This window comes from Rahnella variigena, from assembly GCF_003610915.1.
Classification (GTDB): domain Bacteria; phylum Pseudomonadota; class Gammaproteobacteria; order Enterobacterales; family Enterobacteriaceae; genus Rahnella; species Rahnella variigena.
Genome location: NZ_NSDJ01000001.1, coordinates 1,267,052 through 1,497,737, shown reverse-complemented (window position 1 = coordinate 1,497,737; position 230,686 = coordinate 1,267,052). Strand labels below are relative to the sequence as shown.

184 protein-coding genes, 4 tRNA genes, 2 pseudogenes and 1 other annotated feature (2 of these 191 cut by a window edge) are annotated in these 230,686 nt (G+C 50.0%); of the genes and pseudogenes, 104 read left to right on the top strand and 86 right to left on the bottom strand.

What is annotated here, in order from left to right; genetic code table 11:
• Positions 1–730, bottom strand: the beginning of a protein-coding gene (locus CKQ54_RS06870; protein ID WP_120161927.1) for an AMP-dependent synthetase/ligase. Its footprint begins 1,067 nt before the window's first position; only the first 730 of its 1,797 coding nucleotides appear in the window; its start codon is at positions 728–730; the stop codon falls past the left edge of the window.
• A 294-nt stretch (positions 731–1,024) separates the two neighbouring features.
• Positions 1,025–1,972, bottom strand: coding sequence for a transcriptional regulator LeuO (gene leuO / locus CKQ54_RS06865; protein WP_120161928.1), 948 nt, complete (start codon positions 1,970–1,972; stop codon positions 1,025–1,027).
• 741 nt (positions 1,973–2,713) lie between these two features.
• Here leuO and leuA point away from each other — a divergent pair.
• The 4 genes from leuA to leuD are packed head-to-tail and all read left to right on the top strand — an operon-like array spanning position 2,714 to position 7,412.
• Positions 2,714–4,303 (top strand): 2-isopropylmalate synthase, encoded by a 1,590-nt coding sequence (gene leuA, locus CKQ54_RS06855; RefSeq protein WP_120161929.1) that lies wholly within the window; start codon positions 2,714–2,716, stop codon positions 4,301–4,303.
• Positions 4,304–4,305: 2 nt separating this feature from the next.
• A complete protein-coding gene (leuB, locus tag CKQ54_RS06850; protein ID WP_120161930.1) occupies positions 4,306–5,397 on the top strand; it encodes a 3-isopropylmalate dehydrogenase in 1,092 nt (363 codons plus the stop codon).
• A 1-nt stretch (position 5,398) separates the two neighbouring features.
• Positions 5,399–6,799 (top strand): 3-isopropylmalate dehydratase large subunit, encoded by a 1,401-nt coding sequence (gene leuC, locus CKQ54_RS06845; RefSeq protein WP_113876338.1) that lies wholly within the window; start codon positions 5,399–5,401, stop codon positions 6,797–6,799.
• 10 nt (positions 6,800–6,809) lie between these two features.
• Positions 6,810–7,412 carry a 3-isopropylmalate dehydratase small subunit gene (gene leuD / locus CKQ54_RS06840; RefSeq protein ID WP_120161931.1) on the top strand — a complete coding sequence of 201 codons (603 nt, stop codon included), beginning with the start codon at positions 6,810–6,812 and terminating at the stop codon, positions 7,410–7,412.
• Between the two features lie 65 nt (positions 7,413–7,477).
• Here leuD and CKQ54_RS06835 read toward each other — a convergent pair whose 3' ends face one another.
• The 3 genes from CKQ54_RS06835 to sgrT all read right to left on the bottom strand — a co-directional run bounded on the left by CKQ54_RS06835 (position 7,478) and on the right by sgrT (position 9,894).
• On the bottom strand, positions 7,478–8,167 hold the full coding sequence (locus CKQ54_RS06835) for a hypothetical protein (RefSeq protein ID WP_120161932.1): 690 nt from the start codon (positions 8,165–8,167) through the stop codon (positions 7,478–7,480).
• 121 nt (positions 8,168–8,288) lie between these two features.
• Entirely contained in the window at positions 8,289–9,452 is a 1,164-nt protein-coding gene (locus CKQ54_RS06830) for an MFS transporter (protein ID WP_120161933.1), read from the bottom strand.
• Between the two features lie 256 nt (positions 9,453–9,708).
• Entirely contained in the window at positions 9,709–9,894 is a 186-nt protein-coding gene (gene sgrT / locus CKQ54_RS06825; RefSeq protein ID WP_120161934.1) for a glucose uptake inhibitor SgrT, read from the bottom strand.
• Positions 9,895–9,996: 102 nt separating this feature from the next.
• Between sgrT and sgrR the strand changes: the two genes are divergently transcribed.
• The 4 genes from sgrR to thiQ all read left to right on the top strand — a co-directional run bounded on the left by sgrR (position 9,997) and on the right by thiQ (position 15,259).
• A complete protein-coding gene (gene sgrR, locus CKQ54_RS06820; protein WP_120161935.1) occupies positions 9,997–11,658 on the top strand; it encodes an HTH-type transcriptional regulator SgrR in 1,662 nt (553 codons plus the stop codon).
• Between the two features lie 334 nt (positions 11,659–11,992).
• Positions 11,993–12,976: a thiamine ABC transporter substrate binding subunit gene (thiB, locus tag CKQ54_RS06815; RefSeq protein ID WP_120161936.1), complete on the top strand. Its 984-nt coding sequence runs from the start codon at positions 11,993–11,995 to the stop codon at positions 12,974–12,976.
• Positions 12,952–14,562 carry a thiamine/thiamine pyrophosphate ABC transporter permease ThiP gene (thiP, locus tag CKQ54_RS06810; protein ID WP_120161937.1) on the top strand — a complete coding sequence of 537 codons (1,611 nt, stop codon included), beginning with the start codon at positions 12,952–12,954 and terminating at the stop codon, positions 14,560–14,562. Before thiB ends, thiP begins: the two co-directional genes overlap by 25 nt.
• The gene (gene thiQ / locus CKQ54_RS06805; protein WP_120161938.1) at positions 14,546–15,259 is read left to right on the top strand and encodes a thiamine ABC transporter ATP-binding protein ThiQ; all 714 of its coding nucleotides are present in this window, start codon (positions 14,546–14,548) and stop codon (positions 15,257–15,259) included. The genes thiP and thiQ overlap by 17 nt, the downstream gene beginning before the upstream one ends.
• Before the next feature lie 15 nt (positions 15,260–15,274).
• Here the strand turns inward: thiQ and CKQ54_RS06800 are convergent, their stop codons facing one another.
• Positions 15,275–16,042, bottom strand: coding sequence for a DedA family protein (locus CKQ54_RS06800; protein ID WP_120161939.1), 768 nt, complete (start codon positions 16,040–16,042; stop codon positions 15,275–15,277).
• Positions 16,043–16,285: 243 nt separating this feature from the next.
• Between CKQ54_RS06800 and CKQ54_RS06795 the strand changes: the two genes are divergently transcribed.
• From CKQ54_RS06795 to CKQ54_RS06780, 4 genes are all read left to right on the top strand, one after another.
• The gene (locus CKQ54_RS06795; protein ID WP_120162002.1) at positions 16,286–18,691 is read left to right on the top strand and encodes a DNA polymerase II; all 2,406 of its coding nucleotides are present in this window, start codon (positions 16,286–16,288) and stop codon (positions 18,689–18,691) included.
• A gap of 209 nt (positions 18,692–18,900) precedes the next feature.
• Positions 18,901–21,798 carry an RNA polymerase-associated protein RapA gene (gene rapA, locus CKQ54_RS06790; RefSeq protein ID WP_120161940.1) on the top strand — a complete coding sequence of 966 codons (2,898 nt, stop codon included), beginning with the start codon at positions 18,901–18,903 and terminating at the stop codon, positions 21,796–21,798.
• 66 nt (positions 21,799–21,864) lie between these two features.
• Positions 21,865–22,566, top strand: coding sequence for a bifunctional tRNA pseudouridine(32) synthase/23S rRNA pseudouridine(746) synthase RluA (gene rluA / locus CKQ54_RS06785; protein WP_113876330.1), 702 nt, complete (start codon positions 21,865–21,867; stop codon positions 22,564–22,566).
• Between the two features lie 197 nt (positions 22,567–22,763).
• Positions 22,764–26,555 carry a S6 family peptidase gene (locus tag CKQ54_RS06780; RefSeq protein WP_120161941.1) on the top strand — a complete coding sequence of 1,264 codons (3,792 nt, stop codon included), beginning with the start codon at positions 22,764–22,766 and terminating at the stop codon, positions 26,553–26,555.
• Between the two features lie 66 nt (positions 26,556–26,621).
• Here the strand turns inward: CKQ54_RS06780 and djlA are convergent, their stop codons facing one another.
• Positions 26,622–27,443 (bottom strand): co-chaperone DjlA, encoded by an 822-nt coding sequence (gene djlA, locus CKQ54_RS06775; RefSeq protein ID WP_112286975.1) that lies wholly within the window; start codon positions 27,441–27,443, stop codon positions 26,622–26,624.
• Between the two features lie 181 nt (positions 27,444–27,624).
• Here djlA and lptD point away from each other — a divergent pair, with 181 nt between their 5' ends.
• The 6 genes from lptD to apaH all read left to right on the top strand — a co-directional run bounded on the left by lptD (position 27,625) and on the right by apaH (position 34,496).
• Positions 27,625–30,003, top strand: coding sequence for an LPS assembly protein LptD (lptD, locus tag CKQ54_RS06770; RefSeq protein WP_112286976.1), 2,379 nt, complete (start codon positions 27,625–27,627; stop codon positions 30,001–30,003).
• Between the two features lie 125 nt (positions 30,004–30,128).
• Positions 30,129–31,424: a peptidylprolyl isomerase SurA gene (gene surA / locus CKQ54_RS06765; protein WP_120161942.1), complete on the top strand. Its 1,296-nt coding sequence runs from the start codon at positions 30,129–30,131 to the stop codon at positions 31,422–31,424.
• The gene (gene pdxA, locus CKQ54_RS06760) at positions 31,414–32,421 is read left to right on the top strand and encodes a 4-hydroxythreonine-4-phosphate dehydrogenase PdxA (protein ID WP_120162003.1); all 1,008 of its coding nucleotides are present in this window, start codon (positions 31,414–31,416) and stop codon (positions 32,419–32,421) included. The genes surA and pdxA overlap by 11 nt, the downstream gene beginning before the upstream one ends.
• A 5-nt stretch (positions 32,422–32,426) precedes the next feature.
• Positions 32,427–33,254 (top strand): 16S rRNA (adenine(1518)-N(6)/adenine(1519)-N(6))-dimethyltransferase RsmA, encoded by an 828-nt coding sequence (rsmA, locus tag CKQ54_RS06755; protein WP_120161943.1) that lies wholly within the window; start codon positions 32,427–32,429, stop codon positions 33,252–33,254.
• A 4-nt stretch (positions 33,255–33,258) separates the two neighbouring features.
• Positions 33,259–33,636 (top strand): Co2+/Mg2+ efflux protein ApaG, encoded by a 378-nt coding sequence (gene apaG, locus CKQ54_RS06750; RefSeq protein ID WP_112286979.1) that lies wholly within the window; start codon positions 33,259–33,261, stop codon positions 33,634–33,636.
• 5 nt (positions 33,637–33,641) lie between these two features.
• Positions 33,642–34,496 (top strand): bis(5'-nucleosyl)-tetraphosphatase (symmetrical) ApaH, encoded by an 855-nt coding sequence (gene apaH, locus CKQ54_RS06745; RefSeq protein ID WP_112286980.1) that lies wholly within the window; start codon positions 33,642–33,644, stop codon positions 34,494–34,496.
• Positions 34,497–34,568: 72 nt separating this feature from the next.
• Here apaH and folA read toward each other — a convergent pair whose 3' ends face one another.
• From folA to CKQ54_RS06730, 3 genes are all read right to left on the bottom strand, one after another.
• Positions 34,569–35,054, bottom strand: a complete 486-nt coding sequence (folA, locus tag CKQ54_RS06740) for a type 3 dihydrofolate reductase (RefSeq protein WP_013577047.1) — start codon at positions 35,052–35,054, stop codon at positions 34,569–34,571.
• A gap of 268 nt (positions 35,055–35,322) precedes the next feature.
• On the bottom strand, positions 35,323–35,787 hold the full coding sequence (locus CKQ54_RS06735) for a threonine/serine exporter (protein WP_167459622.1): 465 nt from the start codon (positions 35,785–35,787) through the stop codon (positions 35,323–35,325).
• On the bottom strand, positions 35,784–36,593 hold the full coding sequence (locus CKQ54_RS06730) for a threonine/serine exporter family protein (protein WP_120161945.1): 810 nt from the start codon (positions 36,591–36,593) through the stop codon (positions 35,784–35,786). Before CKQ54_RS06730 ends, CKQ54_RS06735 begins: the two co-directional genes overlap by 4 nt.
• 105 nt (positions 36,594–36,698) lie before the next feature.
• Here CKQ54_RS06730 and CKQ54_RS06725 point away from each other — a divergent pair, with 105 nt between their 5' ends.
• Positions 36,699–37,313: a LysE family translocator gene (locus tag CKQ54_RS06725; RefSeq protein ID WP_120161946.1), complete on the top strand. Its 615-nt coding sequence runs from the start codon at positions 36,699–36,701 to the stop codon at positions 37,311–37,313.
• 65 nt (positions 37,314–37,378) lie between these two features.
• Here the strand turns inward: CKQ54_RS06725 and kefC are convergent, their stop codons facing one another.
• From kefC to CKQ54_RS06690, 7 genes are all read right to left on the bottom strand, one after another.
• Positions 37,379–39,232 (bottom strand): glutathione-regulated potassium-efflux system protein KefC, encoded by a 1,854-nt coding sequence (kefC, locus tag CKQ54_RS06720; protein ID WP_120161947.1) that lies wholly within the window; start codon positions 39,230–39,232, stop codon positions 37,379–37,381.
• Complete coding sequence (gene kefF / locus CKQ54_RS06715; RefSeq protein WP_037033576.1) at positions 39,225–39,779, bottom strand: glutathione-regulated potassium-efflux system oxidoreductase KefF; 555 nt, start codon at positions 39,777–39,779, stop codon at positions 39,225–39,227. Before kefF ends, kefC begins: the two co-directional genes overlap by 8 nt.
• Before the next feature lie 117 nt (positions 39,780–39,896).
• Positions 39,897–42,488, bottom strand: a complete 2,592-nt coding sequence (locus CKQ54_RS06710) for a glycosyl hydrolase family 18 protein (protein ID WP_120161948.1) — start codon at positions 42,486–42,488, stop codon at positions 39,897–39,899.
• 338 nt (positions 42,489–42,826) lie between these two features.
• A complete protein-coding gene (carB, locus tag CKQ54_RS06705; protein WP_120161949.1) occupies positions 42,827–46,051 on the bottom strand; it encodes a carbamoyl-phosphate synthase large subunit in 3,225 nt (1,074 codons plus the stop codon).
• A gap of 17 nt (positions 46,052–46,068) precedes the next feature.
• Positions 46,069–47,241, bottom strand: coding sequence for a glutamine-hydrolyzing carbamoyl-phosphate synthase small subunit (gene carA / locus CKQ54_RS06700; protein WP_113876320.1), 1,173 nt, complete (start codon positions 47,239–47,241; stop codon positions 46,069–46,071).
• Positions 47,242–47,718: 477 nt separating this feature from the next.
• A complete protein-coding gene (dapB, locus tag CKQ54_RS06695) occupies positions 47,719–48,540 on the bottom strand; it encodes a 4-hydroxy-tetrahydrodipicolinate reductase (protein WP_120161950.1) in 822 nt (273 codons plus the stop codon).
• Between the two features lie 165 nt (positions 48,541–48,705).
• Positions 48,706–48,972 carry a hypothetical protein gene (locus CKQ54_RS06690; protein ID WP_147412485.1) on the bottom strand — a complete coding sequence of 89 codons (267 nt, stop codon included), beginning with the start codon at positions 48,970–48,972 and terminating at the stop codon, positions 48,706–48,708.
• 254 nt (positions 48,973–49,226) lie between these two features.
• Between CKQ54_RS06690 and CKQ54_RS06685 the strand changes: the two genes are divergently transcribed.
• Complete coding sequence (locus CKQ54_RS06685; protein WP_120161952.1) at positions 49,227–50,372, top strand: porin; 1,146 nt, start codon at positions 49,227–49,229, stop codon at positions 50,370–50,372.
• A gap of 160 nt (positions 50,373–50,532) precedes the next feature.
• Positions 50,533–51,408 carry an SMP-30/gluconolactonase/LRE family protein gene (locus CKQ54_RS06680; RefSeq protein ID WP_120161953.1) on the top strand — a complete coding sequence of 292 codons (876 nt, stop codon included), beginning with the start codon at positions 50,533–50,535 and terminating at the stop codon, positions 51,406–51,408.
• 68 nt (positions 51,409–51,476) lie between these two features.
• Here the strand turns inward: CKQ54_RS06680 and ispH are convergent, their stop codons facing one another.
• The 5 genes from ispH to ribF form a co-directional block, all read right to left on the bottom strand.
• Positions 51,477–52,430, bottom strand: coding sequence for a 4-hydroxy-3-methylbut-2-enyl diphosphate reductase (gene ispH, locus CKQ54_RS06675; protein ID WP_120161954.1), 954 nt, complete (start codon positions 52,428–52,430; stop codon positions 51,477–51,479).
• Positions 52,411–52,881, bottom strand: a complete 471-nt coding sequence (gene fkpB, locus CKQ54_RS06670; protein ID WP_112286994.1) for an FKBP-type peptidyl-prolyl cis-trans isomerase — start codon at positions 52,879–52,881, stop codon at positions 52,411–52,413. The genes ispH and fkpB overlap by 20 nt, the downstream gene beginning before the upstream one ends.
• 5 nt (positions 52,882–52,886) lie before the next feature.
• A complete protein-coding gene (gene lspA / locus CKQ54_RS06665) occupies positions 52,887–53,393 on the bottom strand; it encodes a signal peptidase II (protein ID WP_112286995.1) in 507 nt (168 codons plus the stop codon).
• A complete protein-coding gene (gene ileS, locus CKQ54_RS06660) occupies positions 53,393–56,209 on the bottom strand; it encodes an isoleucine--tRNA ligase (protein ID WP_120161955.1) in 2,817 nt (938 codons plus the stop codon). The genes lspA and ileS overlap by 1 nt, the downstream gene beginning before the upstream one ends.
• A 61-nt stretch (positions 56,210–56,270) precedes the next feature.
• On the bottom strand, positions 56,271–57,209 hold the full coding sequence (gene ribF / locus CKQ54_RS06655) for a bifunctional riboflavin kinase/FAD synthetase (RefSeq protein WP_013577063.1): 939 nt from the start codon (positions 57,207–57,209) through the stop codon (positions 56,271–56,273).
• Positions 57,210–57,648: 439 nt separating this feature from the next.
• Here ribF and rpsT point away from each other — a divergent pair, with 439 nt between their 5' ends.
• A complete protein-coding gene (gene rpsT, locus CKQ54_RS06645) occupies positions 57,649–57,912 on the top strand; it encodes a 30S ribosomal protein S20 (protein ID WP_013577064.1) in 264 nt (87 codons plus the stop codon).
• An 81-nt stretch (positions 57,913–57,993) separates the two neighbouring features.
• Here rpsT and nhaR read toward each other — a convergent pair whose 3' ends face one another.
• The 4 genes from nhaR to dnaK form a co-directional block, all read right to left on the bottom strand.
• Positions 57,994–58,881, bottom strand: coding sequence for a transcriptional activator NhaR (gene nhaR / locus CKQ54_RS06640; protein ID WP_120161956.1), 888 nt, complete (start codon positions 58,879–58,881; stop codon positions 57,994–57,996).
• Between the two features lie 65 nt (positions 58,882–58,946).
• Positions 58,947–60,122, bottom strand: coding sequence for a Na+/H+ antiporter NhaA (gene nhaA, locus CKQ54_RS06635; protein ID WP_120161957.1), 1,176 nt, complete (start codon positions 60,120–60,122; stop codon positions 58,947–58,949).
• Positions 60,123–60,354: 232 nt separating this feature from the next.
• On the bottom strand, positions 60,355–61,488 hold the full coding sequence (gene dnaJ, locus CKQ54_RS06630; protein WP_120161958.1) for a molecular chaperone DnaJ: 1,134 nt from the start codon (positions 61,486–61,488) through the stop codon (positions 60,355–60,357).
• A gap of 99 nt (positions 61,489–61,587) precedes the next feature.
• On the bottom strand, positions 61,588–63,489 hold the full coding sequence (dnaK, locus tag CKQ54_RS06625) for a molecular chaperone DnaK (protein ID WP_112287001.1): 1,902 nt from the start codon (positions 63,487–63,489) through the stop codon (positions 61,588–61,590).
• Between the two features lie 317 nt (positions 63,490–63,806).
• Between dnaK and satP the strand changes: the two genes are divergently transcribed.
• Positions 63,807–64,406 (top strand): acetate uptake transporter, encoded by a 600-nt coding sequence (satP, locus tag CKQ54_RS06620; RefSeq protein WP_112287002.1) that lies wholly within the window; start codon positions 63,807–63,809, stop codon positions 64,404–64,406.
• Positions 64,407–64,466: 60 nt separating this feature from the next.
• Here satP and CKQ54_RS06615 read toward each other — a convergent pair whose 3' ends face one another.
• The 3 genes from CKQ54_RS06615 to tal all read right to left on the bottom strand — a co-directional run bounded on the left by CKQ54_RS06615 (position 64,467) and on the right by tal (position 67,597).
• Positions 64,467–65,789 (bottom strand): MFS transporter, encoded by a 1,323-nt coding sequence (locus CKQ54_RS06615; RefSeq protein WP_120161959.1) that lies wholly within the window; start codon positions 65,787–65,789, stop codon positions 64,467–64,469.
• Between the two features lie 142 nt (positions 65,790–65,931).
• On the bottom strand, positions 65,932–66,519 hold the full coding sequence (gene mog / locus CKQ54_RS06610) for a molybdopterin adenylyltransferase (protein ID WP_120161960.1): 588 nt from the start codon (positions 66,517–66,519) through the stop codon (positions 65,932–65,934).
• Between the two features lie 124 nt (positions 66,520–66,643).
• The gene (gene tal / locus CKQ54_RS06605; protein WP_112291902.1) at positions 66,644–67,597 is read right to left on the bottom strand and encodes a transaldolase; all 954 of its coding nucleotides are present in this window, start codon (positions 67,595–67,597) and stop codon (positions 66,644–66,646) included.
• A 275-nt stretch (positions 67,598–67,872) separates the two neighbouring features.
• Here tal and CKQ54_RS06600 point away from each other — a divergent pair, with 275 nt between their 5' ends.
• On the top strand, positions 67,873–69,300 hold the full coding sequence (locus CKQ54_RS06600; protein WP_120161961.1) for an alanine/glycine:cation symporter family protein: 1,428 nt from the start codon (positions 67,873–67,875) through the stop codon (positions 69,298–69,300).
• 112 nt (positions 69,301–69,412) lie between these two features.
• Positions 69,413–70,186, top strand: a complete 774-nt coding sequence (gene yaaA / locus CKQ54_RS06595) for a peroxide stress protein YaaA (protein ID WP_120161962.1) — start codon at positions 69,413–69,415, stop codon at positions 70,184–70,186.
• 67 nt (positions 70,187–70,253) lie between these two features.
• Here yaaA and thrC read toward each other — a convergent pair whose 3' ends face one another.
• The 5 genes from thrC to CKQ54_RS06570 form a co-directional block, all read right to left on the bottom strand.
• Entirely contained in the window at positions 70,254–71,543 is a 1,290-nt protein-coding gene (thrC, locus tag CKQ54_RS06590) for a threonine synthase (RefSeq protein WP_120161963.1), read from the bottom strand.
• Positions 71,544–71,567: 24 nt separating this feature from the next.
• Positions 71,568–72,497 (bottom strand): homoserine kinase, encoded by a 930-nt coding sequence (gene thrB / locus CKQ54_RS06585; protein ID WP_120161964.1) that lies wholly within the window; start codon positions 72,495–72,497, stop codon positions 71,568–71,570.
• Between the two features lies 1 nt (position 72,498).
• Positions 72,499–74,958, bottom strand: coding sequence for a bifunctional aspartate kinase/homoserine dehydrogenase I (gene thrA / locus CKQ54_RS06580; RefSeq protein WP_120161965.1), 2,460 nt, complete (start codon positions 74,956–74,958; stop codon positions 72,499–72,501).
• 34 nt (positions 74,959–74,992) lie between these two features.
• Positions 74,993–75,109 (bottom strand) — a sequence feature (Thr leader region).
• Positions 75,048–75,116 (bottom strand): thr operon leader peptide, encoded by a 69-nt coding sequence (thrL, locus tag CKQ54_RS06575; RefSeq protein ID WP_071823645.1) that lies wholly within the window; start codon positions 75,114–75,116, stop codon positions 75,048–75,050. Its footprint overlaps the feature before it by 62 nt.
• 216 nt (positions 75,117–75,332) lie before the next feature.
• Positions 75,333–76,019: a tRNA/rRNA methyltransferase gene (locus tag CKQ54_RS06570; RefSeq protein ID WP_120161966.1), complete on the bottom strand. Its 687-nt coding sequence runs from the start codon at positions 76,017–76,019 to the stop codon at positions 75,333–75,335.
• Positions 76,020–76,683: 664 nt separating this feature from the next.
• On the opposite strand from CKQ54_RS06570, the gene arcA (CKQ54_RS06565) reads away from it, so the two are divergent.
• Positions 76,684–77,400 carry a two-component system response regulator ArcA gene (arcA, locus tag CKQ54_RS06565; protein ID WP_112168192.1) on the top strand — a complete coding sequence of 239 codons (717 nt, stop codon included), beginning with the start codon at positions 76,684–76,686 and terminating at the stop codon, positions 77,398–77,400.
• 107 nt (positions 77,401–77,507) lie between these two features.
• On the opposite strand, the gene creA is transcribed toward arcA (CKQ54_RS06565), so the two are convergent.
• Positions 77,508–77,990, bottom strand: coding sequence for a protein CreA (gene creA, locus CKQ54_RS06560; protein WP_120161967.1), 483 nt, complete (start codon positions 77,988–77,990; stop codon positions 77,508–77,510).
• A 208-nt stretch (positions 77,991–78,198) separates the two neighbouring features.
• On the opposite strand from creA, the gene robA reads away from it, so the two are divergent.
• The gene (gene robA / locus CKQ54_RS06555) at positions 78,199–79,062 is read left to right on the top strand and encodes an MDR efflux pump AcrAB transcriptional activator RobA (protein ID WP_095924588.1); all 864 of its coding nucleotides are present in this window, start codon (positions 78,199–78,201) and stop codon (positions 79,060–79,062) included.
• 12 nt (positions 79,063–79,074) lie between these two features.
• Here the strand turns inward: robA and gpmB are convergent, their stop codons facing one another.
• Positions 79,075–79,722 carry a 2,3-diphosphoglycerate-dependent phosphoglycerate mutase GpmB gene (gene gpmB / locus CKQ54_RS06550; RefSeq protein WP_113876304.1) on the bottom strand — a complete coding sequence of 216 codons (648 nt, stop codon included), beginning with the start codon at positions 79,720–79,722 and terminating at the stop codon, positions 79,075–79,077.
• Positions 79,723–79,773: 51 nt separating this feature from the next.
• Between gpmB and yjjX the strand changes: the two genes are divergently transcribed.
• The gene (gene yjjX / locus CKQ54_RS06545; protein WP_112288874.1) at positions 79,774–80,307 is read left to right on the top strand and encodes an inosine/xanthosine triphosphatase; all 534 of its coding nucleotides are present in this window, start codon (positions 79,774–79,776) and stop codon (positions 80,305–80,307) included.
• Positions 80,308–80,330: 23 nt separating this feature from the next.
• Here the strand turns inward: yjjX and trpR are convergent, their stop codons facing one another.
• Both trpR and sltY read right to left on the bottom strand, forming a co-directional pair.
• Positions 80,331–80,666 carry a trp operon repressor gene (trpR, locus tag CKQ54_RS06540; RefSeq protein ID WP_112288875.1) on the bottom strand — a complete coding sequence of 112 codons (336 nt, stop codon included), beginning with the start codon at positions 80,664–80,666 and terminating at the stop codon, positions 80,331–80,333.
• 54 nt (positions 80,667–80,720) lie between these two features.
• Positions 80,721–82,640 carry a murein transglycosylase gene (gene sltY, locus CKQ54_RS06535; protein ID WP_208644610.1) on the bottom strand — a complete coding sequence of 640 codons (1,920 nt, stop codon included), beginning with the start codon at positions 82,638–82,640 and terminating at the stop codon, positions 80,721–80,723.
• Positions 82,641–83,234: 594 nt separating this feature from the next.
• Between sltY and CKQ54_RS06530 the strand changes: the two genes are divergently transcribed.
• The 3 genes from CKQ54_RS06530 (at position 83,235) to ettA (ending at position 88,840) form a co-directional block, all read left to right on the top strand.
• Positions 83,235–85,973 (top strand): cation-transporting P-type ATPase, encoded by a 2,739-nt coding sequence (locus CKQ54_RS06530; protein WP_120162004.1) that lies wholly within the window; start codon positions 83,235–83,237, stop codon positions 85,971–85,973.
• A 319-nt stretch (positions 85,974–86,292) separates the two neighbouring features.
• The gene (gene rcsA, locus CKQ54_RS06525; RefSeq protein WP_120161969.1) at positions 86,293–86,973 is read left to right on the top strand and encodes a transcriptional regulator RcsA; all 681 of its coding nucleotides are present in this window, start codon (positions 86,293–86,295) and stop codon (positions 86,971–86,973) included.
• Between the two features lie 199 nt (positions 86,974–87,172).
• Positions 87,173–88,840: an energy-dependent translational throttle protein EttA gene (ettA, locus tag CKQ54_RS06520; protein ID WP_120161970.1), complete on the top strand. Its 1,668-nt coding sequence runs from the start codon at positions 87,173–87,175 to the stop codon at positions 88,838–88,840.
• 64 nt (positions 88,841–88,904) lie between these two features.
• Here the strand turns inward: ettA and CKQ54_RS06515 are convergent, their stop codons facing one another.
• Positions 88,905–89,813: a LysR family transcriptional regulator gene (locus tag CKQ54_RS06515; protein ID WP_112288879.1), complete on the bottom strand. Its 909-nt coding sequence runs from the start codon at positions 89,811–89,813 to the stop codon at positions 88,905–88,907.
• Between the two features lie 100 nt (positions 89,814–89,913).
• On the opposite strand from CKQ54_RS06515, the gene CKQ54_RS06510 reads away from it, so the two are divergent.
• The gene (locus CKQ54_RS06510; RefSeq protein WP_120161971.1) at positions 89,914–90,915 is read left to right on the top strand and encodes a zinc-binding alcohol dehydrogenase family protein; all 1,002 of its coding nucleotides are present in this window, start codon (positions 89,914–89,916) and stop codon (positions 90,913–90,915) included.
• Between the two features lie 66 nt (positions 90,916–90,981).
• On the opposite strand, the gene CKQ54_RS06505 is transcribed toward CKQ54_RS06510, so the two are convergent.
• The 5 genes from CKQ54_RS06505 to serB form a co-directional block, all read right to left on the bottom strand.
• Entirely contained in the window at positions 90,982–91,839 is an 858-nt protein-coding gene (locus CKQ54_RS06505; protein WP_120161972.1) for a DUF2950 domain-containing protein, read from the bottom strand.
• A 17-nt stretch (positions 91,840–91,856) separates the two neighbouring features.
• Entirely contained in the window at positions 91,857–93,479 is a 1,623-nt protein-coding gene (locus CKQ54_RS06500; protein ID WP_120161973.1) for a DUF3300 domain-containing protein, read from the bottom strand.
• Positions 93,480–93,824: 345 nt separating this feature from the next.
• On the bottom strand, positions 93,825–95,084 hold the full coding sequence (gene nadR / locus CKQ54_RS06495; RefSeq protein ID WP_112289022.1) for a multifunctional transcriptional regulator/nicotinamide-nucleotide adenylyltransferase/ribosylnicotinamide kinase NadR: 1,260 nt from the start codon (positions 95,082–95,084) through the stop codon (positions 93,825–93,827).
• 101 nt (positions 95,085–95,185) lie between these two features.
• Positions 95,186–96,568, bottom strand: a complete 1,383-nt coding sequence (gene radA / locus CKQ54_RS06490; RefSeq protein WP_112289023.1) for a DNA repair protein RadA — start codon at positions 96,566–96,568, stop codon at positions 95,186–95,188.
• Between the two features lie 29 nt (positions 96,569–96,597).
• A complete protein-coding gene (serB, locus tag CKQ54_RS06485; protein ID WP_112289024.1) occupies positions 96,598–97,566 on the bottom strand; it encodes a phosphoserine phosphatase in 969 nt (322 codons plus the stop codon).
• A 245-nt stretch (positions 97,567–97,811) separates the two neighbouring features.
• On the opposite strand from serB, the gene CKQ54_RS06480 reads away from it, so the two are divergent.
• A complete protein-coding gene (locus tag CKQ54_RS06480) occupies positions 97,812–98,600 on the top strand; it encodes a YtjB family periplasmic protein (protein WP_112289025.1) in 789 nt (262 codons plus the stop codon).
• Positions 98,601–98,822: 222 nt separating this feature from the next.
• On the opposite strand, the gene deoD is transcribed toward CKQ54_RS06480, so the two are convergent.
• The 14 genes from deoD to CKQ54_RS06405 form a co-directional block, all read right to left on the bottom strand.
• Positions 98,823–99,542 carry a purine-nucleoside phosphorylase gene (gene deoD / locus CKQ54_RS06475; protein ID WP_013577098.1) on the bottom strand — a complete coding sequence of 240 codons (720 nt, stop codon included), beginning with the start codon at positions 99,540–99,542 and terminating at the stop codon, positions 98,823–98,825.
• 160 nt (positions 99,543–99,702) lie between these two features.
• Entirely contained in the window at positions 99,703–100,926 is a 1,224-nt protein-coding gene (gene deoB / locus CKQ54_RS06465; protein ID WP_112289027.1) for a phosphopentomutase, read from the bottom strand.
• Positions 100,927–101,014: 88 nt separating this feature from the next.
• A complete protein-coding gene (gene deoA, locus CKQ54_RS06460; protein ID WP_112289028.1) occupies positions 101,015–102,343 on the bottom strand; it encodes a thymidine phosphorylase in 1,329 nt (442 codons plus the stop codon).
• Between the two features lie 90 nt (positions 102,344–102,433).
• Positions 102,434–103,213, bottom strand: coding sequence for a deoxyribose-phosphate aldolase (deoC, locus tag CKQ54_RS06455; protein ID WP_120161974.1), 780 nt, complete (start codon positions 103,211–103,213; stop codon positions 102,434–102,436).
• Positions 103,214–103,761: 548 nt separating this feature from the next.
• Positions 103,762–104,547, bottom strand: a complete 786-nt coding sequence (locus CKQ54_RS06450; protein ID WP_120161975.1) for a TatD family hydrolase — start codon at positions 104,545–104,547, stop codon at positions 103,762–103,764.
• A complete protein-coding gene (locus CKQ54_RS06445) occupies positions 104,544–105,773 on the bottom strand; it encodes a patatin-like phospholipase family protein (RefSeq protein WP_112289031.1) in 1,230 nt (409 codons plus the stop codon). Before CKQ54_RS06445 ends, CKQ54_RS06450 begins: the two co-directional genes overlap by 4 nt.
• A 211-nt stretch (positions 105,774–105,984) precedes the next feature.
• Complete coding sequence (locus CKQ54_RS06440; RefSeq protein WP_013577105.1) at positions 105,985–106,146, bottom strand: DUF1328 domain-containing protein; 162 nt, start codon at positions 106,144–106,146, stop codon at positions 105,985–105,987.
• Positions 106,147–106,493: 347 nt separating this feature from the next.
• Entirely contained in the window at positions 106,494–107,084 is a 591-nt protein-coding gene (gene osmY, locus CKQ54_RS06435; RefSeq protein ID WP_112289032.1) for a molecular chaperone OsmY, read from the bottom strand.
• A gap of 435 nt (positions 107,085–107,519) precedes the next feature.
• A complete protein-coding gene (locus CKQ54_RS25965; RefSeq protein WP_120161976.1) occupies positions 107,520–110,075 on the bottom strand; it encodes a PKD domain-containing protein in 2,556 nt (851 codons plus the stop codon).
• Positions 110,076–110,488: 413 nt separating this feature from the next.
• A complete protein-coding gene (prfC, locus tag CKQ54_RS06425; RefSeq protein ID WP_120161977.1) occupies positions 110,489–112,078 on the bottom strand; it encodes a peptide chain release factor 3 in 1,590 nt (529 codons plus the stop codon).
• Positions 112,079–112,241: 163 nt separating this feature from the next.
• Positions 112,242–113,501 (bottom strand): type II toxin-antitoxin system HipA family toxin, encoded by a 1,260-nt coding sequence (locus CKQ54_RS06420; RefSeq protein ID WP_120161978.1) that lies wholly within the window; start codon positions 113,499–113,501, stop codon positions 112,242–112,244.
• Positions 113,502–113,503: 2 nt separating this feature from the next.
• On the bottom strand, positions 113,504–113,809 hold the full coding sequence (locus CKQ54_RS06415; RefSeq protein ID WP_120161979.1) for a helix-turn-helix domain-containing protein: 306 nt from the start codon (positions 113,807–113,809) through the stop codon (positions 113,504–113,506).
• Between the two features lie 103 nt (positions 113,810–113,912).
• Entirely contained in the window at positions 113,913–114,356 is a 444-nt protein-coding gene (rimI, locus tag CKQ54_RS06410) for a ribosomal protein S18-alanine N-acetyltransferase (RefSeq protein ID WP_112289037.1), read from the bottom strand.
• On the bottom strand, positions 114,325–114,738 hold the full coding sequence (locus tag CKQ54_RS06405; RefSeq protein ID WP_112289038.1) for a DNA polymerase III subunit psi: 414 nt from the start codon (positions 114,736–114,738) through the stop codon (positions 114,325–114,327). Before CKQ54_RS06405 ends, rimI begins: the two co-directional genes overlap by 32 nt.
• 139 nt (positions 114,739–114,877) lie before the next feature.
• On the opposite strand from CKQ54_RS06405, the gene rsmC reads away from it, so the two are divergent.
• Positions 114,878–115,924 (top strand): 16S rRNA (guanine(1207)-N(2))-methyltransferase RsmC, encoded by a 1,047-nt coding sequence (gene rsmC, locus CKQ54_RS06400; protein ID WP_120161980.1) that lies wholly within the window; start codon positions 114,878–114,880, stop codon positions 115,922–115,924.
• A 4-nt stretch (positions 115,925–115,928) separates the two neighbouring features.
• Here rsmC and CKQ54_RS06395 read toward each other — a convergent pair whose 3' ends face one another.
• Positions 115,929–116,921, bottom strand: a complete 993-nt coding sequence (locus CKQ54_RS06395; protein ID WP_120161981.1) for an aldo/keto reductase — start codon at positions 116,919–116,921, stop codon at positions 115,929–115,931.
• A 125-nt stretch (positions 116,922–117,046) separates the two neighbouring features.
• Here CKQ54_RS06395 and CKQ54_RS06390 point away from each other — a divergent pair, with 125 nt between their 5' ends.
• The 4 genes from CKQ54_RS06390 (at position 117,047) to CKQ54_RS06375 (ending at position 118,518) form a co-directional block, all read left to right on the top strand.
• Complete coding sequence (locus tag CKQ54_RS06390) at positions 117,047–117,985, top strand: LysR family transcriptional regulator (protein ID WP_120161982.1); 939 nt, start codon at positions 117,047–117,049, stop codon at positions 117,983–117,985.
• 193 nt (positions 117,986–118,178) lie between these two features.
• Positions 118,179–118,264, top strand: a tRNA-Leu gene (locus CKQ54_RS06385).
• Between the two features lie 36 nt (positions 118,265–118,300).
• Positions 118,301–118,386: transfer RNA gene (locus CKQ54_RS06380), tRNA-Leu, on the top strand.
• A gap of 45 nt (positions 118,387–118,431) precedes the next feature.
• Positions 118,432–118,518 (top strand) — tRNA-Leu (locus tag CKQ54_RS06375).
• A 133-nt stretch (positions 118,519–118,651) separates the two neighbouring features.
• Here the strand turns inward: CKQ54_RS06375 and CKQ54_RS06370 are convergent.
• Positions 118,652–118,933, bottom strand: coding sequence for a DUF1435 domain-containing protein (locus CKQ54_RS06370; RefSeq protein ID WP_112289049.1), 282 nt, complete (start codon positions 118,931–118,933; stop codon positions 118,652–118,654).
• Between the two features lie 302 nt (positions 118,934–119,235).
• Here CKQ54_RS06370 and CKQ54_RS06365 point away from each other — a divergent pair, with 302 nt between their 5' ends.
• Positions 119,236–120,327 (top strand): GGDEF domain-containing protein, encoded by a 1,092-nt coding sequence (locus CKQ54_RS06365; RefSeq protein WP_120161983.1) that lies wholly within the window; start codon positions 119,236–119,238, stop codon positions 120,325–120,327.
• A 598-nt stretch (positions 120,328–120,925) separates the two neighbouring features.
• A complete protein-coding gene (gene rhaT / locus CKQ54_RS06360; protein ID WP_112289043.1) occupies positions 120,926–121,960 on the top strand; it encodes an L-rhamnose/proton symporter RhaT in 1,035 nt (344 codons plus the stop codon).
• Between the two features lie 46 nt (positions 121,961–122,006).
• Here rhaT and rhaR read toward each other — a convergent pair whose 3' ends face one another.
• Both rhaR and rhaS read right to left on the bottom strand, forming a co-directional pair.
• Positions 122,007–122,879 carry an HTH-type transcriptional activator RhaR gene (gene rhaR / locus CKQ54_RS06355; protein ID WP_120161984.1) on the bottom strand — a complete coding sequence of 291 codons (873 nt, stop codon included), beginning with the start codon at positions 122,877–122,879 and terminating at the stop codon, positions 122,007–122,009.
• An 81-nt stretch (positions 122,880–122,960) separates the two neighbouring features.
• Positions 122,961–123,788, bottom strand: a complete 828-nt coding sequence (gene rhaS / locus CKQ54_RS06350; RefSeq protein ID WP_120161985.1) for an HTH-type transcriptional activator RhaS — start codon at positions 123,786–123,788, stop codon at positions 122,961–122,963.
• A 340-nt stretch (positions 123,789–124,128) separates the two neighbouring features.
• Here rhaS and rhaB point away from each other — a divergent pair, with 340 nt between their 5' ends.
• The 5 genes from rhaB to rhaM all read left to right on the top strand — a co-directional run bounded on the left by rhaB (position 124,129) and on the right by rhaM (position 129,634).
• The gene (gene rhaB / locus CKQ54_RS06345) at positions 124,129–125,613 is read left to right on the top strand and encodes a rhamnulokinase (protein ID WP_120161986.1); all 1,485 of its coding nucleotides are present in this window, start codon (positions 124,129–124,131) and stop codon (positions 125,611–125,613) included.
• Complete coding sequence (locus CKQ54_RS06340; protein WP_112289046.1) at positions 125,610–126,866, top strand: L-rhamnose isomerase; 1,257 nt, start codon at positions 125,610–125,612, stop codon at positions 126,864–126,866. Before rhaB ends, CKQ54_RS06340 begins: the two co-directional genes overlap by 4 nt.
• 71 nt (positions 126,867–126,937) lie before the next feature.
• On the top strand, positions 126,938–127,762 hold the full coding sequence (rhaD, locus tag CKQ54_RS06335) for a rhamnulose-1-phosphate aldolase (protein ID WP_120161987.1): 825 nt from the start codon (positions 126,938–126,940) through the stop codon (positions 127,760–127,762).
• A gap of 247 nt (positions 127,763–128,009) precedes the next feature.
• Positions 128,010–129,158, top strand: coding sequence for a lactaldehyde reductase (gene fucO, locus CKQ54_RS06330; protein WP_120161988.1), 1,149 nt, complete (start codon positions 128,010–128,012; stop codon positions 129,156–129,158).
• 161 nt (positions 129,159–129,319) lie between these two features.
• Positions 129,320–129,634 (top strand): L-rhamnose mutarotase, encoded by a 315-nt coding sequence (rhaM, locus tag CKQ54_RS06325; RefSeq protein WP_120161989.1) that lies wholly within the window; start codon positions 129,320–129,322, stop codon positions 129,632–129,634.
• Here rhaM and CKQ54_RS06320 read toward each other — a convergent pair.
• Entirely contained in the window at positions 129,609–131,783 is a 2,175-nt protein-coding gene (locus CKQ54_RS06320; protein ID WP_120161990.1) for a YgiQ family radical SAM protein, read from the bottom strand. The two genes, rhaM and CKQ54_RS06320, sit on opposite strands and share 26 nt — an antisense overlap.
• A gap of 249 nt (positions 131,784–132,032) precedes the next feature.
• Between CKQ54_RS06320 and CKQ54_RS06315 the strand changes: the two genes are divergently transcribed.
• Complete coding sequence (locus CKQ54_RS06315) at positions 132,033–132,764, top strand: hypothetical protein (RefSeq protein ID WP_120162005.1); 732 nt, start codon at positions 132,033–132,035, stop codon at positions 132,762–132,764.
• Between the two features lie 84 nt (positions 132,765–132,848).
• Here the strand turns inward: CKQ54_RS06315 and CKQ54_RS06310 are convergent, their stop codons facing one another.
• From CKQ54_RS06310 to CKQ54_RS06300, 3 genes are all read right to left on the bottom strand, one after another.
• Positions 132,849–134,501 (bottom strand): dihydroxyacetone kinase subunit DhaK, encoded by a 1,653-nt coding sequence (locus CKQ54_RS06310; protein ID WP_120161991.1) that lies wholly within the window; start codon positions 134,499–134,501, stop codon positions 132,849–132,851.
• Positions 134,502–134,659: 158 nt separating this feature from the next.
• Complete coding sequence (locus tag CKQ54_RS06305) at positions 134,660–136,027, bottom strand: L-serine ammonia-lyase (protein ID WP_112289478.1); 1,368 nt, start codon at positions 136,025–136,027, stop codon at positions 134,660–134,662.
• Positions 136,028–136,132: 105 nt separating this feature from the next.
• The gene (locus tag CKQ54_RS06300; RefSeq protein WP_120161992.1) at positions 136,133–137,416 is read right to left on the bottom strand and encodes an HAAAP family serine/threonine permease; all 1,284 of its coding nucleotides are present in this window, start codon (positions 137,414–137,416) and stop codon (positions 136,133–136,135) included.
• A gap of 596 nt (positions 137,417–138,012) precedes the next feature.
• Between CKQ54_RS06300 and yfiR the strand changes: the two genes are divergently transcribed.
• The 3 genes from yfiR to yfiB are packed head-to-tail and all read left to right on the top strand — an operon-like array spanning position 138,013 to position 140,396.
• Positions 138,013–138,600 carry a regulatory sequestration protein YfiR gene (gene yfiR, locus CKQ54_RS06295; RefSeq protein ID WP_120162006.1) on the top strand — a complete coding sequence of 196 codons (588 nt, stop codon included), beginning with the start codon at positions 138,013–138,015 and terminating at the stop codon, positions 138,598–138,600.
• Between the two features lie 2 nt (positions 138,601–138,602).
• The gene (dgcN, locus tag CKQ54_RS06290) at positions 138,603–139,883 is read left to right on the top strand and encodes a diguanylate cyclase DgcN/YfiN (protein WP_120161993.1); all 1,281 of its coding nucleotides are present in this window, start codon (positions 138,603–138,605) and stop codon (positions 139,881–139,883) included.
• 15 nt (positions 139,884–139,898) lie between these two features.
• Positions 139,899–140,396 (top strand): outer membrane lipoprotein YfiB, encoded by a 498-nt coding sequence (gene yfiB, locus CKQ54_RS06285; RefSeq protein ID WP_112289475.1) that lies wholly within the window; start codon positions 139,899–139,901, stop codon positions 140,394–140,396.
• Here yfiB and CKQ54_RS06280 read toward each other — a convergent pair.
• The gene (locus CKQ54_RS06280; protein WP_112289474.1) at positions 140,383–141,270 is read right to left on the bottom strand and encodes a LysR family transcriptional regulator; all 888 of its coding nucleotides are present in this window, start codon (positions 141,268–141,270) and stop codon (positions 140,383–140,385) included. The genes yfiB and CKQ54_RS06280 overlap by 14 nt on opposite strands.
• Before the next feature lie 103 nt (positions 141,271–141,373).
• On the opposite strand from CKQ54_RS06280, the gene budA reads away from it, so the two are divergent.
• Together budA and alsS are read left to right on the top strand one after the other, a co-directional pair.
• Positions 141,374–142,156, top strand: coding sequence for an acetolactate decarboxylase (budA, locus tag CKQ54_RS06275; RefSeq protein ID WP_120161994.1), 783 nt, complete (start codon positions 141,374–141,376; stop codon positions 142,154–142,156).
• Positions 142,157–142,183: 27 nt separating this feature from the next.
• Positions 142,184–143,860 (top strand): acetolactate synthase AlsS, encoded by a 1,677-nt coding sequence (gene alsS / locus CKQ54_RS06270; protein ID WP_120162007.1) that lies wholly within the window; start codon positions 142,184–142,186, stop codon positions 143,858–143,860.
• Between the two features lie 32 nt (positions 143,861–143,892).
• On the opposite strand, the gene CKQ54_RS06265 is transcribed toward alsS, so the two are convergent.
• Entirely contained in the window at positions 143,893–144,726 is an 834-nt protein-coding gene (locus CKQ54_RS06265) for an HNH endonuclease (protein ID WP_207914769.1), read from the bottom strand.
• Positions 144,727–145,194: 468 nt separating this feature from the next.
• Here CKQ54_RS06265 and CKQ54_RS06260 point away from each other — a divergent pair, with 468 nt between their 5' ends.
• Entirely contained in the window at positions 145,195–145,416 is a 222-nt protein-coding gene (locus CKQ54_RS06260) for a hypothetical protein (protein ID WP_120161995.1), read from the top strand.
• A gap of 66 nt (positions 145,417–145,482) precedes the next feature.
• Here the strand turns inward: CKQ54_RS06260 and CKQ54_RS06255 are convergent, their stop codons facing one another.
• Positions 145,483–146,619 (bottom strand): porin, encoded by a 1,137-nt coding sequence (locus CKQ54_RS06255; protein WP_120161996.1) that lies wholly within the window; start codon positions 146,617–146,619, stop codon positions 145,483–145,485.
• Positions 146,620–147,248: 629 nt separating this feature from the next.
• Here CKQ54_RS06255 and CKQ54_RS06250 point away from each other — a divergent pair.
• Complete coding sequence (locus CKQ54_RS06250; protein ID WP_112289468.1) at positions 147,249–147,584, top strand: hypothetical protein; 336 nt, start codon at positions 147,249–147,251, stop codon at positions 147,582–147,584.
• Here CKQ54_RS06250 and CKQ54_RS06245 read toward each other — a convergent pair.
• A pseudogene (locus CKQ54_RS06245) lies at positions 147,562–147,852 on the bottom strand (alpha/beta hydrolase fold domain-containing protein); the annotation flags it as partial. The gene CKQ54_RS06250 and the pseudogene CKQ54_RS06245 overlap by 23 nt on opposite strands.
• Before the next feature lie 373 nt (positions 147,853–148,225).
• Between CKQ54_RS06245 and CKQ54_RS06240 the strand changes: the two are divergent.
• Complete coding sequence (locus CKQ54_RS06240; protein ID WP_120349669.1) at positions 148,226–149,185, top strand: glycosyltransferase; 960 nt, start codon at positions 148,226–148,228, stop codon at positions 149,183–149,185.
• Positions 149,186–149,267: 82 nt separating this feature from the next.
• Here CKQ54_RS06240 and gadC read toward each other — a convergent pair whose 3' ends face one another.
• The 3 genes from gadC to CKQ54_RS06225 all read right to left on the bottom strand — a co-directional run bounded on the left by gadC (position 149,268) and on the right by CKQ54_RS06225 (position 153,132).
• On the bottom strand, positions 149,268–150,806 hold the full coding sequence (gene gadC, locus CKQ54_RS06235; protein WP_113876275.1) for a glutamate/gamma-aminobutyrate antiporter: 1,539 nt from the start codon (positions 150,804–150,806) through the stop codon (positions 149,268–149,270).
• A gap of 101 nt (positions 150,807–150,907) precedes the next feature.
• Positions 150,908–152,293 (bottom strand): glutamate decarboxylase, encoded by a 1,386-nt coding sequence (gad, locus tag CKQ54_RS06230; RefSeq protein ID WP_112289466.1) that lies wholly within the window; start codon positions 152,291–152,293, stop codon positions 150,908–150,910.
• A gap of 548 nt (positions 152,294–152,841) precedes the next feature.
• Positions 152,842–153,132, bottom strand: a complete 291-nt coding sequence (locus CKQ54_RS06225; protein ID WP_113876274.1) for a DUF2913 family protein — start codon at positions 153,130–153,132, stop codon at positions 152,842–152,844.
• Between the two features lie 267 nt (positions 153,133–153,399).
• On the opposite strand from CKQ54_RS06225, the gene CKQ54_RS06220 reads away from it, so the two are divergent.
• Complete coding sequence (locus CKQ54_RS06220; RefSeq protein ID WP_120349667.1) at positions 153,400–154,035, top strand: YfdX family protein; 636 nt, start codon at positions 153,400–153,402, stop codon at positions 154,033–154,035.
• Between the two features lie 18 nt (positions 154,036–154,053).
• On the opposite strand, the gene CKQ54_RS06215 is transcribed toward CKQ54_RS06220, so the two are convergent.
• Entirely contained in the window at positions 154,054–157,320 is a 3,267-nt protein-coding gene (locus CKQ54_RS06215; protein ID WP_120349666.1) for a response regulator, read from the bottom strand.
• Entirely contained in the window at positions 157,313–157,927 is a 615-nt protein-coding gene (gene evgA, locus CKQ54_RS06210) for an acid-sensing system DNA-binding response regulator EvgA (protein ID WP_112289462.1), read from the bottom strand. The genes CKQ54_RS06215 and evgA overlap by 8 nt, the downstream gene beginning before the upstream one ends.
• Positions 157,928–158,410: 483 nt before the next feature.
• On the opposite strand from evgA, the gene CKQ54_RS06205 reads away from it, so the two are divergent.
• The 11 genes from CKQ54_RS06205 to CKQ54_RS06160 all read left to right on the top strand — a co-directional run bounded on the left by CKQ54_RS06205 (position 158,411) and on the right by CKQ54_RS06160 (position 171,524).
• Entirely contained in the window at positions 158,411–159,559 is a 1,149-nt protein-coding gene (locus tag CKQ54_RS06205; RefSeq protein ID WP_244220176.1) for an HlyD/EmrA/EmrK family protein, read from the top strand.
• The gene (locus CKQ54_RS06200; RefSeq protein WP_120349665.1) at positions 159,559–161,082 is read left to right on the top strand and encodes a DHA2 family efflux MFS transporter permease subunit; all 1,524 of its coding nucleotides are present in this window, start codon (positions 159,559–159,561) and stop codon (positions 161,080–161,082) included. Before CKQ54_RS06205 ends, CKQ54_RS06200 begins: the two co-directional genes overlap by 1 nt.
• Positions 161,083–162,125: 1,043 nt before the next feature.
• Positions 162,126–162,689: a fimbrial protein gene (locus tag CKQ54_RS06195; protein WP_113876269.1), complete on the top strand. Its 564-nt coding sequence runs from the start codon at positions 162,126–162,128 to the stop codon at positions 162,687–162,689.
• 60 nt (positions 162,690–162,749) lie between these two features.
• Entirely contained in the window at positions 162,750–163,433 is a 684-nt protein-coding gene (locus CKQ54_RS06190) for a fimbrial biogenesis chaperone (RefSeq protein ID WP_244220175.1), read from the top strand.
• 35 nt (positions 163,434–163,468) lie between these two features.
• A complete protein-coding gene (locus CKQ54_RS06185) occupies positions 163,469–165,973 on the top strand; it encodes a fimbria/pilus outer membrane usher protein (RefSeq protein WP_120349700.1) in 2,505 nt (834 codons plus the stop codon).
• A 12-nt stretch (positions 165,974–165,985) separates the two neighbouring features.
• Complete coding sequence (locus CKQ54_RS06180; protein ID WP_120349664.1) at positions 165,986–166,522, top strand: fimbrial protein; 537 nt, start codon at positions 165,986–165,988, stop codon at positions 166,520–166,522.
• Positions 166,515–167,033 carry a fimbrial protein gene (locus CKQ54_RS06175; RefSeq protein WP_120349663.1) on the top strand — a complete coding sequence of 173 codons (519 nt, stop codon included), beginning with the start codon at positions 166,515–166,517 and terminating at the stop codon, positions 167,031–167,033. Before CKQ54_RS06180 ends, CKQ54_RS06175 begins: the two co-directional genes overlap by 8 nt.
• On the top strand, positions 167,026–167,691 hold the full coding sequence (locus tag CKQ54_RS06170) for a fimbrial biogenesis chaperone (protein WP_167459621.1): 666 nt from the start codon (positions 167,026–167,028) through the stop codon (positions 167,689–167,691). Before CKQ54_RS06175 ends, CKQ54_RS06170 begins: the two co-directional genes overlap by 8 nt.
• A 15-nt stretch (positions 167,692–167,706) precedes the next feature.
• On the top strand, positions 167,707–168,789 hold the full coding sequence (locus CKQ54_RS25430; protein WP_147243259.1) for a fimbrial protein: 1,083 nt from the start codon (positions 167,707–167,709) through the stop codon (positions 168,787–168,789).
• 933 nt (positions 168,790–169,722) lie between these two features.
• Positions 169,723–170,337 (top strand): helix-turn-helix domain-containing protein, encoded by a 615-nt coding sequence (locus CKQ54_RS06165; RefSeq protein WP_120162105.1) that lies wholly within the window; start codon positions 169,723–169,725, stop codon positions 170,335–170,337.
• 584 nt (positions 170,338–170,921) lie between these two features.
• The gene (locus CKQ54_RS06160; protein ID WP_120162106.1) at positions 170,922–171,524 is read left to right on the top strand and encodes a helix-turn-helix transcriptional regulator; all 603 of its coding nucleotides are present in this window, start codon (positions 170,922–170,924) and stop codon (positions 171,522–171,524) included.
• 441 nt (positions 171,525–171,965) lie between these two features.
• Here CKQ54_RS06160 and CKQ54_RS06155 read toward each other — a convergent pair whose 3' ends face one another.
• Complete coding sequence (locus CKQ54_RS06155) at positions 171,966–172,214, bottom strand: biofilm development regulator YmgB/AriR family protein (RefSeq protein WP_159281389.1); 249 nt, start codon at positions 172,212–172,214, stop codon at positions 171,966–171,968.
• 210 nt (positions 172,215–172,424) lie between these two features.
• On the opposite strand from CKQ54_RS06155, the gene CKQ54_RS26085 reads away from it, so the two are divergent.
• The 11 genes from CKQ54_RS26085 (at position 172,425) to CKQ54_RS06100 (ending at position 190,584) form a co-directional block, all read left to right on the top strand.
• Positions 172,425–172,619, top strand: coding sequence for a helix-turn-helix domain-containing protein (locus CKQ54_RS26085; RefSeq protein WP_120162108.1), 195 nt, complete (start codon positions 172,425–172,427; stop codon positions 172,617–172,619).
• 165 nt (positions 172,620–172,784) lie between these two features.
• Positions 172,785–173,744 (top strand): hypothetical protein, encoded by a 960-nt coding sequence (locus CKQ54_RS25750; protein WP_244220174.1) that lies wholly within the window; start codon positions 172,785–172,787, stop codon positions 173,742–173,744.
• Positions 173,734–174,486: a DEAD/DEAH box helicase family protein gene (locus tag CKQ54_RS25745; protein ID WP_244220173.1), complete on the top strand. Its 753-nt coding sequence runs from the start codon at positions 173,734–173,736 to the stop codon at positions 174,484–174,486. Before CKQ54_RS25750 ends, CKQ54_RS25745 begins: the two co-directional genes overlap by 11 nt.
• 6 nt (positions 174,487–174,492) lie before the next feature.
• Positions 174,493–176,877: a DEAD/DEAH box helicase gene (locus CKQ54_RS06140; RefSeq protein ID WP_244220172.1), complete on the top strand. Its 2,385-nt coding sequence runs from the start codon at positions 174,493–174,495 to the stop codon at positions 176,875–176,877.
• Positions 176,878–177,273: 396 nt separating this feature from the next.
• On the top strand, positions 177,274–177,792 hold the full coding sequence (gene brxF, locus CKQ54_RS06130) for a BREX-3 system P-loop-containing protein BrxF (protein ID WP_120162110.1): 519 nt from the start codon (positions 177,274–177,276) through the stop codon (positions 177,790–177,792).
• Positions 177,789–181,514, top strand: a complete 3,726-nt coding sequence (locus CKQ54_RS06125; RefSeq protein WP_120162111.1) for a DUF6079 family protein — start codon at positions 177,789–177,791, stop codon at positions 181,512–181,514. The genes brxF and CKQ54_RS06125 overlap by 4 nt, the downstream gene beginning before the upstream one ends.
• Before the next feature lie 48 nt (positions 181,515–181,562).
• A complete protein-coding gene (locus CKQ54_RS06120) occupies positions 181,563–184,385 on the top strand; it encodes a DNA methyltransferase (RefSeq protein ID WP_120162112.1) in 2,823 nt (940 codons plus the stop codon).
• Positions 184,386–184,391: 6 nt separating this feature from the next.
• Positions 184,392–187,190: a DEAD/DEAH box helicase gene (locus CKQ54_RS06115; RefSeq protein ID WP_120162113.1), complete on the top strand. Its 2,799-nt coding sequence runs from the start codon at positions 184,392–184,394 to the stop codon at positions 187,188–187,190.
• 2 nt (positions 187,191–187,192) lie between these two features.
• Positions 187,193–189,157 (top strand): BREX-3 system phosphatase PglZ, encoded by a 1,965-nt coding sequence (gene pglZ, locus CKQ54_RS06110; protein WP_167459619.1) that lies wholly within the window; start codon positions 187,193–187,195, stop codon positions 189,155–189,157.
• A gap of 6 nt (positions 189,158–189,163) precedes the next feature.
• Positions 189,164–189,880, top strand: a complete 717-nt coding sequence (locus CKQ54_RS06105; RefSeq protein ID WP_120162115.1) for a hypothetical protein — start codon at positions 189,164–189,166, stop codon at positions 189,878–189,880.
• Positions 189,877–190,584, top strand: coding sequence for a hypothetical protein (locus CKQ54_RS06100; RefSeq protein WP_120162116.1), 708 nt, complete (start codon positions 189,877–189,879; stop codon positions 190,582–190,584). Before CKQ54_RS06105 ends, CKQ54_RS06100 begins: the two co-directional genes overlap by 4 nt.
• A gap of 100 nt (positions 190,585–190,684) precedes the next feature.
• On the opposite strand, the gene CKQ54_RS06095 is transcribed toward CKQ54_RS06100, so the two are convergent.
• The 3 genes and pseudogenes from CKQ54_RS06095 to CKQ54_RS06085 all read right to left on the bottom strand — a co-directional run bounded on the left by CKQ54_RS06095 (position 190,685) and on the right by CKQ54_RS06085 (position 192,053).
• A complete protein-coding gene (locus CKQ54_RS06095; protein ID WP_120162117.1) occupies positions 190,685–190,987 on the bottom strand; it encodes a hypothetical protein in 303 nt (100 codons plus the stop codon).
• Between the two features lie 73 nt (positions 190,988–191,060).
• Positions 191,061–191,920, bottom strand: a pseudogene (locus tag CKQ54_RS06090) (tyrosine-type recombinase/integrase); the annotation flags it as partial.
• A gap of 48 nt (positions 191,921–191,968) precedes the next feature.
• Positions 191,969–192,053 (bottom strand) — tRNA-Leu (locus CKQ54_RS06085).
• 219 nt (positions 192,054–192,272) lie between these two features.
• On the opposite strand from CKQ54_RS06085, the gene ampH reads away from it, so the two are divergent.
• Positions 192,273–193,412: a D-alanyl-D-alanine-carboxypeptidase/endopeptidase AmpH gene (gene ampH, locus CKQ54_RS06080; protein ID WP_112289449.1), complete on the top strand. Its 1,140-nt coding sequence runs from the start codon at positions 192,273–192,275 to the stop codon at positions 193,410–193,412.
• A gap of 76 nt (positions 193,413–193,488) precedes the next feature.
• Here ampH and lptG read toward each other — a convergent pair whose 3' ends face one another.
• Positions 193,489–194,559 (bottom strand): LPS export ABC transporter permease LptG, encoded by a 1,071-nt coding sequence (gene lptG / locus CKQ54_RS06075; RefSeq protein WP_112289448.1) that lies wholly within the window; start codon positions 194,557–194,559, stop codon positions 193,489–193,491.
• Positions 194,559–195,653, bottom strand: coding sequence for an LPS export ABC transporter permease LptF (gene lptF / locus CKQ54_RS06070; protein WP_112289447.1), 1,095 nt, complete (start codon positions 195,651–195,653; stop codon positions 194,559–194,561). Before lptF ends, lptG begins: the two co-directional genes overlap by 1 nt.
• A gap of 277 nt (positions 195,654–195,930) precedes the next feature.
• Between lptF and pepA the strand changes: the two genes are divergently transcribed.
• The 3 genes from pepA (at position 195,931) to CKQ54_RS06050 (ending at position 200,892) form a co-directional block, all read left to right on the top strand.
• Positions 195,931–197,442 carry a leucyl aminopeptidase gene (gene pepA / locus CKQ54_RS06060; protein ID WP_112289446.1) on the top strand — a complete coding sequence of 504 codons (1,512 nt, stop codon included), beginning with the start codon at positions 195,931–195,933 and terminating at the stop codon, positions 197,440–197,442.
• 116 nt (positions 197,443–197,558) lie between these two features.
• Positions 197,559–198,044: a DNA polymerase III subunit chi gene (locus CKQ54_RS06055; RefSeq protein ID WP_112289445.1), complete on the top strand. Its 486-nt coding sequence runs from the start codon at positions 197,559–197,561 to the stop codon at positions 198,042–198,044.
• Positions 198,037–200,892, top strand: coding sequence for a valine--tRNA ligase (locus CKQ54_RS06050; protein ID WP_120162118.1), 2,856 nt, complete (start codon positions 198,037–198,039; stop codon positions 200,890–200,892). The genes CKQ54_RS06055 and CKQ54_RS06050 overlap by 8 nt, the downstream gene beginning before the upstream one ends.
• 89 nt (positions 200,893–200,981) lie before the next feature.
• Here CKQ54_RS06050 and CKQ54_RS06045 read toward each other — a convergent pair whose 3' ends face one another.
• A complete protein-coding gene (locus CKQ54_RS06045; RefSeq protein WP_244220171.1) occupies positions 200,982–202,013 on the bottom strand; it encodes a LysR family transcriptional regulator in 1,032 nt (343 codons plus the stop codon).
• A 397-nt stretch (positions 202,014–202,410) separates the two neighbouring features.
• On the opposite strand from CKQ54_RS06045, the gene CKQ54_RS06040 reads away from it, so the two are divergent.
• The 5 genes from CKQ54_RS06040 to CKQ54_RS06020 all read left to right on the top strand — a co-directional run bounded on the left by CKQ54_RS06040 (position 202,411) and on the right by CKQ54_RS06020 (position 208,018).
• Positions 202,411–202,938: a fimbrial protein gene (locus CKQ54_RS06040; RefSeq protein ID WP_120162120.1), complete on the top strand. Its 528-nt coding sequence runs from the start codon at positions 202,411–202,413 to the stop codon at positions 202,936–202,938.
• A 75-nt stretch (positions 202,939–203,013) separates the two neighbouring features.
• A complete protein-coding gene (locus CKQ54_RS06035) occupies positions 203,014–203,550 on the top strand; it encodes a fimbrial protein (protein WP_120162121.1) in 537 nt (178 codons plus the stop codon).
• A gap of 115 nt (positions 203,551–203,665) precedes the next feature.
• The gene (locus CKQ54_RS06030; protein ID WP_120162122.1) at positions 203,666–204,340 is read left to right on the top strand and encodes a fimbrial biogenesis chaperone; all 675 of its coding nucleotides are present in this window, start codon (positions 203,666–203,668) and stop codon (positions 204,338–204,340) included.
• A gap of 38 nt (positions 204,341–204,378) precedes the next feature.
• On the top strand, positions 204,379–207,033 hold the full coding sequence (locus CKQ54_RS06025) for a fimbria/pilus outer membrane usher protein (protein ID WP_120162123.1): 2,655 nt from the start codon (positions 204,379–204,381) through the stop codon (positions 207,031–207,033).
• A gap of 16 nt (positions 207,034–207,049) precedes the next feature.
• Entirely contained in the window at positions 207,050–208,018 is a 969-nt protein-coding gene (locus tag CKQ54_RS06020; protein ID WP_120162124.1) for a fimbrial protein, read from the top strand.
• Positions 208,019–208,077: 59 nt separating this feature from the next.
• On the opposite strand, the gene CKQ54_RS06015 is transcribed toward CKQ54_RS06020, so the two are convergent.
• Together CKQ54_RS06015 and CKQ54_RS06010 are read right to left on the bottom strand one after the other, a co-directional pair.
• Entirely contained in the window at positions 208,078–209,103 is a 1,026-nt protein-coding gene (locus tag CKQ54_RS06015) for a M48 family metallopeptidase (RefSeq protein ID WP_120162125.1), read from the bottom strand.
• Between the two features lie 3 nt (positions 209,104–209,106).
• Entirely contained in the window at positions 209,107–210,297 is a 1,191-nt protein-coding gene (locus tag CKQ54_RS06010; RefSeq protein ID WP_120162126.1) for a YjgN family protein, read from the bottom strand.
• A 256-nt stretch (positions 210,298–210,553) separates the two neighbouring features.
• Between CKQ54_RS06010 and CKQ54_RS06005 the strand changes: the two genes are divergently transcribed.
• From CKQ54_RS06005 to CKQ54_RS05990, 4 genes are all read left to right on the top strand, one after another.
• Positions 210,554–211,057, top strand: a complete 504-nt coding sequence (locus CKQ54_RS06005; protein WP_120162208.1) for a GNAT family N-acetyltransferase — start codon at positions 210,554–210,556, stop codon at positions 211,055–211,057.
• A gap of 42 nt (positions 211,058–211,099) precedes the next feature.
• Complete coding sequence (locus CKQ54_RS06000; RefSeq protein ID WP_112289436.1) at positions 211,100–211,840, top strand: MurR/RpiR family transcriptional regulator; 741 nt, start codon at positions 211,100–211,102, stop codon at positions 211,838–211,840.
• A gap of 147 nt (positions 211,841–211,987) precedes the next feature.
• On the top strand, positions 211,988–213,520 hold the full coding sequence (locus CKQ54_RS05995; protein WP_113876755.1) for a PTS transporter subunit EIIC: 1,533 nt from the start codon (positions 211,988–211,990) through the stop codon (positions 213,518–213,520).
• A 64-nt stretch (positions 213,521–213,584) separates the two neighbouring features.
• On the top strand, positions 213,585–215,018 hold the full coding sequence (locus CKQ54_RS05990) for a 6-phospho-beta-glucosidase (RefSeq protein WP_113876754.1): 1,434 nt from the start codon (positions 213,585–213,587) through the stop codon (positions 215,016–215,018).
• A gap of 117 nt (positions 215,019–215,135) precedes the next feature.
• Here the strand turns inward: CKQ54_RS05990 and rraB are convergent, their stop codons facing one another.
• Entirely contained in the window at positions 215,136–215,561 is a 426-nt protein-coding gene (gene rraB, locus CKQ54_RS05985; protein WP_112288111.1) for a ribonuclease E inhibitor RraB, read from the bottom strand.
• A gap of 168 nt (positions 215,562–215,729) precedes the next feature.
• On the opposite strand from rraB, the gene argF (CKQ54_RS05980) reads away from it, so the two are divergent.
• Together argF (CKQ54_RS05980) and CKQ54_RS05975 are read left to right on the top strand one after the other, a co-directional pair.
• The gene (gene argF, locus CKQ54_RS05980; protein ID WP_112288110.1) at positions 215,730–216,737 is read left to right on the top strand and encodes an ornithine carbamoyltransferase; all 1,008 of its coding nucleotides are present in this window, start codon (positions 215,730–215,732) and stop codon (positions 216,735–216,737) included.
• Between the two features lie 175 nt (positions 216,738–216,912).
• On the top strand, positions 216,913–218,715 hold the full coding sequence (locus CKQ54_RS05975) for a sugar phosphorylase (RefSeq protein ID WP_120162127.1): 1,803 nt from the start codon (positions 216,913–216,915) through the stop codon (positions 218,713–218,715).
• Here the strand turns inward: CKQ54_RS05975 and CKQ54_RS05970 are convergent.
• The gene (locus CKQ54_RS05970; protein WP_113876795.1) at positions 218,696–219,166 is read right to left on the bottom strand and encodes a NanQ anomerase/TabA/YiaL family protein; all 471 of its coding nucleotides are present in this window, start codon (positions 219,164–219,166) and stop codon (positions 218,696–218,698) included. The genes CKQ54_RS05975 and CKQ54_RS05970 overlap by 20 nt on opposite strands.
• A gap of 714 nt (positions 219,167–219,880) precedes the next feature.
• Between CKQ54_RS05970 and arcA (CKQ54_RS05965) the strand changes: the two genes are divergently transcribed.
• From arcA (CKQ54_RS05965) to CKQ54_RS05910, 12 genes are all read left to right on the top strand, one after another.
• Entirely contained in the window at positions 219,881–221,101 is a 1,221-nt protein-coding gene (arcA, locus tag CKQ54_RS05965; RefSeq protein WP_120162128.1) for an arginine deiminase, read from the top strand.
• Between the two features lie 22 nt (positions 221,102–221,123).
• The gene (arcC, locus tag CKQ54_RS05960) at positions 221,124–222,035 is read left to right on the top strand and encodes a carbamate kinase (RefSeq protein WP_120162129.1); all 912 of its coding nucleotides are present in this window, start codon (positions 221,124–221,126) and stop codon (positions 222,033–222,035) included.
• 33 nt (positions 222,036–222,068) lie between these two features.
• Complete coding sequence (gene argF / locus CKQ54_RS05955; protein WP_120162130.1) at positions 222,069–223,076, top strand: ornithine carbamoyltransferase; 1,008 nt, start codon at positions 222,069–222,071, stop codon at positions 223,074–223,076.
• Between the two features lie 52 nt (positions 223,077–223,128).
• A complete protein-coding gene (locus tag CKQ54_RS05950) occupies positions 223,129–224,532 on the top strand; it encodes a YfcC family protein (RefSeq protein ID WP_120162131.1) in 1,404 nt (467 codons plus the stop codon).
• Positions 224,533–224,594: 62 nt separating this feature from the next.
• Positions 224,595–225,101 (top strand): arginine repressor, encoded by a 507-nt coding sequence (locus CKQ54_RS05945; RefSeq protein WP_113876747.1) that lies wholly within the window; start codon positions 224,595–224,597, stop codon positions 225,099–225,101.
• Between the two features lie 245 nt (positions 225,102–225,346).
• Positions 225,347–226,282, top strand: a complete 936-nt coding sequence (gene pyrB / locus CKQ54_RS05940; protein WP_112288103.1) for an aspartate carbamoyltransferase — start codon at positions 225,347–225,349, stop codon at positions 226,280–226,282.
• Positions 226,283–226,300: 18 nt separating this feature from the next.
• Complete coding sequence (gene pyrI / locus CKQ54_RS05935; RefSeq protein ID WP_013577172.1) at positions 226,301–226,765, top strand: aspartate carbamoyltransferase regulatory subunit; 465 nt, start codon at positions 226,301–226,303, stop codon at positions 226,763–226,765.
• Between the two features lie 55 nt (positions 226,766–226,820).
• Positions 226,821–227,207, top strand: coding sequence for a 2-iminobutanoate/2-iminopropanoate deaminase (ridA, locus tag CKQ54_RS05930; protein ID WP_120162132.1), 387 nt, complete (start codon positions 226,821–226,823; stop codon positions 227,205–227,207).
• A gap of 208 nt (positions 227,208–227,415) precedes the next feature.
• Positions 227,416–228,867 carry a circularly permuted type 2 ATP-grasp protein gene (locus CKQ54_RS05925; RefSeq protein ID WP_120162133.1) on the top strand — a complete coding sequence of 484 codons (1,452 nt, stop codon included), beginning with the start codon at positions 227,416–227,418 and terminating at the stop codon, positions 228,865–228,867.
• Positions 228,861–229,802 carry an alpha-E domain-containing protein gene (locus tag CKQ54_RS05920; protein WP_120162134.1) on the top strand — a complete coding sequence of 314 codons (942 nt, stop codon included), beginning with the start codon at positions 228,861–228,863 and terminating at the stop codon, positions 229,800–229,802. The genes CKQ54_RS05925 and CKQ54_RS05920 overlap by 7 nt, the downstream gene beginning before the upstream one ends.
• Positions 229,802–230,596 (top strand): transglutaminase family protein, encoded by a 795-nt coding sequence (locus CKQ54_RS05915; RefSeq protein ID WP_112288100.1) that lies wholly within the window; start codon positions 229,802–229,804, stop codon positions 230,594–230,596. The genes CKQ54_RS05920 and CKQ54_RS05915 overlap by 1 nt, the downstream gene beginning before the upstream one ends.
• 24 nt (positions 230,597–230,620) lie before the next feature.
• Positions 230,621–230,686: the start of a proteasome-type protease gene (locus tag CKQ54_RS05910; RefSeq protein WP_113876745.1), read on the top strand. It continues 666 nt past the right edge of the window; 66 of the gene's 732 nt are visible here — the first part of the coding sequence; its start codon is at positions 230,621–230,623; the stop codon falls past the right edge of the window.

Sequence of the window (230,686 nt, the reverse complement as noted above, 5' to 3'; positions counted from 1 at the left end):
TGTGCATAACGAAGAAACTCCAGGCACGCTCAAAAACATGCGCCAGCGGCAGGAAGCATAACGAGACATCGCGGTCAGAAATACTCAGGCGTTTTTCATGCTGCTTTAGTTGCGTCGCCATGCTGACGTAATCGAGCATGACGCCTTTCGCCTCCCCCGTTGTTCCCGAAGTATAAATCAGCGTGAAGAGATCGTTGAGGTCACAGGCGTTAACCCGCGCCTCACGTTCAGCCGCCAAAACTCTGTCCTGAGGAACAATGCCTGAAACATGCCGGGCAATGGACACACCGCGCAAATCAACGTCGTTATCGAGCACAAAGATATGTTTCAGTTGCGGGCACAGTTCACGCAACGCCACCGCCGCATCATACTGACTCTGCCCGACAACGAACAAAATGCGGATATCGGCATCATTAAGCACATATGCAGACTGCGCGGGGGTATTGGTCGCATACACGGGCACGGTGACGGCCCGTAACTGCAAAATCGCCAGATCGGTCATCGCCCAGGCCATCGAGTTTTTTCCGCAAATGGCGATCCGCTCCTGGATACCCACGTTCTCCTGAAGCAAAACGTCGGACAGCGCATCGACTTTCTCACCGAGTTCACGCCAGGTGAGCGTGCTTTCAGCCACAGGCGACCATTCACGGAATGCAATTTTTTCAGCACGGCTGATGACTTGATGGCGAAAACGGGTGATCAGGTGGTAGTCATTTAAGGTTGGATTCATTGAGCGTCTATACCGGCGTCCAGCGCAATCAGATAAAGGAGGGAGCTGACTGCATAGCTCTGTTACAAAGATTTAACGCAGTCTACCGGCAAACATTGCACGGTGAAATCAAATTGTAGAAGCACAGGTGCTCTTTTGGAAAACCAGGAAGGACTTTTAGAAATGAAAAAAACCTGCGTGGCTCTAACGAGGCGCAAAAACCAGGCAGGATAAAAAACCACAAAGAAAACCATAACCAGCCATTTTTACTGTGTAAGGAAACACAGTAAAAATGGGACGTATCAGAGTCACCCGCTATAAAGAAAGAATGCATTGGCTTAATAACGACTTCATCCACATATTGCCTTTATCTTTACTGGAAGATTCATGCCATGACAGGTAGCACGTCAGATTGTTCTTCATCCAGGGTAACGGTATCACGGACAGATTTAATATTCCGGCACTCGATTGTGCCATCCAGCGCGGTACCAGCGCGACCATATCTGTTTTCGACACTATTTCCATTACGCTGGAAAGATCTGTTCCCTGATAAGCAATCAGAGAATGCATTTCGGGGTCATCATAATAAGGTGAACTGAATGAATAAAAACGATCAAGCATCATGACCGCATGTTTTTCTTTCAGATATTTTTCATCTGACATATGCGGACTTATCCGCGGATGTTTTTGTGCCGCCACTAAAACCAGTTCATCATTAAATAACGCCTGATTACAAAAGTCCGGGCGGTCGAATTTACGATAACTGATCATGAATTCAATATTCTGATAACGTAACTGATGCTCAATATTGTCATTCACAATGGTTTGCAATTTAATACTGACATCCGTCGATAAAGTGTCGACCGCATTCAGTACCTGCGAAGTCAGACGTTTGTCCAGCGGACTGCAAATCGCCACATTGAATTCACGAATACTCACGTTAGGATCGAAACCCGCTCCCGGGAGTTCGTTCATCACCAGTTGCAGAGCCTGTCGGATGGGGCCAAATAACTGGCGCGCTCGCATTGTTGGCTGGATCCCACGCCCAAAGCGGACAAACAAATCATCATTAAACATGATTTTTAACCGGGCGACGGCGTTACTCACCGCCGGTTGGGACATCCCCAACATATTAGCTGCGCGAGTAATATTTTGTAATTGCATCACGGCATCAAATACCGTTAACAAATTCAAATCTACATTGCGAAGGTGTGTTTCCGCTTCAGGAGGTTTAGTTTGATTGTCTGTAGTCAGATCGGACATTACATTTCCTATTCAAGATACCTCAGCCTGTTTAAGACTGATTACCTTTAATTATTCGTTTTTAATAAAATGTCACCGAAATGAATTCGGGCATACAAAAAACCAGCAGATGAATTCAGTAACGCAATGAATTCTATTTTCGGAAAGAAATCGGCTCTCATTTCCAATAATCAGAAAGATAAATGCTATCTTAATTTCATCTAGGCAAAACTGATGATATAGAACAATAAAATGTTTATAGAAACAACATGCGGAAAATGAATAATAAGTTAAGCTCCACTAAATCATTTATAACCCACTGTATTCAATAGTTTATTACTATTGACCAGATAAGTTAATGTCCATTTTGAGACTGTTTTTTTTCTTTACTGCCGCCTGAATGAACAAAAACCTTCGTTCCAGATACATTTGGCAAACTAGTTTTTAATGCTAAATGAGATGAATTATCATTTTTAAATTTCCACACCTTGAAGGTTGACATACCGCACACATTCCCGTATCACTTTAAGCACTGTTTGAACGATGTACGTTCTGACCACCTGATTACGAGAAGCTGAAACACATGTTTATGATTACCCGTCTCCTAGGCCTACTACTCAACGCAGAAAATTTGCGCGGTAAGCCAGTGGGCGAAAATCAGAACTGATTTCAACTTCCACAGACAATAAACCCGCGCCGATGCGCGGGTTTTTTTTTATCTCTCCGCAGGGCGCGAAAATAAAAGCAGACAAGGAACAACCCATGAGCGAGCAAGTCATTATTTTCGATACCACGCTGCGTGACGGTGAACAGGCGTTACAGGCCAGCCTGAGTGTTAAAGAGAAGATTCAAATTGCAATGGCGCTGGAAAGGATGGGCGTTGACGTGATGGAAGTCGGCTTCCCGGTCTCTTCTCCCGGCGATTTCGAGTCTGTACAAACCATTGCCCGTCAGATCAAAAACAGCCGGGTTTGCGGTCTGGCCCGCTGTGTGGACGGTGATATCGACGCCGCCGCCGAAGCATTGCGCGTAGCAGAAGCTTTCCGCATCCACGTATTCCTGGCCACCTCTACCCTGCATATTGAATCCAAGCTGAAGCGTTCGTTTGATCAGGTGCTGGAGATGGCAACTCACTCCGTGAAACGCGCCCGTAATTACACCGATGATGTCGAATTCTCCTGCGAAGATGCAGGACGTACCCCGCTGGATAACCTGTGCCGCGTTGTAGAAGCTGCCATCAAAGCCGGGGCGACCACCATTAACATTCCTGACACCGTGGGTTACACCACACCGGTTCAGTTCGGTGGCATTATCACCAACCTGTATGAACGCGTGCCTAACATTGATAAAGCGATTATTTCCGTTCACTGCCACGACGATCTGGGCATGGCAGTCGGTAACTCCATCGCAGCGATTCAGGCCGGTGCGCGTCAGGTTGAGGGCACATTGAACGGTATCGGCGAACGTGCCGGTAACACTGCGCTGGAAGAAGTGATCATGGCAATCCGCACCCGCAGCGACTACATGAACGTTCACACCAACATCAATCACAAAGAAATCTACCGCACCAGCCAGATTGTCAGCCAGATCACCAACATGCCGATCCCGGGCAACAAAGCGATTGTCGGTTCTAACGCCTTCGCGCATTCCTCCGGTATCCACCAGGACGGCGTGCTGAAAAACCGCGAAAACTACGAAATCATGACCCCGGAATCCATCGGTCTGAATCAGGTTCAGCTGAACCTGACTTCCCGCTCCGGTCGTGCTGCCGTTAAGCATCGTATGGAAGAAATGGGCTACAAAGAAGCCGATTACAATCTGGATCATCTGTATGCCGCGTTCCTGAAGCTGGCCGACAAAAAAGGTCAGGTTTTCGACTACGATTTAGAAGCACTGGTCTTCATTAACAAGCAGCAGGAAGAGCCTGAGTTCTACCGTCTGGATAACTTCAGCGTGCAGTCCGGCTCCAAAATTACCGCCACTGCATCAGTCAATTTGTCCTGCGGCGATGAAATTATCACCGAAGCCGCCACCGGCAACGGTCCGGTGGATGCCGTATATCAGGCCATCAACCGCATCACTGGTTATCAGATTGAGCTGGTGAAATACCAGCTGAGCGCCAAAGGCCAGGGCCGCGATGCACTGGGCCAGGTTGACGTGGTCGTCTCCTTCAATGGCCGCCGTTTCCACGGTGTCGGCCTGGCAACGGACATTGTCGAATCCTCCGCAAAAGCGATGGTGCACGTACTGAATAACATCTGGCGCAGCAAACAAGTTGAGATTGAAAAACAACGTTTGCAGCAGTCAGGTCAGCAACACAACAACATTCAAAATAATCAGGAAACGGTGTGAACATGAGCAAGCCCCATCATATTGCCGTCTTACCCGGAGACGGAATTGGCCCGGAAGTTATGGCCCAGGCATATAAAGTTCTGGAAGCAGTACGTCAGCGTTTTGGTCTGAAGATCACCACCAGCGAATACGATGTGGGTGGCGCAGCCATCGACAAACACGGCAGCCCGTTGCCGGAAGCGACCGTCGCCGGTTGCGAACAAGCAGATGCCATTTTGTTCGGTTCCGTTGGTGGCCCGAAATGGGAACATTTGCCGCCAAACGATCAGCCTGAGCGCGGCGCATTATTGCCCTTGCGCAAACATTTCAAACTGTTCAGCAACCTGCGCCCTGCCCGTCTGTATCAGGGGCTGGAAGAATTCTGCCCGCTGCGTGCCGACATCGCCGCAAAAGGTTTCGATATTTTGTGTGTGCGTGAACTGACGGGTGGCATTTATTTCGGTCAGCCTAAAGGCCGCGAAGGTCAGGGTATGCATGAGAAAGCGTTTGATACCGAAGTGTATTACCGCTTTGAGATTGAGCGTATCGCCCGTATCGCCTTTGAATCTGCGCGCAAACGCCGCAGCAAAGTGACCTCCATCGATAAAGCGAACGTGTTGCAGACTTCCATTATGTGGCGCGAAGTGGTTAACGAAATCGCTAAAGATTATCCGGATGTCAGCCTGAGCCACATGTACATCGATAATGCGACCATGCAGCTGATAAAAGACCCGTCACAGTTTGACGTGCTGCTGTGTTCCAACCTGTTCGGCGACATTCTGTCTGACGAGTGCGCGATGATCACCGGCTCCATGGGCATGTTGCCTTCTGCCAGCATGAACGAGCAGGCATTTGGTTTGTTCGAGCCTGCGGGTGGCTCAGCGCCGGATATCGCCGGTAAAAATATCGCTAACCCGATTGCACAAATCCTGTCTGCCGCGCTGTTACTGCGTTACAGCCTGGGTGCGGATGACGCGGCCAATGCCATTGAGCAGGCTGTCAATAAAGCACTGGAAGCCGGACACCGTACGGGGGATTTGGCTAACGGTCAGCAGGCACTGGGCACCAGTGAAATGGGCGATATCATTGCCCGCTTTGTGAAAGAAGGGGCATAACATGGCCAAAACTCTGTATCAGAAATTGTTTGATGCGCACGTCGTTTATGAAGCACAAAACGAAACGCCATTGTTATACATCGACCGCCACCTGGTTCACGAAGTGACATCTCCGCAAGCTTTTGACGGCTTGCGCGCGATGGGCCGTCAGGTGCGCCAGCCGGGTAAAACCTTTGCGACCATGGACCACAACGTGTCCACGCAAACCAAAGACATCAATGCGAGCGGCGAAATGGCGCGCATCCAGATGCAGGAATTAATTAAAAACTGTGCGGAATTTGGCGTTCAGTTGTATGACCTGAACCACCCGTATCAGGGCATTGTCCACGTTATCGGTCCTGAGCAGGGCATGACCTTGCCGGGCATGACCATTGTGTGTGGCGATTCCCATACTGCCACGCACGGTGCGTTTGGTTCGCTGGCCTTCGGTATCGGTACATCAGAAGTGGAACACGTTCTGGCGACGCAAACCCTGAAACAGGGTCGCGCCAAAACCATGAAAATCGAAGTGACTGGCGATGCACCTGCCGGTATCACGGCGAAAGATATCGTTCTGGCGATCATCGGTAAAACCGGCAGCGCTGGCGGTACGGGTCACGTTGTAGAATTCTGCGGTAAAGCCATTGAGGCGCTGAGCATGGAAGGTCGTATGACCCTGTGCAACATGGCGATTGAAATGGGTGCGAAAGCCGGTCTGGTTGCGCCGGACGAAACCACGTTTGCCTATCTGAAAGGCCGTCAGTTCGCGCCGAAAGACCAGAACTGGGACGCGGCGGTGGAGTACTGGAAGACGCTGAAAACGGAAGACGGTGCGAAGTTTGACAGCATTGTCACCCTGGACGCGTCTGAGATCGCACCACAGGTCACCTGGGGCACCAACCCGGGTCAGGTGATGGCGGTAAACCAGACCATCCCGAATCCGGCCTCATTTGCAGATCCGGTAGAACGTGCTTCTGCTGAAAAAGCGCTGGCGTATATGGATCTGCAACCGGGCATTAAACTGACTGACGTGGCGATCGATAAAGTGTTTATCGGTTCCTGCACCAACTCCCGTATCGAAGATTTACGTGCGGCGGCAGCCATTGCCAAAGGCCGTAAAGTGGCGAGCGGCGTACAGGCGATTGTGGTACCAGGCTCCGGTCCGGTAAAAGCGCAGGCGGAAGAAGAAGGTCTGGATAAGATCTTCATCGAAGCGGGGTTCGAATGGCGTCTGCCAGGCTGCTCAATGTGTCTGGCGATGAACAATGACCGTCTGGAACCCGGCGAGCGTTGCGCGTCTACCAGTAACCGTAACTTCGAAGGCCGTCAGGGTCGTGGCGGCCGTACGCATCTGGTCAGCCCGGCAATGGCGGCGGCGGCGGCGGTTACCGGCCGTTTCGCTGATATCCGTGAACTGAACTGAGGAAAACACCATGGCTAAATTTACCCAACACATCGGTCTGGTGGTTCCGCTGGATGCAGCTAACGTCGATACCGATGCCATTATTCCGAAACAGTTTTTGCAGAAAGTGACCCGCACCGGTTTCGGTCAGCACCTGTTTAACGACTGGCGTTTTCTGGACGATGCAGGTCAGATGCCCAATCCTGATTTCGTGCTGAACAAGCCGCGTTACAAAGGCGCGAGCATTTTACTGGCACGCGAAAACTTTGGTTGCGGTTCTTCCCGCGAACATGCGCCCTGGGCGTTGACCGATTACGGCTTCCATGCGGTGATCGCACCAAGCTTTGCCGATATCTTCTACGGTAACTCTTTCAACAACCAGTTGCTGCCGATCACCCTGAGCGAAGCAGAAATCGACGAGTTGTTTGAACTGGTAAAAAACAACGAAGGTATTCAGTTCGAAGTAGATCTGGAAGCGCAAACCGTTAAAGCGGGCGATAAAACCTATCCGTTCGTCATCGACAGCTTCCGCCGTCACTGCATGATCAACGGTCTGGACAGCATCGGCCTGACATTGCAGCATGAAACAAACATTTCCAGCTACGAGCTTAAGCTGCCTGCTTTCATGAATTAATGATCAAAGCAAAGAAGGGTTAGTCCTCCTGGCACACTGAACATACAAAATAGCGGCGTATACCGCTATTTTGTATTCAATCTCCTTGAGATAATCACCTCTGATAAAACCAGCGGTTCTTTATATATCTGCGAGAGAAGGTGTTCGATATCCATCATGACATGATGATTATTTGTGCGAAATAATCCGTAGTTTGGATCCAGGAATAAAGTATCGTATTCACCCAGCCGAAATAATGCCACAGCGTGCCCTGCTCTGACGTCCCCCTGCCCCAAAAATTCAAATGTTATAATGACGCCCGTCAGTACATTTTTATCCCTGTAGTGATCAGCGCCTTCGCACTGCCTAAAATAATCTCGCTCAAAATACCGATAATTCAGCCCGGGGACACCGCTGATCTTTTCCTTCGCACTTTGACGGGTGTTTTTATAATTAGCTGTAAATTCGACATATTCTGACTTTCCAGAGGCGCACTTATCTCTGGCATCATATCTTTGGAAAAAGTTATTTTGCTTCCTTGCCGCGCGCTCAAAAAGTTTTCTTAAACGGGCAGAGTCGGAAGGCAGGAAGGCTTTCTTCTCAGCTGTTGGCGTGGAGGTAAACCACCCTGACAGCCAACCACCGGTATTTTGTGCCGGGCGTTCTTTCAAAATATCGCCTAACCAAGTCAGGCAAAAACCAAAACAAAATCCACTCGATTTATTCTCAATAACAAACTGGCTGTATTCTTTTCGTATATTGCAAATCTGAATCATATTCGGATCACTCCCTGTTGATTATTTCAAAAGGAGTGATCCTATTGGATAGCATCCCGACATCCATGACATCAGATAACGGGCGCTCAAATAAATATATAATGTACTGAAGTGAAATAAATCAGACGTCTTTGACTTTATACATCAGCCCGAGTGCCACCACCGCCAGCACAGTCGCCGCCCAGTACACCGGATAGTGGCCGAAGTTTTCCACGATAAAGCCCTGCAACAACCCCGCGCAAATCACACCAGTGGAGATGCTGTTGGTGAAAAGTGTGGTCGCTGAACCCGCCCTTCCCGGCATCAGATCCTGAAAATATAACATTCCGATCCCGGCGACGATGCCGATGAAAATCGCGTTGAACAATTGCAGGATCATCAGCGCGGCTTTGAACTGAAACGCCACCAGTCCGGCATAGAAAATCACACCGCTTACCACGGCATACAGCATCAGCTTGCGTTTACCAGTACGTTTGACCAGATAACCCGCCAGCAACATCGCCGGAATTTCCAGTCCGGCAGCGGTTCCCATCAGCAGCCCCGCCAGCCCTTCCGGCAGCCCCAAATCACGGGTGATGTACAGCGGCATATCAATGACATACATGATATTGCAGGTCCACATCAGCAGGGAGGAAAAGAACAACAGCCGCACATCTTTGTTGCGCCAGGCGCTAACCGGCACGGCTTTTTCATCCACCGGCTGTTCAAGGCGCGGCACTGACGGCAGGAAGAAAAGGATCATTAATATGCTGCCGACAAACACTGCGGCGGCACTCAGGTACATCGGCGTAAAGCCGTAATTCAGCGCCAGCATAAAAGAGAGCGGCGGGCCCAGCACCCAAGCCAGCGAGAGCATCGCACGCATCATCGAACTGAACATCACCACTTCACTGGCGGAGCGATCCGCATGTTCACGCGCCAGCGCAAACAGCTGCGGCATCGACGCATTGCCTATCGCCGCCAGCAATACGCCGACGGTGATCAGCACCAGATAATCGCGGCTAAAGGCAAACACCAGGCTGTTACCCAGCGCCATCAGGCAGCAGAACATCAGCAATTTCCGCCGGTCGCCTTTGTTATCGGAACGGTTAGCCAGCAGAAAACTGATCGCGATCCCGGCGATGGCGTTAACGGTATAAAAGAACCCCACCCACAGCGGACGGACCTTCACTTCGTTGGTCAGAAACAGACTCAGCGTCGGCGCCTGTAATGCACCCGCCACGCCGCACAGCAAGGAGACCACCAGAAAGGTGACATAAATACGATTAAAACGAGGTTTTGGCATGACGTCGTCCCTGAGAAATGAATGTCTTACAGCACAACATACAGTGTATACCCAAAATAGTTCGAGTTGCAGAAAGGCGGCAAGCGCACGAATCCCGATGAGCTGACACAGGTCAGTGATTCGGGTGAGTAAGAGCGGCCAACGCGTCTGCGGCTCGAAATGTGAAGGGTGTACGAATAAAAAAACCAGTGAGTTTCCTCACTGGCTGGTGACAATACACCATTACTCAGAAAATCGAATTTAGTCAGACCTGAAGTCACAGTCGCCGGCGGTATTGCTCGTCGTCCAGCGTTTCCATATCCCACTGCGTAAGACGGGACAGAATATCCAGACGGTATTGCACCGGAATCCAGGACAGCCAGTCTGCATGATTTTTAGAGGCGTTCTTTTTGATGGCTTCAAAATAACGCTGATAGAAACGGGCGTTCAGACTGCGTTTCATGCTGACCTCCGGTGATTCACAACAGGCTTTCGTTGAGAAACAGTATCAGCGTAATATGAGGAAAGATAAATTGATGAAAATTGCCCGTGGAGTTCCTCTTTTATGTCCTCGTCCCGTTTGCAACAACAGTTCATCCGCCTGTGGCAAAGCTGTCACGGTCAAGACACTGAAACGACGCTACAGGCACTGTCGGAAGTTCTGAGTTGCTCACGCAGACACATGCGCTCGTTGCTCAGCACCATGCAGGAACAGGGCTGGCTGACGTGGGATGCAGAAGCCGGACGCGGCAAACGTTCCACGCTGAAATTTTTGTATACCGGCCTCGCACTCCAGCAACAGCGCGCCGAAGAGCTGCTGGAGCAGGATCGTATTGATCAGCTGGTACAACTGGTCGGCGACAAAACCCTGGTGCGCCAGATGCTGCTTTCCCAGCTCGGCCGCAGCTTTCGTCAGGGTAAGCATATCCTGCGTGTGTTGTATTACCGTCCGCTGATTAATCTGCTGCCCGGCACCATGTTACGCCGCTCTGAAACCCATATTGCCCGGCAGATTTTTAGCGGCCTCACACGCATAAATGAGGAAAAAGGGGAAGTCGAAGGCGATTTAGCCCATCACTGGCAGGAGATTTCGCCATTGCAGTGGCGGTTTTATCTGCGCCCTGCCATTCATTTTCATCATGGCCGTGAGCTGGAGATGGTGGATATCATTGCTACCTTCACCCGGCTGAAAACGCATCCGCTGTTCAGTAACCTGAAGTCAGTCACAACGCCCACGCCAAATGTTATTGATATCCACCTGAATGAACCCGATCGCTGGTTGCCGTGGCTGTTCGGCAATATCCACGCGATGATCCTGCCGCAGGAGTGGCAGTCGCTGCCCGATTTTGCCCGCCATCCGGTCGGTACCGGCCCTTACGCCGTGGTGCGTAACCTGAAAACCCAACTGCGCATCCGCGCCTTTGATGATTATTTTGGCTTCCGGGCACTGATTGACGAAGTAAATATCTGGGTGTTGCCGGAACTGAGTGAAGAACTGGTGCATTCCGGTGTACAGCTACAGGCTGATGAATCGGGCAAAAGCGAACTGGAAAGTCGCCTGGAAGAAGGCTGCTATTTTTTGTTATTTGACCAGCGCTCGCCGGTGGGACAATCCGCAGAAACCCGCCAGTGGCTGTGCGATTTACTCAATCCCATCGCTTTACTGAATAATGCCGAACCGATTTATCAGCGCTACTGGTCGCCGGCTTACGGCCTGCTGCCACGCTGGCACCATAAAGCGCCACAACCGCGTCCGCCCAAACCGCAAAACCTGACGCAGGTGACACTCACATTTTACGGCGAGCATTCCGAGCATCAGGCGATCTGCAATGCGCTGCAGCCGCTTCTGGCATCCGAAGGCATTGAGCTGATTATTCAGGTCGTGGATTACGCGGTCTGGCACCGTGGCGACGCCAAAAGTGATCTGTGGCTCGGCAGCGCCAACTTTACCCTGCCGCTGGAATTTTCACTCTTTGCGCATTTCTATGAATTACCGCTGGCGAAACACTGCTTCAGTGAAGAGATGGAAGATGACGCCGCGCAGTGGCATGCGGGGAATTTATCGATCGCCAAATGGAGTCAGAAACAAACAGTCAGCCATCAGATCCATCCTCTGTTTCATCACTGGCTGGTGTTGCAGGGGCAGCGCAGTATGCGCGGCGTGCGCATGAACACCCTCGGCTGGTTCGATTTCAAATCCGCGTGGTTTGCGCCGCCGGACAGTTAATCGGACTATCGCATCGCGCCGTTAGTCTCTAGAATGACATCCGTTCTCAACGGGGTGCCAAAGTGCGTTCTTTTTCAAGAAGAATGAACTCGATCTTTAAACGCCGCGAGCGCGTGTTCAGCGGGTGAAGTCCAGCGTACAGAAAGCGGAGCGTACACAAAGTACGTGAGCATTTCGAGCACTGTACGACGCCCGATCAACACACGCACAGCAAGTTTAAAAGGCTGAGATTTAGACCCGTCGAACCTGATCCGGTTAACCCCGGCGGAGGGATTTGAGACTGCGCGATGCTTACTCAAAATCCTTTGCCCTTTCATTTTTTTGGAGCGCAAAGTTGAAAAAATTATTGTCCTGCCTGCTGTTACTTTCTGCCCCTGCACTGGCTGCAAAACCTGTTCTGACGGTTTATACCTACGATTCTTTCTCTGCCGACTGGGGTCCTGGCCCGGCGATTAAAAAAGCTTTTGAAGCCCGGTGCGGTTGCGAACTGAAATACGTTGCGCTGGAAGACGGTGTCTCTTTGCTTAACCGTCTGCGGATGGAAGGCAAAAACAGCAAAGCCGACGTGGTTCTCGGGCTGGATAACAACCTGTTGCAGGCGGCCGAACAAACCGGATTATTTGCCAAAGCGCCGAAAACCGATGCCAGACTGACCGTACCAGGCGGCTGGGACAACACCACGTTCGTGCCTTACGATTACGGCTATTTCGCGTTCGTGTATGACAAAAACAAACTGAAGAACCCGCCAAAAAGCCTCGATGAGCTGATCAACAGCGACCAGAAATGGAAAGTCATTTACGAAGATCCGCGCACCAGTACACCGGGTCTGGGCCTGATGTTGTGGATGCAAAAAGTCTATGGCGACAAAGCACCGCAAGCATGGGAAAAACTGGCGAAGAAAACCGTTACCGTCACCAAAGGCTGGAGCGAGGCTTACGGTTTATTCCTCAAAGGCGAGAGCGATCTGGTGCTGAGCTATACCACATCTCCGGCGTATCACATCGTCGAAGAAAAGAAAGATAACTACGCGGCGGCGGATTTCACCGAAGGTCATTACATGCAGGTCGAAGTGGCGGGTCAGCTGGCGAACAGCAAGCAACCTGAACTGGCTGAAGCATTTATGAAATTCATCACTACGGAAGATTTCCAGAAAGTGATCCCGGCCGGCAACTGGATGTATCCGGTGATCAACACCCCGCTGCCTGACGCCTTTAAACAGCTGACGGTACCGGCTAAGTCCCTGCAATACAGCGCACAGGATGTCGCCACTCACCGTTCACAATGGATCCAGGCATGGCAGAACGCCGTCAGCCGTTGATCCCTCGCTGGTTGTGGCCGGGCGCCATCGCCTCGCTGCTGATGTTGCTGGTGGCTATGCTGGCGTTAGGCTCTCTGTGGCGTCATGCGCCACAGATGAGCGGCGCCTCGCTGTGGCAGGATCCTTATCTCTGGCATGTGATCCGCTTTACCTTCTGGCAGGCGCTGCTTTCGGCGCTCTGTTCTGTGCTGCCCGCCATTCTGCTGGCCCGTGCGCTGTTCCGCCGCCGCTTCCCCGGACGTCAGCTGTTACTACGCTTATGCGCGATGACGCTGGTATTGCCGGTTCTGGTGGCAGTCTTCGGCATTCTCAGCGTCTATGGACGGCAGGGCTGGCTGGCGCAGATTTGCGGCTGGCTGGGCGTGGATTACCGTTTCTCGCCTTATGGTTTACAGGGCATTTTACTGGCTCATGTGTTTTTTAATCTGCCACTGGCAGCCCGACTCTTATTGCAGGCGCTGGAAAATATCGCCGTCGAACAGCGTCAGCTGGCTGCGCAGCTTGGGATGAACGCCTGGCAGCAATTTCGCTTTGTTGAATGGCCTGCCATTCGCCGGCAGATTTTCCCCGCCGCCGCGTTGATTTTTATGTTGTGCTTCGCCAGCTTCGCCACCGTGCTGTCGCTGGGCGGCGGCCCGCAGGCGACCACCATTGAACTGGCGATTTTTCAGGCGTTAAGTTACGACTACGATTTAAGCCGCGCCGCCACGCTGGCGCTGATCCAGCTGTTTTGTTGTCTGGCGCTGGTCTTGCTCAGCCAGAAACTCAGTCAGGCGTTGCCGGTCGGACAAACGCATTCTCAGCGCTGGCGTAACCCGGACGATTCCTGGCTGAGGCGCATCGCAGATACCGTGCTGGTCGGCCTGGCGTTAATGCTGATCCTGCCACCATTACTCGCTGTGATTACTGACGGTATCAACCGTGCAGCAGTCGGTGTTTTACAACAACCCGCACTGTGGCAGGCATTATGGACATCCGTGCGTATCGCCCTGGGCAGCGGGATAGTGTGTGTCCTGCTCACCATGATGCTGTTGTGGAGCAGTCGCGAACTGCGATTACGCCAGAGAAATGGCTGGGCGCAGGCGATGGATCTCAGCGGTATGCTGATCCTCGCGATGCCGGGCATTGTGCTGGCGACCGGTTTTTTCCTGCTCCTTGGCGATACGACAGGTATGCCGCAATCGCCATGGCCGCTGGTGATCATGACCAATGCGCTGATGGCGGTGCCTTATGCGCTAAAAGTGCTGGATAACCCGATGCGCGACGTGGCCGAACGTTACACGCCGCTGTGCCTTTCACTGGATATGCACGGCTGGCAGCGCCTGCGCTGGGTGGAACTGAGCGCACTGAAGCGCCCGATTGCGCAGGCGCTGGCGTTTGCCTGCGTGCTGTCGCTGGGGGATTTCGGCATGATCGCCTTATTTGGCAATGAGAACTTCCGCACCCTGCCGTTTTATCTGTATCAGCAGATCGGCTCCTATCGCAGCCAGGACGGCGCGGTGACGGCGCTGTTATTGCTGCTGTTATGCTTCCTGTTATTCACCCTGATTGAGAAATTACCAGGCCGCCATGCTGACGCTGAATAAACTGACGTACCTGTACGAACACCTGCCGATGCGCTTCGATTTACAGATCGAGGCCGGTGAACGCGTGGCCATTCTCGGGCCGAGCGGCGCGGGGAAAAGTACCCTGCTCAGCCTGGTCGCCGGTTTTCTGCCACCGGTCAGCGGACAGATCCTGCTTAACGATGCAGATCACAGCGCGACACCACCGGCAAAACGTCCGGTGTCGATGCTGTTTCAGGAAAACAATCTGTTCTCGCATCTGACCGTGCGTCAGAACATGGGACTGGGGTTACATCCGGGGCTGAAACTCACCGCACAGCAGAAGCGCGAGCTGGAAGATATCGCCCGACAGGTCGGACTGGCAGAGTGTCTGGATCGCTTACCGTCGCAGCTTTCCGGCGGCCAGCGTCAGCGTGTCGCACTGGCGCGCTGCCTGTTACGCAGCCAGCCAATCTTATTGCTCGACGAACCGTTTTCGGCACTCGATCCGGCGCTGCGCAGTGAGATGCTGAGTTTGCTGGATAAAGTGTGCGGGCAACGTCATCTCACATTACTGATGGTGTCGCATAATCTGGATGACGCGGCGCGGATTGCTCCCCGCACACTGCTGGTTGTCGATGGCCGGATTTTCTACGACGGACCGACGCAGGCACTGGCCGAAGGCAGTGCGCCGGAAGCCAGAGTATTGGGGATAGATGTTTCTGGAGCGGACGTTTAGGGCATCCGCCAGACATCAGCGGGTGATCACTTTCCACAGCAGATGACCGTAGACCGGCATCATCGGCTGTTTGCTAAGCATCACCAGACTCACTGCGGTTGCGATCAGACTCAGCACACAAACGACGCGCAGACGCGGCAGAGGCAACCATTTGGTCATCGCATCAGGTGAGGCTTTGCCCGACCGGAACCAGCGCCACAGCAACCAGGCACTCAGCCAGATCAGCACCACGGTGGCAAACAGCATCCATTTGAACACTGAACTGTTGTGGCTGGCCGGAATATCAATCGCAACGCCCGCCAGAATCCCCGGCAGGAAATACACCGGCGGCCAGGTGATGCAGCCGATGATATTCGGCGGTGCAAATTTATAAGGCGGCAGGTTCAGCATACCGGCCACCATCGGCACCAGCGGGCGTGTTGGCCCGATGAAACGCCCGATAATGACGGTGGCAAAGCTATGCCTATCCAGCGCATAACCGGTTTTATCCAGTAATGACTGGTAACGCTTAAGGAAACGCCAGCGGTGTAACGGTTCCTTGAAGCCGCGGCCAATGAAATACGAGGCCCAGTCGCCAAAGAAACAGCCCAGACCCGCCGCCAGCCAGGCTTCGTACAACCCGACCTGACCGCTGCCGATCAGCGTGCCGAGCGTCGCCATCATCACGGTGCCCGGCAAAATCAGCCCGACCAGCGCCAGCGACTCGAAGAAAGCCACCACAGCGACAATAATTAATGCGAAGCCCACCGACTGAGCGACCAGATGTTGTAGATAGGCTTCCATAAATTCCCAGAATTGAGTTACGTCCGCGCCAATTGCGCAGATAAATGAGACAAGTGTGAGTTTTCTGCATTCTCATTGTAGTAAATACATCAAGCGGCTGAATTGTCAGCGCATGAACTATCACAGTCAACCGCGTAATTGTATGCGTATTTGGCAGAAACCTGAGGCATAGACAAAGACTGTATAAATAACCATACTCTGTCTTTGCATTTCATCTTTTATTTCATCTGTTCCGAGGCGCTTATTAACGCAAATTCCGTCCCCTCATCTGCCCGAACCCCTGACACGGCGCCGCGTCAGGGATTTGTGCTGACCCGCCACTGGCGCGACACGCCGCGGGGTACAGAGGTGGATTTATGGCTGGCGACAGACGACGGCCCGCAAAAAGTGCGTCTGCCCTTGCAGGAATCGGTGGCGTTTATTCCCGCTGAACAGCGTGCGGCGGCGGAGCGTATTCTCATTGATGAAAAAAATATTAGTCTGCGTCCGTTGCCGTTGCAGGATTTCCAATCCCGCGCCGTTCTTGGGCTTTACTGCCCGCAACACCGGCAGTTAATGCGGATTGAAAAACTGCTGAAAGATAATGGCGTCAATGTTTTCGAAGCGGATATCCGCCCGCCGGAACGCTTCCTGATGGAACGCTATATCACCGCACCGGTCTGGTTCAGCGGCAAACCCGGGCCGGACAAGCTGTTGCTGGACACCAAAATGAAACCGGCGGAAGATTACCGGCCCCCGCTGAAACTGTGTTCGCTGGATATCGAAACCAGCGGCAACGGCGAGTTGTATTGCATCGGGCTGGAAGGCTGCGGGCAGCGCCACGTTTATATGCTCGGCCCGCCCAACGGCGATCCGGATGCTCAGTTCGATTTCAACATGGTTTACGTCGACAGCCGCCCGCAGTTACTGGAAAAACTCAATGAGTGGCTGGAGACTTACGACCCCGATTCCATCATCGGCTGGAGCGTGGTGCAGTTCGACCTGCGCGTTTTACAGAAACATGCTGACCGCTACAAAATCCCGCTGAAATTCGGGCGCGGTGGCGGTGATCTGGAATGGCGTGAACATGGGTTCAAACAGGGGCATTTTTTTGCCGCTGCCGCTGGCCGCCTGATTATCGACGGCATTGAAGCACTGAAATCCGCATTCTGGAACTTCAACTCGTTCAGTCTGGAATTCGTCTCGCAAAGTTTATTAGGCGAAGGCAAAGCCAGTGACAATCCCTATCAGCGGCTGGCCGAAATCGAACAGCGTTTTCGCGAAGATAAACCGGCGCTGGCACGTTATAACCTGAAAGACTGCGAACTGGTGACGCGTATTTTCGCCAAAACAGAGCTGATGCCGTTTTTGCTGGAACGTGCCTCGGTGACGGGTCTGGCGGTAGATCGCAGCGGCGGTTCGGTAGCGGCGTTTACCCATCTTTATTTACCGCGCATGCACCGCGCCGGGTATGTCGCGCCAAATCTGGGCGAATTAGAGGGTGAAATGAGCCCTGGTGGCTTTGTAATGGATTCGCGCCCCGGTTTGTACGATTCCGTATTAGTGCTCGATTATAAAAGTTTGTACCCGTCGATTATTCGTACTTTTCTGATCGACCCGGTCGGGCTGGTTGCCGGACTGCAACAGCCTGACGACGAACACTCGGTGCCGGGTTACCGCAACGCCCGCTTCTCGCGGGAAAAACATTGTTTGCCGGAGATCGTCCGCCAGATCTGGATGGGCCGCGAGGAAGCTAAAAAGCAGAAAAATAAACCCCTCTCGCAGGCACTGAAAATCATCATGAACGCCTTTTACGGCGTGCTCGGCTCCAGCGGCTGCCGGTTCTTTGATCCACGCCTCGCGTCTTCTATTACGCTGCGCGGGCACGACATTATGCGCCAGACCCGTGAACTGATTGAGGCCGAAGGCTATCAGGTGATTTACGGGGACACCGATTCCACCTTTGTCTGGCTCAATAAACCCCATTCACAGGAAGACGCCAGCGTCATTGGTCGTCATCTGGTAGAACAGGTTAATGTCTGGTGGAAAGCGCATCTGCAAAAGGAATACGGGCTGGAAAGCGCGCTGGAACTGGAATTCGAAACGCACTATCAGCGCTTCCTGATGCCGACCATCCGCGGTTCGGAAACCGGCAGCAAAAAACGCTATGCCGGCCTGGTGAATGACGCCGACGGCGAGCACATCGTTTATAAAGGGCTGGAAACCGTGCGCACCGACTGGACGAAACTGGCGCAGGAGTTTCAGCAGGAACTGTATCAGCGCATTTTCCACCGGCAGCCATATCAGGATTACGTCCGCGATTATGTGGCGCGCACGCTCGACGGCGAATTTGATGACAAGCTGGTGTACCGCAAACGTCTTCGCCGCAAGCTGAGTGATTACGAAAAAAACGTTCCGCCGCATGTTCGCGCCGCAAGGCTGGCGGATGATTATAATGTTCAGCACGGGCGCGCAAAACAGTATCAGAACGGCGGCTGGATAAGTTACGTGATGACCACCTCCGGGCCTGAACCTCTGGAGAACCGCCAGTCCCCCATCGATTACGATCATTACATCGAACGTCAGCTGGAGCCGGTTGCCGACGGTATTTTACCTTTCCTGCATGACGACTTTGCTACACTGATTACAGGTCAGATGGGATTATTCTGAGCAAAAAAAGGATTGCTCTTTGATTCGCAGGTGACGAAAGGCTTACCTTCCATTACCATAGCGCCCTTTCCCATTTCTGAAACATCCTCACACAGCGAACTACTCCGCGCCATCTGGCGGGGAAAGAAAACTATTGCCCGAGAAAGTTCACGGGCTGAACACGCATTGCGCAGTCGTCGTATACCGAGCAAACAACACAGAGAGAGATTATGCCGTTTACATTGGGTCAACGCTGGATAAGCGATACGGAAAGCGAATTAGGATTAGGGACCGTAGTAGCGCTGGACGTGCGCATGGTTACTCTGCTTTTCCCCGCCACCGGTGAAAACCGTTTGTATGCCCGAAATGATTCCCCGATCACCCGCGTGATGTTCAATCCCGGTGACACCATCAGCAGTCATGAAGGCTGGCAGTTACAGGTCGAAGAAGTCCTGGAAGATAAAGGCCTGCTGACTTACATCGGTACCCGTCTGGATACCGAAGAAACCGGCGTCGCGATGCGTGAAGTGCTGCTCGACAGCAAGCTGACGTTCAGTAAGCCGCAGGACCGTCTGTTTGCCGGTCAGATTGACCGTATGGATCGCTTCGCCCTGCGTTTCCGCGCCCGTAAATATCAGCGCGAGCAGTTCCGTCTGGAATTCGGCGGCCTGCGCGGTATGCGCGCCAGCCTGATCCCGCATCAGTTGCATATTGCTTACGAAGTCGGTCAGCGTCACGCGCCTCGCGTTTTACTGGCTGATGAAGTGGGTCTGGGTAAAACCATTGAAGCCGGTATGATTATTCATCAGCAACTGCTGTCTGGCCGTGCTGAGCGCGTATTGATCGTGGTGCCTGAAACCCTGCAACACCAGTGGCTGGTAGAAATGCTGCGCCGCTTCAACCTGCGTTTCTCTCTGTTTGATGACGACCGCTACGCTGAATCCGTGCATGAGGCGACTAATCCGTTTGAAACTGAACAGCTGGTGATCTGTTCTCTTGATTTCGTGCGCCGCAATAAATCCCGCCTTGAGCAGCTTTCTGATGCGGCGTGGGACATGCTGGTGGTCGACGAAGCGCACCATCTGGTGTGGAGCGAAGACGCGCCAAGCCGCGAATATCAGGTTATCGAGCAACTTTCCCAGCAAATCCCGAGCGTTCTGCTGCTGACGGCGACGCCGGAACAACTGGGTCAGGAAAGTCACTTTGCGCGTCTGCGCCTGCTGGATCCGGATCGTTTCCACGATTACGAAGAATTCATTGAAGAACAACAGCAGTATCAGCCGGTGGCCGATGCCGTCACGCTATTACTCAACAAAGAACCTCTGACGCCGGAAGCGCTGGCGTTACTGGGTGAAAGTGTCGGCAACGCCGATACCGATGCCCTGCTGACCGCCGCCAATAAAGGCGATGAAGCGGCAGCGAAACAGCTGGTTTCCATGCTGATGGATCGTCACGGCACCAGCCGCGTGCTGTTCCGTAACACCCGTAACGGCGTGAAAGGTTTCCCTGAGCGCCATCTGCACGCGGTGAAACTGCCGCTGCCGACGCAGTATCAGACCGCGATTAAAGTCTCAGGCATTATGGGCGCGAAGAAAACCGCCGAAGCCCGTGCGCACGACATGCTGTACCCGGAGCAGATTTATCAGGAGTTCGAAGGCGAGAACGCCACCTGGTGGAACTTTGATCCACGCGTCGAATGGCTGCTCGGTTATCTGACCGCCAACCGTGACGAGAAAGTGCTGGTGATCTGCGCCAAAGCCGCCACCGCATTGCAACTGGAGCAGGTTCTGCGTGAACGTGAAGCGATCCGTGCCGCCGTGTTCCACGAAGGGTTGTCGATCATTGAACGTGACCGCGCTGCCGCTTACTTTGCTTCTCAGGAAGAAGGCGCGCAGGTGTTGCTGTGTTCCGAAATCGGCTCCGAAGGCCGTAACTTCCAGTTCGCCAGCAAAATGGTGATGTTCGATCTGCCGTTTAACCCGGATCTGCTGGAGCAGCGTATCGGGCGTCTGGATCGTATCGGCCAGCAAAATAATATCGACATCATGGTGCCTTACCTCGAACAGACCGCGCAGTCGGTGCTGGTTCGCTGGTTCCATGAAGGTCTGGACGCGTTTGAACATACCTGTCCGACCGGCCGTACCATTTATGACAGCGCCTATGAGCAACTGATTGCCTTCCTGGCGACGCCTGCCGAGCAGGCAGGTCTGGATGAGTTTATTCTCACATGTCGCGCCGAACATGATGCGCTGAAAGAGAAGCTGGAAAATGGCCGCGACCGTCTGCTGGAGATGCATTCCAACGGCGGCGAACGTGCGCAGCAACTGGCGAAGGAAATCGGCGAGCAGGATAACGACGTTAACCTGGTCAACTTTGCGCTGAATCTGTTCGATATCGTCGGCATCAATCAGGAGGATCGCAGCGACAATCTGATCGTACTGACGCCTTCCGATCACATGCTGGTGCCGGATTTCCCGGGGCTGCCGGAAGACGGTTGTACCGTCACCTTCGATCGTGAACAGGCGCTGTCCCGTGAAGATGCGCAGTTCATCAGCTGGGAACATCCCATCGTGCGAAACGGGCTGGATCTGATCCTGTCCGGCGATACCGGCAGCTGTGCGGTGTCGATCCTGAAAAATAAAGCACTGCCGGTCGGTACCCTGCTGGCTGAGCTGGTGTACGTGGTGGAATGTCAGGCGCCGAAACATCTGCAACTGACCCGTTTCCTGCCACCGACGCCGGTGCGCATGCTGATGGATCGCAAAGGCACCAATCTGGCGGCTCAGGTCGAATTCGAAAGCTTTAACCGACAGCTGAACGCCATTAACCGTCATAACTCCAGCAAGCTGGTGAATGCGGTGCAGCAGGACGTTCACGCCATGCTGCAACAGGCAGAAGCGGAAATCGCTGAGCAGGCACGCGCCCTGATTGAAGCGGCCAAAGTGGAAGCCGACGAGCAACTGACCCAAGAGCTGGATCGCCTGAAAGCACTGAAGGAAGTGAACCCGAACATTCGTGATGACGAACTGGAATCGGTAGACTCTAACCGTAAACAGGTGCTGGCGAATCTGAACGATGCCAGCTGGCGTCTGGATGCGATCCGCCTGGTGGTGGTCAGCCACCAGTAAGCCCGACGGGATGCAGCCGGTCTGCATCCCTTCTTTATTTCAACCCGAATGCAGACTGAAACCGCTATGAGCGAACATCAACCCATAATCCCTGAACCTTCAAAAACCCGGCCGCTGGAAAATTACAATCCACCGACCGATCCCTGGTTACAGGTGATTTTTCAGGATGAACACATCATGGTGGTCAATAAACCGAGCGGCCTGCTTTCGGTACCGGGCAAACTGGCTGAGCATCAGGACAGCCTGATGACGCGTATTCAGCAGCAATTTCCCGAGGCTGAATCCGTCCATCGTCTGGATATGTCGACCAGCGGCGTGATCGTCGTGGCACTGACCAAAGAGGCTGAGCGTGAGCTGAAACGTCAGTTCCGCGAGCGCGAAACCAAGAAAGTGTATATCGCACGGGTCTGGGGACGGGTTGAAGAAGATTACGGCATTATCGATTTGCCGCTGATTTGCGATTATCCCAACCGGCCAAAGCAGAAGGTCTGCCATGAAACCGGCAAAAAGGCGCTGACGCAATACGAAGTGATGTCATGGGATGATGACGGCACCACGCGGGTGAAACTGCGGCCAATCACCGGACGTTCGCATCAGCTGCGCGTACACCTTCTGGCGCTCGGGCATCCGATTCTGGGCGATAAATTCTATGCGCATCCGCAGGCACTGGCGGCAGCAGACCGTTTGCAACTGCACGCCCAGGAATTATCGTTCTACCATCCGATAACGGATGCGCCGCTGGTGTTTAATTGCGAGCCGGATTTTTAATCATTCAAACAATACATATTTCTTAAATCACTTTTAAGTAATATGTATTGTATTTCCATCATATTGTTTTATTAGGTTTTAACGCCCCGCAAAATAGTATATTCCCTGAGCCAGTTATTGACTGACCTGTCATTACTCTTCCTGCAACTGTTAACATCCCCTCCTTTTTAATAATTTCATCCTCAGGGAAGATAATAATGAAATGGAAACCAAAGCTGCTCAGCAGCCTGATTGCATTGGCGCTTTTTGATGCCGATGCCGGTGTAATGCGCGAGGATGTCGCGGTTCAGGACTATCGTGATTTTGCTGAAAACCTTGGGAAATATGGTGCGGGTGAAGAAAATATCGAAGTTTTTAAAACGGACGGCACGTCAGCGGGCATTCTTAACTTCCCTATGCCTGATTTTGGCGCCGTCAGCAGTCTGGGGTTCGCGACATTAATTTCTCCCTCTTATATTGTCAGCGTGGCCCATAACGGTGGATATACTTCCGTAGACTTTGGGAATCATGCGAAATACAGAACTACCTATAAACTGATTAATCGCAACATTGACCCGGAGTATTACACCAAAAATAAAGATTTCCATGTCCCGCGTTTAAATAAAGTGGTTACTGAAGCTGCACCGATGCCTGTCGCAGATCCCGCTGAGTTTACCACTGATAAAGAGCGTTATACCTATTTCGCACGCGCCGGATCCGGCACGCAATATCAGGTCGATCCTGTTACGCATAAAATGAAATATCTCGCGGATGCGTATGTCTGGAAATCGGGTGGCACGATTGTTAATCCTACCTTTCAGAGCGGGCAACTGAAGTGGATCAATTATGGTCCTACAGATTCACGCGTTCAGCCTTTCAGCAGTGCAATTCAGGCCGGTGACAGCGGCAGCCCGCTGTTTGTTTATGACAATAAAGAAAAAATCTGGAAAATTGTCGGGGTTTCACCCTGGAGCGGCGGTTACGGACCTTATAAATACGACAGCTATACCCTTTACATACAACAGGCTTTCATGGAGAGCGTGTTTGCCAAAAATATTGACCCGGATGTGACTGATATCGCCGCCGATGGCGACATTCACTGGACGGCGGCCAATATTACCCAGGGCGATAACAGCTGGCAGTGGCACGGTGTTAACACGGCTCTGCCTTCGCAGGCCACGAATGATGAACTCGATGCCTCCAAAGACCTGCGCTTTGCCGGTGATGGCGGCCTGATCGTACTCGACAGCGCGGTGAATCACGGTGCGGCAAAACTGCAGTTTTCCAACGATTACCGCGTCGTCTCTGCCGACGGAGCCAACAGCACCTGGGTGGGCGGCGGGATCGAAGTCGATGCGGGGAAAACCGTCGACTGGGAAGTCAATGGATTAGACGGAGACACCCTGCATAAAATCGGTGAAGGTACGCTGTACGTCAATGCCGTGGGCAATAATGGCGGCGCGCTGAATGTTGGCGACGGTCTGGTGGTTCTGGCACAACAAGCCAATGAAGCGGGTGAGCAAAAGGCCTTCTCCAAAATCACCATCGTAAGCGGGCGCCCGACGGTGCAGATCGGCGGTGAAAACCAGATTGAAAGCAGTGACATAAACTTTGGCTACCGTGGCGGTAATCTGGATCTGAATGGCTATGACATGGCTTTCAGCACCATCAATCACAGTGATTCTGGTGCAGCGATTATTAACAGCAATGCAGACCAGATCAGTACGCTGACGTTGAATAACTCAGATAACCAGACATTTATTGGCCATCTCGGCAGTAAAGAAACAGCATCAAATTTAAATGTCGATTATGCTCCTGATTCTTCTGCGGGCATCTGGGACCTGGCGGGCGGTGCCGATCTGAATCAGCTTTCCGTGCAAAACGGCATTCTAAGACTGGTCGGACGCCCGACACCGCATGCCGGCGGCACTGTTTTCAGTGATGACTGGATTGATGAAACCTATAATGTTAACCAGGTTGATGTCGCCAGCCATGCCACCCTGCGGGTGAATGAACATGCCACGCTGAATGCCAACGTTAAGCTCAATGAGCAGGCAAACATGATGCTGAACAGCAAATCACATTTGAGCGGTCAGGTTGAGTTAGCCTCTGGCAGTGTGATTTCCGTTGATCAGACAGACAATAAAACCACCAGCACTGATGGCAATAATGATGTGATCATAGATGCCGCCATTTCCGGTAACGGGACGCTGAAAAAAATGGCGCCGGGTGCGTTATATATCAACAGCGATAATACCTTCACCGGCTCAACCCATATTTACAGCGGCGCATTGATCCTCAACGGCTCCCTTACCTCGACCGTGACTATGGAACAAAACACCGTGCTGGCAGGAAACAGCACCGTCACAGATCTTATTCTGAAAGATGATGTTCAGCTTCTTCCTCAATGGCCAGCAGAGAGCGAAAGCGATGCCTTTGTGCCGGCAACACAAACCGTTAACGGCACACTCGCTGCAGGTAACAATAATCTGCTCAGCTTGCGCACACATTTCGACCCGAGTTTTGCGCAAACCGACAAGTTACTGATCAATGGCGACGTGGTTTCTTCAACCCCTGTTATCGTTCAGGTCACACCTTCGGGTGCCGGCTTCTTCACCGACACGGATAATGACGGTGCAGCAGATAATCAGGAAGGGATTTCTCTGATTCAGGTAGCGGGTAACGCCACAAAAAACAGCTTCAAACTGGCGGGGGAATACGTCGCGCGTGGCGCTTATGCCTACAACCTTTACGCTTTCGCGCCGGGACGCAGCTCCGAAGAGCAGCGTGATGTTGAAGGAAGCGGCGATCAGTTCTGGGACTATCGTCTGCAAAACAACATGCTGACTGAAGGCGATAATACGGTGCCTGTCGATAACACGCCTGTTCCGGATCCCACGCCGGATGACGGCGGCGACGATACGCCGGTTCCCGATCCGACACCGGATGACAGCGGCGATGATACACCGATTCCAGACCCAACTCCGGATGACAGCGACATACCTGTTCCTCCTGCTCCGACACCCGATGAGGATGACAACGGGAAAAATACACGCCCGGCTGTCACACCGCAGGTACCTTCCTATCTTTCATTACCTTCCGCCCTGCTGAGCTATAACAGCCGGGTGAATGAGACATTCCGTAACCAGACACTGGCGCAGGATGATAAAAAACTGCACATGTTCTTCCAGTACCTCAACGGAGAAGACAAATATCATTCCTCGTTGGGCTTTATGAATTATGGCTATGACTACACCCAGAAAGAAGAAGGCTGGTTGTTTGGCGGTAAAGTTCTGCAACTGGGTAATGATACTCACGCATTGGGACTGAGCCTCGGCCTTTCCAGCGCTAATCTGGATGTCACGCCGGATGCCGCCGATGGCAACAGCAAAACGCAATACACCACCTGGGGACTCTCTTCACTGCTTTCGTATCAGTATGTCAGCGGATTAACGGTGGATGTGGCTTCGGATGTCGCCATCTATGATGGCAATGTCTCGACCGACCTGCGCAGCGGTGAAGTGGCGGATATCAGTGCGAAATCCTTCGGCGGCTCTGTCGATGTAGGATATAAAATCCAGGCAGGCAATCATGAGCTGACGCCATCCGTTGGGTTTGGCGTTCAGCGACTGCAAGTCGATGATTTTACAGATGTTGATAATACCAAGGTGCATTATGACGATATCACCCGTCCGACTGCCCGCTTAGGGATGCGTTACCGCTACGACTGGGATACCGCGAATGCAGGTAAATGGGCGGTGACCGCCAATACCCTGTTCATTAAAGATCTCAGTGACGATGCGTCAGTGGACATCGGGGACACCTACAGCGACGTCAGCAACAGCTTCCGCAGTGGGGCAACAGGTAGCTCTGGTATGATCGATCTGGGGATTATCAGTAACCCGACACCAAATGTGTCACTGAACACCGGTGTGCAGTATCAGCACAGAATTGAAGATGAAGGGGTTGATTACTGGCAGGCGATTGCAGGCGTGAAGGTGAGTTTCTGATCCCTGACCGCATATGAAACGAAAAGCAAAAGGCGTCCTGGAATGGACGCCTTTTTTACGATGACGTTATTTAAAGCCTTTTTCGCGTTTGATCAGGTCATACGCCGCCTGTATCGCCTGCGCTTTTTCCTTGGCCATTTCCATCATTTCAGGTGGCAAACCTTTCGCCACCAGTTTGTCAGGATGATGCTCGCCCATCAGTTTGCGATAGGCACGCTTGATGGTCGTCGCGTCGTCGGTGGCATTCACGCCCAGCACTTTACAGGCATCCGCCAGCGTCGGGCCTTGCTGCGTCTGGTGATAACCGCCGCCATAGGAACGCCCGCCCTGCTGATGGCCGCCAAACTGCTGGCCGCCTTCCATCATGCGCAGGAACTGATCGAACTGCATCCGTGAAATACCCAGTTCTTCAGCAATCACATACAGCACTTCGCGTTCGTTAGGATGCAATGAACCGTCGGCATAGGCCGCCTGGATCTGAATTTCCAGAAAAGTCCGTATCAGGTCAAAACGACCAAAACACGCACTGCGCAGTTCACGCATTTTTTCCCGCAAAGGATAATTGGCTTCTTTGCCATCACGGAAGGCACGTTGCGCGGCTTCACGTTGCTCGCCATGCAGTTGCATACGTTCCATGTAAAGACTGGCGATCTGAATATCTGCTTCGGTAACTCTACCTTTTGATTTAGTCAGATTCCCCATCACCTCAAAGGTGGTGCGGAAAAAGATGGTTTGACGTGTCTGCTGATCGGCAAAATATCCCCGGCGTTTCGCGGAACGCGCGGTATCAAACATATGCCCTATCACCAGCCCTGCAACAATTCCCCAGAAGCCTAAACCTGACCATAAGCCAAGGATAAGTCCGAGCAGTTTTCCCCAATACTGCATATACTCCTCAATTCGCCATGCCGTCGCTTAAAAATTGCTTTATCATAACCGGCATTTATCGTTGTGCCTAACGGCGGCAACGTAACCGGTGGGATTTAACACTAGCGCAACCATGATGAGTGAGATAGTCTCTGACCGTTTGCCGGCATGATGCCTCTGATGACGGAACACCATTTTACGTATGAAAAACAGACGTCTGAAAACACGCTTACCGACAATGCTGGCCGCCACAATCTGGTCAGTATTGTACAGTCACGGCGCAATGGCCGATCTCGCAGAACAATGTATGCTCGGCGTTCCGACCTATGACAAACCTTTGGTGCAGGGTGATCCTAACTCACTGCCTGTTACTATTAATGCCGATAAGGCGACAGGCAATTATCCCGACAGCGCGTTGTTTAGCGGCAACGTTAACGTTGTTCAGGGAAACAGCACACTGGACGCTGATCAGGTTCAGCTCAATCAAATCGCGAATCCTAATCAGCCAACGCCGACCCGAACCGCCACAGCGACCGGCAACGTGCGTTATAACGATAATCAAATCAAGCTGAAGGGCCCGAAAGGCTTTGCAAACCTGACCACGAAAGACACTGATGTTCAGGATGGTGATTATCAGATGGTTGGCCGTCAGGGTCGTGGCCAGGCTGACAAGATGAAGCAGCGTGACAATAACCGCTACACCATCATGGATAACGGCACGTTCACCACCTGTCTGCCCGGTGATAACAGCTGGAGCGTCGTCGGTTCAGAAGTGATTCAGGACCGTCAGGAAGAAGTGGCTGAGATCTGGAACGCACGTTTCCATATCGGCCCGGTTCCTGTGTTCTACAGCCCTTATATGCAGTTACCGATTGGGGATAAGCGCCGTTCCGGTTTCCTTATCCCTAACGCTAAATACAGCACTAACAATGGTTTCGGCCTGACAGTTCCTTATTACTGGAACATTGCGCCAAACTACGACGCCACGATCACGCCAAATTACATGAGCGATCGTGGTCTGCAGCTGCAGAACGAATTCCGCTACCTGACCGTCGCCGGTGCGGGTCTGATGGAGTTCGATTATCTGGGTAATGATAAGAAGATCGACGATCAGTTCCTGAAGGACGAAGGCCGTACCAGTGATAACACCACCAAACGCTGGATGTATTACTGGCGTCATTCAGGTGTTTACGATCAGGTGTGGCGCTTCAACGTCGATTACACCAAAGTCAGTGACCCTTATTACTTCACCGATTTCGATTCGAAATACGGTTCCAGTACCGATGGCTATTCCACGCAAAAATTCAGTGTAGGGTATGCGAATAAGAACTGGGATGTGACACTGGCAAGTAAGCAGTTCCAGGTCTTCACTGATTATGGTAACAGCAATGCTTACCGTGCCCAGCCACAGCTGGACATTAACTATTATAAAAACGATGTAGGTCCGTTCGACCTGCACCTGTACGGTCAGGCGGTGAAATTCACCAGCGTGAACCCGGATAACCCGGAAGCGATACGTACGCACTTCGAACCTACGTTAAGCCTGCCGCTCAGTAATGGCTGGGGCAGTCTGGATAACGAAATCAAGCTGATGGCTACCCACTATCAGCAGGATATTCCAGATGCCTATTATGATGCGAACCCGGACACCAAACTGCGTTCATCCGTGAACCGCGTTATGCCTGAATTTAAAACCGACGGCAAAATGGTGTTTGACCGTACGATGGACTGGAACAGTGATTACACCCAGACCCTCGAGCCGCGAGTGCAGTACCTGTACATTCCGTATCGTAACCAGAGTTCGATCAATACCTATGACTCCACGTTGTTGCAGTCCGACTACACCGGTCTGTTCCGCGATAAAAGTTACAGTGGTCTTGACCGCATCGCTTCTGCCAATCAGGTGGCGAGTGGTTTAACCACCCGTATTTATGACGAAAATCTGGAAGAGCGTTTTAACGCCTCTGCCGGACAGATTTATTACTTCCAGCCACCGCGCACTGGCGATCAGAACAGCGTGCTGGATAAAAATGATGACACCGGCAGCCTGGTTTGGGCAGGTGACACTTATTACAAAATCAATAACTTCTGGGGCGTTCGCGGCGGTGTGCAATATGACACCCGTCTTGATGCACTGGCGCTGGGCGATGCAGTGCTTGAGTATCGTGCTGACTCAGAGAAAATGATTCAGTTGAGCTACCGTTATGCCAGCCCGGAATATATTCAGGCGACATTACCTCAGGTCACCAACCCGGGGTATCAGGACGGTATTTCTCAGGTCGGCGGTATCGCCAGCTGGCCGATTGCCGATCGCTGGTCCATCGTCGGTGCGTATTATTACGATACCAAAGCACAGCAAAGCGCCGATCAGTTAATCGGCCTGCAATACAATACCTGCTGCTGGGCAATCAATGTCGGTTACGAACGTAAGATCACCAACTACGACACGACCAAGTCCGAAAGTAAGTATGACAATAAGATTGGTTTCAATATTGAACTTAGAGGCCTGGGTAACAATCAAACCCTCGGAACAAAAGAAATGTTGGCCACCGGCATACTGCCATATCAGCGAGCTTTCTAAGCCCGACGACACTCTTGATTTCCTGTCTGCATGTCATTTCGTGCAGACAGGGCTGATTTAGTGAAGACACTACGAACTCAGTGAACTTGAAACCCGCGCTTGCGGATTAGACAAATGGAAAAAGTATGAAGAACTGGAGAACACTTCTCCTCGGCGTGACGCTTTGTGCCAGCACTGCGTTTGCTGCCCCTCAGGAAGTTGATAAAGTTGCTGCCGTCGTGAACAACGGCGTCGTATTGCAAAGTGACGTGGATGGTTTGTTTAATTCCGTTAAACAGCAGGCACAGCAGGCTAAACAACAGCTGCCGGATGACGCAACGTTACGTCACCAGATCCTCGATCGTCTGATCATGGATCAGATCCAGTTGCAGATGGCGACCCGTATGGGGATCACGCCAAACGATCAGGATGTCGATAAAGCCATCGCCAGTATCGCCCAGCAGAACAACATTTCTGTCGATCAGCTTCGCAGCCGTCTTGCATATGACGGTTTGAACTACAGCACCTACCGTGCCCAGATCCGCAAAGAAATGATCATCAGCGAAGTGCGTAACAGCGAAGTACGTCGTCGCGTTACGATCCTGCCTCAGGAAGTGGATCAGCTGGCCAAACAGGTTGCTGCGCAAAATGGCAGCGGTGCTGAATTCAACCTCAGCCACATCCTGTTGCCATTGCCAGAAAACCCGACGCAGGATCAGGTTGATTCTGCAGAACAGCTGGCGAAGAAAATCGTCTCTGATCTGAACAATGGTGCGGATTTCGGCAAACTGGCGATCACCTACTCTGCTGACTCCCAGGCGCTGAAAGGCGGTAACATGGGCTGGGGCAAATTGCAGGAACTGCCTTCCCTGTTTGCACAGGCGTTGAGCACCGCGCAGAAAGGTCAGGTTATCGGTCCGATCCGTTCAGGTGTTGGCTTCCATATCCTGAAAGTGAACGATATCCGTGGCGATAACAAAACCGTTTCCGTCACCGAAGTACACGCCCGCCACATCCTGCTGAAACCTTCAGTGGTGATGACCGATGCGCAGGCGCGTGCAAAACTGGAACAAGTGGCTGCTGATATTAAGAGCGGCAAAGCGACCTTCGCTGATGAAGCTAAACAGCTTTCTCAGGATCCGGGCTCTGCCAATCAGGGCGGCGATTTAGGTTGGGCTTCACCAGACATGTACGATCCGGCGTTCCGTGATGCCCTGATGAACCTGAAAAAAGGTGAAATGAGCGCACCGGTTCACTCCTCGTTCGGCTGGCATTTGATCCAACTGATGGACACCCGTCAGGTCGATAAAACAGATGCAGCACAGAAAGAACGTGCTTACCGCATGCTGTTCAACCGTAAATTTGCGGAAGAAGCTCAGACGTGGATGCAGGAACAACGTGCTGAAGCGTATGTGAAAATTATGGATGGTAATGGAAAATAATACTTCCGTGACAAAATCTGTGGTCATCACCCCCGGCGAGCCAGCCGGGGTTGGGCCGGATCTGGTACTCGCTCTGGCTCAGCAGGCATGGCCTGTTGAGTTAGTGGTATGTGCCGATCCGGCCTTACTGCTTGAACGTGCTGAGAAACTGGGTCTGAGTATTCAGTTGCGTGATTATCAGCAAGGTCGTCCGCCTGAGCCTCAGGCGGCAGGCACACTGACCGTTTTACCCGTTAACCTCGCCGCGCCTGTGACAGCCGGGAAACTGGATGTTGCTAACGCGCCTTACGTGGTAGAAACGCTGGCGCGTGCCTGCGACGGTGCCATCAGCGGCGAATTTTCCGCACTGATTACCGGTCCGGTTCAGAAAAGCATTATCAACGATGCCGGTATTCCCTTCATCGGTCACACCGAATTCTTCGCCGACCGCAGCCATTGCAACCGTGTTGTGATGATGCTGGCGACTGAAGAATTGCGCGTTGCGCTGGCGACTACGCACTTGCCTCTGCTGGCGGTGCCGGGTGCCATTACCCGTGAATGCCTGCATGAAGTCATCACCATTTTGCATCATGATCTGAAAACCAAATTTGGTATTACCGCGCCGAAAATTTATGTGTGTGGTCTGAATCCACATGCCGGCGAAGGTGGCCACATGGGGCACGAAGAGATCGACATTATCATTCCTGCACTGGACGAACTGCGCCAGCAAGGGATGGATCTCATCGGCCCGCTGCCCGCTGATACGTTATTCCAGCCTAAATATCTGCAACATGCCGATGCTGTTTTATCGATGTATCACGATCAGGGCCTTCCGGTGCTAAAATATCAGGGATTCGGTCGCGCAGTGAATATCACGCTTGGCCTGCCTTTTATCCGGACTTCCGTTGATCACGGTACCGCCCTTGAACTCGCCGCCACCGGCACCGCCGATGCGGGCAGTTTCAAGACAGCAATAAATCTCGCCATTCACATGGCAAATAACAGCAACGATAAATAACAACAATGAATAGTAGAGTCCACCAAGGTCACTTTGCCCGTAAACGTTTTGGGCAAAACTTCTTAACCGATCAGTTTGTTATCGATAGCATCGTGTCGGCCATTCACCCTATGCCGGGTGAAGCTGTCGTTGAAATCGGTCCGGGTCTGGCAGCATTAACTGAGCCTGTCGCTTCACGTCTGGACAGCATGACGGTGATCGAACTCGACCGTGATCTGGCAACGCGTCTGGAAAATAACCCTAAGTTTCAGGGAAAATTGCGGGTCATTCAGTCTGACGCAATGAAAATCAATTTCGGCGAGCTGTCTGAAGAACTCGGTCAGCCACTGCGCGTCTTTGGTAACCTGCCGTACAACATTTCTACGCCACTGATGTTTCATTTGTTCACCTATACCAACGCCATCAAAGACATGCATTTTATGTTGCAGAAGGAAGTGGTAAACCGTCTGGTTGCAGGTCCGAACAGCAAAGCGTATGGTCGTTTAACGGTGATGGCGCAATATTATTGCAACGTGATCCCGGTGCTGGAAGTTCCACCAGAATCCTTCACACCGGCGCCGAAAGTGGAATCCGCTGTGGTACGTTTAGTGCCGCATGAAGTGATCCCGTATCCGGTCCCGGATATTCGCATTCTGAGCCGTCTGACTACCGATGCGTTCAACCAGCGTCGTAAAACCGTACGCAACAGCCTCGGCCATCTGTTCACACCAGAGCAAATGACCGAACTGGGCTTAGATCTCAGCATGCGTGCTGAAAATATTTCTGTAGAGCAATTCTGTAAACTGGCTAACTGGTTGTCCACACGACCTAAAACCCCGGAACCTCAGGAGTAGCGTTATGCTTAATTCGCCCCGCGTTTGTGTTCAGGTGCAAAGTATCTACGTTGAGTCACAGTCGATACCGGAAGAAGAACGTTTTGTCTTCGCTTACACCATCACCATCCGCAATCTGGGGCGTTTTAATGTCCAACTGCTTCGCCGTTACTGGCTGATTACCAACAGTAATGGCCGCCAGACAGAAGTTCAGGGCGAAGGGGTCATCGGTGAACAACCGCTGATCCTGCCTGGCAATGAATTTCACTATACCAGCGGCGCGATTTTAGAAACGCCGCTGGGCACGATGGAAGGCCATTATGAAATGGTCGCACAAGACGGTGAAGCCTTCCGTGTGCCTGTTCCGGTCTTCCGCCTCGCCATCCCTACGCTGATAAATTAATCCTCATGTCGACATATCTTATTGGTGATGTTCACGGCTGCATCGATGAACTCAAGGCGCTATTGGCGCAGGTGGATTTTGATCCGCAAAATGATGTCCTGTGGCTGACCGGTGATCTGGTTGCCCGCGGTCCGTCCTCTCTTGACGTGCTGCGTTTTGTCAGCGGTTTGGGCGATTCGGTTCGCATGGTGCTCGGGAACCATGATCTGCATCTGCTGGCGGTTTACGCCGGCATCAGCTTTAACAAACCGAAAGATCGCATCACGCCTCTGCTTGAAGCCGAAGATGCTGATGAGCTGATCAACTGGCTGCGACGTCAGCCGGTATTGCAGGTAGACGATGAGCTGAAGCTGGTCATGGCACACGCCGGGATCACGCCGCAGTGGGATCTCGAAACGGCGCAGATGTGCGCCCGTGAAGTGGAATCCGTGCTGAGCAGCGACACCTATCCGCTATTTCTGGATGCGATGTATGGCGATATGCCAAACAATTGGCACCCGGAGCTTTCGGGCCTGGCACGCCTGCGTTTCAGCACCAACGCGTTTACCCGTATGCGCTACTGTTTCCCAAACGGTCAGCTGGACATGATTTGCAAAGATGTGCCGGAAAGCGCGCCAAAACCGCTCAAACCCTGGTTTGATATTCCGGGTCCTGTCCGGGAAGCAGGTTACAGCATTGCGTTTGGTCACTGGGCGTCCCTGGAAGGAAAAGGCGCGCCGGAAGGTATTTACGCACTCGATACCGGTTGTTGCTGGGGCGGAGATCTGACGATGCTACGCTGGGAAGATAAAACCTACTTCACGCAGCCGTCCAACCGCCACAGCGAAAAAGAGCAGTCTGAGATCCCAAAAGCGATTTAATAAACCGCAGACATTCAGACAGCAAAAAGGCACCTTCAAAGGGTGCCTTTTTTATTTCAGGTTGATCAGGGATCAGGCGCGGCGATCGAGAATTTCAAAGCAATAACCGTGGGAGTTCTGCTCATCCGCATCATGGAATTCGCTGAAGGTGCTTTCCCAGTCATCCGGCTCGTAATCAGGGAAATGCGTGTCGCCTTCCACTTCTGCGTCGATGTGAGTCAGGTATAAACGGTTAGCTTTTGGCAGCAACTGCTCGTAAACGCGGCCTCCGCCCATCACCATCACTTCTTCCACATCACCGGCCGCCGCCAGTGCAGCGTCAACGGACGTTACCCAGGTCACGCCTTCATGTTCGCCCGGTTTAGAGCTGATGACGATATTCAGCCGGCCAGGCAATGGGCGTCCGATTGACTCAAACGTCTTGCGTCCCATGATGACAGGTTTGTTCAGCGTATTACGCTTGAACCAGGCCAGATCACCGGGTAAATGCCAAGGCATAGCGTTTTCCATGCCAATAACGCGATCGGTCGCCAGTGCGGCGATCAGGCTAATAATCATTGTGAAGCCCTGTGTAGAGAAGGAATTGGAGCGTGACCCGAAAAAAGAGCTGACACTATACGGAAAGCCCTATCAGCCGTCGATAGGAAGACCTGCGCTTTACAAAGATATAAGAGAGCTTTAACACTGCCGGGATATTCCCCGTCAAAAGTGCCAGTTCAGCCCCTGAAGAGTGGTCAAAAGCCGGAAGCTTTCGCCGTAATTCAGTCGAAAATGCTGAACCGTTTATCTTCATTTCGTCCTGTATATCCATGTTGTACAACAACCCTTACACACCGGGGCGTTTACGGTACAGCCACAATCCCGGTAATGATAATCCGATAGATAAAGCTCCGACGATAAAACTGGCTTTTAGAAAATTGGTAAGCGCCGTCGACAGCAATGCCTCGCTGTAGCCAAGGTGAGAAATCTCCACCACGGAAATCATCGCCGTGTAGGCTGATATACCGGGGAACATCGGTATAACGGCGGCAACGGTGAAAACTTTAGGATGCGCCAGCAACCAGCGTGACCAGCGAATGCCCATAATGCCAATCAGTATAGCCGCCAGCAGGGACGCCCACTCAATGTTGATCCCGCCATGAATAAGTAACATCCGGGTGCCATGGCCGAGCCCGCCAAGCAGTGCGCAATAGGGTAATGCCCGGCGTGGAACATTAAACACCATCGCAAAGCCCAGCGCAGGCACCGCGGCAAAAATCATGTCCTCGATCAGCGCCCATAAAAGACTCATGACCACCCCCGCAAATCCCACAGCGCCATGGCCATGACCACACCGATGCAGGTTGCCAGCGTCAGCAGACTTGCCATCGTCCAGCGTGCCAGCCCGGTATTCACATGCCCCTTGAACATATCCGCCACAGCGTTAATCAGCGGAAAACCCGGCACCAGCAATAATACACTGGCGGCCATGGCGACGTTTGACGACTGATCAAAAATGCCCAGCCGCAACAACAGCCCTGAAATGGAGGTCGCCACAAATGCAGTACAGCAAAAGTTGATCAGCGGATTCATGTGCTGCGCAGTCAGACTTTGGCGAACGGCCATAGCGACGCCGCTGGCTAAAAAGGTGACGATGAAAGCATCCCATCCGCCGCCGTTAAGTTTGCTGAAACACCCGCAGGAGAGCGCCACCATCAGCACCATCAGCCAGCGCGGATAGCGCAGCGGTTTGATTTTTTGCAGGCGTTTTGCCACCAGCGCGCTGTCGAGCAGTTTATGCTCAGCCAGAATCACCGTGTGCTGGACTTCGGTCACCACCTGCATGTTGATCCCGCGATCGACATTTTTACGCGTTGAGGTCAGGCAGTAACCGCCGCTGAGCGTGCTGAGCACAATGGCATTGGCGGAGATTGAGCTTTCCACCCGGTCCATGCCCAGCGCGACACCAAGTCTTGCCGACAGCTGTTCGACCAGCATACTTTCCGCGCCATGCTGCAACAGTATCAGGGCACATTCGATGCATAACCGGGTAATTTCACGCTGATGATGCGCCTCGGGGCTTTCACGCACCGGGTATTCTATGACCGGATCCTGCATACCATTCACCGTCCGCAAAAAAAGCAATAAGAGTGATTTAACTTACTGAGGATTGGCGTATCATGCCGCCTTATTTTGCTCCGAACATTGACGACGGTTATTTTCATGCTTGAAACCACCCTTTTTGTTGCCAGTATTGCCTTCCTCGGCATGCTTTCTCCCGGCCCTGATTTCTTTCTGGTGATCAAAAATGCGGCCCGCTATCCGCGCATTGCTGCACTCATGACGTCGCTGGGTGTGATTTGCGGCGTGATTACGCACATGTCTTATTGCGTGGCGGGTCTGGCAGTGGTGATCACCACTACGCCGTGGTTATTCAATTTGCTGAAATACGTCGGTGCCGTGTATCTGATCTGGGTGGGTATTCAGGCGTTGTTCTCCCGCAGCAACAGCAAAATGAACCTCGACGGGCTCGAGCCGCAGCAGGTGAAATTACGCACGGCGTTCGTGCAGGGTTACCTGTGTAATCTGCTGAATCCTAAGGCGACGCTTTTCTTCCTGGCGATGTTTACTCAGGTTTTGCAGATCAACTCCACCGTCGGTGAAAAGCTGTGGTACGCCTCGATAATCGTGAGTTTGTCTGCTATCTGGTGGCCGTCACTGGCCTTGCTGATCCAGAGCCCGCCGGTACGTCGCGGTCTGGCAAAAGCACAAAAAATTATCGATAAGCTGCTGGGTGGCGTGCTGATTGGTTTAGGTATCAAAGTCGCACTGAGCTGATTTGTACTGAATCAGGAAAGAAAAAAACCGGTGCATCAGGCACCGGTTTTGTATTTAGAATCTTTTTACCCCTTCGCTTCAATCACCTCATTCTCCGGGGCTTTTCCGTCAATACTGCCGCGCCAGCCCTGTTGCTGACCGGAAGCCAGACGCTCCTGATCCTGCTCAATCGCTGCCGTCAGCATATCTTTCGCACGCTGCATACTGGCGATGCGGAATTCGGTATCTTCGTAATTCTCGATAGTCGCTTCCAGCATTTTCAGGTTATAGCGGCGGAACAAATCGGCTTTCTCACGGGCTTCATAAGCATCCAGCCCCAGCGCTTCCAGCACATCACGACCGACGCGCAGTGAACCTTCAAACAGTTCACGCTCCGGCGCTTCTACACCTAACTGGCGCAACTGATACCAGTGATCAACGTCACGCGCACGGGCAATCACTTTCAGGTTCGGGAAATGCTCTTTCGCCAGCGCGGTCAGCTGAAGGTTGGCGTCCACATCATCAATGGCGTTAATCAGGACTTTAGCCTGCGCCGCGCCTGCCGATTCCAGCAAATCCACGCGCGTGGCATCGCCGTAAAATACTTTGGTACCAAATTTGCGCAGCGTTTCAATATGGTCAGGATCGTGGTCAAGAACCACGGTATGAACGTTGTTGGCCAGTAACAGACGACCGGCAATCTGACCAAAACGACCGAATCCGGCGATAATAACCTGGGCATTTTCTTCATCGATGGTGTCTTGCGGACGGTCATCTTTTGGCGCATTGCGTTCAAGACGCGCCGACAACACCAGCAGTAATGGCGTCACCGCCATAGAAAGTGCAACGGCCAGCGTCAGCGCCTTTGACCATTCCACCGGCAACACACCGGCCATCTGCGCCGTACTGAAAATCACGAACGCGAATTCACTGCCCTGCCCGATTAAGATGGCAAACAGGCCGCGCTGCTTTTTCGGCACACCCAGCCACGGCGCAATCAGCCACAGCAAAGCGGCTTTCAGCGCCATAAATCCGACCAGCAATGTGGCGATCAGCAACGGCTGATGGACCAGCGTGCCGAAGTCGATAGACATCCCGACGCCGATAAAGAACAGGCCGAGCAGCAGGCCTTTAAACGGCTGAATATCGCTTTCCAGCGCGTGACGGTATTCAGAACTCGCCAGCAATACGCCTGCCAGAAATGCGCCCATCGCCATCGACATACCGGCCATTTCCAGCAAAATGCCGAAACCGAATACAAGAAACAGCGCAACGGCACTGAAGACTTCACGCATGCCGGAGCGTGCCACGAAGTGCAGTAATGGCCGCGTGACATAGCGTCCGAGCAGAATAACCAGCACCAGCGCACCGGCCACTTTTGCCGCTGACAAACCAAAACTCATCAGCGTAGTGGCTTCGCCGGTACTTGCCAGTAACGGGATCATCGCCACCAGCGGGATCGCCGCGATATCCTGAAACAGCAATACCGCAAACGCGCTGCGGCCAATGGGTGACGCGGTCAGGCTGCGCTCACTCATCGCCTGCATGGCTATGGCCGTTGAGGACAGCGCCAGCGTCAGGCCAATCAGCAACGCGATTTTCCAGTCCAGCCCGAGGAAGTAACAGAACGCGCTGAGCACCACGCCGCAGCCGACCATCTGAATACTGCCGCCGCCGAATACTGAGGCACGCATGGTCCATAACCGTTTGGGATCCAGCTCCAGACCGATGACAAACAGCATCAGCACCACGCCGATTTCCGCAAAGGTCAGAATCGACTCCGCATCTGACACCAGCTTCAGCCCCCACGGACCGATAATGCAGCCGGCGATCAGATAACCGAGCACGGAACCCAGCCCCAGCCGCACAGCAATCGGCACAAACAGCGCCGCCGAGCCGAGATAAATCAGGCCTTCGATCATCAGGTTATGGTTATCCAAGACTCACCTCCGGCGGACAGCCTTCTTTCAGACTCAGACAAGCCGTTAAACGCCGGCGATATTCCTCGCCCGCCGCCTTCAGCGCCACTTCATCACAAATAAAGGTGTTGTGGACGGCAAAATACGGCAGCCAGTGCATACCGCAATAAATGGCTGTCGCCTGTAACGGCTGCGCCAGCACGTCGAAATCAGGGTGATCACCCAGTTCGAAATGGTGCTCGTTGCCACCGGTCGTCACCGCCCACAGGCAATGTTTTCCGTTCAGCGCATTGCCTTCGTGACCGTAGGCCCAGCCGTGCTCAAGCACTTTGTCGATCCACAGTTTCATCAGCGGCGGCAGGCTGTACCATTGGATGGGATGCTGAAAAACCACCAAATCCGCGCGTTCAACCGCTTTCTGTTCAGCGGCGATATCGATATTGAAATCGGGATAGAGGTCGTAAAGCGAGCGCACTTCAACATTGGGCAAATCACTGACGGCAGACAGCAGCCCCTGATTGGCTCTTGAATGACGCGGATAAGGATGGGCGTAAATTATTAAAATCATCAGTGAACTCATATCGACAAAATATGCATTCATCATAAAGTATTTTTAACATTTATTAACTGCCGTAAACACGATGAAAAACAGGGCCCTCAGGCCCTGTTGATTTAGATGAAAGGTTTACGGGCAACTTACTGCCCCGAGATCCAGCCAGTTGTCACCTGCAACCGGCGTCACTCCCTGTGTCCACACTTTCGCTTTCCAGTTATGGCCGCCGTAAGTGGCCATTTCACCCTGAACATAGGTGGCCGCATTGTCGTAAGGCAAAGTGATATTGCTGACGAGTTGCCACTGATCGCTGCTGCGCAATGGCGGATTGTTTTGCGTCCAGTATTTCGCCTTCCATATCAGCTGGTTGTAGCTTACGGCATCACCGGTATTGTAGATTTTGCTGCTGTCCCAGGCTGCCACTTGTGCCGCTGCAGGATCCGTTGTCACGCCACATCCGCCCGAGGTCGCCGGGTTTACTGTCAGCTGTAAGCTGGCCATGCCGGATGATTTTCCGTCGCTGACTACCACACTGACCTGATAAACCGTGCTGGTGGTGACCGCCGGAGCGGTAACGTTGATGGAGCTTGTCGTCAGCGAGCTGGCGCTCAGACCGGCGGGCAACGTCCACTGATACGTGAGCGGATCGCTGTTAGCATCCGTCGCCTGTGCCACCAGCGCGAAGGTATTACCTGCCGTCACGGTCATGGTCGCTGGCAGCGTCACCACCGGCGGCTGGTTCGCCTGAACCGCCGAGTTTGTCACCTGAACCTGCGCAGTAGCGCTCAGTCCTTGCGGGTCGGTGACTTTGAGCTGGAATACCCACACCTGATCTTGTGTGGTAGTCAGGACGTTAAACTGCGCTTTGGCTTTGTCTGCATTGGTCAGCGTCACTGCCGGGCCGGAAATTTTGGTCCACAGATACGTCAGCGCACTATTTTCCGGGTCACGGGAGGCAGAACCATCAAGTACCACGGTCACCGGACCGGTCACGTTCTGATTCGTTCCCGCACTGGCCAGCGGCGCAAGATTTGTAGTGCCGCCGCCGCTGCCATCCCCTAAGCCTTCATGCATGGCATTCAAAATATCGCCGTTATCTGCGTCGATTTCCCATGCGAACAGGCCGCCAAGCTGATTAGCCAGAACGTATTTACCTTTGGCAATCACTGAACGGTTGTCATCGTAAGTGATCAAATCACCGGTGGAAGGCTTCCACAAATACGGGGCTTCAGCCGCCGGATCATAGTTGTACTGCCAGTCACTGCTGGCTTTAAGCTTCGCCACCTGACGGTAATCGAGAATGCCATTTTCCCAGGTCCCTGCGGTCGGGCCCGTCGCGGTGCCAGTGAAAGGATCGTTATTCTGGAAATTCTTCACCCCTGTCCAGCCGCGCCCGTACATAGCGGCACCCACCACGATTTTGCCCGGCGTCACGCCCTGTGAAAGCAATGCCTGCACGCCATGATCGGTGGTGTAATCGGTATCGGGTTTCGAGGCGGAACCGTATAAGGCGGTTTGATGCCCCAGCGTCGTCAGTGAGAAAGCCCCATAGAAGTCGTAGCTCATCAGGAATATGTGATCCATATACTGCTGCGCGGCGCTGTAATCCACGTTATCAATTTTGTCCCTGCCTGCACTGATCGCCGAACTCAGTTCGTAGGTTTTTCCTGTCTGGGCGGACAATTCATTAAGCATCGCCCGCAGATCTTTCATCAGCTGCACATAGGTATCGCCATCCGCCGTGCTGCCCAGCGCCGGGTTTTCACCGCCACCACCCGGAAATTCCCAGTCAATATCCACGCCGTCAAAGAACTTCCAGGTTTGCAGAAATTCTTTTACCGAGGCCACGAAGACGTCCCGCTTCGCCTTATCCTTCATGAAATAGAACGGGTCTGACAACGTCCAGCCACCGATGGAAGGGACAATTTTCAGGTTTGGATAGGCTTTCTTCAGCGCCATCAGCTGACCAAAGTTACCTTTATAAGGTGCTGAATATTCACTGACGCCTTGCTGAGGCATCTGCACCGCAGCCCAGGGATCGTGTATCGCAACTTTAAAATCCTGACGCCCCGCACAGGCGCGTTGCAAGGCCTGAAAACTGCCCTCAATGCTTTTTAAACTGTCGTTAATCCCGTCCCCGCCGCAAATCGGCGTGAAGCCGTACAGGATATGTGTCAGGTTCTGCGCAGGGATTTTATCCCCGGAGAATCCGCGACCATACACGCCCCACTCAACAAAATATGCGCCAACGACCTTGCCAGACTTGTTGTTATAAGGCTGGTTGTTTTCCTTCAGCGTGCTGGTTAACGGTAGCAGATGACTGCCGTCGGTATCTGCCACCACAATTTGTTTGGCATCGCTGGTGGTACAACCTTCGCTGTTACATAAGGCGACCTGTAACTGATAACGCCCGCCTTTATTGACAGCAAACGTGGCGCTGCCTGTCGCGCCTGAGGGACCGCTCCAGACCTGCGCACCATTGAGTAAAACTTTGGCTGTCTGGCCCGCGTCGCCGGTCCATAAATTCCAGGTGACCGTCACATCCGCCGCATTTTTTACCGTCACCAGCTGGTTATAGGCCGAGGCAGACTGATTGATATCAACAATGGCAAAGGTGGTTTCATCCGCGCCAAGGGTTGGCTTTCCGGGTAGAGCCGCCTGTGAAACCGGCGCAAGTACCGTGCCGATAAGCAAAGCCAGAAGGCTGACAGGAGTTTTGTACATGTGAAATTCCTCATTTTTTGACTGGAAGCGCTGCAAGAAGGGTTAATTCTCGATGTGAACTAACCAAGGCTTCGAGTATAAAATCAGACATAAACACATAACAATAATTAAACATTAAAACAGCATGACACTCATCACATTAACCTGAAATATCGATCTAAAATAATAAGTTACATCAAAACTTTCATTCATATGAAGATACCAATACATAAAAAATATGATTTTAATGTTAAACATAATTAATGATTATGTTTAACATTTTAGCCTAACTGATATAAAAAGACGCCCGCCCCTTTCGGGAGCGGGCGTCTTAACGACCGGATGAAAACAGCGGAGACTTATTTGCTGATTTTGGCGTGCATTTCCTGCACCGAAATTACCTGCTCAGTCGGGTCAGATGACAGCGCCATCGCGGTAGCAAAACCACCGTTCAGCGTGGTGTCGTAATGCACTTTGTATTGCAGTGCGCTGCGACGGATAAGCTTAGAGTCTTCAATCGCCTGACGGCCAGCCGTGGTGTTCACGATATAGACATATTCGCCGTTCTTGATACGGTCCTGAATATGCGGACGGCCTTCATGCACCTTGTTGACCAGACGTGGATTAATCCCGGCCTCGCCCAGCACTACCGCCGTACCGTGGGTTGCATCCAGCTCGAAACCGCGTTTCAGCAGTTTCGCGGCTAAATCCACCACGCGACCTTTGTCACCCTCGCGGACTGACAACAGTGCGCGACCGGCTTTCTTCATACCGGAATTACTGCCCAGCTGCGCTTTAGCAAAGGCTTCTGCGAAGGTACGGCCGACGCCCATGACTTCACCGGTAGAACGCATTTCCGGCCCCAGAATCGGGTCAACGCCAGGGAATTTGTTGAACGGCAGCACCACTTCTTTGACGGAGTAGTAAGGCGGGATCACTTCTTCAGTAATGCCCTGCTGTGCCAGTGTCTGACCCGCCATCACGCGAGCCGCCACTTTCGCCAGCGGTACACCGGTCGCTTTGGAGACGAACGGTACGGTACGGGCTGCACGCGGGTTAACTTCAATCAGATAGACTTCGTTGTTCTTCACGGCGAACTGGACGTTCATCAGACCGCGAACGCTCAGCTCGAAAGCCAGTTTCTCGACCTGCTGACGCATCACATCCTGAATTTCCTGGCTCAGCGTGTAACAAGGCAATGAACATGCGGAGTCACCGGAGTGAACACCCGCCTGTTCGATGTGCTCCATGATGCCGCCAATCAGTACGCGCTCGCCGTCGCAGATAGCATCAACGTCAACTTCTACGGCGTCGTCAAGGAAGCGATCCAGCAGAACCGGAGCATCGTTCGAGACGCTGACCGCATTCTGGAAGTAACGGCGCAGGTCGATTTCGTCGTAGACGATTTCCATCGCGCGGCCGCCCAGCACATACGAAGGACGCACCACCAGCGGATAACCGATACCCGCCGCTTTTTCGACTGCCTGTTCGATAGTCGCAACGGTGGCGTTCGCCGGTTGTTTCAGACCCAGACGGTGAACCGCCTGCTGGAAACGTTCGCGGTCTTCGGCACGGTCAATCGCGTCCGGGCTGGTACCAATAATTGGCACGCCAGCGGCTTCCAGTTCACGCGCAAGTTTCAGCGGAGTCTGGCCGCCATACTGAACAATCACCCCTTTCGGCTGTTCGATACGCACGATTTCCAGCACGTCTTCCAGTGTGACGGATTCGAAATACAGACGATCGGAAGTGTCGTAGTCAGTAGACACCGTTTCCGGGTTACAGTTAACCATGATGGTTTCGTAACCGTCTTCGCGCAGCGCCAGTGAGGCGTGAACGCAGCAATAGTCGAACTCGATACCCTGACCGATACGGTTTGGACCACCGCCCAGCACCATGATTTTCGGCTTGTCGTTGGTCGGGTTAGATTCGCATTCTTCTTCATACGTCGAATACATGTAGGCGGTATCGGTAGAGAATTCCGCCGCACAGGTATCCACACGTTTGTAGACCGGATGCAGGTTGTATTTGTGACGCAGTTTGCGCACTTCGCTTTCTGAAACGCCGACCAGTTTCGCCAGACGCAGATCCGCAAAACCTTTACGCTTGAGCATGCGCAGGTAATCGTGGGTCAGGATGTTGAAGCCACCTTCGGCCACTTCATTTTCCAGTTTCACCAGTTCTTCAATCTGCACCAGGAACCAGCGATCCACGTTGGTCAGGTTGAAGATACCGTCAACGGACATGCCAGCGCGGAAAGCATCAGCGATGTACCAGATACGCTCGGCACCGGCTTCTTTCAGCTCGCGACGAATTTTAGTCAGCGCTTCCGGGTCATCCAGACTCACTTTCGGGTCAAAACCACTCGCGCCCACTTCCAGACCGCGAAGGGCTTTTTGCAGAGATTCCTGCTGAGTGCGGCCAATCGCCATCACTTCGCCGACAGATTTCATCTGCGTGGTCAGACGGTCGTTGGCACCGGCAAATTTCTCGAAGTTGAAGCGAGGAATTTTAGTCACAACGTAGTCAATGGAAGGTTCGAACGAGGCCGGGGTTTTGCCGCCGGTGATGTCGTTCATCAGTTCATCGAGGGTGTAACCCACCGCCAGTTTCGCGGCCACTTTGGCAATCGGGAAACCGGTCGCTTTAGACGCCAGCGCGGAAGAACGTGATACGCGCGGGTTCATTTCGATAACGATCAGACGGCCATTTTTCGGGTTTACCGAGAACTGGACGTTAGAGCCACCGGTTTCTACGCCGATTTCACGCAGTACCGCCATCGAGGCGTTACGCATGATTTGGTATTCTTTGTCGGTCAGGGTTTGCGCGGGGGCCACGGTGATGGAGTCACCGGTATGGATGCCCATCGCATCGAAGTTCTCGATGGAGCAGACGATGATGCAGTTGTCGTTTTTATCACGCACCACTTCCATCTCGTACTCTTTCCAGCCAATCAGCGACTCATCAATCAGCAGCTCTTTGGTTGGGGAAAGATCCAGACCGCGTTCGCAAATCTCTTCAAACTCTTCACGGTTGTACGCGATACCGCCACCGGTGCCGCCCATGGTGAAGGAAGGACGAATGATGCACGGGAAGCCAACATCAGCGGCAACCGCCAGCGCTTCTTCCATGGTGTGTGCGATACCGGAACGTGCGGTGTCGAGGCCGATTTTTTTCATCGCCACGTCGAAACGGCGACGGTCTTCCGCTTTATCAATCGCATCGGCGGTCGCACCAATCATGGTCACGCCGAATTCTTCCAGCACGCCCTGACGTTCCAGTTCCAGCGCACAGTTCAGTGCGGTCTGGCCGCCCATGGTTGGCAGCACGGCATCCGGACGTTCTTTCTCGATAATCTTGCGCACCACTTCCCAGTGAATTGGCTCGATGTAAGTCGCATCGGCCATTTCCGGGTCAGTCATGATGGTCGCAGGGTTGGAGTTCACCAGAATGACGCGGTAACCCTCTTCACGCAGCGCCTTACACGCCTGCGCACCCGAGTAGTCAAATTCACAAGCCTGGCCGATAACAATCGGGCCGGCGCCCAGGATCAGGATGCTTTTTATGTCTGTACGTTTTGGCATTTTTTCTTGCTCCTGATTTATTTGCCTGTAAGAGTGGCGTCGTTTTTATTGGTAGCGCGAAAAGCTTCGATCAGTTCGATGAAGTGGTCGAACAGCGGTGCCGCATCGTGCGGGCCCGGACTGGCTTCAGGGTGCCCCTGGAAGCTGAACGCCGCTTTATCAGTGCGATGAATTCCCTGCACCGTGTGGTCGAACAGTGATTTGTGGGTCACGCGCAGGTTGGCAGGCAGACCGGTTTCATCAACCGCAAAACCGTGGTTCTGCGCGGTGATCATCACGATATCTTTATCGATATCTTTTACCGGGTGGTTACCGCCGTGGTGGCCGAGCTTCATTTTTACGGTCTTCGCGCCGCTGGCCAGTGCCAGTAACTGGTGGCCGAGACAGATGCCGAATACCGGAATGTCAGTTTCCAGGAAGGATTTGATCGCCGCGATCGCGTAATCACATGGCTCCGGGTCACCCGGGCCGTTGGACAGGAAAATACCGTCCGGATTCATCTTCAGCACTTCTTCTGCAGGCGTTTGCGCAGGAACCACTGTCAGGCGGCAACCGCGATCCACCAGCATGCGCAGGATATTACGCTTCGCGCCGTAGTCGTAAGCCACCACGTGGAATGGCAGTTCTTCAGATTTCTTCGCTTCCGGCAGTTCGCCTTCCAGCGTCCAGCTGCCTTGCTGCCAGCTGTAGGATTCTGTCGTCGTCACTTCTTTCGCCAGATCCATCCCTTTCAGCCCCGGGAATGCTTTGGCTTTTTGCAGCGCCAGTTCAGCATCCGGTGAATCGCCCGCAATGATGCAGCCGTTCTGTGCGCCTTTTTCACGTAACAGGCGGGTCAGTTTGCGGGTATCAATATCGGCGATGGCAACGATGTTGTTGCGCTTGAGATAATCAGAGAGGTTTTCTTCACTGCGGTAATTGCTGGCAATCAGAGGTAAATCGCGAATGACCAGGCCTTGAGCGTGTACTGCGGAGGATTCTGCATCAGCGGCGTTAGTGCCGACATTACCGATATGGGGATAAGTGAGAGTGACAATCTGGCGGGAATAGGAAGGATCAGTGAGGATTTCTTGATAACCGGTCATCGACGTATTGAAGACCACTTCCCCCACTGCCGACCCTTCTGCCCCGATGGCCCGACCGTGGAATTGGGTTCCGTCTTCCAGAACCAATAGCGCTGACTTTATCAAAGCATCCTCCAAGAATAATAAATCACAATATCTGCATATTAATTCAGATAACCCGATCTAAATCAATGCAAAAATCGCTCCCAAAGGCAATTTTTGGCAAATTGCGCGCATTCTAATGATGGCAGTACGGTTTGTCTACCAAAAGCACCAATATTTCTCTTCTTTTCGTACAACTCAGAGAAAAGGCTCTCTGACTGGCATAAAAATAGTGACTAAGTCGTCATAGTAACCGTTTGCGGGAGAGGATGTGTGGAAAATGACGAGAAAAGGGGAATTGTTACAGAACCGGAGAGTGGTCGCGTTCAAAAAACATGCAATACATCAGATAAAACCAGTGAAAACACTATAAAAATGAGAACACACAGATAAAAATAAGCGAAACACTTATTTTTTAATAAAAAGAGAAGGGCAATCAAGGAACTGCCCTTTTATCAAAACATTATGACCAAAACAACCACATCACATCTAAATCATCTTTTACAAATCGTCTAAACCAAGCACGTCGCGCATGTCATAAAGACCGGTTTTATGTGAGTAAAGCCACTTACCCGCACGAACAGCGCCATTTGCGAATGTCATGCGGCTGGAAGCCTTGTGCGTTATCTCAACGCGCTCACCGATATCTGCAAACATCGCGGTGTGTTCACCGACGATATCGCCTGCACGAATCGTGGCAAAACCAATACTCTTTGGATCACGTTCACCGGTATAACCTTCACGGGCATACACCGCGCACTCTTTGAGATCACGGCCTAATGCACCGGCAATCGCTTCACCCATCGCCAGTGCTGTACCTGATGGTGCATCAACTTTATGACGGTGGTGCGCTTCCACGATTTCAATATCCGTGTAATCGCCCATGACTTTGGCCGCCTTTTCCAGCAGCTTGAGGACAACATTCACGCCAACGCTGAAGTTGGCGGCAAAAACGACAGGAATGATCTCCGAAGCCTGCTTAATTGCGGCCTTACCGGCATCATCAAAGCCCGTGGTCCCGATAATCATGCCTTTATGGTGCTTCTGGCAAAATTCCAGATGCGCCAGCGTGCCTTCCGGACGGGTGAAGTCGATCAAAATATCGAAGTCATTCGTCACAGCATCCAGATTGTCATGCACTTTAATGCCCATAGTACCGACACCGGCCAGTTCACCCGCATCGGCACCCACTAAGGAAGAGCCCGAACGTTCCAGCGCTGCGCCCAACACCACACCATCGGCATCGGATACGGCCTGAATCAGCTGCCGGCCCATGCGGCCACCTGCGCCAACAATGGCCATGCGAATATCAGCGTTACTCATAATTACTCTCTTCTTATAGGGGTTCTGCCGTGAAACAGAATCAGGTTATCGGCCCCGCCATGGGGGAGCCAGCGAAATTGCCTCATAATTAGAAAATTATGATACAGGCCGGTTAATATCAGTAAAAGCCATCTGGTTTCAGGTTACTAAACGTAGGGTTTTGTGTTAACCCGCTGACGGAACTGGAACTTGATGGGCGAAACTCACCAAAAAGTCCCTGAAAACGCCATTCGCATAATCATGCAATAACCTGCATAAACTCTGCCATTCCAACACCTCAGTCACCTTATCACTCACTTTTGCGATTTTACCACCGTCCTTCAAAGCACCGTCTGACAATATGTTATTCAGGAATAAAGCGAACATGTCGGCGATATCTGCGTACTTTTGTTCCTGCTGCCGTAATGACAAATAATGCATCAAACGCAGCATTTCTTAGATCTGAAACATTAAATTTTTATTATATCTACACAAATAATATTGATAAAACCAATGATTGTGGTAATAAATAGCAACCTAATTTTAACTGCTGAAATTTGATTTAAACGCAGTCAAAATGAGTAGCCTGGCATCATAAGGCGCGTCTTCACCCTCACCAGACAGTCATCAGTGAGGGGAAAAATAAAAATACAGGGCCAATATTGTTGCTGATTTTTCTAATCAGCATGTTGGCACAGGGACTCAAGATGAAATTCAAACTAAACAAAGTCGCCCAGGCGACTACTGCTGGCCTGCTCTTCGGCTTAGCCTCTTTCGCTTCACACGCAGAAATCACCCTGATTAAACAAGACCCGCAGCCGAACGATCCGCTGAGCCGCCTGCAATTCCAGGTTGGCGGGAGTATTCGTCCGCAGTTCCAGTTCCAGAATGGCGTGAAAAACTACAAAACTAACGGTTTTGATGGCGGTACACGTTTCCGTTTCTCCACTGATTATTATCTGTTTGATGATATCAGCTGGATTAACTACTACGAACTGGGTGTCAATATCCCGGCCCTGACGGGCTGGGACAATCACCACGCAGATGGCGCGCATAACACCAGCCGCCGTATGCTTTATACCGGTCTGAAAAGCAAAACCTACGGGCAGCTGACTTTCGGTCAGCAAAACAGCGTTTACTACGATGTGGTCGGTGCGAAAACGGATATCTGGGATTACGACATGCTCGCCCAGGCACCGGGTAATGGTGTGAACGGCGATTACGACGGTTCTTACCGTTCCCGTAAGATGCTGAAATACAAAAACACTTTCGGCGACGCCGATGTGTATGCCTCTTACCTGTTCGAAGACAACGAGTTGCTGACCGGCAAAAATGGCCTGCGTTACAAACGTAACGGCGGCGGTTCCGTCGGTGTGGATTACCACATCACCAAAGATCTGACCTGGGGTACGGCGTACAACTACACCGACGCAGAAATGAGAAACCCTGGCGATAACACCTCTAAAGACTACAACCAGAGCATTGTCGGTACCGCACTGAGCTGGAAACCGGGCAACTGGACGGCGTCCTTCGGCGGCGGTTACTACCATGACTTCCTGACCACTGGCGTGAAAACTGAAGACAACTTCTTCGCGGGCGACGCTTACGGGCTGGAATACTTCCTGGGTTATGCTTTCCCAATCAATCAGCTGGCAGTTAAAACCATTCAGCCATACTTCATGGGTGACCGTCTGACCTATGTGACTGGCCGTAATTACCAGCGTATTGATAACGGGCTGGGCGTGTCCTTCCAGCTTGATTACGGCTTCCGTGTTGATTACGAGCACGTGTTCACGTCCTCTACCGATAACCTCGGTGATATGAACCTGATCCGTCTTCGTTACGACTTCTAAGCCTTAACGATTGAACTCTGAGGGCCGGCTTTACGTCTTATTGACGGGCTGGCCCTTTCTTTTTACATCATTTCACCTATCCCGCAGAAGCAAAGCCAGACTAGACTCATAGAGACAATTGTCGCTATATCCACTTTGTAACCTGCAGGAGAGCTTTGCGATGTCAGCATTATTCCGGTCCGACATAACTGCCATTGGCGACTATCGAGCCGAATTGGGTGAAACTCCCGTCTGGTGCCAGCGCACACAATCTTTGCTTTGGGTCGATATTCTGGCTCAGCGCGTTCTGCGCTACTGGCCCGATACCGGGCAAACTGAAATCCATGAGCTTCCCGCCGTCACCAGCGCCGTGTTGCTGACCGAAAAGAGAAATCAATTTTTGCTGGTTTCCGTCGACGGGATCTACCTCTACGATTACGAGCAAAAATCCCGTCAGAAGCTTTGTGATTATCCCGGTGCCGAAGGCACGCGGCCGAACGAAGCCGCTGTCGCCCCCGACGGTTCGCTGTGGTTTGGTACGCTCGATATTAAGGAAGAGAAGGACAACGGCGAATGGTTCCGCTATGAAGCAGGGGCAAAAAAACCTGAAATGATGCTCGATGGCGTCGGTTGTACCAACACGCTGGTCTGGCATGAAGGTAAAGTCTGGTTCGCTGACAGCAAGAAAAAACGCTTCTTTTCCGCCAACGCCCGCCGGATCAATCCACTGAAAATATCCTGCTTCTCTTCAGGCGATAAAATCCCGGATGGTTCAGCACTGACACAAAATGGCTGGCTGATCACCGCATGCTGGGGATCGAAATGCCTGCTGCGTCAGCAGATTAATCAGGGTGAATTACTGAAGCTGGATACGCAACCGGTGCCGGTGACACAACCGAGCTGCTGCACGTTTGGTGGTCCGGATATGACTGAGCTGTTTATCACCTCAGCCCGTAAAAACCTCGATGCGCCACATGCACTGGAAGGTGCGTTACTGCATGTAGAAACCACCGCGGTGGGTGCGCCACAGAATTTGTTTAAACTCGAAAAGCCTTAATTCCCTTCGGATTTCAGCGATAAAAAAACCGGCCACAGTGAGCCGGTTTTTCATTTTAAAGCCTGATGTCAGTCGATCTGTTTTACATCTACGCGCAGCTCTTTCGGCACTTCGAACACGATATTTTCTTCGCGTCCTTCGATGTTAATCACATCGAGGCCACCAAAGGTTTTCAGCTTGCTGATCACGTCCTGCACCAGAATATCCGGTGCAGATGCGCCTGCCGTTACGCCAATGCTTTTCGCATCTTTCAGCCAGCCTTCCTGAATATCAGCTGCCGAGTCGATGAGATAAGAAGGCACACCGACACGCTGGGCGAGTTCCGCCAGACGGTTGGAGTTCGACGAATTTTTCGACCCCACCACCAGCACAACATCTGCGCCATCCGCCAGCGTACGCACGGCTTCCTGACGGTTAGTGGTGGCGTAACAGATATCATCTTTGCGCGGCCCGACAATGTTCGGGAAACGATCGCGCAACGCATCAATGATCGCTGAAGTATCGTCAACCGACAGCGTGGTTTGCGTCATAAAGCACAGGTTGTTTTCATCTTTCACCTGCAATTTATACACATCTTCCGGTGCTTCAACCAGATACATGCCCCCGTTCGGGTTGCTGTACTGGCCCATCGTGCCTTCCACTTCCGGGTGACCGGCATGACCAATCAAAATGGCTTCAGTGCCTTTACGACTGGCGCGCGCCACTTCCATATGGACTTTGGTCACCAGCGGACAGGTCGCATCAAACAACATCGTCAGGTCACGGGCTTTCGCTTCTGCGCGCACAGCCTGAGAAACACCGTGGGCGGAGAAGATCAGAATTGAGCCATCCGGCACTTCGCTGATTTGCTCAATAAAAACCGCCCCGCGCTGACGCAGGCTGTCGACCACATAGCGGTTGTGTACCACTTCGTGACGCACATAAATAGGCGCGCCGTAAATTTCCAGCGCACGTTCAACAATACTGATTGCGCGGTCAACGCCCGCGCAAAACCCTCTCGGGTTAGCCAGCAATATCTGCATGTTTCCCCTCAAGCTCCGGGTCAATTTCCAGCACTTCAATATCGAAATCGATATGTTGCCCTGCCAGCGGATGGTTGAAATCTACAGTGATGGAATCTTCGGTCACTTCACGGACAACGCCCGGCATTTCACTGCCATCACGGCCGCTGAACAACATGATGGTGCCGACATCCGGCACCCCTGTTTCCTGAAAATCACGACGGGAGAAGAACTGAACCAGATCCGGGCTTTTAGTCCCGAATGCCGATTCAGGGGCTAACGTGAATGCACGTTTATCCCCCACGTTCAGCCCTAACAGCTGATTTTCCAGCGCGTCAGACAAGCTGCTGTCGCCAAGGCGAAACAGCGCAGGTTTCCCATTAGCGCGGGTCGATTCTGCCGTCGAGCCGTCTTCCAGCTTCAACGTAAAATGCACCAGCACGGCGCTGTCGTGTTTCACCTGTTGAGACATAATTCTTATCCTTTGCTCTTCGTGGCTTCATTCGGTTTAGCCAGAAAACCTTCCAGCACCACCATTGCCGCACCGACGCAGATAAAACTGTCGGCCAGATTGAAGGTCGCGAAATGCCAGCTACCGACATAAAAATCGATAAAGTCGACCACGAAACCGTGGTACAGGCGGTCAAACAAGTTACCGAGTGCGCCACCGATAATCATAGCGAAGGCAATGTTATTCAGCTTCTGCTTCGCGCTGCCACGATACATCAGCACGACCAGCGCCACGACGATAACCAGTGCGATTAACGCGAAGAACCAACGCTGCCAGCCGCCTTTATCTGCCAGGAAACTGAACGCAGCGCCATGGTTCTGGGCGTAGAACAGATTTAAATACGGGATCAACGGCATGGATTCGCCGAGCTGGAAGTTTCCCATAATGAGAAACTTACTGCCCAGATCCACGATAATGACCACGACCGCCAGCCAGAGCCAGCGGAGTCCGGTGGAACAAATCGATTTACTCATTATGCAAACTTACGCTCTTCGCCGTCGCCAGCGATGTTAGTGACACAACGGCCGCAGATATCGCTATGTTCCGCGTTCTGGCCGACGTCAGTAGTGTAATGCCAGCAGCGCGGACATTTGTCGCCTTCCGCTTTCGCCAGACCGATTTTCAGGCCTTTGAGCAATTCACTTGGCACAGCGGCATCGTCTGCTTCAGACAGCGCGGCAACTTTCGCACCTGAAGTCAGCAGCACGAAGCGCAGTTCGTTGCCCAGAGAACGCAGGTCGGCTGCCAGCGCATCATCAGCAAACAGCGTGACCGCCGCTTCCAGAGAACCGCCCAGACGTTTATCTGCACGCGCCTGTTCAATCACTTTATTCACTTCGCCACGGACTTTCAGCAGTTCATCCCAGAACGAATCGTTCATGGATTCGTTGCCCGCCAGACCGAACAAGCCGTCATACCATTCTTCGGTAAAGACGAATTTCTCACGGCTGCCCGGCAGCTCAGCCCAGATTTCATCTGCGGTGAACGACATGATTGGCGCCATCCAGCGGACCAGTGCTTCGCTGATATAGTAAAGCGCAGTCTGGCAGCTGCGACGTGCAATGCTGTCGCTTTTCGCGGTGTACTGGCGATCTTTAATGATGTCCAGATAGAAGGAACCCATTTCGATCGAGCAGAACTGCATCAGGCGCTGAACCACACCGTGGAAATCATAGGCTTCATACGCGGCAATGATTTCTTCCTGAGCGGCTTTCGCACGGCCAACAGCCCAGCGATCCAGAACAACCATGTCTTCCGGAGCCACGCTGTGCAGCGCCGGATCGAAACCGTTAAGGTTCGCCAGCAGGAAGCGCGCGGTGTTACGGATACGGCGGTAAGAATCCGCAGCACGTTTGAGGATTTCGTCGGACACGGCAATTTCGCCGGTGTAATCCGTTGATGCCACCCACAGACGCAGGATGTCGCCACCCAGCTTGTTCATCACGTCTTGCGGCGCGATGGTGTTGCCGATGGATTTAGACATTTTGCGGCCCTGACCATCCACGGTGAAACCGTGCGTCAGAACTTGTTTGTAAGGCGCTTTGCCTTTCATGGCAGTCGAAATCATCAGGGAAGACATGAACCAGCCACGATGCTGGTCAGAACCTTCCAGATACAGATCCGGCGAATGACCGTTAAATTCAGGGCGCACATCCACAACGGAAGAATGTGTTGAACCGGAGTCAAACCACACGTCCAGCGTATCCGGCACTTTGACGTAATCGGCAGCGTCCGCACCCAGAATGTCTTCCGGATTCAGATCCCACCACGCCTGAATGCCATCCACTTCAACACGTTTAGCGACTTCTTCCATCAGCTCAATGCTGCGCGGATGCAGTTGCTCGGTGTCTTTGTGAACGAACAGAGACATCGGCACGCCCCACGTGCGCTGACGGGAGATACACCAGTCAGGACGGTTAGCGACCATGTTTTCGATACGCGCCTGACCCCAGTCCGGGATCCACTGCACGCCTTTAATCTCTTCCAGAGACTGCTGACGCAGACCTTTCTGATCCATGCTGATGAACCATTGTGGCGTAGCACGGAAGATGATCGGCGTTTTGTGACGCCAGCAGCACGGGTAGCTGTGCGTGATTTTCTCAACGTGCAGCAATGCGCCTTTTTCGCGCAGCAGTTCAACGATCAGGTCGTTGGCTTTAAAGACGAATTTACCGTCCAGCGTCGGGTAAGTGCCTGGCAGGTAGCAGCCGTTCGGCCCTACCGGGTTCGCCACTTCCAGACCGTATTTCTGGCCGATGACAAAGTCATCCGGACCGTGGCCTGGTGCGGTATGCACGGCACCGGTACCGGCATCGAGCGTTACGTGATCGCCCATGATCGCCGGAACGTCGAAACCGAGGAACGGGTGTTTGAAGCGCAGCAACTCGAGATCCGCACCTTTACACTCGCCCAGGATGGTCCATTCTGCGATACCGGCGCGTTTCATGACGCTTTCAACCAGATCGGTTGCCAGGATCAGGCACTGGCCTTCAACCTGAACCAGCTGATAAGAAAACTCAGGGTTCAGTGAAATCGCACGGTTAGCAGGCATGGTCCACGGCGTGGTGGTCCAGATAACCAGCGAGATTGGGCCGTTAAAAGCAGATACGCCAAACTTCGCAGCCACGGCGGCAGCGTCAGTCGCGTTGAACGCCACATCAATAGATGGAGACGCTTTGTCGTAATACTCAACTTCTGCTTCTGCCAGGGATGAACCGCAATCTGTACACCAGTGAACCGGCTTAGCCCCTTTGTGCAGGTGGCCGTTACCGATGATTTTACCCAGCGCACGAATAATGTTGGCTTCAGTTTTGAAGTCCATGGTCAGGTACGGGTGATCCCAGTCGCCCAATACGCCCAGACGGATGAAATCTTTCTTCTGGCCTTCAACCTGCTCTGCTGCGTATTTACGGCACGCTTCACGGAATTCTGCCGCAGTGACTTTCTCGCCCGGCTTGCCGATCAGCTGCTCGACTTTCAACTCGATTGGCAGACCATGACAGTCCCAGCCAGGAACATACGGCGCATCAAAGCCCGCCAGTCCTTTGGACTTAACGATCATGTCTTTAAGAATTTTGTTTACTGAGTGACCAATATGAATGCTGCCGTTCGCATACGGAGGGCCGTCATGCAAAATAAAGGTTTTCTTGCCTTTCTTGGCAGCACGAATAATCCCGTACAGATCCTGGTCATACCAATTTTTCAGCATGTCAGGTTCACGCTTGGCCAGATCGCCACGCATCGGGAACCCTGTTTCCGGCAAATTCAGGGTGTTCTTGTAGTCACTCATAGATTCTCGGTTCCGTTTTCGGCTGGATTCCAGGCTTTGTTACACGCCTGTCAGTACATGTTTAGCGCAGTGTCTTTAACCCAAAGAATTCCCGGGCCGTCACTTCATCGTTCGCAATCTGTTGCTTTAAAGCATCAAGCGAGGAGAAACGCTGTTCGTTGCGCAATTTCGCGCGGAGCACCACGTCAATGTGGCGCCCGTATAAATCTAATGTGGTGTCGAGAAGGTGCACTTCCAACTGCTTGCGCACACCACCGACTGTCGGACGTATTCCGATGTTCGCCACGCCCGGCAAAGGTTCAGGCCCGAGGCCTAAGACTTCAACGGCATACACGCCGCGTACCGGTGAAACGACTCGCTTGAGCGGGACGTTGGCGGTCGGGAAACCAATGGTACGTCCCAGCTTATCGCCGTGAACAACACGCCCTGAAATACTGAACGGATGGCCGAGTAAGTTTTCGGCCAGGGCTAAATCGTCATCCCGCAGCGCATTACGGATAGCCGTACTGCTGATGCGGTTCTCCCCTTCACGGAAAGTTTGCGTGCTGATCACTTCAAAGCCGTATTCTTCCCCGGCTTTCTGCAATAGCTCAAAATCTCCCAGACGACTGGCACCAAAACGGAAATCATCCCCGACAGTCAGGAATTTAACGCCCAGCTTTTCGACCAGCAGTTGCGAGATAAAGGCCTGCGCCATGTGGGCAGCGAACCGGGGTTCGAAACGCACACATAAAAGATAATCAACGCCGCACTCTGCCAGATACTTGGCTTTGTCGCGCAAACTGGTCAGTCGTGCAGGTGCTTTATCACCGGCAAACAGCTCCAGAGGCTGTGGCTCAAAAATCATTACCATCACCGGTAACCCCAGACGTTGACCTTCCAGCTTCAGCTGTTCAATCAGGGCCTGGTGGCCACGGTGTACACCATCAAAATTGCCAATAGTCAGCACACATCCATGATGACGTGCTCGAATATTGTGTATTCCGCGAATTAGCTCCATAGCTGGCTCAAATCCAATGCTGACTCATAAAGATGGAAATCGGCGGATTATACCTTGTACAGCCTCCAAGGTTAACCAGCGATTAGCAGGATCTCACCATTCTCTCTTGCATACGGCAGATATTGCGGTTCAAATGGCGGCGTGGCGATGAAAATCTTTCGTTGCATACAGGGAATGCGTGACTTTTCGCATAAACAAAGCGTTAATGGCCGTAGTGGGCAGTTTGTACACTCTCCTGTCGATTTTTCTCGCGAAAGACTGTATTCCGATGCCGGAAGCTGTTAAAATCCTGCGCCATCACAACGTAACAAGCGACGATCGAAGTTTACTCTTTAAAACGCCGCTTATTTGCACAAATCCGTTGACAAAAGAAGACCGAAAAGGCATATTCCTCGGCCTTTGAATTGTTCATCAATAGAAAAATATTTGGGAGTTGGCCTTGGCTAATATCAAATCAGCTAAGAAACGCGCCGTACAGTCAGAAAAACGCCGTAAGCACAACGCGAGCCGTCGTTCTATGATGCGTACCTTTATCAAGAAGGTATACGCGGCTATTGCAGCAGGCGACAAAGCTGCTGCACAAAACGCATTTAACGAAATGCAACCAATCGTGGACCGTCAGTCTTGCAAAGGCCTGATCCACAAAAACAAAGCAGCGCGTCATAAGTCAAATCTGACTGCGCAAATCAACGCAATGCAATAATCGCATTACGCTGAAATGCTTGATAAAAAAACCGGCTCAGGCCGGTTTTTTTATATCTGAAATTTGAGTCACAGCGAGAAGCTACTCAAACAGCGCCGTGAAATCGGTGTGACAAATCCGCTGTACTGAAGGATGCTGGATCATACGCTCCGCAAAAATCACATAGTACTCTTCCATGATCCCCTCCAGCCGCCCGACCTCTTCAATTTTTTCATCCTGAAATTCTGTCGACGAATAGATGGCTGGCGCGACAAAAATCGCATTATTGTTCATTCCGAAAGCTTTCATTAGCGCCGCATCATCAAACTCCCCCAGAATATTGACGTTAAGCCCCTTCGTGTTAAACCAGTTAAGCAGCTTGCGACCCAGCATGGATCGCCGCCCGGGGATCAGCAAAGGCCGCTGCTCGAGACAGGCTGGAAAACTCATTTCCGACATCGGCTGGCAGCAAAAGAAGCTGATCGGGCTTTCACCCAGTTTCACGGAGAACAATCCTTCCTGCTGCGTGGAGTCCACCGGGCAATCTGACAAAATCATATCCAGCTTGTGCAGACTCAGCTGCTCAAGCAGCATTTCATGTGTTGATTCAAAGCAACGCAGATGAATTTTCGCATTGTCCGGCACGGCCGCTTCCAGCACCCGGCTGACCAGGCGTTTGGATAGCGCATCCGCCACGCCCACATCAAACAGCAGGCTCGATTCTTTGCGATAATTCACGATATCCAGCATTTCCTGACTGAGCGTGAACATTTTGTCCGCATAGCGATACACCAGTTGCCCCAGCTCAGAAGGTACCAGACCGCGCCCCTGACGTTTGAACAGCTTGCCACCCAGTCTCTCTTCCAGCGATTTAATCTGGCCGGTGATGGTCTGCGGCGTCAGATACAGTGCCTCTGCGGCTCCCACGACAGAACCTGATTTACACACGTGCCAGAAATAATACAAATGGTTGTAGTTAATATGAGGCATGGTTTCATCCTTTCTGAAGTATGAAGTCAGCATCATGCTGCGCGGTTTCCCGCACAGCACAGGGTTTAATGATGCGCTTTTTTCGGCAAAGCGCGGCTCAGCATCAGAAAACCTATAACAGCTGAAGCCACTGATCCCATCAGAATGCCCATTTTTGCGTAAGTCAGCAGCGCCGGATCAAGTGAAGCAAATGCCAGTGAGCCGATAAAAATGGACATGGTGAAACCAATCCCGCACAGCACTGACACCGCTGCAATCTGGCTAAACGTAATGCCGGATGGCAGACGGGTGATGCCCAGCTTCAGCGCCAGCCCGCCGAAAAGAATGATGCCTGACGGTTTACCCAGCAACAGTCCCGCCATGATACCCATCGGTAACATTGAAAACGCACCGGCAGCCGTCACACCATGCAACGAGATACCGGCATTGGCGAAAGCAAAAACAGGCAGAATGAACCAGGCAACGTAAGGATGAATTCCATGCTCAAGACGGCGCGCCGGTGAGGTTTTATTCTCTTTGGTTCGGAGCGGGATAAGGAATCCAAGGATCACACCCGCCAGCGTCGCGTGAATACCTGATTTTAGTACGCACACCCAGAACACGGCGCCAATGAGCAGATAAGGCGTTAGCTTGGTTACACCACGCCAGTTCAGCCAGGCCAGAACCGCGATACACGCCGCAGATAACCCAAGCGCAATCATTGAGACATCATGGCTGTAGAACAACGCGATGATAACGATCGCACCCAAATCATCAATGATGGCCAGTGCCAGCAGAAACACTTTCAGGCCAGTTGGCACGCGGGACCCCAGCAGTGCCATCACACCCAGCGCAAAGGCAATGTCCGTGGCTGCCGGAATAGCCCACCCCTGACGAGCAATGTCGTCCCCACCGTTAAACAGTAAGTAGATCAGAGCCGGAACGATCATCCCACCCAATGCGGCAATCGCCGGGAACAGAGCCTGTTCGCGATTTGCCAGCGCGCCTTCACACAGTTCACGCTTCACTTCCAGGCCAATCATCAGGAAGAATACGGCCATCAGCCCGTCGTTAATCCACAGCAAAAGCGGTTTGTCGATCAGCAATTCAGAAAAACGCAGCGTAACCGGAATATCCAGAAATGCCTGATACGCCCCCTGCAATGGGGTATTCGCCATAATAACCGCCACGATAGCGGCAAGGATCAGTACGATACCGCCTGCGGCCTCTAAGCGTAAAAACTGACGAATGATATTCGACATTCTGACTCTCCTGTAAAAAAGGCGTGGCGATAAAAGGATTGCCACAATGGAATGCGCGAATTGTACGCACAGAATCACTTCGTAAAAAGTCGATTATTTCTGGAGTATAACTCGGCTTTTACGAATGGTATGGCTTTGCATTTTCTTTATAAAACCCATAAAAAAATCCCCGGAGCGTGAACGCTGCCGGGGATTTTATGTGGCTTTCTCTGCCGCTGAAGTCAGCGAGAGATTAGCGGGTCAGATCGTCAAAGAACTTTTTCACGCCATCCAGGAAGCTTTTAGAACGCGGGCTGTTTTTTTCACCCGATACGCCACCAAAGCTTTCTTCCAGATCACGCAGCAATTGCTTCTGCTTCTCGCTCAGGCTGACCGGCGTTTCAACGACCACACGGCACATCAGGTCGCCCTGAGCACCACCACGGACAGATTTCACACCGCGTCCGCGCATACGGAACATTTTGCCCGTTTGCGTTTCGGCAGGGATCTTCAGACTCACGCGGCCATCCAGCGTTGGCACTTCAATTTCGCCACCCAGTGCAGCCATGGCAAAGTTGATTGGCACTTCGCAGTACAGGTTATTACCTTCACGCTCAAAGATTTTGTGCGCTTTAACCTGAACCTGAACGTACAGATCGCCTGACGGAGCACCGTGCTCGCCCGCTTCGCCTTCACCTTCCAGACGAATACGGTCGCCGGTATCGACACCCGCAGGAATTTTCACTGACAGCGTTTTAGAGCGCTCTACGCGACCATGACCGTGACATTTGTTGCACGGATCTTTAATCACTTTACCGCGGCCCTGACAGGTCGGACACGCCTGCTGGACAGTGAAGAAGCCCTGACGCATCTGAACCTGGCCTGCACCATGACAGGTCGGACAGGTGGCCGGAGAGCTGCCCGCTTTCGCGCCGCTGCCGTGGCAGACGTCACATTCATCCAGTGTCGGGATGCGGATTTCTTTGGTGACACCACGAACGGCCTCTTCCAGAGTCAGATCCATGTTGTAACGCAGATCAGAACCCCGGCTGGCACGCTGACGGCGACCGCCGCCAAAGATGTCGCCAAAGACGTCACCAAAGATGTCGCTGAAATCTGCACCGCCGCCGCCGTAACCGCCGCCACCGCCCATGCCACCTTGTTCAAAGGCTGCATGACCGTACTGGTCGTAGGCCGCACGTTTTTGCGCATCGGTCAGGATTTCATAAGCTTCTTTAATTTCTTTAAACCTACTTTCGGACTCTTTATCGCCCTGATTGCGGTCAGGGTGATGTTTCATTGCCAGGCGCTTATAAGCCTTTTTGATTTCACGCTCATCCGCTGTTTTGGATACGCCTAAAATCTCGTAATAATCTTGCTTCGCCATGCTTTAACCTACCCTCAACATGCGTGCACGGGCGTAGAGTTTCCTCGACGCCCGTGCTGGTTATCAGTAAAACTTCTTACTGTGCCCGCTTAAGGGCGATTATTTTTTGTCTTTAACTTCTTCGAATTCAGCGTCAACAACGTCGTCATCTTTCTGCGCGCTGTTATCGCCGCCTTCAGCCTGGCCTTGCTGCTGAGCCATTTCCATCAGTTTGCCGGAAACCTGTACCAGCGCCTGGATTTTCGCTTCGATATCAGCCTTGTCTTCACCTTTAGCCGAAACTTCCAGTGCTTTCAGGGCTTCTTCTACTGCGGTTTTGTCTTCAGCTGGCAGTTTATCGCCGGCGTCTTCCAGTTGCTTACGGGTACCGTGGATCAGGTGATCCGCCTGGTTGCGGGTCTGAACCAGTTCTTCAAACTTACGGTCAGATTCAGCATTGGCTTCAGCATCGTTGACCATTTTCTGGATTTCTTCTTCGCTCAGACCAGAAGATGCCTTGATGGTGATCTTCTGCTCACGGTTGGTAATCTTGTCTTTCGCAGACACATGCAGAATACCATCGGCGTCAAGGTCGAAGGTCACTTCGATCTGTGCCTGACCGCGAGGCGCTGCCTGAATACCATCCAGGTTGAATTGACCCAGAGATTTGTTATCACTTGCACGCTTACGTTCACCCTGCAACACATGGATGGTTACTGCAGACTGGTTGTCTTCCGCAGTAGAGAACACCTGGCTGTGTTTAGTCGGGATGGTGGTGTTTTTAGTGATAAGCGGAGTCATCACGCTGCCCATGGTTTCGATACCCAGAGACAACGGAGTCACGTCCAGCAGCAGAACGTCTTTCACGTCACCTGCCAACACACCACCCTGAACTGCTGCACCGATTGCCACAGCTTCGTCCGGGTTCACGTCTTTACGTGGTTCTTTACCAAAGAATTCAGCAACTTTCTTCTGAACCATTGGCATACGGGTCTGACCACCCACCAGGATAACGTCCTGAATGTCAGAAACTGACAGACCTGCGTCTTTCAGAGCCACTTTCAGTGGTTCGATAGAACGGTTAACCAGGTCTTCTACCAAAGATTCCAGTTTTGCACGGGTCACTTTGATGTTCATGTGTTTTGGACCTGACGCATCAGCAGTGATGTACGGCAGGTTCACGTCAGTTTGCTGAGCTGAAGACAGTTCGATCTTCGCTTTTTCAGCAGCTTCTTTCAGACGTTGCATCGCCAGTGGATCGTTACGCAGATCCATGCCTTGCTCTTTCTTAAATTCTTCAACGAGGTAGTTGATCATGCGGCTGTCGAAGTCTTCACCACCGAGGTGTGTGTCACCGTTGGTTGCCAGAACTTCGAAAGTTTTTTCGCCGTCAACTTCGTCGATTTCGATAATAGAGATATCGAAAGTACCACCACCGAGGTCGTATACCGCGATAGTGCGGTTACCGATTTCACGATCCAGGCCATAAGCCAGTGCCGCTGCGGTTGGTTCGTTGATGATACGTTTAACTTCCAGACCTGCGATACGGCCGGCGTCTTTAGTTGCCTGACGCTGAGCATCGTTGAAGTAAGCAGGTACGGTGATAACCGCTTCAGTCACTGGTTCGCCCAGATAATCTTCAGCAGTTTTCTTCATTTTCTTCAACACTTCTGCAGAGATCTGCGGAGGTGCAATTTTCTGACCTTTAACGTCGATCCAGGCGTCGCCATTGTCAGCGCCTACGATCTGGTAAGGCATAATGCCTTTGTCGCGTTGAACTTCTTCGTCCTGGAAGCGACGGCCAATCAGGCGCTTGATCGCAAACAAGGTGTTCTGCGGGTTAGTCACAGCCTGACGTTTAGCCGGAGAACCTACCAGAGTCTCGCCATCTGCCGCATAAGCGATGATGGAAGGAGTGGTGCGGTCGCCTTCAGCATTCTCCAGTACACGAGCAGTCGTGCCATCCATGATAGCTACACAAGAGTTGGTGGTGCCCAGGTCGATCCCAATAATTTTACCCATCTAAAACGTCTCCACTTAAATTCATATTCGTTCAGGTTGCTACTGTATATGTGGCCGATCTTTACGATTTCAACAGCCCCATTTAACGGATTTCCCGACGGTAACAACTGCGGTTGGGAATAAGATGGGGCCATGCTGCTCAGCATCAAGGGGCAAAGTGAAAAAAAATCTTCAATTGCTGTTACGCCAGATCAATGTTTGCTGACGCAACCCTCCTTATGATGCCGCGCGCTTCCAAAGATATGTGGCTTTTTTACCCATTTCCAAGCGTTCTTCCCCCGATTATCAATTAATAATAATTCCGATACAGAGGATCTATGCACAGTAAACCCTTAGCAAATCCAGGCCCGCTCGGGCTGATGGGATTTGGTATGACCACTATCTTATTGAATTTACACAATGCAGGCTTTTTCCCTCTCACCGCAGTGATTGTGAGCATGGGCATTTTTTATGGCGGACTGATTCAGATCCTCGCCGGGATGATGGAATTTAAAAAAGGGAACACGTTCGGCACGACCGCGTTCACTTCATATGGCGCCTTCTGGCTGAGCCTGGTTGGCATCCTGATGCTGCCACGCATGGGCCTGGCTGACGCCAGCAGCGAAAGTTTCCTGGGCGCATATCTCGGTGTGTGGGGTGTTTTCACTTTATTCATGTTCTTTGGCACCCTGAAAGCGAACCGTGGCATTCAGGTTGTTTTCGGCAGCCTGACAATTTTGTTCGCCCTGCTGTGCTACGGAAATATGACCGGCAACACCGCAGTTCTGCATTTTGCGGGCTTTGAAGGTATCTTCTGCGGTGCCAGCGCGATTTATCTGGCGATGGCTGAAGTACTGAATGAACAGTATGGCCGTACGGTTCTGCCTGTCGGCGAGCCGAAAAAACAGGCTGCGCACGTTGATGCTGTCGTTGCATAACAGTCATGCCTGAGATGATAAAGCCCTGCATTGCAGGGCTTTTTAATATCTGAAACAAACTTACTGGCCGGATGCGACACGCTCGGCAAATTTCGCTTCTTTCGCCGCTTCACTGTTCAGGTCACGGCTCAGATAAATACCGGTCAGCAGACCAATTGCGGACAGCGCCAGCACGTAGTACGCAGGAGCCATCGGGGTCAGACGCATTATGAGCGTGACGAAGATCGGCGTCAGGCCGCCGAAAATCGCATATGCCACATTGTATGAAAAAGAAATACCGGTAAAACGCACTTCAGCCGGGAATGCCCGTACCATCACATAGGGCACGGCACCGACCACGCCCACGCTCAGTCCGGCGAGCGCGTACATGCCCATGAGTACCGACGCATCCGCCGCGACCATGTGATAGAACGACCATGTGCAAATCCCCAGGAACAGGCTGCCGAAGATGAATGTTTTGCTGGCACCAAGTCGATCCACAACGCTGCCTGAGATGATGCAGCCAACCATCAGCGCCACGGTGGCCAGACAGTTTGCCTGCAATGCCGCTGCAGCCGGAATACCGAACTGTTTCTGCAGCCAGGTTGGTGTCATCAGAATCACCACCACGATCCCGGCCGATAACAGCCAGGTCATCAGCATCGAGACCACAATTTCTTTTTTATGATTGGCGACCACGGCTTTCAGAGGCAGCTCTTCCGCCAGCGCTTTGTGCGCTTTCATCTCAATAAAGACCGGCGTTTCCTGTAACCAGCGGCGCAGATACATGGCGATCAAACCGAAAATACCGCCAATAAAGAACGGAATACGCCAGCCGTACTGACTGATTGTTACCGGTGTCATGCTGGTGTTCAGTAAAGTTGCCACCAGAGAACCCAGCAGGATCCCCAATGTTAAACCGGCCGTCAGCGTTCCACAGGCAAAACCAATGCGGCTGCGCGGCACATGCTCGGCCACAAACACCCATGCACCTGGGACTTCTCCGCCAATAGCCGCACCCTGCAATACGCGCATCAGCAATAATAACAGCGGTGCTGCAATGCCAATCGACGCATAAGTCGGCAATAAACCCATCGCCAGTGTCGGCAAGGCCATCAGCAGAATACTCAGACTGAACATACGCTTACGACCCACTAAATCGCCGAAATGCGCCATGATGATGCCGCCCAGCGGACGTGCCAGATAACCGGCGGCGAAAATACCGAAGGTCTGCACCTGCCGCAGCCAGTCGGGCATGTTGACCGGGAAGAAGAGATCGCCAATCACCGCAGCGAAGAAGACGAAAATGATGAAATCGTAAAATTCGAGTGCGCCACCCAATGCAGCCAGGGACAGCGTTTTGTAGTCCTGCCGGTTCAACCGGCGCGATTGTGCGTGTTGCATAGGGATACCGTCAGACACCAGAGTGTAAAATGGAAAAAGGTTTTGCCACCTCATGTAAAGTAATCATTACTATAACGGCAAATATTTTTCACACCAGAGTGCCTGACGCGTAACTTCTGTTAATTTTGAAATCGGGGGCTATTCAGTTTTTTGTATCGCGGCGGGCACTTTTTGGACGAAAAGCTGCTACCACTTCATCATGCGTTTCGACGTAAGGTCCGTCGAGAAGCTGGATACAGTACGGCACGCTGGCGAAAATACCGGAAACAATCACCTTACCGTCAGCATCTTTCAGGCCTTCCAGCGTTTCCTGAATTGATTTCGGCTGACCGGGTAAATTGAGGATCAGCGCCTGTTTGCGGATAACCCCAACCTGACGCGATAAGATCGCCGTCGGCACAAAGTGCAGGCTTATCTGGCGCATCTGCTCACCGAAGCCCGGCATTTCACGATCGGCCACCGCCAGCGTGGCATCCGGCGTAACGTCACGGCGTGCAGGGCCGGTTCCGCCGGTGGTCAGCACCAGATGACAGCCACTCTCGTCGACCAGTTCGCTGATCGCCTGTTCAATGAGCGGCTGCTCATCTGGGATCAGTCTTGTTTCCAGTTTGAATGGGGTAATAAGCGCCTTCTCCAGCCACGCTTCCAGCGCCGGAATGCCTTTATCCTGATAAACACCGTTTGAGGCGCGGTCCGACACCGATACCAGACCAATTCGGAATGTATTCATGCTATTTCTCCACAGCATTTTTCTTCGTAATTTGTCTCAGTATATCGGTAACCGACCGTTGGTTTTATCGCAGGCACAAAAAAAGCGGCTGATTAGCCGCTTTTTGTCGAAAACTGAGCGCTGATTACAGCAGGTCAGAAATCATTTTTTCCAGTTTACCCTGGTCAACTGCAAACTTACGGATACCGTCAGCCAGTTTGTCGATAGCCATCGGATCCTGGTTGTGTTCCCAGTAGAACTGAGATTCAGTCAGTGGCGCAGGACGTGGTTTGGTTTCACCGGAGAAGGACAATTTGCGCTCCAGCGGACCTTCGCTTTCTGCCAGCTCTTTGAGCAGCGCAGGAGCGATAGTCAGACGGTCACAACCAGCCAGTTCGATGATTTCGCCGATGTTACGGAAGCTTGCGCCCATCACGACAGTTTCGTAGCCGTGTTGTTTGTAGTATTCGTAGATTTCGGTCACAGACACCACGCCCGGATCTTCATTCGGCGCGAACTCTTTCTTGTCGCCATTGGCTTTGTACCAGTCGAGAATACGGCCAACGAATGGAGAAATCAGGAACACGCCCGCTTCTGCACAAGCACGAGCCTGAGCGAAGGAGAACAGAAGGGTCAGGTTACAGTTGATGCCTTCTTTTTCCAGTTTTTCCGCAGCGCGGATACCCTGCCAGGTCGAAGCGAGTTTGATCAGGATACGGTCGTTGGTGATGCCCGCATCGTTATACAGTTTGATCAGACGTTTGGCTTTGGCCACGCTCGCGTCAGTGTCGTAAGACAGACGGGCATCAACTTCTGTTGAAATACGGCCCGGGACCAGTTTCAGAATTTCCAGACCGATGTTTACTGCCAGCTTGTCAGCGGCATCAGTAATCTGCTGATCGTGATCGCTGCTCTGGTCACGTGCCCAGGCGATTGCTTCGTCGATCAGTTTACGGTATTCAGGAATTTGCGCAGCGCTGAGGATCAGTGACGGGTTGGTGGTCGCATCCTGCGGCTGGTACAACTTCATTGCCGCGATATCTCCGGTGTCAGCAACAACCTGAGTCATTTGGCGTAGGGAAGTCAGTTTATCGGTCATTTTGGCATATCTCATCGTTTGGACGTTTTCGTATAGGCATTTTCATGCCTTGCCTTTGGCTGATGATAACATGCAAAAAGCCACGCGCAAGGCGCATCTCGCGGCATGCTCGGCTACGAACATCTATGGATTTATCACCTTCCAAAACACACAATTTCAGCCAAAATGCATATGTCACCGGTTTGATAAAAAAGGTATGTTAGCCATCCAAAGTGGTCATTGCCCTTAAGCCAATTAATAAAAACGATGAAGGGTAAATCAACCAAGGACAATTCATGAATGACTTGCTGGAATTTTTCGACACAATTCTCTGGAGCACAATCCTGATTTACCTGCTGTTTGGCAGCGGTATTTATCTCACTTTCCGTCTTGGGTTCATTCAGTTTCGTCGTTTTGGCCACCTCTTCTCTCCGTCCCTTTTTAAACGCAACGCCGATCCCCGCGGAACATCCCCTTGGCGCGTACTTTGTCTGAGTATGGCTTCACGAATGGGTACCGGTAACCTGACAGGCGTGACCATTGCGATTGCGCTCGGCGGGCCGGGAGCCATTTTCTGGATGTGGATTATTACGCTCTTCAGCATGGCGACCGCGCTGATAGAAAACACGCTGGCGCAGATTTACAAAGGCACCAGTGCGCGTAATAAATTTCGTGGTGGACCGGCAGACTACATGGAGAAAGGGCTGGGAATGCGCTGGATGGGGATCCTGTTTTCCTTCCTGATGGTCATTTCCTGCGGCTTTATTTTCAGTGCGTTACAGGCCAATTCGATTGCTCAGGCATCATTCCATCTCCTGCATGTTCCGGCGCTGACAACCGCCTGTATTTTAGCGGCACTGGTTGCCCTGCTGATTTTCGGCGGGATCCGCGCCGTTACCTGGCTGTCCAAATGGATGATTCCGCTGATGGCCATTGCGTGGCTGCTTCTGGCCGTTTGGGTCATTGGTCATCATGTCGAAAAGCTTCCTCAGGTATTCGCACTGATATTCAAAAGTGCCTTCGGCCTGCAGGAAGCGGCATCCGGCGCGCTGGCTTATGGCGTGACTCAGGCGATAACGCAGGGGATGCAGCGCGGGGCTTTTGCCAGTGAAGCCGGTGTCGGTTCATCGCCAAATGTCGCGGCGATGGCAGCAGTCAGCCATCCGGCTGCTTCGGGTTTTAACCAGATGCTGGCGGTGTTTATTGATACGGTGGTAATTTGCACCGCTACGGCGTTGATTATTTTAACGTCCGGCGCGTTGGATATTCCCGGAGCACCCACGGGAATTCGCCTGCTCCGCCTGGCCATCGACCCCGCATTGCCAGAATGGAGCTCGGTTATTCTGGCGATGCTGGTGTGCGCCTTTGCGTTCACTTCAATCGCCGGCAACTATGTCTATGCTGAAAACAATCTCAGTTTTGTTCACAGCGCTTCCCCGGTTAAGTTGCTGATTTTCCGGTTGCTGGTCATTGCGATGGTTTTCGGCGGCTGCCTGATGGAACTCCAGATGCTTTGGAAGCTGGCTGATATCTTCATGGCGCTGATGGCCATACTTAATCTCACCGCCCTGCTGCTGCTTTCCGGCATCGCGGTAAAAGTGGTGAAGGATTATGAGCGGCAGCGGCGGATGGGCAAAACTCCCGTCTTTAACCCTGACCATTTCCCTGAATTACGCGGTCAGCTTGAGCCGGGTGTGTGGGATAAAACGTCATCTCCGCGCTGATTTTCACCGCTTTTACCTATTGCTGTCATGCCCCCATCGCAGTGACTTTTTTGCTACAGTATGGCAACGAAAAATTCTGAATTTGAACCGTCACTGACCAACGGACAAGACTATGCTGACCATTATTTCACCTGCCAAAACGCTCGATTACGAAAGCCCGCTTGCGACAACGCGCTATACCCAACCAGAGTTGCTGGATAAATCCAGTGAACTGATCAACGTGGCGCGTAAAATGTCCCCGGCGCAGATCTCTTCACTGATGGGGATCAGCGATAAACTGGCCCATCTGAACGCTGAACGCTTCAATGACTGGCAGCCGGATTTCACCCCGAAAAATGCCCGACAGGCGCTTCTGGCCTTTAAAGGTGACGTGTATACCGGTCTGCAGGCGGAAGATTTTAGCGAGAAAGATTTCGATTTTGCCCAAAAACATCTGCGCATGTTGTCCGGTTTATACGGTCTGTTGCGTCCGCTGGATTTAATGATGCCTTACCGTCTGGAAATGGGTATCCGTCTGGAAAACCCGCAGGGTGCGAATCTGTATGCGTTCTGGGGCGATTTACTGACTGAAAAACTGAATCTGTTACTCAGCGAACAGAAAAGCAAAGTGCTGGTGAATCTGGCGTCTGATGAATACTTCAAAGCGGTGAAACCTAAACTGCTGGATGGGGAAATCATCAAACCTGTCTTCCTTGATGAGAAGAACGGTAAGTACAAAGTCATCAGCTTCTACGCCAAAAAAGCGCGTGGCCTGATGAGCCGGTTCATTATCAAAGAGCGTCTGGATAAGCCGAAACAACTTCAGGATTTCAATCTGGAAGGTTACGAATTTGATGAATCACGCTCACAGGGCAACGAGCTGGTATTTACCCGCCCGGAACGCTGATTTATCTGAGCAGTATGCGTAAAAAAGCCCTCGCGAAGAGGGCTTTTGCATTTCTGAAGCACGGTTTTTATTCAGGCAGCGCCATCAGGAATGCGCGCATTTCACTGAAATCAGCCGGAAGGTTATGCGACAGCAACGGCAGATCTGCGCGATCCGCCAGTTCTTTCGGCAAACCGATGTCCTGATCCAAAATCGCTTCCACGCTTTCTTTGAATTTCGCCGGATGCGCAGTACCGATGAACAGACCAAATTCGCCCGGTTGCAGCTGATCACGCAATACTCGGTAAGCAATAGCCGCGTGAGGTTCAGAGATATAACCGATATTCGCCAGCTCGCGCATCGCATCTTCGGTGGTGTCATCGCTGACTGCGCCAAAGCCCAGATCTTTCAGCTGCCAGGTTTTACGACGATAGAGCTCTTCCACACGTGGCCAGTTATTTGGCTGGCTGACGTCCATGGCGTTCGACAATGTCGCTACGGTTTTCTTCGGATCCCATTCGCCGTCAGACAGGAAACGCGGCACGGTATCATTGGCGTTAGTCGCTGCGATAAAGCGTTTCACCGGCAGGCCGAGAGATTTCGCCAGTAAACCGGCCGTCAGATCCCCGAAGTTACCGCTTGGCACGGAAACGACCAGCTGATTGCGCGCTTCCTGCGGCAACTGAGCCACCGCTTCAAAGTAGTAGCAAATCTGCGCCAGCAGGCGGCTGATATTGATGGAGTTGGCCGAGTTCAGCTTCAGCGCATGTTTCAGTTCTTCATCATCAAACGCCTGTTTCACCAGCGCCTGACAGGCGTCAAAATCACCGTCGATGGCGACAGTATGGATGTTGCCACCAAGGGTACAGAACAGTTTTTCCTGCAACGGACTGATTTTGCCGCGCGGATACAGGATCACTACACGGACATTTTTCAGACCGTGGAAAGCGTGCGCCACGGCTGCGCCGGTATCGCCCGACGTTGCGGTCAGAATGGTCACCGGCTCGTCACCTGAAACCTGCGTCAGGATCTGCGCCATGAAGCGGCCACCGAAATCTTTAAAGGCCAGGGTCGGACCGTGGAACAGTTCCAGACAGGCAATGTCTTCTTCCACTTTCACTACCGGTGCCGGGAAAGCAAAGGCGTTTTTCACACGCTGATGTAATTCCTCTTCAGGAATTTCATCGCCGATGAAAGCAGAAAGAATGCGGCTGCTGCGGGTGACGAAATCCAGTTCCAGCAAGCGGTCGATTTCAGTCAGTTCAAATTCAGGCAGATCCAGCGGGAAGAATAAACCCTGCTGTTTTCCAAGACCTTGTTTGACGGCCTGAGCAAAGCTGACCTGCTCGTTGTGATCCTTCAGGTTGTACAGTTTCATTAGTTATCCCAATAAATTATCGAGTTATCCCAATACCCGCGCGCCCGCGGTATCAAGACGACAAATATGAACAAAGCCTTCGTCATTTTGCAGATAGTGCGTCTGCAACCAGTCAGCCATACGTTTCGCTGTTGCGCTGTCATTACAAACCGCAAACAGCGTCGGACCGGAACCCGAAATCCCGCAAGCCAGCGCACCGATTTCTTCTGCGGCGCTGCGTGCTTCTGCAAAGCCCGGCAGCAGACGGGTGCGATAAGGTTCAGCAATCACATCTTTCATCAGTTTCGCAGCCAGCGCAGGTTGCTGCGTGTGACAGGCATGAATAAAGCCCGCCAGATAACGACCATGGCTGATGCAATCCTGACGGCGATACTGCGCGGGTAAAATAGCACGCGCTTCTGCCGTCGACACTTTGATGCCAGGATACGCCATCACCCACAACCAGTCGTCAAAGCTTGGCACGTTCTGGCTGATAATATCGAGTTCTTCCAGCATCAGCTGAATGCCGCCCAGATAGCACGGTGCGACATTATCGAAATGCACGCTGCCGGAAATACGCCCTTCCAGCTCGCCCATCAGCAACAGCATCTGGTTTTCACTGAGCGGCTTACCGCAAAATTCATTCATCGCCATCAGACCGGCGACCACCGAACAGGCGCTGGAACCCAGGCCGGAACCGATCGGCATGTTTTTTTCCAGCGTCATCGCCACCGGCACTTCTTTGCCGATTTCCTGACAGAAACGCTGCCAGCACTGATAAACGATGTTGTCTTCCATGCGGTCAGGCAGTTTAGACACAAACTTGCCTTCGTTTTTCAGACTGAACTCTGTGGCCGCTTCGACAGAAACGCAGTCGCCCAGCAGCGTGCCATCGACCGAAGACACGGCCGCGCCCAGCACGTCGAAGCCTACGCTGACGTTCCCGATTGAAGCCGGGGCATACACCTTAACCATATTAAACTCCTAACTTCCATGACAGCGTTCTCAAAAGATCGGCAAATACACCTGCCGCCGTCACATCATTCCCGGCGCCGTAGCCACGCAGAACCAACGGCAACGGTTGATAATAGCGGCTGTAAAACGCCAGCGCATTCTCACCATTTTTTACTTTATAAAGCGGGTCATTACCATCGACGGCATCGATTTTTACCTTGCACTGGCCGTCTTCGATAGCCCCGACATAGCGCAATACTTTGCCTGCAGCGGTAGCATCGGCCACGCGTTGGGCGAACTCTGCATCCAGTTCCGGCAAGCGTGCGACAAATTCACTCACGCTTCCTTCGCTGTTAAAGGACGCCGGTAAAACAGATTCCACATCGATATCCGACAGTTCGAGTTTGTAACCGGCTTCACGCGCCAGGATCAGCAACTTACGCGCCACGTCCATCCCGGACAAATCATCACGAGGATCCGGTTCGGTATAGCCCATTTCCTTCGCCTGCAAGGTCGCGGCGGACAGCGACATGCCTTCGTCCAGCTTACCAAAGATGAAAGACAGAGAACCGGACAGAATACCGGAGAAACGGAGCAGTTCATCACCGGCATTCAACAGGTTTTGCAGGTTTTCGATAACCGGTAAACCCGCGCCGACATTGGTGTCGTAAAGGAACTTACGGCGTGAGCCATCCGCCGCTTTGCGCAGCTGATGGTAGTAATTCATTGAAGACGTGTTGGCCTTTTTGTTTGGCGTGACCACGTGGAAACCGTCGGCGAGGAAATCAGCATACTGATCGGCCACTTCCTGGCTTGAGGTACAGTCGACGATCACCGGATTCAGCAGGTGATATTCTTTCACCAGACGGATCAGACGCCCCAGATTTAGCGGTTCTTTCGCAGCAGCGAGTTCATCACGCCAGGTTTCCAGTGCAATACCGTGAACGTTGGTCAGTAACGCGCGGGAGTTAGCGATGCCACAGACGCGCAGATCGATGTGTTTGGTTTTCAGCCACGTCTGCTGACGGCGGATCTGTTCGATCAATGCCCCACCCACCCCGCCGACGCCGATCAGGAATACTTCGATCACCTGATCGGTATTGAACAGCATCTGATGGCTGACGCGCACGCCGGTGGTCGCATCGTCATTATTGACGACCACGGAGATAGAACGTTCGGAAGAGCCCTGAGCGATTGCCACAATATTGATATTGGCGCGCGCCAGAGCCGAGAAGAATTTCGCTGAGATGCCTCGCAGCGTGCGCATGCCGTCGCCGACCACGGAAATCACCGCCAACTTTTCCATGACGTCCAGCGGCTCGAGCAGGCCGTCTTTCAGCTCAAGATAGAACTCGTCTTCCAGCGCTTTACGGGCGCGTTGCAGCTCGCTTTGCGGCACACAGAAACTGATGCTGTATTCGGAAGAAGACTGCGTGATCAGCACCACGGAAATGCCGGAACGGGACATCACGGCAAACACACGCGCCGCCATGCCGATCATCCCTTTCATTCCCGGACCGGAAACGTTGATCATCGCCATGTTATTCAGATTAGTGATGCCTTTTACCGGCGTGCTGTCATCAAGACTTTCGCTGCCAATCAGGGTGCCCGGAGCCTGCGGGTTAGTGGTGTTTTTAATCAGGCAAGGGATCTGGAACTGAGCAATCGGCAGGATGGTACGCGGGTGAAGGACTTTCGCGCCAAAATACGAAAGCTCCATCGCTTCCTGATACGACATCGATTTCAGCAAGCGGGCATCGGGTACAGTGCGCGGGTCACAAGTATAAACGCCATCGACATCAGTCCAGATTTCGCAACAGTCAGCGCGTAAACAGGCGGCCAGTACGGCGGCTGAATAGTCGGAGCCGTTACGGCCCAGCACCACCAGTTCGCCCTTTTCATTACCGGCAGTGAAACCGGCCATCAGCACAATGTGATCGGCAGGGATGGCACTGGCGGCAATACGGCGGGTGGATTCGTTGATATCCACGGTGGATTCAAGGTAATGCCCCTGTGCAAGCAACTTTTCAACCGGATTGATGACGGTGACGCCGAAACCTTTCGCCAGAAATACCGCTTCCATGATGGCAATGGAAAGTTTTTCACCACGACAGATAATGGACGCGTTCACACTGTCCGGACATTGGCCCAGCAGGGTAATGCCATGCATCAACTGTTTGAGCTGAGCGAATTCGTGATCGACAAACGCTTTCACCTTTGGCAAATCAAAGCCCGGCTGCGCCGCCGCCAGACCGGTAATCAGCTGACCAAAAATGTTTTCAGCATCGCTCATGATAGTTTGAATGTCCTGTCCTGCGACAGTTCGCTCAATCATGGCAACCAGATAGTTGGTAATTTTGGCAGGCGCGGATAAAACCGTTGCGACCTGTCCCTGACGCGCATTGCTTTCCATAATGTCCGCAACCCGCAAGAAGCGTTCTGCGTTTGCTACCGAGGTCCCGCCAAATTTCAACACTCGCATTTCTGGTACTCTCCTGAAGCTCTCGTTTAAATGTAAAAAAAAAGCCCGCACTGGTTAGGTGCGGGCTTTTTTTCTTTTTCCTGTACGCGTCAGCCCGCCCCGTTACCTGTGGTATCGGTGGTGGTAATAATTGTTGTATTCAGGCTGATGATTCGCATTTTTATTTTCTGTCTGTCTTAGGGTTTGTACTCTGTCTGCCTCTATTAGCTAAAGCATAAGGCACGACAAGTCAATTTTTTTCTGTTTTTCACTGCTTAGTCACGGACAAAATCAACTGTATAATTGTCTGCCTTTAAAACCCTTTCCAGTGTGATCGCCAGCTGTGTTCCCATCACACCGGATATCGAACTGTTCAGGCAGAAAATCCCCTCACATCATGAGGTCAGCTTTTTTTCGATGTCATGCAGCAAAGTATGCAGCATTGCGGCGTCACGCTGCTGCAAAAGACCCAGGCGCTGATGCAGCCAGTCGGACAATTTCTGGTCATCTTCTGCCCCGACATTTTCAAGCAAACGCCCGACTCTGGCACGCAACGCTGACAGCTGTCCTGCTTCGGCAATTTCAGGTTTTACCGAGGTCACCTGATTCAGCGAAGAGAGCTGATAACAGAACACCATCACCGCCTGCCCCAGATTGAGTGACGGATAATCGGCCACCATCGGTACGCCGGTCAGCACATCCGCCAGTTCCAGCTCTTCATTCGTCAGGCCGGAATCTTCACGACCAAAGACCAGCGCGGCATGATTGATCCACTGGCTCTTTTCTTCGAGCTGCACCTGCAATTCCTGCGGTGTGCAGTAATAGTGAAATTTAGCCCGGCTGCGGGCAGTTGTAGCTACGGTAAAATCGATATCAGCCAGGGCTTGCGCAAGCGTATTGAAATGGAGAGCATTTTGCAGGATCTCCTGCGAACCATGCGCAACCCAGCCAGCTTCCGGCCTGAGATGCGCCCCGCTGTCGACAATACGTAACGATGCGAAACCCATGGTTTTCATTGCACGAGCTGCCGCACCGACATTTTCCGGGCGAGCCGGCGAAACTAAAATAATATGAAGTTGCATATCGGGCCTTTGCAAAAGGGAAAGAAATTGCCGTCAGTATTTAAGCGATGAAATTTTACCCTGTTCCAAATCTATTCATGGCTTATATTCTTCACAAGAACTTAACAGTCGGCTGAATATATTCCTTTATTTTATCGGAAAACCTTACCTTGCAGGTAAAAAAGGTGCTGGCCCGATTAAGCAAACATGAATGAAAAATTTATCATTAATTTTCATATGGATATATAATAAGGAATCATCACCATTTTGCATTTATCTCCCGATTCTTAATCATTTGCTGAATCGTGTACAATAAATGCTGAAATGTGACTCAAGCGTGCATTCTTGTAAGTGTTTTTCACTGTTCTGTTACCGTGCTACAATTGAACTTGATATATGTCAACAAACCGTAATTTTGTTGAGTGGTAATTTCGGCACTCGCTGTTATATTGCTGTTAATAGGGTTAGGATATGCGCCGCTTTAGGACCCCGTGGAACTGCAGAAAGTGGAATCCCTGACCGAGCTTGCGATGTTGTTGTCGTTGATGGAAATTGCATCGAGAACGCGTTTACGTACTTTAGTCATGTAACGAGTGAGATGCCCAATAAAGCATCAAAATTCTCTGGGATAACAAGGACTTCTGTACTCCTATTTTCTATTTGTTGGCAATCTTAGGTAGCAATCATGCAGACCCCTCACATTCTGATCGTCGAAGACGAGTTAGTGACACGTAATACGTTAAAGAGCATTTTTGAAGCAGAAGGCTACATGGTACATGAAGCTAATGATGGCGCAGAAATGCACCATATTCTGTCCGAAAATGACATCAATCTGGTTATCATGGACATCAACCTGCCAGGCAAAAACGGCCTGCTGCTGGCACGCGAATTACGCGAACAAGCCAGCGTTGCTTTGATGTTCCTGACTGGCCGCGATAACGAAGTTGATAAAATTCTGGGTCTGGAAATCGGCGCTGATGATTACATCACTAAGCCTTTCAACCCACGCGAACTGACTATCCGCGCACGCAACCTGCTGTCCCGCACCATGAATCTGGGCACCACCGGCGAAGAACGCCGTCTGGTTGAAAGCTACAAATTCAATGGCTGGGAACTCGATATCAACAGCCGTTCGCTGGTGAGTCCGCAAGGTGAGCAGTACAAGTTACCGCGCAGCGAATTCCGCGCCATGCTGCACTTCTGCGAAAACCCGGGCAAGATCCAAACCCGTGGCGATTTGCTGAAGAAAATGACCGGCCGTGAGCTGAAGCCTCATGACCGTACCGTTGACGTCACTATCCGTCGCATCCGTAAACATTTCGAAGCGACGCCTGACACCCCGGAAATCATCGCCACCATTCATGGTGAAGGCTATCGTTTCTGCGGTGATCTGGAAGACTGATACAAAAGGTTGCCAACCGCACTGTATCCGGTGAGACGGTATCCTGTGAAAAAAACGTCAAAGGCCAGCGAAAGCTGGCCTTTTGTTTTTTGCGCATTGCTGAGAACTCACGGAGCGGTATGCGCCCACGGAATAATCGGTACCGCGCTTAGTGCGTTTTTCGGTGAACCATCCACCACTTTATCGGAGTAGCTCAGATAAATAAGTGCGTTGCGATTCGCGTCATAAAAACGGACCACCTGCAGCTTTTTAAACACCAGCGATGTGCGCTTCTGAAAAACAACCGTTCCTTTGTCTTTGCCTTGCTTAATCTTGTCGCTTAACTCAATCGGGCCCACCTGCTGACAGGAAATCGCGGCATCAGCGGTATCTTCTGCCAGCCCTAAACCGCCCTTGATGCCACCGGTTTTCGCACGACTGATATAACAAGTTACATTTTTAATATCAGGATCATCAAAGGCCTCGACAACAATCTTATGGTCGGGACCGAAGAGTTTGAAGACGGTATCGACCGAACCCACCTGCTCTGCATGCACCGCTGCAGAACAAAAAGCAAACATCGAAAAAACAAAAATCCAACATCTATTCATTAAGTTACTCCACGTCATCACCATGACGTTGTTTTCCAAAGAAACCCTACGGAGAAAGCGTGTATTCACACTTTCGGAATGAAATACTCTGTAACACAGGCAAATAGCACAGATAGCCAAAAAATTCTTAGGAAGTCTTATCGGTAAAAAGTTGCTATTATGCCGCCCATCATTCTGTGCATTTATCTTAGTTCAACGAGGACGATCTATGGATCAAGCAGGAATCATTCGTGACCTTCTTAGCTGGTTAGAAACCCATTTAGACCAGCCCTTGTCACTCGACAATGTCGCAGCCAAGGCCGGCTATTCCAAGTGGCACCTGCAGCGCATGTTTAAAGATGTCACTAATAATGCCATTGGCGCTTATATTCGTGCCCGCCGTTTGTCGAAAGCGGCCGTGGCCTTGCGTCTCACCAGTCGCCCGATTTTAGATATCGCCCTTCAGTATCGTTTTGATTCTCAACAAACATTTACCCGGGCATTCAAAAAACAATTTGCACAAACACCGGCACTGTATCGTCGTGCTGAAGACTGGCATTCGTTTGGGATTTGTCCGCCAATCCGTCTGGGCGCTTTTATTCTGCCGCAGCCTGAATATATCTCGCTGCCGGAACAGCATCTGGTCGGGATGACGCAGAGTTACGCCTGTACGCTGGAGCAAATCACCACGTACCGAAACGAGATGCGTCGTCATTTCTGGCGTCAATATATTGGTGAAGCAAAAACGCTGCCACCAATACTTTATGGCCTGCACCATTCGCGTCCAAGCCAGGAAAAAGATGACGAGCAGGAAGTATTGTACACGACCGCGCTGGAAGCTCAGCACCTGCCGGAAAACGTTGAAGGTCAGCCAATTGTGTTGCAGCACGGCGAATATGCCATGTTCCATTACAATGGCACGCCGGAGCATTTGCAGGAGTTTATTCTGACGCTGTACAGCACCTGTCTGCCGACATTGAAACTGACCCGCAGAAAGGGACAGGATATCGAACGCTTTTACACGAATGGCCGTGCCCCAGGCACTACGCCAACCGAACTACAGTGTGATTACCTGATCCCAATCCGCCGCTAACGCCTTCTGGCGTTAGCGTTGCAACTCGTCTAACGCGGGCAGTTCCAGATGTGATACATCGCCCGCTGTTTCCACAATCCAGCCATTCGCAAGCCAGGCACTTTGCTGGTGATCGACACGCGATAAAGAACAGTTACGCAGACGCAGACGACGTTCCGCATAAGCAGGTAGCCCGAGGATGGTACTGATCAGGCAGCCCAGTGCAATACCGTGACTGACCAGCAAAGGCTTACTGCCTTCCGGTAAATCCAGACAGCTGTCGAGTGCAGCACGCATACGCTCAGCCAGTTCCGTCATCGTTTCACCTTCAGGAATACGCCCTTTCGGTGAACCATCGACCATCTGCTTACGCCATACTTCTTCCTGCTCTGTCAGGCCGTCCAGAATACGCTCTTCCAGCACGCCCATATGTAATTCGCGCAAACGCGGCTCATTGATCACTTCACACCCGCAGGCATCAGCGATAATCTGCGCCGTATGGCGGGTACGTCCTAAGTCACTGGTGATGACGTGGGTGATCCCTTCATTACGCACACGCTCAGCAACCTGACGCGCCTGATAAAGACCTTTGGCCGTCAGCGGGCTGTCTGATTGCCCCTGAATACGGCGTGCGGCGTTCCATTCTGTTTCGCCGTGACGGACGAGATATACCTGTAACATGAGTGTTTTCCGTTATACTGCGTGAAATTTGCTAAAGGATGCTAAAACTCTATGTACCATGTTGTCGCTGCAACCACTAACCCGGCAAAGATCAAAGCTATCGCTATGGCTTTTGAAGACATTTTCGGCGCTGAGGCATTCCGCATTGAAGGCGTTGACGTCGACAGTGGTGTTCCCAGTCAACCTATCGGCAGTAATGAAACCCGTACCGGTGCGCGCCATCGCGTTATCGGCGCCCGCCAGGTTCGCCCCGAGGCAGACTTCTGGGTCGGCGTGGAAGCGGGTATCGAAGACAATATGACCTTCGCCTGGATGGTGATTGAGAATATGCACCAGCGTGGTGAATCCCGTTCAGCGAGCCTGATGTTACCTGAAATTATTTTACAAGGAATTAACCAGGGCAGCGAACTGGGAGATGAGATGGAAAAACTGACGGGTATCACAGAAGTAAAACGTAAAGGCGGCGCGATCGGAGTCTTTACAGCAGGAAAATTGACCCGCACCAGCGTTTATCATCAGGCGCTGGTACTGGCTTTAGCGCCTTTTCATAATTCGGTGTATCAGGTCAGAACCCAAACGCACTAAAATATCAGACGATAACGGACGCTTCAGTCGTCCGTTTTGTCTGTCAGCAGGTGCTCACTCAGCCATTCCTTAAGCTCCGCCGGTGCCGTTTTCAGGCCATTCGAACCACGTGTTATCGTGGCGATACCTGCTCCCAGCTGGCTTTTCAGCTCACGCTGACTCAACTCTCCGCGCATCAGTTCCTGAATAATCCGCACCCGCGTACCCAGCGCCGCACGTTCGTCGGGCGTAAGCAGCAGTTGCAGCAAATCCTGATGCAGATTTTCAGCAAAAGAATGCTGCAGCAATGCCAGGAAGCATTGCCAGTCCTCATTGCCTTGTTGGGAAAGAGCAGGGTCATTGATTGGTCGTTGGGTCATGATGGCTGCCATACTATTAAACTAGTACAGCAGCTTACCATAAACGACGAAGGATCAGTAACGCCTCTGCCATTCGGCATCCGTCAAAATCTTGGCGGGTTGATGTAAAAAATAGCGATAAAACGCGTCATATGCCAACACATTTTTAACATATCGACGAGTTTCAGAGAAAGGGATACTCTCGATAAACGCCACTGAATCCACCCTGCCCGCGCTGTTACCTAACCAGGTATTTACGCGTGAAGGCCCGGCGTTATATGCCGCACTGGACAAAATACGGTTGCGCCCAAACATCTGATAGACATATTCCAAATAACTGGTGCCGATCGTTATGTTCATCTGCGGATCCAGTAATTGCCCCGGATTGCTGTAGCCCTGCAACCCAAACATGTCGACGGTATGTTGCGCAGTCGCAGGCATCACCTGCATCAGACCGGCAGCGCCAACCGGCGAACGGGCTTTCGGATTCCACGCACTTTCCTGACGGGCAATCGCCATCGCGTAGCTTTGCGTGATGCCTTTATCGTTGGTCGCACGACGGAATTCATCCGGCCACGCGAGCGGGAAACGCTCTTCGAGATAATCCCACAGCTTGCCGGTAATGGTGGCCTGCACACTGAGATCCGGCCATTTTTGCTCGAACGCATAACGCGCCAGCGCCGACTGCTGCGATTCCGTACGGCTGCTGACCAGATAACTCCATTCGGTACGCGCCAGATTGTCCATCTGCCAGTACATCAGCTCACGCACACGCGCCACTTCCGGCAATTTCGCAATACTTGAATCTGGCTTAGCCGCGACAGAAATCTGCATCGGATAAGTCACGTTCAGCTTTTGCGCCGCCGCCATCGGATAGAATCCGCGGCCTTTCATTAACGTACGCAGCATCGCTTCGCCTTGCGAGCGCTGACCGTTATCAATCATCACGGACGCACGCCAGTATTGCCATTCATCTTCCTGCAGGGCATCCGACGGCAAGCGTTGCAGCCACTGGTTCAGCCCCTGACGATCTCCGGCGGCCAGCGCCATACGAATGCGGCGCTCAACAAGCGTGGTGGAATGGCTGCGCAAAATGACGTTATCGCGCCATGCCGCCTGTTCCGGTGCGGCGTCGCTGCCCATATAACGCCAGGCAACGGCTTCTTCCAGTTCGAGCCGGTCGCTGTCACTCATCTTCTGCAAGCGCACGAGCACCGGGATCATCGAACGGGCATTCTCAGAATCATCACGGGCAATGCGCGCGAACGTAATGCTGGTCGCGTTACGGGTAAAATCAGTCGGACCGACATTGCGCGCAAAGCTTTCGAGGGTATTCGGATTATTTTGCAGATCGACAAGCGCATCGCGCATGGTCTGATAATCAGGTGGCAACTGCTTTGCCAGATAACTGACCAGACTGGTGTTACCCGCTTTCATCGCCAGGCCAATTCGTTGCAGCGTCGTCAGCGCGGTCTGATTGCCTGCGCCCTGCCAGACCGAGAACAATTTATCGCAGGTATTGGGCAGTGATGTGCCGGTCAGCCAGATGTCTTTCGCACCATCAAACGCTGTTTTCTGATCGCCGGTCGCCCATTTGGCGTAATAGTAGTTACAGCGCGCCGCCACCGGTTTCGGCGGTTGCGGGCTGAATGAAAGCAAACTGTTCCAGTCCTGACGGCGCGCCAGTTCATTGACAAAGCGGGCTGGCAAAGAACGCGCAGGCGGCAATGTCGGGTTCGCTTTCACAAATGCGTTCACCTGCGCCGGTGTCGCGTCCCCCAGTTCCTGCGTTAGCTGCCGGTATTCCAGATAAGGATAAAGAGGATAGTCTTCCAGCGTCGGCATCAGCTGGCTGACAACGTCCATCTGATTGTTATCCCACGCCTGTTTAATCTGCATATAATGCTGACGCTGTGCGTCCAGCGAGTCCGCTTTCGCCACGCCCGATGCTGTTACCAGCAACACGCTCAGTGCCAGAGAGTGCCATTTGTCCACCTTGACCATACTTACCTTTATCCTCGCGGGTTGTGCCGAAACTGTTCTGCATTGTGTAGACAGCTACTACGCTAATCGATTCATTTTTAAAATTGAAGCGATGAGGAGACAGCATCACAAACTTTACACAGTGTGGTGCAAGCGCCCGGCACTTACCAGACGGAGGCAGATCTATTTTCTGTCACAGAATATCGCGGCAGGAATAATTTGAGCGGACATTATACCCGCAGATAATTAACGGGTATTCATCTGTTAATTACAAATAGATAGCAGCCTTACAATTCGAAATTAAATAGCCACACTGACAAAACTCAGCTTTATTTACATCAATTTACCCAGATAACCACTTCCTAAACAAACGTTAAATAAAATGGGAATAATACGCAAATTCCTAACTCACATAAGATAATGTTTTTTAATGATTTTTATTATTTAATTCTCTGCAAAAAGTATTTATTGGCTCAGATCAAACTTATTTACTCCGAATTAATTATGATTAGTCCCTATTGTAAAATTGATTAATTGATATTCGCTATTTCGCCGTCAGGATTGAAATATTAATAACAGCCCAGTTCTTCGCTTATGGAAAAGTATATGACTCATTCAACTTCATCGGTAAAAACGAATGCCAGCCCTTCTTCCTCTGCCGCAGCAGAAAACAAAAACTGGTATCAGATTAGTAGTAACGAGGCTATGCAGCGCCTGGAAACCGGCGAAAATGGCCTGACGCGGCAGGAAGCCAGCGAGCGCCTGAATAAATATGGCCCGAACGCATTACCGGAAAAACAATCCAAAAGTGCCCTGATGCGTTTTCTGGCGCACTTCAATGATGTCCTGATTTACATCCTGCTCGCCGCCGCCGTCGTGACCGGTGCGATGGGACACTGGGTCGATACCTTCGTCATCCTGGGCGTAGCGGTGATCAATGCGCTGATTGGTTTTCTTCAGGAGAACAGCGCCGAAAAATCACTGAAAAGTATTCAAAACATGCTGTCCAGTCAGGCCGTAGTGATGCGTGACGGACAAGTTCAAACCATTAATGCCGACCAGCTGGTGCCCGGCGATATCGTGCAACTGCGTCCCGGTGACAAAATCCCGGCAGACATCCGTATCGTCAGCGCGCATAACCTGCAGGTCGAAGAAGCGATCCTCACCGGCGAATCCACCGTCGTCATCAAAAACGCTCAGGTCATCGACGATGAAGTCATGATCGGCGATCGCCACAACTTGCTGTTCTCCGGCACCATGATCAGCGGCGGCACCGCCACCGGTGTGGTTTATGCCACCGGTCAGGACACGGAGCTGGGCCACATCAGCCAGATGATGTCAGCGATTAAAGCGCAGCGTACCCCGCTGTTGCAGCAAATCGACAAACTGGGCAAAGGCATCTTCGCGCTGATCCTGCTGATGATGGCGTTCCTGTTTGTGTTCGCTTTTATCCTGCGTGATATGCCGCTGGGCGAACTGCTCCTGTCGCTGATCAGTCTGGCTGTCGCATCGGTTCCGGAAGGTTTACCGGCAATTATCTCGATTATTCTGTCGCTGGGCGTGCAGTCGATGGCGCGTAATCATGCCATTATCCGCAAACTGCCGACCGTCGAAACGCTGGGCTCAATGACCGTCATTTGCTCGGATAAAACCGGCACGCTGACCATGAATGAAATGACCGTGAAAGCGGTGATTCTGGCAGACCGTGCTTACGATGTGGAAGGGGAAAGCTACCAGCCAAAAGGCCGCATCGTGGATGCACAAACGCAGCGCCAGGTGGATGTCATCAGTATGCCGGTGCTCAACACCTTCATCACTGCCGTGGATATCTGTAACGACAGCCAGCTGATTCAGGACGACAGAGGCCACTGGGGAATTACCGGCGGGCCGACGTCCGGCGCACTGAAAGTGCTGGCAGCGAAAGCCAGTCTGCATACCGGTCAGGTTGAATCTCTGGATAAAATCCCGTTTGATTCCAAACATAAATACATGGCGACCTTGCAGCGCATCGGCGGCAAAACCCAGTTGTTTGTGACCGGCGCACCGGATGTTCTGTTCTCCTTAGCGAAACTTGAGCTGACTGAAAACGGCGTCCAGCCTTTCCGCCGCGAGTACTGGGAAGAAGAGATGGCGCGCTATGCCCGTCAGGGTCTGCGCATGGTAGCTGCGGCTGTCAAAGATGAGCCGGAAATTGCAGGCGACCTGAACCATGTCCACCTGCAGGAAGGACTGGTGTTCACCGGGATTGCCGCCATGATGGATCCGCCACGCCCTGAAGCCATTGATGCGATTGCACAGTGTCAGCAGGCCGGGATCCGCGTGAAGATGATCACCGGTGACCATCAGGAAACCGCGATGGCTATCGGCAAAATGTTAGGCATCGGCAACAGCGGCGACTCCATCACCGGTTACCAGCTTGAGCATATGGATGACGCTGAACTGGCCGTCGCTGCCAGCCAGTACGATATTTTCGCCCGTACCAGCCCTGAGCATAAATTGCGTCTGGTCAAAGCCTTGCAGGAAAACGGTGAAGTAGTCGGGATGACCGGCGATGGCGTGAATGACGCGCCAGCGCTGAAACAGGCCGACGTCGGTATCGCAATGGGTATCAAAGGCACTGAAGTCACCAAAGAAGCCGCAGACATGGTTCTGACCGATGACAACTTCGCGACCATCGCCAGTGCGGTAAAAGAAGGACGTCGCGTTTACGACAACCTGAAGAAAACGATTCTGTTTATTCTGCCGACTAACCTCGCGCAGGGGCTGCTGATTATCCTGGCAATTCTGGCCGGTGCGGTGATCCCGCTGACGCCGGTGCAGATCTTATGGATGAACATGGCGACCTCCACCACGCTGTCGTTCGGTCTGGCCTTCGAGCCGGGTGAGAAAGGCATGATGCGTCGCCGTCCTCGCGCACCAGGTCAGCACGTACTGGATCTGCATGCCGTCTGGCGTATCGCTTTCGTCGGTATTCTGATTGCCTGCAGCGCCTTCGTTCTTGAAGCCTGGATGCAGCCGCGTGGCTACAGCAGCGATTTGATCCGTACCGTGCTGTTACAGACGCTGGTTACCGCGCAGTGGGTGTATATGTTTAACTGCCGCGTGATGGACCGCTTCCCGCTGACCCGCGAAGTGTTCGTCAACAAAGGATTGTGGATTGTTTCCGGCGTATTACTGGTGCTGCAGCTGGCGCTGATTTATCTGCCAGTCATGAACCAGTTGTTTGGCACCGTACCGATGCCGCTGAAATTCTGGGGTATCACGCTGGTGGTCGGTGCGATGATCTTCGTGATTGTCGAAATCGAGAAATGGCTGGTTAACCGCTTCATCCGCAAGAAAGTCTGACGATTTATCCTTATGCCGGGTTACCTTCTGTAGCCCGGCGTTTTACGATAAAAAACGTCACAATTCTGAAACTTTCATCTTTCCCGCTCTCAATTCGTCTCAAAGATCTCACAAAACGTTCCAAAACCCCTTCTGCTGATTTACATCAATCTCTTCCCGCTTTATTACTCTCGCCAGGGGTATCCCTTTACACAGCAATGTTAGTTTCGCCGGCGACCGGCAACTTTCACGGGAATGCCCTATCGCTGTACGGTCATTTTTATAAAAACGAGCTTCTCTGCACTGCAGTCATACAGAGGCCAAAAAACAGGTAAACCCAATGTCATCGCTCATTGTAGATAAGTGTTTTTACACACAGCTGGCATTGCATTCGCTCTTGCAACTTAACGGACAACACCAGAAAGATATTCTTTCGCTCAAGGACATCAACGAACTGCAAGCCACATGCAATTCCCTGACGCCTGAAATCATCTTTGTGAATGAAGATTGTTTTACGTCTGATGCGCCTTCCGGTCACGCCCTCAGGGCAGTGATCGACGCGCATCCCGGCACGCTTTTCTTTGTCTTTATCTCCAGAGAGAATCTCAATTATCAGAACTATGTGCCGATCCGCAAAAACATCATCATTTTGTCGAAATCTATCAGGACGACCACGATTTATCAGCTGATCGCCCACAACCTGCAACTGTCGCGTGCGGGTGAAACGGAACAATCACTGGATCTTACGCCGGTCAGCCTGAGCCGGACGGAATCGAGCATTCTAAAAATGTGGATGTCAGGACTGAATACGCAAATCATTTCCGAACATCTGAATATCAAACAGAAAACCGTGGCTTCACACAAAGGCAATATCAAACGTAAGGTGAAGACGCAAAATAAACAGGCGATATATCATGTTGTTAAGCTCACCGACATCCTGACTTCCGGCATGTTTGTGGGGCGCGTCCAGCCCTTACGTCCGGCCAGCGAACCGGACGAGTTCACCGTTCCCTTCGGCTGAAAGCCTCCTCTCCTGTCCGCTGCCGGCAACATTCTTGCCTTACTGTGAACCTGATGGTTGGGTACACGACTGAAACACGCTAAACTTCGCAGTCGGAACCCTTATCAGTCATGCCGCAGTCAGGCGGGGCTGCTTACTATGCCGCAGCGCCTGCCCTTCGCAGAAAGCGCGCGGCCCGCAGAAAGAGGCTCAAAACAACGTGGCTCAATACGTATATTCCATGCATCGCCTCGGCAAAGTTGTTCCGCCGAAGCGTCATATTCTTAAGAACATCTCCCTGAGTTTCTTCCCTGGTGCCAAAATCGGTGTTCTGGGTCTGAACGGTTCAGGTAAATCCACCCTGCTGCGCATCATGGCCGGTATCGATACCGACATCGAAGGTGAAGCACGTCCGCAGCCTGATCTGAAAATCGGTTATCTGCCGCAGGAACCTCAGCTGAACATGGAACACACCGTGCGTGAGTCCGTGGAAGAAGCTGTTTCTGAAGTCGTGGGCGCGTTAAAACGTCTTGATGAAGTCTATGCGCTGTACGCAGAACCAGAAGCTGATTTCGACAAACTGGCCGCTGAACAGGGCAGACTGGAAGAGATCATTCAGGCGCATGATGGCCATAACCTGAACAGCCAGCTGGAACGTGCTGCTGATGCACTGCGTCTGCCAGACTGGGATGCTAAAGTCGCCACGCTGTCCGGTGGTGAACGCCGCCGTGTGGCACTGTGCCGTCTGCTGCTGGAAAAACCAGACATGCTGCTGCTCGACGAACCGACCAACCACCTGGATGCAGAATCCGTGGCATGGCTGGAACGCTTCCTGCACGACTTCGAAGGTACCGTTGTGGCGATTACCCATGACCGTTACTTCCTCGATAACGTTGCCGGTTGGATCCTTGAGCTTGACCGCGGTGAAGGTATTCCGTGGGAAGGTAACTACTCCACCTGGCTGGAACAAAAAGATGAACGTCTGGCGCAGGAAGCTTCTTCTGAAGCGGCCCGTCGTAAGTCTATTGAGAAAGAGCTTGAGTGGGTTCGTCAGGGTACGAAAGGCCGTCAGTCTAAAGGCAAGGCCCGTCTGGCACGCTTTGAAGAGCTGAACAACACCGAATACCAGAAACGTAACGAAACCAACGAACTGTTCATTCCACCAGGTCCACGCCTGGGCGACAAAGTTGTCGAAGTGAAAAACCTGAGCAAGTCTTACGGTGATCGCGTTCTGATCGACGACCTGTCCTTCTCCGTGCCGAAAGGCGCTATCGTTGGCATTATCGGCCCGAACGGTGCCGGTAAATCAACCCTGTTCCGCATGATGTCGGGTCAGGAAGAAGCCAACAGCGGCACTATCGAGCTGGGCGATACCGTGAAACTGGCGTCTGTGGATCAGTTCCGTGATTCCATGGACAACAGCAAAACCGTGTGGGAAGAAGTGTCCGGTGGTCAGGACATCATGCGCATCGGCACCACTGAAATGCCAAGCCGTGCTTACGTCGGCCGCTTCAACTTCAAAGGTGTTGATCAGGGCAAACGCGTAGGCGAGTTGTCCGGTGGTGAGCGTGGCCGTCTGCATCTGGCAAAACTGCTGCAGGTTGGCGGTAACATGTTGCTGCTCGATGAACCGACCAACGACCTCGACATCGAAACCCTGCGCGCACTGGAAAACGCCTTACTGGAGTTCCCGGGCTGCGCAATGGTCATTTCCCATGACCGCTGGTTCCTCGACCGTATCGCGACCCACATCCTCGATTATCAGGATGAAGGCAAAGTCGAATTCTTCGAAGGTAACTTCACCGAATACGAAGAATACAAAAAACGTACTTTAGGTGCCGAAGCGTTAGAGCCGAAGCGCATCAAGTACAAAAAGATGATCAAGTAATCGTCTTTATAAAATTGCTAAGGCCCGGAAACGGGCCTTTTTTCTGGCTGTCATTCCCTGAAATTTATCCCGCCAGCGCCTCGCTGTAGCTCTTCGCAAAACCATACTCTTCCAGCATAAACGCAATGAAACAGGCCAGCGCCGGCGAATTCAGTTTCCGCCCCGGATAGACCAGATACAGATCATTGCCCTCGGCTTCCCATTCTGGCAACACGCGCACCAGCGTGCCATTTGCCACTTCGCCGTGACATAAAAAGGCCGGTAACAGCGTGATGCCTGCGCCCGCCAGCGCGCATTCCCGCGCATACAGCAGATTGTCGGTAGTATGCGCGGAAGGCAGCAGCCAGCGGTGATAGGTTTCACCATGATGCAACACCCATTCCGACCAGGCCCGGTGCGCAATGCAGTGATGCGATGCAAGCTGTTGCGGCGTTTCAATCGCCGGATGCTGCGCCAGATACGCCGGTGATGCCAGCAGATAGCGCGGGCTGTGCCCCAGTTCACGACCAATCAGCGAGGAATCCTGCGGTTTACCGGTACGCAGCGCGATATCAAAACCTTCCTGTACCAGATCTACCATCGCATCCGACACTGACACTTCCAGCGACACATCGGGATACCGTTTCTGAAATTCAACATTCACCCGCGCCAGCAGCGTTGCTCCCAGACCGGCGGGGCTGGTGATCCGCAAACGTCCGCTCGGGTTATCGCGCAGACGGCGAATCGCCAGTTCAGCCCGTTCGCTGGCCTGCATCATTTCCTGACAGTGGATCAGATAACGTTCACCGGCAAACGTCAGGTTCAGCTGCCGCGTCGTGCGGTTCAGCAACCGCAGGCCGATGGATTTCTCCAGCTGGCTGATACGCTGACTGACGCTGGATTTAGGTAATCCCGCCCGGCTGGCAGCCTGCGTGAAGCTGCCACATTCCGCCACCAGCGCAAAGAGCGCCATATCCTGCAACTGTTTAAACATGATTGTTCACCTCAGCCGAACACTTTGTTAGTTATTGTCCATCTTATCAGGTTGCGTCATGACGACTAGACTGTCTGTATACCTAACGGAGGCAGAAAACATGACCATTAAAGCAATCGCAGTAAATCCAAAAGACCCGGCTCACTTTATCGCTGTTGAATTACCACAGCCTGTCGCGAAAGATTACGACCTGCTGGTGGAAGTGAAAGCGGTGTCAATCAATCCGGTCGATACCAAAGTGCACAAAGGCGTGCAAAAAAGCGGTCTGGATGCACCAAAAGTACTGGGCTGGGATGCCAGCGGTATCGTCAAATCCGTCGGCAGCGCAGTGAAAAATTTCAAAGCGGGTGATGAAGTCTGGTACGCCGGGGATATCACCCGTTCCGGCAGCAATGCAACGGAACAGCTGATCGACTCACGTATTGTGTCCGTCAAACCGAAAAGCCTGGACTGGGCACAGGCCGCTGCCATGCCACTGACCACGCTGACCGCATGGGAAGCACTGTTCGAGCATCTGAAAATTCAGGATGCCTCTGCGGATAAAACCCTGCTCATCATCGGCGGTGCCGGTGGCGTCGGATCACTGGCGATCCCGTTCGCGTCATTGCGCAGCAAAGTGAAAGTGATCGCGACAGCTTCCCGTCCGGAATCGGCACAATGGTGTCTGGATCGCGGTGCGGATCTGACAGTGAATTACAAAGATCTGAAAGGTGAACTGGCGAAGCACGATATCAAACAGGTGGATTTTATTCTGTGTCTGAACGACACCGACGGCCACTGGGAAGCCATTTCTGACCTGATCGCACCGATGGGCCACATCTGTACCATCGTTGAAAACGAACATCCGCTGGACATGAACAAACTGAAACTGAAAAGCGCCGCACTGCACTGGGAACTGATGTATACCCGCAGCATGTTCACCACACCGGATATTGCCGAACAGGGCGAGATCCTCAAACAAGTCGCCGCGCTGGTGGATAAAGGTAAAGTACAAACCACACTAAGCGAAACCCTTCACGGCCTGACCGTGGAAAGCATCGAAGCGGCCCACGCCAAAGTGCTCGACGGCCATATGCAGGGCAAAGTCGTCGTCGCTTTCTAAATACGCTGTCGCCTAAAAAAAGCCCCGTCACTTTCATGCCGGGGCTTTTTCATTCACATATTTCCGCTATTCGCCGTCGTCCACTTTCTGCCATTTAGCATCGGGGTCAAATGTCGTGATCGCTTTTGCCGCGGCATCAGTATTCTCGCCTAAATCCTGCTGATAAACCTCGCCCTGCTGATTGATCATAAAACTGGTAACTCCGGTATGACCATACGCCGCCGGCCAGGCGATCAGCGCAAAACCTTGGGTCATCTTGCCATTTTCGATATAGCTGAGGGCACCGCCGCTGGCATTCGCACCCTGCGACGTCAGAATGCGATAGTAATAGCCGTGATAATCAGACCCCGCCTGCGCATCACCGAAGGCTGGCCCCAGCGGGCTTGGCGCTTCCCCCTCTTTCACCGGCCAGTAAAGGCCATCGTGTTGCCCTTCAGTGCTGACAAAGCGCTGCGCATATTGCCCGGTAATCTGCTGATACTCGTGCTGGGCATCCGCATACGCTGACACGGCCTGAATGGCAGAAAGCTCATTGCGACCAATCGTACGGATTTCAATTTCAGCAGCACCGGCGGCCATATCAAATGACCAGCCCTGCGCCGTATGTTTCATCGGGATCGGCAACTGCCAGTTCTCCGGACCGACATTCAGGTGAGCAATATCACCCTGTTTGGCAATCTTGTGACTGATATTCCAGTCCCGCAGAAAGCGAGCAACCTCATCCGGATCCACACCTTTTGGCGGCAGATAGACCTGCCAGTCATTACCGAGAAGTTGTTCAAGTGACGCATCATCGTGTGCCTCAATGGCTTTGACCAACGCCTGCGCGGCCAGCTCAGGGCTGGTAAATGTCTGCTGCGCGAAACCCGTTAAGGGCAGTAACAGCAGGCCTGCGGAAATCAAAATATTACGCAATCTCTTCATTACCTTTCCTCGTCAGTCTAGCGACGGTGTAAATGAGCTGGCTCTGCATTCGCAGGGCGTGACCGCTGGAAGTTCTGCATATGTTCGCGGCTATGATTCCCCCGCGATTGCTGCTGTTGCCACGACGGACTACGACTGGAATTGCCACTAAATGCTGTGCTGTGTGATGCATTCAGATTCTGTCGCTGATGCTGACTCAATTGCTGCGACGGCTGGCGGTTCGTATTGTGCTGAGACAACGACTGCTGATGCTGAGGCAACTGATGCCCCGTCACATTACGTGTACCGGCACGGTCTCCGGCATTGGCTACCGGGGCTGAACGCGGCAGGTTTCGCTGCTGTGTATGCGCCTGCGCCTGCGGGGTGTTCTGATGCTGATTCATCACCGACGCTGCCTGCTGACGGCGCTGATCCAGATTCTGGTTCTGCACACCGCCCCCATTGCGTCCGACGGCATTATTGTTGCTGATACCGCGCGAGTTATTATCGAAACCACGCGTGTCGTTGTCGAAACCACGATAGTTATTACGCTGCGCCGCGTTATTCAGTGCACGGTTTTGCGTCGCACCATTGAGGTTCGTGCTGCGGTTCGTCAAACCGGCGTTGTAGGCCGGATTATGCTGCCAGCCTGCGGTATTCGATGCGCCCGGATGATTCAGCCCGTTGTTATTGTTGCCGGAGATACGGTTGTAATTATTAACGTTCACATTGACGTATTTATTCTGCGAACCGCCATGATGCCCGTCGTCGTGGTGATCGTCGTGATGGTCATAATCATCATGATGATGATCGTCGTCATCCCAGTCGATGCTGCCAAAAATCGCATACGTCGCGGCGACACCGACACCAAACCCGATCCCCGATGCTATGCCGTTCACGAACTGTTGTCCCGGAGGCGGTGGCAGATATACCGGCGGATAGGCCGGTGTCGGCCAGGCGCCGTAAACCACATTCGGGTTGTAACTCGGCACATACACTACCTGCGGATCGGCAGATTCAATCACAATCGTTTGCTGCGCCGCCGCACTTTTCACCACCGTTGTTGAAGCCGGTTTCGGTTTAACGGTCACCGTCTGCTGCGGCGTGCTTTTCAGCGCCCCGCTCTTTTGCGCCACTTCGCGAAATTTCTGCACAGTGTTCATCACGTCATCCGGTTGCGCCAGAAACGCGTTCCCCAGATTCTGTACCCATGCCGGATCTTCACCCAGCAGCGCCAGCAGTTGCGGAAAAGCGACCAGCGATTTTACACTCGGATCCCAGGGTTCGTTCGCGACCTGAGTGACGGCGGCATCCCCCTGACTTTGCGGATGGTCACGCGACCATTGCACAGCCTGAATCACGTTAGTCGGATAAGTCGACGCCATCAGCACCTGCGAAAGCAGGCTGTCAGGATAAAGCGCGACTGGCGCGACCCATTGATCAAGCTGAGCTTGTGTAAATGACGCAGGGGCAACGGGTGCAGCAACAGGAACTGCTGGCGGAGGCGCGGCGGCGGGTGCAGGCACAGGCGCAGTCTGCGTCGTGGTTTCGGCCTGACTGCTGACCGGAAGCCAGCCTTGCATAAACATCACACTCGCCAGAGCAAATGCCCCCACGCCGCACAAGACTGCGATACCCCAGGGCTTGAATGATAAATTCATTCGGTTCACCTTAGAAAGCCTCAGCGGGAATGAGAGGCATATTGAATGAGTATAATCGGAGAAATAAATCTCAACGGCCGCCACTGTATTTTTATTTCAGGTAAGATATTTACACATAAAATGCGTAATAAAATCCCTAAAAAATGCTTCTCACTCAATCCCATGAATAAAAAGAGAATTTTATTTTACAGCGTTACAAAATGAATTAATAAAATCACACTGAAAGATAATCGGATGAATTCATTAATAATTATATAAAATATATTGGTAATTTATCATTCATTGTATGAATGATAATAAAAAAGCGCGTATCCCGGAGAATACACGCTCTTTATTTGTCCCCGGTCAGATAACCGGGGGCTCGTTTAACCGGCTGGTATCGGCTGCCAGCATGTTCTGCACCAGTTCCACGCATTCGAGAAAACGCTGATCGTAATCTGAAGATTCAACGTGTACATAATCCACATTGTTTTCTTTCAGCATTTCGATGAGCAGATTCTGGAAAGACATCCGGTCGGTGGTACTGCCTAAACTGCGCAGGCCGTCGGCCACCCACGGCGTGTTGTTTTCCAGCAGGATAACCAGATCGAATTTGTATTCGTCCATCAGCGCCTGCACAAACGGATGTTCACGCCCTTCATATTTTTTACAGAAGGCCTGAGTGGTCAGAAAGTCGGTATCAATAAAGGCCACTTTATTGGCATATTTCACCGCGAAATCGATGTACTGCGCCTGACCCAACGCGATCTTGTCATAGTCAGAATATTGCAGCGCCATTTCGTCGCCACCCAGGTGCGAGAACACATAATCGCGGCCATATTCCCATGCACTGGTGGTATTAAAAATGTTAGCCAGCTTATTCACCAGCGTCGATTTCCCGCTGGATTCTCCGCCGAGAATCGCCACGGTCCGCACGAAGAACGGCTTCACTTCAGTCGGAATATAATCCCAGTAACGGAACGGGTCATGACGGATCTGACGACCGCTGATATTCATAAACGAACGTTTCGGGTCGATCAGTACGGTCTCAATCCCGAGATGTTCGCGGTATTGCGGCGCATCAGCCTCTTCACTGGAATAAATAGTGTTGGGTTCAATGCCTTTCTGGCTCATGAACTCTTTAATGCCGCGTCCCCATACGTCCCAGCCATGCGGATAGGGTTCCATCCCCTCTTCGTTAAAGGCATGAATACGTATGTTTTTCTGGTATTTGAACGTCTGCAGTAACCAGCGCAGACGGTCACTGACCGTTGGCTGCTGGGACATGGAACTGTTTTCAAAAAGCTCGCGATCGCGCGGCTCGTCATAGCCCATGATGATATGCAGTTCATCCACCTGACTGCAGGCGCGCTGGATCAGATAGATATGGCCGGTGTGCAGCGGATAAAACTTGCCGAACACCACGCCGATATTCTTTTCACGACGGGGAAACTCAAGATCAAGGAAGCGGTGCAAAGCCTCCAGCTTCTGAGCGCTGGGACTTTTTATCTTTGCATTCAACAACTGGCTAAGATAACCCTTGGTCATCCCGCTGGCTTCGGCCACCTGTTGCAGCGTGCGTCCCTGTTGTTTTATCGCGGTTTTTAGATAGTCGAACTGTGACATGCCTTGTCCCCAGGTTTGCTGTACTAAACAAAATAGCTAAACAAAAAATAGCACAAAGGCAGCCCCGAATTACAGCGGAGAAAAGCTACAGCATAGAACAGTTACAAATCGTCGAGGATCGCCAGCGCATCAGCCAGCTTTTTGACGCCAAATACCTGCATACCCGCCGGGACTTTCTTCGGCACGTTGGCATGCGGCACAATCGCACGCTTAAAGCCGTGCTTTGCCGCTTCCGTAATACGTTCCTGACCACTCGGCACCGGACGAATTTCACCTGCCAGCCCGACTTCACCGAAGACCACTAAATCCTGCGGCAACGGACGGTCACGCAGACTGGAGACAAGAGAGAGCAGCAGCGCCAGATCCGCGCTGGTTTCGGTGACTTTCACACCGCCAACTACGTTGACGAACACATCCTGATCCGCCATCTGCAAACCGCCGTGACGATGCAAGACCGCCAGCAAAATGGCTAAACGGTTTTGTTCAAGGCCAACCGCCACGCGACGCGGATTGCCCATCATCGACTGATCAACCAGGGCCTGAACCTCAACCAGCAACGGACGCGTTCCCTCCCACAGCACCATCACGGAACTGCCGGAAGTAATTTCATCGCCACGGCTGAGGAAAATTGCTGAAGGGTTGCTGACTTCACGCAGCCCCTGCTCGGTCATGGCGAACACGCCGAGTTCGTTCACGGCACCAAAACGGTTTTTATGGCTGCGCAGCGTACGAAAACGCGAATCGGCGTCGCCATCGAGCAGCACGGAACAGTCGATACAGTGCTCGAGCACTTTCGGACCGGCCAGTGAACCGTCTTTGGTCACATGACCCACCATCACGATCGCCACGCCACGCGTTTTGGCGAAACGGGTCAGATACGCTGCCGTTTCACGGACCTGCGCAACCGTGCCCGGTGACGACTGGATATCCGCCATGTGCATCACCTGAATGGAATCGATCACCATCAGTTTAGGCTGTTCTTTATCGGCAATGTCGCAAATCTGTTCGATGCTGGTTTCCGACAACATATTCATATTGGCCGTCGGTAACCCCAGACGGTGCGCACGCATCGCCACCTGCTGCAAAGATTCTTCGCCGGTGACGTACAGGGTTTTCATGTTTTCGCTGAGATGACACAGAATTTGCAGCAGCAGCGTACTTTTACCTGCACCGGGATTACCCCCAATCAGGATCGCACTGCCGGGCACCACGCCGCCGCCCAGTACGCGATCAAACTCTTTAAAACCGGTGCTGAAACGCGGAAGTTCATCAAGGCTGATATCGGAAAGTTTCTGCACGCGACTGACGCCTGCATCACCGGCGTAACCGGTCAGACGCTCGTTACGCGCCACAGTCGGGGAAGCCGCCAAACGGATTTCAGTAATGCTGTTCCAGGCCTGACAGGCACTACACTGCCCTTGCCAGCGCGGATAATCTGCGCCACATTCATTACACACAAATGCACGTTTTGCTGCTTTTGCCACAACTTACCTCGATGATATTTAAAAGAAATTTATAATGCCTGACTGCCGCTAAAAATACACAACACCCCAAGCAGATCCGCATGCCGGATACAGACTGAAGCCTGTTCATACACTTTCGGCTTTGCGTGATACGCAATGCCCAGACCGGCCACCGCCATCATTTTCAGGTCATTGGCGCCGTCGCCAATCGCAATGGTTTGTTCCTGAGGAATCCCCAGTTTTTCCGCCAGCTTCAGCAAGGTATCTGCTTTATATTGCGCGTCGACGACAGGGCCAATCACACGCCCGGTCAGTTTGCCGTCGCGAATTTCCAGCTCGTTCGCCGCGACATCAATCAGATTCAGCTTATCGCGCAGGTATTCGGCGTAATAGGTAAAGCCGCCGGAAGCAATTGCAACGTGCCACCCTGCTTCCTGTAAACGCTGAACCATCACGGTCAGTCCCGGCATCAGCGGCAGGGTTTCGCGCACCTGCTCAAGAATACCCGCGTCTGCATCTTTCAGGGTCGCCACGCGCTGGCGCAGACTGGCGGAGAAATCCAGCTCGCCACGCATCGCACGCTCAGTGACTTCCGCCACCTGTTCACCGACGCCTGCCAGTTTGGCAATTTCGTCGATGCATTCAATCTCAATCGCGGTAGAATCCATGTCCATCACCAGCAGACCTGGCGTGCGCAGATAAGGCACTTTGCCAAGCTGGGTGACATCAAATTCGAAAGATTCAGCCAGCTGTTGCGCATCAGTAGTGAGCGAACCGGCAAGGCGTACAACCTGATAACCTTCCACCGCCCAGGCGCTGACAATCACCAGAGCACGACCTAACCGGCGCTGGAACTGCGTAATGCTCGTTTTATCGAGTTTTCTACCATAAAGCAGCCATCCGGTATGTCCGGCCCGGTAATCCAGCGGCATGACCTCGTCACCGCTCAATGAAAGGGGAAGTCCCGGCCATTGGTGGATCTCCGCAGGAAGATCGCAATAGGTCAGACTGTTTGGCATGATGGCTCCTGTAGGGCGTTATGGCATAGGAAAACAAATATCAGTATTTACCCAAAATCATTCGAGTTGCATCAAGGCAGCAACTGAATGAATCTCCGGAAGCTGACACAGGTCAGTGACCGGAGTGAATGAAGGCAGCCAACGCAGAGGCAGCCTGAAGGATGCAGGGTAAAATGAGGCATCAAGCTACCTTATCGTGACGTCTTCTGGCAACATAAAGTCTTCGAAAAACGCAAGGAAACAGAATGGCCAAGGCCAAACTCAAATTTCGCCTGCACCGCGCCGCTATCGTATTGATTAGTCTGGCTTTATTAGTCATTCTGATGCAAGGCGCATCCTATTTCAGTCTGGGTCACCAACTGGCACGCTCGACGCAGGTGGAACAGCTTGCCCAGACGCTCGCCAAACAGGTGGCGTTTTCGCTCGCGCCGCTGATGGACAGCACTAATGATGGCGCCGATATCGCACAAATTTCCACTATTTTGAGCCAGCTTACCGACGGAAGCCGCATTCTCGATGCCAGCGTTTATGAGTCAGATGGCTCCCTGGTCGCCCATGCAGGCGAACAGGTGCCGGTACGCGACAGATTATCGCTCGATGGTAAACGCGCAGGCAGCTACTTCAATCATCAGATTGTGGTGCCTATTGAGGATAAAAACGGTCCGAGCGGATTTTTACGTATCACGCTGGACACGCACGTACTGGCGACTGAATCCAAGCAGGTAGATAACACCACCAATCTGTTACGTCTGATGATGCTCGCTGCGCTGGGTGTCGGTATTATTCTGGCCCGCACGCTGCTGCAAGGACGTCGTTCGCGCTGGCAGCAATCGCCGTTCCTGCTGACCGCCAGCAAACCGCTCAAAGAAGATGACGAACAGGAAGATGAGCCGGACGAGTTCGGCCCGCCGCCGGTACTGAACATTCCTGAGCCGGAATCTGAGGTCGCACCGGCAAAACCGGCGACCGAAGCACAAACCAAAGAAGCCGCACAGGCCGCTTACCGCAGCCTCAAAAGAAGCCGGCCGAAGTGAGTCAGGAAAACAGCTTAATCACCCTGGCTATGCATAGCTAAATGCATAGCTAATTCCATCGCAAAATGAACAGAGACCATCCGTAATATTCTATTTTATAAAGAAATAGCTACGGGTAAGGTTCGTTCTCCACCAAGAAGACGAATTAATATGCATAGCTAAATGCATAGCAAAACGGGCGCCATCCGGCGCCCGTTTTAGTTACTGCAGGATCTGCAGAATTTATTCTTTGTCGCCCAGCAGAACGGATTCCAGCGCGATTTCAATCATGTCGTTGAAGGTCGTCTGACGTTCAGCGGCAGTAGTTTGTTCGTGAGTACGGATATGGTCGGAAACGGTACAGATGGTCAGCGCTTTTGCACCGAATTCTGCTGCCACGCCGTAAATACCAGCGGCTTCCATTTCGACACCCAGAATGCCGTATTTTTCCATCACGTCGAACATCTGCGGGTCTGGTGTGTAGAACAGGTCAGCGGAGAAGATGTTACCCACGCGGGCATTGATGCCTTTGGCTTTCGCTGCATCAGCGGCGTTACGCACCATGTCGTAATCGGCGATAGCCGCGTAATCGTGGTCTTTGAAACGCATGCGGTTCACTTTGGAATCGGTGCAGGCACCCATGCCGATCACGATATCGCGCAGTTTGATATCAGCACGCACAGCACCACAAGAACCCACGCGGATGATTTTCTTCACGCCGAATTCAGTGATCAATTCTTTGGCATAAATTGAGCAGGAAGGAATGCCCATGCCGTGACCCATAACAGAGATTTTGCGGCCTTTATAAGTGCCGGTGAAGCCCAACATGCCACGCACGTCGTTCACCTGCTTAACATCCTGAAGGAAAGTTTCCGCGATGTGCTTGGCGCGCAGCGGATCGCCCGGCATCAGCACTACGTCAGCGAAGTCGCCCATTTCAGCATTAATGTGTGGAGTTGCCATTATCTTTTCCTAAAATTGGTATAAAAATTAACGAAGTAAACCCAATGAATTTCGAGTTGTAGTCAGGCGGCAAGCGCGTGAATCCCCAGGAGCTTAGACAACTAAGTGACTGGGGTGAAGGCGCGAAGCCAACAACGCTACAACTTGAAAGACGCAGGGTTTATAGCATTGATTTGCCGTAATCCATCGGTGTCAGATCGAAGTATTTAGCAACGGTCTGACCGATGTCCGCGAAGGTATCGCGGTGGCCCAATGAGCCCGGTTTCACTTTCGGGCCATAGATCAGGACCGGAATGTGCTCACGGGTATGATCCGTGCCGCGCCAGGTCGGGTCACAACCGTGGTCAGCGGTGAAGATAATGATGTCGTCTTCTTTCACCAGCTCCAGCAGTTCCGGCATACGGCGGTCGAACAGTTCCAGCGCCGCAGCGTAGCCCGGCACATCACGGCGGTGGCCGTAAGAGGAGTCGAAATCTACAAAGTTGGTGAAGACGATGGTCTTGTCACCCGCTTCTTTCATCTCTTTGATTGTCGCGTCAAACAACGCATCCAGACCGGTGGCTTTCACTTTTTTAGTGATACCGACCTGCGCGTAGATATCGGCGATTTTACCGACAGACACCACGTGGCCGTCTTTTTCATCAACCAGTTTTTTCAGGATGGTCGGTGCCGGTGGCTCAACCGCTAAATCGTGACGGTTACCGGTACGCTCGAAGTTACCGGCTTTGTCGCCGATGAACGGACGGGCAATAACACGGCCAATGTTGTATCCGCCTTCGGTCAGTTCTTCACGGGCGATTTCGCACAGTTCATACAGGCGATCCAGTCCAAAGGTTTCTTCGTGACAGGCAATCTGGAAGACGGAGTCAGCGGAAGTGTAGAAAATCGGCTTGCCGGTTTTCATGTGTTCTTCGCCCAAATCGTCCAGTACCACGGTACCGGAAGAGTGGCAGTTGCCGAGATAGCCCGGCAGATTGGCGCGTTCCACCAGTTTATCCAGCAGTTCCTGCGGGAAGCTGTTGGTGGTATCGCTGAAATAACCCCAGTCGAAAAGAACAGGCACACCGGCGATTTCCCAGTGGCCTGATGGGGTGTCTTTGCCGGAAGACAATTCGCTGGCGTAAGCATACGCACCGGTAATTTCAGAATTACCGTCCATGCCGTCAGGAATTTTACCGGTGGATTCTTCAGCGGCTTTCGCCAGCCCCAGACGGGTCAGGTTCGGCAGATTCAGAGGACCTTTACGGCCTTTGTCTGCATCGCCACGCGCACAGGCAGCCGCGATATGGCCCAATGTATCAGAACCGGCATCGCCAAAGCGCTCGGCATCTTCACTGGCACCGATACCGAATGAGTCTAACACCATGATAAATGTACGTTTCATTTTGCTCTCCTGCGAATGGTTACGCATTGGGTCACGCGGAACTGCCGCGCACCTGATCAATCTTAAATGGGGGCGATTTAGCCTGAAATCAAGCTTTGCCGCTGATCCGGCGATAAACCACCGGCGTACTTTCCGGCGCTTTGTCACTCAGTACAATCGCCGCCCGCACTTCCTGCGCCGCCTGTTGCCAGGCCGCTTCACTGTTCGCGTGGATCATCGCCAGTGGCTGACGGGTATCCACCTGCTGGCCGAGTTGTGCCATGTGGGTCAGACCAACGCTGTAGTCGATAGCATCGCTGGCACGGCGACGACCGCCACCCAGTGAAACGACCGCCATCCCCAGCGCGCGGGTATCCATCGCGCTGACAATGCCGTTGGTTTCAGCGTAAACCGGTTTGCTCAGCGTGGCCTGTTGCAGATAATTGTCGTAATTTTCGATGAAATCGGTCGGGCCTTTTTGCGCGGCAATCATGCGGCCAAAGACTTCCGCTGCTTTGCCGTTATCCAGCACTGCCTGCAACTGACTGCGGGCGTCGGCATCATCTTTCGCCAGTCCGCCGGACAGCAGCATTTCAACGCAAAGCGCCATCGTGACTTCCAGCAGACGCGGATTACGGTATTCGCCGGTCAGGAAACGCACGGCTTCACGCACTTCCACCGCATTACCGGCACTGGATGCCAGCACCTGATTCATGTCAGTCAGCAGCGCTGTGGTTTTACATCCCGCGCCATTCGCCACATCCACGATCGCCTGCGCCAGATCTTCGGACAGCTGATAAGTTGGCATAAATGCACCGGAACCGACTTTAACATCCATCACCAACGCATCCAGACCTTCGGCCAGTTTTTTGGCGAGGATCGAAGCAGTGATCAGCGGAATAGAGTCAACGGTTGCGGTGATATCGCGTGTCGCGTAAAAGCGTTTATCCGCCGGTGCCAGCGAGCTGGTCTGGCCGATTATAGCCACGCCGACGTCCTGAATGATGCTGCGGAAACGGCTGTCATCCGGGAAAATATCAAATCCAGGAATAGCTTCGAGTTTATCGAGCGTACCGCCGGTATGACCGAGGCCACGGCCTGAAATCATCGGGACATAACCGCCGCATGCCGCCACCATCGGGCCAAGCATCAGGGAGGTCACATCACCTACGCCGCCGGTCGAATGTTTGTCGACAATCGGACCGTTCAGATTGAGGCTTTTCCAGTCGAGCACGGTCCCTGAATCACGCATCGCCATGGTCAGCGAAACACGTTCTTTCATGGTCATGTCGTTGAAATAGATAGTCATTGCCAGTGCGGCAATTTGTCCTTCAGAAACCTGACTGTCACGAATACCATTAATGAAGAAACGAATTTCTTCGTCGCTTAAAGGCTGACCGTCACGTTTTTTACGAATAATTTCTTGTGCGAGAAACAAGGTATCCCCCTGCCTGAGCTGAACGCTAAATGTGAACGCCAGTACCGGACGCTGTAAAACAGCGCCACGGCACAGGCATAACAACAGTGATTAATAGCTGCTGGTGGCTTTCTGGCCAGCGTGACCCAATGTGGTCAGCAGGCTTGCCAGCAGGCTGGAAGCACCGAAACGGAAGTGACGTGCGTCAGCCCATTCACGGCCCAGCAGGCGGTCAGCCAGTGCCAGATATTGCGCAGCATCTTCAGCGGTTTTCACGCCACCGGCCGGTTTGAAACCAACGGCTTTGCCGACGCCCATTTCAGCAATCACGCTCATCATCAGTTCAGCGCTGTGCAAAGTGGCGTTTTCAGGCACTTTACCGGTAGAGGTTTTGATGAAGTCAGCGCCCGCTTTAATCGCGATCTCGGAGGCTTTGCGGATCAGTGCATCTTGCTTCAGTTCACCGGTTTCGATGATCACTTTCAGCAGAACGTTGGCCGCAGCACAGGCTGCTTTGCACTGTTTGACCATCTCAAAACCGATCTGCTCGTTACCGGCGATCAGTGCGCGGTACGGGAATACCACGTCAACTTCATCGGCACCGTAAGCGATCGCCGCGCGGGTTTCTGCCAGCGCAATATCAAGATCATCGTTACCGTGCGGGAAGTTAGTCACAGTCGCAATGCGGATATCAGGCGTACCTTGCTCACGCAGAGTTTTGCGGGCAACAGGAATAAAACGAGGATAAATACAGACAGCAGCGGTGTTACCTGCCGGGCTTTTCGCCTGGTGACAAAGCGCGATCACTTTTGCATCAGTGTCGTCTTCGTTCAGGGTGGTTAAATCCATCAGGTTCAGCGCACGTTGCGCTGCGGCGGTTAAATCGGTCATATAACTCTCCAACAATTTTCAATTCCAGCGACCGGCCAGAACTGAGCATACAGTCATGAATTCGTTCCGGCGGAGTCCGACGGGAAATGAATTCTGCACGGTTGGCGAGCGGACTTGGTTCCTTGAAGATAGCGTGCGTAAGCAGCGTGTCGTGGCTTACGCGGCAACTGAGATCCTTCTCACCGCGCTTTGATTGGCTGACGCCAAGTCGTTGTGACTATTTGAACACGTCACATCAGGTTCCTGTGTGCAGTATTTCACACAAAATGAAAACCGTTTGCAACGTTGCTTAGTGAAATGAGATCTAAATCACATTTCACTGGCGTTATGCTCAGTATTTGGTCCAGATAAGAGTGTATACCCGATTCATGACAAACGGAGTGCGCACGGATATACAGCGATCACCGACCGGCGATCTTACGAGTGATGTTATAATAATAACATTTTAAAGAGAACATAAATTACATAGCCTGAAGAAACCCTTTTACAGGAAAGCATGAAAGGAAAATGATAATGTTATTTAAATCACAAAATCAGGAGGGGATGGATTAGAAAGCGGATAAATTGAAGATACGACGGGTGTTGTCCAGCAATTCGGCGGCAATCTGTTCAGGGGTTTCACTGCGCAGGCTGCACAGTATGTCGAACACGTTAGCAGCACGCTCCGGACGATTGGGCTGACCCTGAAAACCCTGCAACGGCATATCCGGCGCATCGGTTTCCAGAAGCAAAGAAGAAAGCGGTAATTGCGCCATCACCTGACGGGTTTTCTGCGCGCGTTCATAACTGATAGTGCCGCCCACACCTATCGCGAAACCCAGTTTGATAAACGCCTGCGCCTGCGAAAGACTGCCCGCAAAACCATGTACCACGCCGGTAGCAGGCAATTTAGCCTGCCGTAACATTGCCGCCAGCTGATCGTGACTGCGCCGCGAATGCAGAATCACCGGCAGCATTGCGCGCTTTGCCATGGCGAACTGCGCTTTCAGCAGCCGCTGTTGTTGCTCAAATCGCGGCGTTTCCATGTATAAATCCAGCCCGATTTCACCGACCGCCACCAGGTGCGGATCCCGGTGAGTCAGCAATGAATCCAGTAATTCCAGGCAACTGTCTTTGTGCTCGCTGATATAAAGGGGATGCAAACCCAGCGCCGCGTGCAGCTGCGGGAATTTTTTTGCCAGTGAGAGAATGCCGCGAAAACGATCTGACGTAACCGACGGAACGATGATCTGCCGGACGCCCGCTTCTCCGGCGAGACGCAAACTTTCGGCTTCCGCACCGGTAAACGGCGGAAAATCGAAATGGCAGTGCGTATCGGCGAAGGTATGACTCACAACTTATCACCCTCACTGGCGGGATAGGTTTCTGATGCACCGTTTTCTACCGGTGGCATATCAGATGCCACACGTTTCGGCTGCGGATCATGAACCAGGTTATCTTTGAAGGCGGCCGGACGCACAACGCCGCCGTCGGCGACCATATCCGTCAGCACGGCGGGATCCAAAATGATCTGCTCCACCGTGCTGGCTGAAGCAGCCAGCGGGATCACGTTTTCTGGTTCGTCCTGCGGTATGACAACCCGCTGAGGGCGACGTGTCACGCGGGGTTCAATGTGCGGATAAGGCCGTTCATTTTCACGCGGCAACAGCCAGTGCGCCGCAGCTGACAGGAAATAACGCCCGCAGCGGCGCCCAAGATGGTAATCCTGATTCAGCGCGGGCAGACGACTGCCCAGCGCGTGGCTGGCTAAAGGTTTTGGCGGGAAGATTTCAAAAATACGCACATCGTCCGGCGGATTCTCGATGAACTGCTGGATGCGGTGATAGCTTTCTTCGTGATGCTGCATCATGCGCACCAGCTGTTGCAGGCTGCTTTCGCTCAGCCATTGCTCCATGCGTTTCATCCATTGCGGCGTATAGAACATCGCCGAGGGAACGGTGCGGATCACCACAATCGTATCGGCGCCACGGCGATAAGCTTCCTCAACCGGGATCGCATCGCTGATGCCGCCGTCCTGATAACTCACGCCATCAAGATCGACGCCCATACGGTAAAAGCCCGGAATGGCGCTGGAGGCTTTGATCACCGGCAGCCAGTTATCGCGCGTCGGCGCAAAGTAACTGGCTGAATAATCATCACTGCGGCAGGCGCACATCAGAAACTCACGCCCGTCGATCAACAGCTTTTCAGCAGTTTCCATCGCCAGCGGCATGTTTTTGGCCGTTTGTTCCACCAGCCAGTCGAGATCGATAAGGTGCCCGCCGCGCACAAAACGCAGAGGATTGAAAAAGTCGGGGCTGGTGGTATAGCGGGTAATGACTCTTCTGGCATAACCAGGTTGTCCGCAGACAAAAGCAGAGAGATTTTGTGCGCCGGCAGACGTGCCCAGATATAAATCAAAGGGATTAAAGCGCGCGCGTTGAAACTCATCCAGCACACCAGCTGTAAAAATGCCCCGCTGTCCGCCGCCTTCGCACACCAGTGCTATTTTGCCGGGTGTATAAGGTTTATACGCCAGTGGTTCTATGTTCCCCAGCGTGACAGGTATTCTGTATCCCAACGGGCTATCCTCACAAAATCGGCCTCACTCAGCGGCCTTCATTTCTGAGCATACCTTGTCTGACTGATTTACGTGAAATTCTTGCCAAATTTCAGCGATAAAATCGTTACGTCCTGTTAACAGCCAGATCGCACATAAAAAGAATCGCCCCCTTCATTGAAGGGGGCGATGTCATTCATTAACACTTTTTGGCATCAAATCATTGATGCGGTCAGAGTCGTTTACGACCGGTAAACAGGCTGACCAGGAACAGAATGATACCGACTACGAAGACGATTTTTGCAGCCCAGGCAGCTGTACCCGCCAAACCACCGAAACCGAGAGCCGCCGCGATTAACGCGATGATTAGAAAAATAATGCCCCAACGAAACATAAGCTTCTCCTTTATACCCTATTTTCACTTTGCCAGTTTAAAAGGTGGTGCCCCGCTTCGGGCCGGACTCACTGTTAAACATCTGCCTTTTGACACTTTATCTCCCGACCGTATGCCGGGAACAAAAACTTCTTACTTAATAAAGGTAGTCGAAAAATTAAAGTGTTAGAGCTTCTGACACGATATTTTTCCGAAATCAGGCAAATCTTATCCGTCCCGAATATTCAGCGGGCAACACAAATATTGTTATGCGTTATTCAAAAGATGAGGCGCCCGCCCGTGAGAAGGCGCCTTGTACTTCAGGTCTTGTACTACAGGTCTTGTACTACAGGTAGAGCAGAATATCGTTACGGTGCGACTTTCAGGTCATTTTTGACGCTTTTCACGCCATCAACGGTTTTCGCAACGCTTTCAGCACGGTCAGACTGTGCCTGGTCTTTCACTGCACCGGAAAGCTGTACTACGCCGTCGGTGGTTTCAACTTTTACATTACGTGAAGGGACAATGTCATCGGCCAGCAGTTTTGCTTTCACAGACGCTGTTGTTGCGCTGTCGCCCGCATAGCCTTTCACGCTCTGGTCTTTGCTGTCTTTAGTGTGCAGTTTGTCACTGACAGATTTCACACCTTCAACTTTAGTTGCGGCGGCAACCGCCTGCTCAGCTTCAGCCTGTGAACCAACGAAACCGCTCAGCGTAACGACGCCTGCATTGGTGGTCACGGAAATGTCGCTGCTTTTGATGGCTTTATCATCCACCAGTGCACTTTTTACTTTCGCTGTGATGGCGCTGTCGCCCATGTAGTTATCAACTTTCTTCATGGAGCTATCGATTTTTGCACCTGCGCTATCTGTAGTCGTCGCAGCCAGAGCGCTGCCGCTCATCAGTGCGGTACCCAGTACTACGGCCATCATGGAATAGGCAAATTTAGAGTTTTTCATCGATTTCTTCCTTTCGGTTTATAAGCCTTGATTTCGGCTCTGTACGTCACATTCTTGGTGACGCCTTCTAACAAATTGTATTGCTGCTGTTTTTACTGTCCTTGTAGCAGAGTACATCGTTTTATTCTGGCTTTTAACTGCCTTGCGATATAACTCTCTGTTGAGTGACTTTAATGCAGTGCTTTAAGCCACCATTTCCTGAACACACATTTAATATAGTCAAGAATGATCAAATGTGTAGGAAGATCGTCGAATAGGGACCCTAATGCAGACAAGTCCGAAGGTTTCCCCCTAAATCTGCACAAAATATCGGCATAGTGATAAGAAATATCTGGAGGCTGACACGCGTCAGATAAAAAAATGGCTCCTGTAAAAGGAGCCATTTGGCATTATTGGGTTAAAAATTTGCTCTAAAAATCAGACTTAGGTTTTAGATTACTGCTTGTCCCATGCATCCTGCCAGTTAGTACCGGTGGCTGGCGCATAAGCCCAGGCCGCCTGACCACACCAGCCAGAGTATGGGAAAGGTTTGCACTGATAGATGCTGCCATCACTGCCTAATACTTTAGTACCCGCCACGTATTTCTCGCTGCTTTCCGGGTAAACATAGTCGTAACCTGCCGCCGCCGCTTTAGCTTTTACCAGAACCGTGGTGGTCGCGGTATCCGTTAAACCGGTGTTATCGGTCACGGTCACGTCAACAGTGAAGCGTGTATCAACTGTCACTTGTGGTGCATTGATGACTTCAGTATTGGATGCTGCACCCTGAGCCGGTGCAACTGGTAATCCAGCCGGATTAGTCCACTGATAATGTAAATCAGCAGCCTGCGTATCCGGATCGGTCACTTTTGCTGTCAGTGTCAGCGATTCACCTGAAGTCACGGTATACGTAGATTCAAGGGTAACGGACGGTGCGACAGGTTTAGAGGCATCAATCACATTCACGCTGGTTTGCGCCGTGGTGCTGCCTTCGCTGTCACTCACTGTCAGAGAGAAGGTGTACACCGCATTGGTCACCGGTTGCGCCACGCTGAATGTCGCTTTAGCTGAATTGCTGTTTTGCAGCGTCACTGCCGGGCCGGAAACTTGTTTCCACTGATAAGTCAGGCTGTCGCCGTCTTTATCGGTACTGGCCGAGCCATCCAGTGTAATCACGCCGATGCCGTTAACTTGCTGAGCCATACCCGCATTCGCGACCGGTGGTGTATTGGTTGCTACCGGTGCGACTGAACCGCTGGTGATTGGCGCAAAGATTTGGCTGTAAGCATAGAGCGGAGCCTGTTCCGGTGTCATACCACTGTGTTCTGCGGAAACTTGCCCAGAAACACCCGGCTGATCGCGAGCCATAGACCATGCGCCAATCATACCCAGGCCATAATCTTTCGCCTGCTGGTAAACGAGACGGGCATCAGAAAGATAGAACACTTCACCCTGCACGTCGTTATAGCCGATCATCGGGGTCGTCCCCAGCATGGCGTAAACCTGCGCCGCGCTCTTCTCAGGGTATAAACCTTTCACCTGAGCAAAAAGATTGTCGATAGCCGACGTCGCACATTTGCCATGGATATTCTGGCCTTCAGTATTGGCTGACTGGCATTGAATGTTGCCGTAGTCCATCGCCATCACGTTTACACCAGTAAGCACCACGCCCTGATCTTTGGCATCCTGCAACACTTCCATCCCTTCATGGGTCAGACCGGTTGGCAGAACAGGCAAGGTATACCAGATACCGATGTGACGGCCTTCGGCAGCCCAACGATCCTGCACCAATTTGACGGCAGCATTACGACGCTGAACAGACTCTTTATCCGCCAGCCAGTTGCCTTCGATATCGAAATCAAGCACCTGAAGATTAAGGTTCTCAACGATATCGTAATAATGCTGTGCCAGATCATTCACGTTATTACAGGCCGCGGCCAGTGGTGCATTGTTCGCGCCGCCGATCGATACCATGATATCGCCCCCCGCTTCGCGCAATGCTTTGATTTTGCTGTATTGCGCATAGTTGGTGACGCTGTAAGCAGTGCCCCATGTCGGTACACAGGTATTAGCATCTTTAGCGACCATAAAGGCCATGGTGAAGTGGTTAACGTTCTGGTTTTTCGCCAGACCTACCAGGTCAGGCTGCATGTTTAAGGTAAAATCGACATATGGCGCATAGAACTGGGCAGGCCATGGATTCTTCGGCGTACCCACTCGCTCTTTAGTGCCGCTCCAGTCCATATAAACAGCCCATGGGGTAACATCGTCTGGTTTCACTTTCTGAACGATGACAGCAGACTGATAATTCTTGCCGTTATATTTCACCAATGAATTAGCAGGATATAATGTATTGATATTCAACCTTGGCGCGTTATCAATTTGATCCTGAGAATAAGATTGTACTGCACCTAACGGTTTCCACGGATGGCCGTTATTTCCCTCAGGGTTTTGATTGGCTGCCAGAGACGGATCATTATTAACGGTGTAGAACAGAGCTTCATACATCACGCCGTCTTTCTGAACTTTATCACCCTGATTATAGGTTGTGCTGCTGCTCCAGACCGGCGTCGGCGCATAAGCTACCCACGGGTTATTTTCTGCTGGTGCGAAACTGTGTGCAGGCGTTGCTTTAGACGTTTTGTACGTCATGCCATTTGCCAGGACAATATCACCGGCTAAATAATCACGGCTGCTGTCATAATTGACATAATTATTCTGGGTACCGTCACCGGCGATCTCACAAACTGTCGGGTTGCCATACTGGCTCATTTCAGTCGCGGATGCGTCGCGTACTTTACGCCACGGGTTGGCACCCTGATCTTGTTCAGCGGTGCCCGGGCAATTGGTCGCACCGACCCACCAGGCGTTAGAATAAACGCCGCCGTCGAAGATAACTTCATAGGTGTCGCCGCCTTCCTGACCATTCCACGCTTCAAGAGCAAAGGCGCTGGCAGAGGCCACCGTCAGACCGGCAACACACAACATCTGTGTGATTTTATTCATTTTCATAACTTACATTCCTTATATATATATCATTGCCACGGCGGGATATTCATAGAATACATATATGTTTTACGAGAAAACGTATTTGAAACTATGGTGAATTGAGAATTTATTTATTAATACATAAATGCAAAGCATGTGTTTATTGCGATACATATCAAATAAATATGAAGTAATTTGTGGCATACGTATAATGACATATCTATTCGGAAACAAACTAATCAAAAACTAATAGATCGCACTAATAATTACAATTAAGATTATTTAATAAGCCAGACATATTTTCTGCATTTAAACATTCAGGAATGTAATAATAGAGCGTAATTAAGCAAGTAAATTAATATATATTTAATTAATGTTAAATTCAGAAGTAATAAAAAAGGCGACATAAATGTCGCCTTTCCACAAACAGGAACAGATTAATGTTCGCGGGTTTTACGGAATTTCACTTCAGGATAACGCTCTGAAGCCAGATTCAGGTTCACCATCGTTGGGGCGATATAGGCCAAATTATCGCCACCATCCAGTGCCAGGTTGGTTTCGTTCTTGCGTTTGAATTCTTCGAACTTCTTCACGTCGCTGCATTCCACCCAACGCGCGGTGGAAACGTTCACGGATTCGTAAATCGCCTCGACGTTGTATTCGCTTTTCAGACGTGCCACGACCACTTCAAACTGCAGCACACCGACCGCACCAACGATTAAATCGTTGTTAGAGATCGGACGGAACACCTGTACCGCGCCTTCTTCTGAAAGCTGTACCAGTCCTTTCAGCAACTGTTTCTGTTTCAGCGGGTCACGCAGGCGGATACGACGGAACAGTTCAGGGGCAAAGTTAGGAATGCCGGTGAACTTCATGTTCTCACCCTGGGTAAAGGTGTCGCCAATCTGAATCGTGCCGTGGTTGTGCAGGCCGATGATATCGCCCGGATAGGCTTCTTCAACGTGTGAACGGTCGCCGGCCATAAAGGTCAGCGCGTCAGAAATCACCACGTCTTTACCCGTACGCACCTGACGCAGTTTCATGCCTTTTTCATACTTACCGGACACCACACGCATGAATGCCACGCGGTCACGGTGTTTCGGATCCATATTGGCCTGAATTTTAAACACAAAACCGGTGAATTTCTCGTCATCGGCTTTCACTTCACGCAGGTCAGTTTTACGTGGCATCGGCGCAGGCGCCCAGTCCACCAGACCGTCGAGCATGTGATCAACACCAAAGTTACCGAGTGCAGTACCGAAGAATACCGGCGTCAGTTCGCCCTGCAGGAAAGCTTCGTGATCGAATTCATGGGATGCACCCTGAACCAGTTCCAGCTCTTCACGCAGTTGCACAGCCAGATCTTCGCCGACAGCAGCATCCAGCTCAGGGTTATCCAGGCCTTTAACGACGCGAACTTCCTGAATGGTGTGACCTTTACCGGTCTGGTACAGATACACTTCATCTTTATAGAGGTGGTAAACCCCTTTGAACAATTTACCGCAGCCGATCGGCCAGGTAATCGGAGAACAGGCAATTTTCAGCTCGCGCTCCACTTCGTCCATCACTTCCATCGGGTCACGGATGTCACGGTCGAGTTTGTTCATGAAAGTCAGGATCGGCGTATCACGCAGACGGGTGACTTCCATCAGCTTACGGGTCCTGTCTTCAACACCTTTCGCAGCGTCGATCACCATCAGACAGCAGTCAACCGCGGTCAGGGTACGGTAGGTATCTTCGGAGAAGTCTTCGTGCCCCGGGGTGTCGAGCAGGTTAACCAGACACTGTTTGTACGGGAATTGCATCACGGACGTGGTGATGGAGATACCACGTTGTTTTTCCATTTCCATCCAGTCGGATTTGGCGTGATGGCTGGAGCCGCGGCCTTTTACTGTACCGGCGGTCTGAATGGCCTGTCCGAATAACAGAACTTTTTCAGTAATCGTAGTTTTACCGGCATCGGGGTGAGAGATGATGGCAAATGTGCGGCGCTTGGCCACTTCAAGGGCGTATTCACTTGGAGACATGTTTTTCACGTTTCTGCGGTTGGTCCGCCCTGCATAGGATTTAACATCACGTCAGAAGATGACGTCAGGCAAAGCGGTAATAAAAGTTATAGCCGGCTATTTTCACTGATTTAGCCGGGATGGGCAATCAATGGTTTTTTTGTATGGTGTGTGCGAGAAAAACTCAGAGTTTGAAGTCAGAAGGCAATGAAGCCCAATGGCGTCGCAAAATCACTTTATGCTCATCGGCCATAGGGAGCGAATCAAGCCTGTCATGCCATTCTTTGCGAGCAATACTCAGCACATCATTCAGATGCACTTTTATCGCAGGCCATGACACTCCGATTCGGTCTGTCCATTTTTCAAAAGTCGCGAAATCGATCACAGCCCAGCGTTTTTCCCGGGCCATATTCAGTGCCACTCCTTGTTCATCCTGCATATAAATTCGCGTGCTCACGATGTCATAAGCCGGAGAGAGTCGGGCATTTATTCCGTCAGGATAGATAACCGACCAGTTTTTCAAATGCGCATCGCCATTTCCCAGCAGGATATTGACCAGTAACCGGCGTGCCATTTGCTGCACATCAGCCAACCCGGCAGAACCAACACGATCAAGCACCGCTGCGATTTGTTCATAGTTATGGCGCCCGTATTTCCCATGGGCATACACCTCAAAAATTTGAGCAAAATCTTCCGTGTGTATACGCCCGGCAGGACTGCGGTCAAAACGCTTAATGCTAAAAGCAAAAGGCTCATCAGGAAGGCGAATGTCGGGCAAGTTATCGATTTCAGAAAGACGGACCAGCTTAATCTCAGGGATTTCAACGCCCGCACTTGCCGCAAGTGTCATGGCAGTGAATTCATTCTCCGCGAGCGAAGGATGCACTACCGAAGGCGTTTTGATTATCCAGCTATCTTCGCCGATTTCAGCGCTGACGTTGGAGCGTCCTTGTTCCTGCTGTACAGAAAACTTCAGCTGAACGCCAGCCAGCGAAAACTTATCGGCCTGCTGACGAACATCTATCTGAACAGGCTCAAGCCGGTCGCCACGAGACACTTTAGCCCAGGCTGGCATTTCATCTCTGAGGACGGGTCTGACCCGCAATGCACCCGGAAGATTTTTTCCCGCATATGCCAGTAAAGGGAATTCTGAATCGTGATGGATTTTTAGTGACTGCGTCATCCATGCCCGCAAAGCCCCTTCCGGTAACAAATTAGAAAGTACAGGGGGTAAACGGAGAGAAGAAACCAGCGGGCGATGCAAGTAATCAGAGTATGACTTTTGTGACAATGTAAAAACCGGCTTATCCTCCCAAGATAAAGCCGCATAAGCAGGGTCGAAAGTCAGGATATTTCGGCTGCCGGAATAATGAGCCAGTACGCCAATCCGCTGATCATGTAAATATAAGGCCAGTGCCTCGACAGACTCTGTTTGTTTTGTCATGGCTAATCGTCCAGATCATGCAGAAGGTCATTCCAGCTGTCTGGTTGGCTTTCATTCACCGTCAGTCTCGACGTACCCTCCAGTAATGCCTCAATTTCCTGCACCCGCTGACGCGGCACAAGCATCATTTCAAGATCCATACCCTCCAGAATGCGTAGAAGAGTCGAAAGTCGCGGATCGGCCCCCGCTTCAATACGCTGGTACTGTTGCTGAGACATACCGATTCGCATCAGCATATCCTTCTGATTCAGATCCAGTTGTATTCTTCTTTGTTTCAGAAGTTCCGGGAGTTGCTTGAGGGTTTTCATGAGGCTGTCCGTTCGCATGGCTTAACAACAGATTAGTTGTCATAGCACATCAATACAACTTATTAGATGTAATGATGCGTAGATTACAACAAATTAGCTGTTTTTACCCCAGCGGGAGCGCCATCATAAGGGCATCTTCGCGGCCTTGTGCGGCGGGATAGTAATTGCGGCGAACGGAGAGTTCGTTAAAACCGAGGCTTTCATAGAGCGCGATAGCTTTAGCGTTAGAGGCGCGGACTTCGAGCCATAACGTGAAAACATCTTTCTGCTCAAGCTGTTGTATCACTTCTTCCAGCAATGTGCGGCCTAAGCCCTGACGCTGAAAAGCCGGATCGATGGCAATATTGAAAAGCGTCGCTTCGTCGAGAACGATTTGGGTGATAGCAAAACCGGCCATCACGTCGCCCTGCATGATCTTGAGATTCAGATAGCGCTCGCCCTGATTGCTGGCCAGCGTTTTTTCCGTCCACGGAAAGGCATGGCTGGCCTGCTCAATTTCAAATGCGCGGGGAAGATCAGCGATGGTCAGGATAGAAATGTTGTTCATTTTCACAGATCTGCTGCCAGAGCGCGCGTTTTGCGCCGGCGTCTTGATAGAGTTCGGCCAGAGCCGGACTGGATAACTGCGGACCGGCGAGAGTTAGCGGTTCGCTTAACCCCAATCGCCAGACATTGCAGCGGGTATCTTCAGGCAACATGGCGACCTGTTCCGGCGTCAGGCGATAAACCTGATGAGCACCCAGTGCCAGACTGCGTAAAACATCGGTGACCAGCGGGTCATCTTCCGCAGGAGGAACATCTGCCACAATCAGCAGTTTAGTGTCCGCAGGCAGGCTGACCGCCACTTCGCCCTGTAAAACCGCGGGCCGGCGCAGCGTCCACTGGGTGATCCCCAGTTGCTGTAACAGTGTGTCTCGTCTGGATGCCATGCCTGTTTCCTGCCGGTTGAAGTGCGAAAAGCCCGGCTATGCTAGCAAACACAGCGAATATGCGCCAATAAAGCTCGATTACTCAATCAGAGGCGAAGAGTATATAATCCCGCGTTCATTCCTGAGGAGCCTCACCCTGATGTCTGCATTAACTCCGGCCAGCGAAGTCATACTGCGCCATAGCGAAGAATTCGAAAGCCGCCGCGTATTGTTCGCCGGCGACTTACAAGACAATCTGCCAGCTGAAATTGACGCCGAAGAAGTCCGCGTTCACACCAATATGTATCATCACTGGCAGATGCTCAGCAAAAGTCTGGGCGAAAACGTTCAGTTCGGTTTGCTGGCTGATGCTGAGCTTATCGCGCCCTGCGATGTGCTGGTGTATTACTGGCCGAAAAGCAAACTGGAAGCGAAATTCCAGCTGTTCAACTTACTTTCACAGTTGCCGGTCGGCATTGACGTGTTTGTCATCGGTGAAAACCGCAGTGGCGTACGCAGCGCTGAAACCACGCTGGAAGGTTTGTGTGAACTGAGCAAAATCGACAGCGCGCGTCGTTGCGGTTTGTATCATGGTCGCCTGGAAAAACAGCCTGAATTTGATGCCGACGGCTGGTGGGATCAGTACATGGTCGAAGAAGTGACCATTAAAACCCTGCCGGGCGTATTCAGCCGTGAAGGTCTGGACAGCGGAAGCCTGCTGCTGATCAACACGTTTGAAGAACCGGTGAAAGGCAAAGTGCTGGATGTGGCTTGCGGTTCCGGCGTGCTGGCTTCGGTACTGGCCATGTACTCGCCGAAGATGAAAGTCACGCTCAGTGATGTGAGCGCTGCCGCTATAGAAGCCAGCCGCGCCACACTGGCGGCGAACGACCTGCCGGGCGAAGTGATCGCCAGCAACGTCTATTCCGACATTGCCGGTCGTTTTGACATGATCATCTCCAACCCACCATTCCATGAAGGTCTGCAAACTAGCCTGACAGCGGCTGAGCAGCTGATCCGTGGCGCAGTGGGCCATCTGAACATTGGCGGTGAACTGCGCATTGTGGCTAACGCCTTCCTGCCATATGCCGCCCTGCTCGATGATGCTTTTGGCAGCCATGAAGTGCTGGCACAGAACGGCCGCTTTAAGGTTTATAAAGCCGTCCGTGGCCGTCCGCCGCGCGATTTGAAAAAGAAAAAACGTTAATCAGTCAGACGCTGAGGATACGCATCATTTCTGCGTTGTAGCGGTCACCCGCTGCCACGCGGAAAGGAAACACTGCTTCGATCGCCGCGATTTCGGCTTCACTCAGGGAGACATCAAGCGCGGCGATGTTTTCCTCAAGATAATGACGACGCTTGGTGCCAGGGATCGGCACCATGTTGTCGCCACGTGAAAGTACCCATGCCAGCGCCAGCTGCGACGGTTTCACGCCTTTTTCCTGCGCCAGTTCCCCGATTTTTTCCGCCAGTTGCAGATTCTTCGCGAAGTTTTCGCCCTGAAAACGCGGACTTTCACGACGGTAATCATCTGCATCCAGATCATCCACTGAACGGATTTGTCCGGTCAGGAACCCACGACCCAGCGGGCTGTAAGGCACAAAACCGATCCCAAGGCGTTCACACGCCGGTAAAATATCGGCTTCCACATCCCGCGACCAGAGTGAATATTCTGTCTGCAACGCGGTGACCGGATGAACTTTATGCGCCCTTTCCAGAATACTCACCGGCACTTCGCTCAGCCCGATATAACGGATCTTCCCTTCACGCACCAGATCGGACAGCGCGCCCATGGTGTCTTCAACCGGCACGTTGTGATCCGGACGGTGTTGATAATAAAGGTCGATAACCTCGGTGCCCAGACGCTTCAGGCTACCCTCTACCGACTTGCGGACATAATCAGGGTGACCGTTGGTCCCGCGCGCCTGCGGGTTAGCCGGGTCGCGTACAATACCGAATTTGGTGGCTAAGAAGACCTGATTGCGACGCCCTTTCAGAAAGCGCCCGAGCAGTTCTTCATTGGTATACGGCCCGTAAACATCGGCGGTATCAAACATCGTGACGCCCATTTCGAGCGCACGCTCCAGCGTTGCCATCGATTCTTTATCATCCAGACCCGTGGTATAGAAATCGCTCATGCCCATGCAACCCAGTCCCAGTGCAGATACCATCGGACCGTTTTTACCCAACTGACGTTGTTTCATCGGATTTTCCTTTTTGACTCTAAGAGGGAAGTAACGAAGTGAAGTGTGGTTGTTATGTCAGGAAAGATAAATCAGCGAAAACGTGCAACACTGTTCATAAATCGCAAACAATCAGCGGGAAAGTGATGGACCAAATTCTGGCGATGAAAATTTTTATCCGTATTGCCGAACTGGAAAGTTTTAGCCGTGCAGCGGAAGACCTGAATCTGCCACGGGCGACAGTCAGCACGACCCTTAAACGGCTGGAACAGAAGCTCGGGGTTCGCCTGTTTTTACGCACCACGCGGCAGGTGAAAATCACCGACGAAGGCAAAATTTACTACCAGCGCTGTCTGCAACTGATCTCGGCGCTGGAAGAATCCGACGCCCTGTTTGCACATCACAAAAATCAGCCCGCAGGCATTGTCCGCATCGATATGCCGCATTCTCTGGCACGCGTGATGGTAATCCCCGCGTTACCGGCGTTTTACCAGCGCTATCCGCAAATTACCCTGAGCGTCAGCGCCAATGATAACGCCATCAATCTGCTCGATCAGGGTGTGGATTGTGTGGTGCGCGCCTGGCCTTCAGAAGATGACAATTTGCAGTCGCGCCATCTGGCGGATTTGAAACAAATCACCTGCGCCTCACCTGCGTATTTAGCGAAATTCGGTACACCAGAAACGCCGGAAGATCTCGCCGGACATCAGGCTGTCGGCTACTTTTTTGCCCATCAGCGGGCTGATTCGCATCTGGATTTCATGACTGACGGAAAGGTTGAAAAGCGACAATTACTCAGCAAACTGACCGTCAGTGGTGCTGACGCTTATGTCGCCGCCGCAAAAGCCGGTTTCGGACTGATACAGGCTTCAGAACTGGCGATGGCGCAGGAACTGGAAAAGGGCGAACTGGTGGAAGTATTACATCAGCATCTTCCACCGCCGATGCCGTTATACATCATGTACCCGCCCGGCCGTTTTCTTGCGCCAAGGATCCGTGTGCTGCTTGACTGGCTGATCACGCTGTTTTCCAGCCCCGTTCAACCGGACAATCAGAAAGCCATTCCGGGAAAAATCGTTGATTAAACCATCGATTAACCTGAGGACTCTCTGGCACACTGAACCATTCACGGTGAATATGCTGTTTTTTACATCAAACGTCCGAAATGGGGGAAATAACTATTGACGCCTGTGGGAAAATCTCTAGAATTCGCCCCCGTGGTTGTGTTACTTGCTGATGACATTCCGATGAATGCATCAACACAGTAATCAATTGGAAGCGATGGTGGCGGAATTGGTAGACGCGCTAGCTTCAGGTGTTAGTGTCCTTTGGATGTGAGGGTTCGAGTCCCTCCCTTCGCACCAAAACAACCACAAGATTTATATTGCACGGCACGGTACGCGATGGTGGCGGAATTGGTAGACGCGCTAGCTTCAGGTGTTAGTGTCCTTCGGATGTGAGGGTTCGAGTCCCTCCCTTCGCACCACTCCGGTGATATAAATCAAATCAGCAGTAAGCAGAAATCATCTGTGCGAAGGTGGCGGAATTGGTAGACGCGCTAGCTTCAGGTGTTAGTGTTCTTACGGACGTGAGGGTTCAAGTCCCTCTCTTCGCACCACATGATTCTGTTCTCCGGCTTTTCCTTCCTGCATCAACTCTCTCGCTTTCAGAAAATAAAAAATCCCTGCGGCTTTACTGTGCTTCCTGTTTTTCATCTCTTTTGATTCCTTTTCTGTAACAATCACTTATCACTATAGACTAAAATTCAGCGTGACCGCAGCCAGTCCACCTGCCAGCGCCATAAATGACGGCAACAGCATATAGTGACGTAACGTGCGATGAAACAACATGACCAGCGTCGCCAGCATTGCGACTACCACCAGCATCCGTAGCTGGTCGAGCGTCATATGCGTCAGCGCCAGCAAAGGCATCAGCGCACAGGGGAGCAACACCCCCCAGCCACTGGTGAGACGCTTACCCAGTATCCAGACAACCGCCCAGATCCCACATGCTATGACAATCGCCGGTATCATAACCCTGCTCCAAACGCTGATAATGAGAACCAATATCATATAGGATTTTTTCTCATTTACCACCTATTTGCAGCGGTACCCTCCGTTAGGGTGACACCTGTCGACAAAAGTGCTAATTTTGAAGCCGTAAAACAAATTAGCCATGCAGCCCTATAAAATAGTGACACTAATAACGACATTTATTGAATTCTAATAATTACCCATTTGAACTATTAGCCTGTTTACACGGAATACACCCGCGGTATAAGGCGATAAAACACTTTATCTATTCAGACCACCACACGCTAAATAGAGTAAATTTGATGATATCTCATTCCTATGATGAGCTGCTGAAAAGCAAACATCGGCTGGCGATGTTGCTATTCTTTTTTTTAAATAGTGCCACTGCGCTATTTTCTATGGTTTCTCCGCCAGAAGGCGCATCCTCAATGCCTTTTCCGCTGGTACTGATTTTTGTTCTCTGCGGAGCAGGATTAATATTTTCATTTTTCAGTAAGAAAAATTATTCTGCGCATCTGAATATGTGTTCTGTCATCGTCGGGCTGTTATGGGGATGGCAAATTGCATTTCGTTTTGCTGAAATTAGTCAGACAGATAAAAATTATCTGCTGGTCAGTTTGCTCAGTATATTCTTTATCAGTGCTATCGCTTTATCAGATAATTTTCTGGCTTTTTGCCTCCACGCAGTACCTTCGACTATTTGCGTCATCTTTCTCGACGATTTTCAACATATCGGGCGTATCTTATTTACCGTTTCCCTGCCGCTGATAGGCCTGTGGTTGCATCATCTGATGTTAAAACGCAGCGATGAATTTACACGCAGAATGCTATCCAATCTTTACAGCGAGCGGGAGAAATTCAGCGACCTGAGTATGCTGGATCCGCTCACTGGCCTGTACAACCGGCGCGGACTGCAAAACAAACTGGAAACCCTGTTTAATCAGGCCTCCGGCCACTACGTCATGCTGCTGGATATCGATCACTTCAAAGCCTACAACGACAACTATGGCCATACGATGGGCGACCAGGCGCTGGTGCGCGTGTCTGCTGCCATCCGTGATGCCGTGCGCTCGCGCGACGTAGTAGTGCGCTACGGTGGAGAAGAATTTCTGGTGCTGATGTCCAATGTAAAACAGGAACATGCAGTTCGCATGGCCGAACGTATCCAGAATAAAGTCCTCGGGTTGAATATCCCGCATTTGTTTAATGCGCAGGTATCGACCCACGTCACAGTAAGTGCCGGGCTGGCTGCGCTGGAGGAAGGCGACTTTATTCAGGCTTTAGGTAAAGCAGATACCTCTCTCTATAACGCAAAAAATAGCGGCCGCAATAAAATATTTTATGCGTGGGAAGAGGAAACCGTTGAGGCATCCATTGAAGAAAGAATGGCCTGATGGTGTTTGAAAGTAACAATGATAACAGCGTGTTTATTGTTTTTATTTTCCTGTGACATATTTTAAGTGGACAGATAGTCTTTATTAAAGGCCGGACATTCATTTCTTTTGCATAATCATTCAGCTTTTAGCCAGATTAACGATTCTGGCTAAAAGCTAAACAGCTTATTTATCATGTCGAATGTTACTGAACAATGTTACTTTTCGATTTCATCAATCTGCTTAAATAATCCATTTTCATCGTTCCCCCCTGCTTTAATAACCCCGATAAAGATAATCCTAAAGACCATCTTTCCAATGTACTGAACGACCTGCCGGTTGCGCTCATTCTTCTCATTCCCTGCGTCAAAAAAACACGCTACTCTGTTGTTTTAACACCATTATTTTCTCCATTTCTTAATCTGTGAACTGACTCACCCTGACCTTCCGGCGAGTGCCAGCACTCATTTTCCTGTGGCACTGACCGGAAGGTCGCTCTGCCGGACACTTCTTACACTACCGTCCAGCCGCAGCCCTGACTTCTGACGGAACAGTAAGGCGCGGCAATTATTACTTATCTCTTCACCAGTACGTTTCTCTACATAAAAAGGTCCGGTGTATGAACAGTTCGATAGCTTTAGGGATTATCTGGCATCTGATAGGAGCGGCCAGCGCAGCTTGCTTCTATGCGCCATTCAAACAAGTAAAACATTGGTCATGGGAAACCATGTGGTCGCTGGGCGGCTTCTTTTCCTGGATCATCCTGCCGTGGGCAGTCAGCTACGTCCTGCTGCCTGATTTTTGGGCCTATTACGGATCATTCACCTTCGCAACCCTGCTGCCCATTTTCCTTTTTGGCGCGATGTGGGGCATCGGCAATATCAACTACGGCCTGACCATGCGCTATCTTGGCATGTCTATGGGGATCGGCATCGCCATCGGCATCACCTTGATTATCGGTACGCTGATGACCCCCATTCTTCAGGGTAAAATCGGCATGCTGTTCGGCACAACCGGCGGCCAGCTTACGCTGCTCGGTGTATTTGTTGCGGTCATCGGCGTAGCTATTGTCAGCTATGCAGGCTTCCTGAAAGAAAAAGCACTGGGCATTAAAGCCGAAGAGTTCAATCTGCGAAAAGGGCTGATTCTGGCGGTGATGTGCGGGATTTTCTCCGCCGGTATGTCTTTCGCCATGAGTGCCGCAGTTCCGATGCATGAGGCCGCACGCGCATTGGGCATTGACCCGCTGTATGTCGCGCTGCCAAGTTACGTCGTGATCATGGGAGGCGGCGCCATCGTGAACCTGGGCTTCTGCTTCGTCCGCCTGGCAACCCGCAAAACCATTTCGTTCCGGGCCGATATGTCTGTGGCGAAATCCCTGCTGCTCACCAATGCCATTTTTTCCATTATCGGCGGCGTGATGTGGTATCTGCAATTCTTCTTCTACGCCTGGGGTCATGCCAGCATTCCGGCAGAATATGATTATATGAGCTGGATGTTGCACATGAGCTTCTACGTACTGTGCGGCGGCATCGTGGGTCTGGTGCTGAAAGAATGGCTTGGTGTCGGGAAAAAACCGGTGCGCGTTTTGTGTATCGGCGCGCTGGTGATTATTCTGGCTGCGAATATCGTCGGTCTGGGAATGGCATTGTAAATCCACTACACACTTCAAAAGACCACTCATTAAAAGACGGCAGAAATTATTCTGCCGTCATCAGTGACAAAGATATCTTCCCACCCTGCCCGATAAAACGCTGCCGGTAATCACGGGGTGATACTCCACAGGCGCGACTGAAGACCACCGAGAAATAATTACTGTCATCGAAACCGCATTCTGCCGCCACATCACTGATCGTCATGCTGCCATAGCGCAACAGACTCATTGCCCGGCAAAGCCTCAGCTGACGCAAATAATGACTCACATTCATACCGGTATGCTGCTTGAACAACGAGCGTAAAGCACGAGGATTCAGCGCATGCTGCTGGCAGAACGTCTCCAGATGGAATGATTCAGCGATGTTTGCTCGCAGCGCCATCAGCAATAAATCCAGCTGATGTGCATCGGGTAATGCCCCGCTGTCTGGACGCTGGCGAAAACGCAGTAATAACAGCGCCAGTTGCATCAGTAACGCTTCACTCAGTTGCACGGAAAGCGGCTCCGACTTCATACATTCTTTTGCCAATTCTTCCACTTTATCGCGTAAAACTGACATTCCAAGCGTACTCAGCCGCCAGTAGCGTTGCTCCTGACTGACATTCTCATCGGGCAATAATTGCGACCAGTCTGCCGCCAGGCCGAAGCGCTCACGGCAAAAGAGCACGTTATCCAGCGCCAGCTCGTTGACCGATTCGTAACTGTGGCGATCCCGCGAACTAATATAAAACAGGTCACCGCAAGTGATGGGATAAGGGATATCGTTCCAGATATGCAGGCCGTTGCCACGCCAGACAATCACCAGCTCGTCAAAATCATGATCGTGACTGGGGAAATCCGCCTGCGGATGACGTTCCGCCACCACAACCGAATTTATTCCCGTCAGAAAGAAGTCATTTTTAAAAAGTCTTAGCGACATAGCGACAATCTCAAACCCGTTTGACGACAATATAAACGAGGCAGTTCAGATAAACATTCCCGAAACTGCGAGAGGTGCCGTTTAACGCATCTGATCACGCATGAGTTTTGGCGACACCGAAAACTCCCGACGGAATTGTGTCGAGAAGTGGTTACTGTCACTGAACCCGCAGGCATAAGCGATATCGGTAATACTTTGATCGCTATGATGTAAACGACGGCGCGCTTCGAGTAAACGCAGCCGGTTGAGATAACGCTGCGGTGTCATGCCCGTGTAATGCTTCATCTGCCGGTGCAGGGTTCGCAGTGCCAGCGAAAAACGTTCCGCGGCTTCAGTCCAGTTAACATCCTCACTGTAATGTGACTGGAGCCATTGCAAAAGCTGATTGACCCGGTTTTCCGAGGTATCTCGCAATTGTGGCTGGAAACAATCCTGATAAAGCAAAATCAGCAGTTGTAAAAACAGACTTTCGCGCGTGGCGATGTGTTCCATTTCAACGCTGTCGGGTAATGCTTCAAGCTGAGTAATGCAGTTCAGTACCTGTTGCAGCACGCACGGGCTGAGCTGCCAGTGGATCTGCGACTGATAATGATGTTCCTGCGGCAAAAAATGACCGACGTCCTGAATAAAACGGAACGCTTTCGGTGAACGGAACAACACATTGGTCAGACGAAGATTATCAACATTTTCAAAAAGATGGTGATCGCTGGCACGGACAAAACAGACCGTACCGGCGGTCAGAGTGTAGGGATTGTCATTAAAAATGTGCACACCCGATCCGCTTTCCACCAGCATAATCTCGTGGAAATCATGGTAGTGCTCCGGGAATACGTCTTGCGGAAGCCGCCGCTCAACCGTCACGGTCAATTCAGGTGCCGCAAAATAATCATCACCTCTCAGTAACGTCATTTATCGCCTCCGGTTCAAAATCATTGTGTTTCGGGAAACAACCCTACCTTGTGCCCCGCTTTCTTACCTTCAAACCGCAGCGTTAAAAACGTCATAAATGGTCATATTTTAAAGATTCCCCCTGCCGTGATGCAGATCTGCGGCAACGATCACAATCGTCTGCCCCGCATGACGCAGACGCGGTAAATCACAGTTTCAGTCAGCTTTGAACCGTTATGTGATCTGCCTCCCATCTACCTTTTTAATGCTGCCATCCCGCCAAAACCCGTGGCAATCACCGGAAGGTGCCCCCACAACGCCTCCCCTACACTGGCCATATATTCAATAAGGAATGGCCGCTATGAGAACTCACCATCTTGCCGCTATTGACCTCGGCGCTTCCAGCGGCCGGGTGATGCTGGCGACGTTTACCCGTCAGGATCCGCAGCCGGCAGCGACGCTGACACTGAAAGAGATCCACCGTTTTCCTAATAACCTGATCCGCGTTGATGGCCACGATACCTGGGATCTGGATGCGCTGGAAAAACACATTCTTGAGGGGCTGAATCGCCTCGACGCATCCGGCGTTCAGCTTGACGGTATCGGCATTGATACCTGGGGTGTGGATTACGTGCTGCTTGATGAACAGGGCCAGCGGGTCGGTTTGCCAGTGGCTTATCGTGACAACCGTACCGAAGGCGTGATGGCGCGAATGGAGCAGCAGTTTGGCCGCGAGAATTTGTACCAAAAAACTGGTATTCAGTTCATGCCATTTAACACGCTTTACCAGTTGCGTGCGCTGAGCGAACAACAGCCTGAAATCGTCAGTAAAACTGCACACATGCTGATGATCCCGGATTATTTTCTTTACCGCCTCACCGGCAAAATGAACTGGGAATACACCAACGCCAGCACCACACAGATGCTCAATCTCGCCACCGGCGACTGGGATGAAGATTTGCTGAAACTGGCGGGTGTGCCACGCCACTGGTTGCAAAAACCGACACAGCCGGGCAACTCTCCTGGGCTGTGGAAAAGCCCTCGCGGGCGCAGTGTGCCGGTGTTCAGCGTGGCAACACACGACACCGCCAGTGCGGTGGTTGCCGCCCCGCTGACCAGTTCACGCAGCGCCTATCTCAGCTCCGGTACCTGGTCGCTGATGGGCATCGAAAGCCCGAAAGCGTTCAACCATGCGCAGGCACTCCACGACAACATCACCAACGAAGGCGGCATCAACGGCAGCTATCGGGTGTTGAAAAATATCATGGGCTTATGGTTGTTCCAGCGTGTTTGCCGCGAACTGAACATTCAGGATTTGCCGTCCTTAATCACACTGGCTAAACACGTCACACCGTTCACTTATCTGATTAACCCGAACGAAGATTGTTTTATAAATCCGCCCTCTATGGTGGATGCCATTCGCGATGCCTGCCGTCAGGCCGGTGATCCGGTGCCGGAGTCACCTGCAGAGCTGGCGCGCTGTATTTTCGACAGCCTTGCTATGTTGTACCGCAAAATCGCATTGCAACTTGCTGATTTGCAAGGCTCGCCGCTGGAAGATATTCACATCGTCGGCGGTGGCAGCCAGAACCAGTTTCTGAACCAGCTTTGTGCTGATATCTGCCAGGTCAGCGTCAGCGCAGGTCCGGTTGAAGCTTCAACCCTGGGCAATATCGGTTGCCAGCTTATGGCGCTGAACGCCGTCAAAGATAACGCTGAATTTCGTCGCATCGTCGCCACGAATTTTGAGCAACACCATTACATTCCACGTATACACGCGGATTTCGCTATTCACTGGCGCCGTTTCCAGGCGCTCTGTCACGTCAATGAGGAACTCGCAGTATGACTTCATCTATCGATCAAGCATGGACACTTGCCAAAGAACGCTTTGCACAGCTGGGTATTGATGCCGAAGCTGCAATCAAACAACTCGATACCCTGCCCGTTTCTATCCATTGCTGGCAGGGAGATGATGTCGCTGGCTTCGAAAACCCGGAAGGCAATCTGACCGGTGGTATCCAGGCGACCGGTAATTATCCCGGTAAAGCGCGTAATGCTCAGCAGCTTCGGGCTGATTTAGAGCTGGCTATTTCGATGATTCCTGGCCCTAACCGGCTTAACCTGCATGCGATTTACCTGGAATCCGATCAGCCCGTTGCGCGTAATGAAATCGAGCCAAAGCATTTTGCTAACTGGGTGGACTGGGCGAAGAAAAACAAACTTGGGCTGGATTTCAATCCTTCCTGCTTCTCACACCCGATGAGCGCCGACGGCTTTACGCTCTCCAGCGCGAACCCGGAAGTCCGTCAGTTCTGGATTGAACACTGCCAGGCCAGCCGCCGCGTCTCGGCCTCATTTGGTCGCGCACTGGGCACGCCTTCCGTGATGAATATCTGGGTACCGGACGGTATGAAAGACCTCACGGTGGATCGTCTGGCACCACGTGAGCGTCTGATGACTGCACTGGATGAAGTGATTTCTGAGAAGTTTGCTCTGAGCGAACACATTGACGCCGTCGAAAGCAAACTGTTCGGTATCGGCTCAGAAAGCTACACCGTGGGCTCAAACGAATTCTATCTCGGTTACGCCGCAAGCCGTGGTACCGCGCTGTGCCTTGATGCCGGTCACTTCCATCCGACTGAAGTGATCTCCGACAAAATTTCCGCCGCCATGCTGTATGTGCCACGCCTGCTGCTGCACGTCAGCCGTCCGGTTCGCTGGGACAGCGACCATGTGGTGTTGCTTGACGACGAAACGCAGGCCATCGCCAGCGAAATTGTCCGCCACAACCTGTTTAACCGCGTTCATATCGGGCTGGATTTCTTTGATGCCTCTATCAACCGCATCGCTGCCTGGGTTATCGGCACCCGTAACATGAAAAAAGCCCTGCTTAAAGCGCTGCTGGAACCGACAGATTTACTGAAAAAACTGGAAGTTGAAGGCGATTACACCGCGCGTCTGGCACTGCTGGAAGAACAGAAATCCCTGCCATGGCAGGCCGTGTGGGATATGTATTGCCAGCGCCACGACGTACCGGTCGGCGGCCAGTGGCTTGATACCGTTCGCCATTACGAAACCAGCGTGCTGGCTAAACGCTAAGGTTTGATAAACCCAAAGTATTGCTGACAGCACCGAAGAAAAGCATTCACCTTATTTGCAGGAAAGAACTGATGAAAACATTATTTACCTCGTGGTTTGTGCAGGGCATGGTTAAAGCGACCACCGATATGTGGTTGAAAGGCTGGGATGAGCGCAACGGCGGCAACGTCAGTATGCGACTGCTGCCAGAAGATGTTGCACCTTATAAGAACGATTTTTACGCCCAGCCACGCACGGTTGAACTGACACAGCACGCGCCGGATTTGGCCAACGAATACTTCATCGTGACCGGTTCCGGTAAATTCTTCCGTAACGTGCAACTCGCACCTTCAGAAGCGCTGACCGTTATTCAGCTCGATGATAAAGGCGCCAGCTATAAAATCCTCTGGGGCCTGACCGCAGGTGGTCTGCCGACGTCAGAACTGGCATCGCATCTGCAATCTCACGCCGTGCGTAAACGTGTCACTAACGGTCAGGATCGTGTGATCATGCACTGCCATGCCACTAACCTGATTGCATTGACCTACGTACTGGAACTCGACAGCGCCAAAATCACCCGCAAATTGTGGGAATGCAGCACTGAATGTCTGGTGGTCTTCCCCGACGGCGTGGGTATCGTGCCGTGGATGGTACCGGGTACCGACGGCATCGGCGCAGCCACGTCCGACCGGATGCAACATCACAGCCTGGTGCTGTGGGCATTCCACGGCATCTTCGGCTGCGGCCCGACGCTGGATGACGCATTCGGCCTGATCGACACAGCTGAAAAATCGGCGGAAATCCTGGTGAAAGTGATTTCTATGGGTGGCATGAAACAAACCATCCAGACTGAAGAACTGATTGCCCTCGGCAAACGTTTTGACGTCACGCCTTTCGAGGCCGCTCTGAAAGCCTGATGGAAAAATCTGTTTAATAATTCTTCAACGGGGAGCAACGGATGCTCCTCGCTTAAGATCGGCAAAGACCAAAAACAGAGCATCGCAAGGTATGGATCATTTAACCTTTCCCTAAGTAATCCTGATTGCAGAAAGGCGGCAAGTGCAAGAATCCCGATGAGCTGACATGAGTCAGTGATTCGGGTTCTTAAACGCAGCCAACGCATCTGCAGCCTGGAGTACGACGGGAAAAATAGAGGGAATTTTTATGAGTTTCATGTTGGCACTTCCTAAAATCAGCCTTCACGGTCAGGGCGCAATCGAAGATATGGTTGCGATGCTGGCGACCAAACAACACGGCAAAGCGCTTATCGTCACCGACAGCCAGTTAATCGAACTGGGTCTGCTCGACAGTTTATTCTCCGCACTTAAACAGGCAGGAATGCCTTACGCCATTTACGGCGGCGTGGTGCCCAATCCAACCTCGGCTCATGTTGACGAAGGTTTCCGTCTGTATCAGGAAAACCAGTGCGATTATCTGATCGCTTTCGGCGGCGGCAGCCCGATTGATACCGCTAAAGGCATCAAGATTCTGACTGCTAATCCGGGACCAGCCACGATGTATTCCGGCGTCGGCAAAGTCACTAAACCGGGTGTATTCCTGGTCGCGATCAACACTACCGCGGGTACTGCCGCTGAACTCACCAGTAATGCGGTGATCATCGACAGTCAGCGTCAGGTGAAAGAAGTGATCATTGATGCAAATCTGATCCCCGATATCGCCGTTGACGATCCGTCGATTATGCTCAAGATCCCGGCCGGCATTACCGCGGCAACCGGTATGGACGCGCTGACGCACGCGATTGAAGCCTATGTATCTGTTGGCGCGCATCCGCTGACTGATCCGACGGCGCTCGCCGCTATTTCTACCATCACGCAATGGCTGCCGAAAGCCGTCGATCACGGCGACGATATTGAAGCTCGCGAGAAAATGGCGCAGGGACAATATCTGGCTGGCATGGCATTTAACAGCGCCGGGCTTGGACTGGTCCATGCGATGGCGCATCAGCCAGGGGCGACGCATAATCTGCCGCACGGCGTGTGTAATGCGATTTTACTGCCAGTCATTGAAGAGTTTAACCGTTCCTCTGCCCCGCACCGTTTTGCCGATATCGCCCGCGCAATGGGTGTGCACACGCAAGGGATCAGCGAAACGCAAGCCAGCATGGCGGCTATTGACGCGATCCGTAAATTATCCGCCCGCGTGGGGATCCCGTCCGGTTTCAAAGAACTGGGGATTAAAGAATCCGATATTGAAGGCTGGCTGGATAAAGCACTGGCTGACCCCTGTGCGCCATGTAATCCGCGTACGCCAACACGTGAAGAAGTTCGCGAGCTTTATCTGAAAGCGATGTAATTTTTAGCTTCTGCCTCTGTGAAGGGGAAGAAAAAGGTGTAATTTCCTTACTCCTCCCCCTGCGAAGGGGGAGGTTGGGAGGGGGTTTAGCAGGCGCCATTAATACCCCACCCCAGCCCTCCCCTTCGCAGGGGAGGGAGTAAATCCAACCTGGAGCAAACATGATCCGTAAATCCTTCGTTATGCAGGTTAATCCAGATGCACACGATGAATATCAGCGTCGTCATTCGCCTATCTGGCCGGAACTGGCGGAAACCCTGAAAGCCCACGGCGCACATCACTACAGCATTTTTCTTGATGAAAAACGTAATCTGCTGTTTGGCTATGTGGAAATTGAATCTGAAGAAAGATGGAATGCCGTGGCAAAAACGGATATTTGCCAGAAATGGTGGAAGCATATGGCAGACGTAATGCCTGCCAATGCCGATAACAGCCCGATCAGTAGCGATCTTAAACCGGTCTTTTACCTCGATTAACCCGCTGACCGGCGGGTTTTCCTTTTACGGCACCCGGATTTTGCGCTTTTGAGGCAGTAAATCGCGTAGCCGCCGGTTTCGCTTTCCCCGAACGTGACGGTGCAAACTTCGGATCAAATCCATCCGGGGGTACCAGACAATCAGGCCGGATCCCAATCAGGCGGCGCATCCCCATTGCGGTCAGTGCCTCGCGGATCACTGGCCAGTTCACAGGATCATGATAGCGCAGCAACGCTTTATGCAACCGCCGCTGACGATCCCCTTTCGGCACCACCACATCTTCACTTTTATAATCCACTTTGCTGAGCGGATTCTTGCCGCTGTAATACATGGTGGTCGCACTGGCGAGCGGTGACGGATAGAAGTTCTGCACCTGATCCAGACGGAAGCGGTTTTTCTTCAGCCACAGCGCCAGATTGATCATATCTTCAGTGCGCGTGCCCGGATGCGCGGAGATAAAATACGGGATCAGATACTGCTCTTTCCCGGCCTGTTTCGAGTAGCTGTCGAACAGTTCTTTGAACCGGTAATAGCTGCCCATGCCCGGTTTCATCATTTTTGACAGTGGCCCGGTTTCGGTATGCTCCGGCGCGATCTTCAGATAACCGCCCACGTGATGTTCTGCCAGCTCTTTGATATAACGCGGATCCTCTACCGCCAGATCATAACGTACGCCCGAAGCGATCAGGATTTTCTTGATACCTTTCAGGCTGCGCGTACGGCGATAAAGGTTGATCGTCGGCTCATGGTTGGTGTCCATGTGTGTGCAGATTTCAGGGTAAACGCAGGAAGCACGGCGGCAGCTTTGCTCCGCTTTTGGCGACTGACAGCGCAGCATATACATGTTGGCCGTCGGACCACCAAGATCGGAAATTACACCGGTGAATCCCGGTACGCTGTCGCGGATCTCTTCGATTTCACGCACGATCGACTCTTCCGAGCGGCTCTGAATGATCCGCCCTTCATGCTCGGTGATCGAACAAAATGCGCAACCGCCGTAACAGCCACGCATGATATTGATCGAGAAACGGATCATGTCATACGCCGGAATAGTCGCTTTACCGTAAGAGGGATGTGGCACGCGCTGGAAAGGCAATCCAAAGACTTCATCCATCTCCTCAGTAGAAAGGGGAATTGCCGGTGGATTGATCCACACATAGCGGTCACCGTGTTTTTGCATTAGCGCACGGGCACAACCCGGGTTGGTTTCATGATGCAAAATGCGCGAGGTATGGGCATACAGCACCTTGTCGCCCTTCACTTTTTCAAATGACGGCAGCAGAACGTAGGTTTTCTCCCACGGTTTCGGCTTAGGCGCACGCACCGTCACCGGCTGCGGGGCATCTGGCGCAGGCAGTTCATCTTCTGAACAGGGTAAGTCTTCGCCGTACGGATTCATGATCGGCTCAATGCGCCCCGGCTTATCGAGCCGCGTGGAGTCCACGCCGCTCCAGCCGATCAGCGCCGTTTTACGCATCACCGCCGTATTGCGTACGTCATGAATATCCGTAATGGATTCGCCCGCCGCCAGACGGTGCGCCACTTCCACCAGTGGCCTTTCGCCGTTGCCATAAATCAGCATGTCAGCTTTGGAATCCACCAGCACAGAGCGCCGCACGGTATCGGACCAGTAATCGTAATGCGCGATACGCCGCAAACTGGCTTCAATGCCGCCGAGCAACACCGGCACATCGCTGAAAGCTTCTTTGCAGCGCTGGGTGTAAACCAGCGTCGCGCGATCCGGACGTTTACCGCCCACGTTGCCCGGCGTATAGGCATCGTCATGGCGCAGCTTCCGGTCGGCGGTATAACGGTTGATCATCGAATCCATATTGCCGGCAGTCACGCCATAAAACAGATTCGGTTTGCCAAGCCGCATGAAATCTTCTTTGTTGGTCCAGTCCGGCTGAGCGATGATCCCGACGCGAAACCCCTGCGCTTCCAGCATCCTGCCAATGATCGCCATGCCAAAACTCGGATGATCGACGTACGCATCTCCGGTCACCACGATCACATCGCAACTGTCCCAGCCCAGTTCATCCATTTCCGCCCGGCTCATTGGGAAAAACGGCGCGGTGCCATAGCATTCCGCCCAGTAACGTGGGTAAGAAAATAAGGTGCGATCGGGTTGGATCAGGCTGACTGGCATAATGTAGTTTCTTCGTTCGGCGGCAAATAATTGGCCGCAAATTATACGGGGACAGAAACCACTGCGGGTGAGCAAATCGCCTAAATTTGTTTTAGATCAACTTCTTCTTTTTAGCTATCGGGATCCCAACCGGGCTATTTAATTTCCTCCGTAATTGAGATTTCTGAATATGTCATTTCCTGTATCTGCGGATTAAAGAGTGCTCAAATGATCCGTTAATTACTTTCACATTGAAGGATCATCATGGCCATGGACAGTAAACAATTTCAAAAATTATTGTTGCCAAAACTCAGGGAAGCGATGCTTTATACACGCTCAAGAATCCCCATGAAATCAGCCAATAAATTCTATCCTGATAAAAGAATGATCGATGGGTTGATGATGACCAATCCCGACAAGTACCGGATGCATTCTCTGGGCGGAGACAGGGATCGTTCTCTGAATCTGGCCGCTAACAGAAAGCTCAAACTGGCACCACAACAGGTCTACAGGAAGTACGAACAGGATCACCGCAACGGGATACGCAATGCCGGTAACTGTGGTGAAAATGCCATGATCGCGTTCTGGTATCTCACTGAACATATTCGTGAACTTGAAAAACTCGTCAAAACGCCAATAAAAATACTCACTATTTTTCTCAAGCACCCTGTCGATCACAGCCTGGTATTAGTAGGAACTGAACCCCCGCGCGGCAGCGGAAAAATTATGGAAAATACGTTAATTTGCGACCCGTGGGGAAAAATTGTCTGTCCTCTGGCGCATTATTCTCTCGAATGGAAAATGAAAATGAATAAATGGTCGAACCGTGGCCTGAAGGGGAAATGTGGCCGTGGAACTTACGATCCTTTTTACGACCAATGTTCCAGAGAAAGTGTGCGCGTTGGACGACTGCTTATTTCAGAGCAAACGTATTCCGGTAAAACCCAGAGAATAAAGGATACAAAGACCTACTCGCTGATAAACAAAAACGAATTTTCATAACGTAACGTAGTTAAAGGACGGGTAATGACATTCTCTTAAAGGCCTGCCAATTTGCCGCAGGCCTTTCTTTTAAAAGAAAAACTCTTATTTCTTCGCCAGTGCTTCAAACACTTTTTCGACTGCGACTGCACCCGGATCTTTGACGCCTTTCAGGCTGTCGCTGCTCAGATAGGATGAGCGCCCGGCGTTAGCTTTCTTCATGCTGGCCGTGTCTTTGGCACCTTTGGCGGCGGCTTTCGCTGCACCTTTCAGCGCATCTTTTTTGCCAAGGGCTTCCAGCGCGGGCTGAAGTGCGTCGATCATCGTGCGATCGCCGAGGTCAGCACCGCCATAATGCTTCATGCGCTCCAGACCGAACAGCAGCGCTTTTGGTAATTTCTCGCCCTCAGCGACTTTCTTACCCGCGGCCGTGAAGAAGATCGACATCAGCACGCCGCTCGATCCGCCCATCACTGTTGCCAGACGATCGCCGACTACGCCAAGAAGATCGGCAACATTATTCAGCGGCAATTTTTTGCCTTTGTTCTGCTTCTGGATATCGCGCGCGCCGGTGGCAAATGTCGAACCGGTATCGCCGTCACCCACTTTGGCATCGAGCTTATTCAGTTCATCTTCCAGACCGGAAAGTGTCTGTGTGATGGTTTCGACGATCTTGCCGACTTCAGCATTCGATGACGCCTTAACGGATTTTTTATCGCTGATGGCTTTACCTTTCTTGGTCGCCAGTTTTTCCAGCTTAACCAGCGGATGCCAGCCCGCGGCCTCCACCTCTGCCAGCAACGCCTCTTCAATTCCGCCTTTCAACGCGATCACGGAAAGAGAAAAACCTTTCATATCCAGCGCACTGACGAGTGAGGCGGGTCCGATGAGATAACGCACCGAACTGCCCAGCGCTGAATGCACCACTTCTTTAGTGATCTGACTCATTTCAAGCGGAGAAACGCCGCCGAGGTTATTGATCAATACCGCCAGCTTGTCGCTTTTTTTCACATGCTGCTGGAGCTTTTCAACCAGCGTATCCACCACTTTTTTACTGTTCTGAGTTTTCATCGTCGAGACGCCCGGCTCGCCGTGAATACCCAATCCCAGCTCAACGTGGCCCGATTCGATACGCTGTTCTTCTTCATCTTCGCCGCCGCCCGGCAGATTGCAACCTGCGGCCGCCACTCCAATACTCGCCGTGGCATCAATGGCCTGCTGCGCAATTTTGGTGACGTCTTTGAGAGATTTCCCCTGCTCTGCGGCATAACCGGCAATTTTATGCACCAGCGCCGTCCCCGCGATGCCGCGAGGCTGCTTGTTGTCCGGCAGAGAAATGTCGTCGGATACCATCACCAGCTCGACGTCGTAGCCCATGCCTTTAGCTTTCTCGGCCGCCAGACCAAAGTTCAGACGGTCGCCGGTGTAGTTTTTCACAATCAGCAGGCAGCCCGCTTTACCGGTGACCGCCACAATCGCATTCAGCACGGCGTCCACGCTCGGTGACGCAAACACTTCGCCGCATACCGCCGCGGTGAGCATACCCTTACCGACAAAACCGACGTGGGCCGGTTCGTGACCGGAGCCACCGCCGGAAATCAGAGCGACTTTTTTCTTATCCCAGTCGCGGCGAACGACCACGCGGATAGCCGGATCGACGTCCAGTTTTGCCAGATTTTTGTAGGGAGAGGTCAGGATCACCCCTTCAATAACATCGTTAATCAGAGACTTACGGTCATTCATAAAGAATTTAGACATGCCGGATCTTTCCTTTTAACTGTTTTCCAGGTGTTGTGAGGCAGAAAAAACTTACCTCTGCGTAATGCAGGTATCTGAAAACATAGCACAGGACAAAAATCAGGAAGGAGACGAGAAAGGCGGTTTCCCGCCTTTTTAGGAAATGATGTAGAAAGAAATCAATTGCAAGCTAACACTTTAATCGCTAAGCCCCCGGTCGAGGTTTCACGGTATTTTGAGTTCATGTCTTTGCCGGTTTCGTACATGGTTTCGATGACTTTATCGAGACACACGCGCGGCTCGCTGGTACGGCGCAGTGCCATACGTGAAGCATTGACCGCTTTAACCGCCGAAATGGCATTTCGTTCGATGCACGGTACCTGAACCTGTCCGGCGAGCGGGTCACACGTCAGCCCGAGGTGATGTTCCATGGCAATTTCTGCCGCCATAAACACCTGCGCCGTGCTGCCGCCCAGCAGCTCAGTCAGACCGGCTGCCGCCATGGAACAGGCCACGCCGACTTCGCCCTGACAGCCCACTTCTGCACCGGAAATCGAGGCGTTCATTTTGAACAAAATGCCGACCGCGCCGGATGCGAGGAAGAAACGGCTGTAAGAATCCGGGCTGATCGGACGGATGAACTGATCGTAATACGTCAGCACCGCCGGAATGATGCCACACGCGCCGTTGGTCGGTGCCGTAACAACCCGTCCGCCTGCCGCGTTTTCTTCGTTAACAGCCATCGCGTACATATTGATCCAGTCCACCACGCCCATCGGATCAACGTTGTTTTTATCCTGCGTCACCAGAATACGACGCAGCGCCGCGGCGCGACGGTTGATTTTCATCGGGCCTGGCAATAGCCCTTCGGTATGAATACCGCGCGTAATGCCTTCGCTCATCACATTCCAGATAGCCGCAAAGTGTTCGCTGATTTCTGCACGTGTATGGCTGGCCAGCTCGTTTTGCAGCATCAGCGCCGACAGGGACAGGCCGGTGTCGGTGCAATGCTTTTGCAAATCACTGGCCGAACGGAACGGGTACGGTCGCACCACAGGGTTTTCATCCTGCAGGCCAAATTTGCTGGCTTCGACAATAAAGCCGCCGCCAATAGAATAATAGGTTTGCGTATACAGCAGCTCGTCGCCGTTGAACGCACTGATTGTCATGCCATTTTCGTGTAACGGCAGATTATTAAAATGGAAATTCATACCGGAACCGGCCGGGAAATCCACTTCCTTTGCGCCCTTGCCGAGCATCAGTCGCCCGGAAGTTTCCACCTGGCGTATAAACGCCGGGATCGCATCAATATCCACATCGTCCGGCATATTGCCGGCCAGCCCCATGATGATCGCCAGATCGGTGTGGTGGCCTTTACCGGTTAACGATAAAGAACCATAGACATCGACGACCACGCGGGTGGTATGAGTAATATGGCCAGAAGAGATAAGTTCATCAGTGAATATTTTCCCGGCTTTCATCGGGCCAACAGTATGCGAACTGGAAGGACCAATACCAATTTTGAAAATATCGAAGACGCTGATCACGGTGGGCACTCCATGTGAATAAGATGACGGGCAAAAATACGGGAGGAAAGTGAGCAGGAATATTCCCGCCCACTTTATTTCAATTAGCTTTAAATATTTTATTCATTAACCAATCAGGCTGAATACGATGGCTGACATGGCAATCAGACCCATAATCACCACGAACACGTTGCTGATATGACCGCTGTATTTTCTCATCGCAGGAACTTTACGAATCGCATACATCGGCATCAGGAATAACAGCATCGCAATAATCGGACCACCCAGCGTTTCGATCATACCCAGAATACTTGGATTCAGGGTTGCCACTAACCAGGTAGTTAATAACATGAAGATGCCGGTATAACGGTTCAGCGTTGGCAGGGCAATAGTTTTTCCTTTACCACGCAATGACTTAATTACCATGCCGTTGAAACCTTCACGCGCACCCAGATAATGGCCGAGGAAAGATTTAGTAATCGCAATAAAGGCAATAAATGGCGCGATATATTCAATGACCGGGTTAGAGAAGTGGTTGGCTAAATAAGACAGAATAGACACGTTCTGCGATTTAGCTTCCATCAGGTCTGCCGGAGACAGGCTCAGTACGCAGCTGAAGACGAAGAACATCACGGTGATAACCATCATGATGTGGCTAAATGCCAGAATACGTGAACATTTTTTCTCAGCGTCTTCGCCATACTCTTTGCGTTTTGCGACCGCGAAAGAGGAGATAATCGGCGAGTGGTTGAAGGAGAACACCATCACCGGAATGACCAGCCACAATGTCATCAGCATACCGTGACCCACGCCATTGCCGGACATGGAGACGTTTTCAAACACTGACGTATTCCAGCTAGGAATAAGGTACAGCGCCAGCGCCATCAGCACCGCAACAAACGGGAAGACCAGAATACTCATCGCTTTCACGATCATATCCTGACCGAAATGCACCAGCGTCATTAAGCCCAAAATGAGGATCAGAGACAGCAACGCACGCGGTGGCGCATTCATATGCATCTGGTGAGTAATAAAACTCTCAACCGTATTGGTGATCGCCACGCTGTAAACCAGCAGAATAGGATAAATAGCGAAGAAATAAAGCAGGGTAATTAATTTACCGGCTGAAATACCGAAATGCTCTTCCACGACTTCCGTAATATCTTCACCGGCATTCTTTCCTGATAATACAAACCGGGTTAATCCGCGGTGAGCGAAGAATGTCATTGGGAAGGCGAGGATCGCCATAATGATTAAAGGAATGAGACCGCCGATACCGGCATTAATAGGAAGAAAGAGAACACCTGCACCAATTGCTGTTCCATATAAACCTAACATCCACATAGTGTCAGTTTTACGCCAGGAACTTACCGATTTTTTAGACAGCGTCCCGATTGTTGTATTATCCATGATTCCTCAGCACCTAATTATAAAAATAATTCCGTTTCCCCAGGAATGGTTGATGTTTTTTTACTGCACCCGTCATCAAAAAAACCACCCTGACGGATAAAACATACCATTAATGCGGGCATGATACCTATCAGCAGCATAAAAATCTGGATAACCGCGTAGCTTTGAGATCATGGTCACGAATATCTTTAAAACGCGGACTGATATTCCTTTAAATTCCAAACCATTAACATTTTCTCTAATTTAAATTCATCAAATAGTGATTACGGTAACATCTATTTTTTGTGATATTTTGTTATGCCCGTGACTATTATTTAAATAACGATTGAAATACAAGCAACATGTATTATTTATAGTCTGACTCCCTGAACTAAATCGTTCATAAATTGACCACTAAAATTTCCCTCGATAAAACGGAATACGTTAATATTCCTTCTGAATTTCCTCTGTTTTCTGACTTGTGTAAAAAATACGCCACAACGCGACCGCAGTTACAGAAGGAAAATTTTTCCACTTACGCTTTCGGAACTATTGCCGATAAAGTTATTCTTACGCTGCGGAAATCATTTCAACCGGAAGAAACACAGAGCGACTCAATGGGAAAAGCCCGATCACCTTTTTGCCCGCCAGCAGGGATATCACTACGCCGTTTTATTAAGGCTGCGTATGGCATTGTCCTGCTGCTGATGCTGATGGTCGCTCCGCTGACATCGGGTGTTGCACAAGACAGCGATCCGCAGGCGGATGCGGCTGTCGCGCAGACCGTCAATGGCATCCTGAGCTATTCGCGCTGGCCAGGCGCAACGCCCACTTCCGTCTTAACGCTTTGCATCATCCCTCCCGTGAAATACGCCGCGCAACTCACCCCTGATGGCAGCGCATTCACCGGCCGGCCACTCAAAGTCATGACGCTTCCGTTCGACAGCCCGCTGCTCACATCTGAGTGCGACGCTATTTATTCCGGCAACATGACAACGGAACAGCAGGCAGATTTACATCAGCGCCTGGAAGGCCATGCAATTCTCACTATCGGTGAACAGGATGATGCCTGTGCATTACTGAATGCATTTTGTCTGGTGATGACGCCACTTCATACCGGATTCAAATTGAATCTGGACACGCTGTCCCGCAGCGGCGTGCGGGTAAATCCCGCCGTATTACAACTTGCCAGGGAAAAGGAGTGACCATGAAAAACAAAATTCCTGTTCCTGAGGTTGAACAGTCAGGCCAGCGTCCGACGCTGAGCGCTGCACTGAACCGAATTCATGTGATTGTGATTTTAACGGCGATCGGTCTCGCCGGTTTCCTGCTGACGTTGCTGGCGTTAATCGCCCTGCGCTCTCACGCGGAAAGCAATCTGCAACTGACTGCGCGCGCCATCGGTTACACCACGGAAGCGGCACTGGTCTTTAATGACCCTTCGGCGGCGCATGACTCGCTGGAATTTATCGCCAGACGTGGCGATTTCACGCAGGCTAAAATTCTGACGCCGGCGGGCGCGACATTCACCGAGTGGCAACGCCCGATCAACAGCAACTGGGACAAACTGGGTCAGTTCGTCGGCCATGTGGCGTTTCCGGACCCTGTGACCGTACCGGTGGTGCATTCCGGCTCGGTCATCGGCACCATCTGGCTTGAGGGTAACGGCAGCAGTCTGATTGGCTTCCTGGCGGAAACTATCCTGAGCCTGCTCGGTTGTCTGGTGCTGACCGCGCTGGTCGCGCTGTATTTTTCCCGCCGGATGCAAAAAGGCATTGTCGATGCCCTCGGCCACATTACGCATGTCACCCATGAAGTCAGTGCTAACCGGTCGTTTAGTCTGCGCGTTCCTTCCGCGCCAATAGTCGAGCTGCATACACTGAGCCAGGACTTCAACAGCCTGCTGACCGAGCTGGAAGCCTGGGAAAATCATATGAGGAACGAGAACGTTTCGCTGACAAAAAAAGCGTTGCACGACGGCCTGACCGGTCTGCATAATCGCGCGTTTTTCATTGATACCCTTAATCAGTGTTTCAATCCGGTGCGCGCACCGCTATCGCTGGCGTTGCTGTTCATCGATGTTGATAATTTTAAGGAAATCAATGACTCACTCGGGCACGCCGCCGGCGACCGGGTGCTGATGGTGATTGGCGAAAGACTGGCAAAAACTCTGCGTAAGGGGGATGTGCTGGCCCGTCTGGGCGGCGATGAATTTGCCATTCTGCTTGAACCGATGATCTCTACCGCGGAAGCGGTGGCGTTCGCCGAGCGGATTGTCGAGATCATGAAAACGCCGGTCATTTTGCTCAACAACAAAACGCTGGATGTGTCACTCAGCATCGGCATTGCGCTTTCGCCTTCACAGGCAAACAGTGCGAAAGAAATTCTCGAAAAGGCCGATGAGGCCATGTATCGCTCTAAAAGAATATCCGGCAGCTGCTGGCATGTGTCTTCAGGCATGCCGCTTCCTGTCGCGATGAAACACTAAAAGGAATTAATGACTATGAAGACCTGCAATACGTTCAAATCCTGGTATCAGTTCGCCGCAATGGGGCTGTGCATTGTGCTGCTGGCCGCCTGTCAGAGTAAACCTGCGGGATTAACACCGGAACAAATCGCCGTGCTGCAAAAGAACGGTTTCTCGCAAACCGATGCGGGCTGGGAACTGGGACTGGATGCCAAAGTTCTGTTTGGCAATAATCAGGATAAGCTTTCCGCCGAAAGTAAGCAGTCAGTAGAAAAACTGGCGGGCGAACTTCTGCACGTCGGCCTGAACAAGGTCAATCTCGACGGCCATACCGATAACTACGGTGATCCGGCGTACAACAACGATCTGTCGCTGCGCCGCGCTGACACCGTCGCCGCCGCCTTTGCCGATGCCGGAATGCCGCGCGCCAATATCCATACCCGTGGACTGGGCCAGAGCAAACCTGTCGCCAGCAATAAAACCCAGGCCGGACGCGCTCAGAACCGCCGCGTGTCTGTGATTATTGTGGTTTAACCGACAACAATCCCACCAGATGCAGCGCCGCCTTGCAGTTATCCGTTCTGCGCCAGGCGAGCGCGATCTGCGTTGTTAATGTCTGCCCTGCCAGGGGCAGACACCTCACATTGGCTTCATCAATCTTACTCAGCGACGCCGGTATCAGCGCGTAACCAAATCCTGTCGCCACCATACTCAGCGCCGAGGTAATCTGCGGACACTGCTGCCCGTAGCGCGGCGAAAATCCAGCCTCTTCACACGCATGCGTGACGGCATCATAAAGCCCCGGCGATAAATCTCGCGGGAAGGTGATCAGCGTATCGTGGCGCAGCGCCGACAGCCGGACTTCCTTTCCCTGACTGAGCGGATGGGTTTTGGGCAGCGCCACCATCATTTCCTCGATATCCAGCACCTTAAAACTGAACTCTTTGCTGCGCTCGCATGGCAGACGGATAAACGCCGCATCCAGCGCGCCCTCGCTCATAGCCGTCATCAGCCCCGCCATATCCTTTTCCAGCGGTTCGAGAACCATGCCCGGATATTTATCCCGAAAGCGATGCAGCAACGCAAAAACCTGCGGGTTAAACGCTGTCGACGTGGCAAAGCCGAGTCGCAGCGTACCGTTCATACCACGCGCAACGGCGCGGGTGCGCTCAAGGGCGGCATCGGTCAGTTTGATGATGGTTTGTGCGTCGTCGTACAGCACTTTTCCGGCTTCGGTCAGCTCGACGCCACGGGTCAGGCGTTTGAGTAAAGGGGTACCGATTTCATGTTCGAGCCGCTGGATTTGCTGGCTCAGCGGAGGCTGGGAGATCCCAAGCTGTTCGGCAGCACGGGTGAAGTGTCCCGTCTCTGCTACCGCGACAAAATAGCGCAGGTGACGAAGTTCCATATCAAAAACGTCTCAAAGTGAACACCTCCTCATATTGGAACTCAGGGCGGAATGGGGTCAACCTTTTAGTTAGCAAAGTTAATTATTCGATGGAGACCCCTGCATGAAAAACCATTCCGAATCCTGCTCCTGCGTGGCGGACATTGCCCGCACCGCAACAGCGTTTAAACATCAGCATCCTGACCGCGTTTTGTATCAGTCGTCGCTGATGAGCGCCCTGCTGAGCGGTGTGTATGAAGGCGACACCACCATGGCAGACCTGCTGGAACACGGCGATTTTGGTCTCGGTACCTTCAACCATCTCGACGGCGAACTGATCGCGTTCAACAGCAACATCTTCCAGTTACGCGGCGACGGCAGCGCCCGGCGCGCCCTTCCTGAACAAAAAACACCGTTCGCCGTCATGACATTCTTTAACCCGACTGATGAATACGTGATTGACCACCCGCATACCCGCGAGCAAATCCATAAGGTGATCGACGACGTCGTCGCCAGCCAGAACACCTTCTGCGCCCTGCGCATTGATGGCGAGTTCAGCCGCGTCGAGACCCGTACCGTGCCGGAACAGCACCGCCCGTATAAACCGATGCTGGAAGCCATCGAAGCCCAGCCGACGTTTCATATCGAACACAGCCAGGGCGTGCTGATTGGATTTCTGACACCGGCCTATATGCAGGGCATTAACGTGGCGGGCTATCACGAGCATTTTATCAATCAGGAACGCAGCAGCGGTGGCCATGTGCTGGATTATCAGGTTGAGCGCGGCGTGCTGACCTTCGGCACGGTCGAAAAGCTATTGATCGACTTTCCGCAGGACAGCGATTTCCTGCACGCCAACTTATGCCCTGATGATTTAAATGATGCGATTCAGTCGGTTGAAAGTTAACAGACCGCAGAAAGAAGGATGAAAACCATGAAAAACTCAGACAGTAAAACCGACTGGAAATGTGGTGCGGATCTGGTCGTCGCGCAGCTTGAAGCACAGGGTGTCAAACACGTCTTCGGCATTCCCGGCGCAAAAATCGACCGCGTATTTGATTCGCTGGTCGATTCCCCCATCAAAACTATTCCGGTACGCCACGAAGCCAACGCCGCCTTTATGGCCGGTGCCGTTGGCCGCCTGACAGGTAAAGCAGGCGTCGCGCTGGTCACCTCCGGCCCCGGCTGCTCGAACCTGATCACCGGCGTCGCCACCGCGACATCCGAAGGCGATCCGCTGGTCGCACTCGGCGGTGCCGTTAAACGCGCCGACCACGTCAAACAGGTGCACCAGACCATGGACACCGTGGCGATGTTCCGCCCGGTCACCAAGTATTCCGCCGAAGTCACCTCGCCTTCTGCGCTGGCCGAAGTGCTGGCGAACGGTTTTCGCGCCGCCGAGTTCGGGCGTCCGGGTGCGGCATTTATCAGCCTGCCGATGGATATCGTCAATGAACCGACCAGCGGTAAATTACTCACCTCGCAACCGCCGGTACTGGGCAGCGCGCCGCACGACGCGATATTGCAGGTCGCACAGTTACTGAAACAGGCCAAAAATCCGGTGCTGCTGCTCGGCCTGATGGCCAGCCAGCCACGTAACGCCGAAGCGATCCGACGTCTGCTGCACAAAAGCGATCTGCCGGTCACCAGCACCTATCAGGCGGCGGGCGTTATCGATCAGGCTTCCTTCCACCGCTTCGCCGGACGCGTCGGTCTGTTCAACAATCAGGCCGGTGACCGCCTGCTTCGCAATGCAGATCTGGTGATCACCATCGGTTACAGCCCGGTCGAGTATGAACCGGCGCAATGGAGTAACGGCACCGCCGAACTGGTACATATCGACGTGATGCCCGCCGAAACCGACAGCGACTATCTGCCGGACGTTGAGCTGGTGGGCGACATCGCCGACACATTGGATCTGCTGACCGAACAGATCCCGCAACGCATCGATCTGAGCGCCTCTGCTGTCGAGATCCTTGAGGATCGCCGCCAGCAACGTGAACTGCTGGCCCAGAAAGGCCGAAGCCTGAACCAGTTTGCGATCCACCCGCTGCGTCTGGTGCGTGCGATGCAGGACATCGTCAACAGCGACGTCACCCTGTGCGTCGATATGGGCAGTTTCCACATCTGGATCGCCCGCTACCTTTACAGCTTCCGCGCCCGTCAGGTGCTGATTTCCAACGGTCAGCAAACCATGGGCGTCGCACTGCCATGGGCAATCGGCGCCGCGCTGGTCGATCCTGGCCGAAAAGTGGTTTCCGTATCCGGCGACGGTGGCTTTATGCAATCAAGCATGGAACTGGAAACCGCCGTCCGTCTGGGCGTCAACCTGCTGCACATCATCTGGGTCGATGAGGCCTACAACATGGTGGCGATTCAGGAAGAGAAAAAATACCAGCGCACCTCCGGCATCCAGTTCGGCCCGATCGATTTCAAAGCTTACGCCGACGCCTTCGGCGCCAAAGGATTCGCCGTCACCTCCGCCGAAACGCTGGAAAGCACCCTCCGCGCCGCCATGGACGTACAAGGCCCCGCCGTCGTCGCCGTCCCGGTGGATTACAGTGATAACGCGCTACTGATGGGACAACTGGAGATGGGAAGGATTTTTTAGGGGTGATTTCAGGAAAGGTTAAAACGCCCTTGTTAGGGCGTTTTCTTACTCGCGGCAATCATATCTTTCAGCTCATCAATCGAGAGCGTACGATCTTTTTTGCGATGTATGATCCCATGGCAGTTAGCGCAGACGGGAACGAGATCTGTTTTGGGGTTTACAATCTTAGACATCCCAAATTCTGAAACAGGTACAACGTGATGAATATGAATAAAGTCCTTTGCATATTCCCCGTAAAAATCACCGAAGTTGAAGCCACAAGCGAAGCAGGTAGTGCCATGTATACTTTTTGCCAGCTTCTTCAACTTTGGGTTTCTTTCATACTTTGTAACGAACTTCGAAGTTTTCTTCCCTTCCTCATATGAAACCAGAGATTCCTCATCGGTTGCATCTTCTTGAAGGATTTCTTCACTCTCGATGTCGTCCATAATAAAGCGTGATTCAGTTAGCGCAGACGCAACAGCAATATCAGCAAAGACTTCCCCTGAAATGGGGCGAACGCTAAAACGCCAGTAATTAGATTTTTGCTGCTCGGGAATTTCTTCATAATAAACACCGTCATTTTTAGCCAGAACAGCCTGTTCAAACGGTTGAAACTCTGTCAGTACTGCATATAGATGACCGGCTTCATCCGGTCTGATCTCGCTTATTCGCCCGATCCCAAAATAGTGCGGTGCATCTGACAAGCGCTTTGACGAATACTCTTTGTTCCCTGGCTTTAGCCTCCCTTTGTAATACACAAAACGCATTCCAGGGGTGAGTGACTTTTGATACTGCTTAGGAAAATGATATCGCTCGCCAGTTTTGTCATCCCATTTGGAGTCATCACTCTCCGCAAGAACGACACACATCTCTTCGTCCATCATCTACTGATACCTGTTAAGTGAATCAATAGGTTGGAAGTATAATGGGTTCTTAATTGCTTACAACTTATGCATTTAATTTTTGAATAGTTTGGCCACTCTTCCTCTCGAAAGACTCAGTAAATAACGTATTTACACGTTCAGTTTCATCCCTTTTCCAAGACATCTCGCAAAACTGAAAACTGCCTAAAAATTCCTCTCACTGTATAAATTCCCACGTATTAGACTCTCCCCACAGCGGCAAAACCCGCAGTCAGAATTAGCGTTCTGTCATTTTCTGGTACCTACAACTCTATGAAAATAGAGCCAATGTGGTACGGTCTGCACTCACCCCAATTATGGTGGCTCAGACAGTGGCTTCTCACGAAGCACCGGATCCAGAAAACCGGTAACGCTAACGCTGTTTGAGCTACCACCCCGAGGTTAGCGTCTCCAGTGGTAGCAAACTCACTATTTTCTGGAGTACTCAACATGCCTAACCTTTACGACAATACCCCGCTGGAACTGGAAGAGATCGTCGATCACTGTCGTGCGTTGTCTTATGCCATTGTGTCGCTGGATAATCCGCAGGCGAAAGACCTGCTGGGATATATTCTGTGTGAACGGCTGGAAGTGCTTTATCAGACGCTGGAAATGCCATTTAGCGATGACGACGTGGTGGCTATAGAAATGACGGAAACACTCACGCACTAAGCAGATTCACAGACGTAAAAAAGCCAGCGCAACTGCGCTGGCCTGATAAACCACGAGGCGTGTGAATTAGAAATCGTAGAAGACGGTAACCCAGGTGGCGTCTGCTTCGTCGTCGGTGGTGTGCGCTAATGTGCGCTCCACGTAAACAGACAAACCGTAACCGATGGTGGTACCCGCGCCCAGATAGACGTGGTTCGCGTGATATTCTTCGCCGCCTTTCAGTTGCAGGGAATCGGCTGCAACGTATGGCTGGATAGATTTCAGGAACGGTTTGTCGAAATTAAAGGTATAACCAACGAACCCTTCCACGCCGTAACCGCTGCCAGCAAAATAATGTTCAACAGGATTTTCACGGGTGCTCGGCACGAAATCTTTGTAATAGCTGCCGGTGCCGACGATGTACCAGTTGTTTGGCTGCCAGGTCAATGCGGTACCAGACAACTGCTGGTGATAATCTTTTTCGTTATATTGGTTATCTTTCACCGTGGCGTCAGTCAGGCTATACGCCGCACTCCAGACCAAATCTTTGGTGAGTTTATAATCGAAGCCTAAACCACCACCATTATTACGGCGATAGTGCTGATCCTCGCCCGCCTGAATTTCATCTTCAGGTAATAAGTAGTTGGCATATAACGTCACAGGACCAAAGTCGTTGGTATATTTAATGCTGTTTTTAGGCTTATTTGCACCATCGTAGCTGCCGTTAATGCCAATACCGGTACCGCCCGCATGACCATCGTTATCCCATACGTCACTTTTAATCCCGACGACAGAATAATAAATACCGTACTGGTGGCCGTAGGTTAATGTTCCGTAGCGATCATCTTTAAAGCCTGCATATAACTGACGCTGAGTATCACGCTGACCACCTTCCGGATAGTGACCATTCATGCCCAGCAGGTTAGCCATGTCCACACCCAGCTCGTAGTATGCGATGACTGAGGTGTCTTGCGTCAGTTTATAATCACCACGGAAGCGGAAACGGGTGCCGCCATCGTGACCATTTTTATAATAGCCAGGCTCCGGACCGTTATTGAAAATCCACTCAGGACGGATGCTGCCACCGACCTGCAAGCTTAATGGCGCCAGCAAAGCATTACTCTGAGGATTTTTATCTAAAACAGTAATCTCGGCCCGGGCGCTGGTAGATAATGCCGACAGCACGACGCCGCCAATTAAGATTGACGCTTTTAAATTGCTCATTATTACCCTGTCTTTATTATTTATGTGATGTGTGTGCGGTCTTGCGCCGCGTATAAATAATTAACATAGGTATGACGGGGGACAAAGTGAAAATTCAGAAAGTTCCTTATAAGAAAATTATATATAGGGAGCAATTAGTAAACAATAGTATTGTGATATGTAACTATAAGAAATTTTTTATGTTTTAGTGATTAAATACAGAACAACATGATAAAAATACGAGCAATTGTAAACTTGCCGGAACAAAACATTGAAATATTTAATAACAATTACATCCTAAAAATAGCATCAATAAGTAAATCATGCCAGCGTGATAATGACATTACGTGACAACCACTTAATATTATTACATTGAATTTGAGTTAATTCAAAATCGCCAGAATAATATCCGGAAAATACTGTTATTAATTAACCAATTTCAATTTTTATCTCATGGATATCGTTCTGGTGGTGAATATCCCCGATTCTCTGTGCGAATTTTGCGAGACATCTTCCAGTTCCGACAACAAACTACTGTAAATATAAACAGGTTATTTCTTTGCAGCATGAACAGGCATACAGTTCTCTGGCAGCGGCAATCACCCCGCCAGTAAAGGGGGCCTCGACTCACTGACAATGGAATGATCTTCATGACTAATACTGAAAACAGCACGGCCTTCACCGCAAACTCTGTCACCGTTTTTCGTTCACTGATTGAAGGGTTGGATCTCAGCCACTTCGGGGAAGCGCAGCTTTATGATCTCAGCGCGCTGGCATCGGAGTCCGCCGGCGGACTATGCCAGGGGTTGTTGTGTTTGAGCGAAGGACTGGAGAACTGCGAGATAATCCCACCGGAGGGGATTGCACAGGTCAGCGGCTACCTGAAAGCATCAGCGCATCTGATCCCTGTGCTCTTTGAATTATGCGAGCAGGCCAACAGCAGCCTGATGCGTATGAAAAAAATTACGGCTTATCCGATGAACTGACGTGCGCGGCGATATCCCGCATGACATTTCGCGCTGTCTTGCTGATCCCACCGAGCTGGAAAAATCCATGAATGACACCCAGATAGCGCTGAGCATTACATTCAACACCCTGCTCAGTCAGCCGGGAGTACAGCGCCTCGCCTTCGTCACATAACGGATCGTATTCCGCCATGATGATGTAAACCGGCGGCAATCCGGCAAAGTCATCGCGCCACAAAGGGCTGGCTTCAGGGTGCATGAAGTCAGTCTGCGGGAAGACGGACGGCCAGCAACGATGAAGTCGTTAACCAGCTCAGCAAGTCGATCGGTATTAACGATCAGTTCTTACTTATTGATCTATCAAAACGATTATCTTTTTCCTGCCAGCTCTGGTTATCCTTGGCGTTCCTGAACATGGATTAAAACTCTTATATTATTAGCGGCTCATTTTGCAGCCGGGATTTGTTACGCCGCGAAAATACCAAATGAAGAATAATGCGAATACGAGATGAAAATGAAAAAATGCACCCGATGCAATAAAAAAAGAAACTTCATCGAACGGATATTTTCTCAGGATAAAGAGCTTTCGAGGAATGCATTTACGATATTCAATCGGAAATCAGGGAAAGAAGAGAAATCCCGGTCAAAAGGCATGATGACGAATGACGCTCATTTCAGAAATTCAAACTGAACGGATTGATGTCAGCATCATCATTCCTGTCTATAACGCCGCAGAGACCATCGGTCACCTCATCAGCAAGATCCTTAGGGAAACCCGTGTCGTTATTGAACTCATTATCGTTAATGACGGTTCCACTGATGCTACCGGCAATCTTATCCGGGATGTCTGCGACAACCGGTTCATCCTCATTGAGCAGGAAAATCAGGGCGTCTATGCAGCACGCAATGCCGCTCTGGATATCCATCGCGGCGAATGGGTGATATTTCTTGATGCAGACGACGACGTTAAAGACGGATTCATTTATGAACGCTGGCAGGACGCGATAAACACTCAGGCCGATGTGATGATCTTCAATGCCTGGCGCACGGGGTCCTCTTCATCCAAAACGGCTGTGCATGTCAAACAGCCCTACGGAAAAAACCTATCCGGCCATGACTGGATACGCCACTGCGTGACGCATCGCGAATGGCCACACTATCTGTGGCTGCAGATCATCAGGTCATCTTATATCCGCCAGCATTCCCTCTCCTTTCAGTCCGGCAAAAGCCACAAAGATATTCTCTGGACCATTCACCTTGCAGCGGCCAATGGTCGATTCTGTTTATCCGACAGCAAAGATTACACTTATAAGGTAAATGCCGATTCCATCACGCATCGCAGCGATTATTTTGACGTCAGGGCACAAAGCTATATAGAGGTGATTGCGGAAATCATCCGGCTGGCCAGGCTGGAGCAGAACATAATAATCAGGGTGTTTTTGTACCGGCATGCGCTGGTGGAGGCGCGGCATTTTTTGGGGTTGTTTAGAAATAATGTGGGGGACAAGATCGGGGTGAAGTCATGCTTCAGGGAAAGCATTTCAGCCGGTGATTTATTTAGAGGTATTAACAGCCTGAGTGATGTATTTTTCTTTATTAAGCTGTCAGGCAAACTTTTATAAATGAGATCCTGAAAGAAGCGATAAAGTAGGTCAGACACGAAACAAGTAAACAGACCAGTCATACTGGTCTGTTTGTTTCCAATCAATGCATTTTTTTATCACCTACAAAGATATGATGTTTCGAACGCGCGCGCGGATGAATGAAGAAATGTCCTTCAGGCGCTGAATCTGTAGTGATAGGTTCAAGTGTTAAATTACATGCCTTACCACGCTTATCATGCAATGCATAGATAATGAACGGAATCGACACCACTACCAGGAAGCTGACGATCAGCAGACCCGCGTACAGGTGGTTCGCCTCCCCGCCCGGCAGACCAGAAGGCGGACAGAACGAGACCACAAAGGCAATCATTGAAATCAGTAAACCGACCATCGCAACGCTAAGTTTTACCGTTTTTCCACCAGGAATATTAAAGGTTCGCTTGTTTTTCGACTGCTTGCGCACCAGATTGATATATCCGAGGAAGAGCAGGAAATAGCTACACAGATAAATAACAACGGTTAATGCCAGCGCAATCAGGAATGACATATTATTGCCGCCGCCTGTATTGGTCAGAACAATCAGAGCCACAGAAGTGATGATTAACTGGGAAATCACCAGAACGACGGGTACACCGTTCTTATTAATTTTGGCGAAACTCGCGGGCAATATGCCTTTTTGCGCCGTCACCAGCATTCCACGAGATGGCCCGACAATCCAGGCAGCAATTTCAGCCAATACTCCCAACATCAACAACGCGGCAATAACACGGATAGCCCACTCAAAACCGCTGCCAAAGTGATTAATTAGCACGGTGAAAGTCTGCATTACACCTGCCGAAAGATTAATATCACTGTGAGGGATCACTGCAGCGATAGACAACCCGCCGATAGAACTCAGGAAGATGGCCGCAACCATTAACAACAGCATCGCGAGCGGATAGTCCCGACCCGGATTCTTCATTTCGTTGACATGGGTTGCAGAAGCTTCAACACCCATGTAACTCAGGATAAACGCCACGAATACCACTAAGGTACCCATCTGGGTAAAGTCCGGGAAGAAAGTCGACATGCTCATTTTGATAGCGACCGGCGCACCGGAATGCAAATAGCTAAGCGCCAAAACAACCAAAATTAATGCAGGCAGCAGGATACCTGCAAAAAAACCGATTTTTGCAATACGTGCCGTATTCCTGGTGCCGCCGAACTGCGTTAAAGCCAGACCCCAGAGGATCACCAGCGCCGCTACCGTTTTTACTATCGGATCGTTGTTTAGCTCCGGCCATTTGAGGATGTAAGAGAGCGCACCCAGCACAAAATAGAGCATGGGGATAAACCCAATCGCGATTTGCAAATAACCGAACGAAATAGCCGCAAATCCCCATTTTTCACCGAGCGTTTTAGAAACCCAGGTGAAAACGCCCCCCTCCTGCCACCCTTCCACCGTCGCCATTTCGGCCGCACAAAGACCGACGGGAATAAACCACAGCAGGCCGCCTAACAGCAGAAAGAAAATAAGGGAAAAACCCGAGGTTGCAAACGTGGGGTATTCATAAACGGCCATCACCATCGACGCCGTTATAGCAAAAAAGCCCAACAACGATAATTGTTTAGGTGCGGCGCTTTTTATTGTGCTCGCCATAACTGATCTCCTGAAGGAAGCGCAGAGTCTTCTCAGTAAGTTTTAATCTGAAATTTAGGGGGGGGCTGTCGGGTCACCCCGGAACAAGAGAAGTCACGCGTTTATGCGTGATTAAAGCCGCCCGTGCGTGATGCGCTGGAAGGCTGGCTGAGCGGGTGACTCATGAAGTCATTCAGCGCACGTTTCATATCTTCAATGAGCAGGCAGCCCAGGTCGTAGCTCACACCGTGACGGACCAGAATGCGCTGAACCACCAAATCTTCTCGGTGGGACGGCATGGAGTAAGCCGGCACCTGCCAGCCACGCACGCGCAGCTTCTCAGCCAGATCGTAGAGCGTGTAACCGCCAAGGTAAGCACCCTCTTTCAGCGTCCAGGCCAGTGCAGGGATACCTTTTTGGCTGTCGCCATCGAAAATGATCTCAAACGGCCCAAGCTTGCCGATTTCTGCCGCCAGATGCTGGGCTGTGGCGTAACAGGCATTATGGATTTTTGCGTACCCTTCTCGTCCCAGACGCAAGAAGTTGTAGTACTGCGCAACGATCTGACCGCCAGGGCGTGAAAAGTTAAGCGCAAAGGTCGGCATGTTTCCGCCCAGATAATTAACGTTGAAAATTAGCTCTTCAGGCAGATCTGACGACTCGCGCCATATCACCCAGCCAGCGCCAAGCGGAGCCAGACCAAATTTATGTCCTGATGCGTTGATGGATTTAACTCGTGGTAAACGGAAATCCCACTCCAGTTCCGGGGCACAGAATGGCGCCAGAAAACCGCCGCTGGCGCCGTCAATATGCATGGGGATGTCCTGCCCGGTCTGCAGCTGAAGTTTATCAAGAGCATCGCTTACTGCTTTCACCGGCTCGTACTGGCAGGTAAATGTCACGCCAAGCGTAGGGATCACACCGATAGTATTTTCATCCACACGCTTAAGTACCTCTTCCGGCGACATGATAAGACGATCGCCTTCCAATGGAATCTCACGCAGTTCAACGTCGAAATAGCGGGCAAATTTATGCCAGCAGATTTGAACCGGGCCACATATCAGATTTGGTTTGTCAGAAGGAAGCCCCTGCAGAGCGCGCTTCTTGCGCCACTGCCACTTCAATGCCAACCCGCCAAGCATTGCCGCTTCTGAAGAACCAATGGTGGAACAACCCAGGGTGGTTGTCGGCATGGGGGAATTCCACAGGTCCGCCAGCATTCGCACGCAACGAGCTTCAATTTCAGCAGTTTGCGGATATTCATCTTTATCGATCATATTTTTATCGATGGACAAATCCATAAGTTCCCGGATTTCATCATCAACCCAGGTCTGACAAAAAGTCGCAAGGTTCTGACGTGAATTACCATCAAGTAATAATTCATCACGAATCGCATTAAATATATTGCGAGGCTCACACTCTGCTATTGGAAAAACTGAAGTGGGTAATGATGATGCTAACTCTGCTGACGCATAAACGTCATCTTTATTCGATTGTGTAACTTTCATATGCTCGCTCACTTTATAAACCATTAAAAGTTTTTTATTTAAAAATATAAGCAACGCCAATAAATGACCAAATCAAAGATTGAACGGTGCCGGGGGAATTCGATAGCGTTTATGTCATGGAGACTATGACCTGACAGACGATAAATAAAACCGCGCCACAGTCAGTGACTTCTGTTACCTGTTTACAATTCAAATTCTGCAATAAATAAATTATAATCAATACGTTATTTTCCCGATAATAGACGCAATAAAAAACGCCTCACTTTATGGGAACTAATTAATTTATAACTTTGGACAACCTTGTCATTTTCAGTTTCCAAAATTGTCATTGGAAACACATCATCTGACTCCAGGAAAATAAACTCTTCATATGTAACCATCTTTGGCGGAACCGTATTTCCCGTAGCTATAGTTGAGCCCAGGGACTGCGGCAACATGAAAGAAGTGAGAGTTAAAAGTAAAATTTTTCCAACACGCATGATGCCTCTTGTCGGGTGGATACCGTAAAATAATATATTGATGCTGAGGGCAGCTTCATAACGACAGTTTCATAACGACAGCGGGTCCTCTTCTGACCTTGAATAACTGTTCCATATATCCAGCAAATATTCTTTTATTCTCACCTTCCGACTTAACTGCCTGCTATAGCAGATAATGTCATTGAGTGATCCCGCCACTTCTTTGGGAAACCTTTTTTGGTGTTGGGCATTTGTTAGCCAGCGACGTAAAAAAAGGTCTTCTTGTGCGGCATCCTGTGATGGATGTCTGTGATTGTTGATGTAAAGAGCTATCAGCGCGCACCAGGAAAGATGAGCTATTTTTTCATTGGTATTATTCAATTTTCTCTGCCTGATAAAGATAAAGATATAATAATTTTTTCAATAAAGAATTTGTTGTGACAATCTATTCTTTGTTTTCATCAAAATACATAGGATAAACATCCCGTCATTATCATCTCAATCTCACATCTGTAATCCATACTAAACAGGGATGACAAGTGTAAGTCATATCTCTCACAATAAAGGTGGCGGTCCTATTACCATCATGCAATGTAAACCCTATTCTATAAATGTTTTCCAGAAACAACTTATTGAAAGGATATTATTATGAAAAACTTATTATTAGCCAGCATGATAGCTACCGTGATGACCGCGACTCCAGTTTGGGCGTCAGAAAATACTGCCGATGCTAAAACGGAAACCACTTCAGTTAAAAAGGTTCAACGCGAAGCCGGAGAGGTATTGCACATGGCCGGACAGGGATTTGATGCGATGCGCGATATACAATTGGCCAGAGTCGCCATATTTCAGGGGCATACTGGAACAGCCGAAAACTTTATCGCTAACGCGACGACCTTGCTCTCTGATACCAGCACAGACTGGAGCAAGTTCACCAAGATGGATCATAATGCGAAGATGATTAACGATCAGTATATTATCATTAATTCTAATTTTTCGATTTCAGAGAACTTCGTTGCCTCACCGGAAAAAGAGGCCGCCATTAAAAAGGCAAACGAGAAAATCTCTGAGGGCGATCCAAAAGGAGCCGTCGACACGCTGCGTTTAGCTGGCATGAGCGTGGTGCAAAATCAGTATCTGATGCCATTACAGCAAACACGCCATGCCGTTGCCGAGACCACCCATCTGCTCAACACTGGCAAATACTACGAAGCCAATCTGATGTTGAAAAGCGCAGAAGATGGAATTGTGGTGGAAAGCCAGCTTATAGATTTAACCAAATGATTTGAAATATCACTATTATTATCTGTCTGGCAGTTCTTGAATGTCTGCCGGACAAATAATGGTGATCTCTTCACTGACGTCCTGCAAAATGCTTCTGACTGATTTCAGCACTGACAGACAATATTCATTCGTCAACTCAATCTCATCCATGGCTTCAACAGGGACAAGAATTGTTTTAAGTTCTGCTATTTCGAGAAGCTGAGAAGCACCATGAAGGCGATGCATGGCCTGCCTGAACTTGCTGAAAGAGCCCACTGTGATTGCCTTCTCAGCTTCAGCCAGATCCTTCTTAGCTTCACGATAGAAAACCTGAATCAGCTCATTGAGCAGATCCTTTTGTCCGCCAGTGTTGCGATTAAGTACATCCACATTGAGATGAGAAATCGCAGGTGTAACCGGACGCCCCCGCGCAAGCTTATTGAGTTCATTGGTCAGAGTTCCCAGGGAAACGGGTTTAAAAAGACAGAGATTCATGCCGCTTTGCAAACATTTCTCTCGCATGTGCTCCTGAGCATTTGCCGTCAGTCCCCAAATTTGTAAAGTGGGATGGCTTTTTCGTATGTCTTTAGAAAGTGTAATTCCATCTTTGCCCGGCATATTAATGTCAGTAATCAACAAATCGAAATGCATTCTCCCTAGCATTTTCTCTGCCACATCCCCGTCACTGGCTTCATGCACCTCATAACCGATATTTTGTAATTGCCTCCTGAGCAGCAGGCGGTTAGCTGGATGGTCATCTGCTATCAGAATAGAGAGAGGGGCGAGAGCTAAAGGCTCACTTTGAGGTACTGCGGAAATGTCTGGCTGTGGCGCACATATTTCCACAGGTAAGTTGAGGGTAAGAGTCGTTCCGCTGCCGGGCTGGCTATCCATCATGAGTGTGCCATGCATCAGCGAAACGAGCTCTTTGCATATCGCCAGCCCTAAGCCAGACCCGGTTTGCAAACGTCCGGACCTGGCCTGGGAGTAACGCGTAAAAAGTGTCGCCTGTTCGTCCTGGGAAATACCGCATCCGGTATCACTGACAAGGATCTGAATTCCGGTTTGATAGTCGCTAAACCTATGCTGATGCACACACACCTGAACCCCACCCTTATCAGTAAACTTCAAAGCATTACTGATGAGATTATTCACAATCTGCCTGAGTGCCTGAGGGTCAACGAGTATCTGTATATCATTGGGAAGAGTAATATTAACATTTAATGAAAGATTTTTTTTCTGTGTAATCCCCTCAAAAGAGCGGCATATTTCAAGAATCAGTTTATTAACATCGGTTCTTTGGTAGTGAATCTGATATTTACCTGACGCCACTTTATCAACATCAAGTATTTCGCCGATCAACCCTAACAATGATTGCGCTGTGGAATATACCTGTGAAATAGCTTCCCGATGTTGTTGATCATCGAGTTTATGACCGTCCAGTAACTCTAAGAAACCCACAATGGAGCTGACAGGAGTGCGCAATTCATGTGTCATCGTGGCGAGAAACTGACTTTTTGCTTCCGTTGCAAGAATCGCTTTATTTTTTTCCTCTTCAAGTGCGCTGGAAAGAGATTCTTTCAGCTGAAGCTGAATTTCCAACTGACGCTCGGACTCTTTACGTTTACGTACTTCACTTAACAGATAAATTCCCCAAATCAGGCTACTTATAATCAGTGTTCCGGCTAACGCGATAACGAGATAAAATTGCTTGCTGTATAGGTTCCAGGTTTCAATCTGAACTTTAGGCATCTTTGACCATTTTTCAGTCAACTGAAGTATCTCTCGCGGTGGAATCGACATAAGAGCTTTGTTTAAAATGGATTTCAATTCAGGATCGCTTTTGGATAAGGCAAAACTGATTGGTGCAAGCGGCATATCGGAGAGGCGCATATAATTTAATGCATTAGGATAATAGTGATCGATGATATAGCGTGCTGATAATTGAGTTGTCACTGCTGCATCAACCTCACCTTTATTCACCATATTCATAGCAATGCTGGTGTTTTCTACTAAGATCCATTTTACCTGTGGGTACTTATCCCTGAGTTGACGGTCAATGGTAAAGTGAGAAGGTATTGCGACCTGAGTAATATCTTTGAGCGAAGTATCCACTGCTCGTTTTAGTTTCGTTACCAGGACAAAAGGGACTTTCATAAAAGGATCACTGAATGAAATATGATCTACCCTTTCACTGCTATAAGTGGCGGCGGGGATCAGATCCCACTCCCCTTTAAGCATTATCTTAATCATTTCAGCATTTGAATTAGTAAATACCGGTTCAAATTCCAGACCGGTTTGTATCTGGATAAGATTCAAGATATCACCCATAATGCCGCGAATTTCATTCTCGTGATTGGTGATTGTAAAAGGAGGATAGTATGGGTTGACAAGCACACGTATTTTTTTATGTTTCTTAAGCCATTTCTTCTCTCGGCCAGTTAATGAAATTGGCTTATTTAAAAAAGAGAGATTCCCTCTGTCTAGCCAGTTTTGAGTAATCTGAATATTTGTTTCATTTGATATTGCATGAATAAAGTTATTGATAGTTTCACAGAGTATGATTTGTTCAGAATTAAAAATGAAGTGATTATCCAGATCTGACTGAAGAAAGTAACGTATCACTGAGAGTGACTGAGGAAAAAACTTAGAAATATAATTACCGGTGGAGATGTTATCACCAATAAAGTAAGTATTTTCATTATCTGATACTGATGACATGGCGAGATAATCAGTATCATAATATTTAATCACTGCATTAGGGAAGTCAGCTTTGATACTCCCGGCAGGAGGGCATGATTCAGAGCATGCAATTGTGACCGTTTTATCTGTTGATAAAGGCTGCATCGCGTTTTTTAAGGATGTCACGAGCGTCGGATAGGTTCTGACTAAAGCCGAGCTATGCAGTAAATCATCCTCTTCATAGGCTTTACGCGTCAATGGGGTAAGGAGCATATCGACGTGGTTTTTTCTGAGTTCTTCAAGTGCTTCGGCCTCGCTGCTATACAGTGTAATAGTGATCTTAACACCCAGGCTCTTTTGCATTAACGCCAGATAATCAGCATTAATTCCTCTGTAATAATGGTCAACGCTATCGTACACAACGGGTGAAATCTCAGGCGTCCATGTACCAATAACCAGACTCTGTTTACGGGCAATCAGGCGTATTTCATCCTTACTTAATTTGACCCTCTCAAAATTATTAATAAAACTATTTTTAATTTCAATATTCTTTACCGTGGCCGCATTTACAGGGAATAGCACAATTAAAAGTATAAACGCAAAAATCTTCATGAGTTTATCCAAGCTTATTTCTTTGCGCAAAACTAAAAAGATCCATCAAAGAATTACAGTTAAGCTTTTCTAACAAACGTCTTTTATAGGTACAAACTGTTTTATTGCTAATGTTCATTTTACTGGCGATACTGGTATAATCAGTACCGTTAATCATATATCTGAAAACTTTTACTTCCTGCATGGAAAGTGAATCCAGTTTGCCTTGTTCACTTGTTGTCTCGCCATAAAAACGACTCAGCGTGAAAGGGAAATAACTGTAACCATTATTGGCAGCTTCAATTGCAGACATAATATTATTAAGTCCTTCTTTTTTACTGACAAATCCATTTGCGCCTAATTCTGCACTGCGCTGTCCATAAAAGACTTCATTTTTAGCCGAAATGACGATAATAGCCCCTGAATAACGACGCTTACGTAATTGTTCCAGCACTTCGATACCGCTTAGTACAGGGATGTCGACATCAATGATAAGAAGATCGGGTTTTAGCGTTTCGACTTTATTGACGACGTTTCCCCCTTCATCCAGTTCTGCCAAAATGTCTATTCCATTTGCATTAAGCAAATTTCTTATCGCGATGAGTGCGATAGGGTGGTCGTCTACGATTATTGCCTTCATTATTAAATCATCATCCTTTGATTTAACAAAAATTAAACATCAATTCCTTCAAATTTCCTGTGTCCGAGAAAATATGAGAGATACATATAACGACATTTACAATTGAAATATGCGAGTCGTTAAATATTAATTAGTGAGGTTGCCACATGAAATACATTCTAACATTTATTACGGGAGTGAATATAAACGCAATATAAATGAGGACATAGTTAAAGATGAGAGCTATACGCATTCAGCAATATATTGTTTTAATATTGTTAATTTTAGATTAATTATTTCGGCCATCGATTACATACGTAAGAAAAATTCTACAAAGAATACGAATCATTCTTCTATAAATACCATGCCTTTCTATTATCTAATAGTTCCAGAACGTGCAGCTTAAACCCAAGTTATCAGGAAGTTAAACTCTTTACTGAGTTCTGCCTTTTTGTCATTGATGTCTGACAGCGTCGACATCAAGAAATAATTGTGGATATATCCGTGAAAATAGATTTTAAGAATAAAAAAATAGTCATCACTAGCATTATTATTATGATTATAACAATTTCCATCGTGACCTTAGCATATAGATATCTCTTACTGGGAAACGTGCAAACCACGGATGATGCTTATGTAGCAGGAAACATAAATCCGGTATCAGCGCTCATTAATGGAAGTGTCATTACGGTTAACCATACTGACACCGAATTTGTAAAGGAAGGTGATGTGCTGGCGGTTCTTGATGATACCGATGCACAACTCGCTTATAAAAAATCTAAACATAACCTGGCGTATGTTGTCCGGCAAACGCAACAGCTTGCCTTTCAGAATGACCAGCTTGAAGCAGATGTCAGGCAGGCAAAAATTGCGTACAGCCAGGCGGTAACTGATTACGAGCGTCAAACCGGACTGAGCCGTGATGCATTGATTGCCAGAATGGCGCTTGAACATTATCGAAATAAGGTGTCCTCCCAAAAAGCAGCATTAGATGCAGCCATTCAGCAATATAAAGCCAGCAAAGCATTGTTGCTTGATACGCCCATTAATGAACAACCGCAGGTTCTGCAGGCCGCAGATGCCGTTCGAGAGGCATGGATCACTTTGCAACGTACGGTGATCCGCAGCCCGGTGACAGGGTATATCGCAGAAAGAAATGTGCAGGTTGGTCAGACTGTTTCTGTCGGGCAAACGTTGATGTCAGTCATTCCTGTTGAACAAATGTGGGTTAATGCAAACTTCAAAGAAACCCAGCTTAGCGGCGTTTCTTTAGGCCAGAAAGTGACCATTATCAGTGATATTTACGGAGATGAAGTCCCATATGAAGGACATGTCACCGGGATAAATATGGGAACTGGAGGTAGTTTCTCCCTCCTGCCTGCGCAAAATGCCACAGGTAACTGGATTAAAGTCGTTCAGCGCGTACCAGTGCGGGTCGCACTCAATCCAGCGCAACTGCTTGAACATCCCTTGCGAATTGGTCTCTCCACGACGGCGAAGCTCTATTCCAGCGGTCAAAATGAGGTGGGTGATGAAACACTTTCAAAACATGTTATTTCAACCCCCGCCTTAAGCAGTAAGGCGCTTGTGGTCGAAACACGGGGAATTGAAAGTGTGATCACCGGGATTATTGCGCGAAACGGGGCACAATAATGGCGTGTTCATCATCAGTACTCCCGCCGCTGAAAGGCAGCACCCTAATTTTTGTCACTATTGCGCTGGCAATGGCGACTTTTATGCAAATGCTCGACTCAACAATAACGAATGTGGCGATCCAAACGATTTCCGGGTCATTGGGCGCTTCTTCCGATGAAGGAACCTGGGTTATTACATCTTTTGGTGTGGCGAATGCTATTTCGATTCCTGTCACGGGGCGACTTTCGTTGCGTTTAGGAGAACGACGTCTTTTTTTAATGTCTGTCACACTCTTTTTCATGACATCGTTTTGTTGCGGAGTGGCCTCCAGTCTCGATATGCTGATTTTCTTTCGTATCATTCAGGGATTAGTCGCAGGCCCCCTCATTCCGTTATCTCAAAGCCTGCTCTTGCGCAATTATCCCCCGGAGAAACGCACCTACGCTTTAGCTATCTGGTCTATGACCGTTATCATCGCCCCGATTTTTGGCCCTATTCTCGGGGGCTATATTTGCGATAATTACCATTGGGGATGGATCTTTTTTATTAATGTCCCTATGGGTATCGCGGTAGTTTTAGTTTGTTCTTTCTTACTGAAGGGTCGGGAAACTGCCACTCAGCCAGTGAAACTCAATCTGATCGGACTAAGCCTGCTGGTATTGGGAGTGGGGTCTCTGCAAATAATGCTGGATAAAGGCAAAGACCTTGACTGGTTTAGCTCCTCCACGATTGTGACGCTCACAATAATTTGCGTTGTGACTTTGCCCTTATTCGTGCTGCATGAAATAAAAGATAAAAACCCCTTGGTTGACTTAAGTCTTTTCAAATCCCTGAATTTTAGCATCGCCATTTTGTGTATTGTTTGTGCCTATCTTATCTATTCCGGTGCTATTGTTTTGATGCCTCAACTTTTACAGAGTGTATATGGCTATACTTCAGTTTGGGCTGGTTTAGCTTACGCACCGATAGGCATAATGCCACTGATCATCGCTCCACTCATTGGTCGCTACAATAAGAACATAGACATGAGACTGCTGGTTACATTCAGCTTTACGGTCTATTTCATATGCTATCATTGGCGTTCTGTTACTTTCACGCCGACGATCGATTTTACGTCAATTATTTGGCCGCAGTTGATACAAGGGTTCGCGGTTGCGTGCTTCTTTCTGCCTTTAACAACGATATCTTTAGCAGGACTTTCTTACGATAAATTGGCTAGTGCTACAAGCCTGAGTAATTTCTTGCGCACTCTGTCAGGTTCTGTAGGGACATCTTTGACGATGACGTTATGGAGCCGGAGAGAATCGGTGCATCACGCCCAGTTAACAGAAAATATTAATTCTGCCAATCCTGTTTTTGAGCATTATATCAGCAGTTTAAAAACGGCAGGATTAAGCACTGCTCAGGGGCTGGAATACATTAATCAGACCATTACTCAGCAATCACTGCTGATTTCTGCGAATGAAATATTCTCTGTTTCGTCTTATGTTTTTCTTACACTCACTTTATTGGTTTGGTTTGCTAAACCTTATAAAAAATAAGAGGAGGATACTGATGGGCATGAAACGAGTGTTTAATCTATATTTAGCGTTAATAAATCCAGTCTGATTAATTGTCAACGTCCCCTGCCCGTCTGTGCATTTCTATATTTAGATTATTATCTCTATGGTGGTTTACAGCTTCGGGCACTCTAAACCTTGTGATAGCAGAATAGCGATTACATCTGTCTGCCACTTCCCCCCCCCTTGGCTTTGTGTAAATACAGATATAACCGCGACTGATTTCTTAGTTAACGGGATAGTTCACAGAAACGTAAATAACATCCCTCTCCCCTGAGTGGGTTATTTTGAAGTTGCGAATGATTTTTTGACGTGAAAAATCGGCAAGTTTCAAATTTTACTATCATTCGGACATATTACATTTATGTGACAGCAGCCTGAGTCCTACCAAACCTCCGATTATGTGCCTGAACTACCAGTCTTCGCTTTGGGAAAACTGCCTCAGATGACAGTTCTCATCCTCACGGGCTTTAGCATTTATAAAATCAGCGATTTCCATCCTCTGGATACAGTCAATCAGTTGTAAAAGGTGGCTTTAGCAGTTCCATAGACATGATTTCGGTCAGCATGTGGATGATGTCACCCAACTCATAGCTTCATAAAGGTGATAAGGCAGTATTGAGGGGGAAAAAAGATGACAAAACGTTATTTATAAATGTTTTTGACAATTAATTTCTGACGTTTTATGAGGTGAGACAGGTTGTTATAAATAATTATATAACTTAAGAAACCATGAAAATTGCGATTACTCCTAACCGCTGGATGTTTACTGTACGAAAAATTATTGATCTGAATATATTTTTAAAATCCAAATCGAGGAAAATCTTAATTTGCAAAAGATGATATTTTTAGGATTATACCCACAAATATCATCAGTGAAGGATGACAGGGGAATTAATACCAGCTTGATTCTGGAGAATTGATACCCTTAAACTTGCTCCGCTTCCCGGTATGTCTGAAATACTTTTCTGCCGGGGTTAGCGTTCTCAACACTTAACATTGGTAATTACAGCAAGGAAGATTTTATGAAAATGAAGAATGTGTTACTACCTGCTTTTGCTTTCGGTTTTTTAATTTCAGCATCAGCTGCTTATGCTGAGGGTGAAGTTGATCCGGTTACAACAACTGGCGGCCAGGTAACTTTTAATGGAGAAATTACTAAAGGCGCATGTTCTGTTGCCAGTGACGACACAAATAAAATTGTTAATCTGGATACTGTGAGATCAAGCGTATTTACTGCTAAAGACCAGGTAGCTAATGCACGTAAACCATTCACCATTTCCTTGCAGGATTGCGACACGACGACATATAAAAATGTTAGCGTAAGTTTCACAGGACAAGCTGATGCGACTTCACCTAACCTTCTGGCAAATAATGCAGGCGCTGGCGCTGCAACAAATGTCGGGTTGCAGATTTATGGGCCAAATAATGAAGCCTTAGCTCTAGGTACTGGACAAACCGCACCAGTAGCATTGAACGAAGGCGCTACATCGACTATTAATTTTGCAGCGGACTATGTTTCCACTGCAGCCGTAGTCGGTGCTGGCAAAGTTCAGTCCGTAGCAAATTTCATGCTTACCTATAACTAAATAATAATATTAGCTGGTACTCGAGACCAGCTAATAATTGAATAATCCCAGGGGAAAACCTTGAAATTTAATTTATTAATTTTACTCATTTTAACTTTTATTATGCCTCCTGCTTTCGCCGAAGGGGTCTCGTTAGGGGCTACTCGTTTAATATACCCGGCAGATAAAAGTCAAACTGCGATAAAAATATTTAATAACGATAAGAAAAATAATTTCCTCGTCCAATCCTGGGTTACCGATAAGCAGGGAAATAAAGTCGATGACTTTATCGTAACTCCACCACTATTTGTGTTAAATGCAAATACTGACAGCGTATTACGTATTGTTTATGCTGGTGATAAAAATAAATTACCCAATGACAGAGAGGAACTTTTTTATTTCAATGCTAAAGTGATCCCATCTTTAAGTAAAGAGGAACAAGAGCTTAATAACTCGCTATTGGTTTCAATTACAACAAAAATAAAATTATTCATAAGGCCAAATGATTTGAATAGCGAAGCGAGCGATGCTGCAAAAACGCTCGCTTGCCAGCTCAACGGTAAAACATTACAAATTAAAAACACATCACCATACTACGTAAATATGGTCAATGTTAGCATCAATAACAAAGAAGTTTCTAAGGCGGAAACCATTGCCCCATTTGGCAATGTAAGCATTGCTATAAAATCATCAGGATCAGAAATAAAATATAGTTTCATCAACGATTATGGAGTGCAAGTCAATAATAATACTTGCAAGTTATAGTCTTAATTTTAAAAAATAAACGATTGGATCTAGAAATGTATTCCTTAAGATTTATTACATTTGCTTTGCTTTTTGTACGCATAGCTCAGGTACATGCTGAGGATTATTTCAATCCATTGTTCTTAGGTAGTGATGTAGCTTCTCTGCATGACTTATCATTTATATCTAAAAATAATAACGTTACACCTGGCGTTTATTATTTTGATGTTTATGTAGGCGACAAATTCATCAAGAACAGTAAAATTCGTTTTGTCGAAGTGAATTCTAAGGAAAAAAAAGTTGAACCGTGCTTCACATCTGAGTTAGTTGACCTTATGCCATTTAACGATAGTCTAAAAAAGAAATTGCGAGCTATTGGAGATAATAGTAAATGCATAGACTTACAAAAAAATGTTAGTGGCTCATCGTATCAGGTCGAGATGTCGAAGCTGCTTCTGAGAATATCTATACCTCAAATATATCTTGATGCCACACGCTCTAGCCTGGCTGATGTAAGAGACTGGGATGATGGTATTCCCGTATTTATTAGTAATTATGACTTTACCGGGAGTAACTCAAAAAACACAAATAACTCCAATTTTTCATCGTCTTATTTTAGCTTTAATAATAAGCTGAACTACGGAGCATGGCGTTTTAATGGTAATATCTACTGGAATCAGAGTCATTACGGTGTAAGTCATCACAATGAAAAAAAGATAAATAACGTCTTTGCGAGCAGAGCTATTCAGGGGCTTAAAAGCAATCTAATCATAGGTCAAAATTCATTAGGATCTAATTTATTTGATTCACTTACCTATACTGGTGTTACACTGGCTACATCTGAAGAAATGCGTCCGGAAAGTGAAAGAGGGTATTCACCTCCGATTAAAGGTATAGCAGATAGCCGCTCTAAGTTAACAATTAGACAAAATGGTGTAATTGTATACCAAACTTATGTTGATGCAGGCCCCTACGATATTAAGGATTTGAACCCGGTAGGTAGCAGTGGTGATTATCAGGTAGAACTCATTGCTGCAGACGGTACTGTTAAAAATTTTATAATTCCCTACTCTACATTGCCTAATTTGTTAAAAACGGGACTATATAATTATTCTGCTACAGCAGGCGAACTTGATCTCCAGGCTGCCAGGAAAGCATCATTTTTTCAAGGTTCTGCTTCATTTGGCTTGCCGCATGAAACTACAATTTATGGTGGTACTCAGTTATCAGGAAATTATCGATCCTTAGGACTCGGTTTAGCAAAAGATTTAGGTGGGATTGGTGCGCTATCATTTGATGCCATCAATTCGTATTACACTGAGGATGCGCATGACAAAGAAGTTGGACAATCCTATAGAGTGTTGTACTCAAAGTCTTTCCAGGATATTGGAACAAATATACAGATAACCGGCTATAGATATTCAACATCTAATTATTACTCACTTAATGAAGCGGTTCAAAAAAATAACAACCAGTATATTGACCCGCTTACTGGAGAGTCAGTGAACTATAATTATTCCGGTGCAAGGAAAGCTTCATATCAGTGGAATATATCCCAAAATCTAAACAATTTTGGGCAGTTATCTCTATGGGGTAATACTACGGATTATTGGAACGGCGGTACATCGAAAAACATTCAAGCAGGTTGGAATAAAACCTTTAACAAACTCAATAACATGATGCTGTCCTTAAGTTTTAATAAATATGAGTACAATAAAACAAAAAATAATTTGTTTTTTGTATCTTTTACCATACCCCTTTCCGGTCGCGGGCGGAACAACATTGCATATATTTCCAATAGCTATACTTATAACAAACAGGATGGAACATACAATAATAATACAAGCTTGTATGGTACTGCGTTAGACAATAGAATGGATTATAATATAAATCAAAGTATTAACAGAGAACATGATAACAATACAACATATCTTTCCGCTAATTATAGGTCTGATTATGCAAGATTTAAATCAGGTTTAACATTCTCCCCTGTAACAAAACAAGCAGATTACGGAGTTAGCGGTTCTATTTTAGCACATGAAAATGGTATTGTTTTCTCTCAACAAGCGAATGACACTGCGATCCTGGTTGAAGCTGCTGGTGCTAGCGGAGCAAGAATTAACCGGGCAGGAGAAAACATTACTATAGATAAGCATGGGTATGCTCTTATCCCCTATGCATCGCCATATCATTATAATGATGTTGAATTGGATCCTTTAACATTTGGTGATGACTTTGATGTAGAAGGCAGAGTTATCAAAGTGGCGCCAACGCGAGGCGCTGTCTCGAAAGTAGTTTTTGATGTTAAAAGAGGCTATAACTTCTTAGTTTCGGTTAAATATAAAAACAAACCTATACGATTTGGAACAATCGTGAGCGAAGAAGGAAATAACTCATTCGCTATTGCCAATGATGATGGAACAGTATATCTGACTGGAGTCAGTAACAATGCCACCTATAAAGTAAAATGGGATGATGAGGACACTTGTAAATTTGTAATACATTATGACGAGAATTTTAAATCCAGAACAATAAATAGAACTCAGGTCGAATGTCATTGAGGAGAATGTGCATTGAAACTTAAATTTTTCCAGTATATGTTCTTGTTTGTTCTGATCAACGCTATACACCTACGCAGTTACGCTGCTGATGTGATGGTGAGTATCAATGGCGCCTTGAGAGATCAAAATTGTAATGTAAATAGTGAAGACCTCACCAAGAATGTTGTTTTTTCTGACTTGAATACATCTGCCTTCAAAGCGCCAGGGAATGTGAGTAATAAGGAAGAGATAGACATTGGTTTAGACTGCCTGGGTACTTCGAGCAACATTTCTTACCAATTTACAGGTGAGGCCAATGAACTGGATCCGACGTTGCTAAAGATTAAGGGCCAGCCAGATATGTCGGAACCTCTTGCGCAAGGGCTTGCTATTGAAATATTAGATGACAAAGGTAACCGAATTCCTTTGAATACCAAGTTAGCCCTGGGTTCACCTGTAACGACCGAAAAATATACTTTAAAATTCTTCTTGCAATACAGAGCGGTCGCAGTCCCTGTTGCAGCTGGTGACGCGTCATCAGTACTTTTCCTGGATATGTATTATGATTAAACAATTTTTAATTTGTCTGGGTTTTATTTTTACCTGTTTTCCAGGTAGTGCTGAGCAGATAACTATAAATATCAGTGCAAAGTTGAGCTCATCAACTTGCTCTCTTTCTTCCGGGAGCAATAACTCCGTTGTTAACATGACGACTGGACTCTTAAATGGTAAGAATTTAGGAGTCCCTTTTGGTCTCACACCATTTAATATAATAATTGAAAATTGTCCTTTAGAAATTAACACAGTCAACGTGAGATTTACTGGAGCTAGCGATGAGAAAATGCCTAATTTGCTTCAGATTAATTCTGGTGCAGAGGGTGAAGCAAATGGTGTAGCCATTGGATTATATGACATGAATATAACTAACCTGGACATCAGGAATAATTTTAGTAGCTTTAATTTAACTCATTCATCGGATATTAATAAACTAAGTTTCTACGCTGCCTATGTTAAAACATCTGGCGAAATGTCTCCCGGAAAAGTCACGGGCGTCACATCATTTGAAATCTCCTATGACTAGAATAGTTTTTATCTTAATATTGTCTCTGATTATATTGAGTGCGGACTCTCTGGCAGGTGTTTCTGTCGTCGGAACCCGTTTTATAATTACTCAAAATACCAAAAGTTTGCCTATAAAAATCATCAATGACAATGAAAATGATTATTTAGTCAAAACCAATATTTCTGGAAACGATGAAGGTCGCTTTGTCGTAACCCCTCCTTTATTTTTACTTGCTAAGAACACATCTAATATACAGATGCTGATCCCAGATAAAATAGAAAATATTAAAGCCGACCAACTATATTCACTGACTATTGCATTTATACCCAACTCAAAGAAAATGAAGGATTTCAGTACAATATCATTGGCACTGAGGTCACATTTTAATTTGATTTACAGACATGATAATCTCTCAAAATTTGATCCTGCGCTCCTTGCCTTGGTAAAGGAAGGTAATGACGTTTTTTGGTTAAGAAATCATTCCAATTTCGTTTTGACTATCAATATAAAATATCCGAGCACTGAGAAATTAGATAGCAGAATAACTTTAATTCCTGAAGGGAAAGTCAATGTAAGTAAATTTTGCAAATTGAAGAAATGTAATTTTTGGGTTTTTGTAGTCGACGATGATGACTCAATACTTAAAAAAATACATATGAATAATTTTAATAGTTGATTATAAGGATGAATCATGAACAAAAGCACTTACTTGTTCCCTTTTTTTATAGTATTAACCTTAATTTGTTTTCCTAAAGAAGGTCTTGCTGTAGTTGAGTCTTATTACTCGAGGAATTATACTTCTGGGGACATTGTTATTAATAATGCTGCGGATAGCATGGCATTTGCTACTGTCTTAGCTGGTTCGGGGATAGGCAGGCAGGTAAAAATATGTTCGAACAATACAATTAATTATAGCCTTAGAAGGGTTGATTACGTTCCAGTTGCAAGCTATTTAGGTCAGACTTATTCAAGTGCAGGTTCTAGTGTTATGTATTTGTTTGATACTGGCGCACCGGGGTTTGCACTAATTCCCTTTTATAATGTGTCATCTAATGCAGCGATGATAACTTACGGACAAACAGTCAGAACTACTGTCTGGAGTGGTAATTATGATAATGGTGCACGCGTTTATAATGGAATACCTACTACTTATGGTTCGTATATTTGGAAAGGTTCAGACCGCCCTAATGATGGCTATACCTTAATTCCGGGGCAAGAAATGTTCCGTTTCGAATGTTACGATGAAACAAATACCCTCCAGGAAATTATTCATATCAGTACAGGTAGCGCAAATGTAAGAGCTTCAATTAGAACTTGTACCCCAAATGTCGTGACAGCTTCTGTTGACATGGGGGCTGTGGCCATGTCTTCTTTACTCAATTCGGCTGCATCACAATTAATAAATACTCAGCAGGTAACATTCTCGCTTGTTTGCGATCCAAGCATCGCACTGTATTACTCAGTTTCAGATTTAAATAATCCTGCTAATCGAAGCACTATCACCTCCTTAACCTCTGATTCAACAGCTTCGGGTATAGGTTTCACATTAACGAATTCTTCCGGAACCCAGCTTTCTTTCGGTCCTGATGGCTCAGCAAAAGATATCCCCGGCCAGACTAAGTATTTTATTGGCAACAGCGGCGGTGTTGTGGGTTCTGACAAAAACCTTCCGATGGCACTTACTTTAGGATTTAGTTACGTCCGTGATACATCCAAAGACTTAAAGAGTGGTACTGCAAAATCATTGATAGGCATTACTTATTCTTATCAATAACCTAGCAACATTATGTATCGATTCTCTGCAAATACGGTAAAAAGAGCCTGAGCGCGTGGTTGTCAGCATCCCAGCCACTTCTGTCCACTGCTGCCCAATGCTGATCCTTTCCCACACATATTCCCAGGCATTCGCGGGTGTAAGGTTTTATAACTGTCAACAGGCGCAGTCGTCGCCTGTCAAACAACGCATAAAAACAAAATCCATGCCCCGGATGGGGTTTGGATATAAACCCTGAGGCTTCGGTGGCCGCAGCCGGGCAGAAAACGCAGTGATGTCTGGTTATTAATACGCTAATTTTATTGAAGCTTGCACAGTGATAACTACTACATCATGGAATATCTCAGCTTGCTCTGACTTCATGAATATAATGTTTCTTTGAGTCTGAATGAATACCAGCCTTTTTCCCGGAGAATATAAAAAACCATGTCCAATTACATCCAACTACTTTAAGTGTACAAAAATTCATTAATTTACATATCTTATTCCTCACATCAAGATACATAACGCCAACATAAACATTAATTTACACGATAATGAAATATTATTACATTGATTTTAAATTTATGACTAACAATGCGTTAATAATATAAATACGTGCGGAGTTCTGTAAGGCAGGCAGGGCTCAGTAATCTTAAAGATTTATAAATCGTTATCAATAGTGGATTAAGTTTTTATCTTTGATGTTGTTAGACTGCTGTTTAGTTAAACAGTGTCATGATAAACATCACTCACTACTATCCTGTCAGGAACAGTAATGTAAAATTCTGAGATAGAAATACTTAGCATTCCCTTTTGGCGTTCATTAATGATATGGGAAATATTCTATATGCATGATGGTTAAAGTGTTTTTTTTAATTACGATATGCATTTTAGCCATGCTGCGGATATTTTATTTTATATCAAGATTAAATTCAATAACTAGGTCTGATTATGTTTGTAATTGGGAGTTGTTTATTTTCTATTCATTGTGAAGATCGTTTTTTTAAAATAGGATTACAAGAAATCTTTAAGGACATATGTTCATCCGTTAAATTGCCTGTTAATAATTGCATTCCATTCGAATTAGAGCTCGCTGACTATTTTGTCGTTGACATCATAGTTCTGTCTTCTAAGGCTATATATGAGAAAATACCTGAACAAATTCTTAAGAAAAAAAAGAATCACGCTGCAATAATATTTTGTTCTGACTCAATGACACACATACTCACCGGTATTACAGGATACGATCTCGTTTCGTGTATTCCGATGGATGTCAAACTGGAGAAGTTAGCTCAGATTTTTTGTGTGCTAGTGTTTGGCACGGAAGGAGCAAAAAAATCTTTGTTTACAAAGACGGGTTTGGCCCCCTTGACCTGTAATGAAATGCGTGTGTCTTCACTATTGAGTAAAGGACTAAATCAATATGATATTAGTCAATTTACAGGCATTAACCCAAAGACTGTGAGTTTACATTTAAGATCAGCCATGACCAAATTTAAAGTTAAGACTTTGTTAGAGTACAGAGTAAAGCTTTCACATATCGATACTCTCGATGGCTTTAATTGAGTTAGTCACCATGATTTATATCAGGAATCTAACAACGCGAAATGGAAGATGTCAGTGAACTCTATACTTAATTGTCTTTTTGCATATCTTATTCCGCCCACCGTGGGGTGAGTAACGTCTTCACTTCAACCATGATGAAACGTCCACAACGGGGCATTCTTTGGAATGAATTGATTATTCATTTTAAATTATCAAGGCGTTTAAAATGTTAATTTCTATCAATATGATTGTATCTATCGTTGCTAGCAATTAGTGATTTATGATTATGATTAATCACTTATGTTATTATTTCTTGCTGCATGTGAAAAATCCTAGTTTATATCGCTTCAATCCTAATTGGGCACAACGTGCAGTATGAATATTCCTATTTTATTTGGTTTGTTAATTTAAAGAGAAGCCACTATTTCGTTTTCGATATTAGGATTATGCTCATTATGTCATTTCTCCTTACAGCTTTGACGAGTTGCTTTAGTTAGTTCCTGTTGGTAAAAAGGATAACGATCTTTAAGTTTTTTTATTAGCGATTGCTTAAGATATTCAATTGCAATTCGCTAGAGCTGTTGCTATTAATATGGACTTTGAATATGTTGTCATATGGAAATTCACTTTTTTCTATTTACTGCAAGGATTATTACTTTAAGGTTGGCTTGCAAAAACTTTTAGATGATATATATCATTCTCATGTAGTAAATGTAAGGCTCATTAATCGACATGAGTCAAGATATAACGATTATTTTCAAGCTGATATTGTCGTCTTATCTTCCAGGAGCATATTTGAAAAGTTACCTGAACGTAGCCCTTCGCTTGATAGAGGAGGAGCAGTGATCGTTTTCTGTACTTTTTCAATGTCAGAAGTTGTGAGAGGCATAAGAGGGTATGAAAATGCACTTTTTATTGCCCCTGACACAGGATTAGATCAGATTTTAAACATCTTTAAAATGGTTATGTTTGGTTCGCCTTTAATTAGGAATAATCTTTTTGTAAGAACTGAAAATTTAGCCTTAATAAATAAGGAACGTAAAGTCTCTGATCTGCTCAGGAAAGGTCTAAGCCATAATGAGATAAGTACAATAACGGGCATAACACCTAAAACAGTTAGCTCTCATTTAAGGTCAGCTATGCAGAAATATAAAGTAAGCACTTTACTGGAATACAGAATTAAGCTCATTCACATGCAACAATTCTAGAACTTAAATTTCGGTCAGACACTTGTAATCAATAAGTTCATCCCGGTTCAGGAAATTTACTAACTCACTATTTATTATAGTGTTTTTGATTCCCTGGTATTGGCCACTTGGCTTACTCATACATTGTACGGAACAATGTATGAGTTTTTTTCACACTTTTTAAATTGCATGTAGCGAAGTATGATAGTTGGGCTAATAAATTTACGAAGGAGCAACGGTATATTCATAAACTCGAGCCCCACCCCACTAAATGGCGTACTCATCATTTTAATATAGAATCTTCAGTCTACAATGACAGAGGTATATAATAGAATTCCTTATTAATATCAGCATAAATATTGAATGCTTAATGTAGTCTTGAAAAGTTTTTTACTCAGTGGATTTAGTAACTTTCTCGTCCGGTATTTTTTCTCTTATACATTGAAAATTATGCCTGCTTAGCTAGTCGTTATCCCGAGTTTCATGCATCTGTTCAAGTATATTGCGATAAATATCGGCCTTTGTTACGTCCTTCTCCATTTCAAGCTTTTTAACCAGGCCTCGAATGATGTCCTTTCGGCTGACCGATTTATGCGTTGAGGTAAGTTCGGCAAAAAGTTGCAAATATGTCTTCCTTTCACCCAGTGTGCCTTCGCTCATAGCTTTAAAGTAGTCATCAATCTGATTGGATGTGCTTTTCTTCTGTGTCATGCTATTTCTCCATTTAAGTCTCAAATCTTTAAGAGACTGCCGCAACTTTTTTCTGAGAGGTTCCATCTCAAGGCTGCTGACCTCTTAGCAACTTTTCTTAGCACCTGTAATTTTAATAATAATATTTTAGTGGGAGAGATCAATATGGTAATTCCTAAAATTTTCACACTGTAATGGTCTAATCTTTCTGGACACTTTGTTAGAGATATAATGAGTAACTCTACCAAGGTGAAAATGCGAAATAAAACGTTTACCCATGAGTTCAAACAGGAATGTGTCATTTTGGTTCTGCAGCACAAGTACCCGGTGACCCAGACTGCTGAAATGATGAATATAGGCCTTTCAACATCAAAACGCTGGTTACGCCAATATCGCGGAGAAGTCAGGGGGGAGATACTCCTGTAAGCATCCCCGTAATCCGCGCCATTCACCTTATCTCCCCCCCCCATAACACAAGCCTGCGACAGAGTGTGTCTCACCATGCTCATATATTAAATAAAATTAAATAGAATAGTTGCGACACAACTTGTCACGCCGATGGAGAAAATAAGATTTTTAAAGGGGACTAATATGCAAAAAACTCAAAATGCTGAACTTATTCAATCATTCGAACGTGATAACACTCTGCAACTGTGGATATTACGTCTTTTTTTCCGGTTAGGTGCGCATAAGCAATTCATGACTCAGCACGGATTTAACAATCAGCCTCTGGCTGGATATCTGAACCTGACTAAATATGAAGATGAGGAGTTCAATCATCAGTTACAACAATCGATTCTGGGGGTATTACGTTTGCGTCATGCGGAGCTTGAACGACAAATCCCGATGGCGAAGCCTACTGAATTTCAGCAGGCATTAGATAGCCTGGCCCGCCGAATTGGGCTCAGTCCAGCTGAAAGCTTAATTCTGGAATTCACTTTGCAACTCCATCAAGAGCAACTGCTTGATGATACCGCTGACTACCTTGGAGCGATGACTTCAGCCAAAGTTTACAGGGCTCTGGCTGCAGTACTGGATCTCACGGAGGACGATGTCCGCTTCGCATTAGGACCGTTAGCCCCAGCAGATGGGAATAAAAGATCACTCGGTGAGTTTTCAATCCAGGCCATTAGCAGGCTGACAGCGTTTTCGCTTAAAACATCGCATCCGGATGTATCTGTCAGATTCGTCCTCAATTTGCCGATTGACGCTTTGCCACCTGATCGCCACGCAATGATTTTAAAAAGCAGCATGCAGAAACAGGATTTTCTGCGTTATCTATCGATGTTGATAGGCGAGACGGGGCAGCAGGCCTTCTTTGACGAAAACACCTTTGGTAATGGCAATTTCTTTACAGGGCTTGCCAATGGGGAAGATTTTGCTGTTCTGGAAGAGCTAACACGTATCTATAGCCGTGAGCCCAAACGTTTAACCGATATCTCCGCGCTGATAAGCAATATGCGCAAAGGGCAAAGCGATATGATTCCGCAAGATTTTCTTGCCCTATGGGCCGTATTTGAATCAGCGATGGGAGGACGAAATGACCGATAAGCCCCCCTGTATTATCGCCCCACTAACGGGATTGAAAGATTTTCAGCAACGCACTGTGAATTATGTTTTTCAGAAATTTTACGGTGATAGACAGCAAAATCGCTTTTTGGTAGCCGATGAAGTGGGTCTGGGAAAAACGATGGTTGCTCGGGGCATCATCGCCAAAGCCATTGAACATTTGCAGGATAAAGTCGACCGTATCGACATTATTTATATCTGTTCAAATGCGGCCATCGCAGCGCAGAATATCAAGCGCCTAAATGTCAGTAATGAAACGCAGTTTTCGCACTCAACGCGACTAACATTCCTGCCAAAACAGGTACGGTCTCTGCGCAAAAACAGAATTAATTTTATCAGCCTGACGCCGAACACAGCCCTCGATCACACCCGCAGTCGTGGAGGTCATAAAGAAGAGCGCGCGATCCTGTATCGCATTTTGTACGATTTGCCGCTGGCTAAAGGCGAGCGTCGTGAACGTTTACGCATGGGTCTGCTTAACCTGCTCCAGGCAACAGCAAGCCGACCTGGCTGGTGTTCCGCAGTTAACCAGCTTTCTGTCGCCGACATTGACAGGGAACTGGCAAAAGATTTTCGTCGCAAGGTGTTAGACGATGCCGAACTGTATGACCAGCTCAAGGAGGGGTGCGAATATTTCGCCGATGACGATAGCGAGACGCATTATTCTGAATTGCGCTACACACTGATCGGCAAACTCAGAAGCAAACTGGCTTCAGTGTGCTAATCTGCGTTGGCACCCGATCTAGTTATCCTTGATGAGTTTCAGCGGTTTAAAGCCCTACTCGATGGTGATGATGAAGCCGCACTGCTGGCAAAAGCACTCTTTGAACAGCCGAACGTACGTGTGCTCTTACTCTCGGCGACCCCGTATAAAATGTTTACCCTCGATCAGGAAAGCGAAGAGGATAACCATTACGCCGACTTTATCCGTACATTACAGTTTTTGTATAACGATGACAGTCAAATCAAAGATATTCAGCAGCACTTACTCGATCACCGTACCGCGTTGCACGCATCGGAAAACGCAGCGGAGACCAAAAATGCACTGGAGCACGCTTTATTACAGGTTATGTGCCGTACCGAACGGGTAACGATGACACAAAAGCTAGATGCGATGACGAAGGAAGTCTTGCAACCAGCAATCATTACGCCCACAGATCTTTATCACGCAGTTGCCGTTGATGGCGTAGCCATGGAAGTGCAAGCTCGCGATGTCCTCGAATACTGGAAATCGATGCCTTATCTTTTCAATTTCCTAAAACATTACGAATTACGTACCCTTATAGATAGGGCACTGAAATCTCCTTCAGATACGTTGCGTAAACTCGTTAAATCAGCAAAACCTCACCTGCTGACGAAGGCAAAGCTGGAACGCTACCAGCCGTTAGATGCTGCAAACCCACGAATGCGGATGCTGTTTGAGGATACGCTGGATAAAGGTATGTGGCAGCTTTTGTGGATGCCACCTTCACTGCCCTACACGATACCAAATGGGGTATATGCCAACAAAGACAGTCTGACCAAAACGCTGGTCTTTTCCGCTTGGAGCGCAGTACCTAATGCGATTGCCACTGTCTGCTCTTATGAAGCTGAACGACGAATGGTTGGTGCTGCTCCCCAGATTCTGCACAGCCAGTTCAAGAAAAAAGTAAAACCGCTGCTCAACTTTGCAAAATCATCAAAAGATGGCCGCCTCACCGGAATGCCTGTTATCGCCTGGATGCTACCGTCACCGACACTTGCCCGTTATATCGATCCGCTTGAAATTGCCCGCCAAAAACCCGACGAGGCGCTGAGTGTAAAGTCCGTGAGAGCAATTGCAACGGTGAAATGTGAAGCGCTGCTTGAGACACTGCCCAATGGCGGGCCGGGGTCTCGTGCGGACGAACGCTGGTACTGGGCAGCCCCGGCGTTACTGGATGCCCGTACCGAAACTCCAGACTGGTGGCTGGGCGAACATGACTGGTACACCGGACCATCCCAAAATGAACCTGCCGAAAACTTCCAGGAACATATCGACCAGTTTGCCGGGGTGGCAAATGGTAAGATATCCCTCGGCCCACGTCCTGACGATCTGGCAAAGGTTCTCTGCGACTTCGCGCTTGCCAGCCCCGGTACATGTGCCCTCCGGGCGCTCAGCCGTATCGACTCAGGCCTAGCAACCGATTCGGCTGACATATTGTCCGCAGCAGCGCAAATCGCCTCTGGATTTCGTTCGCTCTACAACCAGGCAGAGAGTATTTCACTACTACGTGGCACAGGGGATGACACTTACTGGCGGCTGACGCTGCGTTATGGCATCGATGGCAACATTCAGGCCATGCTGGATGAGTATGTTCATACGCTGCTGGAGTCGATGGGGTTGCAGCATGAATCCGCCGAAGCGCAACTGGCGGCTATTGCATCCCGTATTCAGGCCGTGGTTTCACTGCGAACCACGCAATTGAACGTTGATGAGCTCAAGACGAAAGGCGGTAATTATACTTGGAGCGATTTGTACACACGGTGCCGCTTTGCCTTACGCTACGGCCAACTGCGGGACGACAAGGATCAAGCCGTCGCACATGCAGAGTCGGTAAAAGATGCGTTTAACTCCCCCTTTCCCCCCTTTGTATTGGCTTCCACTTCAATCGGGCAAGAGGGACTCGATTTTCACACCTGGTGCCACGCGGTGATGCACTGGAATCTTCCGTCAAACCCAGTCGATATGGAGCAGCGTGAAGGACGAGTACATCGTTATAAGGGCCATGCGGTCAGGAAGAATATTGCCGAGCATTATGGTTTGAGTGCACTTCATTCGCTGGCAGAAAGTGCAGATCCATGGACACAGCTCTTCGCACTTGCGGCAAGTCAGCGCAAAGCAGGACAGTCGGATTTGATTCCCTACTGGATTTTTGAAGAAGGAACCTCTCGCGTCGAGCGCCGGGTTCCCATGCTGCCGTACAGCAAAGAGAGCATTAAGTTTAAGCGGCTCAAGCGAGAACTTGCACTCTACCGTATTGTCTTCGGCCAGCCGCGCCAAGAAGACTTGCTGTTCGGCCTGAAACACAATGGCGATGAGTCCTTGAAGGATATGACACATTTGCTTATTTCTCTGGAACCACCAAAGGTATGATGCTCCTTTGTGTAAGGAACTTAATTCTTTACCTTATTAGAACTGCTTATACCCTGGACGTTAACCAGCCAGACACTACAAAGAACTATCGGAGCATAAAGCAACTTCTGCACAGTGAGGTTTTTCATATTAGCTACAAGCTGGTTTATCGTCTTAATCACCTCAGCGGGCTGCGTTTAAAATGCAAATGACGCCGTATCGGTCTGTAAACCCAGCATCTGCCTCTAGTACTACGTGCTGGTCATCACCAGACGTAGTCAATGGATTTTGTCATGGATGTAATCGCCAGTGGCTATCGGATTAAATGCCTAACTGGTGTGATGTTTTCACGATTGAGACAAACAGTTGCTAACTCGCTAGAATATGCCCATAAGTTCACGTAATTAAGCCAGACAAATGATTGGTCAAAACATCCATACTACAATCGTATCCTCGACTTACGATCTGCTTAATCAAACCAACTCAGCCCTTTTGAGATTGTGTGACCAAGCTAGCTCGCTAGTGCTAATCGTCAACTCAACTGAACAAGGCATATTGCCTTCTCAGCTGTCAGAAGAGATAACGTTGCTCGAGCTATCTGAACAGCTATGTGAACACTTGCTACCGCTATCACGTGGTGATCGATCCAGTAAGGCTCCAGATATCCTCACTCAAATGCTAAATTGCATAGCGTCTGAAGTAGTATGGATTGACAGGATTCAAGCTCTATTTGAACCATCTTTGGAACTAGATCCTTTGCGCCAGCTACAAGAGCTAGCGCGAATCAAGCCTATCATCGCTATCTGGCCAGGGCAGATTACAGAACAATTTTTAACCTTTTCAGTTCCGGGAAGGGCCGATTATCAATCTTACACAGCGAATGAGCTGGCAAATCTGCCGATCATTCATTTTGTTGAGCAGAGGGAATATAAATGAAAAAGTACGGAGAGCTCATTCAATTTGAGCCCGTCACAACTATCATCAAACTCAAGGAGTCTGCTGAACAGCACAAAGCTCAGCAGTTGGTGGCGTCTTATGTTATCTCGGACAAGATGGCACTAAAACTGGCGGACATCATCATTCCACAGTTGCAGTTTGAAGAATCAGTTGATAATAAATCTCTCTGGGTTGTCGGTAACTACGGCTCAGGTAAATCACACCTGATGTCAGTGGTCTCAGCAGTTGCTGAGTTCCCTGAACTTGCAAAATTCATTACTAATGACAAAGTTCGCCAGGCTGCTGGCAAAATTGCCGGAAAATTTAAAGTTATCCGCTTTGAGGTTGGAGCTAGCAAAAAAGCTTTTGCGGATATTGTCACAGACAACCTGACATCTAGCTTGGCAGAGATGGGGATTGATTACCAATTTCCAGCAATGGAAGAAATTTCATCCAATCACAAGCCCTACTTTGAAGAGATGATGGCACTATTTCATCAACGTTATCCAGATCAAGGTTTGCTTTTAATTTGCGATGAAATCCTCGACTACCTCCGCTCTCGCAACCAGCAGCAGCTTCCGTTGGATATGGCCATGATGCGCGTCATGGGAGAGGTGATCGATGGCACACGTTTTCGTTTTATTTGCGGCGTTCAAGAAGCCATTTTCGACAGCACTCAGCTCGCTTTTGCAACGCAAGAAGTCAAACGCATTCGTGACCGTGCAGAACAGGTATTGATCACTCGTGACGATATCAAATATGTAGTCGCTGAACGCCTACTCAAGAAAGATGCCCAGCAATTACATTGGATCCGTGAGTATCTACAACAATTCACGCCTTGTTTTGATCGTATGAATGAACGGCTCGACGAATTTGTTCGGATGTTCCCTGTTCATCCTGACTACATTAATACTTTTGAGCGAGTACATGGCGCAGGTATCGAACAACGTCAGGTATTGCGCAGCCTCTCACGACAGATGCAAGCTTTAATGGATCAGCAAGTTCCCATTGATAAGCCGGGTGTATTTTCATATGACACCTACTGGGATGAACTCAGAAGCGATCCCAGCGCCAAGACCAACCCTGATGTCGGCCAGGTCATTGATGTCGGTGAAACCCTGTTTACACGTATTGACCAAGCCTATCCAAACGCGACCGAAGTAGACTTTGCCAAACGCCTAGTAGCCGGTTTGGCAATCCATCGTTTGACTGTTGGCGATGTTTATAACGAGATGGGAGCAACCGCTGCTGAATTGCGTGATTCACTCTGTCTCTATCTGCCGGGTATCGAGCAGTTGTCTGGTGAAAAGAGTAAAAACCTTGAAACTCAGATTGTTGCTGTACTGACGAAGATCCGAAAAACCGTCAATGGTCAGTTCTTTTCAAAGAACAAGGCAAACGATCAGTTCTTTTTGGATTTGAAAAAGACTGAAGACTTTGATGCTTATATCGAAAACAAGATTCCCTTGCTTACGGATGATAGTCGTAACGGTGCCTATCGTGAAGCTATGCTGCAGATCCTGGAAGAAACTGATATGCAGCAACCTAATATTCAGATGTGGCGGCACGAGCTGAAATGGTTGGATCGAAATGTTAATCGTCCAGGATGGATGTTCTTAGGCTCGCCTAATGAACGAGAAACAGCCAAGCCGCCGCTCGATTATTACATGTACTTCATACAGCCATACAACCCGCCAAAACAGAAAAAAGAGCACATCCGCAGCGATGAAGTGCTATTTATTCTGCAAAATGCTGACGGTGAATTTGATCGCAGCCTGAACTACTATGCAGCTGCTATCGATTTACATGCTTCTGCTACAGGTAACGCCAAGAATGTCTACAAACTTAAAGCGGATGGTTATCTGAGAGAGATGCAGACTTGGCTAAAGAGCCATTTCAAAGATGCCTACATTGCTCAATACAATGGGCAAAGCAAGCCAATGATGGACTGGCTCAAAGGTACCTCTGTCCGCAACATTTCTGGGCTCGGCGATAGCCAAATTGGCAGCCTCAAGGATATTTTTGAATCCGTTGCCAGTCATATCTTGGCTAATCACTTTGTTTCATTAGCACCCGAGTATCCTACTTTTAGTCAGTGGATCACCTATGAAAACATAGAAAGCGCAGCCAAAGATGCGTTAAGTGTTGTCTCCGGTGGCGCTACGACCAAGCGAGCTAATGCCGTCCTTGACGCACTTGAATTATTGGATGGCGATAAAATTTCTCCGCTACAATCACGCTATGCCCAGGCGGTTTTAGCTGTTTTGCAAAGCAAGCCACAGGGCCAGGTGGCCAATCAGGCAGAACTGCTGGAGGCAATCAATTCCCGACTCTATTTTAAGCCAGAAAGCTTCCGACTAGAACCGGAATGGCTGTTAGTCCTGATCGCCTGTTTGGTTTATAGCGGCGAGCTTGAATTAGTAGTGGTCGGCCATACCCTGACTGCCAGTGATGTCGTCAAATTCAAATCCATTGCATTTGATGTACTGAAAGACTTTAAACATATCCAATCGCCCAAGGATTTTAATGTCACCGCATTAAAAGCCCTACTTACTCTGTTGGACATGAATGACGGTTTAGCTACCACGATCCAGCAAGGTGACGATAGCATCGTACGCGAAATGTTAAAGCGCACAGAATTGCTGATTAACGAACTAGTCAAAGGGCAGCAAAGTGTCAAAGAACGTTTGCCGTTATGGGGACAATTAGTTCTGGAAGAAAGTGAAGAGCAAACACTGTCAACACAACTAGCTGAGCTTAAAAACTTTTTGGAAACAATCCAGCGCTATGACAAACCAGGCAAGCTTAAAAACCTCAAGGTGACGGCTTCAGAAATTGCCTGTTTCCAGCAAATGCTTCACGCATGGCGAAATTTTGTGCAACTCAAAGCGGCAGTCAACGATCTGACCCCATTATGTACTTACCTAAAAGAGGCTCAGTTGGTACTACCTGAGCAGCACATGTGGCAAGAACAAGTAAAATTGGCTCGAGATGGGCTAAGACAAGGTTTCGCGGATCCTTCATTACGATGTGATGAACACTTCAAAGCAACGCAGATCGCTGTTTTGACTGGGCTAAAAACGGAGTATGCCAAGCACTATATTGAACTCTATATTCGAGCGCGTCTCGACAGCAGAGAAGAGAAAACTAAATCCAAACTGCTAAGCGACGAACGCCTTGCAGAACTGGATATATTGAGTGGCATCACCTTGCTCCCTGCCCAACAGCTGGCTGATTGGCGTAAAGATGCGGCACAATTACAAACAGCTAAGCCCATAGATCCCAAACAGCTGGCAATGAATGCCAATCCGGTAGAATTCAATGCTCGTCAAGAAAGCAGCAAGGCTCCGGCCAGTGAACAATTAAATAATCTGGAACAACGGCTAGACAGTTTACAAAGCGATTGGCTTAGTAACCTGAATAGTCTACTCGATGATCCGTTTATTAACCTCGGTCTGCTCAAACCCAATCAGGCACAGTTAATTCATGACTTTATTCAGAAAGGCCAGTTGCCCGAACTATTGGACTCCACCTTTGTGCAAGCGGTAAATCTAGTGTTAGCAGGGTTGGAAGAGCTACGGATTAACTCAGCCGAACTTATTAATGCCCTCGGCCAAGGTCTTCCTCAGAGCCGTGATGAAATAGCTGAGCGCTTTAATCGGCTACTCGACAAGCTCTGTCAGGGTAAAGACCTCAATAAAATTCGTATCATTATAGATTAATTTATAATTGCGGGTATGACATAGGCCGTACCCGATATAGGAAGCACGATGCAACAAGACAGTTTATTCTCCAGCGATAGCTCACAGCAGGTAAAAATAGCAGGCCCAGTGACCTGCTTAGGAAAAACTTTTCCTAACGATCAGGAACGCCGCGAATATTTTTTGGCATTGCTGGCGGAAAAGCTCAAGGACCCAGAATTTCGCAAAATAGAAGGTTTTCCCATTGGTAATGATAAGGATATATTAAATCTAAGTGATCCTCCTTATTACACTGCATGCCCAAATCCTTGGATTAAGGATTTTGTTGCAGAATGGGAGTCACAAAAATCAAAATGTATTGATGAATATCACCGAGAGCCTTTTGCGGCAGATGTCAGTGAAGGAAAAAATGATCCAATTTACAATGCTCATTCCTACCACACCAAGGTACCGCATAAGGCAATTATGCGTTATATCCTTCATTATACCAGTCCTGGAGATATAGTTTTCGACGGTTTTTGTGGGACTGGGATGACTGCAGTCGCAGCACACATGTGTGGGGACCGGGAAGTTGTTGTTTCTCTAGGTTTCCAGGTTAATGCTGATGGTTCTATATTGGAGGAAGCATTTGACGAAAATGGGAAAAAAACATGGAAACCATTCTCTAAACTTGGAGTTCGAAAAACTATTCTCAATGATTTATCAACAGCAGCCACTTTTATTTCGTACAATTACAACACACCTATAGACATTGATGAATTTCATAATGAAGTTATGAACTCTATAAATATAGTGGAGAATGAACTTGGTTGGATGTATGAAACAAAGCACACAGATGGCCGCATAGCTAAAATAAATTATACAATTTGGTCAGATGTTTTTATCTGCCCTGAATGTGCGAAAGAGGTCATTTTTTGGAATGAATCAGTAGACCCGCAAGCTGATAAGGTTAAAGAAGAATTTCCATGTCCACATTGCTCAATTCTTTTGAGCAAAAAAATTATGGCCCGTTCATTTAACACAGTCTTTGATAAGAAGATGAACGTAACATCTAAGCAAGCAAAGATTGTACCTACATTGATCAATTATTCCATTGATGGAAAGAGATTTGATAAGAAACCAGACAGAGCTGACATTGAACTAATTGATAAGATCGATGAACTTGATACAATCATAAAATATCCTACTGCAAGAATGCCAGAAGGAAAAGAGTCTCGTAGAAATGATTCAGCAGGGATGACTCGGGTTCATCATTATTTTACAAGAAGAAACCTCTTAGTCTTCTCACGTTTTTGGGAACTGGCAATGAGCAATCCCTTTTACTTTATGCTTACATCCATGATGTTTAAATCATCTCTTCTTTGCGCTCCCTTAATGTCAAATTATTTTGCAGCAATGAAAGGCAATAATAGAGGCGGATGGGTAGGAAAAGATAGAAGTGGAACACTCTATAACCCATCAATTCATAGTGAAGTATCAATATTTTCGCAGATTAAAAGTCGTTCTAACTCCACGGCTTTGAATGTGGGTGCTTTTGGCAATACTGTAATTTCGGCATCCTCTACGACATCAATCGAAATGGAAAACAATAGTTTAGATTATATTTTTATTGATCCTCCATTCGGTGCAAATATAAATTACTCTGAAATGAATTTTTTATGGGAATCATGGCTTGGTGTTTGTACTAACAATATTGACGAAGCAATTGAGAACTCAACCCAAAGTAAAGGGATTAATGAATACAGAGTTCTGATGACAAAATGTTTTAGGAGAGCCTATGAGTTATTAAAGCCAGGCCGATGGATGACTGTTGAATTTTCTAATACAAAGTCCTCAGTTTGGAATAACATACAAACTGCTTTAACCGATGCAGGATTTATTGTTGCAAATGTATCTGCTCTTGATAAAAAACAAGGAAGTATCAATGCATATACTACTCCAACTGCAGTAAAGCAAGATCTTGTAATCTCTGCTTATAAACCAAGCAATGGTTTCGAAAAACGCTTTGCTATTGAGGCAGCAACTGAAGAAGGTGTTTGGGATTTCACCCGCACTCATTTAAAATATCTTCCAATTATAAAAAAACAAGGTCAAACATTAATTAGAGTGCCAGAACGAGATCCTAGAATCATTTTCGATCAAGTTATTTCCTATTATGTAAGAAAAGGTCATCAATTACCTCCTTTAGATAGTAAAGAATTTCAAATTGGGCTCGTTCAACGTTTTTCAGAGCGAGACGGGATGTTTTTCCTCCCAGAACAAGCAGCAGAATATGATAAGAACAAAGTTATATATGGAGCAATGGGGCAAGTGTCACTTTTTGTTAAAGATGAAACTTCTGCTATTGATTGGCTTCGCCAACAATTAAGAGATAAGCCACAGGGATTTTCTGATTTAAACCCGTACTTCATGCAACAGCTGAGTGGGTGGAGTAAAAATGAAGTAATGCTAGATCTACGTGAATTACTTAACCAAAATTTTCTCTGCTTTGATGGGAAAGATGATGTTCCACAACAGATCCACACTTACCTCTCTAGTAATTGGAAAGAACTTCGCAATCTGCCGAAAAAACATCCTGCATTAGTCGCCAAAGCAAAGGACCGCTGGTATATACCTGATCCAAATAAGACAGGAGACCTGGAAAAGCTGCGCGAAAAATCGCTGCTTAAGGAGTTTGAAGAATACAAAGCAGCTAAGAAAAAGCTCAAGCTTTTCCGCATCGAAGCAGTACGCATCGGCTTTAAGAAACTTTGGGAACAGCAGGAGTATCTTGCATTGATTGCCGTGGCCGATAAATTGCCAAGTAATGTACTGGAAGAAGATCCTATTCTGCTGATGTATTACGATCAAGCAGCAACATTGAGCCAAATCGATAGCGATGATGAGTGGTGATAAATCATGTGGCAGGTAGGAGACTGGGCCTGGAGTCAGGCCCATCAGCAATATGTCAAAGTGATTGATACTGCTGGCCTATGGGGTCAGCAGTTTTACCGTGTCTGGCTGCAGCAACAGGATGTAGTACTCAAGGTATTAGACACTGATCTCCATAACCAGCCAGTACAGACCATCATGACGGCTGATGCGTTATGCTACCTGGCCACTGCAGCCAAAATTGCCAATGTCCAGCGGGAGGATACCCTCCTGGCACCAATAGAATCGAATGTCATTCCTTTGCCGCACCAGCTGAAGGCGCTCACCAAGGCGATGAGCAAAAAACAGGTGCGCTATCTGTTTGCGGATGAAGTAGGTCTGGGCAAAACCATCGAGGCTGGACTGGTCATGCGTGAATTGAAGCTGCGCGGACTGGCAAAGCGAATTTTAGTTTGTGCACCTAAAGGGTTGGTTAGTCAGTGGGTAAGCGAAATGCAGACTCACTTTAACGAGTCATTCCAGTTGATGCTGCCCGGTGAACAAAAACCACAGAATGAACATGACAATATCTGGTCACGTTATGATCAGGTTGTCTGCCCTGTCGACAGTATCAAGCCCATTGAAAGCCGCAAAGGATGGTCACTCAAACAACTTAATGAGTACAACAAGCTGCGTTTTGATGACCTGCTAGCTGCTGGTTGGGATCTTATCGTCATTGATGAAGCCCATCGACTCGGCGGTAGCACCGACCAGGTCGCCCGTTACAAGCTAGGTCAAGGTTTGGCCGAAGCAGCTCCCTATTTTTTGTTATTATCCGCTACACCACATCAAGGCAAAAGTGATGCTTTCCACCGTTTGATGGCACTGCTTGATGCCGAAGCCTTTCCGGATGTAAGCTCGGTCACACAAGAACGGGTCCAGCCATTTGTGGTGCGTACTGAAAAACGGATCGCCATCGATGGTGAAGGTAAGCCACTTTTTTGTCCTCGGCAAACAGAAATGGTTGCCGTTGCCTGGCAAGCCCAGCATGGATTACAGCGTCACCTTTATGAAGAGGTGACTGAGTACATTAAAGAAGGCTACAACCAGGCGCAAGCCAAGCAACAAAATGCTATTGGCTTTTTGATGATACTAATGCAGCGTTTGGTGAGTTCTAGTAGTGCGGCCATCTCACGAACCCTCGCCCGTCGGCTAAAAGTACTAGAAAATAAGCGGGCAGAAGAAGAATTACCTTTGGCGTTTGCCGATGAGTGGGCGGATCTGGATGGTCAAACCCAGCTGGACGAATTATTAGCTCAGTGCCAAACCTCGTTGGAGAATGAAAAAAACGAAGTGCGCCGTTTGCTAGCGTTAGCGGAGCAATGTGTAAGTGCCGAAAATGATGCCAAAGCCGAAGCCTTGCTCGATTGGCTCTACCGCCTGCAGCAAGAAGAGGGAGATCCATATCTTAAGATGCTGGTGTTTACAGAGTTTGTGCCGACCCAAGAAATGTTGGCGCAGTTCTTTGTTGAACGAGGCATCAGTGTCGTTAGTCTCAACGGCTCAATGGATCTGTCAGAGCGTAAAAAGGTACAAGCTGCTTTCGCCAGTGATACTCGCATTCTGATTTCAACTGATGCCGGCGGAGAAGGTCTAAACCTTCAGTTCTGCCATGTGATTGTTAATTACGATATGCCATGGAATCCGATGCGCATGGAACAGCGTATTGGCCGCGTCGATCGTATCGGCCAACAGCATATCGTTCGCGCACTGAACTTTGTGCTCGAAGATACCGTTGAGCACAGAGTTCGCGAAGTGCTCGAAGCGAAGTTACAGATTATCCTCGACGAGTTCGGCGTTGATAAGACCAGCGATGTATTGGATTCCTCTGCTGCTAATCATCTGTTTGATGAGTTGTTTATCAAATCTATCACTGATCCTGCTTTAATGGATCAGGAGTTAGCTAAAGCCTTGGACACCTTAAGAGATGGTGCTGTGGACAAGCGGCAACAGGATGCACTGTTTGGTGGCGGAGATCCCTTATCCGCTGAGGACTATCGCCAAGCCTTGAATCACCCACTTCCCTATTGGGTACAGAGCATGGTCTCTAGTTACTTGCGCTGGCAACGTAGTATGCAGCATACAGCTGATTTTACTGACGAAATTGATGGGAGCCATACTCTAACTTGGCCAGATGGAGCAACATGGAGTGGAATAACCTTTATTGGGAAAATCGCCCAGCAACAGCCAAGTTTCACGCATCTAACGCTCGAAAACCCCAAGATAAAAGGGCTGTGTAGTCAATTACCTGTTTGGAGTGAAGCACAACCCATCCCCAGTGTTGCTGTTAAGTCACTACCAGCCGGAGCGAATGGTTATTGGGCATTATGGAGTATCCGCCTTGTGGCTGGCCATGAGCGACGCTGCCAATATATGCCAGTCTATATCAAGCCCAACGGTCAATATTACGCAACAGCATCCCAAAGAGTCTGGGATGCTGTCTGTAGTAAAGAATTTGATATTTTACCTCAAGACTTAGCAGTCGATTCTTCTTTACATCAGTCGATCTATGCTCTTATGCATAAGGCCGCACAAGAGGAAGGAAAAGCTATCTTCGAAAGCATGTTGACAGCCAACCAGACCGATTTAGATAACCAGTTTGAAAAAGGTGAATACTCATTTAATGCAAGAAAAAAAGCAATAGAACGAGTTGGATTACCAGAGGTTCGCCAATTTCGCTTGCGTCAATTAAGTAGTGAATATGCTCTGTGGCTCGAGGGTATAGATAAAAAACGCAGGGTGATTCCTGACATGGTTTTACACACCATTATTGAAATTAAAGGATGAATATGACCTGGCAGGATGACGTTATTCATAAAGTAAATTTGGATGGGGATTTTGTATACATCATAAACGATCCAGATGGACTACTATATGAGCCTGTTATAGCAACCTCACTTCAAGAAAAAAATGCGTTCATTTTTGATGATGATGACCCATTAGCATTACGTCTGGCCTATGAAACATGGCGTAGTGGTGAGAATAAAATATCTTTCCTGATTCGGCTGACGGTTGAGCGTGATATTTTTATACCTCATGATATTCAACATGAGTCAAAAGAGATTGATTTTCATCTATCAGAATTTTTCCAGGATATTGATTCAGACATACTAAGACTACTACCAGCCACGTTATATCAGTCAGTCATGGATGCGCTGAAATTATTTGCTCCGGGTAGGCTCAGCCAACAGTCCAGTATAGATTTCTTATTGCGCCATATATATAGAATTGCACCTGAGATAATCCAATCCAGTACGGATCTTGTTAGATTATTGATTAGAAAGCATTATATTGGCATTGAAATGCCAGTGCAAATTGAAGCGAGACTAATTCATCTACTGAGTTTAGTGCCTAGTTTTGGTTTATGGAATATCAATCGACTGATTTCCAATAAAGCTTATTTTTTTGATTTTCTTCAAAAACAATGGAAAATATACTTACAAGATGAAGAAAAGAGTCCTATCTACATTGCATCTCGACAAAACACTCAGCTAATTGTTCCTTTTGGTGATGGTGATGTTCGCGTTTTTATTGATAATCTGTTTGCTGAAGGCATTATAAAACCAGTCGCGATAAAAAACTTACCTCCTGAACACTGGGCATCATTTGCTGTACTAAAAGAACCCAAAATAACAGAAAAAGAACGAATACTACACCTACTTAATAATGCAAAAAAAATATTCAGCCAATACTCAGAAGAAAGTATAAATGCGGATTTCTGGCTTGAGCAGTCACGTTCTCTTGGTATCATGAATGCCCTTTTTTATCAAAATAAAAAATTCCCTGAAGTTGAAGTTTTGTTTGATGAAATTAAAAATATTAATACTGATGCAGATGAATTATTTCAACATTGGTTGCAAATCAACTATATAAAAATACAAACCATACCAACTGTTCGTTACCCATCTATGTTGCATAAAGTTCCTGACTGGATATCACGCAGGATAGACTCTGGGAATAAAGTTTGCTTACTAGTTTTGGATGGTATGGGCGCCCGCCAATGGCCATTAATACGTAAGCAATTACAAATATTCGAAAACATTTCAATAGAAGAGCATTCTTGTTTTGCTTGGGTGCCGACGATAACGTCAATTTCACGACAAGCCTTATTTTCAGGAAAACGTCCATTTTTCTTTAGTGAATCGCTACTGACTACAAATAAAGAAGAACAACTTTGGTTTAACTATTGGCTTAATAAAGGCTTAAACAAACGAGAAATTAAGTATGCAAAAAAAATTGAGAACTATCCAGTCGATGAATGGCAATCACTAGTTGGGTCACTACCAGTTAAAATTGCCGGTTTTGTCATAAACTTTATCGATGAGCAGATGCATGGCATGAAAATGGGAATGGCTGGTTTAAATGTAGTAGTTGATAGCTGGTTGACCGAATGGAAATTCAAAGAGAAAATTTCGGACCTACTTGATAATGGGTTTGAAGTTATAATTACTTCGGACCACGGAAACCAAGAGGCTATCGGTATGGGATATATCAATGAAGGAGTAAAAGCTGAGACTCGGGGGGAACGAGTACGAATTTATCATGACCCTAGTTTGCGAGAAAGCTCTGCTGCAAACTATCAAGATTCTGTGATAGTATGGCGCGGTCCTGAGATGGGGCTGCCAAAAGGGACATACCCTTTGCTAGCCTGCTCTGATAAAGCCTTTAAAAGTAAAGGTGATGTCGTTGTGGGGCATGGAGGAATCAGCCTCCATGAGGCAATAGTGCCTTTCGTTATTGTTAACAAAAAGTAGTTAGTTATGGTTAAAACTCCAGGTTTCTGCCGCCATGTCGAGAAAGAGTGGCTTGAACAAACGCTCCGCTGGGTTGCTAGCGAAACAGATAGCGTGCAATTAAATAAAAACTTGGAAGTATTTCTTGGTGCGTATATAGCAACTAAAGAAAATCGGCGCAAAGCTCGAAATTTATTAACCTCAATTTGGATGCGACCAAAAAATAAAGATGTTTTTTTTGAGACAAGCATTCAATTACATCAAGAGATTGATGCATTTTCATTGCCTATTCACTGGGGAATGTTAATTGCAAAAAAACCTTTCTTTGCTGAAGTCGCTCGTTTTATCGGCCGACAAGCCAGGCTAAATGACGCATTTACCTTTTCTCAAGTATTTCGCCGAATGAGTATGTTATATGGCGAGACACAAGCAACCAGTAGAGCGCTAAGTGCTGTTTTAAGGACTATGATTGAGTTAGGGTTGATAGATAGAAGTAATAAACTAACATCATATTCGATCGTTCCAATTCAAGAAAAAGTTAGCAACCATATCGCAAATTGGTTAACTACAGCTGCTATGATTTCATTGAACAAAGTCAGCATTAGTCTTGATGAAGTATTAGCTGATCAAGTGTTCTTCCCATTTCAAATTGATATCAACTTGAATACACTTGATGTATCAACATTTGAATACTTGCAGCAAGGAAACTCAATAGTCGTTTTCAAAAGGAATCCTTACTCATGAAACCCATTATTGGATTCAATCGACATTTAGAGATGGATTGGCTTGTTCAAACCGCATCCTGGTCGGCGAATGGGATTCACGGGCTGGCATTAAAAAATAAAATTGATAGTTTGCTTGCCCCTAGTTTTGACAGCAAAGTAGCACAAGATAAAACCAGAAATCTTCTTTTTGGTATTTGGGATTCAGAATCGAAATCGGTACCCAAAGCATTTCATTCCGACGCCTGTAAATTGCTCATTGAACACAGCGAAATAAATATAGCTATTCATTGGGGAATGATACTTGTTAAATACCCCTTCTTTTATAATATCGTAGTACAAATTGGTAGAATGACCAAGCATGAAGGTCTGTTCATTTACAATCAATTAGAGCAACGCATTACTGAAAGCTATGGGGATACTTCAACTATCAAGCGTTGTATGCAATTTGTTGTTCGAACCTTAATAAATCTAGAATTGTTATCTAACCCTAAATCAGGCACATACCACTTGCGCAAATCAATTCCGATTAATCATGATAATGTTGTTTCCTGGCTGACTGAAGTATCAGTGAGAGCTCAAGGAAACTCAAGCAAAAGTATGACTGCTATTATTAATGACCCAGCCTGGTTCCCCTTCGACATAAACTTTAATGAAAACAGATTATCGTCTAATATACGACTAGATGTTCATCACCAAGCTAATGATGCCATTGTTTTCCTATGAGAATAATTTTGTTAAATTTTAACATTACATCAATCACATTATAGACACATGAAACATGCATTTTTAGATTCAAATAATAGGGCCGGTTAACCGGCCTTTTTCACAACCAATGTTTTGGAATGGATAAATCAAATGTACGAGCAACGTAGCTGAGCGTTTTAATGTATTCATTATATTTCGCTATATCAATAGGTTGCCCTGCTTTACGTAGTTCCAACATTCCCTGCAGTTCAGGAAGGCTATACATACCTAGTTTATAGAAATTCCCCCATGATGGCGTACCAAAGAGATTATAAATAACGATTGTGCTATCGCGCTCGCTAGCTAATCTCTTCTCTCCAGATATTTTAGTTAATGCATCTTCTGCTTCATCTTTATCGTCGTATGTATTAAGAAGCTTCATCTTTTTTGCCCATACAAGTTAATGTTCCAATTCAATTAAATGTGTCCGGGCAGCTACCGCTACCCAGACACATTTACTTATTTACTTTAGCAAAATCGAACGGACTAACCCTCTTCTTTCGATTCACATCCAGATAATCAGCCCACCACTGCACCATCAGCCTGCGCTCCCCTAGGTGCTCGGCCTTATGGATATAAGCCGCACGCACAGAGTTACGTTCCTGGTGACTCATCTGTCTCTCTACGGCATCCTTAGACCACATCCCTGACTCAATCACGGGGAGCAGGTCAGAACTACATGCCATAGTCCTGAATCCATGGCCGCAAACCTCAACTTTCGTGTCATAACCCATCACCCTGAGCGGATTGTTAACCGTGTTTTCACTCATCGGTTTACGGGGATCGTGATCGCCAACGAAAATTAAATCGCGATTACCATTTAACCGTTTTATTTTCTCAAGAACTTCAAGAGCCTGCCGAGATAAGGGTACCAGATGTGGTGTGCGCATCTTTGACCCACGGTGAGAGTGCTTAACGCCTTCCAGTGGTTCGCGATCTGCCGGTATCGTCCACATTGATGTTTCAAAATTGATCTCTGACCAACGGGCGAAGCGCAGTTCACTTGAACGGATAAATACCAGCAGCGTCATCTCTATAGCTAAACGAGTGAGCGGTCTGCCGGTGTAGGTGTCGATACGGTGAAGTAGTTCAGGAGTACGGCTAAGTTCTAAAGCGGGACGATGTTGCCGTTTTTCTGTAGCGACGGCTCCAGCCATTTCCTGTGGGGGTTGTAGTCGCTTAAACCGCTTTGTACGGCATAACGCATGATTGCTGTCGTACGCTGCTGAAGACGAGAAGATACCTAAAGACGACCTGACTTCTCTACCGCTTTGATAGGCGCCAGCAAATCGCGAGTTTTAAGTTCGATGATATTTAGGCATAAAAAAAGACACCTCTGTGGGTGTCTTAATTTTCATACTAATGGTGCCGAAGGCCGGACTCGAACCGGCACACCTTGCGGCGGTTGATTTTGAATCAACTGCGTCTACCGATTTCGCCACTTCGGCACTGAAAGTAGTATGCGGAAAACGTGGGCATTATACCCAGCCCAGCGGGTCACGCAATAGTTATCCCGTGTTGTTCGGTTTAAGTGTTGAAAAAACAGTCATACACCGCAACTCGGTGAGGATTTGCTGACAAAAATCTTCGTTTTGCCCGCGTTTTTCCGGTGCCGTTTTTCAAACTTCGCATTAGTATACAAATCACGAATAGATCTTGCCCTGTTGATGGATACCAGCTTGTTGAAAAAACTCTCACTTTCGCTCCTCGCGCTGGCCTTCGCCAGTACGCCTTTATGGAGCCACGCGCAGACTACTGCGCGTCTGGCGTCGCAGGTCGTGGATGACCATGCAGAACACATCTTTTACGGCAGTGGCGCAATGGGAATGGCGCTGGTGGTCGTTGATAATAATCAGCAGGTTTTCCGCAGCTTCGGGGAAACAAAACCGGGCTCCGATTTACGTCCGCGTGAAGACTCCGTGGTGCGTATCGCCTCGCTGACTAAGCTCATTACCAGCGAAGTGCTGGTGAAAATGGCGCAGCAGGGAAAAGTCAGCATTAATGACCCGCTGCGTAAATATGCTCCGGCCGGTGCGCGCGTGCCGGCTTACAGCGGCACAAATCCGATTACGCTGCTGAATCTGGCTACGCATACCAGCGGCCTGCCGCGTGAGCAGCCGGGCGGTGCGGCGCATCGTGCCGTCTTTACCTGGCCGACGAAAAGCGATCGCTGGACCTGGCTGAGCGTCGCAAAACTCACCGTGCCGCCGGGCGCACGCGCGTCTTACTCCAATCTGGCCTTTGACCTGCTTTCCGATGCGCTGTCAAAAGCCGCTAATCAGCCTTATACACAACTGCTGCGCGATCAAATCACCAAGCCGCTGGGCATGATCGATACCACGCTGACGCCAAATGCCAGCCAGTGTTCGCGCCTGATGGAAGGCCTGCGTCCGAGTCCGTGCATCAACACCATTGCAGCAGCGGGCAGTGGCGGCCTTTATTCAACGCCTGCCGATATGGGCCGCTGGATGCGTCAGTTCCTCGGACAGCGCACCACAACCGCCGATATGGCGCAGAAGATGTATTACAAACGTTCAGATCTGGTGTCTCTCAAAGGGATGGATGTGCCGGGCATGGCGGACTCACTGGGAATGGGCTGGGTAACGATGGCGCCAACGCCGTTGCTGCCGCGCATCATTCAGAAAACCGGCGGTGGCGGCGGCTTTATCACGTATGTCGCGATGGTGCCGCAGCGCGGTGTTGGCGTGTTCGTGGTGGTCACCCGCAGCGAACTGACCAAGTTTAAGAACATGAGTGATGGCGTGAACGATCTGGTCGCCGATCTGGTGCGTAATAACGAGATCTGACGCTCCGGCTGACAATCTTCAGACGTAAAAAAAGCAGGCTTATAAAGCCTGCTTTTTGTTTATCTGCGCTGCGGAGTTATCGTTTTTTCAGCAGTAAGAACATGCTGATGACGAAGAACAATCCGCTTGGTAACAGTGCGCCCAGTATCGGCGGAATGTTGTAAACCAGGCTTAACGGGCCGAAGATCTGGTCAAGTACGTAGAACAGGAAACCGAAGCAAATCCCGGTCACCACACGCACGCCCATCGGCACGCTGCGCAGAGGTCCGAAGATGAACGACAACGCCATCAGCATCATCACCGCAACAGACAGTGGCGAGAAGATTTTGCTCCACATATTCAGCTGATAACGTTTTGCTTCCTGTCCGCTCTGCTTGAGATATTTCACGTAGTTGTGCAGGCCGCTGATCGACAACGCATCCGGGTCGAGCGCAACTACGCCCAGCTTATCCGGCGTCAGGTTAGTTTTCCAGACACCGGTCAGGGTCTGAGAACCGGTGATCTGCAGATTGTCCGTCAGGTCAGATTCATCTACCTGAGAGAGTTTCCACTCACCGCCGTCAAACGTTGCCGAAGAGGCATAACGGACTGACTGCAATTTGTTCTGATCATTGAAATGATAGATGTTGACGCCTGTCAGCTCTTTCTCACCTGCCACACGTTCAATATAGATAAAGTCGTGACCGTCTTTCGCCCACAAACCGTTTTGCGTGGAAAGTAATGAACCGCCGTACATCTGCTGCGCACGGTAGTTACGGGCCATTTGTTCGCCCTGCGGCGCAACCCATTCACCAATCGCCATGGTCAGAAGCACCAATGGGATCGCCGTTTTCATTACGGAAGCAGCAATCTGCATACGGGTAAAACCGGAAGCCTGCATGACCACCAGTTCACTGCGTGTTGCCAGTGTACCGAGGCCAAGCAATGCGCCCAGCAGCGCCGCCATCGGGAAGAAAATCTCGATATCTTTTGGCACGCTGAGCAATGTGTATAAACCGGCACCGGCGGCAGAATATCCGCCCTGCCCGACTTTACGCAGCTGATCGACAAATTTGATGATGCCGGAGAGTGACACCAGCATGAACAACGTCATCATGATGGTGTTGAAAATAGTGCGACCAATGTAACGGTCTAATACGCCAAACATCAGGCAACTCCTCTCAGACGCGCCCGGATCTTGCGAACCGGCAAGGTATCCCACGCATTAAGCACCAATGCCAGTGCAAAGTAGAGCAGGTTCGTTCCCCACATCCAGAGGAACGGATCCAGCTTGCCTTTCGCGCCGTTAGAGCGCAGCGAGGTTTGCAGCAGGAAGAAAATCAGATACAGCAGGATAGCCGGCAGCATGCTCAGAACGCGGCCCTGACGCGGGTTAACCACGCTGAGCGGAACCACCAGCAACGCCATAATAAACACGGAAACGATCAGCGTTAAACGCCAGTTCAGCTCTGCGCTGGCTTCCGGTTCGTTAGAGTTCCAGAGTTGCGTCATGGACATCTGATCAGACTGATTCGGGTCAAGCTGCACGGTCTGATGGCCGATAACCGCCAGATAATCGGTAAAGTCCGTGACACGGAAATCACGCAACAATGCGGTGCCTTCATAACGCGTGCCTTTGTCCAGCATCACCTGTTGTGAGCCGTCAGCACGCTGCAGCATGTGCCCTTTATCTGCCACAACGACAGAAGGACGCTGATTACCGTTCGGACGCAGCTGAGCCAGGAAGACGTTATGGAATTCTTTGCCTTTTACGCTGCCGACGAACAGAACCGCATTGCCGTTTTGTGCCTGCTGGAACTGGCCTTCGACCATCGCGGCCATGCTAGGGTTGGCTTTCGCCTCCGCCAGCACTTCATCCTGATGTTTGGACGACCATGGACTCAACCAGATAGCGTTGGCGCCAGCAAAGATTGACGTAAATAGCGCCAGAACCATTGCAGCGATGACCAGTGAGCGTTTTCCGAGACCACAGGCATGCATGACCGTGATTTCACTGTCGGTATAAAGTTTACCGAGCGTCATCAGCAGGCCAAGGAACAGGCTGAGCGGCAGAATAAGCTGCGCCATTTCCGGAACGCCAAGGCCCAGAAGAGAGAGGACTAAATTTGTTGGGATATCGCCATCCACCGCTGCTCCGAGCACTCTTACCAGCTTCTGACAGAAGAAGATAAGAAGCAAAATGAACAGAATGGCAAATTGGCTCTTGAAGGTTTCCCTAACCAGATATCTAATGATGATCACGCTTAATACGCCTGTGAAAACTTGTCTTTTTGAAGGAAAATCGCTAGTTTCATCGCTAATCCGTCATTTATTCTCATCATATGGCAACCTTCGCAGCTAAAATAGTATTACAACACCGAGAATTGGGGTGTCCTATAGGAACTTGCTTATAGCCGCCAAAATAAAAACTAACGCCGTTTAGGTTAACACAGGTCGTTAACACAATGACGGGAGAGTGTCTCCGGCGACTCATTCTAGCCGTACCTCCCGCCCTTGTCTTTAAGATTCAGGAGAGTGCATGGAGTTCAGCGTAAAAAGCGGTAGCCCGGAAAAACAACGCAGTGCCTGTATTGTAGTCGGCGTTTTCGAACCGCGCCGCCTGTCACCGATTGCCGAACAACTCGATAAAATCAGTGATGGCTACATCAGCGCCCTGCTCCGCCGTGGCGAACTTGAAGGCAAAGTGGGCCAGACCCTCTTGCTGCATCATGTACCGAATATTCTTTCAGAACGCATTTTGCTGATTGGTTGCGGCAAAGAGCGCGAGCTGGATGAGCGCCAGTACAAACAGGTGATCCAGAAAACTATTAACACCCTCAACGACACCGGTTCAATGGAAGCGGTTTGCTTCCTCACCGAGCTGCACGTGAAAGGACGTAATACTTACTGGAAAGTGCGTCAGGCCGTCGAAACCTCGAAAGAATCGCTTTATACCTTCGATCAGCTGAAAAGCAATAAAACCGAACCGCGCCGTCCGCTGCGTAAAATGGTCTTCAACGTGCCAACCCGCCGTGAACTGACCAGCGGTGAGCGCGCCATTCAGCACGGTCTGGCGGTTTCAGCCGGTATCAAAGCGGCGAAAGATCTCGGCAATATGCCACCAAACATTTGTAACGCCGCTTATCTGGCGTCACAGGCCCGTCAGCTGGCAGATGCGTTCAGCACCAACATTACTACCCGCGTAATCGGCGAACAGCAGATGAAAGAGCTGGGGATGAATGCGTATCTGGCGGTAGGTCAGGGTTCGAAAAACGAATCACTGATGTCGGTGATGGAATATAAAGGAAATCCTAATCCGGACGCTAAGCCTATCGTGCTCGTCGGTAAAGGTCTGACCTTCGATTCCGGCGGTATTTCCATTAAGCCAGCGGCTGATATGGATGAAATGAAGTATGACATGTGTGGTGCTGCGGCCGTTTACGGTGCGATGCGTGTGGTGGCTGAACTGAATCTGCCGCTGAACGTAATTGGCGTGCTGGCAGGCTGTGAAAACATGCCTGGCGGTCAGGCGTTCCGTCCGGGCGATATCCTGACCACCATGTCAGGCCAGACGGTAGAAGTGCTCAATACTGACGCCGAAGGCCGTCTGGTGCTGTGCGATGCGCTGACCTACGTTGAACGTTTCGATCCTGAGCTGGTGATTGACGTTGCTACGCTGACCGGCGCGTGCGTGATTGCCCTTGGCCATCACATCACCGGTTTGCTGTCGAATCACAATCCGCTGGCGCACGAGCTGATCGGTGCATCCGAACAGGCGGGCGACCGCGCATGGCGTCTGCCGCTGGCTGATGAATATCAGGACCAGCTGGATTCCAACTTTGCGGATATGGCGAACATCGGTGGCCGTCCGGGTGGTGCTATCACCGCCGGTTGCTTCCTGTCGCGCTTTACCCGTAAATACAGCTGGGCACATCTGGACATCGCCGGTACCGCATGGCGTTCAGGTAAGAATAAAGGGGCGACCGGCCGTCCGGTTGCGCTGCTGTCACAGTTCCTGCTGAACCGCGCAGGGCTTGATGGCGATGAGTGATTCCCCGGCTAAATAAGTTATAATCTTCGGTATCAGGATCTGGTTCGCCAGGCCTCTTACAGGCGGGCGCACCAGTTGCGCCCCTGTTTTTTTCTCAGCAGCACAGTGAACTCATCATGAAACAGGCAACCTTCTTTCTTCTCGATGCGCCCGACGCCAGTGGCGAGCTTAGCTCACACGAAGCGCTGGCCTGTCTGGTCGCCGCTGAACGTTACCGGATGGGCAAACGTGTTCTGCTGGCCTGTGAAGATCAGAAACAGGCCGAGCGTCTGGATGAAGCGCTCTGGCAGCGCGATCCCAGTCACTTTGTCCCGCACAATCTGGCCGGAGAAGGCCCGCGCTTTGGTGCCCCGGTCGAGTTATGCTGGCCGGGCAAACGCGGCAATGCGCCGCGCGACCTGCTGATCAGCCTGATGCCAGAATTTGCAGATTTTGCTACTGCTTTCCATGAAGTGGTAGACTTCGTTCCTTACGAAGATTCCCTTAAACAGCTTGCGCGCGAACGCTACAAAGCCTATCGCAGCGTGGGTTTCTCTTTGACGACGGCCACGCCGCCCTCAGTCACCACATCGACCGACGAAAATACGAAGCGAAATGGATAAGACATATAACCCGCAAGACATCGAGCAGCCGCTTTACGAGCACTGGGAACAACAGGGCTATTTCAAGCCGCATGGTGATACCAGTAAAGAAAGCTTTGCCATCATGATCCCGCCGCCGAACGTTACCGGCAGCTTGCACATGGGTCATGCTTTCCAGCAAACCATCATGGACGCCATGATCCGCTATCAGCGCATGCAGGGTAAAAATACGCTGTGGCAGGCGGGTACCGACCATGCGGGTATCGCAACGCAGATGGTGGTTGAGCGTAAAATCGCGGCTGAAGAAGGCAAAACCCGTCACGACTATGGCCGTGATGCATTCATCGACAAAATCTGGGAGTGGAAAGCAGAATCCGGCGGCACGATCACCCGTCAGATGCGCCGTCTGGGCGATTCCGTGGACTGGGAGCGCGAGCGCTTCACCATGGATGAAGGCCTTTCCAACGCCGTGCGCGAAGTCTTTGTACGTCTGTACAAAGAAGATCTGATTTACCGCGGCAAACGCCTGGTGAACTGGGATCCGAAACTGCGTACCGCTATCTCTGATCTGGAAGTCGAAAACCGCGAATCCAAAGGGTCCATGTGGCACCTGCGTTATCCGCTGGCTGACGGCGCGAAAACCGCTGAAGGCAAAGATTATCTGGTGGTCGCCACTACCCGTCCGGAAACCGTGCTCGGTGATACCGGCGTGGCGGTTAACCCGGAAGACCCACGTTATAAAGATCTGATCGGCAAAGAGATCATTCTGCCGCTGGTGGGACGTCGTATTCCGATTGTTGGCGATGAACACGCCGACATGGAAAAAGGCACCGGCTGCGTGAAGATCACCCCTGCGCATGACTTTAACGACTATGAAGTCGGTAAACGTCACGGCCTGCCGATGATCAACATCCTGACTTTCGATGGCGATATCCGCCAGACCGCTGAAGTATTTGATACTAACGGCGAAGAAAGCGATGCATGTGCCAGCGATATTCCTGAGCAGTTCCGTGGCCTGGAGCGCTTTGCTGCGCGTAAAGCCGTGGTCGCTGCATTTGACGAAGCCGGCCTGCTGGAAGAAATCAAACCTCACGATCTGACCGTTCCTTACGGCGACCGTGGGGGCGTAGTAATCGAGCCGATGCTGACTGATCAGTGGTACGTGCGTACTGCGCCGCTGGCAAAAGTCGCTGTAGAAGCCGTTGAGCAAGGTGAAATCCAGTTCGTACCTAAACAGTACGAAAACATGTATTTCAGCTGGATGCGTGACATTCAGGACTGGTGTATTTCTCGTCAGCTGTGGTGGGGACACCGCATTCCTGCGTGGTATGACGCCGAAGGCAACGTGTTTGTTGGCCGTGACGAAGCGGAAGTGCGCAGTGAAAATAATCTGGGCGCAGACGTTGTGCTGACTCAGGATGAAGACGTGCTCGACACCTGGTTCTCTTCCGGTCTGTGGACATTCTCCACGCTGGGCTGGCCAGAACAGACGCCTGACCTGAAAGCATTCCACCCTTCAAGCGTGGTCGTCAGCGGCTTCGATATTATCTTCTTCTGGATCGCGCGCATGATCATGATGACCATGCACTTCGTGAAAGACGAAAACGGCAAGCCACAGGTTCCGTTTAACACCGTTTACATGACCGGTCTTATCCGCGACGACGAAGGGCAGAAAATGTCCAAGTCCAAAGGCAACGTTATCGATCCGCTGGATATGATCGACGGTATCTCGCTGGAAGACCTGCTGGAAAAACGTACCGGCAACATGATGCAGCCGCAGCTGGCAGAGAAAATCCGCAAGCGCACCGAGAAGCAATTCCCGAACGGCATCGAACCGCACGGCACCGATGCCCTGCGCTTCACGCTGGCCGCGCTGGCGTCTACCGGTCGTGACATCAACTGGGATATGAAGCGTCTTGAAGGCTACCGCAACTTCTGTAACAAACTGTGGAACGCCAGCCGCTTCGTGCTGATGAACACCGAAGATCAGGATTGTGGCCTCAACGGCGGCGAACTTGAGCTGTCACTGGCTGACCGCTGGATCCTCGCGGAATATAACCGCACGGTGAAATCGTACCGTGAAGCGATGGATAACTACCGCTTCGATCTGGCTGCCAGCATTCTGTATGAATTCACCTGGAACCAGTTCTGCGACTGGTATCTGGAGCTGACCAAGCCGGTCATGAACGGTGGCAACGAAGCGCAACTGCGCGGCACCCGCCATACGCTGGTAGAAGTGCTGGAAGGTCTGCTGCGTCTTGCGCATCCGATCATTCCGTTCATCACCGAAACCATCTGGCAACGCGTGAAATCGCTGAAAGGCATCACAGCAGAAACGATTATGCTGCAACCTTTCCCTGAGTTTGATGCAGCGAAAGCAGACGAACTGGCGCTGGCCGATCTCGAGTGGATCAAGCAGGCGATCATCGCTATCCGTAATGTGCGTGCCGAGATGAACCTGTCTCCGGCCAAACCGCTGGAACTGCTGTTGCGCGGCGCAAGTGCCGATGCACAGCGTCGTGTGGAACAGAACCTGAGCTTCATTAAGTCTCTGGCGCGTCTGGGATCCATCACCGTTCTGCCTGCCGGCGACAAAGGCCCGGTGTCTGTCACCAAACTGGTGGAAGGCGCAGAGCTGCTGATCCCGATGGCCGGTCTGATTGATAAAGATGCCGAGCTGGCGCGTCTGGACAAAGAGATGGTGAAGCTGGATGGCGAGATTGCGTCCATCGAAGGCAAACTGTCTAACGAAGGTTTTGTGGCGCGTGCGCCTGAAGCCGTTGTCGCTAAAGAGCGCGAACGTCTTGCTGCCTGCGGTGATGCAAAAGTGAAACTGGCAGAACAGAAAGCCACGATCGCGGCGCTGTAATCTTAGCCTGATATAAGCGTTAAACCTTATATAAACAAATGCCAGTCAGGGAAACCTGACTGGCATTTTTTATTTCTGCAACAACCTGATTAACGCGGGGTATTGTTCTGAAACTCCTGCATAAAGATATCTGTCATCTTTCTCACCAGCGTGGAGAAAAACTGGTTATTGAGTGCAGCTTTATTATAAATCATATAGATCGGCTGAGAAGGCAACGTCACTTCCATCTCGAGCCTTTGAATATCAAAAGAGTCTTTCATTTTTTGATAGAAACGTTCCGTAACAAAAGCCAGCATATCGGATGATTCAACCATCGAAATAATAGAAAGCAGCGAAGGGCTGATAAACCGACATTTCCTGTCAAGTTGCAGCAGAGCATTCACATCCAACCGGTTAGACAAAAGACTGGCACTCTCGGAATCTACAAAAATATGGCTTTCCTCCGCGGCCTGCTCTCGTGTCAGGCTACCGTTCAGGCGCGGATGAGATTTCCGGCAAATCATCACCGGTATTTCACTGGAAATATGCTGACTGACACGAGAGTGACTTACGTGAGGATGTATATCGAAAATAATGTCAGCCTTACGGAAAATCAGCGCATCTTCCGCTTCAGCAATCGAATTGCCGCTGATGCTGTGCACTATCTCACAGTCGGGTGCAATTTCGTCCAGCACCTTACGCATTACGTTAATCGTAAACATAGAGATGTATGGCGAGCAGTGAACCACAAGTCGGGTCGGCAGAGAATCAAACGAAATATTCTGCAGCTTGGCAATCATATTGTCATAAGCTTCAGCCAGCCCTTCATGTATACCAATCGCGACGGTGGTCGGCGCCAGCGCCTTTCCGTCCCTGATAAACAACGCATCATTATAATGAATACGTAAACGCCCCAGAGCCTGGCTGACAGCTGAAGGGGTGATGCCCAGTGCATCCGCGGCTTTCGTCCCACTGCGATGAATAAAAACTGCCTCAAAGGTGGTTAAAAGATTGAGATCAAAATTCTTCACCATCTTAAAACGATCGGTGAGCGTGTTTTCTTTCATGCTGTCCAGTCCTCTGATCTCTGGTGAAATGCGTGAGTTCGCATCCTCACCATCTATCATAGTCAAGATACTCAATTTTGGTCTCCTTACCTGTACTTAAATTTCTTATAATTTGATGAGTAAAAGATGGGGATTCATTATTAATAGTCTCTTAAGGATAAAACTAATAACAACAAACAAAGGGATATATCAGGTATTAAATACACTTTACTAAACTATACCTTTAACTAACTTAAATTGAAATCCGCCGTATTTTTTCAAAAATAAAAATATCGTATAAATCCACCATGATTCATACAGATATATCCATTCTTAAGTTTACTGAATAGTACATTCAGTGAATGCCATGGTGATTCATACGACAACTAGGAATAATGCGCTCCAACGATAAGGGGTACCGGCTTATAAAATCTCTTTATCATCCACCACCCGCTCTTATGAAGAGCGTGTTTGTTAAAATAAAGGAATAGTAATGAAAATGACTTCGTTTTTTAAAATGAGTGTACTGGCTGCCGGTATGGTTGCAGCAATGGGCGCAAACGCTGGTGATACTGGTACTTTGAATGTTACTGGTACTCTTATTGCAACTTCATGCACAGTTGATGCAAGCAGCACCACTGACGTGCCATTTGATACCCTGTCCGCTGAAAGCTTTGCAGAAGTTGGCGCAATTTCAGAGAAAAAAGACATCGTCCTGAACCTGACTGAATGCCCTATTTCTCAGACTGGCGTAATGTTTACTGCGAACGGTGCATCTGATGCAACTAACAACCAGTTGCTGGCACTGGCTTCCGATTCAACGGCAAGCGGCCTGGGTATTGCGATTTACAACAAAGGCGGCGACCTGATCCCAATGCATTCTGCTTCTGCAGCTGCACCGATCAATGCTGAAACCGGCGTTGCGACCATTAATCTGGAAGCGGCAGCAATGTCTACCTCTACAGACGTTACCGGTGGTGCATTCAACGCAACAACTACTTTTGTTCTGTCTTACAACTAATATTTCCCGATTTATTAGCTTGCTGAAAATTAAACACCAAGTTAATAGAATTTGGTTAAAAGGATTAAACCGATCATGAATATGAAAAAATTAAGTGCTGCTGTAGTTGTTATGTTGGGTCTGGGTGTTTCAGCTGCTCAGGCAGATGATGGTTCCCTGAACTTCACCGGTGAAGTGAGCGCAAGCTCTTGTTCAGTTGCTGCAAGCAGCACTGTCGTGCCAGTGACTTTTGATAGCTACGCTGCATCATCATTAAATAATATGGCTGCTGGTGGTACTTCAGCAGGCTTGCAGCGACCATTCAGCATCACGCTGGCTGGCTGCCCGGAAGGTTTGTCTGTTGCTAAAATTAAGCTTGATGGCAAAACTTCTGGCATTACCCCAAATGTATTTGTTGGTAACTCAACTGCACGTTACGTGGGTATTGTGATTTCCGATGCTGCAACCAACACTGTAATTACACCAAAAGAATTTGGTGGTGCTCAAGAAATCGTTCCTGGTGCAACAAATACCCTGAACTACCTGGTTGGTTTAACTAAAACCACCACTGAAAGTGCTGCTGTTGCAGGTACTATTGATGTGCCAGTAACTTTCACTATGTCTTACGAGTAATATCCTCTGTAATACGTGTGTTTTTTAATAAAATGGCTGAGGTAACCCTCAGCCATTTCATCTAATTCCATCAAAATTACAGTGAGATCATTACCTTCAACTATTAAGGTTAATTATGTCATTTTATAAAAAGTCCATTTTATCTTTATTGCTGATCGCATTATCTGCACCTTCATTTGCTGGTTTTTCTGTCGGTGCCACCCGCGTTATCTATAACGGCAATATGAAAGAGGCTTCACTCTCTGTTAAAAATACCGAAGACTCTAATGTTTATCTTATTCGCTCCTGGGTAAGTTCTGACAAAGCAGGTGAGAAGGTACCTTTTATTATCACTCCGCCTCTGTTCCGCATCGAACCAGGTCAGGATAATGCCGTGCGTATTACCCAAACTTCGTCGTCATTAGCGCAGGACAAAGAGTCTGTTTACTGGATCAACACGCTGGCTATTCCTCCTGCATCTAAAGAAAAGAATTCCCTGCAGTTCTCTATCAATACCCGCATCAAACTGATCTATCGCCCGACGGCATTGAACAATAAAGACGCGATTGCCAAAGCGTATCAGCAACTGACTTTCACACGCTCAGGCAGCGCAATCACTGCCAGTAACCCGACGCCTTATTACGTCAACATGACTAAAATCAGCATCAATGGCAAAGAGTTAAAAGAAGGTTATATGGTGCCACCAAAATCCTCGCTAAAAATTGACAATATTCCGATGGGAAACAGCATCGTCTGGCAGGCTATTAATGACTTCGGCGGATTAACAGAAAAAGCCAAAGCATCAATTTAATTAAGTTGAAAAATTAAAATCGGGAATGTCTGTTTATTATGGAAAATAACAATATTAAAAATCGTCAGGACAAAGACAACACCAGAAGAAAAGGTGATAAAAGAAAGAGCGGCGCATTTAACGGTAACGCTGCTGCCCGCTCTTTTTTATTAAAACCCTTATCCTTTTTCATATTGTTATCTCTTCCCGGGTTGGCTTTTTCTGCAGAAACGTTTAACGCGGAAATGCTTAAAGCCGTCGGTGATGGCGGCGATATGGAAAACGTCAATCTGGATTATTTCGCTGAAAAGGGCGGGCAGATGCCCGGCACTTATCAGGTGGATATCTACCTGAATAACCAGCAGGTCGACTCACGTAACGTTGAGTTTGTCAGCCTGCCGGATGCACCCGGTAAACTCTACGGGGCAATCACCCCGGCGGAGATGGCGGAATACGGCGTCAAGCTGGACGCATTTCCGGATCTGAAAGCCGTTGCACCTGATGCACAGCTGACCAAGCCACTGAGTGCCTATGTGCCGCAGGCCACTGAAAATCTTGATATAAACCGCAAGCGTTATGACATTACCGTACCGCAAATCGGTGTAAATATGCGCCCGCGCAACTCGGTTGACCCGAAGCGCTGGGATAACGGTATCGCCGCCTTTATGCTCAATTACAGCTATTCCGGCTCTACCACGCAGCGCGACGACAGCGGTCAGTCAAAGAGTAACTTCGTTAACCTGCGCAGCGGGGCGAACCTCGGCGCGTGGCGTCTGCGTAACTATTCGACCTACAGCAATCAGCAAGATGACGGCTCGCACGGCGGCGAAGACACCAGCACCAGCAAGTTCGAATCAATAAATACCTATGTGCAGCGAGACGTGCGTTTCCTGCAGGGCGGGCAACTGACGCTGGGCGAATATTCCACGCCCGCCGACGTGTTTGATAGCATCCAGTTTACCGGTGCGCAACTGGCCTCCGACGACCAGATGCTGCCGGATTCCATGAGCCAGTTTGCGCCGACAGTGCGAGGCATTGCCAAGTCTAATGCACAGGTCACTATCAAACAGAATGGCTATGTGATCTACCAGTCCAACGTTTCGCCGGGGCCGTTCGCCATCACGGATCTCTATCCTTCCGGTAACGGCGGCGATATGGAAGTGACGGTAACGGAATCTGACGGCTCTACCACCAAATTCAACATCGCCACCAGTTCAGTGCCGATTTTGCAACGTGAAGGCCGCTTCAAATACAACCTGGCCCTGGGTAAATATCGTTCAGGTAATGACGATACTCAGACCCCGAACTTTATTCAGCTGTCCAATATTTACGGTCTGACGGCGCGCACCACCGTCTACGGTGGCGTGCAGTATGCCGAAAACTATCGTGCGGCTAACGTCGGCGTTGGTTTTGACTTAGGTTCCGTGGGTGCTGTGTCATTTGATGCCACCCAAGCCACCAGCGAGTTTGATGATGCGCTGGGCACCAAAAAAGGTCAGTCCTACCGGGCGATGTATGCCAAGAACTTTGAGGCAACGGACACTAACCTGCAAATCGCCGGTTACCGTTACTCTACCGAAGGCTACTACGCCTTCAGTGACGTGCAGGATTACCAGAAAGACACCGACAACGATTTCGACAACTATAACCGCTCGCACAATCAGCGCAGCAAAATGCAGTTATCCGTCAACCAGTCAATCGGCGACTACGGGTCGATTTATGTCAGCGGCAGCCAGCAGGATTACTGGGGCGGCGACGGTAAAGAGAAGCTGTTACAGCTCGGTTACAACACCAGCATTTACGGCATCTCCTACGGCTTTAACTACAACTACTCGAAAAACCCGGGCATGACCGAGGCAGATCAGGTGTTTGCCTTCAACATGTCGGTGCCGCTCGATAAGTTCATGGGGCCATCCGGCACCTGGGCAACCTACAACATGAGCACCAAACGTCATGGTTCTACCGTTCAGCAGGCCGGTATCAGCGGCACCTTGCTGGATGATAAAAACCTGAGTTATTCCGCACAGCAGGGATATGAAAATCAGGGCAGCGGTGCGTCCGGTAATGCCAGCATGGATTACAAAGGCGGCTCCGGCGAAGGCAGCCTCGGTTACAGCTATGACCAGGATACCCGCCAGTGGAGCTACGGCATTCAGGGCGGCGTACTGATCCACGAAAACGGCATCACGCTGTCACAACCGCTGGGCGATACCATCGCGCTGGTGAAAGCGCCGGGAGCCGATGACGTTGATGTCGAAAACAACAGCGGCGTGCACACCGACTGGCGTGGCTATGCGGTCGTGCCGTATGCCCAGCCATACCGTAAAAACAGCGTGACGCTGGAAACCGAAAGCTTTGCTGATGATGTGGATATGGACATGAACACCCAGACGGTGATCCCAACCCGCGGCGCGGTAGTGCGTGCGGACTTCAAAACCCGCGTCGGTCAGCGTGCTTTAGTGCAAATGTTGTTCATGGGTAAACCGGTGCCATTTGGTGCCACCGTCAGCCTGCTGGATAAAGACAGCACCGTCACCGGCATTGTCAGTGACAACGGCGAAGTGTACCTGACCGGCCTGCCGGAAACCGGCAACATCATGGCGAAATGGGGCAACGGCAGCAACGAGCAGTGTAAAGGCGCTTACACGCTGGCTGGCAGTAATGCCAGTGACCCGTCTGCGCTGATCAAACAAATTACGGCGCAATGCCACTAAGGCATGAGGAAGTAACATGAAGAATTTGAGCAATATTTTAATAAAAATCGGCGCTGTCAAGCCAGGTCTCCGGTTACTGCTGGGATTACTGTTATTGATCGGTGGCGTGAATAACGCCATGGCGCTGGGCACCTGTGATTTTGTACCTAACCCAGTGGTACTGATGGTAAACGACGAGGTTATCGCAAATGAGAGCGTTCCGGTGGGCGGGGTTTTAGCAACCAAAAATTACAACCTGAACCTTAAGATAACTGAATCCTGCGCCGGTGAATATAAAAGGAGCATACCAATAAATACTGCACAGTATTCCATCATTAATTCAAGAACCAGTAACAGTGGTGTCCAGGGAGTAGGACTCCGAGTTTATGTGAATGACCAGATGGTAACCTCAGATGGTTCGAATGTAATCATTCAGGGGGACGGCAAAACCCCTTATTATATTAATACGGTCAGGGTTGAATTTATTAATACAGGGGAAATCGTCCCCGGCAACGTAACTCAGGGGATATTTGCCCCTGTACAAATTGAGGACAGTACTGGAATCCATAAGTATTTTACAATACAAATGGGTGATATATTCGTGAAAAGGAGATCGTGTGATATCACCGGTTCAAGTGCTATTCCGGTCCCGATGGGCACTGCCAAAAAAGAAGATTTTACCGGTAAAAATTCAACGCTCACACCGGTAAATATCAAGATCCCTCTGCAATGCCTGGCAGACACCACGGTGAATATCAGCTTCGATGCCACCTCTACTCAGGGAAACGGTATTATTGATTTGACCAAAGGCGGGGCGGAAGGCGTAGGGATTCAGCTGAAAATGAATAATACGCCGGTTGAATTTGACAAAAAATTATTTGTTGCCACAACCACCCAACAAGGGGCCTTAGACATTCCCCTGACGGCGGCATATATACAAACTGCCGATGATATTGCACCTGGTCCAGCCAATGCGGTGGCGAACTTTACCATAACCTACGAATAAGCTTTAACGTCTGACGGGTTCTTTTAGCAGAGCCCGTCAGACACCTTTGCTAACAACACCTACTCCCTCTCAGCCTCCATGATATGCTCTATTCGCGACGCCATAGCCGGATGCGTACTCAGCCAGTCAGGTAGATATTTATTCGCTTTCTCATTCTGCGCCTCTGCGGACAAACGACGGTAAATCTCAGCCATTTGCGCAAGCGAGCGCCCTTCCCGCTTCATTTCAACAATCGCCCAGTCATCCGCCTCACGCTCCATCCCGCGCGAAAACTGCAATTCATTCGCCAGCGATGCAGTCTGTAATAACGTATCCCCGATCCCGCTGACATCGCCGGTCATCCACAACAACGTCAGTGATACCAGCGAAGATCGCACCAGCATGCGCATCGGATGCCGGTAAGCGTGATGACCCATTTCGTGCAACATCACACCCGCCAGTGCGTCATCTCCGGGGCTCAATGCCACCAGTTTATCGCTGAGGATCAGCGTGCCATCTGCCAGCATAAACGCGTTGGCGAGGTCCGGGATATTCATCAATTTCAGTCTGACCGGCGTACGGTCATGGCGTAATGAAGGCGGCGTCAGTTGCTGAAAAAGCCGCTGAAGGGCTATCTGTTTTTCCTCAGGCAACGCCGAATCCCGGAAATCACTGGCTCTCAAAAGTGCCAGCGTATGACGCCCGAGATTTTGTTCTATCGTCGTCGGAATTCGCTGCGCAATGACATTGCTTGTCCACGGCAGCACGCCCCAGATATAAAAGGCCACCAGCACGCAGGTCGCTGCCAGTGTGAGAAGCACGCCGCGTTTATGGCTTTCCATGCGGTATATCCAGCCCGGCCTGCGATGCTGCCGCAGCCAGCGCCGGAACGCACTGTCATCAGCAGGCACAAAACGGCCACCGTCGGGAAAAGTCACAAAAAGAGGAATGGAACCCAGCGCATCAGAAACCTCAATATCGCGCAGAGAAAAAACCTGAATTGCAGGTGGCGCATCAAGAGTCAGACGCTGATCGTCGTCCAAAAAAAGGCGGGCAGCCTCACGTGCTGCCCGTCCCGCAGGCTGATAAAAGCCTTCGATGATCATGTTTTACATACCGATGCCGAGATCAAATGCCTGCACGACTTCTTCTGCTACCGCTGTATTGGCCGCATCATGATGAGCATTAACGTCAGGCAAGGACAGATCGCCTACCACCGCAGTGCGCTCCGCCATATATCGCGCAGCGCGGACATGCGCCACTGGCGTTGCCAGACCCAGCGAGAAGACCACAATCAGCGCATTGGTGAAAAGCAGTCCCAGATAAGAAGCGGTTTTCATGGATGAACGCAGTTTTACACGCTCACCGATGTGCGTCTGATTTAAGACATAATTACGTACGGCGACCACCTGATAACTGGCCACAACCAATGCACCGACGATCAGCACGACGAAAGCCATGAGGAAGCTGAACAAGTTACTTAACAGCATTGCACCGGCCATATCATCAGACATCGCCCCCATCGCAACCATCTGGTACATCGTGGTGAAGAACGAGCCCATCAGCCAGAACGCCACAATCAGGAAAGGCAGGAATAATACGATGGCTAATAAGCTGTACTTAATAAAGGTCGACTTTTTCAGCTCTGCGCGGAAAGCAGTATTTCCGAAAAAGTGATTATTGATGTACAAGTCATGCGTCATCGCGCTGATAATACCCTGAACCGCCGCAACGCCCGGAACCAAGGCCACGACAACTATTATGACGCTTATTAATATGGCGCTAATACTGGCCATCTGAACTGCAATCAACACCACGGCAGTAATCGGAATATACAACGCCAGCATTAATAAAATCGGGCACAGATACATTGTCCAGTAAGCACGCCCCACTTTGCAGTGATAGTTGAAACGCACACCGCGGAAGCTGGTCATGATCGCGTTATAGCGCCAGCTGCGGATCACTACCCACGGCAGTAACGCCAGAAAAGCCAGCGCAATCAACAATGCTAACTGAGGGAGTATCGCCGCCAGAATATAGAAAACAATAATGCCGCCGATCACCAGCAGACGCCCTTTCAATATTTGAATGGGCTTTGCGTGATAGTCAAAACGATCTCCGTTAATTTCGGTATTACCTAAAAAATAACGGCGACGACGAACGGTCGCCCAGGCAGAATAAATCCCCAGAGTAATGATGGTTAATAATGCATTAACCAGCCATATTGCGAAATATTCCCCGCCCTTGCCATGAAAACGCACCTGATGCAGGTTATCGTTGTAGTGATTATTATCTGACATTTTTATCTTTCGTCCTGAAAGGAATGAGAAACACCCTTCTTAAAAAAGAAGGTTGCGTAGCACGATATATAACGTCGAAGATTTAATCACGCCCCTGACCTTGCAGGCAACGAATTATTGGCTCTGCCAATGAAAAAAATTCTCATTTGAGATAAGTAAAATCAGCGGGACACGCCTGCGGCGTTGCATCTGCACGCCCTAAGATGGTATTAAAACGGTCTGTTTGATTATTCATTGTGGGAACTAAGTGAGCAACATGACGACCACCTTTCCTGTCAGCGTGCTGGTGCGCCCGATCCGTCCCGAAGATAATGCCGCCATCGCTAACGTAATCCGCCACGTTTCAGCCGAATTTGGCCTGACTGCCGATAAAGGCTATACCGTCGCTGATCCGAATTTAGATCATCTGTATGAAAGCTACAGCCAGCCGCGTTGTGCTTACTGGGTGGTGGAACTGGATGGTGTGGTCGCCGGTGGCGGCGGTGTTGCTCCGCTCTCAGGCGCTGAACACGATTTGTGTGAATTACAGAAGATGTATTTCATGCCTTCCCTGCGCGGTCAGGGGCTGGCGAAACGTCTGGCGCTTCAGGCCATTGAACATGCGCGCTCACAGGGTTTTGCCCGCTGCTATCTGGAAACCACCGCCAGTCTTACACAGGCTATCGCGCTGTATGAGCGTCTGGGTTTTCAACACATTGACGGCGCAATGGGCAATACCGGCCATGTCGACTGTGAAGTGACGATGTTAAAACATCTCTGACACCGTTTCTTTCTTTATCAGCTCTTTGCAAACAGGCATCACATGTTCACACACAAAGCCATTTCAGCGTTAAACGAACTGGAACTGACGGTCTATAACTACATCGTCAAAAATGGCGATAAGGTCATGTACATGACCATTCGTGAACTGGCTGATGCGGCGGGCGTCTCAACGACAACCGTTCTGCGCTTTTGCAAGAAAATGGATTGCGACGGTTACTCTGAGTTTCGTATCCGTTTTAAACTGTTTTTAGAACATGAAGAAAAGCCACCTGTTTCATTTGGAATTAGCGAGATCATCAGCTATTTCAAAAGTATTAATAACAGCGAGTTCGATGAGTTATTAGATGAAGCGGCAAAACAAATAGCGAATGCCCAGCGTATTATATTTGTTGGCGTAGGAACATCCGGTTCACTCGGAAAATACAGCGCACGCTTTTTCTCTAATGTCGGGAAATTCAGCACCTTTATTGACGACCCTTATTTTCCGATCAACAGCGATATGTATAAAGATGCTATCGCCATTATTCTCTCTGTCTCCGGTGAAACGGAAGAAGTCCTGCGTTTTGCCACGCAGTTCAGCCAGCATAACTGCAAGATCATCAGCCTGACCAACAGCGAAACCTCAACGCTGGCGCGGATGGCAGACCTCAACATCTCCTACCACATGCCGCAAATCGTGCTCGAAGGTCAATATAATATTACCACTCAGATCCCCGTACTTTATATTATTGAAACCATCGGAAAGAAATTACCTTTAATAAAACGTGACTCAGCGCAATGAAAAAACAGGGTGTTTTTAAGATGTAACAAATCACCCGAATTGTTTTTTGTTATATCGTGACAATACCCTTTCTTTTGCTACACTCCTGCCAACGAGTAAAAAAACAAAAAAGCTCACCTCTGTATACCCGCAGGAGAATAATAAATAATGGCTATTGATTACGCTCAGACAGCTCAGGATATTGTTAAATATATTGGCGGCGATAATAATGTGATTAGCATCACACATTGTGCCACCCGTTTACGCTTTGTTCTGAAAGATAATAACGCCGTCGATAAAGAAGAATTAAAACGCGTGAAAGGCGTGATTACAGTTATCGAAGCCGGCGGCCAGATGCAGGTAGTGATCGGCAACCATGTGAGCGACGCCTATAAACAGGTTCTGAAACTGATTGAGATTGACGAAAACGCACCGGTTTCCGCGCCCAATGTGGGCATCGTCAGCCGCGTGATGGATGTTATCTCCAGCATCTTTACACCGTTCCTTTATCAGCTTGCGGCGTGCGGTATTTTGCAGGGAATTATCTCCTTCCTCGCTGCCGTCGGCATTATGGACGCGAACAGCGGCACCTACCGTATTCTCAACTTTGTGTCCTGGACAGCGTTTACCTTCCTGCCGGTGATGATTGCGTTTACCGCAGCCAAAAAATTCAACGTCAATCCGTTTACCGCAGTGATTACGGCCTGCGCGCTGATCAGCCCGGATTACATGAATATGGTGACGGCGTTTAAGATTACGTCGATCAACTCCGCCGATCCGGCCATGCAACAGCTGATGCGTGAAGCGGTCAGCAATCCTGATATGGCGAATATCCTGCAGAATGTAGTCGGTATTCCGGTTTCCGCGCCGACGCTCGATTTCCTCGGCATTCCGGTGAAATACCTGAGCTATACCGCGTCTGTTATCCCGATCATTCTGATGGTCTGGGCAATGTCGTATATCGAGCACTTCTTTAATAAAGTGCTGCCGGTAGTTATCCGCAATCTGTTCACACCGATGTTCTGTATCGCGATTATGGTTCCGATGACGCTGCTGGTGTTTGGCCCGGTCGGAAACCTGATTGGTGGCGCGATTGGCGGCGTATACAACACGCTTTATCACCTCAGCCCGACCATTGCCGGTTTCGTGGTAGGTGCATTCTGGCAGCCTCTGGTAACGCTGGGCGTTCACTGGGGTATTACGCCGGTCACCGTCGGCAACTACGCTACGCTGGGTTATGACACCTTTACCGGTCTGCAGGCTTCCGCGGTCTTCGCGATGACCGGCAGTATGTTTGGCGTGTACCTGAAAACCCGCAGCCGCGAAATGAAAGGTATCTCGCTGTCCGCTGGCGTCACCGGCCTGTTTGGTATCACTGAACCTGCAATTTACGGTGTGGCGCTGCGCCTGAAAAAACCATTCCTGTGCAGCTGTGTCGCAGGCGGTATCGGCGGTGCGATCGCCGGTTCCTTTAACGCCGTGTCATGGAGCTACTGTCTGCCGGGTATCGCCGTACTGCCGGTGTTCTTCAAAGAAGGCCACATGCCGCAGTTCCTCGGTTTCCTGCTGTCGATTACCGTCGCCTTTGTGCTCGGTGCGCTGTTTACCTGGCTGGTCGGATTTAAAGATGAACCCGACGTTGCCGCGACCAAAAAAGTTCAGGCAGAAACCCGACGTGCCACTCAGGCAGAAATGAATTAAATCTGACATTACGATCTACAGGGCAGAAGCAATCTGCCCTCAATAAGTATCCAGGGAGAATCAAATGAGTCATCAGTTACCGAAAGATTTCTTATGGGGCGGCGCAGTCGCGGCGCATCAGGTGGAAGGCGGCTGGAACAAAGGCGGCAAAGGCATCAGCATCTGTGATGTCCTTTCCGGCGGCGCGCACGGCGTTGACCGTGTAATGACCGACGGCGTGCTTGACGGCTACAGCTATCCGAATCACGAAGCAGTCGATTTTTATTCGCACTACAAAGAAGACATCGCTCTGTTCGCAGAAATGGGCTTCAAATGTTTCCGTACCTCGATTGCCTGGACGCGCATCTTCCCGAACGGTGACGAATTACAGCCAAATGAAGCCGGTCTGCAATTCTATGACGACATGTTTGATGAACTGCTCAAACACAATATCGAGCCGGTGATCACCCTTTCCCACTTCGAAATGCCGTGGCATCTGGTGAAGGAATACGGTGGCTGGAAAAACCGTCAGGTAGTGGATTTCTTTGTACGTTTCAGCCAGGTCGTAATGGAACGCTACAAAGGCAAAGTGAAATACTGGATGACCTTCAACGAGATCAATAACCAGCGTAACTGGAAATATCCGTTGTTCGGTTATTGCTGCTCCGGCGTGGTATTTACCGGGGAGGAAAATCCGGAAGAAACGATGTATCAGGTGCTGCATCATCAGTTCGTTGCCAGCGCCAAAGTGGTCAGGCTCGGTCATGAAATCAACCCTGATTTCCAGATTGGCTGCATGATCGCCATGGTGCCGCTGTATCCGTTTTCCTGCCATCCGGACGACGTAATGTATTCCGTTGAGGCGATGCATGAACGCTTCCTGTTCAGCGACGTCCATATGCGTGGTTATTACCCGGCGTATGCGCTGAAAGAGTGGGAACGTCGCGGCTTCAACATCAAAATGGAAGACGGCGATTTGCAGGCGCTGCGCGACGGCTGCGCGGATTACATCGGCCTGAGCTATTACATGAGCAACGCGATTTCAGCGCACAATCCGAGTGATGATAATGGCTTGTCAGGCTTTGCTGGCAGCGTGCCAAATCCGCACGTGAAAGCGTCTGACTGGGGCTGGCAGATTGATCCCGTCGGGCTACGTTACACCCTGAATATTTTGTACGAGCGGTATCAGAAGCCGTTGTTTATTGTCGAGAATGGCTTTGGTGCTATCGACAAAGCGGGTGATGACGGCGTCATTCACGACGATTACCGTATCGCTTATCTGAAAGCACATATCGAGCAGATGAAAAAAGCGGTGCTGGAAGATGGTGTGGATCTGATGGGTTATACGCCGTGGGGCTGCATCGACTGCGTGTCGTTTACCACCGGTCAGTACAGCAAACGCTATGGCTTTATCCACGTGGATAAAAATGACGATGGCACCGGCACCATGGCTCGCTCGAAAAAAGAGAGCTTCGGCTGGTATCAGAAAGTGATTGAGAGCAACGGGGAAGTGCTTTAATTAACTCCTCCCCCTGCGAAGGGGGAGGTCGGGAGGGGGTTTAGCTGACAACATCAAATGTTGAGTTATCATCAATACCCCACCCCAGCCCTCCCCTTCGCAGGGGAGGGAGCCAGATTAATGACGTTTCCCGTCATCATCTTCATCAACGAAATCTTCGTCTTCGCCTTCTTCACCTTCTTCGTCGTCATCGCCTTCGAAGTAAGTGCCCCAGCCGTCGTAGTTAACGCCGTTGGCTTCAGCCAGGTTCATCAGCTGTTCAACCTGAGCGTCGATCAGTTCCGCTTTCAGCGCGATTTCGCTGATCACGTCACAGCACATCACAACAGAACCGTCTTCTACTTCCAGTTCTTCAGGGTCAGTCACTTCGTAACCCAGCTTGAACGCTTCGACTGCGGCTTTCTCCAGAACTTCAAACTTTTCTGAAGATAAGTGGTGTTCGATAGTGTAAAGCGCGTCAGGATCACTGCCATCATCCAGCAGTTCTTCGATGATTAAGCGAGTCTCTTCACGTTGTTCTTCCAGCAATTCACGGTTTGCCATATCTCTGTCCTCAATCAATGTGACGTTTGTACGCTATTTTCACACACCGCAGGGCGCGTCTCCACTATTAAAGAGAAAGTTTTCTCGGCGGGGTTGTAATTGCATATTCATCCAGTTAAATTGAATTTTAATTCAATCCGAAATGCTTACGCGCTATGGAGCGACATCATGAGTTTGTTGAGTAAACGTCATTTTCTCAGGTTACTGGATTTTACCCCGTCAGAGATTTCGTCACTGCTGAAACTCTCCGCAGAATTAAAAGCCGCTAAAAAGAACGGCACCGAAAAAGCCAGTCTGCAAGGCAAAAACATCGCGCTCATCTTCGAAAAAGACTCAACCCGCACCCGATGCTCTTTCGAAGTTGCCGCTTATGATCAGGGAGCGAAAGTCACCTATCTCGGCCCAAGTGGCAGCCAGATCGGCCATAAAGAATCGATGAAAGATACCGCCCGCGTCCTCGGCCGCATGTATGACGGTATTCAGTATCGTGGTTTCGGTCAGGATAAAGTCGAAATTCTGGCGCAATACGCCGGTGTGCCAGTCTGGAATGGCTTAACCAATGAATTCCATCCGACCCAGTTGCTGGCTGATCTGCTGACCATGCAGGAGCATTTACCGGGCCAGCCGCTGCAAGGTATGCGTCTGGCGTATCTGGGCGACACCCGTAACAATATGGGCAATTCACTGCTGGAAGCCGCCGCGTTATGCGGTCTGGATTTGCGTCTGGTCGCGCCTTCAGCCTGCTGGCCGGAAGCCGAACTGGTCGCCACCTGCACGCATCTGGCACAAGAAAATGGCGGCAATATCACCCTGACCGAAGATATTGCAGCCGGCGTGAAAGACGCTGATTTCCTGTATACCGACGTGTGGGTTTCCATGGGCGAGCCGAAAGAAGTCTGGAAAGAGCGCATTAATTTGCTGCGCGCTTATCAGGTCAACAGCGCAATGCTGGCACTGACCGGCAATCCGCAGGTGAAATTCCTGCATTGTCTGCCTGCATTCCATGACGACCAGACCACGCTCGGCAAGCAAATGGCGGAAGAATACGGCCTGCAAGGCGGCATGGAAGTCACGGATGACGTCTTTGAGTCCAGCCACAGCGTGGTGTTTGATCAGGCGGAAAACCGTCTGCACACCATCAAAGCGGTGATGGTCGCTACGCTCGGCAACGCCTGATTTATCCCCGACGTGCAGTAAGGATGAACTTTCTGCACGTCGCAATATTTACAACGTTTTGCACTTTATCCCGCCCGTTCCCGTCAGAAGACCTCATTTTCAACTACCCTTTTTAAAGCGCTTTGGTTTTAACCTGTTCAATAGAAAAACAGAAACGCAGTAAGAAGGAACCGATATGAGCTCAGTTAATCTTGAGTATGTCCTGCGGCTGGAAAGCCTGTTAAGCAGGATTTACCCCAGGGAACACATCGCCGACCTGCTGAAAAAAATCCTGCATCTCGCCGACAAATGGAATTACGGCAAGCACCGCACCACCGATTGGGTGGATGGCACCAACATTTATCTGATTACTTACGGCGACAATATACGTCACGGTGAACAACCGCCGCTGGCGACGCTGAATCACTTCGCCAATACCTATCTGCGCGAGATTATCAGCGACATCCATATTCTGCCGATGTATCCGTACAGCTCCGACGACGGCTTCAGCGTCATCGACTACCGCCGTATCGACGAACATCTCGGCGGATGGTCGGATATTCATCACCTTTCCGCGAATTTCAACCTGATGTTTGACTGCGTGATTAACCATATCTCCCGCTCAAGCGAATGGATGAAAGGCTATCTGCATGACGATCCTTATTACAAAGATTACTTTATTGCCTCGAATCCCGAGCTGGATTACAGCCGCGTTGTGCGCCCCCGCGCCTCGCCGCTGCTGACGCCGTTTATCAAAGCCGACGGCAATGAGTTATACCTGTGGACCACGTTCAGTGAAGATCAGGTGGATATCAATTTCAAAAATCCGCAGGTTCTGCTGGAAAGCATTGATGTACTGTTGCAGTACGCCGCCAGTGGCGGGCAGTCGATCCGCCTCGATGCGATTGGGTATATCTGGAAGGAGGCCGGGACGCGCTGCATTCACATGCCGCAGGCGCATAACATCATCAAAGTCTGGCGAACCATCCTTGATGAAGTGATCCCCGGCACGCGGATCATCACCGAAACCAACGTGCCGCATCACGAAAATATCAGTTATTTCGGTGAAGGCGATGAGGCACACATGGTGTATCAGTTCCCGCTGCCGCCGCTCACGCTGCACGCCTTTTTACGCCAGGATACCACCACGCTCACCCAGTGGGCGCAAAGCCTGAATGCCGAAGCACGTTATCCTGACACCACCTATTTCAACTTTTTAGCCAGTCACGACGGCATCGGTCTGCGTCCGACAGAAACCTTCCTCAGCGATGACGAACGCAAATACATGGCGCAGGAAACCCTGCGTAAAGAAGGCCGCATCTCTTATAAAGACAACGGTGATGGCACGCATTCGCCTTATGAACTGAACATCAATTACCTCAGCGCGCTGACCGAACCGGATGACGATACCGGACTGAAAGCCCGCAAATTTCTCGCCGCACAGGCGCTGTTGCTGTCGTTTATCGGCGTACCGGCGATTTATATCCACAGCCTGCTGGGCAGCGAGAACGATCTTGACGGTATGCATCAGTCCGGCATCAACCGCCGTATTAACCGTAAAAAGCTGGAGCTGGGAAAAGTTGAGGCAGAACTGGAGAAAAAGGACAGTCTGAGTGCCCGCGTTTTTTACGGTTTACAGGCGCTGATTAAGCACCGCCGCGAACATCCGGCATTTTCGCCACAGGCGGGGCAACGGGTGTTTGATCTGGGCAAATCGCTGTTTGCGATGGAACGTTATGATCCCAAAACGGAGGATCGGATCAGCTGCGTATTCAATATCAGCGATCATTCGCAGGTACTGAAACTGGCAGTGGAAGGGAAAGATCTGATTAGCGGGGAAGCGTTTAACGGCCAGATGCGACTCCAGCCGTGGCAGGTGGTGTGGATCAAACACAAACTTAAAGCCCCGGAACGCCTCGGCAGACTGCGCCGCTGGCGGATGAAGCTGATCAAACGCACAAAGCGCTACACGATAAGCATTAAGCGGACAATGCGCTGACGTTCATTTTTACCACCGCTTTGCGCACATGGGCCGGTTCGCCCACCGCGCACAGCGGTTTATGCACTTCACCCGGATAGAACACCACAAAATCGCCGGTCTGCATGATCATGGTTTTTTCCTGCTCACCGGCGGCCAGAAACGCAATGTCTTTATCTTCCAGCCAGTCAGTATCCACATAACCTGCCGGTAAGTTACTGAATGTCATGCCTTCGGTGCCGTTCAGCACAATCTGGATATCCAGATTACGGGCGTGGAATTCGGCACGGCGGTCGGCCTGCGGCGCGGTGGAATCATTGGAAATCAGCACAAACACATCGTCGCCACGGATATCGTGTTTGCCCAGCGGCGTGTCCGCCGTGATGTGTTGCTTAACGTATTCAATGGCCTCGCGCAATTCAGCGGGCAGATAAGGAACGAGATGCAGCGCGTGGATGTTTCCTGTGATCATCATAACCTCGGGTTTGTAATGCATGAGTGAAACAGTGTTTCATAAATACTAATCCTGTTTGCTGTCCGGTTGCCAGAGCGGGATCAAGATTTTAACTTCATGGGAAATATTTTTGCGGCTTAACGCCACCCGCAGCCGGGAAACAATGGTTATGCAGTCAGATTGCATAAACACTGAGAACATATTCAGTATGCCGCTTTCATCCTGTTGGTCTTACGGACTATTTCTAAAAACTCACCCGCCGGTCACATATTTAATTAAATCCAAAGCAGCGAAAACAGATAATAGTTATTTAGGATTTTTGAGAAGTTATAAATCTTTAATCACAAAAAAAGCCATTCTATGCAAGCTCAGAATAAACCCTTTATTTTTTAGTGAATTAGGATTGAATAAATATTATCTCATACGGTCACTCACTGTCAGAAGAAATAATTACTCTCATATTCCGGTGATTATTCACTTTACTGAATATGCTAATAAATAAAACAATGATGTTTATCAATCAACAGGTAACCATCACCATGGTTTTATTCTGATGCGATCGAAGTCACATATTAAATGCCTGCGCGGAATATTATTCACTCCGTTCCGGGCGCACTTCCTTCCAGGCTGAATAACGCGTTTTATTCTCCACGGGATTTCTTTATCTGAAATTCAGCTGAAATTTAGCTGAAATTGACCGGAACATTATTTCGTCTTTTAAAAGGGATAAATATGAAACGGCATTATGTAGGATCCGAAATAGGCCAACTTCGCAGCGTGATGCTTCACCGGCCAAATTTAAGTTTGCAGCGACTGACCCCCTCCAACTGTCAGGAATTATTATTCGATGATGTGCTGTCTGTTGAGCGGGCCGGGAAAGAACATGACATTTTCAGCCAGACCTTGCGCCAGCAAGGCGTGGAAGTTTTATTGCTGACTGACCTGCTGACTGAAACCCTCGACAACCGCGAGGCCAAAGACTGGCTGTTCAGCCGGCAAATCTCGGATTACCGGCTGGGGCCACAATTTGCCGAAGAAATCCGCGGCTGGCTGGCAGATTTACCCCACCGGCAAACGGCCCGGTTCATGAGCGGCGGATTAACTTACAGCGAAATCCCCGATACTTTTCATAATATGGTCACGGATACACATCAGTTAAATGACTTTGTGATTAAGCCATTACCCAATCATTTATTTACCCGCGACACTTCCTGCTGGATATATAACGGCGTATCGGTGAATCCGATGGCAAAAGAGGCGCGTAAACGGGAAACCAATAATCTGCGGGCCATATATCGCTGGCATCCGCACTTTGCCGATAACGAATTTATTACTTACTTTGGCGATGATGAATTTAATTATGACCACGCGACACTGGAAGGCGGTGATGTATTAGTCATTGGTCGTGGCGCGGTATTAATTGGCTTATCCGAACGTACGACGCCGCAGGGTGTGGAGTTCCTCGCCCGTTCGCTGTTCAAACATCAGCAAGCCACCAAAGTGATTGCACTGGAATTACCCAAACATCGCTCCTGCATGCACCTCGATACCGTCATGACCCATATCGACTTCGACACCTTCTCCGTCTACCCGGAAGTCGTCCGCGACACCACCCAGTGCTGGACGCTGACCGATGACGGCCACGGCGGCCTGCGCCGCACCGAAGAACCGCAGTTCGTGCGGGCAATCGGTAAGGCGCTGGGCATTGATGACATCAAACTCATCACCACCGGCGGCGACAGTTTCGAGGCCGAACGCGAACAATGGAACGATGCCAATAACGTCCTGACCGTGCGCCCCGGCGTGGTGATCGGCTACGAGCGCAACACCTGGACTAACGAAAAATACGATAAAGCCGGGATCACCGTTCTCCCCATTCCGGGCGATGAACTGGGAAGAGGCCGCGGTGGCGCGCGCTGCATGAGCTGCCCGCTAGAACGCGACGACATCTGATCACTGACTCCGGGGAAATTTCATGAACAAACCTGTTCTGGTTGTCGCTCTGGGCGGCAACGCATTACTGCGCCGTGGCGAACCGCTAGAGGCCGAACTTCAACGCAAAAACATCTGTGTGGCGGCAAAAACGCTGGCTGCGCTATGCCAGAAATGGCGGGTTGTGCTGGTACACGGCAACGGCCCGCAGGTCGGATTACTGGCGCTGCAAAACAGCGCCTATCCAGCAGTCGCGCCCTACCCGCTCGATATTCTGGTAGCACAAACTCAGGGGATGATCGGCTATCTGCTGCAACAGGCGCTGAAAAATTGTCTGCCGGAAAGTCGCGTCTGCACCCTGCTGACGCAGGTGGAAGTCAGCCTGCTCGATCCGGCCTTTGATAACCCGACGAAATACATCGGCCCGGTTTATACGCAGGCGCAATCGGAAAATCTGGCTGCCGAAAAAGGCTGGGCGATGAAAGCCGACGGGCAGCATTTTCGCCGCGTGGTCGCTTCCCCTCAACCACAGCGCATCCTCGAGATTGATGCTATCCGGGCCTTGCTGGATCAGCACTATCTGGTCATCTGCAATGGCGGCGGCGGCGTGCCGGTTCATCAGACCAATGACGGGCTGAAGGGCGTGGAAGCCGTCATCGACAAAGACCTCTCGGCGGCGCTGCTGGCGCGTCAGTTACAGGCCGACGCGCTGTTGATCCTGACCGATGCCGATGCGGTGTACCTCGGCTGGGGCACGCCTGAGCAGCGGCCGCTGCATCACATCACGCCGCGGGATCTCGCTGCTATGACCTTCGATGCCGGATCCATGGGGCCGAAAGTCAATGCCGCCTGCCAGTTTGTCGATGCCTGTCACGGGCTGGCGGGGATCGGCGCACTGGAGGATGGCGAAGCCATTCTGGCCGGCCTGAAAGGCACCTGTATCCGCGCGGAATAACCCGCTCCCATTTCATTATTTCAGGATGATTTTATGACTACTACATTGAAAAACCGTCATTTCCTTAAGCTTCTTGATTTCACGCCGGAAGAAATTCAGCAACTGATCACCCTGGCGCTGGCGCTGAAAAACGATAAGAAAACAGGACAGGAACGCCCCTGCCTGCGCGGAAAAAATATTGCGCTGATTTTTGAGAAAACCTCCACCCGCACCCGCTGTGCGTTTGAAGTCGCCGCGTTTGATCAGGGCGCACACGTGACCTATCTCGGCCCTGGCGGCAGCCAGATCGGACACAAGGAGTCGATGAAAGATACCGCGCGTGTGCTGGGCAGAATGTACGACGGCATCGAATACCGGGGGTTTGCGCAGAAGATTGTGGAAGAGCTGGCGGAATTCTCCGGCGTACCGGTATGGAACGGGCTGACCGATGAGTTTCATCCGACCCAAATCCTGGCCGACCTGATGACCATGCTTGAACACTCGCCGGGCAAAGAACTCAGTCAGATCAGCTTCGCTTATCTGGGCGATGCCCGAAACAATATGGGGAATTCCCTGATGGTCGGCGCGGCGAAAATGGGGATGGACATCCGTCTGGTCGCGCCAAAATCCTTCTGGCCGGAAGAGACGCTGGTCGCTGTCTGCCGCGATATTGCCCGCACTACCGGCGCAAGGATCCTGCTGACAGAACACGTTGATGAAGGTGTACAGGGCGTCGATTTTCTTTATACCGATGTCTGGGTGTCGATGGGCGAAGCCAAAACCGCCTGGGCAGAACGTATCAGCCTGATGACCCCGTATCAGGTTAACGCCGCGGTGCTTAACGCCACCGGCAATCCTGACGTCAAATTTATGCACTGCCTGCCCGCTTTCCATAACGAAGAAACCACGCTCGGAAAGGAGCTGGAAATCGCTTACGGCATGAAAGGGCTGGAAGTGACGGATGACGTTTTTGAGTCCCCGCATTCCATCGTTTTTGATGAAGCCGAAAACCGTATGCACACCATAAAAGCGGTCATGGTCGCCACGCTTGGCGACGACTAAGCCCCTTGCGTGAAGGCGTTTTGCCTTCACGCCTTCTTTAAGGATTACGTTTATGCGTACATTCAAATTCCCTTCTGCCTACACCATTTTATTTGTGCTTATCGCGCTGGTTGCAGGCCTGAGCTGGATTATCCCCGCCGGTCAGTACGACATGGCGATGAATGCCGGACTGGGTAAAGAAGTCCCCGTCTCAGGCACCTATCACGCCGTGACCGGCAATCCGCAGGGGCTGGTGGATATTTTCCTCGCGCCCATTGATGGCCTGTACAACCACACCACCGGTCAGGCCGGCGCGATTGATGTCGCCTTATTTATTCTGATCATCGGCGGTTTTCTGGGCATCGTGACCAAAACCGGAGCCATCGACGCCGGAATAGAGCGGGTTACCGTCCGGCTGAAGGGCAAAGAAGAGTGGATGATCCCCATTCTGATGGCACTGTTCGCCGCCGGAGGCACCATTTACGGCATGGCCGAAGAGTCATTGCCGTTTTATACCCTGCTGGTGCCGGTGATGATGGCGGCACGTTTCGATCCGCTGGTGGCTGCGGCTACCGTGCTGCTCGGTGCAGGCATCGGCACGCTCGGTTCGACGATCAATCCTTTTGCGACGGTAATTGCCGCCAACGCCGCCGGGATCCCCTTCACCAGCGGGATCGGCCTGCGCGTGGCGATCCTGATCGTCGGCTGGCTGATCTGCGTGATCTGGGTAATGCGCTATGCCCGTAAAGTGCGCCGCGATCCCTCACTCTCCATCGTGGCGGATCAGCAGGAAAGCAACCGCGCCCACTTTCTCGGAAACCGCAGCGATGAACTGCTGCCCTTTACCGGCGTGCGCAAAATCATCCTGCTGATCTTCGCACTGGCTTTTGTGGTGATGATTTATGGCGTATCGGTAAAAGGCTGGTGGATGGGGGAAATCTCCGGCGTTTTCCTGGCTGCGGCGATCCTGGTGGGGCTGGTTGCGCGGATGAGTGAAGAGGAGCTGACTTCCACCTTTATCGATGGCGCACGCGACCTGCTCGGCGTGGCGCTGATCATCGGTATTGCCCGTGGCATTGTGGTGATCATGGACAACGGAATGATTACCCACACTATTTTGCACAGCGCCGAAGGCATCGTTTCCGGATTATCCAACGTGATCTTCATCAACGTCATGTTCCTGCTCGAAGTAGTGCTGTCCTTTCTGGTGCCCTCTTCTTCCGGTCTGGCGGTGATGACCATGCCGATTATGGCGCCGCTGGCCGATTTCGCGCATATCGGCCGTGAACTGGTGGTCACTGCGTATCAGTCCGCATCCGGCCTGGTCAATCTGGTCACACCGACCTCCGCCGTGGTGATGGGGGGTCTGGCCATCGCGCGGGTGCCTTATGTCCGCTGGCTGAAATGGGTCGCACCTTTACTGGGGATATTACTGGTATTACTGATGTTAGCGTTAAGTCTCGGTTCTTTGATTTAAGTCTTTGTAGAAAATGATTTTTTTGCCATGTTGACGTCCTTTTATTTACCGGGAATATAACCATGAAAAGAACGTTGTCTGCACTTGAAAAAGAACACCAGCAACTGATCCTCTGCCATCAGCTGATTGCCAGCCGGAGTTTTTCATCACAGGAAGAATTGCGGCAGGAATTCCAGCGGGCGGGATACCGGAATATCGGCCAGTCCACCATTTCACAATTACTGAAAACGCTGGGTGTGATGAAGGTGCAGAATGCCAAAGGCAAAAAGATTTATGCCCTGAATGAGCAGTCTCAGCTTGTTCCTGATGCCCTGAGGTCAGTAAGCGAAATGGTCACCGATGTGGATCACAACCCTCAGTTTGTGGTGGTCCATGTCATGTCGGGCTATGGCCGCGCCGTGGGACGGATTATCGATCAGCACCGTTTGCCGGAGGTACTCGGGGTGATCGCGTCGAGCACTTCCGTGCTGGTAGCACCACGGGAAACGACAGCACTGGACAGAGTTTGCAGGACAATCAGGCGGATACTGGCGATAAAGGAAAACCACAGCAGCAACCGTTTGCCCTAGGCCATTTTTCCGCTTGACGCCGTCAGTGAGCCGCCTATAATGCGCCACAATTTGCCGGGAGAACCCATGAACAATCGCCACGTTTTGTGCTCAGATGATCGACCAAACGCCGTGCCATCAGGCAGCCCGCTGCCGTTGTTCTTCCGTGGTATTACCGTTTTATTGAAAGCCCCTCATTGAGGGGCTTTTTTTTGTCCGGAATTTGAGTGCCCCACTTTTTACGCGTAAAGAACAGGAGAATGACTATGGCCAATCCGCTGTATCAGAAAGACATCATTTCGATCAACGATCTCAGTCGCGAAGAGCTGGAGCTGGTTCTCGATACAGCTGCCAGCCTGAAAGCCAACCCGCAGCCTGAATTGCTGAAACACAAAGTGATCGCCAGTTGTTTCTTCGAAGCCTCAACCCGCACCCGCCTGTCGTTTGAAACCTCAATGCATCGTCTGGGTGCCTCGGTGGTCGGTTTCTCCGACAGCAGCAACACGTCGCTGGGTAAAAAAGGCGAGACGCTGGCCGACACCATTTCGGTCATCAGCACGTATGTCGATGCGATTGTGATGCGTCACCCGCAGGAAGGCGCGGCACGTCTCGCAACCGAATTCTCCGGCGGTATTCCGGTGCTCAACGCCGGGGACGGTGCGAACCAGCATCCGACGCAAACCCTGCTGGATTTGTTCACCATTCAGGAAACGCAGGGACGTCTCGACAACATAAAAATCGCCATGGTCGGTGACCTGAAATATGGCCGCACGGTGCATTCTCTGGCACAGGCGCTGGCGAAATTTAACGGTAACCGCTTCTACTTTATCGCCCCGGATGCGCTGGCAATGCCGGGCTATATCCTGAGCCTGCTGGAAGAGAAAGGCATCGAATACAGCCTGCACAGCAGCATTGATGAAGTGGTTTCTGAAATCGACATCCTGTACATGACCCGCGTACAGAAAGAGCGTCTGGATCCGTCGGAATATGCCAATGTGAAAGCCCAGTTTGTGCTGCGCGCTGCCGACCTGACGAATGCTCAGCCGCACCTGAAAGTACTGCATCCGCTGCCGCGTATCGATGAAATCACGCCGGATGTGGATAAGACGCCATACGCCTGGTATTTCCAGCAGGCCGGAAACGGGATTTTTGCGCGTCAGGCTTTGCTGGCGCTGGTTCTGAACGCAGACACTGCACAGTAAACTTGAGGAGAAAACTTTATGACGCACGACAATAAACTTCAGGTTGAAGCGATCAAATGCGGTACCGTTATCGACCATATTCCGGCACAGGTCGGGTTTAAATTGCTGTCTCTGTTCAAGTTTACCCAGACTGAACAACGTGTGACCGTCGGCCTGAACCTGCCGTCCGGCGAACTCGGCCGTAAAGACATCATCAAAATCGAAAACACCTTCCTGACCGACGAACAGGTTAATCAGCTGGCGGTATATGCCCCGCGTGCGACGGTGAACCGCATCGACAATTACGACGTGGTGAAGAAGCTGATGCCGACGCTGCCGGACCGTATTGTCGGCGTGCTGCGCTGCCCGAACGGCAACTGCATCAGCCGTTTTGAACCGGTGGATTCCAGCTTTGCAGTCAAGCAGCGTGCGGACGGAGTGCACCTGAAATGCAAATACTGCGAGAAAGAGTTTGAGCATCAGGTGGTGCTGAACAATGATTAACCCTTTATACTGAGGGATAATTTTTTATTCACCTTAACTCAAATCAGGAGACATTATGTCCCGCGAAATCAGCACTGAAAACGCCCCTGCCGCTATCGGTCCTTACGTTCAGGGCGTGGATCTGGGCAGCATGATCATCACTTCCGGCCAGATCCCTGTGGATCCTAAAACCGGCGCTGTCGCCGACGACATCGCTGCGCAGGCACGTCAGTCACTGCAAAACGTGCAGGCGATCGTTGAAGCCGCTGGCCTGAAAGTTTCAGACATCGTCAAAACTACCGTTTTCGTGAAAGATCTGAATGACTTCGCCACCGTTAACGCCACGTACGAAGCGTTCTTCACTGAACACAACGCTCCGTTCCCGGCGCGTTCCTGCGTTGAAGTTGCCCGTCTGCCAAAAGACGTAAAAATCGAAATCGAAGCCATCGCCGTCCGCCGTTAATTCGCGCCAGCCATGCACCAGACCAGCCTGCGGGCTGGTTTTTTTTGCCCCATTTTCAGGCAAAGAAACCCTTTCACGCTCTATAATTAAGCAGTCCCGTCTGTTTTCCCCCGATTTTCAGCCCGTTTTGCACGCTGGCACACTTTATGCCTGATCTTCATTGTTATTGAACGATTCAATTGCAGCCTGTCCAGTTTGTGAGGTGATGATGATCAAGATTGACCTTTCCGATTCACCCTTTTTTGATGAGATGTTAATGGCGGATGGCAAGCACCGTAGCCATTATCAGGCCTACTGGCAGTGGTTGCAGCAAGCTGATCAACAGGCAGTCCAGCGCAAAAAAGAGGAAGCTGCGCTGTTGTTCCATCGGGTGGGAATTACCTTTAACGTTTACGGCGAAGATGATGGTGCGGAACGGCTGATCCCGTTCGACAGCGTGCCGCGTATTATTCCGGCCAGCGAATGGCAAATGCTCGATCGCGGGATCTGCCAGCGGGTTCAGGCGCTGAATGCTTTTCTGCATGATATTTACCACGACCAGAAGATCCTCAAAGCAGGGATCGTCCCGGCGGAACAGGTGCTGGCCAACGATCAGTATCAGCCGTGCATGCAGGGCATTGATCTTCATCGCGATACTTACGCCCACATTGCCGGAACGGATATGGTGCGCGGCGGCGATGGCAAATATTACGTGCTGGAAGACAACCTGCGTACGCCGTCCGGCGTGTCGTACATGATGGAAAACCGCAAGATGATGATGCGGTTATACCCCGAACTGTTTGCCGAACAACGTATTGCGCCGGTGTCCCGTTACCCTTCTCACTTACTGCAAACCCTGCGCGAAAGCACGCCGGTCAACGATCCGACCGTTGTTGTACTGACGCCAGGCCGCTTTAACAGTGCCTATTTCGAGCACAGTTTCCTCGCCCAGCAAATGGGCGTTGAACTGGTGGAAAGCGTCGATTTGTTCGTGAAAGACGGCGCGGTGTTTATGCGCACCACCGCCGGCCCCTGCAAAATTGACGTGATTTACCGGCGTATCGACGATGCCTTCCTCGATCCGCTGGCGTTCCGCGCCGATTCCATGCTCGGCGTTCCCGGCCTGCTTTCAGTTTATCGGTCCGGTGGCGTGGTGCTGGCGAATGCGATCGGCACCGGCGTAGCCGATGACAAATCGATCTACCCGTATGTGCCGGAGATGATCCGCTACTATCTGGCGGAAAATCCGATCCTCAATAACGTGCCGACCTGGCAATGCCGCAAGGAAAGCGATCTGTCTTTCGTGCTGGCGAATCTGGAAAAAATGGTGGTGAAGGAGGTTCATGGCGCAGGCGGTTACGGCATGCTGATTGGCCCGACCGCCAGCAAAGCGGAAATTGAACGCTTCCGCGATTTGCTGCGTACCCGCCCGGAAAACTACATCGCTCAGGAAACACTGGCGCTTTCCACCTGCCCGACGTTTGTCGGCAACGGACTGGCACCGCGACATATCGACCTGCGGCCTTTTGCCCTGACCGGCGCGGAAATCCGTCTGGTACCGGGCGGCTTAACCCGCGTGGCGCTGGCAGAAGGCTCGCTGGTGGTGAACTCATCACAGGGCGGCGGCACCAAGGACACCTGGGTGCTGGAAGAAAATCCAACGGAGGATGACGCATGCTAAGCAGAACAGCCAGCGAACTGTACTGGATGGCGCGTTATCTGGAACGCGCCGAAAATATCGCACGCCTGCTGGACGTGACCAACAAGCTGTCGATGATGTCGATCCGAGACGTCAACGCCCGCGATGAAAACAATGATCTGCTGGTACCGCTGACCATGACCGGCACCCGCACGTTATTCAGTGAGCACTATCCGCAGGAATCGATGAGCAATCTGCTCAACTTTTTCGCACTGGACAGTTTCAACCACAGCAGCATTTTCAGTTGCCTGCAAATGGCCTGGAACAATGCGCATGCCGTGCGCGGCAGCCTGTCGTCTGAAGTCTGGGAAAGCATCAATGCCACCTGGATTGAGATGAAACTGATCCGCCGTCAGGGCGTCGGTTCTGCCGGTGCAGACTCTTTCTTCGACTGGGTTAAGGAGCGCTCACATCTGTTTCGCGGCGCGATGTTCGGTACCTTACTGCGCAGTGATGCGATGAACTTTATCCGCCTCGGCACCATGCTGGAACGCGCAGACAGCACCGCGCGCCTGCTTGATGCCAAAAATCAGTTGCTGAATGCCGATGAAGATCCGGTGCGCGAATACTACCGGATGGACACATTACTGCGTGCCGTCAGCGCCCGCGAAGCGTTCCACACGTTATACAAGCAACAACTCAGCCAGAAGCATATCGCCGAACTGCTGGTGTTGCGCCGCGAGTTACCGCGTTCACTGCTTTCGTGCATCGAAATTATGGCCGAACAGCTGGAGGAAATCGGCGGCACGGCGGGTAATCTGCCCCGCCGCCGGGTTCATACCCTTCACGCTCAGCTGCGTTTCACCGAAATGGAAGAAATTGTTGAGATGGGCCTCAGTCCCTGGTTAATGCAATTCCTTGACCAGACCAATGCCATCGCTGAGAGCATTCATCAAACCTATCTGGAGGCTCAATAATGAAACTGAATGTCACGCATCAGACGCATTACAGCTATGCGCAGCAGGTTAAACACAGCACGCAATACCTGCGCCTTACGCCGCAGGATTCCAGCCATCAGAAGATTTTGTCATGGGATCTGACGTTACCGGAATATGCCACCCGCACGCTGGATGCCTACGGCAATGTGTTGCATGTCCTGACACTGGATCAGCCGCATCAGGCGATCACCATCGTCGCCAACGGCGTGGTCGAGATTGAAGACAATACGGAGGATGACAACTGCGGGCATCTTTCGCCGCTGGTATTTTTACGCACCAGCCCGCTGACGCTGGCTGACGGCGCGATCCGCGATTTCGCCAGCCGTTATTACCGTCCGCAGGCGCAGCACGAAAGTCTGTGCAGTCTGATGGGCGAACTGCTGCTGAAAATGCCCTATAACCCCGGCACTACCACGGTCAAAGACAGCGCCTCTCAGGCGTTTTCGGCACAAACCGGCGTGTGTCAGGATCACACCCACGTGTTCCTCGCCTGTTGCCGCAGTCTGGGCATTCCGGCGCGCTATGTCAGCGGCTATCTTTATTCGGAAGATTCGACACACGTGGCCATGCACGCCTGGGCGGAAGCCTGGCTGGATGACCGCTGGCAGAGCTTTGATGTCACCAATAACACCTGTAAACCGAATCAGCATTTGAAACTGGCTATCGGCATAGATTATCTTGATGCATGCCCGGTCCGTGGTATCCGGTTGGGTGGAGGAAGCGAAGACATGCGCACTGTCGCGGCCGTTGCCATGCTCGACGTACCACAATAAACCTGACGCCTGAGGAAAATTTTTATGACTTACTGTGTGGCCATGCGCTTGTCCTCAGGCCTGGTGTTTGTGTCAGACTCACGCACCAAT

Excerpts from the sequence above, each read along its gene's own strand:
- rhaD (WP_120161987.1), top strand. The coding sequence starts at position 126,938 with ATGAAAACATTATTTACCTCGTGGTTTGTGCAGGGCATGGTTAAAGCG.
- alsS (WP_120162007.1), top strand. The coding sequence starts at position 142,184 with ATGAAAAACTCAGACAGTAAAACCGACTGGAAATGTGGTGCGGATCTG.
- fucO (WP_120161988.1), top strand. The coding sequence starts at position 128,010 with ATGAGTTTCATGTTGGCACTTCCTAAAATCAGCCTTCACGGTCAGGGC.
- CKQ54_RS06005 (WP_120162208.1), top strand. The coding sequence starts at position 210,554 with ATGACGACCACCTTTCCTGTCAGCGTGCTGGTGCGCCCGATCCGTCCC.
- CKQ54_RS06195 (WP_113876269.1), top strand. The coding sequence starts at position 162,126 with ATGAAAATGAAGAATGTGTTACTACCTGCTTTTGCTTTCGGTTTTTTA.
- surA (WP_120161942.1), top strand. The coding sequence starts at position 30,129 with ATGAAGAACTGGAGAACACTTCTCCTCGGCGTGACGCTTTGTGCCAGC.
- dnaK (WP_112287001.1), bottom strand. The coding sequence starts at position 63,489 with ATGGGTAAAATTATTGGGATCGACCTGGGCACCACCAACTCTTGTGTA.
- rraB (WP_112288111.1), bottom strand. The coding sequence starts at position 215,561 with ATGGCAAACCGTGAATTGCTGGAAGAACAACGTGAAGAGACTCGCTTA.
- rhaM (WP_120161989.1), top strand. The coding sequence starts at position 129,320 with ATGATCCGTAAATCCTTCGTTATGCAGGTTAATCCAGATGCACACGAT.
- nhaA (WP_120161957.1), bottom strand. The coding sequence starts at position 60,122 with ATGTCGAATATCATTCGTCAGTTTTTACGCTTAGAGGCCGCAGGCGGT.
- gadC (WP_113876275.1), bottom strand. The coding sequence starts at position 150,806 with ATGGCGAGCACAATAAAAAGCGCCGCACCTAAACAATTATCGTTGTTG.
- CKQ54_RS06125 (WP_120162111.1), top strand. The coding sequence starts at position 177,789 with ATGAAAAAGTACGGAGAGCTCATTCAATTTGAGCCCGTCACAACTATC.
- leuA (WP_120161929.1), top strand. The coding sequence starts at position 2,714 with ATGAGCGAGCAAGTCATTATTTTCGATACCACGCTGCGTGACGGTGAA.
- pdxA (WP_120162003.1), top strand. The coding sequence starts at position 31,414 with ATGGAAAATAATACTTCCGTGACAAAATCTGTGGTCATCACCCCCGGC.
- CKQ54_RS05970 (WP_113876795.1), bottom strand. The coding sequence starts at position 219,166 with ATGATCACAGGAAACATCCACGCGCTGCATCTCGTTCCTTATCTGCCC.
- ribF (WP_013577063.1), bottom strand. The coding sequence starts at position 57,209 with ATGGAGCTAATTCGCGGAATACACAATATTCGAGCACGTCATCATGGA.
- CKQ54_RS06480 (WP_112289025.1), top strand. The coding sequence starts at position 97,812 with ATGGCCAAGGCCAAACTCAAATTTCGCCTGCACCGCGCCGCTATCGTA.
- CKQ54_RS06370 (WP_112289049.1), bottom strand. The coding sequence starts at position 118,933 with ATGATACCGGCGATTGTCATAGCATGTGGGATCTGGGCGGTTGTCTGG.
- CKQ54_RS06120 (WP_120162112.1), top strand. The coding sequence starts at position 181,563 with ATGCAACAAGACAGTTTATTCTCCAGCGATAGCTCACAGCAGGTAAAA.
- pglZ (WP_167459619.1), top strand. The coding sequence starts at position 187,193 with ATGACCTGGCAGGATGACGTTATTCATAAAGTAAATTTGGATGGGGAT.
- ampH (WP_112289449.1), top strand. The coding sequence starts at position 192,273 with ATGGATACCAGCTTGTTGAAAAAACTCTCACTTTCGCTCCTCGCGCTG.
- CKQ54_RS06165 (WP_120162105.1), top strand. The coding sequence starts at position 169,723 with ATGTTTGTAATTGGGAGTTGTTTATTTTCTATTCATTGTGAAGATCGT.
- CKQ54_RS05975 (WP_120162127.1), top strand. The coding sequence starts at position 216,913 with ATGAGCTCAGTTAATCTTGAGTATGTCCTGCGGCTGGAAAGCCTGTTA.
- evgA (WP_112289462.1), bottom strand. The coding sequence starts at position 157,927 with ATGAAGGCAATAATCGTAGACGACCACCCTATCGCACTCATCGCGATA.
- pyrI (WP_013577172.1), top strand. The coding sequence starts at position 226,301 with ATGACGCACGACAATAAACTTCAGGTTGAAGCGATCAAATGCGGTACC.
- CKQ54_RS06010 (WP_120162126.1), bottom strand. The coding sequence starts at position 210,297 with ATGTCAGATAATAATCACTACAACGATAACCTGCATCAGGTGCGTTTT.
- argF (WP_112288110.1), top strand. The coding sequence starts at position 215,730 with ATGAGTTTGTTGAGTAAACGTCATTTTCTCAGGTTACTGGATTTTACC.
- leuO (WP_120161928.1), bottom strand. The coding sequence starts at position 1,972 with ATGTCCGATCTGACTACAGACAATCAAACTAAACCTCCTGAAGCGGAA.
- argF (WP_120162130.1), top strand. The coding sequence starts at position 222,069 with ATGACTACTACATTGAAAAACCGTCATTTCCTTAAGCTTCTTGATTTC.
- CKQ54_RS06415 (WP_120161979.1), bottom strand. The coding sequence starts at position 113,809 with ATGAAAACCCTCAAGCAACTCCCGGAACTTCTGAAACAAAGAAGAATA.
- CKQ54_RS25965 (WP_120161976.1), bottom strand. The coding sequence starts at position 110,075 with ATGAAAATGAATAAAATCACACAGATGTTGTGTGTTGCCGGTCTGACG.
- budA (WP_120161994.1), top strand. The coding sequence starts at position 141,374 with ATGAAAAACCATTCCGAATCCTGCTCCTGCGTGGCGGACATTGCCCGC.
- CKQ54_RS06265 (WP_207914769.1), bottom strand. The coding sequence starts at position 144,726 with ATGATGGACGAAGAGATGTGTGTCGTTCTTGCGGAGAGTGATGACTCC.
- CKQ54_RS06530 (WP_120162004.1), top strand. The coding sequence starts at position 83,235 with ATGACTCATTCAACTTCATCGGTAAAAACGAATGCCAGCCCTTCTTCC.
- creA (WP_120161967.1), bottom strand. The coding sequence starts at position 77,990 with ATGAATAGATGTTGGATTTTTGTTTTTTCGATGTTTGCTTTTTGTTCT.
- rhaS (WP_120161985.1), bottom strand. The coding sequence starts at position 123,788 with ATGACGTTACTGAGAGGTGATGATTATTTTGCGGCACCTGAATTGACC.
- ispH (WP_120161954.1), bottom strand. The coding sequence starts at position 52,430 with ATGCAGATATTGCTGGCTAACCCGAGAGGGTTTTGCGCGGGCGTTGAC.
- CKQ54_RS06200 (WP_120349665.1), top strand. The coding sequence starts at position 159,559 with ATGGCGTGTTCATCATCAGTACTCCCGCCGCTGAAAGGCAGCACCCTA.
- CKQ54_RS06250 (WP_112289468.1), top strand. The coding sequence starts at position 147,249 with ATGACTAATACTGAAAACAGCACGGCCTTCACCGCAAACTCTGTCACC.
- CKQ54_RS06155 (WP_159281389.1), bottom strand. The coding sequence starts at position 172,214 with ATGACACAGAAGAAAAGCACATCCAATCAGATTGATGACTACTTTAAA.
- rhaT (WP_112289043.1), top strand. The coding sequence starts at position 120,926 with ATGAACAGTTCGATAGCTTTAGGGATTATCTGGCATCTGATAGGAGCG.
- thiQ (WP_120161938.1), top strand. The coding sequence starts at position 14,546 with ATGCTGACGCTGAATAAACTGACGTACCTGTACGAACACCTGCCGATG.
- rluA (WP_113876330.1), top strand. The coding sequence starts at position 21,865 with ATGAGCGAACATCAACCCATAATCCCTGAACCTTCAAAAACCCGGCCG.
- CKQ54_RS06175 (WP_120349663.1), top strand. The coding sequence starts at position 166,515 with ATGATTAAACAATTTTTAATTTGTCTGGGTTTTATTTTTACCTGTTTT.
- robA (WP_095924588.1), top strand. The coding sequence starts at position 78,199 with ATGGATCAAGCAGGAATCATTCGTGACCTTCTTAGCTGGTTAGAAACC.
- CKQ54_RS25430 (WP_147243259.1), top strand. The coding sequence starts at position 167,707 with ATGAACAAAAGCACTTACTTGTTCCCTTTTTTTATAGTATTAACCTTA.
- CKQ54_RS25750 (WP_244220174.1), top strand. The coding sequence starts at position 172,785 with ATGCAAAAAACTCAAAATGCTGAACTTATTCAATCATTCGAACGTGAT.
- lptD (WP_112286976.1), top strand. The coding sequence starts at position 27,625 with ATGAAAAACAGACGTCTGAAAACACGCTTACCGACAATGCTGGCCGCC.
- CKQ54_RS06310 (WP_120161991.1), bottom strand. The coding sequence starts at position 134,501 with ATGTCTAAATTCTTTATGAATGACCGTAAGTCTCTGATTAACGATGTT.
- tal (WP_112291902.1), bottom strand. The coding sequence starts at position 67,597 with ATGACCGATAAACTGACTTCCCTACGCCAAATGACTCAGGTTGTTGCT.
- CKQ54_RS06320 (WP_120161990.1), bottom strand. The coding sequence starts at position 131,783 with ATGCCAGTCAGCCTGATCCAACCCGATCGCACCTTATTTTCTTACCCA.
- yfiR (WP_120162006.1), top strand. The coding sequence starts at position 138,013 with ATGGGAAAAGCCCGATCACCTTTTTGCCCGCCAGCAGGGATATCACTA.
- CKQ54_RS06730 (WP_120161945.1), bottom strand. The coding sequence starts at position 36,593 with ATGCAGGATCCGGTCATAGAATACCCGGTGCGTGAAAGCCCCGAGGCG.
- yjjX (WP_112288874.1), top strand. The coding sequence starts at position 79,774 with ATGTACCATGTTGTCGCTGCAACCACTAACCCGGCAAAGATCAAAGCT.
- leuC (WP_113876338.1), top strand. The coding sequence starts at position 5,399 with ATGGCCAAAACTCTGTATCAGAAATTGTTTGATGCGCACGTCGTTTAT.
- CKQ54_RS06365 (WP_120161983.1), top strand. The coding sequence starts at position 119,236 with ATGATATCTCATTCCTATGATGAGCTGCTGAAAAGCAAACATCGGCTG.
- lptG (WP_112289448.1), bottom strand. The coding sequence starts at position 194,559 with ATGTTTGGCGTATTAGACCGTTACATTGGTCGCACTATTTTCAACACC.
- rapA (WP_120161940.1), top strand. The coding sequence starts at position 18,901 with ATGCCGTTTACATTGGGTCAACGCTGGATAAGCGATACGGAAAGCGAA.
- CKQ54_RS06710 (WP_120161948.1), bottom strand. The coding sequence starts at position 42,488 with ATGTACAAAACTCCTGTCAGCCTTCTGGCTTTGCTTATCGGCACGGTA.
- CKQ54_RS06000 (WP_112289436.1), top strand. The coding sequence starts at position 211,100 with ATGTTCACACACAAAGCCATTTCAGCGTTAAACGAACTGGAACTGACG.
- CKQ54_RS06395 (WP_120161981.1), bottom strand. The coding sequence starts at position 116,921 with ATGAAACAACGTCAGTTGGGTAAAAACGGTCCGATGGTATCTGCACTG.
- CKQ54_RS06095 (WP_120162117.1), bottom strand. The coding sequence starts at position 190,987 with ATGAAGCTTCTTAATACATACGACGATAAAGATGAAGCAGAAGATGCA.
- CKQ54_RS06735 (WP_167459622.1), bottom strand. The coding sequence starts at position 35,787 with ATGAGTCTTTTATGGGCGCTGATCGAGGACATGATTTTTGCCGCGGTG.
- ileS (WP_120161955.1), bottom strand. The coding sequence starts at position 56,209 with ATGAGTGACTACAAGAACACCCTGAATTTGCCGGAAACAGGGTTCCCG.
- thrC (WP_120161963.1), bottom strand. The coding sequence starts at position 71,543 with ATGAAACTGTACAACCTGAAGGATCACAACGAGCAGGTCAGCTTTGCT.
- ridA (WP_120162132.1), top strand. The coding sequence starts at position 226,821 with ATGTCCCGCGAAATCAGCACTGAAAACGCCCCTGCCGCTATCGGTCCT.
- thiP (WP_120161937.1), top strand. The coding sequence starts at position 12,952 with ATGGCAGAACGCCGTCAGCCGTTGATCCCTCGCTGGTTGTGGCCGGGC.
- CKQ54_RS06240 (WP_120349669.1), top strand. The coding sequence starts at position 148,226 with ATGACGCTCATTTCAGAAATTCAAACTGAACGGATTGATGTCAGCATC.
- lspA (WP_112286995.1), bottom strand. The coding sequence starts at position 53,393 with ATGAGTAAATCGATTTGTTCCACCGGACTCCGCTGGCTCTGGCTGGCG.
- rhaB (WP_120161986.1), top strand. The coding sequence starts at position 124,129 with ATGAGAACTCACCATCTTGCCGCTATTGACCTCGGCGCTTCCAGCGGC.
- CKQ54_RS06725 (WP_120161946.1), top strand. The coding sequence starts at position 36,699 with ATGCTTGAAACCACCCTTTTTGTTGCCAGTATTGCCTTCCTCGGCATG.
- arcC (WP_120162129.1), top strand. The coding sequence starts at position 221,124 with ATGAACAAACCTGTTCTGGTTGTCGCTCTGGGCGGCAACGCATTACTG.
- deoB (WP_112289027.1), bottom strand. The coding sequence starts at position 100,926 with ATGAAACGTACATTTATCATGGTGTTAGACTCATTCGGTATCGGTGCC.
- gad (WP_112289466.1), bottom strand. The coding sequence starts at position 152,293 with ATGAAAGTTACACAATCGAATAAAGATGACGTTTATGCGTCAGCAGAG.
- CKQ54_RS06255 (WP_120161996.1), bottom strand. The coding sequence starts at position 146,619 with ATGAGCAATTTAAAAGCGTCAATCTTAATTGGCGGCGTCGTGCTGTCG.
- carB (WP_120161949.1), bottom strand. The coding sequence starts at position 46,051 with ATGCCAAAACGTACAGACATAAAAAGCATCCTGATCCTGGGCGCCGGC.
- trpR (WP_112288875.1), bottom strand. The coding sequence starts at position 80,666 with ATGACCCAACGACCAATCAATGACCCTGCTCTTTCCCAACAAGGCAAT.
- CKQ54_RS06020 (WP_120162124.1), top strand. The coding sequence starts at position 207,050 with ATGAAGAATTTGAGCAATATTTTAATAAAAATCGGCGCTGTCAAGCCA.
- CKQ54_RS05925 (WP_120162133.1), top strand. The coding sequence starts at position 227,416 with ATGATCAAGATTGACCTTTCCGATTCACCCTTTTTTGATGAGATGTTA.
- CKQ54_RS05990 (WP_113876754.1), top strand. The coding sequence starts at position 213,585 with ATGAGTCATCAGTTACCGAAAGATTTCTTATGGGGCGGCGCAGTCGCG.
- CKQ54_RS06390 (WP_120161982.1), top strand. The coding sequence starts at position 117,047 with ATGGACCAAATTCTGGCGATGAAAATTTTTATCCGTATTGCCGAACTG.
- CKQ54_RS05950 (WP_120162131.1), top strand. The coding sequence starts at position 223,129 with ATGCGTACATTCAAATTCCCTTCTGCCTACACCATTTTATTTGTGCTT.
- CKQ54_RS05995 (WP_113876755.1), top strand. The coding sequence starts at position 211,988 with ATGGCTATTGATTACGCTCAGACAGCTCAGGATATTGTTAAATATATT.
- leuB (WP_120161930.1), top strand. The coding sequence starts at position 4,306 with ATGAGCAAGCCCCATCATATTGCCGTCTTACCCGGAGACGGAATTGGC.
- thrB (WP_120161964.1), bottom strand. The coding sequence starts at position 72,497 with ATGGTTAAGGTGTATGCCCCGGCTTCAATCGGGAACGTCAGCGTAGGC.
- CKQ54_RS06570 (WP_120161966.1), bottom strand. The coding sequence starts at position 76,019 with ATGCAACTTCATATTATTTTAGTTTCGCCGGCTCGCCCGGAAAATGTC.
- nhaR (WP_120161956.1), bottom strand. The coding sequence starts at position 58,881 with ATGCCTCATATTAACTACAACCATTTGTATTATTTCTGGCACGTGTGT.
- sgrT (WP_120161934.1), bottom strand. The coding sequence starts at position 9,894 with ATGAAACGCAGTCTGAACGCCCGTTTCTATCAGCGTTATTTTGAAGCC.
- fkpB (WP_112286994.1), bottom strand. The coding sequence starts at position 52,881 with ATGTCTCAACAGGTGAAACACGACAGCGCCGTGCTGGTGCATTTTACG.
- deoD (WP_013577098.1), bottom strand. The coding sequence starts at position 99,542 with ATGGCAACTCCACACATTAATGCTGAAATGGGCGACTTCGCTGACGTA.
- sgrR (WP_120161935.1), top strand. The coding sequence starts at position 9,997 with ATGTCCTCGTCCCGTTTGCAACAACAGTTCATCCGCCTGTGGCAAAGC.
- folA (WP_013577047.1), bottom strand. The coding sequence starts at position 35,054 with ATGATTATTAGCCTGATCGCCGCACTGGCGACCGATCGCGTTATTGGC.
- satP (WP_112287002.1), top strand. The coding sequence starts at position 63,807 with ATGCACAGTAAACCCTTAGCAAATCCAGGCCCGCTCGGGCTGATGGGA.
- CKQ54_RS05915 (WP_112288100.1), top strand. The coding sequence starts at position 229,802 with ATGAAACTGAATGTCACGCATCAGACGCATTACAGCTATGCGCAGCAG.
- thrA (WP_120161965.1), bottom strand. The coding sequence starts at position 74,958 with ATGCGAGTGTTGAAATTTGGCGGGACCTCGGTAGCAAACGCAGAACGC.
- dapB (WP_120161950.1), bottom strand. The coding sequence starts at position 48,540 with ATGAGTAACGCTGATATTCGCATGGCCATTGTTGGCGCAGGTGGCCGC.
- pyrB (WP_112288103.1), top strand. The coding sequence starts at position 225,347 with ATGGCCAATCCGCTGTATCAGAAAGACATCATTTCGATCAACGATCTC.
- CKQ54_RS06115 (WP_120162113.1), top strand. The coding sequence starts at position 184,392 with ATGTGGCAGGTAGGAGACTGGGCCTGGAGTCAGGCCCATCAGCAATAT.
- CKQ54_RS06160 (WP_120162106.1), top strand. The coding sequence starts at position 170,922 with ATGTTGTCATATGGAAATTCACTTTTTTCTATTTACTGCAAGGATTAT.
- CKQ54_RS06420 (WP_120161978.1), bottom strand. The coding sequence starts at position 113,501 with ATGACAAAACAAACAGAGTCTGTCGAGGCACTGGCCTTATATTTACAT.
- rhaR (WP_120161984.1), bottom strand. The coding sequence starts at position 122,879 with ATGTCGCTAAGACTTTTTAAAAATGACTTCTTTCTGACGGGAATAAAT.
- CKQ54_RS05945 (WP_113876747.1), top strand. The coding sequence starts at position 224,595 with ATGAAAAGAACGTTGTCTGCACTTGAAAAAGAACACCAGCAACTGATC.
- CKQ54_RS06300 (WP_120161992.1), bottom strand. The coding sequence starts at position 137,416 with ATGGATAATACAACAATCGGGACGCTGTCTAAAAAATCGGTAAGTTCC.
- CKQ54_RS06040 (WP_120162120.1), top strand. The coding sequence starts at position 202,411 with ATGAAAATGACTTCGTTTTTTAAAATGAGTGTACTGGCTGCCGGTATG.
- CKQ54_RS06220 (WP_120349667.1), top strand. The coding sequence starts at position 153,400 with ATGAAAAACTTATTATTAGCCAGCATGATAGCTACCGTGATGACCGCG.
- CKQ54_RS06510 (WP_120161971.1), top strand. The coding sequence starts at position 89,914 with ATGACCATTAAAGCAATCGCAGTAAATCCAAAAGACCCGGCTCACTTT.
- CKQ54_RS06105 (WP_120162115.1), top strand. The coding sequence starts at position 189,164 with ATGGTTAAAACTCCAGGTTTCTGCCGCCATGTCGAGAAAGAGTGGCTT.
- CKQ54_RS25745 (WP_244220173.1), top strand. The coding sequence starts at position 173,734 with ATGACCGATAAGCCCCCCTGTATTATCGCCCCACTAACGGGATTGAAA.
- yfiB (WP_112289475.1), top strand. The coding sequence starts at position 139,899 with ATGAAGACCTGCAATACGTTCAAATCCTGGTATCAGTTCGCCGCAATG.
- apaG (WP_112286979.1), top strand. The coding sequence starts at position 33,259 with ATGCTTAATTCGCCCCGCGTTTGTGTTCAGGTGCAAAGTATCTACGTT.
- CKQ54_RS26085 (WP_120162108.1), top strand. The coding sequence starts at position 172,425 with ATGAGTAACTCTACCAAGGTGAAAATGCGAAATAAAACGTTTACCCAT.
- CKQ54_RS06260 (WP_120161995.1), top strand. The coding sequence starts at position 145,195 with ATGCCTAACCTTTACGACAATACCCCGCTGGAACTGGAAGAGATCGTC.
- rsmA (WP_120161943.1), top strand. The coding sequence starts at position 32,427 with ATGAATAGTAGAGTCCACCAAGGTCACTTTGCCCGTAAACGTTTTGGG.
- rimI (WP_112289037.1), bottom strand. The coding sequence starts at position 114,356 with ATGAACAACATTTCTATCCTGACCATCGCTGATCTTCCCCGCGCATTT.
- CKQ54_RS05920 (WP_120162134.1), top strand. The coding sequence starts at position 228,861 with ATGCTAAGCAGAACAGCCAGCGAACTGTACTGGATGGCGCGTTATCTG.
- rcsA (WP_120161969.1), top strand. The coding sequence starts at position 86,293 with ATGTCATCGCTCATTGTAGATAAGTGTTTTTACACACAGCTGGCATTG.
- kefF (WP_037033576.1), bottom strand. The coding sequence starts at position 39,779 with ATGATTTTAATAATTTACGCCCATCCTTATCCGCGTCATTCAAGAGCC.
- CKQ54_RS06015 (WP_120162125.1), bottom strand. The coding sequence starts at position 209,103 with ATGATCATCGAAGGCTTTTATCAGCCTGCGGGACGGGCAGCACGTGAG.
- CKQ54_RS06405 (WP_112289038.1), bottom strand. The coding sequence starts at position 114,738 with ATGGCATCCAGACGAGACACACTGTTACAGCAACTGGGGATCACCCAG.
- CKQ54_RS06515 (WP_112288879.1), bottom strand. The coding sequence starts at position 89,813 with ATGTTTAAACAGTTGCAGGATATGGCGCTCTTTGCGCTGGTGGCGGAA.
- CKQ54_RS06050 (WP_120162118.1), top strand. The coding sequence starts at position 198,037 with ATGGATAAGACATATAACCCGCAAGACATCGAGCAGCCGCTTTACGAG.
- CKQ54_RS06035 (WP_120162121.1), top strand. The coding sequence starts at position 203,014 with ATGAATATGAAAAAATTAAGTGCTGCTGTAGTTGTTATGTTGGGTCTG.
- mog (WP_120161960.1), bottom strand. The coding sequence starts at position 66,519 with ATGAATACATTCCGAATTGGTCTGGTATCGGTGTCGGACCGCGCCTCA.
- dnaJ (WP_120161958.1), bottom strand. The coding sequence starts at position 61,488 with ATGGCGAAGCAAGATTATTACGAGATTTTAGGCGTATCCAAAACAGCG.
- CKQ54_RS06780 (WP_120161941.1), top strand. The coding sequence starts at position 22,764 with ATGAAATGGAAACCAAAGCTGCTCAGCAGCCTGATTGCATTGGCGCTT.
- CKQ54_RS06800 (WP_120161939.1), bottom strand. The coding sequence starts at position 16,042 with ATGGAAGCCTATCTACAACATCTGGTCGCTCAGTCGGTGGGCTTCGCA.
- dgcN (WP_120161993.1), top strand. The coding sequence starts at position 138,603 with ATGAAAAACAAAATTCCTGTTCCTGAGGTTGAACAGTCAGGCCAGCGT.
- CKQ54_RS06025 (WP_120162123.1), top strand. The coding sequence starts at position 204,379 with ATGGAAAATAACAATATTAAAAATCGTCAGGACAAAGACAACACCAGA.
- CKQ54_RS06315 (WP_120162005.1), top strand. The coding sequence starts at position 132,033 with ATGGACAGTAAACAATTTCAAAAATTATTGTTGCCAAAACTCAGGGAA.
- CKQ54_RS06690 (WP_147412485.1), bottom strand. The coding sequence starts at position 48,972 with ATGCTGCGTTTGATGCATTATTTGTCATTACGGCAGCAGGAACAAAAG.
- osmY (WP_112289032.1), bottom strand. The coding sequence starts at position 107,084 with ATGAAAAACTCTAAATTTGCCTATTCCATGATGGCCGTAGTACTGGGT.
- prfC (WP_120161977.1), bottom strand. The coding sequence starts at position 112,078 with ATGTCTCCAAGTGAATACGCCCTTGAAGTGGCCAAGCGCCGCACATTT.
- apaH (WP_112286980.1), top strand. The coding sequence starts at position 33,642 with ATGTCGACATATCTTATTGGTGATGTTCACGGCTGCATCGATGAACTC.
- CKQ54_RS06100 (WP_120162116.1), top strand. The coding sequence starts at position 189,877 with ATGAAACCCATTATTGGATTCAATCGACATTTAGAGATGGATTGGCTT.
- CKQ54_RS06615 (WP_120161959.1), bottom strand. The coding sequence starts at position 65,789 with ATGCAACACGCACAATCGCGCCGGTTGAACCGGCAGGACTACAAAACG.
- CKQ54_RS06170 (WP_167459621.1), top strand. The coding sequence starts at position 167,026 with ATGACTAGAATAGTTTTTATCTTAATATTGTCTCTGATTATATTGAGT.
- arcA (WP_112168192.1), top strand. The coding sequence starts at position 76,684 with ATGCAGACCCCTCACATTCTGATCGTCGAAGACGAGTTAGTGACACGT.
- CKQ54_RS06340 (WP_112289046.1), top strand. The coding sequence starts at position 125,610 with ATGACTTCATCTATCGATCAAGCATGGACACTTGCCAAAGAACGCTTT.
- rsmC (WP_120161980.1), top strand. The coding sequence starts at position 114,878 with ATGTCTGCATTAACTCCGGCCAGCGAAGTCATACTGCGCCATAGCGAA.
- CKQ54_RS06440 (WP_013577105.1), bottom strand. The coding sequence starts at position 106,146 with ATGTTTCGTTGGGGCATTATTTTTCTAATCATCGCGTTAATCGCGGCG.
- CKQ54_RS06680 (WP_120161953.1), top strand. The coding sequence starts at position 50,533 with ATGTCAGCATTATTCCGGTCCGACATAACTGCCATTGGCGACTATCGA.
- yaaA (WP_120161962.1), top strand. The coding sequence starts at position 69,413 with ATGCTGACCATTATTTCACCTGCCAAAACGCTCGATTACGAAAGCCCG.
- serB (WP_112289024.1), bottom strand. The coding sequence starts at position 97,566 with ATGCCAAACAGTCTGACCTATTGCGATCTTCCTGCGGAGATCCACCAA.
- djlA (WP_112286975.1), bottom strand. The coding sequence starts at position 27,443 with ATGCAGTATTGGGGAAAACTGCTCGGACTTATCCTTGGCTTATGGTCA.
- CKQ54_RS06505 (WP_120161972.1), bottom strand. The coding sequence starts at position 91,839 with ATGAAGAGATTGCGTAATATTTTGATTTCCGCAGGCCTGCTGTTACTG.
- CKQ54_RS06500 (WP_120161973.1), bottom strand. The coding sequence starts at position 93,479 with ATGAATTTATCATTCAAGCCCTGGGGTATCGCAGTCTTGTGCGGCGTG.
- CKQ54_RS06830 (WP_120161933.1), bottom strand. The coding sequence starts at position 9,452 with ATGCCAAAACCTCGTTTTAATCGTATTTATGTCACCTTTCTGGTGGTC.
- brxF (WP_120162110.1), top strand. The coding sequence starts at position 177,274 with ATGATTGGTCAAAACATCCATACTACAATCGTATCCTCGACTTACGAT.
- CKQ54_RS06685 (WP_120161952.1), top strand. The coding sequence starts at position 49,227 with ATGAAATTCAAACTAAACAAAGTCGCCCAGGCGACTACTGCTGGCCTG.
- CKQ54_RS06600 (WP_120161961.1), top strand. The coding sequence starts at position 67,873 with ATGAATGACTTGCTGGAATTTTTCGACACAATTCTCTGGAGCACAATC.
- CKQ54_RS06055 (WP_112289445.1), top strand. The coding sequence starts at position 197,559 with ATGAAACAGGCAACCTTCTTTCTTCTCGATGCGCCCGACGCCAGTGGC.
- CKQ54_RS06835 (WP_120161932.1), bottom strand. The coding sequence starts at position 8,167 with ATGATTCAGATTTGCAATATACGAAAAGAATACAGCCAGTTTGTTATT.
- CKQ54_RS06185 (WP_120349700.1), top strand. The coding sequence starts at position 163,469 with ATGTATTCCTTAAGATTTATTACATTTGCTTTGCTTTTTGTACGCATA.
- deoC (WP_120161974.1), bottom strand. The coding sequence starts at position 103,213 with ATGACCGATTTAACCGCCGCAGCGCAACGTGCGCTGAACCTGATGGAT.
- arcA (WP_120162128.1), top strand. The coding sequence starts at position 219,881 with ATGAAACGGCATTATGTAGGATCCGAAATAGGCCAACTTCGCAGCGTG.
- CKQ54_RS06280 (WP_112289474.1), bottom strand. The coding sequence starts at position 141,270 with ATGGAACTTCGTCACCTGCGCTATTTTGTCGCGGTAGCAGAGACGGGA.
- gpmB (WP_113876304.1), bottom strand. The coding sequence starts at position 79,722 with ATGTTACAGGTATATCTCGTCCGTCACGGCGAAACAGAATGGAACGCC.
- pepA (WP_112289446.1), top strand. The coding sequence starts at position 195,931 with ATGGAGTTCAGCGTAAAAAGCGGTAGCCCGGAAAAACAACGCAGTGCC.
- leuD (WP_120161931.1), top strand. The coding sequence starts at position 6,810 with ATGGCTAAATTTACCCAACACATCGGTCTGGTGGTTCCGCTGGATGCA.
- nadR (WP_112289022.1), bottom strand. The coding sequence starts at position 95,084 with ATGTCACAGTTCGACTATCTAAAAACCGCGATAAAACAACAGGGACGC.
- CKQ54_RS06030 (WP_120162122.1), top strand. The coding sequence starts at position 203,666 with ATGTCATTTTATAAAAAGTCCATTTTATCTTTATTGCTGATCGCATTA.